This window comes from Ruegeria sp. HKCCD7296 (genome assembly GCF_013110775.1).
Taxonomy (GTDB): domain Bacteria; phylum Pseudomonadota; class Alphaproteobacteria; order Rhodobacterales; family Rhodobacteraceae; genus Ruegeria.
Window position 1 is genome coordinate 1 of the sequence record NZ_WVRF01000010.1, and the last position, 164,338, is coordinate 164,338.

Here is a 164,338-nt window from a genome sequence, read left to right on the forward strand (position 1 = left end):
TGAACTCCGAGATACTGATGCGGTGCAGCTTGCCCCGCACCTTCCGCTCGACACCTAGCATCCACGCCGAGGTCTGTTTGCGGCACACGAACCCGCGCAAGTCGGTGTCACGCAGCGTTACGCCGGTGGTGTCAGCGAATACGGTGGTCGCTCGAGTGAGGGTCTGCTTGCCGAACCGGAAGCGGCGCGACTCCTCGGGCTGGGCTTTCGATTGGGGCAGGGGTACAACATTTGCGGATATGGGCGATGGTCCTTTCATCGGCTGGGTCAAGAACCCCGTTCCGGTTGCGGCCGCGGTGGGTTCGTCGTCAAAACACTTGACTGTCGACCTCAGAAATACGTTCAAGGCAACTTTGAGGCAACCACAAGAATGATAAATGGGGGGTAAAAAGGGTAAAGCCAGAGTAATGATATCGAGAGTATAGTGCTTGTTTTTATTATTATTTGGCAAGGTGTGGGTAATCGAGGAAAAGATGGTGCACTGGACTACGAATCAAGGGGTCGGGGGTTCGAATCCTCCTCGGTCCGCCACTTGGTGATTTTCACAAATTTTGATGAAACATACTAGGTTGCTTAAACCTTTGTGTTTTATGGCTGAGGTCGCGCTAGAGGGTTTCGTTGGATTTTATCTGATTATGCCAGTATACTTTTATTGAGTGGTATATTTTGTGGTATTTACATGGCTGCGCTCAGCGGAAAGCTGACAAAGAAGCTTGTAGAGAATCTCGGTCCGGGTCGGCATGGTGACGGTTCTGGCCTGTATCTCGTTGTCGATCCATCGGGCGCACGGCGCTGGATCGTGCGTGTAACGGTCAAAGGGCAGAAGAACCGCAAGGGCGCTCCGCTGCGCACGGATTTCGGGTTAGGTGGCGCTGATGTCGTCACACTAAACCAGGCTCGAGAAAGAGCCCTCGAATATCGACGCATGGCAAAGTCCGGGCTGAACCCGCGCTTCAACGCCCAGCGTGAAATCCCGACCTTTGAGGAACTAAGCCGACAAGTTCACATTGACCGCCTGCCAACATGGAAGAATGCCAAACACGGCCAGCAATGGCTTAACACCTTGCGCGACTATGCGTTCCCCAAGATCGGCCGTATGCCCGTGGACAGCATCGATCAGCCCGAAGTTCTGATGTGCCTGTCGCCCATCTGGACCGAGAAACACGAAACCGCAAAGCGACTGTCTCAACGGATCAAGACGGTGCTCGACGTGGCAAAATCCAAGGGCTTCCGTTCGGGCGAGAACCCGGTGACTGCGATCCGCGAAGGCAAGGTGCTGCCCACCGTCAAAGCCAAGGTGCAGCACCATGACGCGATGCCGTGGCAGGAGGTGCCCGCATTCTATGCCGAGTTGCAGACCCGTTCGGCCATGGCCGCCAGGGCACTGCAGTTCACCATTTTGACCGCCTGCCGAACCTCAGAAGTGCTGGAGATGAAATGGCCCGAGGTAGATGTCAATGCGCGACTGTGGACCATACCTGCGGAGCGCATGAAAGGCGGGCAGGTCCATCGCGTGCCTCTCACCGGCGAAATGCTGGCCATTCTGGAGCCGCTGCGTGCGCTGGCCTCTGACTACGTGTTCGAGGGGCAAAAACGACACCAGCCCTTGTCGAACATGTCCATGCTGATGTTACTGCGCCGGATGCGGAAAGATGGCGTCACTGTGCACGGCTTCCGCAGTTCGTTCCGAGATTGGGCTGCGGAGTCTGCAAACGCGCCTCGGGAACTGGCTGAGGCGGCTTTGGCTCATCAGGTTGGGTCCGATGTAGAGCGCGCCTACGCTCGGTCTGACTTGTTGGATCGTCGGCGCGAATTGGTCGAGCGCTGGAGCAGGTTCTTGTGTTAACGACCCTGATGGGAGGAAAAGAGGGTATTGGAACGTTTTTCGGAAGAAGAAAGTGAACGATTAAACAAGATCCTATCCTATGAATTGAACCCCTTCGTTCATGGCGAGGGCGAGTTAAAAGAAGTTCCACTTGGTAAGAAAACAAAGGACTGGCTGTTTGAAACTCGAATGAACTTACCTTCCGATGTGAACGCCGAGCTTGACCGTATTGGTTTCGACGAGCTGCCGGATCAAGTTCGTGTTCATCTGCTGAATGAAATATTGGAAGAAAGGCAGGTCAGTTCAGCACCCAAATGGTGGGAGATGAACTTCTTTGAGTTTTCCACAAATGATTTGTGGGAGTTTTTCGTGGAGCAATGTCGAAGGAATTATGAAATCGATTATGTGAGGGAGCATTTTGACCTCCTCATTGCATCGTTTGTAGAGTTGGAAGAGGCTCGACATATCCTGCAAGTCAGCAAACTAAACAAAAGTAAATACTCTCGGGAGCAGGTCGACTTAGCGCTCGAAGTTTTTGATAGAAGCTACCCTTTGGACTTCCGCGACTATGAAGAAGCTCCACGGCGATCGAGAAGTCCACTAGACAAATTGAGAGGCTTTGGCATTTGAACTCGATAAGCTCGACTCAGTCTTCACTAAGCGCTGGTTCGAGTTCAAAATATTGGACGAGTTGGCTAGCTTTAAAAGCTACATTCATGAAGGTTCAAGGGATAGCGAACTGAGCAAAGCTATAGCTGGTCAGCTGCGCCACTACATGTACGGTCAGCTCTTGGCATTAGGCCGGATGGTCGAACACTACCGCTGGAAATTCAGCTACGAAGATGCAGCAATAACCGGAGTGCGGTCCGCAAAAACCAGACTTAGGGCTGGAGAAGCCGGGGCGCGCGCATCTCGAAAACGCAGACTTCAAAACTTGGAATCGCTGATGCAACAAATCGAGGAGCTGTCTGACGCGGTCGGTTTGATCAATGAAGAACGCATTGTTGAACAAGCTTTGGAAAAGACAGTTGAGAAAAGAAAGGACTTCCCAAAGTCAGCAAAGACCCATGCGGATTACGGTACGGCTCTACGTTCAGAAGAACCCTTCAAATCAAGGTACGAAGCAGTTTTTAAGAAAAACGCCTAAGTGGTTTCTCCCTTTCGGAAAGCGCTTAGGCGCAGGAAAAAGTCTGGTGACACTTCGGGAAAGCTGCCCATAATTGGGAGCCATCGCAACTGATCCAAGAGGATTTCAACGATGGCAAACGTCTTCAATGACGACCGGGTCTATTTTCCAGAAGACCCTGAAATGCAATTGCTAGGAAACCGCGAGAAGCTGGCTCAATGGCGTCACCGCATGTGCGGTCCGGCCTTCATCCGCATCGGTCGGCGGATCGCCTATCACGGCGCTGATCTGAACGCCTGGCTGGCGGCTCGTCGTACCGATCCCAACAACGAGGCTGCATAATGAAAAACCCCAACTCCAAGCGCGGAGATGGGGCTTTTCCAGTGACATCAACTGCCACCCTAGCAAGTCCAGTTGATGCCACAGGATGCCCCGCGCCGACAAGACAAAACGAGCGCCGGTACTACTGGTCACCCCTGAGCCACTCGGTCGAACGGGTGATCGTACGGAAAGGACGGATCAAGCGTGGCTGATATGTCCTTTTCCAAATCGAACCTTTCCAGTCACGATAGGGGGCCAGACGCTGGCCCTCTTTCCCAAACCGATCATCGAGAAACCGATGAGAACTACAACGGCGAGTTCTTTCGCCATGGTGTCTACCGCGTCGCCGTATGCCGGGATGGCATCCAATGGCTGTTTCAACGTCAAAGACCCCAATTTCCAGCCGGAGGAGCGGCTTGGGACACGCTCGGGTATTGTGTGTCCAAATCCGGCCTAATCCGGCTCGTCCGGGCGCATATCGGCTGTGACGTTCCTGAACTGGATGCATTGCCCGAGCATTTCCAGCGAGGGTGTCGCGATGAGTAGGAGACGGTCTCCCAACGGCAAACGGTCGGATGAGGGCCAGTTCGTCTATCTGCCCTACGCCATGATCAAGTCCCCGGCGTGGAGGGCTTTGTCGGGACCTGCAGTGAAGCTCTGGCTGGAGCTTCACACCCGCTTCAACGGCAGCAACAACGGCAAGGTGTTCCTGTCGATGAATGAAGCGGCAGAGATTCTGGGATTGGGCAAGGCCACGGTTCAGCGGGCTTTCGAAGATCTGCAGGACAAAGGCTTCCTCGTGCTCGAGAAGGAGGGCAACTGGTATCACCGTCGAGCACATGAATGGCGATTGACCACCAAGGCGACGCAGGCCCGGTCCGGCAAGAAAGCAGCCACCAATGACTGGCGGTTCTGGCAGCCCGGAAAAACAAAACGCGGTTCTGAGACGGACCCGTCAGCATCCTCTGTGGTTCCGTTTGAGAACCCAAACGCACCTCATGGTTCCAAATCAGAACCCGTCAGGCCGGTTTCGCGTCGGTCCTTCGGTTCTGAATCGGAACACTAATACTAACCACTCCTTGTTACGCGAGGCGGACATGAGCAAGACACAAAAAGACAGTGGCAACGATCTGCAGACAAAGAACTCCGAGCTTACCGACGCGGAAACCAATGCGATTGCGGATCTGAGGGAACGGAAGAAATCACGCGTTCGGGCACCGGGCATCAAGTTGGACTTCGATGAAGACACACGCAGGCTCACGGTTGGGCACAAAGGAAAAGACCCAACGGCGGCCTGTGCTTTGGCGATGCATGAGCTCGGCACAGCTGACTACCGGTTCTTCGAAGGCGTTATGGATCAAGTCGCGACTCTTGGGCAACAGGACAGTTCTGTCTCCGAGACCGCGTCGAACTTCGTGATGTCCGTTGTTGCCGGGGTCAGACCGCAGGACGAGATTGAAGCCATGCTTGCGATCCAAATGGGTGCGGTCCATCAGGCCACGATGATGATGGCGCGCAGGCTCAATCACGTCGAGACTCTTCCTCAACAAGACTCGGCGGAACGGGCGCTCAATAAGCTTGCGCGAACTTTCACAAGCCAGGTTGAAGCGCTGAAAAGATATCGATCCAAGGCGGATCAGACCGTCAGGGTTGAACGCGTCGAGGTCAAAGAAGGTGGCCAGGCTATTGTTGGCAACGTTCAAAACGGGGGGCGGTCCAATGACAAAAAGTGACGACAACCTCATGGACCCCACCAAACGGCTCAGGAATGCGCCCAGATGTACCGCCACGGCAAAGTCCACGGGCCGGCGATGTCGCGCACCCGCTGTTCGGAGCTGGAGTGTTTGTCGCATGCATGGGGCTGGAGGTGGGCACGCTGCTGGGCCAAGCCATCCTTCGTGGAAGAATGGGGAAAGGTCGAGAGAAACCGAGGAGATGCGCAAGACGATCAATGAACTTATCCGCGCTGACAGGGCACTGCAGAAATTGATCGACTGACCCGGCACGGCCTCGCAAGCAAGGCAAAGCAGTCGTTCGAGCGAAGTGCTTGGATGGCTGCTCCGAGCCCAAAGCGGATTTTCAAAATTCTTAACCCGTATGGACGACGAGCTGACTGTGGGCATTGGAAATCGCATAGTATTGCGAGCGTGCTACGGCCTATCCCTAGATTTTTGTCGCCTTCTTAATGCTATAGTGAATTGGCTTGGTTCCGGAGGTTGGTTGATGCTCATCGTCTTAAGTCTTTACTTCGGCTTGATTTGGTTGGTTTTTTCTAAACTCAAATGGCTTCCGTGGAACGCTTTCTGGAAAACAGTTATCTATGGTGGCGCTGCAGTAATTGCCCTTGTGGTCTTGGGAGCTCTCAACCACACAACACCGACAGGGCCAGTTTCAGTTCAAGGAATTGAGACAAACATCGCACCTAACGTATCCGGAACGGTTGTCGAGGTGGCTGTCGAGGCCAATCAATCCGTTAATGAGGGTGATCTACTCTTCAAAATTGATCCTGAGGTTTTTGCTGCTGAAGTGTCACGTCTCGAGGCCTCTCTTGAAACGGCTAAGTCTTCGGCTGACCAGTTACTGACTGATCTCACCGCAGCCGAGGCAGAAATCGAGTCTTTGAATGTTCAGCTTCTCTTTGGGCAGCAGAGGCGCGACGACATCATCCAATTGGAAGAGCGAGGCGCATCGACAACTTTTCAACTCCAAGAAGCCGTTGCTACGATTGATCAATTGACCGCGAATATCCGAGCAGCTGAAGCGCGCAAAAAGGGACTGGAGCGTCGAATTTCCGCTACGATTGACGGCCGAGACGCCGCAGTTGTGGAAGCTGAAATGGCACTCGAGCAGGCCAGATGGAGCCTTGAAGAGACAGAGGTTCATTCACCCGGAAATGGCGTTGTTTCTGCTGTTACACTACGGCCTGGAAACCGCGCCACCACGTTTCAAGGTGCGATAACATTTATTGATCCGTCGGATTTTGCAATTGTAGCCTCCCTTCCACAATCGAGCCGCCAAAACGTAAACATCGGAGACGAGATTAGGTTGGCACTGCGGACACAGCCTGGCACAGAGCTCTCTGGCATCATTGTTGCTTTACCGGTGGGATCCGCCGAGGGGACACTCGATCTGCGCGCGGGGCTTCCTTCAATACGAGAGCTGGCCGGGATCTCTAGCTACCCAGTGCTGATCGAGTTATCTGAGGTTTCCGATTTGGAAGATCTTCCTTTTGGTACATCAGGAACAGCATTGGTAATGACTGAAAAAGCAGGCGCAATCGGGGTTCTTGCCGAAATCCTGTTCTGGGTAACTAAACAGCTGAATTATTTGTGACCGGTAATGGGTGCCATGTTGCAACGAATGGCAGCATTGTCCGCACAACAGACATTAGAGAGAGTTGCGACGAATGACTGCTCTGCGGACGAAACTGCCCTTCGCCGCACCTGCAACCTGGTCAGATCCGAATTTCGGGAAGGCGCAGAAACCGGACTTTGTGAACTCGCTTTGTATCGCTTTGACGCCAGCTGGACAGATTGAGCAGAGAGTCTTTGGCTGGGCTGCCCAAAGGCATGTTGGAGTTGCTACACCAGTGATTGCGTGATCGGGCCCCAAGGTTCAGTCGGGAGAAATTTTTTGACCTCTCAAAAAGACTACAACTTGCGAAATGCAGTCTGGATCTCGATAAATTTCCGAATGGTTGAATTTGAACCGCCCCGGAATAAACCTTACTTGGGTGTCCCCAAATGGAACCGAGGAAACCACGTATGATCCCATGAACGCTTCGATCAGGCCTCTCTCGGTCGATATCTGATCGGAGACACCAACGATCCAGAAAACAACAAACCGCATGAAGCCAAAGAAAAGGACTACACAAAAGCAAGTAATGATACTCAATCCAACGAGCAACAAGGCGGCCAGCATCAAATAAATCAGCCAGTTGATTGGTAGAACGTTCGGATCGAAACCAATGGAAGATAGTTGAATTGACCATGCCTTAAAAAAATCGGCTGGGAAAATCATCCTGGCAAGCGTGACGATTGAGAAAAGGAAGAAAGAAAGAACAACAACGAACCAAATAAGTAGCCAAGACCATCCGAAAAAGACGTCAAAAACTCGCGTTTTTCGGAAAAAGAAGACCACTCCGTCGATCATCTTGAAGACTCCGAACTGCACAAGAGCCATCAAGTTCGAGATTACGGACAGCGCCATGTATGCTTCGTCGTGGCTATAGGCGCAAACCAGTGTATTGTTTGAGGTCGAAATTTCCGGCTCTTGATTTGCTCCATTATTCAAGACGGATGTAGCTATACGTTCAATGAGTTTAATTGTGAGCCACGGAACCAGAAGAATCCAAGCTATTGCTGGAATGAAACTGTTGTTGCCGCTTCTCTCCGCACCAATCGCCACGTGAAAACTCTCTGGCAAAAGTGGGTCCTGCAAAGCAAGGTAAAGCAAACAACTAATAGCCATGACGGAGGCAACAATTGCCAAATGGATATTGTCGCGAATGATCTCAGGTAACCGTTCGAAGTAGTCCCACGCGTCAAATCGGCGACTGGATCCTAGAAACGGGGTCGCTAAGCAGCAGAATCTCAAGCATTTTCTTTGCTTTTGGTTCAAATGAGTGGCCGCCTGAAGAGCCACGTTGCCTCCATGGCTGTGCCCAATCAAGACAACTTCTTGAGCGCCAGTGTCCAAAACTGGTGCAATAGCTTCAGCCAGCTCTTTCGCTGCTTCTTGTCGATCTTTGGAACTATTTCTTCCTGTCCATTGGAACCTCTTGAACTCCGCATTGACATCTGCCTCTCTGATGCCTGCCACGAGGTCCGAACTCTCTTCGTATGTCCACGGCGCATTTGGTGCCCGGGTTCCATGTATAAGGTAAATTAGTGGAACGTCCGTAGGATCGCATGGGCATTCGCAATCGTCACGATCCACTGTGCTTTCTTGCAATTTTTCCCTTTGTCGGCATGCTACTTTCCTCATTTGCTCCAATGCGTGATCTGGAGAGGTAAACAGCGATGTGAATTCGACAAAAATCGCTTCGGCTACTCTCCTGTCTCGATCTTTTCTTGGTCGACCCAAGGGTTGCCCATCGCAAAACAGCACTGCTTCCCAAAGATCTCCAGTTCTTTGGGACTTTATTTCGAACTCCGGCCACGAGCAGACCGTTCCTGACTCTACTACTGTGCGGAAAGTATACCCTCTGCTTTGGAGGTTGAAACTAACCCAAGCTCCGCGAAGGGAGTACCGAAGCCACAGCGCCAAAGCAGACAACCCGCAAACTGGTTGTATCCAATTTCCTAGGCCTTCAAGAATTGAGGTAGCAAAACTTGCCCCAATTACAAAGAACACAAGAGAAAACATAGACAAAATGGCCTTACCAGCCCAGTGCATCTCGCAACGTACTTTGAGGACCTTACCTGGTTCGTAGGCTAAAACTCGAATTTGCGCAGCTTCACAAGTCAGCTGAATCCTGTCCGGCTCGTTCATGGAGCGATTTTACCTGTCATAGAGTCTCTGCCAACCCCGACTAACGACTACCAAGCCGACGTTCGGACAGCGGTGCACCGCGAAGCCTCTAATTTGCTTGAGATTTCTCATTCTTTAAGACTTGAAAAACATAAGCGCGTTTGACAGGCTCAGTGGTGTTGAACAAAAAGCCGCCTTGACAAAAATCAGCTTGATGAAGTTGTGAATTTATACATGAACAAGCAAAGTGACCACTCTCTAACCCTTTCTGAACTAGTTAACCGGTTTACTGACGCATTGGAAAGTGCTTTAGATTGCAGCGGTCTTGATAAAGTTCAGAACATTAACGTCGACAAATTTGTAGATGAGCAGAACTTACCGACATTCATCCATCTGACCTGTAACCAGGTTTTACTCAGTCAATCCAGGCACATAGATCGTGACTACGAAGAACTATTGGAAGGCAGCCTTCAGCAGGGGTTAGAGAAGACAAACTGGTTTATTCCTGCATCACTTGCACTTATCGAACTGCGTTTCGCGAACGAAACCTTGAACAACCTTACAAAAATAGAAAAAAAAGCCATAAGACAGCACTATGGCCTTGGGCGTCTGCCAGATCAAGGACACCTTGAGTACCATCAATCTGGAACAACATCGATAATATTTGTTTCGAACAATCAAGCGATAAAGATTGTTCGCCCAGTGTATTTGCTGGACAAGGAAGTCGCTTCACTTGACAAGTATCGTGACTCCTATGCTGGTGCACCCTTGTCGCCCAAAGTGTATTGGGCAGAATCTACCGTACTATGTATGGAGTGGATTCGCGGCGATACGCTGGAGCAGTACCTAGAAAAGGCCAAAGACAACGGCGACATAAAAAGTAAGTTGTCGATAATCAAATCGCTTGGACAAATGATTAGAGAAATCCATGAAAAGGGATTTCCTCATGGAGACCTCAACCCCAGGAACATAATCGTTGAGGCAATAGCCGGGCATGACCAAAACCTTCGTCTAATCGACTATGGCTACAACTACTCGCTTACAAAGCCGGTTCTATCTGCCCAGTCTTACAGAGACTCTGTACGGTATATCGCTCCAGCCAAAAACGATATGAGCAGAGACGCGTATTCCGACGATCTTTATTCAACGGCAGTGATTATACTTGATGTTTGGTTTCGTGATTTGACACGGGCAGCTGAAGACCTTTTGCACGAGCTTGCAATTGTCCAACCTCTTCTTGCCTTCACGTTAGAAGATGTCTTGGTCAACGACCCCGACCTTCGGTTAAGGAAAATTGCGCCTCAAGAGGTTGATCCTGCATGCCGAGCGGAGCAGTTTTCAAAGGCTATCCAAATGGCCTGCTCGCAACGTGCGCAATTTACTCGTGCTGCGGAAAAAAAAATAACGCTAGTTAGGTTGGCAGTTTCAGGTTTCTGGACTCTTCTGCTTCGTGGAAAAGAAAATATTGAAGACGGATTTGTGCTGGATGAAGACACTAATAAGAAGCTGCGCAGGTGGTTGTGGATTTGCGGTTTATGTTTCGGTGGAATATTGGCGGCTATTTCAACAATCCTCGTATATAGCTTTTCAGAAAAAGACACATTCTGGTCCGGTTTGGCACTGCGGGACTGGTGGTTCGAAAACTCCATTGGATTGACCAAAAGTGGAGCGGGTTTTTGGGACATTCTTCCAGGGCTGGCGATTTGCTTGTCGTTCGCCTGCTTGGCGACAACATACTATGTCGCGATTTTCCAGAGCACCGCCCCACAAAAATCTGCTGGATTTGGAAGTGGCGCAGCAAACTTTACGATGAGACTAAACTCATGCTGCTTTGCCTTTCCAATAGCCTACTGTTTTATTTTAGACCCGAAGGCGTGGCCGTTTTGTGCAGCACTGGGTTTAATGCTCGTTGCACTGAACAATTTTTTTACCTTCCGCATGTTGGAAAAGATAAAAATGGCCCCTGACTTTGGCAAGCTTGCAATATCGCGATCCTCAGATGCGGAAACATCCTATATTGTGTTTTCTGGATGGGCTTCACTGGTGTTCTGGTATGCGCTCGGAATAATTTTGGTTGGGATTGTGCTTATAACATCAAGTGATGCAACCAACTCTATAATCGACAAGCATACCGGTGATGCTGTTAGCTATAACATCTACGAGTACCTTCTCGCATTTTGTGTCATTGGTATCAACTACTTCAAGATGCAAAGGGAGAACTGCGGCAGGCTCGCGCCTAAGATGGAAGCTCTAATTCAAAGGTACATTGAAGCCTCAAAAGCACTGAAGTGAAGGTCACTACCAAAAATGAAAGTAAGTGAACTAGTCAATGAAAGACTGTCTACAGCCTCGATACCTGGGCAAAGATCAGATGAGTACAAGCTAGGTTTGGTAGTGGAAGGAGGCGGGATGCGCGGCGTTGTATCTGGAGCGATGAGCGCCGCACTAGAAAACCTCAACCTAACGAATTGCTTCGACGCTGTTTATGGAGCCTCTGCCGGCGCTATGGCCGGCGCGTTTTTTGTTGCCGGTTCGGCCAGAGCTGGTGCTACCATTTATTACGAGGAGATCAATAATAGGCAGTTTGTGAACCCATGGCGCCTTGCCCTCTTAAGGCCAATAATGGATCTGGATTTTCTGGTGTACGATGTTTTCCAGAAAAAAATACCGCTAGATTGCGAGAAAATCATTCAATCTCCCATACCGCTAAACATAGTTATGACTGACGTTAGCACCGGTTCCAAAAGGGTTGTTAACAATTTTGGAACGGGCCAAGAAGTATTGGAGTACCTAAAAGCGTCCGCTTCTAATCCGCTGTTTGCCCCTAGCCCTGTTGTGATAGGTGAAGTTGGATATTGGGATGCAATTCTTTCTGAATCGATACCGGTTAGAACAGCTCTCGACGATGGTTGTACTCACGTGGTTGTGCTTCGATCACGGCCGAAACTCAAAACTCGCTCAAAAATGGGAGCGATAGAGCGCTTTCTAGCAAAGCAGATCATTCTTCCCAGAAGTTCTGCTGCTTTCGAAGCGTATTGCCGCAAAACCGAAGCATACAGTTCGGAGTTGGAACTGATTGATAGCTTGAAGGACAACTGCCTAACGATTGCGCCAAGCGAAGGAACCAAACTATCACAAGCTTCAAAAATTCGGGCTGATCTTTTGGGTGCTGCTAAGGACGGCTATTCAAATGCTCTGGCAGCTTTCGGTGCAGCTGATCAAACTGTATCCTCTATGATTGGGCACTACTGATCGCGAAACGACGGGGCATGCTATTCTCTTTTTCCAAGCAGGCAGATCTTTGCGGTTTCATCTATCGGTTCACATTGCCTTCAGAAAGGAATGTCATGCTTACTATCCGAAGATCCTGATCCAATCTGATCATTGCGGTCAGATTGATAAATTTTGTGCTGGTTCATTCGTCTAGGTGTTCCTAACTCTCCGTTTGAACGGTGGAACTCCGGTTGAAGCATCACGCGTTCTACCACATCTTGTACTTTGGGGCGCAAAAAATAACGTGGTTCTTCGCCAAGCTCTGCAAAGAAGCCGTCTTGAAGCATCACTTTGTCCATACGACCATAAAGTGACGCAAACCCTTCTTCGGCTAAAAATGACTGTCGCCCGAATACCGTATGATAACGGCTGTTGTTAAAAAGCGTCCTCCAATTCTGTGGATAACAGGCTTGGAGTTGCTGGGGGTCTTGCCAGAACGTCCAGCACTGCACTCCATAACTTCGCAATAGGGTTACCACGGTCAGCATAAACTGCATCGGCCCAAGTTGTGCGGCCTCATCAATCATAAAAAGCGTATGACTATGATTTTTTGTGCTGCGTTCCAGAATTTTCGAGATGATGGACTCCATCCAAACTCGAATCAAACTGCTGTGACTGCTGAGGTAAATTGGAGGAAGGATCATATAGAGCGTGAAAGGCTTCTCACCGTCAAATACTTGCAGTGGAAAGCTTGTGTATCGAGTCACTGCGTCGATTCTTTTTCCGCGAAAAACTTCTGTAAATCGCCTTGCTGAAGACAGGATACTCGCAATCGTGCGCTCTGCTTCCATTGGAAAAGCGTGCGAGCCAGATGACACAATAGGATTTCGGGATCGGGCCATATCTTTGAGCGTTAGAGTGAAATCCTTTAAGCTCTGGTTCAGTAAGTAAGCGATCTCGTGCAAATTACACAGTGCTTTGGGACATTCGTGGTAAACGAATAGGATTAGTTGCGCCAAAAGGTTCCGTGCGCTGGAATCCCAAAATGGGTCAACTTTACTTGTTTCGTTGGCGATTGAGCCAGCCAAACTTTGAGCGGCTTCAAGAGTGTCACTATTGCCCCTCAATCGCAAATCGAATGGGTTTAGACTGGAGCTTTCGAAGCCAGATATGCCGAAAGGGTCAAGAACGATAATGTGTTGCCCCATGGCCTGACGTGCTCCCGCCGTGGACTGTGCAAGTTCTCCCTTGGGATCAAAAGCGACCACCGACCCTTGATATTCAAGCAGAGTTGGGATGGCCAGTGTCCAGGTTTTTCCTGAACCTGTGGGTGCAAAACTGATCAGATGCCCTTCGGGGTCAGTTCTAATTTCTCTGCTTTTTGCGAAAGACGCTTCATTTTTTAAGAATCCAGTTTTTGTGGCCTCATTAACTGTATGACCGAGTTTGATGCTAAATTGACTCGTCCGGTTCGAGTCTTCTTCCATTGCAAGCTCCTTTTGTGGTGGAGCTAGGTGTATGGGGCAATCTAGTTCGCTGTTCCATCAATTTTAGATGGACAATTTTGATTTGGCTGACCTTTTGGTGGCATCCGCTATATGCACCCGGAGCGCAACGAGGGCGCGCTCGGCCTCTCTTATATCAGCCTGGATTTGAACGGCTTCCTTGTGGTCCACATGTTTGTCTTCCAGTGCTTGGTGCATAGCACGCATGACTTCGGCCGCCTCCAAAACAATTCTGTTGGTGGCACGATAGAGGTTTTCCTCGTCATCAATTTCTGAGTCCTCAAGTCGATCAGCGGCAACAAAACAGGACTTTTCCAACAAATACCCCACAATTCTAGGGTCTGGCATAACTCGGATTAGAGACTTGATCTCATCCGCAGAAAAAACTGTCCTGTTTCGTAGACGCGAATACAATGCATCGTACTTTAGCCCCATGCCCTCAGCCACGTCCTTAGACTTGTAAAGAGTTTCCGTCGTCAAAATTCGATGGACTAATGAAGCGAAATCACTACCGCGCATGTATCACCCAAAATCACTCAAACACTTATAATTACGCTGCAATGTTCTCGCGACAATGTCCATAGACGTCGTTTACGGTCCCTGTCGTCGACGAGAGAACGCGCTTGCGTCAAGCAGCTCTAGTGCGGCCCTTAGCGGCCAAGATATCTAAAGGCCACTCAGGGACACTCCGAAACCTGAACTCAGTTTGGCAAAAAAGTGCGAGCGTTTGGAAACACCCGCGCTTATCAAAATTTACAGCATTGGCTGGGGATCGGATGCCCGTTTTTTCACCTGCTCTGGCGAACCGCTTAGAACTGGCTTTGCAAGTTGATCCAAAACAACAGTCTCGTGAGTTGTCCGCTTCTTGGGATTTACGAGGCTCAGCGACCAATGACCGCTTCGGGCTGCAACCTGCCGGATGCGCCTGCAGCAGATCATCTGGTGGGCAATGACCGGTAGGGGCTCAAGTCAGTCATCTGAGTCGTTAAGTCAGATGACGGCTTAGGAACGGATAGCGGTCATTGTTGGTGGTCATTCCGAGAAATTTCGCCTGAACGTCTGCATTGAACGGCGCTGGACGTTCTTTGAAATCTGCTGAACGGCAGAGTTTCGGTCAAAGCAGACACGGGAAATAACAGACCGCGTTGCCTTGTTTGAATATCGCACTCGATCTGGCCACTCACTCGGATAAACCAAAATTCGTTGCTTTCTAGACAACGCCCGCACCAGTTTCGGCGGGCTAACCAAAACCTTGATGCTTGAGGCGAAGAGACAAAAAATGACGAATAAATGACCCCGCAAACTGCGGGGCCACAAAGGGTTTGACGAAAAGGCGACTCAACTTTTTTGAGGTTGAGCGACGGCCTAAGTTAGCTGGCAAGTGCAAGGTTGCATTTACGCCCTTCTTCCATAGCCTTCTTTGTACCGGTTAGGTCCACAATGAAATTTGCGGACTTCTTTGGAAATGCGATCAAAGTCTGTCCTTCGGCCACGGCAGTCGCCATATTCGCGTCCTTTACAACGATATAGCCACCAGAGTAGTCATCCGCTAGCTTCTTGCTTTTTATGCCTTTTGCGCGACCTTCATACACGAAGTCGTCAATTGCTATTTCTATTTTTTGACGGTTTTTGATGTCTATGTCAGCTTGCGTGAATACTCCCAAGTAACCGTGTTTTTGGTTTTTGGTTAGACCCATTTGCATGACGTTCCCGCTCTCGAAGACTTTTTCTATCAGGCATGTACCAGAGTCGTTGTCAGCATAAACCGTCCAGCCTTCAACCTCACTGTAAATCTCGAAGTTGTCGCTACTTGCCGGAACCGGGTCTTTGGCAGCGGCAACAGTTGCATATGCGGAGATTGCCGCGGCGGCAAAAATGGCAGCATATTTCATGTATTCCTCCCAATTAGATGATGCGTCGCGAAGCTACCTACGACGCAACAAAAGCAAATATTTCGATGTGAATTCATTTCAACGAGTGAAAGCGTCGTTTGCAAACAACTGCTCGAAAAGCACTGCGGAACGTCGGTGAACACCTATAGCCTGAACAACTCGCAAGCTCTTCTTTCAAAATACAAATCTTTTGTGGGAGTTTTGATCCAAACTCATGATGGCTTCGTACCTATCATACCCCTAACTGATACCCACGGTCGTCTCCCATCCCATGAACGACCGTGGGTTTTTTCGCCAGTTCCATTGGTTCGTGTCTGGAAATGACTAGGGGCTGCACCCAAAACAGAACTACAAAAGCTCGTCGCTGCATTTACAGAAGTATTTTCCATCTCGTGGATGCTTTTTGAGTAATTGTTTGGAATAGCTCCAAAAAAGTATCAACCAACATAAGCAACCATACAATTCTAAGAAGGTGCTCGGTTAACTCGCGACCAAAGCTCTCCATCTCGAGGGGTGTGCGCATTGCATGCTCCGACTTTTAAGCAGTTGGATCTATCAAATATCCAAATTGGATACATAAATAGAGCAAGCATCGAAATATCAGAATGTTTCCCGTAGTGAGTGCGGGCGTCATTTGATTACCTAGCACTTTCCTACAGCCCCGCGTTGATCCTATCCCAGGGTAATCGACGCGGGGCAACAGATAGAATCACCTCTACAAGCAAATAGTCTGCAACTTTGTCATTGTTCCAGTTCACTTTGTTTCTTGATCCTAAAAGAAAACGTATAAAGTGATCGAACTAGGTTAGCTTCCCGCCCTACTCGGGCTGGACGCGGTTACTCGTCGCATCCAACCTGAACTTAAATTTGTGAGCAATGCAGACGCCAACGGCTTGCTTTTGCAGACGACCATTCAAGTATGACCGGAATTCCTTTGGCGATAGTCAGAGGGTGCCAATCCCGTTACCTTCTTAAATGCGCGGCTGAAATTATTTGCGGTTTCGTATCCTAGCATGGAGGAGATACTGGAGACTGTCTCGCGCGTATCTGTAAGGAGTTCCTCGGCCCTTGCTACCCTGATATCGTTGACGATTTCGCGAAAACGAACCCCTTCGCTTGCTAACTTCCGTTGTAGTGTGCGAACGCCAAGATCGAGCGAACGCGCGGTGGCATCAATCGACATTTCCTCCCGATGAAGTTGTTGCCAAACCACCTCCTCGACTTGTCCTCTAAGTGTTTGAGGTGGGCCGCCCAATCGTTCGCGTGAAATATCTCCGACAGTTGTCGAGCCTCCGCTAAGTTTTTTGGGCGCGGCTTCGGAGCTCAAAGCCGAAGCTTCAAACTCAACCCCAAGGCGGGTGGCGTTCCAGATTACAGGACAAGCGTAAGTGTCTTCTGCCTCGACAAACCCAGGAACTTTCGGGAAGTCCAAGAGCACGGCCGATGGCTTCCAATCGTTTCCTAAATACGCGCGGAATATGCTCAGAAAAACCCCAACGGCCGAGAAACCGATGTCCGGATACGCGAAATGCGAGCGAAGTCCAAAACGATAACAGTAGCGCGCGCTAGTGCCCGAAGTTTCAAGCCACGCGCGATCCGTGGACGAATGAAATGGCATGACGGCAGAAGCTCGTATTAGCGCTGCCCCCAGCGTTGGAGCAGAAAGAACGTAACTCCCCCAGGCGCCGTAGTCAGCGACAGTGAGATACGGTGACCACAACAATCCGATGTTTTGTTGTCCCGTGGATCGTGCGGCTTCGTGCACAAAGGTCGCCAAGGCATGCTCCGAGATGTAACCGCCTCTTTCCTCAATGAAGTGAACAGGAAGATCGGCAGAGTCAAAAGCACGCAACAAGCGTCTTTCCCCAGCGGCCTCAAGCACAAACTGGGGCATCGCGCCCAAGGCCTTGGCCGAAATCATCGGTGGTAGGTTCAATCCGTCAACCCGCTTGTTCGCCCGCGTGTCGTGAAATGATACGCATCGGCTGAACGGATGTGCAAGCTTTCCCTAAACAGCAGGGAGCATTGCAATATGAAAATACTTCGGCCATTACACGGCGGTTTTTCGATGCATTTTTTGGGAATGGTGCTCGGCGCAGGTATTTCTGCTTCACCAGTTTTCTCCCAGTCCTTCAACGACACGGGCGACATCCTTGCACGATCAGCCGAGGTCGAGGACATCGAGTACAAGATTATGGTGCAGCGTGCCACCCAGACGGCCATTTGGGGAATGCCTGCCGCCGGTATGATCGATTTCCTCAAGGGCATTCGCCGCGACCTCGGTGGCGACTACAATGACATCATTTATCTCAACAAGCCGTTCGACTCCAAACATGGGTTTCTTACGGCCAACGATGTTACGGCCTATGCTTGGGCTTCAATGACCTCCGAACCCGGTCCCCTTGTCATTGAAGTGCCCGCTGCCACCGACAAGGTGAACTACTTCGGTACAATCGTGAATGCTTGGGATGTTCCTATTGTGGACGTAGGTCCCGATGGTTTCGATGAAGGTGTCGGCGGCAAGTACCTCATGCTACCCCCAGGCTACGAAGGGGAAATGTCGCTGGAGGAATTAACTGAAGCGGGATACCTTCCCTTTGAAACAGATACCTACGAATATGGTTTTTCGTTCCGGCCAAAACTGACGAATGGCGGAACGGACGCCGATGCGGCCGAGTACGCTCAGACGATCAAAGTGTACTACCTGTCCGAGGCCGACAATCCGCCACCCAACAACTATCTCGAAGCGTCAGAAGTGCCGTACGACTCGCTTCCATACTACAACGAGACATTCTTTCAGGACCTGAACGATTACGTTCAAAACAACCCGATCCGTCCACAAGACAAGGTTATGGTGAATTTTCTGAAAGATCTCGGGATCGAGAAGGGAAAGCCTTTCGAACCAAGTGAACTTCAAATGCAGGCAATGAACGAGGGATTGTTGCTCGCGTACGCCTCGATGCAGAACTACTTTGTGACGCCCGGGAAAGCCATGATCCCACTTTGGGTCGACGATAGCGGCGAGATGAGGAGCCAGTGGTTGATTTGGGATTTCGCGGATGGTCAACCCGAGGCTGGTTTCCCCTATGAGACTGAGACCGAAGTCCTTGTGGATGCGCGTGCGGGCGGCAGTTATTTCTGGATTACATACCTGCCGAAACAACTGGGCGGAGGTACATTTTATCTGACAGGCCTGCGCGACAGCGACGGGGAAATGTACGATCACAATCAGACCTATAAACTGAACGTCCCAGCGGATACACCTGCCGACGATTTCTGGTCCGTGATTGTTTATTCGATGGAGACCAAGAGCTTCATTCGGAACGTTGATCCTGTCGGTTTGTCCGAGCGCGACACTGATGCGATGCAGGCTAATGAAGACGGTTCTTACGACATCTTTTTTGGACCAGAAGCACCGGAAGGCATGGAAAGCAACTGGATACCAACCACAGAGCCGTACTTCCTTTTGTTTCGTCTATATGGGCCGCAAGAAGGATGGCTGGAGAGTGGCTGGATGCTGGGCGATCTAGAAAAAGTAAACTGATCAAAACAAACAGTAATTCCCAATGGAGCGAACAATGAAAACAAAGTCGTTAGCTGTGCTGACTGCCCTGATACTCGCATCGCATTCTTCAGCCCAAGAATTCAAAGCCGACGTTCCTGAGAATGTTCTTACACCAGACAAGGTCGAGACCCAGACGCTTGGTGATCTGGAATTCTTCGATGGTATGCCATCACCTGAGACGGTGGAGAAAGTCTTCGACAACCTTGATCTGATCAGAGCAACGACGGCTTTCCTGGATGGCATGAAGATCGCTTCGCTTCGAGCTATGTTTCAGGGATACGAAGACTTGGGCGTCAATCCCAATGACGTCGTGATTGCAGAAGACCTGCTGGACGCGCGGTCCATCTGGCTGACGCCCAATACAACCACAATCTACATTGGTTCGAATGTCGATATCTCGGATGGCCCGATGGTGATTGAGGTTCCGGCAGGCCTGCTTGGGTTGCTTGATGACGCCGCGTTTGACTATGTGACGGATATCGGGGCGCTTGGCGCGGATAAGGGAGAAGGTGGCAAGTATCTACTTTTGCACAACGACGATGAAACGCCGGTGCCCGAGGGCTACTTCGAACTACGCACAAAGACATATGAGCACTGGTTGTTGCTAAGACGCTCGCCAGACGCAGACGGAGATACGGCTGGCCCTGTTGCCGAGATCAAGGCGGGTCTGAATATCTATCCGCTTAGTGAAGCGGACAATCCTCCCGCGGAAATTTTCCTGAATATCTCCGGTGTTCAACACAACACTGTTCACGCGAACAACGAAGACTTCTTTGAAGAGATCCACGTCGCACTCGAAAACAATCCAATTGGTGCGTTCAGTCCGGAAATTGTAGGAACGTTTGCTTCCATAGGGATCAGGAAGGGCGAGCCCTTCGAACCCGATGCCCGTATGCAGGCCATTTTCAAGGAGGCAGCAGCAATCGCAAACGCCACGGCGCGAGCGATCACGTATGCCTCGCGCGATCCGGGAGTTTTCTTTTATGAAGACCGGCAATGGAACTCACCGTTCCAACGCCAGAGCTATCTTTTTCTTGAGGACGGCGCGCGCATCCTCGATGATCGGTCGTACTTTTTCTATATGGCAACGGGCATAACGCCTGCGATGACCTCGCCACCCGTCGGGACGGGGTCTGTCTATGCGATGACAGCGCGAGACAGCAACGGACAGTACCTTGACGGCTCAAAAACCTATAAGGTAACGCTACCGGCGCCGGTTCCCGCCAAAAACTTTGCGTCGTTTATGTTGTATAGCGGACAGACTCGGTCAATCCTTGAAACTGACCAGCAATCCGGTGGTATCGACTCTAATAGACCGGGGATAAAACCTAATGAGGATGGGAGTACCAGCATCTATTTTGGTCCAGAAGCCCCAGAAGGTTGGGAGAACAACTGGGCGCAAACCATGCCCGGGCAAAGCTTCAACGTGATGATGCGCCTCTACGGCCCGCTCGAGCCTTGGTTCGACAAGACCTGGCGTCCCGGTGATCTGGAACTGGTAGAATAAAGCGACAACCGCGACTATCGGGCGACGCTACTTTTTGGCGTCGTCTGACATTTTTTCGGTGTCCGCTTCGGGGCTCGGTGCGGCCATTCGCCGAAATGTCGCGAGCGACCGCTACACGGGCGAAGCTACCGATCAGCTATTGGTCGGTTCGTAAGGTTGGGCACTCCAAACGAAACTGGCGACCTTTAGAGACCCGAAGTGCTATTCCATTGGTATTTCAGTACCAACGGTGGCATCGTCCATTCTCGAAAATGACAATAACTCGAGGTAAAAATGGGCGACGGCTACCTGCATCGATACTTTCTGAATAATGGCGACAAACGCCTGCACAAGTGGGTGCACTACTTCGACATATATGAAAAACACTTTGAGAAATTCCGTAGTCGCCCCATACGGATGCTCGAAATTGGCGTTCACGGTGGCGGTTCGCTAGAGATGTGGCGCGACTATTTTCACAACGAATCACAAATAGTTGGTATCGACATCAACCCCGAATGCGAGAAGCATGCCGCCAATAACATAGATATTCATATAGGGAGCCAAGACGACAAGAAATTTCTCGAGGAAGTATCTGATAAGTATGGAGGTTTCGATGTTGTTCTTGACGATGGCAGCCACGTAAACTCCCACGTTATTACGACGTTTGGAACCCTTTACGAGCGTGTTTCGGCTCATGGGACATACATGGTGGAAGACATGCACACGTCGTATTGGCCAAGATTTGGAGGCGGGTTGGGAAAGGAAGGTACTTTCATTGAGTATGCGAAATCAAAGATTGATGAGTTGAACGCTCAACATGTTCGAGGCGATTTCGAAACGACAGCCTTTACACGCCAAACCGATAGCATAACTTTTTACGATAGTATGGTCGTGTTCGAACGACGGCCCCAAGGTCGACGGCAAGACTTGGTTACTCGTTCAATGAAATAAGCCAGAGCTGTTTTGCTTCCCTTATCATACTCGCTAGGGAATAATTTCTACAAGGATTTCGAAACGCAAGTTAAGGGGCTCTGGGTTGTTCGCATTATTTCACACTGCTTAAAAAGTCTTATAGGCTGCCTTGCGAACTAGATTACTAACCCATGGAATTACGGAGAGAAATTGGCTTTGAACCGAAAGGTAGCCTGTTGCATTAACAATTGTTTGAACATGCAGCCAATCCAACGTGCTCAAAGTGCGTTTATTCGTTCAATAATTGTAGCCGCTCTTGCATCAAAAGAGTGTCTATGGCGCATTTGATGAGCAAAGGCGATCCTTTCGATGCGACGGTCAATTCTTTCATCCCGTGCGGCTACAATAGCTTCCGCGAAATCGGTCTTGTCCCGGACGATGTATAGATAAGGTTTGATGTCCTCAGGAAACCAGCCTACGTCGTCCGTTATAACCGGAGTTGCGCACGCAAGCGCATCAAATATTCTATTTGATGGTATACCAGCGGAACACATAGTTGGTGTGTGATCGTTTAGAACCGCGGATGCAGAGCGATAAACACTTGGTAGGTCTTCGTTCGGTACCCTTGCGCCCACAAGCAGTTTGGAGGCGTCAGTATGTTCCCAACCGTTTCCCCACAATCGGATATCACATTGAGTTTCTAGTGCGTATCGAACCATTGGGCGGCCGCTTCGAGCGATACCGACGAAAACGGCGGATCCGCGATCCGTCACTGTCTTTGGTGGCACCATCCTTTTAGGGTCGAAGGCTTGAGGGAGCAGCGAAGTTCTCTCCAACTCGACGTGAGATGCGACATCGTCCAGCGCAGGTTTCCCAGCTACGAAGAAATGATCTCCCCCGGCTATCTCTCTTTTGCTTAGTCCTGGTTTGGACATCAGCCAAAAAAGCGTTCGCCGACCCGGTACGGGCGCATATTTCGCGCCTCCCCTCAACACCAAATCAATCTCGTCGGGCGTTTCAACTACATCCCAGTGTTTTCTCGTCTGAACACGGGCGCGATGTCCTGCGCGTTGTAGAGCCTCCATCAGAGCAACTCCAAAATGGTAATCGCCCCAGCGGTTCTGAACCCGAGGCCGTGGGACTGGCAGTTTTATTGCCAAGTTAAAACTCTCGTTATTGTTGATCCACGGACATTTGGAAGTTGGAGTAAGCTCAAAGCTGTTAACTGTTGCTTCACAGTCAGATCTATCGCCGTATACACTGCAGATTTCATTGTATTTTTCCTGCAAAACTCTATTCGTAGGATCTAGTTTTTCCACTACAATTATGCCGGTTGGTGCCGCGTCATAAAGTTCCAATTTTAGATCTGGGCGATATTCCCGAAGGATGGGAACAATCTTCCAGACATCACCTGTCCAGTCACGTGTCTCAACTGTGCTCCGGTCGCGATTCGCCATGTTTGTCGTCCAAGGCAGAAAGTTCTTCATGACGATTCTGCCCTCAGGTGCCATTAGTCGCTCGGAATTCATGAAGTCGCGCAACAGAACTTCAAATAGATGCATGCCGTCCAAAAATGCGAGGTCGAATCTGGCACCTGTATTTGCAATGAAACTTGACGAAAAAAAATCGTCACTGGTTTGTTGCATGAGGAACAGTTGTTCTTTTCCCTTCAATACATTGCGTTTCAGTCGAAATTCTGGATCAACCGCCACTGAGTTTGTTTGAGACAGTGTAAGACTACGTCCAGTCTGCGTTCCTATTTCCAAATACCAGTTCGGCTTCATCCGTCGATGCAAACCGGCCAGTACCTCTGTATAGGGATGTCCTTTTGCTTTGCGCATTCCCACTCCATGAAACGTGTCTCTGCGACATCTAAATAACTTGTCGAAGAAGGCTACAACCTATGCGTTTCGAGGGAAACTCTCCCCGTGTAGTTAAAAGCGGAATGTTCACGTAGTGATCATAGCCTGTCACCACGAGCGAGACTTCGTTGGAGCCGAAGGCGGGCATCCCGAGGACCATCGGTTCATGCCGCAGATCGAGCAAGACGTCGATGTAGAGCGTGTCGTTGTTCGGCCGCGCTGTGTTTTCGTCCTTTAGGGTCGTGTCCGCCTGTACCGTGTTGAAGCCGCCATGATCCGCCGCAATCTTATTGTTCACTTTGCACATCGCGACGTACTGGAAGGATTGCTCCACCATGTTGCGCAGCGCCGCATTATCTGGATCGACGATCGCGGCAAAAGTGGACGGAGTCATCGCTACAAGGAGCGCTCCAAAGGCCGCTGGTAGAAGGGATTTGTTGAACACTGCATATCTCCCATGATGCTTTTTTTCGCTGGGAATATCGAAATGTGCACTAATTTCTCTGGTGAGAAAAAAAACGTGCATCAAGCCGAATTGGAAGGGCCGCTTCGGGCTCAAAGCAGTCGTTTGCTGCACTTTGCGCGAGTGTCTGTTATATACGTCTTACCGGTCGTTCTGTCATACTCGAACCTGAGGCTTTAAAGCGCCAGATCCTATGTTCAGTGTGGTATATTTAGTGGTATGGGAATCATGGCTAATTATTTTTTTAAAATTTAACAAATAATTACGAAAAATATATAGTTGCTCCTCGGTCCGCCACTTGGTATCTGTGTAGGGCGACACATAGCTCTACCACAAGTGACAGAACCTTTCCATTTTCGCCTCACTTCCTTCATCCAGCACCTAGAGCGATTTCAATGATCCTGACCTCCCTTTTAGGAAAATCGGGGCTGATTTGCAGATCAGACGCCGAAGGCGTTTATTCTTTCTGATCTGCCGCGTGGCGAACGCGGATGGGGGCCAGGCCATGTTATTTGACAATAGCGGTGCGGCGCGCAGGCGCAGCCGAGGACACGGTGTCGTTTAATAGGGTTGCCCGAGGCGGAAGGCAGCACCTTGCCCCAGACGGTCAGGGTCGTTTGGGTTGTCCAAATCCCACTGACCCCAAAACCTGTGCGGCGGTGTGGGCTGCGCCGTAACTCTTTGCGCCGGAACACGTTGTTTTTTTAAAGAATGGGCAGGAAGCAGTCATAAAACTGCCAGTCACTCCTTACCGGATTCTCTACTGAAAAATTCCGTTCAAAACGAAATCCGCTGTGCTTGGGCTGCTTGCGAAAGGTAGGTCGTAAACAATCGCCAGGCGGCTGAGAGCTTTGACATCCACATCATGGGGCATCGGTGACAGTGGATCTATGAAGAAGAATAGGCCGTTGAGCTTACCCTCACAAATCATTGCACCAAGCTGCTGATCGCCCCCCAACGGACCGCTTTTGAGGGCGGTCAGTTGAAGCTCGGGCAGGGCTGCGTTTATACGCCCGCCAGTGGTACCTGTGGCAAAAAGGTTGGCTTGATGCAAAGTTTCGGAATGCCTTCTGGCCCATTCGACCATCAGGTCTTTCTTGGCGTCATGCGCAACCAATGCTAGTTGCAGCCGACTATCTGATGAACTGCTCGACATAATCCGCACCCAGGCCGACTTCCTCATAGTGCTTACGGCACATGTCGATTTTGGTGAAGACGTCCTCGTAACCCATGGTTTTGCCCCATGGGTCGACATAGAGCATTACTCCGTTCACCTGAAAGTATGTGATCATCTCATCCACATCATCGGGCACGACTAGCGTATGAGTTTCACCCGGCGGCTCATATACATAGCCGCCTTCTTGTGCGACCCAGTCATGTTCCAGATAGTGCCAGCGCCCCTTCAGAACAAACCCATGCACGGGTTGAGGGTGCCGATGCCGGGACAGGACACCTGATTTCCGGACGCGCAGAAGGTTCATCCAATAGCCTTGCGACCTGTTCAGGCACAGAGGCCGGAACGACACGTTCTCGGTTTGGGGAACCCAGATACGCTCATCCAATGCAATCGCGTCGGGGATCACGATCTCTTCCTGCGCCTCTTTGGGAAACGGCAGTTGATACGGCATTCTCGGATCGTCGTCGTTTTCTTGTAATGGCATTTTCTGCTCCTTTGTCACATCGCGGAATAACCGCCATCGACCGGGTAAACGGCTCCGGTTACAAATGCTGCCTCGTCTGACAGTAACCATGCGGCCAGCGCACCAACCTCCGCTGGCTTGCCCCAACGATCCAGCGGTGTGCGGCCAAGGATCGGCTGGTTACGCGCCGGGTCGGCGCGCAAGGCTTCGGTCATTTCGGTTTCGATCCATCCGGGGGCCACCGCATTGACGCGCACGCCATCCTCAGCCCATTTCCCGGCTAAAGCCTTGGTCAACTGGGCGACCCCGCCTTTGCTGGCAGAATAGGCCGGAACAAGTGGCCCACCAAAATAGCTTAGCATCGATGCGGTGTTCACGATGGCTCCGCCTGACGCGGCCAACAGAGGTTGCGCGGCCAGACAGCAGCGCATTGTGCCGGTCAGGTTGATGTCGATTACTGTCTCAAAAACATCGATCTCATATTCCGCGCCGCGCGCCAGAATACCTGCGCAATTGACCAGCCCGTCGAGGTGCTCAATCCCACCGAAAAATGCGGTAACGGCCGAAGTATCCCGCACATCCAATTGTGCGCAGACACCGTCAGGGTGCTGCGCAGCATAGGCCGAAACCTCGTCAGCCCCGACGCCGGTTGCTGTGATGCGCCATCCCTTGCGGCGAAGTTCCCCTGCGATACCAGCGCCAATGCCGCGGGTGCCGCCAATAACAACGGCGTGCTTCATGGGTCAGTCTCCTTCCGCAAGAAACACCTCGACCGCGTCTTTGCGAGGCATTGGGGCAACTGCACCGTACCCTTGGGTCGAAAGGGCGGCGGCGGCGTTGGCATAACGTGCGGCCTGAAACGGGTCATCGCCCAAAACAATACGAGACAGGAAGGCACCGTCAAATGTGTCGCCCGCAGCCGTGGCATCCACTGCTTCGACCCGGCGGCCTTTGACACGCTCACGCTTTTCAGGTGTCGCAACCAGGGTCCCTTCGGCCCCCAGCGTCAAAGCGACAATTTTTGCCCCGAGGTTCAAGTAGAAGTCTGCGATGGCATCTGGATCGGAAAGGCCTGTCAGTTGCTCTGCATCATCCAGACCGGGAAGGGCAATATCGCACTGTGACATGGCGGCATGTGTTACGGCGCGTGCGCGCGCGATCGGCCAGAGCTTCAGGCGCAGATTGGTGTCGTAGGACACGAGGCCCCCGGCATCTTTCACGATCTGTATTGCCCGGAATACAGCATCGGCCGCAATATCCGATATTGCCTGACTGATGCCCGAAACATGCAGGATTTTGGCCGATTGCAACGCGGCTACCGGCAGATCTTCTGGTCCCATCCGGCTGCTGGCAGAGCCTGCACGAAAATAGCTGAACTCGTGCCCGGTCGCGCCATGCGTCACGAAATAAACCCCGGTATGAGCGTCTGCGACCTGACGTACGGTCGAGGTGTCGATCCCCTCAGCCTTCCAAAGGTCCATGAAGGAATTGCCGAACGTATCCGCGCCGATATGCGTCACATAGCCGACGGATGCCCCCTGTCGCGCGGCTGCGATGGCGCAGTTCGAGGTGTCGCCGCCATGTCCGGGCAGGTAGTTCCCATCGGGCTGCTGGTTGAATTCCAGCATCGGTTCGCCAAGGCACAGAATATCGGGGGTCATTGCTGTCTCATTTCACGTAAAAGGGTCAGCCCGTTGGGGCTGACCAAGTTGTATGGGAGGATTATTCGGCCGTATAGCTTTGGCCGACACCCGGGATCTTCCAGATTCGGAAGTTCGGGATTTCGGGGTCTTCAAAATTCATGTCGCCATCGACCCAGATGTGCAGGTGGTTCGACACCACATACATCTCACCATCCGGTCCCCAGGCCAGCGTGTCGGGCCAGTTCATTTCCGGGTGGTGGACGAAACGGCTGACCTCACGCGTGGATTCATCGAACTTCATGATCCCGTCCAGTGACAGCGCGGACATGTAGATGTTGCCTGCGTTGTCCGCCGTCATCCCATCGGTGTTCGAGGGCAGCACTGCGGCAACCTCAACCGCGTTTTCGATAACCGTTTCATTGGTCTTGAAATCACGCAGGATTTCGGTCGGCAAACTATGCAGGTGATTGCCGGTCAAATTGGTCCAGTAAAGCGTTTCCTTGTCGCCCGACAACGCGATGCCATCAGCACCGGTGCGCATGCCGCCATTCTTCAGGACCGGACGGTCGTCGATGTTGAAGAAGAAATTAGGTTCATCATTGGTGAACCGGTGCTGATCCAGAATGCGGCGTACCGAGTTGGTGTTGCTGTCATAGACGATCAGACCACCATGCAGCGGGTCGCAGAAAATGCCGCTGTCCGCGATATAGGCAAAGCCGGTGTCGTTATCGACGGCCAGATCGTTCAGAAAAGAACACTGACGATCCGCTTCTTCCGCTGTGAAGACATAGCGCTGGATTTCCTTGTTCTCTTTCAGATCCCAAAGCACCAGCTTGGCGTCACCGTCTTCAAACGGAGGGCCGGCCACGTGACCCTGATCCAGGATCCACATCACATCGTTGCGGTCGATCTCAAAACCCAGAACGGCTTTCAGGCCATCAGGGTTCGACATGCTGTTCATTTCCTCAGACGGAAACGCCTCCAGTTCCCAGGTGTCGCCGTTCTTGACCAGTTTCGAGACGGTCGAGGGGATCTCGGCCCCGCCCCAGCGCGCGGTGGACACATAAATGTTGCCCTGGCTGTCGACCTTGGCGCCCTGAACCAGCGCCTTGCCGAAAATCTCGCTGCCTTCCCAGGCAGATTTTGTCGCCTCGTCCTTGACGGCATAGGGCAGACTGTTCCATTCCGCTACTACCTCGGGCTCGTTTGCAAGCGCCGGGGTGGCCAGAACGGCGGTAAGGGTCACCGTGTTGAGCAGTCGTTTCAGCATGTATTCCTCCCTTGCTGAGTTTTGGTGTTCCGCAGGCCGTTGCCGCGGCCTGCGGGACGTTTGGTTTAGATGCGACCGTATTTCGCCAGACCTTCGCGCAGCGAGCCGGATTCGATGATCAGGCGGGCCTGTTCGGCTTCGCGCTCGTCGATCTCGCGCGCCATTTCCAGGATTGCTTCGGCATGGTCGCGCGGCACAGCTACCGCACCGTCAATATCGGCTACGATGATATCGCCGGGATGAACGATGACTTCGCCCATCGCCACCTCGACGTTCGAGGCCAGCGTCCGGATGCGGCCTAGCGTGGTGCCCGGGCTGACGCAGCGGGAATAGACCGGGAAGTCATAGTCACGTTTGATTTCGACCAAATCGCGGACACCGCCATCCAGAACCGCGCCTTCGTGCTTGTTGGCGACAGCGCCCGCAGTCATCAGACCACCCCACAGGGCAACGTCAGTGGTGCCGTTGGTCGAGATCACAATGACCGAACCAGCCTCGGACTCATCAATGGCGTCCAGCGCGTGCTGGGGTGGCAGAAACTCATCGGTCGGACCTTCCAGAATGGTCACGGCAGGGCCAACGATTTTCTTTTCGTTGATGCGTGGCTTTATCGAGGCAGGTAGAAAGCCGGTTTTTCCTGCGATCTTGTCAACCGCGTCTGCGACGGATGCGGTGGCCACTTCGCGAAACCCGGCAACGAGTTCTTGAGTGTTCATGAGTATTATCCTCTTGGGTAAGATAGTTAGAAGGCGGGGCGTCTCACCACGGGTTTTTCCAGCTTTTGGGCTGGTCCCCGTTGAGAACGCGGGTGATTTCTTCGGCTGCATTTCGTTGCAGAACCGCGACTGAACGTTCCGAATACCACGCGGCATGGTCGGACACGATGGTGTTGGCGCTGTGCAGCAGTGGATTATCCGGGGCGACCGGCTCGTGTTCGAACACATCGATGCCTGCGCCAAATATGCGCCCGTGGTTTAGAGCGTCGGCCAGCGCCTCCTCATCGATCAGGCCCCCGCGCGATACATTGATCACGATCGAACTTGGCTTCATCAGCGCTATGTGTTCGGCATCCAGGATATGCCGCGTTTCAGGGGTAAGCGGTGCGTGCAGGCTGATCACGTCGGCTGCCATGCAAAGCTCGGTCAAACCGACCTTTTGCACAGCGGCAGCGGCTGCGGCCTCGTCGCTCATATACGGGTCAAAGACCAACACGGACGCAAACCCCAGCGCTCGAAATTTCTGGGCTGCCTGTAAACCGATCTTGCCACACCCGATCAGGCCAAGGGTGGCGTTTTCGCGGCTGGGGATCAGGGCTGCTTGGCCTATACCCCATTGGCCCTGTCGCACTTCAGCATCACGCGATGGGATACGCCGCTGAACCCCCAGGTAAAGCGCCAGCGCATGTTCGCTGACCTCAGTTTCGGCCCCATAATCGGGGACGTTCGCGACGTAAATGCCACGCGACTTCGCGTAGTCCAAGTCGATGTTATCGACGCCCACACCATAGCGGACGACGACTTTGAGATTTGGGCAGGCATCGATTACGGCTGCGTCCACGGCGCGTTCGCGAACGAGGATGGCAACCGGGTCCAACGCCTGCAAAGCTGGGACCGCCGCTGTTTCCGGCGTGACCGGTGCAATCTGAACATCTTGCTTAGCCAGCACCGAAGCCTCGGTGTCATAGGCGGCATAGCCTGGTTCAAGGATTGCGATGGTCTGGTTGGTCATGTGACGATCCCTCGGCATGGATTACTGTGCCTTGTAAGCTTCGACGGCTGCGTCGAGGCGGTTTGGCCAGTCCTCACCGATTTCGCTGACGATGTACTCACGCACAGTAGGCTGAGCGGCGGCGCGGAACATGGCCTTTTGCTCGGGGCTGACGGGAACAACTTCCATGCCTTTTTCGGACAGGATCGCAGTTGCGTTTGCGTCCTGCGCGGCGGTCATGCCGCGGTGGATCGTTTTCGAAATCTCGACGCACTGCTCGACAGCCTTCTTCTCGTCATCGGTCAGGCTTTCGAAAAACATGTCCGACATCAGATAGGCGTGCCAGCTAAACACATGTCCATCCAGAGACACGTATTTCTGATGCTGATAGAGCGAGGCGTTGACGATGTTCGTCACGCCGTTTTCCTGCCCGTCCACAACTCCTTGCTGCAGAGCGCCCGGCAGTTCCGGCCATGGCACTGGAGTTGCCGATGCGCCCAGGCTTTCGACCAGAGTCACCCAGACCGGCGCGGTCATTACGCGCATTTTCAAGCCTTCCATATCGGCAGGCTCGGCCACGGGTTTGACGTTATTAGTGAAGTTGCGCACGCCATTATCGGCCACACCAAAGCTGCGGATGCCGGTCTTTGCCAGCATATCGTCGGCCAGCGCGTCACCGAATTCGCCGTCCATCACTGCCCAGGCCATCGCCTGATCGTCGAACAGGTAGGGCATCGCCAGAACTGAGAAGGGTTTGTAGACCGCTGAGATCGGGCCGTCGTGGATCGCTGCCATCTGAACGGTGCCCAGCTGCAGACCTTCCATGATCTCGGACCCTCCGCCCAGCTGCGAGGCCGGGAAGATCTGAACGTCGATCGAGCCTGAGGTCTTGCCCTCGACGCAGGCTTCAAACGCCAGCGCCGCGGCGTGTTTGGGCGAGCTCAGGTCAGCGGCCTGAAAATGCGCGTATTTCAGCTCTTTAGCCGAAGCCGCACTGGCGGCGGTCATTGCAACAACGGCTGTTGCCGTCATCAGTTTCGACATGGTTTTCATGAGGTTCCTCCCTTTCATGTCAGTTCGCAAATCCAAAGAAGTTGGGGATGAAGGTGCTGACACCCGGCACGAGAATGACCAGAAGCAGCACCACGAGCTCAGCCAGCAGCAGCGGCAAAACCGCTTTTGACAGGCGTTCGATTTTCAGTTGTCCGACGGTGGCGATCACGAACAGTACTGGACCAACCGGAGGGGTGATCATTCCGATGGTGAGGTTCAGCACTAGCATCATCCCGAATTGCAGCGGGTCGATCCCCGCAGAATAAGCGATAGGGCCGAGGATCGGCGTCAGGATGATTAACGCGGGCAGCGTGTCGATGAAGAAGCCGCAGATCAGTGCGAATGCCGCAAGAATGAACAGAATGCCCAGACGGTTGTCGGTGATCTGGGTGATCAGTTTGGCCAGTTCCTGCGGGATTTGCAGATAGGTCAGCAGCCAGGCAAAGATCGACGCCATCGCCACGATCAGGAAGACCGACGACGTCACCACCGCGGCCCGCACAAACGCGGCGTACAGAGCGCGGACCGTGAAAGCGCGCAGGATGAAGCCAAGAAACAGAGCGTAGGCAGAGGCCACCGCGCCCGCCTCGGTCGGGGTGAACACACCGAACAGGATGCCGCCCAGAATGATAGCTGGCATGATCAGGGCTGGAATGGCCGCCAGAGTTGCGCTGCGCAATTCAACCATGGTGGCGCGATGTTCGCGCCCGCGGTAGCCGTTGCGGGTGGACACGATATGGTTCGCGATGGCCAGCGCAACGCCCAGCAGAACCCCAGGCACAATTCCAGCCAAAAACAGTCCCGCGACCGTCACTCCATTGGTCGAGATCGCAAAAATAACAGCCAGAATGGACGGTGGGATGATCGGACCGATGGTGGCTGTCGCGGCGGACAAGGCACCGGCATAATTCTTCTCATATCCAGCTTCACGCATCATCCGCATGACGATGGCAGAAGGCCCCGCGGCATCCGCGAGGGCAGAACCGCTGATCCCCGCAAACAGCATCGACACAAGGATGTTCACATGCCCCAGCCCACCACGTACGTGCCCAACCAGAGCGTTGGCAAAGCGCAACAAAGCGTTTGTTAGTCCGCAGGCCGTCATCAGTTCAGACGCGAGAATGAAGAACGGTACCGCCATCAGCGGGAAACTGTCGATCCCGGCGAACATGCGTTGGGTTGCGACCAGTGGGTTCAACGAACCGTCGATAAAAATCGCCGACAGGCCGGCGATCCCCATCGTGAAGGCTACGGGAACACCCAGAAACAGCGTCGCGAAGAACAAGATGATCAGGGTTTTTGCCACGGCTCAGACCTCCGCCTCGTCGCCGTCGGGGTTGGGGCCGTGTTCAAAATCCTGATTGACGAAGCGTTTGGCGAAGAAGGCCAGTTGGATCAAAAACAGCGCGCAACCAATCGGGATGGCCAGATACGGAATGCCGCGCGAGATACCGGTGGACATAGTTTCCTTGTTCCAACCGAATTCGACGAACTGGATGCCCAGCCGCAGCATCGTTGCCATGAACCCAAACATCACAATGACGATGCCCCAGCGCAAAAGGCGGGCCAACGCATCCGGCAGCAAGTCCGGAATTGTGGTGATTGCGACCAGCCGGCCCTCGCGCAAAGCAAGACCAGCACCACAAAACGCACCAAGGATCATCAGGTGGCGGGCGACCTCTTCAACCCAGGCAAAAGATGCGCCGAAACCGTAGCGCCCAACCACGTTGGCAAAGACGATTGCGAAAACCGTAGCCAGGGCCACGGCGACCAGCGCCCGGTTCAGTGCAACAATCCATGTCTCCAACCTTTGCAAAGACGCCCCTCCCGATGCCGTCTCTTTATGAGAATCAAAACTGGCATACAGTATGCTAATATGTCAACACTAACACATTGTATGCCAGATACATCACTGCTACTGTCGAACTGAGGAGAGCGACATGAGCCCATTCAACAGACCGAAATCATTGACGGAATTGGTGACCGAAAACCTGCGCGAGCGGATTATCAAAGGCGAGTTCGAACTGGGTGAACAACTTTCTGAGGCTCGAATCGCGAAGAATCTTGAGGTCAGCCGCACCCCTGTTCGTGAGGCAATCAATCGACTTGAAATGGAGGGATTGCTCGTAGTCGAACCGCAACGTGGGTCCTTCGTGTTCAACTTGGAGCCCGAAGAATTGGCAAAGCTCTGCGACGCGCGTGTCTGCCTTGAGACAACCGCTTTATCCTCGGCCATGCAGGCAAACCCGCAAGAGCTGTATACCGCGCTTAACGATTGCATCAATCGGATGAAAACGGCGCGAGGGGCGGCGGATGATGCAGAATACCTGTATCAGGATACTCTTTTCCACCAATGCCTGTTTGATTGTGCGGATAATCGGTTTCTGAATGATGCGTACCAGACGATAGCTCTAAAAATGGCGGCATTGCGCAGCCGGTTGGGACACCACCCGGATCATATGGCTAAGTCCTATCGCGAGCACATTGAGTTGCTTCAGTGCGTCGAGAATGGCGATGTTTCAAAAGCGTTGGACGTACTGAAACTCCACATAGACAGGAAAGAGGGGTCCTATTGGAGTGACGCAACTAATGTGGAAAGTCAGACCCAGCAGGTGAATTGAGCGGTTCCGTCTCCTGCATAAAACCAAACACGTTGTCTGCAAGTCAGATAACTGCGAAAACTGGCCAAGGTCAGTGCGGTAAACAGAAGTTGCCACTGAGGTATGCAGACATCTGACATTCCGAGTCGTTGCTTAACAGCGAAGGGAATGGGCATCCTTCGGCCGCTGGGTCGATATCATTGGGGCGTTTTCATGCAAAACCTGACGAAAAGCCCGAAGCGGTTCTCGCAGAACATTTTGCCCTTCTGTATCCTCAGGTAAACGCGCATAAGGTTCAGCACTGGCGGGGCGGCAAGTTGCGTGATTTCATGATTTGCAAGGAGGTATTTTCGTCACTCCTGTCGGAATACGCTCGAGTTGGCGATGGTACGATTAGTCTGATGACGTTGTTCTCACGCTGGACCCGGCGAAGTTTGAATGCTTTGTATGGTCCGGATTTGGTGTGTTCCTTGACCCGCAACAATTCCGCGACTTGCCACAGTTCTCGGTCCTTGATCTTTGTGCTGCTTTTGCGGCGCGCTGAGGGCGCTCGGATCGTCAACGTGTCGTCTGCTGCGGGGTCCTGGCCGGCAAGCCCGGCTATGGTATCTCCAAAGCGGCGCTGAATGCTGTGACTGTCAAAACCGCTGCCGCGTAGAAACCTCATGGTATTCTCGTCAACGCCGTATCCCTCGGCTGGGTCGCCACGGATATGGGCGGCGGTGACCGCCCCTTTTTCTGAGGGGACGAAAGGTACAGCCTGGGCAGCGAATTTGCCCAAAGGCGGCGCGACGGGAGGGTTCTTTCGCGACGGAGTCCCAATTGATTGGTAGGTTCAGCCGCGTGCCATGAAGTCAATCAGCTTCCTGACCCGCGCTGGTAAAAGGCGGTGGCTGGGATAGACGGCGAACATGTTCCGGGTCAAAGGCAGGGTGTCTGTGACCTGCAACTGCTGCAGGTCTCCGTCAACCATATCCAATGGCAGCATCGCGACACCCAGATTACGGCGGGCGGCCAGCGCAATGACATCAAGGTCGGATAAGCTGTGTGCGGTGTGCTTTGGGTGCAATGTTTCCCCGCTCTCAAGCACCCAGGGCTGACCAGCTGCAAGCGCGGGCAAAACAAGAAGATCCGGTCTGGATATCGGCCTATCCAACCTATGCTCGTGGATGAAACCCAAACCGGCGCAAAAACAGTAAGGGATCGACCATAGCCGTTTCGCGACAAGGCTGGAATCTGTCAGCGGGCCGACCCGAAAGGCCAGATCAATATTGTCGCGAAAGAAATCCATCATGAGATTTGTTGTCGTCAATTCGAGTTCCACACCCGGATTCTGTTGCGCAAAATCCAGCAAGCGCGGGCCGATGGTTGTCCGAGCAGCAAGCGGTGGTGCCGTAACTCGGATTCTGTGGCGTTTGGTATCGTCGGCAAAGCCCACAACACCTTGAAGCGCCTCGACCGGGCCCTGACAAATGCCCAGAAGACGGCGAACCTCTTCAGTCAGGCGAACCTGTCGGGTTGTCCGCTCGAACAGTTTAGTGCCCAGGTAGTCTTCCAACTCTGCGATCCTGCGGCTGACCCGGCTAAGCGGTATCCCCAAGCGGTCCGCGGCCTTGGAAAAGCTGAGATGGTCGGCGACTACAGTAAACAGGGCAAGGTCGTTATAGATCATTATCCTATTTTTGGGATTATAAGTTCCAATATCAACTATTATCATTGAATTTGCGGACCTCTACCTTCTGCGCAACAGAAGGAGACAGATGATGCCTTTCGCAGTTGAAATCACCCAGACCGGCAAGCCGGATGTTTTACGCAAAACCAGCCGTACGACCCCAACCCCAAATGCTGGGGAAGTCCTGATCCGGAACAAAGCCGGGGCGGTCAACTTTATCGACACCATCATCCGCTGCGGCGAGATGCCTGAGGGGATGATGCCAGATCTGCCGCATGTCCCTGGGGTCGAAGGGGCCGGAGTTGTAGAGGCGCTGGGTGAGGGGGTGCAAGGCTTCTCTGTTGGGGACCGAGTGGCATGGATGGGACCGATTGGAGCCGGTGGATATGGGACGCATTCGGTGATCGCTGCGCCCTACGTCACACGGTTGGCCGACGCCGTGGATTTCGAAACCGCAGCCGCAATCCCCGTCAACGGGATGACTGCTTATCACATGCTGGTCAATCTGGGCGGCGCAACGGCTGGTAATTCCGTTCTTGTTCATGCGGCAGCCGGAGGTGTCGGTACCATGGCGCTGCACATTGCCAAGCATCTTGGCATGACGGTGATTGCCTCGACCAGCACCAACAAGGCTGGATATGCCAAAGAGCAAGGCGCTGATTACGTTATCGACTATCGCACCGAAGATGTCACCCAGCGGGTGATGGAAATTACCGAAGGATGCGGCGTGGACCTGACGTTGAACCCGATTTCCGGTGAAACCCTGAAATCAGACCTCGACGTTCTGGCACCTCTGGGCACCGCAGTTCTGTTTGGGTTCCTTGCCGGTCCGCCCGCAGGCAGTTTTGCCGAGGATTTGGCGAAGCACTTTCAGAAATCCGTCTCGGTTCGGGTCAGCGACATATACACATATTTCGGTAACCGACCTGATCAGTTCAACGCGGACATGGCCACAGTGTTTAATCTGCTTGAAACGGGCGTTCTGCGTCCGCAGGTCGCGACCCTGTCCATTGATAAAGCTGCCGAGGCGCATCGTCGTCTGGAAGCCGGCGAAACCACGGGCAAATTGGTGCTGAGCATCGACTGACCGACCCAGCAATGAGAGGAGACATAGCAATGAGTACGGTTTTCGAAACCGAGCTAAAAAGCAAGCATATCGTCATCGTCGGCGGTGGCAGCGGCATCGGGAAGGCTACCGCAAAGATGGCTGCGGCCCTTGGCGCGAAGGTTACGATTGCCAGCCGAAGCGTTGCCAAGTTGCAGGCCGCAGCAGACGAAATCGGGAACGGAGCGCAGATCGCACCAGTGGATACAACCGATGAGGCGCGCGTCACCTCCTGGGCCAGAAGGCTGGGGCCGGTGGATCATTTGGTGATCTCTGCTTCAAGTGCTGCGCATGGGGCGTTCACCGAGCTGCCCACAGACGATCTGCGCACCATGTTCGAGGCCAAGTTTATCGGCCCCTATGTGGCTGCGCGCGAAGTGTTACCCGCGTTGGTCAAAGGTGGGTCCGTTACGTTCTTTTCCGGTGTGCTCAGCCGCCGCCCGTCTGCCGGCGCGACAGGTCTTGGTGCTGTAAATGCCGCGGTCGAGGCACTGGCCAAGGGGCTGGCGCTTGAACTGTCTGGACGGGCGCGTGTGAACTGTATCAGTCCCGGCATGGTCGCCACGGAAGCCTATACTGTGATGCCGGACGAGGCACGAGACGATATGTATGCTAAAGTCGGTGCCAGCTTGCCCGTCGGACGCGTCGGAGTGGCGGAAGAGGTTGCGCAAGCCGTTATCCTGGCGATGACAAATGGCTTCCTGACCGGCACCGTCCTGGACATAGACGGTGGCCATCTGGTCCGCGGCTAGAACCTGCAACGAGCCGTGTGAGGAGTACATCACGCCAAAAAACAGCCCTTGTAACATGCGCCTATCTGCGAAACCCATAAGCCAATGCCTCAAAACAATGTCCGCGATGCTCAATGCAAGTGCAGCATTGCAATGCTCAATTGAATGCCCTGGTTGGGCCGTCCTCGTCCAAGCGAAATATGTCTGAGCCCCAAAGGTTAAAATGCGTCCAGGGTCTGCTTCGAGCTCGACTGAGTTGCAACGTGTTTTTTACACTTGAGTTCAGCTGGGCAAACCGGCCGCACGCAGACCAGCAGCAAGGCGTTCGAAATCATCTGGTCGCCGCCACATGGTCTGGAATCCACGAGCGAGGGCAGAAACGGTTTCTTCATTTACTTGGATGTCTCGGCTCATGAGTTCGTCGCGACGTTCGGTTGTGAAGTCAAGTAGGGCTGCCTCGGCTTCGACCTGGCGACCAAGCTTCGCGAAGGAGGCAGCCACGAAAGCCGTCGCCAAGGAATTGAGCCGGGCCTCTCCCATCAGTAACCCGAGAGCCGCTTCAAAGTCTTCACAGAAGAATTGTATCTGTCCCATTATCCAGTCGATAGCCGGGGGGTGCAGGGGATCCATCTGCATTGCCTCAGAAACGACGTCTCGCGCCTTCTCATGCCTTCCAAGCAAAAGAAACGCGTATCCGCACCAAGCCATGGACTCCGCCTCGGTTTCGATCAAAGACAGTGTTTTTTCAAACTGGGTTTCAGCCTCTGTCCAAAGGCCGGCGCACAAATAGGCGAAACCGAGTTGGTCCTGGATGTAGACATCCTGGTTATCCAACGCCGCTCCCTTTCGAGCGATATGCAATGCATGGTCTGCCGCGTCAGAGTCCGCCAATCCCAGCCAAAGATCTATGACATATGTATCTGAGAGGTACATGAATGACCTCGCGATTGACGGATCGAGAGCGACGGCCCGTTCCAGCAGGGCCCGAGCTTTTGCAGTATCGCGTGCATTCAGGCCGTCGCGAAGGGCTTTGCCCTTCAGCATCAGCTCGTAAGCCTTCATTTCATTTTCCGGCTTTCTGGTTGAACGATCGGCTACATCGTGCTGGACGCGCCCGGGAAGGACCGCCACGATGCTTCGTGTCACATCGTCTTGAACCTCCAGAACGTCCTCCAATTCATGATCATATCGATCCGACCATAATTGTGATCCGGAATTAGCGTCGGAAAGCTGTACCGAAATCCTGACGCGGCTCCCTGCCTTCCGTACACTGCCCTGCACAAGATAATCCGCACCCAAAGCTTCTGCGGTTTCAGCCGGATTGGCCTCTTGGCTTCTAAAACGAAAGGAGGCGTTTCTTGAGACCAACTGGAGAGTGCGAAAACGCGACAAGCCGGTGATGATGTCTTCTGCTATGCCATCGCTAAAAAATATCTGTTCTGGATCGTTGCTCATATTGTGGAACGGCAAAACAGCGATTGTCGGTTTTAGTTTTGCCTCCGAATGCGGCCGTTGGTTGCGGTCCCTATCCGATCCGCCAAACCGCCATGCGTGTACGGGCTCGGCAACGTTCTTGACATTGAAAGTCCCCGCGTCTTCCCAAGAGATTGGCAGACGATTGCCTGCGGCGCGATACACTGCGTCAGACACAAGCACGCCACCAGGTGGAGCGAGTTGTTCCAGACGTGAAGCCAAATTCACACCTGAGCCGAACACGTCTCCATCGCGCAGAATTATATCACCTAGATTGATGCCTATGCGGAAGCAAAGTGGATCACTGCCGTCTGGCGGTGCTTTTTGCCAATCAAGCGCGCAAGAAACGGCATCTGAGGCGCTTTCGAATTGAGCCAAAAGGCCATCCCCAAGCAATTTTATGACTTTGCCGCGATTCCGTTCAACAAGCGGGATGACAAATTCAGTCATGTGGGCTGACAGAGTTTCAAGCGTGCCGGTTTCGTCCCGCTCCATTCGGGCTGTATAGCCGACCATATCGGCCGCCAGTATAACCGCCAGCTTTCTCTCCACGTTTTCCCTCCCATCTACTGAATACCTTTTGCGAGGCTATACGACCACCAGTAACTGAACCACTCAATCCGACCGTCGTCAGCAATACCTGCCTTTACTGAGTTCTCTGGTGTCCAATCTTGCGCTCGTAGCGATTGTCGGCAACACGGGCGGCAAACACAGCAACGCGTAGGGACGGGGAATATCTCTTTTGGGCCGCCCCTCTCAGACGGCCCCACGTCCTAGATTTCAATGGCTTCGGTGATAGCCAGGGCATTCTCAAGTTCCACACCAAGGTATCGGACGGTGCTGTCCATCTTGGTGTAGCCAAGAAGGAGCCGAACAGTTCGACGGTTTCCGGCCTTCGTGTAAATCTGAGTGACTTTGGTTCTCCTCATTGGATGGGCGCCGTAGGCGCTCGCCTCGAGACTGAACGATGTCACCCAGTCGCGGACGAACCTTGCATGTTGGCGTGTCGAGATGTGCAGGCGATGAAGCCAATTTTCCGATTGATCCGCATATTCCAGCATTCAAACTTGTCAGATAAGCCGGTCTGAATTGTATTGCCCATGCGGGCGAGTTGGCAGGAGCAGACAGCGTCGTAGAGACAATTGAAAAGCTGAACCCGCAGAGGATCGGTCATGGTGTTCGATCCATCGAAGACCCCAATCTGGTTGAACGATCGGCCAAAACTTGGACGCATCTTGAAGTCTGTCCGACCTGAAACGTTCAAACGGGCACTTTTCAGCCATTACCCGGCACAGTTTGGCACCGTTGAGGGTGGTAGCGGTTGATCTGGGCCTCAATACGGACCTTCCATCGCCATCACTTTCTGCGGCTGATGCTCCAGTGTGTTTAAACCATGAAGATCGCCAGCAACGATCTGCAGAGGGGTGACCAGAACGGCCATCCACTTTGCCATCGAGAACATGCGGGTGACCTCGGCCGCGCGATTACCACTTAGCAGGTGCCATGCTGCAACCCCGGCCACCATGAAAGAAGTGGTGAGTTAAAACAGGCAATCCATCTATTCGATCGAAAAGCAAAAGCTTGGAGCAAAGAGCCTTGTGCTCGGTTCAACTGGTGCTTCCCGCAACCAGCCTCACTTGGGAGTTTCGCCGAAGTAACCTCCAAAAAATGCAATCATTACCACCAACACACTCAACAACACCACAATCACCCAAAGCGCTCCGCTACCTCTGGCGAAGTATCCCAACGAGATTAGACCAACCACGAAGATGCCAACTAAGAAGTACAGTACCGTATTGTCCAATTTACTCCCCCCAGAAATTAATACCTAAACTCAAAAGCCGCCTGCTTTGCAAAGGCGATCTAAAGACCGTTTGAAAGGCGATATCAAACGGCTTTCGGTGAATGTCGAATGCCACTCAGCGTGGCGAACAAAACCGGGACCAATATCATTGTGAGCATCGTGCCCACCGTTAGCCCGCCCATGATCGTAACGGCAAGACCCACCCAGAACACGTCTGGCAGCAGCGGTATCACACCCAGAACTGTCGTGGCCGCGGCCAGTACCACGGGGCGAAGCCGTGAGGCCCCTGCATTCAAAACCGCGTCATAGCCCGGCTGACCTTCGGCCAAGTTATCGTTGATCTGGTCGATCAGAACGATTGCGTTTTTGATCATCATGCCCGCCAGGCTCATGCCCCCCAGCAGTGCTACGAACCCAAAAGGTGTATTCGTGAGCAGCAAGCTCGGAACAATGCCTATCAGCACAAACGGCACGGTCAGGAAAATGACCAGCGGTCTGCGGTATGAGTTGAATAGTCCGACGACGATAAGCGCCATGATCGAAAACGCAGGTATCATCCCCGGAATCAAGGACGCTTGCGCAGACACCGTGTCTTCGTATTCTCCGCCCCATTCCATGCTATAGCCCGGCGGCAAGTCAGCCTCCAAAGCGTCAAAATCAGCGAGAACTGCAGCGCGATAGCTGGGCAGAGTGACACTGTCGATCGGATTGGCCTGAACGGTCAAAACACGGCGCCGGTCGCGGCGATTGATCGTGGGGTCCTCGGGTTGGATATTCACACCGCGAACAACCTGCGCCAGTGGAACAGGCTCGACAGAAAACGGTGACTGCAGTTGCAGCAGTTCAAAGTTATCCACGGCAGCCACGTCGTCCGCGCCCGGTCGAACAATAATGGGCAACAACTCGTCACCTTCGCGGTAGAGGCCGACTGAGCGTCCGTCGAATGCACGCTTTGTCGTATTCCCAAGATCTTCATATGTGATGCCGGTCCATCGTGCCCGATCCTGGTCATAGTCGGGGACTGTTTTCAGGACACGGTTGCGCCAATCGGTGCGTGCTACCTTTGTCCATGGGTGCTGATCCAGTATCGCGACGGCTCTGTCGCCAATTTCGCGTAAAGTCTCGGGATCGGCATCCGCTGGGCCGATGATGCGGTTTTCGAACGCCCAAGTATTGCTGGGCCCCACACCGAATTGACGTGTGAAGGAGGTCGCCTCGGGCATATTGGCTGCAATCCAAAGCGAGATCTCTTTGGTCATCTCTGGAATGACGCGATAATCCTCGACGTTCACGATGACTTGCGCGTAGGACGGGTTTATTCCTTCAGGGTCGACCGGCAAGTAGAAACGCGGCGGGCCAGCGCCGACAAAGCTTGCGATACCGGTCACGCGATCATCCATTTCCACCTGCGCTTCGATCCGCGTGATGGCTTCGGAAACCGCTTCGATCCGGTTTCCTTCAGGGGCGTAATAGTCGATCATGTACTTGGTCATCGAAGAGGTCGGGAAGAACAACTGTGTAACGGTCCCAAACCCGATCCCGGCAATAACCAGCGCAGCGACGGCCACTCCGATCGTCAGATAGCGAACCCGGATCGCGGCGGCCAGAAAGCGGCGGTATACGGCGTATAGACCGGTGTCAAAGGTCTCTTTGGCTCCACCCTTTGGGTCCGGCAGCATGGCCACGCACTGTAAAGGCGTGACTGTCATCGATAACAACCAACTGACCAACAACGCAATTCCGACCACCGAAAACAGCGTCCGGCAGTATTCTCCCGCGCTCTCAACGGAGGCAAAGATTGGGTAGAAAGCCATAACCGCAACAAATGTTGCACCAAGCAGAGACATAGCGGGGCGCGTGGCAGCGTCGATAGCGGCTTTCGCCCGGTCCATTCCCTGTGACATTCGAACCATGGCGCCATCTGCAACCACGATCGAGTTATCGACCATCATACCAAGCGCAATGATCAACGCGCCCAAGGACATGCGTTGAAGATCTATTCCTAGCATCGCGAGCGGGATAAAGGTGGCAAGTATCGTCAGGATCAATCCGCTACCTATTATGATCCCCATGCGAACACCCATCGCCAGGGTCAAAACGACCAGAACAATCGCGACAGCTTGTCCAAGGCTGACTAAGAAGCTGCTGACTGCCAGATTCACGTCGTCAGATTGCCAATGAACCCGTTCGACCTCGATGCCTACCGGCAGGCCTGCGATCAGTTCCGTTACTCTGGCGTCTACGGCCTCACCAACGCTGACAACGTTGACACCAGACTGGAAGGATATCGCCAAACCAATAGATGGAAGGCCGTTATAACGCATCATGGTCGTCGGTGGATCAGCATAGCCTTCCTGGACCTCAACGATTTCACCAAGCCTAAGTAACTCTGGTCCACGGCGCTGGCCGCTTTGAGCTTGGTCCAGACCGCTTGGCCGAACAACCAAATCAGCGATGTCTTTCGGGCTGGTGAATGTGCCGCTTGGCGCAATGCGCATGCGATAGTCGCCGATATTTACGCGGCCTGCATCCACAATCGCGTTTTGGGTTTGCAAGGTATTGAGGATGGTCTGAGCCGAAACACCCAACGCTGCCAAGGCTTCTTCCCGTGTCTCCAAATAGATGACCCTATCGCGATCCCCCCAAAGATCGACTCGGCCAACGCCGTCGATCAACGAAAGCTCTCGTTTGAAGTCTTCGGCAAAATCGTCAAGCTCGCGGGCGGAGAAGCCATCAGACGTCATCGCCAGAAGTAGACCGAAAACATCACCGAAATCATCATTGATCGCAGGACGACCAGCACCTGGTGGCAGGTCTGTTTCAACGTCTCTGACTTTGCGACGCAACGTGTCCCAGATCTGCGGTAGTTGATCCGACCAATAGTTCGGGCGGATCTCGACTTTGATTGTCGACACACCCGCCCTGCTTTCGCTCGAGATGTAGTCAATCTCTTTGATCTCTTGGAGTTTTAGTTCGATCCGTTCGGTAACCTCCTGCTCAACTTCGGCCGGGCTGGCACCGGGATAGAGGGTGGTCACAACAGCAGTCTTGATTGTGAATTCGGGGTCTTCCAACTGCCCAAGGCTAAAGAATGCTGAAATGCCGCCCAACGTGAGCATGACGACAGTGAACCAAACAAATTTGGCGTTGCGGATCGAAAAAGCCGCCAAACCCATTAGTCCGTGTCCTCAGAAAGCAGCGAAACTTTCTGACCTTCTCGCAGAGAGTTTGCCCCGGCAGTGACAACCACGTCACCAAATTCCAGCCCCTCGCTAACGGCCACCCCTTGCGACCGTGGAGTGCCAAGCGAAACCTTCCTTGCCGTTACGGTTTCTGAGCCGGTATCAAATACCCAGACATGCGGATCGGTTTCCCCTTCAGGCACGAAAACCGCGCTGGCAGGAACCATGATCGCATCGAATGGTTCGTGCCCCTCCTTTGGCTTGCCGCGAACGCGCCCCGCCATACCCGGAAGAACAAGTGCATCTTCGGGCTGCTCCATTATCAATGTGACAGGAAATGTTCGCGTCGTCGCCGAAGCCTCTGATCCAATCTCACTAATTTCTGCGGGTAGAACAACGTCCCCCAAAGCGTCAAAAGTGACGGTTATGTCTTCAATGTGCGGGATCAGGGCAATGTATCGTTCGGGGATATCGATCACCACTTCGATGTGCTCGGCATCCAGAATGCGCAGCACTGGAGTTTGTGCTGCGACTTCTTCAAAATCTTCAATGTATTTGGCGACAACACGACCATCGAACGGTGCGGCCAAGCTCGTATAGGTTAAATCCAAAGTCGCTCTGTCCAGTGCGCCTTGAACAGAATTGATTGCTGCCTGAGCCGACGTTTCGCCTGCAACAAACCGGTCGAGTGTCGCCTGAGCGGCAACATCTTTTTCAACCAACGATCGCTGCCGATCTGTTTGCAATTTGGCGTTTTCGAACGTCGCCTGCGCGCTCTCAAGCTCAGCAGTAAGCCGATCGACTTCAGCCTGGTAGGGGGCCGGATCCAAGGCCGCGACAACAGCACCTTTCGTCACAAGGTCACCAACCTGAACGTCGACGCCAACAACATTGCCCGGCACGCGAAAGGCCAATGATACTTCGCGTGCAGCTCTGGCCGTTCCCACAAAGTAACGATCATGCAAACTCGAAAGGTCAGAAATCTCAGTTGCTCTGACAGGTCGGATTGTTGTTTCGGTCGCTTCTTCTTCCTTCTCCCAGCAGCCGGTAAGCAACACGAAAGCAAAAAGCCAAACAGATAGTTTCCTCATATCCCCCTCCCGTACGACCCGCATTTCTCTCTTCGTCTCTGTGAAGGTGGCTCAACTTGCGGATTTTGCGTCTAAAGCTGTTGAAATTGTACGCGCTTATTTAACAAAGTCAAAAATCCGAATTTATTTACTGCGAAGAAGAGAATTCTGACTAAACCTATTCAGGCGACCAAAATTTTAGGCTGACAACTTCGCAACACGACGTCGTCTTGATGCTGCCGTTTGTCTTATCGATCGTGCAGAAGGCTGTTTTTTTGAAATTGGAGAAGCTGCGCCGGAAGACAAATACCCAGAGATTACTGTGTGCCAGAACACAGCCAAGAGCGGCTTGTGGAAAATCCAGCCCCATTACGATGCAGTCTGAGACATTCTGCGTCGGTGTCATACTTTCGCCAGATGTGCATTTTCAGTTGCTGGGGCAAATGATGATCCTTGGACCTGGTGGCAAAACAAGCGTTCGCACAGGTGAATAGGGTATGCGTCTTATCGCAACCTTACGCGCATCGCTGAGGGAGGTGCGTTGTGGCTGGTGGAACTTCGTTTCATTTTCCAGAGACATGATTGAGCAAGTCAAAAAGGCATGGAAGGCGGCGGATTGGTTCAAAGGTCAATTCCAGCTACCGCCGGGTGATGTTGCCGACCATATCCCGATCACGCAAGAACTTGAGCGAACACCGCCGCAAAGTAAATTCGAGCCTTAGACCTGTCGTTTTGGCCCGGGGTAGTCATTTCTTGATAGTCCGTAATCCCGATTTACAGCCCCAGAATGTCTCGTGCCTGATCAACTGTGGCAACCGGACGATTGTACTGGGCGCAGATTTCAGCAGTCCGCATCACGAGCGCTGCGTTTGATGGTGCCAGCGTATTGCGATCCAGGCGCACGTTATCTTCTAACCCTGTTCGCGCATGACCACCTGAGGAAATCGCCCAGTGGTTCAGAACCTCTTGTTGCGCACCGATGCCGGCCGCACACCAAGGTGCCCCCGGAAACAGCCGGTTGACAGTTTTCACGTAGAAATCAAAGACGTCCCGATCAGCAGGCATTGCGTTTTTGACACCCATGACGAACTGCACATAGGGCGTGTTTTTTATCTGCCCTTTCGTGTGCATCTCAGCCGCTTTCAGAATATGGCTGAGATCGAAGGCTTCGATCTCAGGCTTGATGTCATACGTCACCATCTCAGCCGCCAACCAGTCGACCAGATCGGGCGGGTTTTCGTAGACGCGTGTGGGGAAGTTGTTCGATCCTACCGACAAAGAGGCCATGTCCGGTCGCAACGGCAACATGCCACCACGCGTCTTGCCCGCTCCGGACCGTCCTCCGGTTGAAAACTGAATGATCATACCGGGGCAGTGTTTCTCCAGCCCCTCTTTCAACCTTGCGAACTTCTCAGGGTCGCTCGACGGTGTTTGATCATCGTTGCGAACATGAGCATGGCAGATCGTCGCTCCCTCCTCGAATGCCGCGTGTGTGCTTTCGATTTGTTCCTCGACCTTTATCGGCACCGCCGGGTTGTTGGCCTTGGTCGGCAATGACCCGGTGATCGCGACGCAAATTATACAAGGCTCTGCCATGTCACGCCTCTTTGGGGGCAAGAACGAAATCGAATTCAACGTCCCAATACGGGCCCTCAAAGCCAACTTCTGTAGATCGTGCCGGGTCATCGACGCGATTGAACTCTGCGATCAGACTCTCTTTGACCCCAAATACTGCGTCCGAGTTGATGTATTTGTCATCGGGATCAAAGATATGGGTTGTCAGGTCGTCATACCCGTCTTTCGACACGATATAGTGCAGATGCGCTGGCCGAAACGGGTGCCGTCCCAGACGCTTCAACAGATCGCCAACCGGCCCGTCATCCGGGATTGGATAGTTCTTTGGCCGCACCGCACGGAACCAATAGGTCCCATCAACACCGGTTGTGAAGACGCCGCGCAGGTTGAAATCGGGCTGAATGCCTTTCTGTTGTACGTCGTAAAACCCGTCATCATTGGCTTGCCAGACATCAATCTTGACGCCTTCCAACGGGCTGCCTTCCACATCGGTGACACGACCCCGCACCACCATGTCCTCACCCTTTTGGTCGAGACAAATGTTGTGCCCCATCTCATATTCCGGCGCGCCGCCCACATGGAAAGGACCCAGCACGGTGTTCTCGGAGGCACCGGTTGGACGACGAGAATTCACGGCATCCACCAGCATCGACACGCCCAGAACATCGGACAGGAGAATGTATTCTTGCCGCCAGTCATCGCACATGTGCCCGACCTTGGTCAGGAACATGATCGCCTCAAACCACTCCTGCTGCGTTGGTTCAATTTCCTTCACGGCTTCATGGAGCTTTCGCGTGATGACCTCCATCACCTGCTTCAGCCGTTCGCTTTCTGCGTTTTTGTTCCGTGCGGTGACGACCTCGGCCGAGTTTTCTTCGGTAAAGTATCCCATCTCATGCGAGTCCATTTTGGCCTCCTGACTTGTGTAAGTTTGCTCCAGATTGGCTCATCGCGAAAGTACTGTTGTCAGCGCGCGACGCAGTTCGGCTTCGGCATCCGCAACCATATCGGCTGAGCGCCACGCCACATGTTGATCAGGACGGACCAACAAACAGCCTGTATCCGAAATCTCGGACGCGCGCGCCCAATCCCCGGTGTGGTCAACATAGGTCTGGCGCGGGCCGATAACGTGACAGCGAATGGGCATGCCCAGCTCTTTCGCGATCATCTCGGCTGCTTTTACCCATGCCTCGCCACCAATCCCGGTCAGCACAGTGAATTCTCCACGACCGCACAGATCCAGCGTTGAATGCTTGTTCCCGGTGTCATGATCGAACACCCAGACATGCGGAATGCGCGCACCGGGCCATGTCGTCGGCTGGTAGTGCAGCTCGGCATCCTGATCAAAACCGGGATTGGGTTGACCATCCGTTTCAATCGCACAGGAGTCGTAGCGTTGGTTCATTTCCACGCCATGTGCATCGAACTCATACTTCTTGAAGGCAATCGCCTCGCGGATGGCTTGTCTTTGTGCTGCGGCTTCAGGCGTTGATCCTGAGCGCGCCTCAAGGTTGCTTTGCATGACCTCTGGGTCGACGCCTTCGGCCATTCCGAGCGATTCAAAGATCGGTCCGAATTCACCGATGGATTGATTGGCCCGTGTGACGATCTGCTTTGCCACTGGCGCACGTTCTTCGCTGTAGCTGTCCAGCAGGTTTTCTCCTGCATGACCTTTCAGGACAGCCGCCAGTTTCCAGGCGAGGTTGAAGCTATCCTGAATCGACGTGTTCGACCCCAGCCCGTTTGACGGCGGATGGCGGTGCGCCGCATCACCCATGATGAACACGCGATCCTTCTGCATATGGGTCGCGTACATGTTGTTGACGGTCCAGGTGTTGGCGCTGATCAATTCGATTTCAAGCTCGGGGTCGCCAACAAGCTGGCGCGCAACCTGCGTAGCCATGGCCTCGTCAACTTCGGGCGCTGGTTGGTTGATGTCATAGCCCCAAACAATGAGCCATTCGTTCCATGGGCGGACCATGCGGACCAGACCCATGCCGATGCCACCGACATTCGCGCCGGGTTGCATCACCCAATAGAGGACCGATGGCCGATGCGCGACGTATTTACTGAGATCTGCCCGGAACAGGATGTTCATGGACCCGCCGACACCCATCTGACCTTCGAAAGGCAGACCGGCATGTTCGGCGACCAGAGAATTGCCCCCATCCGCGCCGACCAAATATTTCGACCGGATCGTGATTTCTTCGCCCGACAAACGATCCAAACACGTCGTTGTCACACCATCTGCATCTTGCTCATGTCGCAAGTATTCGGTGCTCATCCGCGCTTGCGTGCCTCGGCGGCAGGCCGTACCGAACAGGATCGGTTCCATGAATGTCTGCGGTAGGTCGTTCATCATCGTCGGGCTGGACAGCAGGTGTTCAGCCTTGGACAGAGGATGATTACCCCAGCTTTTCATCCGTCCGATTTCCTCGCCCGCGAGGCTTTCGCAGAACACATTTTCACCCATCAAGTCCTGATGCGCTGCGTGCATGTAGGCCTCTGCTTCAACCTCGTGACCAAGGTCGCGCAGCACCTCCATCGTGCGCTGATTGGTGATATGTGCCCGCGGCGTATTGGCCAGCCAGCGATAGCGGTTGATGACCATATTCTCGACGCCGTAGCTGGACAGCAAAGCCGCCGTTGCAGACCCCGCTGGGCCGGTCCCGATGATCAGGACATCCGTTGTGATGGTGGCCATGTTACGCCTCCCTCTGTTTGTCAGATTGAATTGAGTTGAGGCCGTCCTTTGGGTTCGTCAGCACAAGGCGACGGCGCACAGGGAAAATCTGCAGCCCAGTCTTTTCTGAGATCAGCCCCCACAGACCGCGGGGGGCGAAGAGCATGACGGCGATCCCGATTAGACCAAGCACCATGAGGTACCAGGAGCCGTAGTCGGCCAGCAGGCTCTGCAAGATGAAGAAGATCAGCACGCCCAGGATCGGGCCTTCGATGGTGCCAATTCCGCCGATCACGACGATGAAGATCACATAGGCCGTCCAGTCGGTGACCGAGAACGCAGCATCCGGCGAAATCCGCAGCTTTTGCACATAGATCAGAGCGCCGGTCAGCCCGGTTCCTGCGGCGGAGACCAAGTAGACCAGCCACTTCATCCGCACCGCATCGACGCCGACGGATTTCGCTGCTTCGACGTTGTCGCGGACCGCAGCCAGCGCCAGCCCGCGTTTGGTTCTGAGCAGCCAATAGATGCCTGCAATCGTTGCGATTACCAGCACCAAGGCCAGCCAATAGGTCAGGATATCCCGCGCTGCAGCGCCGCGCACATCAAACGCGGTCTGGATCCAGTCAGTCGCCCACATCTCACGCGTTGCGGTGCGGGGCAGAGAAGTTCCGGTGCCGCCACCCAGCACTTTCCATTGGGCCACCAGCAGGCGCATGACCTCGGCGATGACCCACGTGCCGATGGCGAAATAGGCCCCTTGCAGCCGGAAGGCGAAGAAAGCCGTGGGTATTGCAACAATCAGGGCCGCAACACCGCCCAGCAGGATCGCCGGAACAGGGTCCATGCCCCAAAGGATGACACCGCCGAACATGGCGTAAGCACCCATACCGACAAAGGCTTGCTGACCGACCGAGACCAAACCGCCGTACCCCGCGAGCAAGTTCCAGAACTGTGCCAGCACCAGCATGGTGAAGATAAAAAACAAGTCCTGGATCAATCCCCGACTGGCAAATGTCGGCAGCAGGATGAACAGGATGATCAAAGCGATACAGACAGCTCCGGCGCTATAAGAGGCGCGGGTCTGGGTCTGGACACGGTACGTCGAAATATCAGCCATCAGTCCACCGCCCTTGGAAACAGGCCCCTGGGTTTGATCAGAAGCACGATAAGAAAGGCCAGGTGACCGGCCAGGATTTGCCACTCGGGATTGATCGCCGCGCCGACAGTCTGAGCGACACCGATAATGATGCCTCCGACAAGCGTGCCCCATAGGCTGCCGAGGCCACCAATGATCACAGCCTCAAAGGCATAGATCAGGCGCGCTGGGCCGATATTGGGGTCAAAATTCGCCCGCATTCCCAGATAAAGCGCTGCCAAGGTCACCACGAGCATTGCGATGGCTGTCGCGGTCGCGAAAATACGTTCTGGGCGGATGCCCATCAAACCCGCCGTCACCGCATCATCCGAGGTCGCGCGGAACGCACGGCCCAGTTCCGTCCGATAGAAAAGCTGGTTCAGACCGACAATCACAAGGATCGCCGAGGCAAAGGTCAGCAACGGCAGAACGCCGAGGTTCAGCCCGCCCATCTGAACGGACGCCGTTGCGATTTCGCCCGCAGGGAGCCGCTGGCTATCCGCCGAGAAGCCTTCGAGTAATGCGTTCTGCAAGACGACCGACAAACCGAACGTCACAAGTAAGGGCGGCAGGATATCAGACCCCAGCACGCGGTTCAGCACATGTCTCTGCAAAGCCCAACCCACGCCAAACATGATCGGTGCGGCAAGGATGGCTGCCAGAAACGGAGAGAGCCCTAGCAGCGAGACCAACAGAAGGATCAGATAGGCGGCAAAGACGATCAGATCACCATGGGCCAGATTAACCAAGCGCATGATCCCGAACACAAGGCTAAGGCCTGCTGCAAACAGCGCATAAAGCCCGCCCAGCAAAACACCCTGAATGATGGTATCGATCCAGATCATGCGGCGGCTCCTCCGAAATAGGCGTCGTGTATGGCCTCGCGACTGAGCGTGTCTGCTGTGCCTTCCAGTGTGACGCGGCCTTCCATCATGCAATAGACGCGGTCGGAGACCTTCATTGCCTGGCCAATATCCTGTTCCACAACGATGAGGCTGGCTCCGGCCTCCTGAATGCGAGGGACGGCATCGTAGATGTCCTTGATGACTACAGGTGCGAGGCCAAGGCTGATCTCATCGCATAGCAGAACGCGGGGATTGCTCATCAGAGCGCGACCGATTGCAACCATCTGCTGTTGCCCGCCAGACAGGGCTGTACCGGGATGGTTCCGGCGCTCTTTCAGGATTGGGAACAGGTCGTAGATTGTTTGCAGGGACCAATGGCCCGATACCTTTCGGCCATAGGTTCCGATCAGTAGGTTTTCCTCGACACTTAGGGAAGGAAACAGCCGACGCCCCTCGGGTACCATGGCCACTCCGCGCGCCATGATCTCGTCCGCACCGAGGTCTCCGATGGGCTGTCCGTCAAAGCGCACTTGGTCTGTCCCGTTGGTCAGAACACCCGAGATCGAGCGCATGAGGGTCGATTTGCCCGCCCCGTTTGCACCGATGATGGCAACTGTTTCGCCTTCATCCAGATGCACATCCACGCCAAACAGGGCTTGGAAATCTCCGTAGTGGGCGGTCAGCGAATGGGTCTGTAGCAGGCTCATCAGACTTCGATCCCTAGATAGATTTCTTTGACTTCCCGGCTGTTCATGATCTCGTCCGGATCGCCCAGACCGATCACCTTCCCGAAATCCAGAACCAGCAGCCGTTCAACGACCGATGTGAGCGCATGCAGGACATGTTCGATCCAGATGATCGTGACGCCACTGCTATGCAGCCCCTTGATCGTGTTGATCAGCGCGGTGCATTCCGCATCGGTCAGCCCTCCGGCGATTTCATCCAGCAGCAACAGCTTTGGGTTTGTTGCCATGGCGCGCGCCAGCTCTAGCCGTTTGCGTTGCAGCAGCCGCAATCCACCAGCTGTGTCATTGGCCACTTCCAGCAATTCCGTTTGCTCAAGAATGCGGGCGCAGTTCTGTTCGACCTCGTGTTCGGACTTGTTCTGTCCATGCGTCGCAGCCACCAGCAGGTTCTCGAATACAGTCAGATGATCAAACGGCTGAGGGATCTGGAACGATCGCCCTATGCCCGACAAGCATCGTTGCATAGGTGGCACCCGAGTAACGTCAGCACCATCGAAATGGATCGATCCCGCATCAGAGGTCAGGTTGCCCGTGATCAGGTTGAACAGCGTCGACTTCCCGGCCCCGTTTGGGCCAATGATCCCAAGGGCTTGGCCTTGCTCGACGTCGAAGCTGACATCGTCGGTGACGGTCAGAGCACCGAAGCTTTTCGAGACGTTTTTAAGCGAAAGAATGGTCATACCGGTGTTCCTGCCCCGGAATAAATCCGGGGCGTTGATTTCATTGCGATCAGGAGATTTCTTCCATCACACCCGCGGTCGGAATTTCGGGCGCGGAAGAGTTGTCGACGATCACAAGATCATAGCTGCCATTGTCGAGCAGCCTCCATTGCCCCCCGACCAGGGGCGTTTTGGCAACGTTCTGCGCAGCGAAGGGCGGCAGGCCCGCACCATCAAACGCGATCCGGCCAACAATGGAGTCAAGCTGCGTAGCTGCGATGGCTTCGGCCACTGCATCCCCATCACCCGCGTCATCAACCCGGCCCATGACGTTTGCTGCCATTTCGAACAGCGCATGCACAAAGCCGATGGGTTGGGTCCACTGACGGTTGGTGGCGGCCATGTACCCTTGCGCCAGTTCAGCCGAGCTTGCGCCGGTCAGCGATGACGAGAACGGATGGGTGGGGGACCACCAAACTTCAGAGCTCAGGTTGTTGCCTGCGTTGCCCAAAGCTTCGACGGCTTGCGGGAACAAGATGGCCTTGCCAATGCTCGCGGCTTTCGGGGTGAAGCCTTGCTGTTTGGCCTGGCTCCAAAAAGTGGTGAAGTCAGGCGGGATCGGAACGCCGGTTACGATTTCAACATTCGCCTGCCGGAACGCGTTGATCTGGGACGAGAAATCATCGGTAAGGTTCTGGTACCGCCCGGGATCCGTCAATGTGTAACCCAACTCTGAGAGAACAGGCGGGAAACCTACATTTGGGTCGCCCCAAGCGTTGCCATCGCCGTCATTCGGGAACAGCGCACCGACCTGCTTGTTGGTCTCCAACTGGTTCCACATTGCCGTGAAAACCGAGATTACGTCCTCAAGGCCCCAGAAGAAGTGATAAGCGTAATAGAACGGCTCCCAGCTGGCTGGATCACCGGGATTGCCCTGCTGGCCGATGAACCATGGCTGCCAGGGCGTAACGGTGGAAATACACGGCACTTCCTCGGCCTCACAGGTCGAGGCAACCGGGTTGGTCGTTTCGGGTGTCGAAGCGACCAGCATCAGGTCGATCTCATCATCCACGATCAGTTCGCCCGCGACGTCTGCCGCTCGGTTCGGGTTCGACTGGCTGTCTTTGACGATGACTTCGAAATTCGCACCGGCTTCGGATGCGGCGAAATTCTCCAGAATAAACTTGTCTGCCTCGGAGAAGGCGGCCAGAGGACCTGATTGCGGGCTGACATAGCCCAACTTGATCTTGGCGCCCTGAGCGATAGCGGGCGCAGCGAGCGTGCCGGCGGCCAATCCCAGGCCGGTTGCAGCGCTGGATTGCAGCAATTTGCGTCGTGTGATCATGTGTCCCTCCCTTGACACGGTGAAGTCAAACGCTTGGGGCAGTGCCTGCCCACGCGTTTTGAAGAAGCGCCCGCAGCCCATCAGCAGTGACCGGTTGCGGGTTCCAATACGGGTTGTTGAGTGCGATTTCGGTGGCGCGATCCAGATCGGCCTTGGAAAGTCCAAGGTCCTTTAAAGCCATCGGCGCGCCCATGCTTTTGGCAAAATTCCAAAGCGCCTGGCCTGGCTTAGAGCCACCGAGAATATTTGACACGGGTTCCAGCAGCTCTGGCACACCCACCGCGTTGTAGGCGATGGCATGGGGCAAAATGATCGCATGGGTTTCCGCGTGTGGCAGATTGAATGACCCGCCCAGCGTATGGCAAAGCTTGTGATGCAACGCCATTCCGACCAGACCAAGCACCGTACCGCAGGCCCATGCACCACGCTGCGTTTCTTCTCTGGCTTTCAGGTCGTTGGGGTTTCCGACAACGGTTGGCAGTCCCTCTGCAAACGCCTTCAGACCGTCGATAGCCAATTCCGTGGTCTCATCAGTTCGGTCCTTGGCATAAAGCGCCTCGGCGGCATGAGCCATCGCGTTCAAGGCGCTGGTCACGGTCATTGCGGGCGGCAATGAGGCAACAAGTTCCGGATCGTACAGAATGACCCGCGGCAGAACCTTCTGGTCTGTCAGGGTAGTTTTGATGCCATCCTCAGTCTGACCCAGGATCGGAGTAGCCTCGCTGCCGGCATATGTGGTCGGGATGGCGACTTGCGGCAAATCGGTCCGAAGGGCAATCGCCTTGCCTAAGCCAATCGTTGAGCCTCCTCCGATAGACACGATGCTATCCGCATTTACAGACAGGGCGTGTTCAACCGCTTCTTCCGTCACGTCGACCGGGGTGTGCATCGTTGCTCGCGTAAAGACACCCGCAGCACGATCCCCAACAGTTGTCGCAAGCTCCATGGCCATATCGACTTGCTGAGGTGTCGAAAGGATGAGCGCTTTGTTCGATCTCAGCGCTGTTAGTTCCGTGCAGATGTCGTCACGCAAACCTACGCCGAACCGGACTTTCTGGCCATTGATACTGATGGTACTGAGAGCCATTGGGCGAATTCCTGACAAGCGCTGGATTGCAGATCTGAAGGAAACGCTAGCAGGCAAAGACAGCACTCTTGATCGAATTATCGACGCTCAATATAACTTTGGGTTATGAAGCTTGATCCAAGACATCTCGAGATTCTTGCCGCTATTGTCGAAGCCGGCGGATTGACCGAAGGCGCTGCTTTACTTGGGAAATCGCAACCCAGTGTCTCCAGAAGCGTCTCTCTGTTGGAGGATAGGGTGGGGGAGCCTCTATTCCTGCCAACCCGAAGGCCATTGCAACCCACTGAGCTGGGACTTGCTTTGGCCCAGGAAGGTCAAAGAATTCTGAGCGCTGGTCGCCATGCAAGCCGTCTTGTCGACGAACACCGTCAAGGTCTTGCCGGTGCAGTACGGGTTGCTGGCACGCCGATCTTCATGGACGGTGTCATCTCGAACGTTATTGCAGAGTTTCAAGCCGAGTACCCCAATATTCGGATCGACCAATCTTATGGATACCCTACCGAGCTTTTGTCCCAGTTGTCCGCCGAAACTCTGGATTTGGCCATTCTCCCTATGCGCCCGGCAGACGTGTCAGATGAGTACGAGTTTCGTCAAATCCTACCGGGTCGAAACGTCATTGCTTGCCGCGTTGGGCACCCATTGGCGCGCAAGAAAGAGGTGAAGCTGGAAGATATCACCGAGTATTCCTGGATTGCGCCACCCGCCAACAGTCCGCTGTTTCGTGATTTGCGAAACACGCTTGATGGTATCGGTATGCGAGACTTCAAAATAAGTTTTACCGGCGGGTCGCTGAGTGCAGTTGTGAACGTTCTAACAGGCTCGGATTCCCTGACTGTTCTGCCGTTTTCAGTGGTCTTCATGATGCAAAGGCAAAAAACTCTGACGGCACTTCCGATAAAAATCGGTGATCCCGATCGTCACTTGGGCTGCGTCACACTAAATGCTCGTAGCACGTCAGCCTCGTCAAACCGTGTGCTCGATTTCATCAAGCAGAAGTTCGAAACGCTTGATCGGTTGATCTGCAGCGCGTCAGGATAGCTCTGAGCGGTCGGCCCTGAAAAAAGCCTGAGAACGAATTCTTCGACGACGTTTTGGCTGCCAATGGAGTCAAAGGTTAATGTCGTTTCACAGTAGATTTTGGGCGATGGATAGTTCTTCCATCAGTGGCATAACCTTGCCATTTTCGCCTTACACCGTTCATCCGGCATCTAAATCGATCTGTTTGATCCTGACTTCCTTTTGGGAAAAAACTGGGCTGATGTGCAGGTCAGACGATAAAGGTGCCTGTTCTGGCTGATTTGCCGCGTGGCGACAGAGGATGGGGGCAAAGCCGTCATTCATCGCGAATGCAGCGAGCCGGCATGGCATGCACTGTCGTGAATTTACGACATCAGTTAGACTGCGATTAGGAGGGTCCTATGCAGCGCCGACTTGCCGCAATCATGGCTGCAGATGTCGTTGGGTATTCGTCGTTGATGGGAGACGATGAAGCGGGGGTATTGTCCGCTCTCAAATTGCTGCGTTCGGAGATTTTTGATCCTACGATCGACAGATATAATGGGCGCATCGTCAAGTTGATGGGAGACGGTGCCCTTGTCGAATTTTCTTCGGTCGTAGATGCCGTAAACTGTGGTGTCGATATTCAGCGTGCTGTGGCCAGGACCGCGCCGACACTTGCCAATGGATCCCGGCTGCAGCTTCGGATCGGTATTAACCTCGGCGATGTCCTGATTGCTGACGGGGATCTTTTTGGTGATGGGGTGAATATTGCTTCGCGTCTTGAAGGTTTGGCCGACCCTGGTGGTGTCGCGGTCTCCGAGAGTGTCGTGGGTCAGGCAATGGGCAAGGTCGAAGCCGCATTTGAAGATCTTGGCCTGCAAAAACTTAAGAACATTGCAGAACCAGTTCGCGTTTTCCGGGTCTTGTACGACGGAGCTTCTACCCCTCGGCGGCTATCAAACAAACGCCTATTGATGGCAATCACATCGGCGCTGATTTGCCTGTGCGCGGTGGGTTTCTTGGCGTGGTGGATCGGAATTGGTCGCGAGCAGTCCAACGTCACGACTTTCGATGACAGGGTAATTTTGGCGGAACCAACTGGCCCGACGGTTGCTGTTTTGCCATTTCAAAACCTTAGCAACACTGATGCTCGCGATTTGTTGGCGATAGGCATTGGCGAAGACATCATCGTTGAACTAGGAAGTTATCAGGACCTCAATGTATTGTCCCGCCAGTCCACCCATACTGTTGATCCGAAAGAAAGTGATCCGCGCAGTATCAGGCAGAAATTCGGAGCGGACTATGTGCTGGAAGGCTCGGTCCGGCAGGTTTCAGAACGCCTTCGCGTGACGGCACGGCTGATCGACACAACATCAGGCCTTCAGGTCTGGTCGGATGCGTATGACGAAAGTCTCACAACATCGAATATTCTCGACGTTCAATTACAAATTACTGAAAAAGTTGCCTCTGCAGTCGGGGACGCCGGTGGCGCGATTAAACGCATTCATGCCGGGCACGCGCGCGCGAAATCTCCTGAACACTTGTCGTCTTATGAATGTTCTCTGATGCGTGTCGGGTTTATGAACAGGCGAGACATTCAAGAGCGCGTCCGTGGTTGTATAGAACGTGTCGTCGAGGACGAACCCGATTATTGGCGCGGCTGGGCGCAGTTATCCGAGGCGCTTCTGACGGACGTCAAGTTCTTTACCGGTTTGTATGACGGCACACAGGACGAAAAAATCGCTCGGGCCGAAGATGCCGCCCGCAGGGCCGTTTCGTTGAATCCGTATTCGGCGCGTAGTCATTACCTGTTGGCTCTTGTTTTGCAGATTCAGCGCGATCTTGATGGGTTTTTCTCATCTGCGGAGACCGCACTCGCGTTAGGGACAGACCGTTATCTGCAGGGCCAGATCGGTTACGAGTTCATTTGGTCCGGGCGTCTGGAATTGGGCGCTGCTCTTGTTGATAACGCAATTGCCCTTGACCCAAATGCAGCAGACCCGAACTGGTTCCAGGCGCTTGCCGAGTATCACTTCCTAAATGAGGATTATGAAACAGCATTGGAAACGTACGGCAAAGGTGCGCAGCCTGATCTGTGGTGGTCGGTTTCGATTGAGGTCGCGATTTTGGCCGAGCTTGGTCCACATAGCGCCGCATTGGCGGCGAGAGACAGGCTCAACAGAATCCGCCCAAATATTAAAATCGCCGATATCGTTTGGATGTACCGGCGTTTTGCGCGACCGGATGAACTTATTCGTCCATTTGTTGAAGCATATAGAGCTGTGGGATTACCCGAAGGACAGTACGCCCCTTTGGAAGTGGAAAACGGAGGTTAACGCGTCTAGCCGCCGGTTCAGAGCGTTTATTGCATCCGACTGCTCACAAAGAACTAAGCACTATTCAGGCACGCCCGCTCTTTGCAGGCTCGCCAACCAGACTCGGCGGTTTTCAGGATGGTTTTTGGACCCTACGAATTGCCTACGCATCGCTGAAATCGACAGTTTTGGGTTAATCTTCAGCGCAGCGTCGACGGCCTTTTGCGCCTCTTCTGGTTTGTTCATTTCGGCAAGAGTGGCGGCGCTCAGCAGATGATGAAACAGCCGCCACGTATTGCTGGTCGCCACTGCGCCCAACTTACGGGCGGCGTCCAGCGCTTCTTCGTAGCGTTCAAGGTGAAACAGGATGTGCCCTTTAAAAAAATACATGTTTTGCAACATTGGATCGCGCGGACTGAGTCTGATCGCCATCTCTATCTCGGGCAGGGCGCGATCCTGCATTCTGAACCAATCATAGGTATGCGCCAGTTCCAGTCTAATGCGTGCGTCATTAGGGTTAAGTGCGACGGCGCGTTCAAGGTTAGCGATGGCAGGATCTGCTTCACCGGTAAAGCGGTAGATATAGCCAAGGGCTGCATGCGCCTGCGCGTCCTGATCATCCAGCTCAATCGCCCGTTTGGCCGCTTCGGTTGCGGCTATCAGCGTATCCTGAGGAGTGTCTGACCACTGAAAGAAGAATATCGTGCCCAACGCGCGGGCCAACAGACTGTGTGCCGCAGCGAACCCAGGATCAGTGTCGATGGCTTCCTGCGCAAATGACACCGCGTCCTGTTGCGCCTCGTGCGAAAAGATCGCCTGCCGGGCCCGACCACGCAGATACAGATCCCATGCCCCCATATCCTGGGTTGGTTTTCCCAGCGATCTCGTTTCGCCAGACTCATAGATTTTGGGTAGCAATTGGCCGGCGATGGCCTGGCTAATCTCGTCCTGAACGTCAAAGATATCTGTCACCTGGCGATCGAAAACCTCGGCCCAGATGGTTTCGGCACTGTCGACATCGATAAGCTCTCCGCTCACGCGCATCTGACCACCCACGCGGCGAACGCTACCGCGGACCACATATTCAACGCCAAGATCGCGTGCGATTTCGAGCGGAGTTGCTTGATCCTTCGCGTAAGAGAACATGGTTGCGCTGGACACGACGAACAGTTCGCGATTGCGCGAAAGATGCGCGCTCAGGTCGTCGGTGAGACCATCGACGAAATACTGCCCTGTTCTTTCGCCCCCAATGTTGTCAAACCGCACGATGGCCAAAGAGGGCTTTCGATTGTCCGGCAATCTCTGTCGGTCGGCAAAAAAGGAGATTGAGAACAGCGCTATGGCCAGACCCAGCAGAGCACCCGCGATGAGAAGGCCGGTTTTCGGCGTGTTGGCATCACTCTCGGGCAGGGCGTCATCCGATTCAACCGGGGCCACAAATTGAAACCCGCGCTTGGGGTAGGTTTTGATATAATCCGAATTTGCCGCGGTGTCTCCCAAAGCCTTGCGTACGGACCGGATGCGCGTATTCAAGGCAGCGTCTGTGATTGCGGCCCCACCCCAAATCTCGTCAATAATCTCGTGTTTGCTGACGATCCTGTCTCGGTTCCTGACCAGAAACTCAAGCAATTGCAGGGCCTGTGGTTCCAAAGGAACAGGTTGGCCAAGGCGGTTCAAACCCTGCGTCGGATCAAGTCGGAACTCCAAGAAACGGTACATACTGCAACCTACACCCCGCTTTATCCTTGGCTCAACGAAGTTTGGGGATTGTCAGAAGAATGTCAGAAAAAATCAGCTTCTGATCAAGCCCGACGTGCCTGCTGCAACTAGCGTTTACTTGGCTAACGCTCTTTTGCTTTGCCCAACACTTTATGGAGATAGGATATGGTACACTTAAAAACACTTTGCGTAGCGGCTGCTGTAGCCCTGGCAGGAAGCCCTGCATTCGCTCAATCTGATCTTGAAGCGGCATTGAACAATGGAGCCGAGCGTCTCGATGCTGAACAGATCGCGGAACTTCTGATCGGCAAAACCGTCACAGCCACGTCCGGAGAGAAGACGTTTCGCTTCTTCTATGACCCGAATAACATCGTGAGCGGAGAGCTGACGAACGGTGGTTGGAGCGGAGCGGGTGCCTTTGCCATCACAGACACAGATAAGGTTTGCGTTTCAATGGTTGCCGACAAAGGGCGCTACCGCTGTATGACTGTGCTCCGTGTTGGGGGCTCGATACAAAAATTCAATGCCGACGGAAAAAGGACTTTCGAACTTCACAGCTTTGAGCCTTCTACCGGTCTCTGAGGCAGGCTCAGTCTGGTTGTAGTGCAGCAGCAGCCATCTTTTGAATGACGAGCTGTGGCAACTAATATCCGACCGCGAGGGGATTTGCGCAGACAACGAACACCCAATATTTTGTTGAGATCTCGAGCAAAAATATCGGGAATTTTTGAATAGGGCGCTGTCGGAAGCCAATTCTGAAGCGCGCTCGCAAGTCGATGATCGCCGCCCAAAAAGAACGACCCGAGCTCGGTCTCTTTCGCCAAGGTTGTTCGTCCCATAACGATGCCACCCACCGCGATGAGAGTGTTTTCTATGTAAAGCTCAGCGTCCAGCTCTGGATCGTCTACACAAAACTAAGGTGGCGCGCCTCGCTGCGCCAGAAACCAGAATGTGTCGTGAACCGTCGGCTCATCGCGAAAGTGAAACCGGATCACGGATCGCTTGTCGAGCAAGCACCGACTTGAAGGACGCTTTGGCATTTCCACATCATCGGGGATGCCAATGCGCCTGTCAGTGCCACCTCGGCTTCGATGTTCTGCTGTGCTCAAAACCCCAATGCCTTGATGACAGGTTCCTTTGCTGTCGCATCGGGCGTTGCCGCCAATCTACTAGGGCAAGAAATCTGGTTGCCTCTCGAGCCGCCGGTGCCTGCGTTTTGGTTTCTAACGTTTGGCTTTCATCTAGCGATCCAAACGTGAAATTGGCTTGGTGAAAGGCCTCGACTGCTATGCAAAAATTGCAAAGCGAGTATTCGAGAAATCTTGGTAGTCGGAATCGCGATGCTCTCATATATGCGTCCGGTAAATGAAACTCCTGATGAGGACCAAGACGATGGCAAAAGAAATCAAAGATGCGTTCAGCCTCTTGAGCCTGATCGCTGCAACCGCCCTGCTGATTGGTGTGCATGCCTGGATTTATGTTCAGTAAGTCAAACCTAACCACGATTAATCTGATGAATGCAGATTGATTTGATTGGAACAGGTTGGCTGCGTGGCCGTCTGCGAATGAAAAAGGAGCCCGAAGCCCGGGCTCCTTTCTTTGTTTTTAGTTGAATCCATTACCGGCTGAGCAGCAGTTCCGGAAGCCAGAGCGACAATGACGGGACAAAGGTGGTCAGCATCAGCGTCGGCAACCAGGCGAACACGATGAAGATCAACGTTGGCCACAGCATCTTGGACACGGACGTGTCGCAAATCTGCGCACCGAGATAGAGCAACGGCGCCGTCGGAGGCGTGATGTTGGCCATACCAAGATTGACACCGATGATCGCAGCAAAGTGGATTGGATCGACACCTACACTTTGGGCAATCGGCAACAGGATTGGCGTGGCCAAGAGCAAGCCCGAGATATCGTCCATCAGCATGCCGATCAGGATCATGACCACGTTGATCATCAAAAGGATCACGATCGGATTGTCCGATACCGAGTAAACCATATCCTTGGCCAACTGAGGCGCACCCTGCGAGATCAGGTTGTCCGAAACGATCAGCACCATAAAGATCATGACCATGACCACACCGATCGTCACACCCGAAGTCTGGATGGTCTGAGCAAGCGTTTTCCAGGTTAGCCCACGATAGAAATAGATCGCAACCGGGATAGCATAGCATACCGCAATGCCTGCGGCCTCGGTCGGGGTCATGACCCCGCCATAGATTCCACCCAAGATAATGATGGGCATCAAGAGCGCTGGACCCGCCAGACGGCCCTGACCCAAGAGCGCGGGCATGAACGGATCTGGACGCTCCTTCAGTTGAATGTCGTCATACTTCCGCAACATGAACTGGTTGGTGACAATCAGAAGAGTTATCAGGATGATCGCCGGAATCACGGTTGACAGAAAACACTTGAGCACGTGCTGTTGCGCCACCCAGCCATAAAGAATGTGCGACGAGCTGGGCGGGATCAAAAGGCCCAAGGGTGCTGCACTGACGATAAGCGCCGCCGATTGCCCGCCAGGATAATTCGCCTTTTTCAGATGCGGCATCATGATACCGCCAATGCAGGTCAGTGTCGCATTCGCACTCCCCGAGATCGAGCCGAAGACCCCACAGGCCAGTACGGAGGCCGCATTCAGGCCGCCCTTTATGTGGCCGATGAACATCTCGGCCAGCGCCACAAGGGGGGCTGCGATTTTACCTTTTTCCATGATGCCGCCAGCGATCATGAAGAGTGGGATTGCCAACAGCACCAGCGAACGGATTCCAGTCGCACCGGTCGGCAGATAGCCGGTAATGGACTGATCCCCAACAATGGCAATAAAGATCAGAACCGATCCAAAGGCCACGTAGACGCTGACACCGAGCAGCAGCATTAGGCAGACGATAATCAGGCTTCCGGTGATAATCATTTGGCGGCTCCTTTCATCGTCTCAGACCGAAGGGGCAACCCAAGGCCTTTTCGGATGTGCACGTAGAGATACGCAGCGGTGAACATCGCCATGAAGCCGAAGGCACACATGATCGCAATGCGCCAGGTGACAAACGGAATGCGCAACACCGGAGTGGACCGTAGTCGCGGGAACGAGAAGTCGTCCAGCAGCGAAACATAGCAGGCGTAAAAGAGAAACAAGATAACCACGAGTTCAACCAGCAACACCACGAAGCTGCGCCACCAAATCAACCGTTGATTATGTATTACAATGCTGAGGATATCAGCGTTGATGTGCAGATTGCGGGCAGAAGCCAGAACGGCCCCGGCAAAAAAACCGACAATGGAGAAGGCCAAAAGCCATTCCTCATAGGCAAAAAGGTCGCCTCCAAAGCCGTATCTGATCACGACAACAGCGCCAAAGGTGAATGCCATCAAGAACCCGCAGAACATTACGAGCTGTCTACAAACGAACGCGATCACCTTCATAGGATACCCAATGATTGGCGGAAGTTCGTCTGTGATTTTTTGTGGTTTGCCCTCGTCTTCATCGCCGACGAACCGCGGCAAGCCGTCTTCGTCATTCGGCATATCTGTCCCCCCCATTTTGACATTTTTTTGAGGAATTAGCAAAAAAAAGGGCCGGCAAATATGCCGGCCCTTCCGTGGTCAGGTTATCAGTTCTTCGCCGCCAGCAAGCGATCGATCACGTCCTGGCCGACGCTTTGGGCCATCATAGGCCAGATGTTTTCCTGGATATGAGCGGCCATGGCAGCCTGCTCTTCGTCGCTCAGGCTCAGGATTGTGTAGCCCTTGTCGATAAGCTTCTGTCCAAAGGCCGCGTCATTGTCGCGGTTATACTGGAAGAAGTCATCCGAGGCCTTGGTCATCGCGGCCTGAAGCGCTGCACGCTGCTCATCGTTCAGCTTATCCAGCGTGCGCTGTGACGCGTAGAATGTGGTCAGTTCCGAGATCGAGTTGTACTCGACAAAGTGCGTACCAACATCCGACTGGGCGAAGATCGAGTAGGTTGCCGTCTTGGTGCAGCAGATTGCGCCATCAACGATACCTGACTGGATCGCGGGGAAGATATCACCCCACGCCATGGTCGTGGCCTGGTAACCAAGCGCTTCCACCATGGCTTTCACGGCGGGCGACGACCAAACACGAATGTTCATGCCTTTGTCGTCGAAGTTGTTCCAGTTGGTCGGTTCCTGCGTGGCCACGATACCCACAAACCCTTCGGGATTTTGGGCCATGACCCTCACGCCGTACTCGTCGGTGATTTCCTGCAAGATCTGATTATACTCAGAATCCATGTTGCGCATGATGTTGTCCATGTCGTCCCAGCCCCCTACAAGGAACGGCATCGACAGGAACTCCAGGCGCGGGTCGGTATCGGCATAGATAAAGGCCGCAGCCAGATCGATATTGCCCCGCGCAACATCTTCGAACAGCGCTTCGCCCGAACCAAGCTGGTTGGCTGGGAACACCTCGATTGTCAGGCCGACATCTGCCGCTGCAACATCTGCGGCGACCTGCTCCATCATCTTGGTACCTTGGTGATCAATTGGAAACACGCCGGCAAAGCGCAGCTTGACATCGTCAGCAATTGCGGCAGTCGACATCAGCGCGCTCATTGCACCAACCACGATGCCCGTGGTTAATTTCGCAAAGTTCATGGAATACTCTCCCTGTTGACGTTTGTTCGTTCAGATATTTTTGCTGACCTTAGCTGGTCAATCTGTCCGGCCAGCCTATGCAAACAAATCGCACAGTGCAATTTGATTCACGTCTGCTGGTTTTTTTGATTTTAGCCCCTCCTTCAGTTGATTTTTTTGAGTAACTCTTGGTTTCGCGGCTCGTGGTAACAAGGCTTTGCGTCATCATTGTCGGGAAAGCGCGATTGGTTGGCCGAGCTTTGCCGCAAGGGCGATATGCCTGTGCTTCGCGGCCAGGGTGGCATCCAGTGTATCGTTAAAGGCCATCATGTCTCATGTAGTCGCTGTAGTCGGTCCACGCGTTCGGCCTGCAATGTATCCCCTTAACTCATGCGGACCTGCCCTCGAAGCCGTCGAGGAAAGACTGCAGGTTTGTGCCCAATTCATTGCAGAGATACCCGCCTTCCTGCACAATCACGGTAGGCAGGTTGAGCGCTGCCAGCATCCTTGCCATCTTGGCAAATCCAGGTGTCGAAACCGCCAGACCACCAAAGGGGTCGCCTTCGAAGGCATCAAGTCCAAGGGCTATGACGATTGCACCGGGCGCGAAGTTCCTGACGACGTTCAAACCTTCGTTCAGACCCTTCATAAACCCGTCATCCCCGGTGCCACGTAAGAGCGGTATGTTCAAATTGTATCCGTGCCCCGCGCCTTCACCGACCTCATGAGCGTGACCCCAGAAGAATGGATAGAACCGCGCCGGGTCCGCGTGGATAGACAGGGTGAATACGTCGTTACGTTCGTAAAAGATGCCTTGCGTTCCGTTGCCGTGGTGCAGGTCAACATCGATGATCGCCACGCGGTCATGAGTTTGCCGTAGGTATTGTGCAGCAATAGCGCTGTTGTTGAGATAACAGAATCCGCCAGCTAGATCGCTAAAGCAATGATGCCCCGGCGGCCGGCAGAGCGCATAGGCCACGTTGTCCCCGTCCAATACTGCCTGGGTTGCGCTCACGGCGCAGTTTGCGGACCAGCGCGCTGCTTCCCAGGTGTGTGCACCGATAGGGCAGGACATGTCGGTGACGTGAAATCCTGCCTGACCGACTGCCGACAAGGGATAGCTGGCCGTGCGGCGATCCGGGTGGATATTCGGGAATATCTCGGGCGTGGCGTCGGGAATGCGCGCCCACCGTTCATAAACCGTCGACAGGAACTTCAGGTAGGCCGGAGTGTGTACTGCCGCGATCGGAGCTAGGCCATGATCAGTCGGGGCGTGCACAGCGTGACCGCCCGCCGCGACGCCTGCAAGTAGGCGCTCCAACCGCTCAGGTTTTTCGGGGTTGGGTTGCATAACTCCGTTAACCAGAAACCCGCTGGGATTATGCTGGCCCTGCTGTTTCTGGTCAGAAAAGACTTTCATGTGTCAGAACCCTACCTTGTCTGCCCCTTTAAGACCGAGCATCGCGCGCGTCTCGTCAGGTGTTGCGATCTCGTATCCCAGCTCCTCCAGAACCGACCGGATTTTAGTGACCTGTTGAGCGTTGCTGGTAGCAAGTTGCCCGCGTTCGATCATCAGGCTGTCTTCAAGACCAACACGCACATGCCCACCCAGGATGGCGCTCATAGTGCCCAGTGGCATCTGCTGTCGCCCTGCGGCAAGCGCCGAAAACTCGTAGGCGTCGCCCAACAATCGGTCAGCCGTTTCCTTCAAATACATCAGGCTGTGCGGGCTGGCGTCGATCCCGCCCAGTACACCCATCACAAATTGCAGAAAGACCGGTGGCACAATGCTCTTTTGCTTCAGATAGAACGCCAGCGTCTGAATGTGCCCCACATCGTAACATTCACATTCAAACCGCGCGCCACCAGCATCGCCCAGCATTCGAAACACGGTTTCTATGTCATGGAATGTATTCTTGAACACAGTGTCGCGTGTGTTCTCCAAAAAGGACTCTTCCCAATCATGGGTCCAATCGGAATAGCGATCCTTCATCGGGAAGAGGCCGAAATTTATGGAGCCCATGTTGAGCGAACACATCTCGGGCGCCAGTTCCACGGGGGCCGAAAGCCGCTGTTCCACACTCATCTGTGAGCTGCCGCCCGTGGTCAAGTTTATAACCGCGTCACTCGCGTCCTTGATCCTTGGCAGGAACTGGCGAAAGACATTGATATCCGCGCTTGGGCGGCCGGTGTCGGGGTCGCGCGCATGCAGGTGTAAAACAGATGCGCCAGCTTCTGCTGCCTCAATTGCAGACTTAGCTATTTCGTCAGGCGAAACCGGCAGGTGTGGGCTCATGGTCGGCGTGTGGATCGAGCCTGTCACGGCGCAAGTCAGGATAATTTTTTGCGCCATGGGTCAAACCTCCAATGCACATTCACGGGCAAAGTCCCGGAGACTGTCGTCGAGTATGTTCAGGATTTCGTTGATCTGCGCTTCGGTCGCGATCAAAGGCGGGCAAATCAGGAAATGATCGCCCTCAACACCGCCGCGAGTGCGGCGCGAATAAGTGATCAGGTTGCGCTCGTAGCAGATTTCCACGAACCGTTCATAGGCGTTCAGGTCCTTGGGCAATGGTGACATGGTGTCCCGATCCGAGACCATTTCAAAGGCGGTTAGCAGGCCTTTTCCCCGCACATCACCGATGAACGGGTGACGCGCCATGAGGTCCATGAGCCCCGCCATCAGGATTTCGCCCATGATCCGCGCATTGGTCATCAGGTCCAGCCGGTCGATTTCGTTCAGAACAGCCAACCCAGCGCTGCATGCGAGCGGGTTACCGGCATAAGTGTGGCCGTGGGCAAATCCGCCGCTGTCCAGCACGGTTTCAACCATCGCTTTGTCGGCGATCATGGCCCCCAACGGGGCATAGCCTGCGCCAAATCCCTTGGACAGGGCCACAAGATCGGGGCGGATGTTCCAGTGCTCCGAAGCCAGAAACGTACCAGTGCGTCCGACACCAGACATGACCTCGTCCATGATCAGCAGGACGCCAAATTCGTCGCAGATCTCGCGCACCCGCCCATAGTAGCTGTCGGGCGCAACCAGCGCCCCGGTAGATGCACCGCCCACCGGTTCCATGGCAAAAGCCAGAACCGTGTCGGGCCCTTGTGCAATGATCTCATCCCTTAGCATCTCGGCATATTTCAGACCACGATCGTGGTCGGACAGGTTGTCGCGGTCCAAATAGCAAGTGGGCGCAGGAATTTTCGGCATTTCCTTGAAAAGCGGCGCAAACGCGTTCGTCAGCGGCCCGTATCCGGTAATCGCCAGCGCGCCCAAGGTAGAACCGTGATAAGATGGAAAGCGCGAGATGACTTTCCACCGACTGGCTTGCCCATCAGCAACCGCCCATTGCCGCGCGAATTTCACGCAAGACTCCACGGCCTCGGACCCGCCAGAAACAAAAAAGACCTTGTCCAGGCCTGCCGGTGTGCGATCCGCGATGGCTGTGGCCAGGTCTTCTGCTGGGGCGTTCTCAAAATGTAGACGATAGGCAAAGGTTGCGCTGTCCATCTGCGCCTTCATTGCAGCCAGAACATTGGGATTTGAATGGCCAATATTGCTGACCATCGCCCCGGACGAACCATCAATATAACGCTGGCCGTTCTTGCCCCAAATATAGATTCCTTCTGCGCGATCGACCTCGGGGCGGCGCGCGCGACTTTGATAGAAAAGGTTCGATGCCTTCACGGTTTTTCTTCTTTGACAGGTGTGGCGATGCAGGAGCGATACCCAACCTTGTGTTGGATTCTTTTATAGGGCAAATAGATAATGAGAATTAAGCATATTGATTGAATCAATGGATAACGCCGCTGAACAGGACAAATTGATCCGCGAGCTGGATTGGAATCTGCTTCGCACCTTTATGGTCATTGTTCAGGAAGGCAGCATCACCCTGGCGGCCCAGCGCCTGATGCGGCGACAACCTTCCGTCAGCCAAGCCCTGAAACGTCTTGAGACACGGCTTGGAATGCCGCTGATTGATCGCAGCCCATCGCATTTCCGCATCACACCAGCCGGGCAGACACTGTACCAGGAATGTCTGGACATGTTTGGAAGCCTGGCGCGGGCTATCCAAAGCGCACAGGGAACGGAAGACATCGTGACGGGTACCGTCAAACTCGCGCTTCTCAGTAGGATTGAAAGCGATTTTTTTGATGCGATACTGGCGGACTTTCATCGCCAATTCCCCGAAGTCAGCTTTGATATTGAGGTTATGTCCAGCAAAGCCGTCAGGCAGGCGGTTCTTGAAAAATCCGCGACACTTGGCGTCTGCTTGGTGCATGACACCCATCCAAGTCTGCAGCATGAGGTTCTTTATCGGTCCTACTTTGGGTTCTACTGTGGTCCCAGCCACCCATTGTTCGGGCAACGCGATCTGAAACTCGACGACTTGCGAGACCATTCGTCGGTTTCATTCCGGACAGACCAGCTTTGGGATGCGTTACGTCCGGTGGCGTTGCTGCGCGCGCAGCACAAGCTCGACAACAAAGTGATCGGTTACACTTCTGACCTGGGCGAGGCACAGCGGATGATCGGCGCGGGGCTCGGGTTTGGCCCTCTGCCTGTTCACATCGCCGAACGCTTCGTCAATCGCGGCGAACTGTGGCGTTTGCCACCTTATGAAAATGCGTTGGCAATTGATATTCATCTGGTGCACCACAAAAGCGCCCGCCTGAATCGCGCGGAAAAAGCACTGCTTGACATGTTTCGAAACCGGCTTGCATCGGTGCCGCTTGAACAGCGCAGCTACAATCCAACCGAAACAATCGAGCCAAGGATCCAAGAGGGGTAAGCCAAACAATGACATCAAGTGACACCCTGTCTCTGCTGGCTTGTCAGATCGAAATCCCCGCCACCAAGAGCGCCGCCGCGAGAGACAGACATCTTGCGGAAAGCGCCGCGAAAGTGCGAGATCAGCTCAGCCGCCGGAACGTGGACCTCGTGGTTTTGCCTGAGCTATCCAGTATCGATTATGCCCGCTCGGCCTTCGACCGGCTCAATGAGATCGCGGAACCCCTGGAAGGCGCTTCTTTTGAAAAATGGCGCGAGGTCGCCAAAGAATTCGGTGTCCATGTCACTTACAGTTTTGCACGCCGGGGGGCATTGGGGACGCATATTTCAATTGCGGTCGTCAACCCGGACGGTGCGCTGACCGGCTATTACGACAAGCTTCACCTTTGCCAATATGGCGCTTCGATGGAGAAGGAATATTTTGACGCTGGGGATCACATATTCACATTCAAAATCAATGGAATAACTATCTCTCCAATCATTTGCTACGATATCCGCATTCCCGAACTTGCCCGCACCCTGACACTAAGGCACGACGTCGATCTCATCCTGCATTGCGGGGCATATTATCGCGACGAGTCCTTCGAAACCTGGCACAATTTCGCCATGGCGCGCGCGATGGAAAATCAGATCTTTTTCTTGTCCCTTAACCGGGCCGGAGAAACCTGGGGCAATTCGATCTTCTGTTGGCCTTGGATGGATGAAAATATTCTGCCTGTGCGGTTTGCCGAAACAGCTGAAGATTTCCGTCACGTGACCATCAACAAGGGCCAGCTCTTACAAGCAAGAAAAGACTATACATTCCTCAAGGACCGACTGGCGGATTATGATGCACTGTGAAGGGTCAGACAGTCTTTTGTTGGCGGTTGCGAAACATAGGTTAGGTTTCGAATGACACAGGTTGCCATCTCTCCGGTGACGCTCGACAAAATAAACGATCTGGATTTTGCGCTAAGGGCGTTGTCGGCTGAAATGAACGACAGGCACGTCGCGAATGTTGACGTTTTGAAAGCTGCATTTGTTGGTAACCATCCGGCCTTCAATGCTTTGCTCGCCTACAATGAAGCCGAGGTCGTCGGCGCAATTGTTTGGACGCCAGTGTTTTCAACGACCAAGGGGGGTGGCGGCTTGTTTGTAAGTGATCTTTGGGTTTCCTCTTCGGCGCGAGGGCGAGGTATTGGAAACAAACTGTTGTCTCGTGCGGTTTTCGATGCGGACAAATCTTCAGGCGCGTGCTTCCTTAAACTGGCGGTCCATCGCACCAACCCTTCTGCTCTTGCCTACTACACCCATATTGGTTTCAGAGAAGAAACGGACATGAGGGCAATGATCCTCGAAGGTGCTCCTTTGCGGAGTTTAAAGAACTTCTGAAGGCGAATTGCGACGAAGTCGTCAAGTCGATCAACCAATTAAGGCTGTCGCGATGGTGGTTTTGGAAAGCTAAAGAGGGTGCGTCGCGTATCTTGCAAAAAGACACTTTTGCGCAATCGAACGACAAAATGAAGTTGGTTGTCAAAGCATGAATTTGATCCGAAGCGCCAATTGATTCACACTTTGTTAACAACTTTTGCCCGCGTTTCAGACGTTGCGCAAAATCCGATGATGAGCAGCCTTGGCGTCAAAACCGATTGCTGACGAGATCTTCGTCAAATCGGTAAAACACGGCGCGAAATTTCAAGAAAGTATACGTTCAACCACGCGCCGCCCGAATTCATGTGTCGGTCCTTCCCAATACGGACTGAGGCGACCGCCGTCATAGGCAGGCGACAGGCGCCCCTGCTGCAGCAGTTCGAGCATACCAAGATCCTCTCGGTTGAGATCATCCCACATTTGCATGAGTTCGGCCCTTGCGTTGGCATGGTCCTCTGACGTCGCAGCATCTCCGATCAGGAAAACATGCAGCTCTTCACGCGTTTTGTTCGGTGCAATTGGATAACTTACTAGAACTGTAAATTGGTCTGGGAAGACTTCGGCGGCGAAATGTGGGAAGCATAAGAACCAAAGACCGCGTTTGGCATCTTCTTGTGACAGATCGGGATAGTGCGGCAGACGATCACCGCGCCCTTCACCCAATTCAGGAAAGATGTAGTCGTTGTAGAATACGTGTTGGTCCCATTCACCCGACCACCGCACGTTCATCGGTGCAAACTTCAAAAGTTTGGGATGCACGGCAAAGACATGATAGCCCTCCATGTAATTCTCGTAGACCAGCTTCCAATTGGCATTGACTTCGAAATCGATTTTCCCGGCCCAGCGGATCGATGTGAAATCATAACCCGGCGTACGTGCAAGCATCGGTTTCAACCAGTCCTCTAGCGGCTCTGCATCCCCTGAGATATTGACGAAAACACAGCCGTTCCAGACCTCGCACCGGACCTCTTGTAGATCGAGCTTGTCGCCACCTCCGTCTTTGAAGTGGTCCGTTATATCCGGTCCGTTGAAATGGGGCCGTGCTCGCAGCTTGCCGTTCAGACCATAAACCCAGGCATGATATGGGCAAGTCAGGGTTGATCTCTTGCAGGGTTCAGTGACAAGTTTTGCGCCGCGATGCCGGCACACATTGTGCAGTGCGCGAATGGCTCCGTCCTGGTCGCGTAGGATGATCAGTGGCGCACCACCAATGTCGACCGGTTTCATGTCGCCGCGCTCGGGCAATTCCGCGTCAGCCCCCGCAAATACCCACGACCTGCGAAAGCAATGCTCCTGCTCCAATGCCAACCATTCTTTGGACCAATAGGCTGCATTTGGAAGGCCGCTGGCTTCCTCAATCGGGGCAAATGTCTGGACTAACCCTTCTTCACCCAGCAATGCCTTAACCTTTTTGAGGATCGGTGTATCGGGGAACTGGCCACTCATGAGGCCTCCATTCGGATAATTCTTGCGCAACTGGGAAAATTATGCACGGTAAATTTTCATGATCGTCAAGAAAAAACTTCAAACACGCAATCAAGAGTCGCTCAATAAGTTGGGTGAAGACTTACGCGCCCTGCGCAAAGCACAGAACATGACCCTGAACGACCTGTCTGAAACTTCGGGGCGCTCGGTTTCGTTTCTGTCAAAGATTGAACGCGGTCTGGCCCGACCCTCAGTCACGGCGCTGCAGGAGGTCGCCGAAGCACTTGGAGTACCTGTCGGATGGTTCTTTGAGACCGATGGCCCAGCTCCCGCCGAAGAACGCCCCTTTGTCGTGCGCGCCGACAGGCGTCGCAAGCTGACCTATTCCGGGCTTTCAGGGACAGACTATATGGGGTTCGAAGATCACTTGCTGTCCGCCAGCCTTGACCGACAGCTGGCGATGGGCATTTCCACCTATGAGCCCGGAGGCAGCACCGGCGACGACCTCTATACCCATGAAGGGGAAGAGGCCGGGATGGTGCTGAAGGGTGAAATCGAACTGACCTTGGATAGCCAGGTCTTTCGCCTTCAGGCTGGTGATAGCTTTAGCTTTTCCGCTGACATCCCACACCGTTACCACAATCCCGGCAAAGTCGAGGCCCAGGTCGTCTGGGCCAACACTCCCGTTACCATGAAAAGACAATAGATGACTGAACACACGCGTGTTGTTGTAATCGGTGGCGGCAATATGGGGGCGAGCGTCCTGTACCATCTGGCAAAAGAAGGATGGACAGACGTTGTTCTTGTTGAAAAGGCCGAGCTGACATCGGGGGCCACTTGGCATGCGGCGGGGCTGGTCAGCCGAATGACGGCGGGCCATGCGTTGGGGATCTGTCACGATTATGCGGTGGATCTGTACAAAACCATCGAGGCTAAGACCGAGCAAGGCGTCAGCTGGCACAATTGCGGGTCCTTGCGCGTGGCCGCAACCGAGGATCACCGTGCCTGGCTGATGCACACGCGTGACGCGGTACTGGCCCGCGGGCAGGAGTGTCGCTGGGTTACTCCCGAAGAAATCGCCAAGCTGAACCCGATCTATGACACGTCGCATATCATCGGCGGGATTTATACGCCCGATGACGGCCATGTTGACCCATCCGGCACCTGTCAGGCCATGGCCAAGGGCGCGCGGATGCGCGGGGCCAAGGTGCTGCGCCGCAACCGTGTGACAGATGTACGGCAGATGCCGTCGGGCGAATGGAAAGTGGCGACAGAACAGGGCGATATCCTGTGCGAGCATGTGGTCAATGCAGGCGGTTATCACGCCCGCCAGATCGGTGCCTTCAGCGGGCTGGACCTGCCGATCGTGTCGATGCAGCACCACTATGTGGTCACCGATGCGGTGCCCGAGTTCGAGGCGATGGGGCATGAAATCCCCGTCACCCGCGATGATTACTTCACCGGCTATCTGCGCCGCGAACAGGGTGGGGCGCTGATCGGGCTTTATGACACCCATGATGCGCTGGCCAAATGGCGCGATGGCTGCCCCTGGGACAGCGAGAACGAACTGTTTGAACCCGACTATGACCGTATTATGCCGTGGTTGGAGAAATGCTTTGAACGCTATCCCTGCCTGATGGAGCGCGGCATCAAACGCATCGTCAATGGCGCAATCACATATACACCTGACGGGCACCCGTTGGTCGGGCCTGCGCCGGGCTTGCGCAATCATTGGCTGGCCTGCGGTGCGACCGTGGGCATTGCCTGGGGGCCGGGACTGGGCCGGGCGCTGGCGCAATGGATGGTGCATGGCACGGCCGATATCTCGATGCGCGGGTTTGATCCGCGTCGGTTCCATTCGCGCGTTGATAAAGATTACACCTATCAGCGCTGCCGCGAAAATTACATGACGCGCCTGTCGTTGCCTTATCCACAGTTGCAATATGAAACCTGCCGCGAGATCCGAACCTCTGGCGTGCATGACAGAACCAAGGCGCTGAACGCGGTGTTTGAGGAAGCGGGCGGATGGGAACGCCCGCGGGTCTATGGCAAACCGGAATGGGATGGCAAAGAACCGCAATCATGGAAGCGTGGCCCGTCGTGGGAGGCTGCGCTGGCCGAGGCGCTTGCGGTGCATGAAAGCGTCGGCATTGGCGACTTCTCGGCCTTTTCCAAGTTCGAAATCACCGGACCCGAGGCCGAGGCCTATCTGAACCGCCTTTGTGCGAACAGAATGCCGAAAAAGGTGGGCGGCACGTGCCTGACCCTTTTGCTGAATGAACGAGGCACGATTGAGGGCGAGGCAACGATTGCCCGGCTGGCCGAAGATCGGTTCTGGTTCGTCACCGGCGGCCCCTCAGAGCGCCGGGTCTGGGACTGGATCACGGTTCATCAGCGCGGGTCCGAAGACGTGACGGTCAGGAACCTGTCCGATGACTGGGGTATCCTGACCGTGGCCGGACCCAAGGCGCGCGCGGTGCTGGGTCAGCTCAGCGATGCGTTTCTGGAAAACTCCGATTTCAGGTGGCTCAAGGCGCGCGAAATCGCTGTGGCGGGCATCCCGCTGATCGCGATGCGCCTGTCATTCTCGGGCGAACTGGCGTGGGAACTGCACGCAAACTTGGACCAACTTGGCGAGCTTTGGGATGCGGTTTGGGACGCGGGCAAACCCCATGGCATGGTCCCGTTTGGATCGAAGGCGGTGGAAATGATGCGCATGGAAAAGGCCTATCGCGGTGGGCATGAACTGGCCAATGACACCAGTCCCGTGCACACCGACCAGATGCGCTTTGTGAAATTCGACAAAGAGTTCATAGGCAAAGACGCGCTGCGCAACCTCGCCGAAACCGGCAGCAGTTCGGTTATTGCGTATCTCGACATTGAGCTGGTGGACACAGACGTGCTGGGCGGCGAGGCGGTTTATTTGGATGGCGAGAAAGTAGGGTCGGTTTCCTCAGGCGGGTTCGGCCCGGTAACTGGTCGCAATCTGGCCTTTGCCTTTGTCAAACCAAAGGCAGCGAACCCCGGTACGGCGCTGGAGGTGATCGTATTTGGCCAGATGTGCAAAGCCAAAGTGCTGGCCGATGCGGTGTTCGATCCGAAAAACGAAAGGTTGAAGGTATGAACACTCCTACTGACTTTGGCAAAGCGATACTGCCAGCGCCCGAAATCGATTGGACCAAACTGAACGATTACCGCATGGGCCGCATCCGCGAGGCCATGGCCGAACGGGACGTGGAACTGGCTGTCATTACCAACCCGCTGACCATGCGCTATGCGGTGAATTACCATGAATACATGCAGTTCCAGGCGCGTATCCCGCTGATGATGCTGTTTGTCTTTGCCGACGGCCCGGTGGTCTTCAGCGGCGCGTTCATCAAGGATCTGGACCATGTCACGGAATACATACCAATGTTCGGGCTTGCGCCATTCCTTGCGGGCTTTGATCAGGTGGAGAATACGCGCAAATTCGTAGACTTCGTCCGCGGCCGTTTGGCCGGCAAAGGGCGTTGCCGTGTGGCGCTTGACCGTTTGGACGCCTCTGCTGTTCAGGGCTTGATGCAGGCCGGGTTCGAGGTCGTCGACGCGCCCGGTTTTCTGGAAAAGGCCCGCTCGATCAAATCAGAGGAAGAAATTACGCTGTGCCGCTATGCAATCGAAGTGGCGCAGCTGGGTATCGCCCGGATGCGCGAAGCCTTCCAGCCCGACATTTCGGAAAACGAGCTGTGGAGCATCCTGAGCTAGGTCAACATCGCCCATGGCGGCCTGTGGTCCGAAGCCCGCATGTTGGCCTCGGGCGAGCGGACAAACCCCTGGCTGCAAGAGGCAGGCGAACGCCGCGTTCAAAAAGGAGAGCTGATGGGCTTTGACACCGATATGGTCGGCCCTTTTGGCTATATGTCCGACATTTCGCGCACTTGGTACTGCGGCGAAGGGAAGGCGCCAAACGCATTCCGAGACCTCTACAAACGCGCTCTGGACGAAATCGAACACAACAAGGCCAATGTGCGACCCGGTGTGTCGTTCAAAGAACTGGTGGACAAGAGCTTCCGCCACCCTGAAGAATTCCACGCGCACCGCTATCCGTGCATCATGCACGGTGTGGGGATGTGCGATGAATACCCCTATGTTCCCTACCCGCAGGACTGGGACGACATTGGCTATGACGGGATCATAGAGGAAAACATGATGATCTGCGTTGAGGGGTATGTTGGATCAGATCGAGGCGGCAGCGGCGTCAAGATCGAGCATCAGTTTCTGGTTACCGCGACAGGTCTCGAACAGCTCGACAGCTATCCTTACGACGAAAACCTGTTGAATTAATAGCCGATGAGAGTTCTGACCGACTGACAACAATTAGGTTGCCAGAGCGTGGTCGCGAGTTTTGCGTGAATCACCAGTGGCTCGGTGAGCGGTCGCACTGCTGCGTTCAGTGTCATGCCGACGCTCAGAACTACTGACGCGAATGCACGCGGAAACAAGTCCCAAAGTACTTGGTGGGCTTTCACTAGGCCTCATTTGCGCGGAGGATTGATGGCTGCTTCGCTTTGGCCGCAGTATGATGAAAGAAATACTTGCGACAGTATTTGCCTGGGAAGATACCCAAACCTGAACCAATGCCTCGGTTCCTGCTGTAAAAGCAGCAAGTTGCCTACAGGGCTGACCGTTTTTTCAATTTGCGATCTTCACGGTATTGAGGTTTCAGCGACGTATTTTGATAGGACTGCTCGGCTACCGTTTTGCCATATCTCAGACACCGTGGACGTAAAGGCATAGGCAAAACGTGTATTGCGCCCAATCTCACCATAGTACTGGGCTTGTTGCAGCCAACACTCTGGGTCAGATCGGGACGCTAATGCTGTTTTTTGCAGGTTCTGCCATTGCGGGTCATTGGGCACGATTTCAGAGCCGTCTTCCCGAACACCGGCACACATTCGGCACCAAAACGCTTCGGCCAGCGCCAGCCCGTTCACAGAAGATCCAGACGCCAATGCGTCGCGCAGCGATGGCAGCAGGAACCCTGGGTGTCGTGCCGATCCGTCAAACGCAACCCTGCGCGTCGTATCGTGAATCGCGGTGTTCGCAAATCGCGTCTCGACCAGCTCAAGATACTCTTTCGCGGTGGTTCCGGGAACGGCGTCGACATGAGGAAGAATTTCTTCGGATTGAACCTTTCCGAAAAACGCCAGGATGTCCGGATCCTGCATGCAGTCGGAAATCGTCGGGACGTTCAAGATTTCCCCGACATTTGCAAGCAGTTGGTGTCCCCCGTTCAAAATCCGCAGCTTCATCGTCTCATAGCTGTGAACATTGTGAGTCAGCGTCACCCCGACCTGTTCCAATGGCGGCCGACCTGCGCAAAAGTCATCCTCGATCACCCATTGGCGAAAGTTTTCGTGCGAGACCGGAGCGCGGTCATCGATGCCAAGTGCCCTGCATTGAGATACTACTTGTTCCGTCGTCGCCGGCACGATGCTGTCGACCATCGAGTTTGGGAACGCGCCGTTTTGGTCGATCCAGTCGGCCAGATCAGGATCGGACATTCGCGCCAAACCTACAACGCAGTTTCGCAGGATTGTCCCGTTGCCCTGAAGGTTATCGCAACTCAGCGCCGTGAAGGGGGTGATGCCTTTCATTCGTCGTTGTCTGAGGGCTGCAACCATGGCTCCGAAAACTGTGCGTGGTTGATTTGGGTTGGCCGCGTCATGACGAATGTCTTCGTGATGTGTATCGAAAGCGCCGGTATTGGCGTCCAGATAGTACCCGCCTTCGGTAACAGTTAAGGACACAATACGGATGGAAGGGTCTGCCATCTTGACGGTCAGCGCTGTGTTGCCCGGCTCAATCGGCAGGTAGTCGATCATCGGACCAATCACCTCGGCTGATACGCCGTTCGGATTCAGCTCGATCAGCGTTGTCAGGCAATCCTGCTCCAGCAGCTTACTTCGCATTTCGGCGTCGTAGCTTCGAACACCTGCGCCGATGATCGCCCAATCGCGGGCCTGACCTTGCTGCATAAGCTGGTGAATGTACCAGGCCTGATGCGCGCGGTGAAAATTTCCCAACCCGATATGCACTATGCCCGGCGTCAGATCCGAGGGGGCATATGCAGGTGTCCTGACTGTTACGGGCAGGTCTTCAAGCCTGTCACGCCGCAATCGTACCGGAGTTTTTGCGTTCGCCACGGGGTCCATCAGCTCATCCAGTTCCCACCATCGACGTTGTAGGTTTGTGCGACAATGTATTTCGCATCGTCCGACGCCAAAAACACCGCCATGCCGGTCAGGTCTTCGGCGCAACCCATTCGGCCATACGGCACAGATGCTGCCACTTCGCGTTTCTTTTGACCGGGGGCTTTGCCTTCGTATTTCGCAAAGAAAGCATCCACTCCGTCCCAGTGCTCGCCGTCAACCACGCCTGGAGCTATTGCGTTCACATTGATCCCATGAGTGATCAGGTTCAGCCCGGCAGATTGGGTCAGAGATATGATCGCGGCTTTGCTGGCGCAGTATACCGCGACCAAGGGCTCGCCTCTGCGCCCGGCCTGCGACGCCATGTTGATGATCCGGCCCTTGGTGCCGTGTTCGATCATATGGCGCGCGACCGATTGCATTGTGAACAATGCACCAGCGACGTTGATGTCGAAAACACGGGTGTAGTCGGAACGCTCGATCTCAACGATTGGTGCGGCCGTGAAGATGGCCGCGTTGTTGATGAGGATGTCGATGGGGCCAAGGCAGGAGGCTGTTATGGCGACGGCCGCGTCTATGCTCTGCTGTTTGGTCACGTCCATCTCGATTGCAATTGCATCCTCGCCAAATTCGGCGGCTGCGACCTGCGCGCGTTGAAAATCGATGTCAGCGATGGCAACACGTGCGCCCTCGGCCACATAGGCCTTGGCAAAGGCCAGCCCGATGCCCCTTGCGGCCCCGGTGATCAGGGCGGTTTTGCCTGCCAGACGTGTCATTCGATACGCAGACCTTGCGCGTCAAACCGGTGGATTACATCCGTCCGTGGGGTCAGGTGAATGCGATCTCCGTGACGAAATCCAACCTCGCCACCTGCACGGACGGTGATTGTTTCTGCCAGACCGGTTTCGTGCACGTGGAAAAAGGTATCCGATCCGAGATGCTCCGAGACGCTCACAACGCCGGACCAGTCCCCTTCGGTTTCAGAAACCCCAATATGTTCTGGTCTGATCCCGATGGTTTGAGCGCCGTGTTTTGCGGCCTCGGGCCCTTCAATGAAGTTCATCTTCGGTGAGCCAATGAAACCTGCCACGAACAGGTTGCGGGGCGATCGGTACAGCTCTAGCGGGCTTCCAACTTGCTCGATGACACCGGCTTGTAGAACGACGATCTTGTCGGCCATTGTCATCGCCTCGACTTGGTCGTGGGTCACGTAGATCATGGTGGTCGCAAGTCGCTCGTGCAGCTCGCTGATCTCCAACCGCATGCCAACCCGTAGCGCGGCGTCGAGGTTTGAAAGCGGTTCATCGAACAGAAACGCGGCCGGCTCGCGGACAATCGCACGCCCGATGGCGACACGCTGCCGCTGACCGCCGGACAATTGCCCGGGGCGTCGATCCAAGTAGTCGGTCAGGTTCAAGACGCTGGCTGCGCCTTCGACACGCTTGTCGATCTCGGCTTGATCCAGTTTCGCCATACGCAGAGGAAAGGCGATGTTCTTGCGTACCGTCATGTGTGGGTACAAAGCGTATGACTGGAACACCATTGCCAACCCTCGTTTTGCAGGTGGGACATCAGTGGCGTCCGCACCGTCGATGTCGATGGAGCCCGAGGTGATATCCTCCAGCCCTGCGATCAGACGCAATAGCGTGGACTTACCGCAACCCGAGGGGCCGACAAAAACTGTGAACTCACCATCCTCAATGGTCAGGTCAAGCGGTGGAATGACCTGCACGTCGCCGAAGCTTTTGGTCACGGACTTGAGTTGAATACGTCCCATGTGTCGTGTTCCTTATTTCACAGCGCCGAATGTCAGGCCGCGTACAAGTTGTTTCTGGCTGAACCAGCCAAGGATCAGGATTGGTGCAATCGCCATGGTCGAGGCCGCGCTGAGCTTGGCAAAGAACAAGCCCTCGGGGCTGGAATAACTGGCGATGAAGGCGGTAAGGGGGGCGGCGTCGACGGCCGTCAGGTTGAGCGTCCAGAACGCTTCGTTCCAAGCCAGGATGAAGTTCAACAACACGGTCGAGGCGATGCCGGGAATGGCCATTGGGGTGAGGACGTAGAGGATTTCCTCTTTCAGCGTCGCCCCGTCCATCCGTGCGGCTTCCAGGATCTCACCGGGAATTTCGCGGAAATAGGTATACAGCATCCAGACGATGATCGGCAGGTTGATCAGCATCAGGACCACGACCAACCCTCCACGCGTGTCCAGCAGGCCCAGACGGATGAACAGCAGGTAAATCGGGTAGAGCACGCCAACCGCAGGCAGCATCTTGGTGGACAGCATCCAAAGCAGGATGTCCTTGGTACGCTTTGAAGGCACAAAGGCCATCGCCCAAGCGGCGGGAACGGCAATGATCACACCCAGAATGGTCGAGCCACCAGCAATGATGACCGAATTCCAAAGGAACCGCATATAGTCCGATCGTTCTTGCACGATGGCATAGTTCTCAAGTGTCCAGTCGAAGTTCAAAAACAGCGGTGGGCTGGCAATGGCCTGCGCCTCGGTCTTGAAGCTGGTCAGGATGGTCCAAAGGATCGGAAAGAAGATCAGCAGTCCGACGGCCCAGGCAAGGGCAGTGTTCAGCGATTTACGGCGGGTTGTGACGGCGCGGGCCATGGTCTTACCTCCTCACGCGTCCAGGTTCTTGCCGACGATGCGCATGAGGAAGATCGCAACGATATTGGCAAGGATGATGGCATAGACACCTCCGGCTGATCCAAGGCCGACATTCTGGCTTTCCAGCACGCGCTGGAAGATCAGGTAGGTGAGTGTACGGGTGCCGAATGCGCCGCCGGTGGTCACGAAGATCTCGGCGAAGATCGACAGTAGAAAGATGGTCTGGATCAGGATCACGATCGTTATCGCGCGGCTCAGATGCGGCAGGATGATGTGGTAGAAGCGCTTCAGCACCGGCGCGCCGTCCATTTCCGCTGCTTCAAGCTGCTCACTGTCCAGCGACTGGATCGCTGTCAGCAGGATGAGCGTTGCAAAAGGCAGCCATTGCCACGAAACGATCATGATGATCGAGGTCATCGACGCCTCGGACAGCCACGAGATCGGCTCGGCCCCGAAAAAACGCCACAGATGCGCCAGCAGGCCGTTGACCGGGTCCATGAACATGTTCTTCCAGACCAGCGCGGATACGGTCGGCATTACGAAGAAGGGCGCGATCACGAGGATGCGGACAACGCCCTGACCCCACATCGGCTGGTCCAGGAGCATCGCCAGGAGGATACCCAGCACGACCGTTATGACTAGAACGCCGCCAACGATCATCAATGTCGCCTGCACCGCTGGCCAGAAAGAGCTTGAGGAGACAAATCGGACATAGTTGTCGAAGCCAACCCAGCCCAAGTCACCACCACGCAGGGGCAGATATTTTTTAAAGGAAAAATACAGCGTCATCGTCAGCGGCACGAGCATCCAGCCAAGCAGCAGGACCACTGCGGGTGCCATCATAAGGCGAGCAACGGATCGGGAATGTTCGGTAGCCATGACGCAAGACCTCTCTGTTCAGGCGTAGCTTAGCCTGCGAGATAAACGCGGGTTAGGGAAGGGTCTGGTGTGGCGGGGGGCAGGGGGCTGCCCGCCCGCTTCAGCTGGGGCCTCAGTAGCCTGCGGCTTCCATTTCTTCGGCAGTAAAGGCCTGAGCTTTTTCAAGCGCTTCTTCCACCGTTTGCTGTCCGGCATAGACCGCCGAGAACTCCTGGCTCACCTGCGTGGCGATGCCTGCAAATTCTGGGATCGCGACGAACTGAATGCCTGTGTAAGGCGTTGGTTGTGCGCAGCAGTTTTGCGGGTCGGCCATCAGGATCGACTCCAAGGTCATGTTCGCAAAGGGAACTTCCTTGTAGTTCGGGTTCTCATAGAGCGAGGTTCGCGCACCGGGTGGTACATTGGCCCAGCCTTCGTTTTCGGCCACCAATTCGATGTAGTCTTTCGACGTTGCCCATTCGATGAACTGTTTCGCCGCATCCTCTTGCTGTGTGCCGGCCGGAATTGCCAAGGCCCAGGCCCAGAGCCAATTGGCGCGCTTGTCTACGCCTTCCGAGTTCGGAGCCAGAGCGAAGCCGACCTTGTCTGCAACGGTCGAGTCATCCGGGTTGGTCACAAAAGACGCCGCAACAGTGGCATCAATCCACATCCCGCACTTGCCTTGCTGGAACAGGGACAAGTTTTCATTGAACCCGTTGGTGGCATAGCCTGCCGGACCCGATTCACTCATCATATCGACAAAGAATGTAAGCGCTTCTTTCCATTCGGGTTGATCGAACTGGGGTTTCCAGTCCTCGTCGAACCAACGCGCACCAAATGAGTTTCCGGTGACGGTAATGAAGGCACCACCTTCACCCCATCCGGCCTTGCCGCGCAGGCAAATGCCGTTGATGTCGTTGTCGCGGTCCGTCATCGCAGCCGCGGCTTCCCGGATAAACTGCCAGGTCGGTGCCTCGGGCATTTCCATGCCGGCCTTCTCCATCAGATCGGTTCGGTACATGATCATCGAACTTTCGCCGTAGAAAGGTGCCGCGTAAAGCGTTCCATCGTGGCTCAGACCGCCAGCCATAGCAGGCAGGATGTCGTCAACGTCATACTCGTCTGACATGCCGTCCAGCGGCACCAGCCAGCCATTTGCGCCCCAGATCGGCGTCTCATACATGCCGATGGTCATGATATCGAACTGACCGCCTTTGGTGGTGATGTCGGTGGTCACGCGCTGGCGCAGTACGTTTTCTTCCAGCGTGACCCATTCCACGTCAATGCCGGTCGCTTCGGTGAATTTGTCGGTATAGCCCTGCATCCGGATCATGTCGCCGTTGTTCACAGTGGCGATCGTGATGGATTGTGCATGAGCCGCTGCCGTTGCGACGAAAGTCAGTGCAGTCGCCGCACGAAGTGCGTTCTTCAGATACATCCCTGTCCTCCCTGAGCTTGGATGTCGTACAGAGAGCCTAGAGTGTAAGTTGTCGCGCCGTCAATAAAAACTTTACGCGCGTTAAAAATGTTGAATTATGCAGAATCCCTCAAGACAAGTCGCGCGGGGAACAAGGTTTCAGTGCGCGTTGAGAATTTCCCACCACTTTCAATGAGTTCGAACAGAGTTTCGACGCTTCGGCCGGCTACATTATCGTAGTCATGCGCAGCTGTCGTCAAAGAGGGACAGGTAAACTTTGCGAATGGGTGGTCATCGTTTGAGGCGACACGAAGCGAACAATCTTCTTTCCGACCAACCCGAATCCCTTGTTCGAAACAGGCTGCCAGAAAGCCGATGGCCAACCGGTCGTTGCTGCACAAAACAGAATCTGTCTTCAGCCCGCGCTCTTGCAGGACTTTCAATGCGCCTCGGTGGCCGATCTCTTCAAAGGCCCAGCCTGTGCCATCGACTTTAATGATATGTGGCTCGAAGCCCAACCGCTCCATCACGTCGACATAGGCCTTACGTCGTTTATTCGCGTTTGGGTTTGCGGGCGTGCGCATTTCAAAAAAGGACGGTGGCTCACCTGTCCTTGTCATGTACTCCACGGTCTGCGACACAAAGCTAAAGTTATCCGAACCGACAAAGGCTGCCCCCAGGCCATCAAGGTTACTGTCGAACAGGATTGTCGGCACATTGGCACAGAACTTTTCGATAGTAGATCTGTCCGAGGTACGCCCTAAAGGTGCCAAAAGCACTCCTGCGGGTTTCAAGGATTGCAGCCCATCCAAAATCTCGTTCTCGAGCTTTTGTTCGCCATGTGAGCTGAACAGGGATGGGCGATAGCCGGCTGCAATGCAGGATTGTTCCAGATAACGCGCGATTTCGGCAAAGAACGGATCGGCCAGATAGGGCACGACGATGCCAATATTCTTTGTCAGCTTCCGGTTTTGGTTCACTGCATAGATGTTCGGGCGGTAGTCAAACCGTTCCAGCGCCTCCTCTATGCGCGCTCGTGTTGTTGGGCGAACGCTATCGGGATCATGGAAATACTTTGAAACTGTAGGCCGCGATATCCCGCTTAGGGCCGCGAATTCTTCCATGTTCTTAATTTTGGTCATGCCAGTCTGCCTGCGGAACTCAGCCGCCTTAATCTTATCATGTTTTTACATATTCTTTGCGCGCGCCAAGAAAATCAACAGCCAGACAATTTCCGCATCTTTGTTTGGGCGAGGCGCGGGCTTCACAAACTCACTTTAGAAAACTCTTGATGCTAAAACAGGGCCACGCTGGGCTAGGTCACGGGCAAATGCTCCGGCGCTCTGGGTATAGTTATGGTCGACGCTAAAGTAACAATACTCGAATGTGAGCGCAGGTAAGACCCCGCAGGCGTTACAAAACCGTGGCAATTCCTACGGTGAAAGTTGACCGGGAATGGAGTATTGAGGCAAACCATTTCAGTCGCGAAGGCTAGTAGTTGAATCTCAGCCCAATTCCGGCACCTTGGTCATAGGGGCGGTCTGCACCGATGCCGATCAGAATATCAGCATAGAGCGCAACTCTGGGGCTGAGGTTCTTACCGATCTGGAATTCTGCAGTGGCGGGCCAGGCGTCATTCTCCCAATCGTATGGCGCTTTGATATCCGCTTTGATCCAATACCCATCACCAAACGGCTGAAGCGCAATCAGGCGCATCGCTGTTTGGCTGATATCGGTCGGACCGTTATAGGAAGCGAAGTGTTGGAGCAAAGGGATCAAAGTCAATCCGGTGTTCGCATTTGCAAAGGCGAACCCGCCAAATGGTGCAATCTGATCCGATCCGGTTCCGATGCCTTCGTTCGGCTCGCCAAAATCAAGTATCCACTCCAAACCAAGCGCGGATTTGACGCGCCAGGTGTCATTCAGGGGCTGCTGTGAGGGGAAATAGATCAGCTTGAAATTGGTCTTTTCAAATCCACTGAACCGCGTGCCGGTCGCGTTCGTCGAGTTGTAGTGAAGCTCATATTTCAGTTTCAGATCGGGGCGCAACATGTATGCACCGTCGATGAAAGCATCCTGACGGTCGGCATCCCCTTCGAGATCGAAATACTGATAGCGAATGTCGGTGTTGTTCACTGCAGCCAGTGGATTTGAAGCATTTTCTTCGGCTTCGGCGGCAGCACCCACCATAAGCTGCGCTGAGGTCAGGAAAGCAGAGCAAAGGGAAATTCGTGACATAGTTCACCTGACGGAATGGGTGCGGGTAATTAGACGGCGGCGGTTTGGTACCGCCGTCTGAATTCGTCATTGCCAGCTAGAGAAAACGTCTCGGGTCAGTTCGCTTTCAGGGCGAAGGTTTTCGATGCCTTCATAAGGCACACCTTTTCCGAGTGGCAGATGGGGGTGCTTTGCGATGGTTTTCTGGTGGCGCTTGACCATGTCCTGAAAGGACGCCCCGGACCAAAGCGAGTACCCGACAAGCGGATGTTCTTCACGTGGGTCGCGATAGACATTGAAAACGGGTGCCGCAGCGCCGGGCTGTCCAGGGGCTGGAAGATGCATCTTGAACTCTTGCTTGACCACCGAGCGTAAGACGGGCCCTTCGTAAACATAAACAAAGTCGCGGCGCGAATTGCCTTCGCCCTCAAGCAACAGCGCCGTCTGGTCAATACCGTCAATCACGCGGTCGCGCGGAATGTGGTCCGTTGCGCCTGCGATACGGGCAAAGGTTGTAAACAGATCCGAGACATGCACGATGTCACCTGCTGCGCTGCCCGGCTCAATCGCGGCGGGCCACCGGATGAACGTATCTGTGCGCACGCCGCCTTCAAGATGCTGCGTCTTGCCGCCGCGATAAATCAGTTGGTTCAGGCCGGACGCTCCTTCGTAGTGATACATCAAGCCATTGTCAGCCATGATCACGACAATGGTGTTGTCTGCTTTGCCGGTTTCATCAAGTTTGGTCAGCACATCCCCGATCCAGCCGTCCAGAACTTGCAACTTGTCGGCATGGAAGCCTCCATTGCGGGATACGGCTTGATCGGGATAGGCAAAGTTCAGTGGATAGAGCGGCCAATACTGCATGAAAAACGGGTTGTCCTGTGCTGCGAGCCGCTCAAGCTGCTCCAGTGCTTGCCGCTGATAGCGCAGGTTCATTTCCTCGTATTTAGCCTGAGTCCACTCTTCGCCCGGCGCCATGTCGACTTCGCGCGCCAGACCGCCAGCTTCCGCTTCCACGCCGGTTACCAGGCCGTAGGGTTTGAACCGCTCGTCCAGCTGGAATTGGTTCGACTGACCCGACGGATGGAAGCCAAGCATGTTGTTTGCAACCATGGCGTCCCGTGTCATCAGGCTGAGCTGAACCTGTTGATGCAAGGGGAAGGCCGCCCAATCAAAACCCTGATTGTGCGGGTAGGCCTGTTCTATATCGCCCTGATGCCACTTCCCGACATGCGCTGTGTTATAGCCTTCTTCCTTCAGGATTTCGGCAATCGTGACCTCCTCGGCTGAAAGACCTTCGCCAACCAACGCTACTTTGACCTCCTCCACACCGGCACGTACCGGATGGCGACCGGTCAGCATGGCCGTTCGTGTCGGTGTGCAGGAGGGCTCGGTATACATTCTCATCAAAGACATGCCTTGCGTGGCAAAGTCGTTGATGTTGGGCGTGTCGAAGCCGGTGACGTAGTTCATCGTCCGGTTGCCCATCTGACCAAAGCTGACATCGTCTATCAGAATGTAGAGGATATTGGGTGGCTTGCCGCCATTGGCGTCTCGGATCTCGGCAAGCTTTGCTTCAATTTCTGTATCCTGAGCATCCCATTGCTCTCCAAACTGTGCGCGAAGATATTCAAATTCTCCGTCACGAATGATAGGCGCATCCTGAGCAAAGCTCGCGCTTGCCGTCAGCACCATCGCCGCGGTGTGTATCAATACTGACCTCATTGGTATCCCTTCCCCGTGTTTGAATTACATCTTCCCCGCGCGCCGCAGCGATTGGGCAATTTCATCTCGAAGCCCATTCAGGGTTTCACGGATATCGCAGGCGAACCGGTCGGATTCACTTCCCGGCTCAGCGTTTATTGAGAGGTATTCTTCACTCAGAAGCTGGTAGTCCCTGCAAATCTCGTCGAATACAGCATCCCTTCGGCGTAAGTCCGCGATTGCGGCCTTGTTCTTGGGAAACAATGTATCAATGGCGTTGCTTTTCATTTGGGCGGCACGTTCGATGGGTAAGACGTTTTCTCGATCGAACAACAAATTCACTTCTCTCAATAGGTTTATCGGGGCATAATACGGTATAACGAAAGGTGTAACTTTTTGAAAAAATGAAGTTATCCGAGGATCATCAGCAGTGGTGAATGAGGGAATAAACCCTAGTGCCGAGGATGTTCAGGCCGCGCTTCAGCGGCTTGTGAGGTCTTCGACCTTCGAGGGATCACAGAGATTGCAGGACTTTCTTGTGTATGTGGTCGAGGAATCTCTGAGCGGTCGGGCCGACGACATTCGGGCCAAAACGATTGCGATGGATGTCTATGGCGGATCAATGTCCGAGATGCCGCGCCGCGAAAACGTGGTGCGGGTGGATGCTGGTCGCTTGCGCCGCAAGCTTGCCGAATACTACGCCACAGATGGGCGCGACGAGAAAACGGTGTTCGACCTGCCAAAGGGCGGATACGCCCCGCTGATCTCGAAAAGGTTGGGTGAGGCGGCCCTGCCTGAGACCCCAAAGTTCGAAACCAAGGCGACTGCATGGGTAAAGCCAGGTGCAGGGATCGCTGGGGTTTTCTTACTGGGCTGTTGTGTGATTGCTTTTTGGTTGGCTTCGACATGGCAGGACAGCGCAACCGATTTGCCAGTCGACGGCCTGAGCCGAGATGAGCGCAGCGCCATTTTTGATGCCTCTCCAATGCGCCTTCAGGCTGTAAATCTGGCCAATACTGGTCGGGACCTGATCTTTCCGGCCCTGGAACCCGCGCGACTTGACGCGGCCTTGACCATATTCAAAGGGGCGATCGAGAACGACGAAAGCTATTTTGGCGGCCATGCGGGCGCCGCGCAGGTTGCGGCGACGATTGCTGTGCTGACACCGGATCCCGATCTGGCCAGTAGCATGTTGAGCTACGCAGACACGCGAGCCAATAGGGCCGTCGAGTTGGCCCCGGAAACGGGTTGGAGCCAATCCGCAAAGGCTTGGGTCGAATTCGCCAAAAATAACTGGCCAGAGGCCATGGAGGCTGCCCAAAGAGCACAGCGTTTGGCGCCCAATGACGTTCATGTATTGGAGTTTGTGTCACTGATAATGCTGTACTCGGGTTCGTTTGAAGAAGTCATTGTGATCAGTGAGGACGCGCGGTCGAAATTCGACCTCGAGCGTGGATATGTGTTTCAAAACGCAATGGGGTCGGCCAAGTTTCATTTGAAGGACTACGAAGGCGCTGTATCAGCCTTTGAACAAGCAACCGAAAATGGCGGCCCTGTCGGACCTGTGTCTGTTGCTTACCTGATGGCGTCTTATCAGATGTTAGGCAACGAAAGCAAAGCGCAGGCCCTGTCAGAAAAACTGTCACGTGAGTGGCCCGACAGTCGCGTGGACGCGCTGTTTCAAAAGCTGTTCGCGGACCCAAAATATGGGAAAGACCTTGGTGACGCTATGAGACAGGCCAATTGGCGACCAGACAACTCGCGCTAAAGTTGCGCACTTCAGCAGTGGCAATGAAACCTGATGGCTTCGGCGAGGGGTGTGTGGTCACGTGAAAGTCTTGATGGAGCCTAGGGAAATGCCGCCGAACGCCTAATGCACTGATAGTAAACACTATTGCAGTGTGTTGGTTTACAGTGTGCCACACCGAAGTGTGTACAAATGTTTGTTTGTCAGTGCATCTATGGGTCTGGTTTTTTGTTTGCTCTATCAGTTGGTCAACACCCTGTTCCCTTCCACAGTAGTATGCACCATGTGGTCGATTATTTCTTCCAACAGTGATTTTTATTGTTCTGTTGATCGCGGAGAAGTTGATGCTATCGAAACTATAGTCGCGCAGTATCCCAGTCACCCCTGCTGCACATTGCGCAGGGTAGTTAGACGCAATTGACCATGAGGCGAGCACTATTGTAGACAAAACATAACTTCGACGGCGGCGAGAAAGTCGCGACTGACAGGCGGGCACATGCAATGAAACGGGCATACCAACACTTTTTGAGGGCTGGCCTAGCTGTCCTCTGTCTCGCGTTGGTCGTTTGGTCCGTAACGCCATCATTCTCGCACGCACCGGCGATTTTTGAGACAATCCAAGATCATCTGGAAATGGTCGAAGATCATGGCCACTCACATGGGTTTGAAGAAGACCTCTTTTGGGCGATGCACGGTCATAGCCACGATGTGGCCGATCATGACCACAACCAGGCGTTTCTCTCCAGTGGTCCCAGCACTGCTCCTGAATTGCACATAGGCGAGGCGTGGCGGCGGCTAGCTTCGGCCAACGGCCCCACCCGTAAGTTCAGAATAGACCGACCTCCGCGCGCTTGATCGGCACTGCGCAGTTCATGCGCATCACCGATCAATCTAAATACTAAGCGGAGTTACTCCATAAGAACCTTCATTGAAGGCGTCAGACGCAATTCTAAGCGTCTCGCGTTCTTCGTCCTATCCATATTGCTGCTATCGACCAGCGCAGCTTTGGCGCATGATGTTACGCCCGGCGATGCTGGCTACATCCAAGAAATCTGGGGCGTGCACATCATCCCCTTCATGTACCTCGGCGCCAAACATATGGTGACGGGCTACGACCATATCCTGTTCCTCCTTGGCGTCGTCTTCTTCCTCTATCGGTCGAAAGACGTTGCAGTCTACGTGAGCCTCTTTGCAGTGGGGCATTCCATCACGATGCTTGCAGGCGTCTGGTTTGGCTGGGGCATCAGTTCATACATTGTGGATGCCATCATTGGGTTGTCCGTTGTCTACAAGGCACTCGACAACCTAGGGGCCTATCAACGGTGGTTCGGCTTTCAGCCCAACACCAAGGCGGCGACTTTCATCTTCGGCCTGTTTCACGGCACCGGCTTGGCTACGAAGATACTCGACTACCAGATCGCACCCGACGGGCTTCTGCCCAACCTCCTGGCGTTCAACGTTGGCGTCGAGATCGGGCAACTTCTGGCATTGGCTGCCATCCTCATCGTCATGGGGTACTGGCGAAAGAGCGCCAAGTTTTTCGAACAAGCCTACACCGTCAATGTCGTCATGATGACCATCGGCTTTGTGCTGATGGGATACCAACTCACCGGCTATTTTGTGGCCGCATAAGGAACACCACAGATGTTTAACGCAAAGAAACCGAGCCTCGAAGAGTTACCAAGCTCAGCCCAACTCCTTCGGTCCACCATCATCGCGGGTGTCAGCGCCGTGGCAATACTGGTCGCTGTTGTGCTGCCTGCGGAATACGGGATCGACCCAACGGGTGCCGGCCGCGTGCTTGGCCTGACCGAGATGGGTGAAATCAAACAGGACCTGGCGGATGAAGCCGAACAAGACCAACAGCTTCATGGGGCCGATCAGTCGTCAAGCTTATGGGATAACGTGTTCGGTCTGTTCGTTGGCACAGCACTTGCTCAGGAGGCGTGGCAGGATACAATCACGTTCACGCTCGAACCTGGCGAGTTCACCGAGATTAAGGCAACTATGGAAGAGGGCGCGACCCTCTTTTACGCGTGGGCGGCTGAAGGTGGTCGTATCAACTTCGACCTCCACGCGCATGCGGGCGACCAAAACGTGACCTACGAGAAGGGGCGCGGTCAAACCGAAGGCGAGGGCAGTTTTGAAACCCCCTTCGCCGGTGATCACGGCTGGTTCTGGCGAAACAGGGACGATGAGGCGGTAACCGTCACACTCAACCTAAATGGCGCTTACTCGGACATCGTTCGGAGCGAGTGATATCGCAAGCCGCGCATCAAAACAGTGGTGCGCGGCATCAAAACTCCAGTTCGAGTTCTCAAGTAATTGGTGTATGCTGATTAGTTCACTACCCGAGACGCCTTCTGCGGCCAGTACCCAAACCCATTCTAGAATATTGTCTTCTACTGGTGCGGCAGGTTGCGACTAGCCTGCATCTGTTGAACATCGTCAGGCCAAGTGGAACGTATGTAGGCCAGAACGTCCCATATGTCTTCGTCAGTCATGGTGCTTTCAAAGCCGGGCATGCCACTGTTAAAGTCTTTAACACCGCGTGCTGCCAACGCGTCTGCCCCACCTAGTTTGGTATACTCGAACAGCAGCTGATTATCATGGTGCCATGTGTGCCCTGTCACGTCATGTGGTGGAGCAGGCAACACTCCGTCATCGTCGGGTGTCTGCCAGTTGGGTTGGCCTTCCAGATTAACTCCATGGCATGAGGCGCAGTGCTCTGCATAGAGTTCCTGCCCATTCGCGAGGTCTCTATCTAACAACTCATGGTCTGCAGCGACGCTGGTACCAATGCAGCATATAGCAAGTGCGGAAAGGTGTTTTTTCATCTCTGCCTACCTTAACTCGGAAGCGTTAGTACGCTCGTGAGTGTGGCTGTTGTCGCCAAAACCACTAATACGACTATTGCCTCCACCTCGATAGATCGGGCGAGGTGTCGCGCTGCTTTAGCATCTCCGCTTTGCATGGACGGAACAAATCGAAGCTTGTTCGCTGCGGCGAGGATCAACAACAGCCCCACCAGCAACACCTTGAACAACAGTGCCTGCCCGTAGTCAGTGAACAAGATCCCTTGGAGATTGCCAACAAGCAACCAAGCCATCCAGAGACCTGCCACGATCAAAGTCGGAACAATCAATGCAGCAGCTTGTCCAAACCTGTGCCCCAGTCCAGCAGCATCTGTCAGATGTTCAGGCATGAGAGCCAAACTCCGCAGCGGGCTAAATATGCCCACCCAGAAGGCTACACATAGCAGGTGCAATAGCAGCAAGAGCTGGATGCCGACACTCTCTAGCTCGGGTACGTGCCCGATCTGTGCAAAGGACCACAAAGCCACTGTGCCACCCAACAGTGCGATCCATTGACCAAAGCGAGGAACAGACAGCCCCACAAGGATCAACACTGCGCCGATAAGGCGGTAGACAAAGGCGTCTCCCACGGATGTCTGCCAAAGCAGACCAAGCATTTCTGGATCGACCATGCCGTCAACTCCGCCTGTTAAGGCGGCTCCACGAAGCAGGAAACCAACAACCGTTGCGGCGAGAGCAAGCCACGCTAAGGCTCTAGCTTGGCGTTTTATCCCGAGGCTTATCGGTGCGACAAAGCCGGAACAGAGGTAACTAACAATCACAAGCCCGGTGGACCCCGCAAAGCCGATGTAGAGCCCTAGCTTTGCGAGGATCGAGGCAATACCCCAAATGTCTGGCATGCTCATTCCACGGTAAAGGAAAACTTGCCCTGCATCGCATGGCCGTCTTCACCTAAACCACGCCATTCGATGACATAGGTGCCCGTTCCATTGCTCGGCAGTGGGATCGTGAACTCCTGACCAAAATTTGTCTGGTCGCCCAAATCCAGGCTTACGGCCGAGTGTTCTTCATGGGCCATCTGTATCCGTGTCAACCGGATATCCTTAGAGAAGTTGAGGCCAATTTCAGCGGGCACAGTGGTTATTGTGGCTCCGTCGGCAGGAGTTGTTTCTTCGATCTTGGAATGCGCGAGTACGCCGCTGGGAAGGGCAGCCATGAGTGCGAGTGTTATGAACTTTTTCATGGTCCTGTCCTCAATTTATCCCGTTGGCACGTTGAATTTCACGAATGTACGCGATCACCATGGCAACGTCACCTCGCGTCAGACCTTCCACGGGCGGCATGTCGCCAAACTGCCAATGGTGGCTTCTCACACCTTGTGAAACTGCCCTCTGAAAGGCTTCATCCGCGTGGTGGCTGGGTTCGTAGATCTTGTGGATCAGAGGCGGTCCTGCGCCTTCCACACCGACCGCATTGACACCATGGCAAGAGGCGCAGGAGACCTCAAAGACACGCTGGCCGATTTCAGCGTTACCCTCGATGGGCGGCATCTGAATTGCGACCATAGCATCGCCTTCAAGTGGTTCCTGTGGTGCGGCCTCTTCGATTGAACCGGGCCGAAGAGTTGTGAAAGCGGCGACAGCAGCGACGGTGCATAGGCCTATTGTTAAGTATCTTTTTTTCATAGATTGGTCCTGACATTTTGGAAGCTGTTAGTGCTGCGAAACATCGCGAACAGCCGCACGGGCTTGTCGCTTGCGTCCGCAAGGATTTACGCTGCTTCAAAGGTCAGGGGGCCTGTATGGGCTATCTGGTTCATTCAGCTTGGCTTGGGCATTATCCTGGAGCTCTAGGTCAATATCACGTTGACCTTGAGCGGGTTCACCGTTCTCGACGAGCAATACCACTACTTGGCAGATAAAGGGATTACATTCTCCGGTTCCAGAACTCTCTGGGTCATGATGATGACTTGGAACCGAGATGTCACCGCTGCTCATTGCTGATACAGAGTGTTTCGCAGTTTGCGCATGTTCTTCACAATGAATGCCAATGCAACCATTTGATACCGCGTGAGCAACGCCAGCTATGCCGGTCAGGATGACCAGAAAGCTAACCAAAAGCACAAATGGGTATCGCCGGATGACCATGGTGCTGGACGCTACTGCACAGGAGCGTCCATGACAACGCCATACACTTCATCCTAACGGTTCTAGGTGTGGTGCTTGGTCTCGTGCGGGGGGGGTGGTGTCGTATAGGACAGTGGCCGACGGAAGTTATAAATGCAGTGTCTGTACAGTGAGAGATACGCATGCAGCTTCATTTTGTGTCACACCTGTGTGTCACACCGCTCTAATGCTTGCTATCTAGTTGTATTGTTAGGTTTTGGTGGAGCCTAGGGGAGTCGAACCCCTGACCTCTTGCATGCCATGCACACCTATGCACCCCTGAGCAAGTTGCCCATGCTGCCCATGCCTTTGTTTAATTGGATTTTTACGCGTTCGACCTCTTGCACAAACCCGCCCATTATGACCATATGACCCATGCAACGCACTAGGGGCGCACCCCCAGCGCACCCCCGAACGATTTGGGGCGGTCCTGTCGCCAAACAATCACCGCCCCCGGATCATGGATGAAAGGACAACACATGACCCAAGCTATTACTACCGATGCAGCCGTGAAGGCCGCAAGAGTTAAACCCGGTCAGGACCGCTCTGACTATTCCGTCGAAGGTGTTCCCGGCCTGCGCCTGCGCGTCACGGCACGGGGCGTCAAAACGTTCCGTCTCGAAAGCAGAAAGACCGGCAAGGTGACAATCGGCCAGTACCCGGTCACCAGCCTGGGCGATGCCCGCAAGGCCGCATCCATCCTGATTGCAGAGGCCGACAAAGCTGCCGTGAATGGTGTCGTGGGGCAGAAGGTTCTAGCCACACAGGACCGGCGCACACTGGCTGACCTGATGGATGCCTATGCGAATGAGAAAGGCCACGGCTTGGCGTCATGGCCCGACATGCGTCGCCAGATTGAATATCGCTATGACGCGGGCCAGCCGGTCCGCAAGTTGACGGATCAGGTGATGCTTGCCCCGGTTCTGAAGGATCGTACCGTCGCAGCCAAACGTGCCTGCCGGTATCTGTCCACCGTCCTGCGTTGGGCGGATGCGGGCCAACCTATCCCGAATAGCAGGCTGGATGATCTGGTGCCTGAGACGCCACAGGATCGCGTTCTGTCCGATGCGGAACTGAAGGCGGTGGTTCTGGCCGCATCGAAGCTGCCGCCATTGTGGCGCGACTTCACCCTTGCGCTGATCTACAGCATGCGCCGCCGCCAAGAGGTAACCGGGGCAGAAGTCGAACACATCGATCACGACGCGGGCATCTGGCAGGCACGGATATTCAAAACACGCGGTAAGGGATACCGCACCGAAGCGCACCCAATTGCCCCGCAACTGGCCGAGATCTTCACCAAGCGAGGCGTAGAGTCCGGCCCGATCTTCCCGATCACCAGCAACTTCGACCGCACGCTGAAGCGGCTGCACAAGCTGTCGGGAACGTCCGGTTGGTCATGGCACGATCTAAGGCGCACAGGGCGGACCATCATGGGCCGGGAAGGTGTGAACCCTCTAATCGCGGAACGCTGCATGGGTCACGCTCTGGCGGGGGCTGCGCGAATGCAGGCGGTCTATGACCTGTACGACTACAGCGACGAAATGCGGAACGCCTATGTCCGTCTGGCCGACGCTGTGGATCGGATCGTGGCGTCATGAATACCGGCGAAGAACTGCGCCAGATCATCGAACGACTGCAACACTTGAAAGGATCGCCAGGTTACCGACTGACTGATCCCGAGGCCAAGAGGCGTTTCGACATCGACCTGCAAACCGGTCACGCTCTGGCCCGTCAGGTATTGCGCCGTGCGCGTGCTGGGCTGGCCCTGTGGGACGCAGGCGACCGGGACGGGGCGCAAGGCATGCTGGATGAAGTATTGGGTGCCATGGCCTATCTGCGCCGCGCTGGTGTCGATCTGGACAAGCCACCTGTCTACGGGCGCAACAGCAGCGACCGGAACGCAAGGTTCGCCCGTCTGGTTGATGCCAAGCGCGAGGCGACCGGACAAATCATTGAGGTTTGTATCGACGCGGTCATGTTGGAAAATCCCGATCTGGCGCGACTTTTCGCAACCAGAAACCCGGCGTCATTGAAGAAGGCTTACCAAAGGGGACAAAAAGCATAGTCGTGTTTTTTGTCCCTATCTGAACCGATTTTTATGTGAATATTGGTCTGTACCTTTAACCAACTGAGGTACAGAAAATGTCCAAAGAACGGACCCTGCGCTTGATGCGCATTAGCGAGGTTTCAGACCGGACCGGTCTGTCCCGCACCACCATCACCGAACTGGAAAAGAAGAACCTCTTTCCGAAGCGGGTGCCACTGACCAAGCACACCAACGGCTATGTCGAAGCTGAGGTGGACGATTGGTTGCATTACCGGAAGAAGCTGCGCGATCTGAACGATCCGCGCCTGTTGGCTGACGATAGCGTCCTGAACGCGGACCTGTCGCGGGGGGTCGCGTGATGGGTGTTAGTCAAAAGGGGATTGGCACCCTTGCCGACCAGCTTTTTACCGCATTGGACGAAGTGGAAACGGTGGCCAATGCGACTCGCTACCCGCAATTGCTTGATTGCGTCGAAGGGCTGAAGACGAGTGTTGAATTTACTTGTTCTGCCCTGACCGATCTGGCCGACGGTGAAGACGGATCAGGCGAACCGGTGCCGCTCTATCACGTACCAATGTAACGAAAGGAAGATCTATGCAGATCAACCGACCCACCGCCTGGGAAAAGATTGATACGTGGCAAACGTGCTTGCTCGAAGCCGTGGCGGACCAGAACCCGCGCCGCGTGTCCATCTATTCCGAAGCGATTGCGACACTGTCCGCGCTGCTGACCGGGGGCGATGCCGTTCTGGAACTGGACGCGGACGACGCACACACATTCAACGAAGCAGAAGCCGCCTGAAAGCGAACACCCGACCACTGGGGCCGGGTGCTGATTGAAACCGGGTTGTCAGTTTGCCGACGAGCAACTCACCATCATCAAGAGTATGAAATGAGTAATACACAAACCCGCACCCGCCAGCAAGATTTCCAAGCCGGTGACAGAAAGTTCTTCAAGAGAAACCCAGATCGTCAATTCCGCCTGCGTCGTATGAGCCGGGAAGAAGTGGATATTGTTCTGCCCGAGCCCGACCCGGAACTGGCCGAAGGGAATGTCTGGGTCACCGTCGTCACGAATGTCGAACCCGGTGTGAGAGTTTACACATCGTTCCAGATGATGAGGCAGGCGTCTGTGTTCTGCCACCTCTGGGACGATTTCCACTGCGGATTTGCCGTGCATCAGGGCTGGTTGATGTGTCCCGATGTTGTGGCGCGGGCCATGGTGAACCGGGGGATGTGCTGAAGATGCGCATCACCCGTTGGCAGATCGCGTGCCAGACACGCGACGATCAGGTGACGACACCGCGCGAAGTCTTCGACCGTCTCGGGCTGCAATACCGATATTGGGGTCCGCGCATGTCGCACCAGATAAGCCGCCATCTGAAGGGTCTAGGATTTATGCGGGCCGGTGTGATCAAGCGCGGTCGATACCGGGGCGGGGGTGCCTATCACCGCCTACCACCCGGCGTGCCGTACAAAGACCCAAACCTGCCATCACCACCAAAACAGCGAATACGATGATGAAAGATACAATTGAGTTTGCCCGACGCGACAAAGACCAACTGGTGTTCCTTTGCGAATACTGCGGCCAAATCCACCGGCATGGTGGCATGGATGGTCACTGGATCAGCCATTGCCAAGCCCGTGGCGATTACAACCTGTATTGGCAGGGTGCGGACGAAGAAGATCACCTGACCCAAATGGAACTGGAAACGACGAATAAGGTTCTGGGTAACGCCCGTAATCGGGTTCGCGGTGTCGCTGAACTATTGACCATCATCGGTCTGACGGACGACGCGGACCGCCTGAACAAGCTGGTCGAGGTGTTGAACGAATATGTCGATTACGGTCCGATCAAACGCTGTCGGCTGGAAGAACTGACCCAATAAAAACGACCCGGTCACCGCATGGGGCAATGACCGGGCCAACTGAAACCCTTCGATGAAGGACAACTAAAGATGCCCAACGATACCACAGGATTCGCCCTGACCCTAGTCACCAAAGACGAAGGCATCATGTCGAAGTCGATCTATTTGAACGGCAGCGGGAAGCCGCACAACGACAGCAAACAATGCGCCTTGGAAACCGGCACAGCACAGACCATTCAATTGCCGACACTGACCCATCTGGCAGACCTATTAAACACGATGCCATCCAACCAGTGCATCACCTTGGGGATTATCTCGAATGACCCGTCAGGCGACACGCTATGGCCACTTGTGACCAAAGCGGTTGCACGGACCATGCCACCCGGCACGCACATCACCCGGTCACAAGATCACATAGGATACCGCGAAGGTTTGCCGGGTCTGATGCTGATCGACTTCGACCAGAAAGGAATGCCGGACCGAGTGCGCCAAAAGCTGCAATCCGTGCGGGCGGTTGATGCAATTTTAGGCCAGATTCCGGGCGCGTCCCAAGTCGGTCACGTGTACCGCAACAGCACGTCGTCAGGATTGCGCAACATCCAGACCGGCGAAACCTACCCGCACAATGGGGGCTTTCATTTGTATCTGCCCGTTGCGGACAGCGCAGACATAGACAGAGCGTTGAAAGTCCTTCACCAGCGCATGTTCCTGGCTGGGTTCGGTTGGTATTGGGTCGCCAGTCGGGGTGCGTTGATGGAACGGTCTTTGGTGGACCGTTCCGTCGGACCACCGGAACGCCCGATCTTTGAAGGTGCGCCATTTGTGGCTGAACCCTTGGTGCAGGACGCAGCCAGCCGTGCTGCTGTCGTTTCACCGGGGGCGGGGGTGCTGGATACACGGATCGCGTTGCCCGACCTGACACCGGAAGAACAAGCGCAATTCGACAATCTGGTCCGACAATCGAAGGCGGAAGTGAGCGATGAAGCGCAAGCCGTTCGCGACACCTTTGCACAAGATGAAGCGCAACGTACCGGCAAGTCGATTGAGACGATCCGCGCGGAATTGACCATGGCTGACAAGGGTGTCTTGGCTGTCGATCACGTTCTGAAGTTCGATGATCCTGAGATTGGGCTAAAGACGGTCGGTGAAGTGATGCGTGATCTGACTTTTTATCACGAAAAGTCACTGGCCGATCCGATGGACCCGGATGACGGTCGCGGTAAGGCGATGGTTTTCAATTCCGGTTTGATCAACTCTTACGCCCATGGCGGTGCTGTCTACAAAATGACACCACCGCCTGACGTGATCGGTTCCATGATGCAGGCCGCAGGCGGGCCGGTGGTAGCCGAGATGCCACCCGGCGTAGTCCCGGTCGAAATCGATCCGGTCGTGGACAAGGTGGCCGAACTGATCCGGGGCGATCAGGTCGAAATGGCTTACCGCACCGTCATCAACCCCCATGATCTGGAACACACAGCGCGTCTGATCGTTGCCGGGTACTTCACGGACAATGACCGGCGCACATTGACCCACTGGCGGGGCGACTTCTATCGGTGGATCGGCACGCATTGGGAAGTGATGGCCGAAGATGACATTAAAGACGTGCTGTTCCACTTCTTCAGCAAGATCGTTTGTTACGAGAAAGAGACGCAGGACGGGATCACACGCCACAAAGTCAGCCCGACCAAAGTGCTGGTGTCGAACTACGTCGCGGCACTGCGGGCGGTCACGAAGCGATCCGCAGCCATCGAACCGGGATGGAACAAACCAGAGCCAGGGACATGGCGATCCGTTCAGAATGGCATTCTTGATCTGGACACCGGCAAGCTGGTCGCACACATGCCCGATTTCTTCAATCACACTTGGATTGATGCCGAGTGGCAGGCCGATGCGGTCTGGACCGGGACACGGGCCGAAGCGTTCTTTAACGAAGCGTTGGACACGCCCGATCAAATCGGGTCTATGCAGGAGATTTACGGATACCTGCTGTCCGGCGCGACGTGGCTTCAGAAGGGGTTCATGTTCGTTGGCGAGAAACGAACCGGCAAAGGTACCAACATCAAATTGCTGAAGGCAATGGAAGGCAACTTGGTCTATTCGATCCGGTCCAGCCTGTTGGCCAATCAGTTCGTCATGGAAGGCGCGGTGGGTAAAAGCCTGATGGTGGTACCCGACGTGCGCTTGAGCAAGGACTCGGACTTCAGCGCAATTGGTGAATTGATCCTGACCGTGACCGGTGAAGACGATGTGGACGTGCAGCGCAAGAACAAGCCCGTGTGGACCGGCAAGACGACCGTGCGCCTGATCCTTATGTCCAACAGCATTCTGTTGCTCCGTGATCCTGACGGTGTGCTGGCCAGCCGGTTCATCTATCTGACCTTCCCCAATTCGTTCTATGGGCGCGAAGACCCGGAACTATTGGACGCGTTACTGGCCGAACGATCCGCGATCCTGCGTTGGGCTGTCGAGGGCTGGCAGCGTGTTCGAAGCCAGAAGCGTTTTACCGTGACGGACATTAACGCTCAGATGCAGGCCGATGCGGAAATGCGGATGGACCCGGTTGGCCAATTCGTTGCGGATCGATTGGTCGTGACCGGTGATCAGGAAGACTTCATGGGCAGTGAAATGTTGTTCGGTGTGTTCAAAGCGTACATCGATGGGCGGGACGTTGGTGATTGGACACAGGACGGTTTCATAAAAACACTGAAAACCAAACCGCTGAAAATTACCGCTGGTAAAAACAAAACCCAAACACAGCGCGGTTTTCGCGGCGTAAAATTAAAAATACTGCCGATACCGTCCTGAATAGGACACCTAGGACACCTTTCTGAAATTACTACGCGTAAGGAAAAAAGAGTCCCTTATATACCCCGGTGACCAGTAAGTGTCCGAAACGTGTCCTAGGTGTCCTGCCGATCAATCACCAAATCATCTAGCTGGAAATCTATAAGTAATGGCACAGAAGAAGACGCATCCGTTCTATTCATCACCAAAGTGGAAGAAGCTGCGGCTACTGGCGAAACGCCGCGACAATTACAGATGCACCAACTGCGGTGCTGACGTTCGGCGTTCAGGTGCTGCAATCGTGGATCACGTCAAACCACGCGACCAGTTCCCAGACCTTGCACTGTTCCTGCCGAACCTTCGCACACTGTGCAGGCCATGCGATAACGCGCGGCACGCATCGAAGGGTCGCGGTCGCGAGGTGCCAGCAATTGGACCTGATGGTTTCCCTGTTGGTAGTGATTGGTCATCCGTCTGCAACAGCAACGATGACGATGATGACGACAACGACACGTGACTAATCGTTCGTTGATCGATTGTCCCAAGTTGTGACGCACGCACCATCCATCCCCATCACCATCTTCACACAACGCAACGATGATGACTGATCACGCGTCGATGACGTGGCGATGTATATACGTTTGATGGTCGGTCGCTGATCGTTCTAGGGGCGGGGTAGTCGGAAACAAAGTTAGGGAGTGCGTCACCGGCGTGGGTCCAAAACTTTTCGTGCTAATTCGAGATTTGACCCTACGTGCGCAAAAATCTTGCGCCAACTGGCCATTTTACGCCAAGATACTACCGTCTGAACACACCAATTCAGGACGAATTACGCGCAATCAGACAGGATTTGCACGAATGCCCCGGAAACAGCACAAAACACGCAAAGACAGCCTGACCGGCTTACGACAGGCCGCGCAGGCCGATGAGCCCGCCAGTATCGAACCGCCCGCCGTGCCGGGTGTTGAAGTGTTGAATGATGTTGGCAAGCAGTTCTATGCGCAGGTCTATCAGTCAAATGCTGACGGTTGGTCCATTGGTGATCTGGCAATGATCGTGGAAATGGCATTCGTTCAGCAGCAACTTCACGACAACAGAATTGTTTGTTCGATGTTGCCACCAATCTTCACGCACCCGAACGGCATCACCGGCAAGCATCCGGTCCACACGCATCAGGCCGAACTGACGAAGCAATTGCAGACCTTGGCCCGTGACATTGGCTTACGGTCGAAAGACGGGCTGGTCACATCCGCGTCCGCGACCAAAGCCCCATCGACCGCAGAACCAGAGCCAGGAGGTGAAAACGTCACCAGCTTTGAAGCGTTCCTGAACGACGCGATCAACGGAGGGTAATATGGTCCACCTGCCATCGGACATTACCGAAACGGAAATGGTCCGCGCCAATGGGGGCAAGTCGCTCGAATGGCCGAACGACCCGCTTCACCGGATCGCCTATACACTTTGGCTAAGGAATAACCTGAAAGCCTTCGTTGATCAGGAAAGACTTTCACAGGTGTTCATGATCGGCAGTCACGGCAACCGAGACACCGCCCATAAGGTTCACACCGCACTGCGCACGCTGGCCAAGATCAACGGGTATCACCGGTACCACAACTGGCCGACCGGGTTAGAAGGTGTGATCAAACTGATCAAGACCGATCCGAATGATTGGCCCGCAACGCCCAAACAGTACGGGTTGATCTGATGACCAAGCGCAAACGTGAGAGACAAGCCGATGCGAAGACACCACCTAAACCACATCAGCGCGGATGGCCGCTCAGAGCGGCGAACCGGTCATCCGACGAAAAGCCTCAGATGACGGCAGTGAGCCCTAAGCGGGCAATTTCTGATAGCTCAAAGGCTTTTTGTGTATAAGGTTTGCATTGCATCAAAACTGTCTCTGAAAAGATTTTGACGAAAGGCTGAACAGCTACGAGTTTAAATAAATCACATCACGCCGATGTTTTTTCTCGATTCCAGCATGCAGATTTCCTATACTAAAGTGGCAATCAGTGAGTGGTTGTTTCATTTAATCGATTCTGGTCGCTCCTCCCATTTGCGGGCGGAGCGACAAATTTTTTTGACATGCTTGACGAAAAGCGTTCTAACCAGCTTCTTGATCCGATTGATTGATTTATTTTCCGGTAAAGTAAGTTCGGTAAATACTGCCGCTTTCCAAGTTCACTGAGTTTATTGCTGGGCGCGAGCATAACGCAGAGTTTACTCCTAACCGTTATAGAGTTCGCGACCAAGACTAAAGTCTAGGGTAGGGGCGGATCCACAAATGCAACGTGAACTGAGCAAAACCGATACTTCACATCGATCGGGCGAACGTGCAAAAGGTCCTAACTATACCGGAGAGTTCGAATTTGCTAGCAAAGCAGCTTGCGTTCTATTACTCACCCGCAGTTTTCCGAGAATATTCGTTATATGAAACTTCACGGTCACTTCCTTTAAACTTAAATCTTGCGCTATCGATTTGTTGGATTGACCTGATGCCAGCATCTGGAGGATCTGCCTCTCTCGAGCTGTTAAGCCATAGATTTTCAGTCTATCTTCAGATTGTTTCAGAGAATTGTCACTTGAGTGATCAACAGGACTATTCGCAATCAGTTCGTTGATACTAGCTAGCATCAAATCCACAGGCATAGACTTTGGAAAATAGGCGAGCGCCCCAAGTTCAATGGCTTTATCCGCAACTTCAGGAGAGGCTACTCCGGAAATTATCACTGTTTTTTGGTTTGGAAACCGCGATCTGAGTCTCACTAGACCCTCTAACCCGTCCATTCCTGGCATCTGATAGTCAATAATGGCGAGATCGATATTTCTGAAAGCTGAAAGCGATACGTATGCTTCCTCAGCGCTTGAAGCTACCTTTACTTCAAACCCAGCTTTTTCAGACAGATAGGCGGCCAAGGTATCGCGAACCAGTTGGTGATCATCGGCTAGTAAAATAGTACGCATCGACAACTAGGTTGCCTCCGAATAAGAACTATTGTCCACCAAGCGGCGATTGGCTCGGCTTTCCTTACAGTATGTTCGCTGCCCAATTAAATGATAACATCAATGTAACACCATGCGTTTGGGGAGGCCAACTCTATGATATCAAAAAGTGTTCTGAGCATCGTTTTAGCACTTGTCGCGATGTGTTTTTCATCAGCTAACGCACAAAATTCAATCCCATTGACGGTTGTGCTTGTTGGTGGAGAGCAAATAGAACTCTCATTGGAGGACTTGGATTCGTTGGAACAGGTTTCCTTTTCTACTTCTACAATTTGGACTGACGGAGTCCGAAAATTCAGCGGCGTGCCGGTTTCCGGCCTGCTTGGAAACCTTAACGCCGAAGGTAGTCTTCTTAAATTATTCGCTTTGAACGACTATTCAATAGAAATGCCCGTTGCAGAGTTGGAGTCGGAAGTGCCGATAATCGCGACCCGGATTGACGGCGCCACAATATCGGTTCGTGAAAAAGGACCTTACTGGATAATGTTTCCGTTTGACGACAGTCCTGACTATCAAACAGAGACGACTTTCGCCCGCTCAATCTGGCAGTTGCAACGAATTGTTCTTCACGAATGAGTTGTAAGCGACTCTAGTCTAAAAGGCAGAGTCTCAGGGAGTTGTGATGCAAGATAAACTGGCTAGGATCCTTATTCCGGCATCCGTGTTATTTCTTGTTGCGCTCGTGGTTGCCTTGGGGCGGAATCTTTGGCTTGAACAGCTCGCTTTGTCCACTGCTGGTAACGAAAATGCCCAGTGGACAATTTTGCAGCTGGACACTGAGTTTGCTAATTTGCGTTCTGTCTTGCTTGAGGAATCTTCAAGTCTCAGCCCCCACAGTGCAAGGATCGACATACAGACCCAGATCGCCTTGAGCCGAATTGACCTCGTTAGTGAGGGAGTTGCGCGAGAAATAATCGAGAGCGATAACCGTGCTACGGAGCTGTTGCAACAACTCCATCATTTCGCCGAAGAAGCTACCAAACTTACTCAAAGCGACAGCCTACCCGCTGTTGTTGATGAACTTTTCAACTTGACGACACTCTACAAGCCAGTGGCAAGAGAATTGTCGTTGCTGGGAGTGTCTATCGGAGCCGAAAGAACTGAAGCTCGCCGACAAGTGTTTTCATCAGCTCTTAGAAATGCTGGCGTGATCGCAACTTCAGTCGTCATTTTATTGGCCGCCGTGCTTCTGTTTTTGTACCAAATGTTGCGGATATCAAGGAAGCGCGACCTCGCACTTCGCGAAACGACAGCCCGGTTAGAGTCGACAGTTTCAGCTTCGCTTGATGCTATAGTGATTGGAAATGAGAAGGGAGAAATTGTAGAATTTAATCAAGCTGCTGAGCGTGTTTTTGGCTCGAAGAAGAAGGAAGTTTTAGGTAAGAAAATTGAAGGCACGATTCTGCCCGCTGTACCTTCCAAAGAAAGCAATGAGGCCGATAATACCGAACTTCCCAATCTTTTTTCTGGTTTTTCAGAAAATAAGCGAGTTGAGATTATAGGAACTAGGCGAAACGGGGAGGAATTCCCGGCTGAAGTCAATGTCATAAGGGTTTCAAAGGCCGGTAACGCTTTGGTTGCCGTTTACCTGAGGGACATAAGTGAAAGAAAGCGCAATGAGCGAGCGCTATTGGAGGCCAAGGAGAATGCAGAGCGAACTGATAGGGCAAAATCGCGGTTCTTGGAGATAATGAGCCATGAAATGCGAACTCCTATCACTGGCATTCTAGGAGTTTTGGACCTCCTCAAGACCACAGACCTTACGGAGAAACAAAGCCACTTTTTGGAGGTGGCCATCGCGTCTGGAGAAATTCTGCTGAAGCAGGTAAACGAAGCCCTTGATATTACGCGAATAGAGTCTGGATCTCTGGTTCTGTCACCTGCTAAATTCAACCCACACAATAAAATATCACAAGCCATTGCAGTTCTTGAACCATTGGCGATGGCAAAAGGATTGAAACTGAAAACCGACCTTGATCCTGACTTGTTCGGCTACTTCATTGCTGACGAATTGCGTGTCGGCCAAATCGTCACGAACCTGGTTGGAAACGCTATCAAGTTTACTTCTGTCGGAAGTGTCAATGTCCAGTTGCGCGGCAACATTTCGCAGCAGATCACTGACTTAATTTTGACCGTCTCAGATACGGGAGACGGGATTCCAGAAAACCAATTTGAAAAAGTTTTCGAAGACTATGTGACGCTTGCACTAGACAAAGGTAGACTGCCTAGGGGAGATGGGCTTGGACTACCAATTTCAAGAAAAATTGCGAGGATGATGGGGGGAGACATTACTGTTTGCTCACAGTTGGGACGCGGAAGTCATTTTACCCTGACTATACCCATGAAAAAAGCGTCCGAATCTCCGCGAAATGGACCTAAGGTCGATCGCTTAAATTTAGTAAGATCCGCCCCGAGTGTGCAGAAACTTTCTGTCCTCGTCGTTGAAGACAACGCTGTCAACAATTCGGTTCTTTGTGAAATGCTATCAAGCTTGGGTCACAACGTTCAAAGTGCGCTCTCAGGGGACGAAGGATACGAATTGGCAATAAGCACAAAGCATGATGTCATTCTTATGGACATTGGTTTACCTGACACTGATGGTTGCAAACTGACAGAGAGGATCAGAATGTCGGGTGGCCCGAACAAAACCAGTCGGATTCACGGTCTTTCTGCTTACGATGAAGGGGAATATCTTAAAAATGCTTTGAAATCTGGCATGGACGGTTTTTCAACCAAACCAATTCGCCTCCGAGATCTCCAAAAGGTATTGCTGGGAGAGCCGCTGGTTTCGGACCCTGTGCGGGGAGATGCATCTTTAATTGATACAAAAATACTGCAAGAACTTGGTGACACACTAGGTCAAGCGCAAATGGAGAATGCTCTACGGGAATTCTTCGAAGAGATGTTCAATTTCTGTGTGGAACATGAGATGCTTTCTGATTTGAATGAGAGAGGAGAACTGGCATCTCACCTTCATAAACTCAGCGGAGCAGCCGCTTTGTTCGGTTTTCGCTCATTGACGAAAGTTATTGAGCACACCCGTAAGCAAGCTGTCGAGGCAGATATAAACTCACTAGAAATCGAATTAAGCCGCTTAAAGCAAGAGACCGAAGAGACTCGCCGGAGAATGGAAAAACTAGACTTCACTAAGAAAACTGACACTTCGCGCCGGTACATTAGCTAGTTTTTTGCCTACTTTTGGCGAGTATTGTCTTGCCGATCTATTCTAATTGGTAGGTTGATAAAATTTATCGGTAGCAGATAATTCGGAGAGAAAAAACAAAAGAACGGTACTCACTCACCGGAACAAACTATCGTTCTTAGCCCGCCGACGTTGTTCGGCGGGTGTTTTTGTTGGTCTTGTCGGAAAAACTTTGATCGAGGCGGGCAGGAGGCAGTCGTAGCTTCCAATCAACAAAACAAAGTAGCCATCCAAGTACTTGAAAAACAAGACCCGTGATCATTCGTCCGGCTGTGAAGCTGAATGTGTGGTTCTCTCTTCGCTTCGAAATGTAAAAAACCTCACGCACGAGCGTGGCATCGAAGTAAGTCATGTAACTTTGCTCGTAAAACGGTAGTACACATCACCTTCATACGCCGCTTTGAAGAAACGGCAGCTTTGTCCGCAGAGCGGTCACTAAGACGGAACGCAGCGAACGGCTGCTCTGAGCCCAAGGTGAACAATGCTGTGAAAATCACTGAGGGCGGCTTTGCACAGGAACCGGACCTTGCAAAGTTTAACAAACGGCCCACAGCCGCCATCTATCGATACGACGAATTGCTGCGTTCGCATTCCGCCTTGCAGGCATGCGAATTGCGTCAGACTATCCGAAGCGCTGGTTCCTGAAACACAGCAAAAAAATGTAGCATTTTATCAGAATACTTTTACCTTGTGGTCAAATTTGGGGGAAGATGAATGCTCGACATCATCATTAGACAAGCCCAACTGCCGGATGGCCGAGGGCCTTTGGATATAGCGATCAAGGATGACCGCGTCGCAGAAATTGCCCCCAAGATCAAGGCTGAGGCAGGCGAGGACATTGACGCGGCTGGACGATTGGTTTCGCCCCCGTTTACCGACCCGCACTTCCATATGGATGCGACCCTGAGCCTTGGAACGCCTCGCATGAATGTCTCGGGTACACTATTGGAAGGCATCGCGCTTTGGGGTGAGCTAAAGCCTCTGCTGACACCCGAAGCAGTAATTGAGCGCGCCATGCGATATTGCGACCTTGCCGTATCGCAGGGATTGCTGGCAATCCGTTCGCATGTGGATGTTTCATCCACACCTTTGGTTGGCGTTGAAGCGCTGTTGGAGGTCCGCAAGCAGGTCGCTCCCTATATTGATCTGCAGCTGGTAGCATTCCCGCAAGATGGCCTTTACCGCTCAGAGAATGCAGAAAAAAACTTGATCCAAGCCCTTGATATGGGTGTTGATGTAGTGGGCGGTATCCCGCATTTTGAGCGTACGATGTCGGAAGGTGCCCGGTCGGTCAGGAGACTGGCCGAGATAGCGGTGGACCGAGGCCTGATGCTGGATTTGCATTGCGATGAAAGCGACGATCCAATGTCGCGCCACGTGGAAACCTTAGCCTATGAGACCACGCGCCTTGGGCTTGGCAGGCGGGTCACAGCAAGTCATGTCACCGCGATGCACTCGTATGACAACTACTATGCGTCGAAGCTCATACCTCTGATCGCAGAAAGCGGCATGAACGTGGTGCCCAACCCGCTCATCAATATAACGCTGCAAGGTCGCTCGGATACCTATCCGCGTCGTAGGGGGCTGACCCGAGTGCCAGAGCTGCGAGCGGCGGGTGTAAATGTCGCCTTCGGGCAGGATTGCACGATGGACCCGTGGTATTCGCTTGGCTCCGCCGACATGTTGGAAGTGGCTCATATGGGCGTGCATGCCGTGCCGATGACATCCCGCGAGGCGATGGAGTGGGCGTTTACGTCCGTTACTCAGAATGGTGCCAAGGCTATGGGCTTGCCCGACCCGACGATCCGCGAAGGCGGCCCTGCCAATATGGTAGTGCTGCAAGCGCAGGACCCGATTGAAGCAGTTCGCATGAAAGCCACCCGGCTTGCCGTTATCAAAAACGGAAAGGTGCTGGCCCGCACAGAACCACGAATGGCCGCGCTTTCTTTGCCTGGCCGTCCCACGACCCTGGATCCCGCAGATTACGCGCCCAGGCCCAATACTTAGGAAGCTCATTAACAAGAAGAATTGCCACCAACAGAAGAGGATCTACCAATGAAACTCACCACAACCCGCCGTCAACTGATGGTCGGCGCTGCGGCCATGCTGGCCCTGCCGGCTTATATCCATCGCGTGAATGCGCAATCTGCGATCCGCGTCGCCGGAGTGCACATGTCTCCGGTTGAAAATGCGTGGAACAGCCGCATTCACCTGGCGATGCAGGAAGCCGCCGACACTGGCCTGATAGAGTATGAGTTTTCAGAAGGAGTAGCGCCGACCGACTATCCCCGCGCGATGCGCGAGTATGCCGAGGGAGGTGCGCAAATCATCTGGGGTGAATCTTACGCTGTGGAGCGTGAAGCACGCGAAGTGGCGGGTGACTACCCCGACACCGCGTTTCTGATGGGGTCTTCCGGTGGGCCAGAAGGTGACAATTTCGGTGTCTTTGGCACACGTAACCACGAGGCAGCCTATCTGGCTGGTATGCTCGCGGGTCAAATGTCCGAAAGCAATGTCTATGGTTCGGTCGGGGGTTATCCGATCCCCGAGGTGAACCTTTTGATCAACGCTTTCCGCATGGGCGTAAGCGAAGTGAACCCAGACGCCACCTTCGTCAACGGCTTTATCGGTGCATGGTTCGATCCGGCCCGCGCGCAAGAGGCTGCGATTGCCCAGATTGATGCGGGTGCAGACATTCTGTTTGGTGAGCGCATTGGCACTGCGGATGCGGCCCAAGCGCGAGGTGTGAAGGCGATCGGTTCGCTTATCGATTATACTCCGCGATACCCGGGCACGGTTTTTGCCAATGCAATCTGGAATTACGGTCCCACAATCGAGGCCATCGTGGCGGATGTTCAGGCCGGTAATCCAACAGGTCGTAACTACACGGAATATTCCTTTATGGCCCATGGCGGCAATGAGTTGATCTATGTCGCCGATGAAGTGCCCGCCGACGCCATCCCGGGGATGGAGGCCAAACAGGCCGCGATTCAATCCGGTGAATGGGACGTTCCGATTGATGAAAGCGAGCCCTCCTGATCCAGAGGGTTTTGACGTGACCGATGCCACGGCTCTTGCAGCTGCCATCACAGCAGGGCAGATCTCTGCCTGCCAACTGATGGAATCAAGTCTTGCTGCCTGCCACGCACGGGCGGATTTGGGGGCGGTGGTATATCTGGACGAAGAAATGGCCCGCGCTGGGGCAAGGGCGGCGAACGCTTTGCCACCAGACCAGCGCGGGCCATTTCATGGGGTTCCGTTTTTGGTGAAAGACCTCGGTGGTTTCGCAAAAGGGCTGCCGGCGGCGGCAGGATCTGCGGCAATCCGAGCACAATGTTGTAGACCCGAAAGTGACAGCCACCTGCTACACCGTCTTCGCCGCACCGGCCTGATCCCTTTCGGCTTGACCGCAACACCGCCCTTTGGCCTTTCCCTAACATGCGAACCCGACGGTATGGTTGTGACCCGCAATCCATGGAACCCCGCACTGACACCCGGTGGTTCATCCGGCGGCGCCGCAGCCGCGGTTGCAGCTGGTATTGTTGCAATTGCTCATGCCACGGATGCAGCCGGGTCCATCAGGGTTCCCGCCGCATGTTGCGGCTTGACCGGGCTTAAGCCTTCTCGTGGCGCGGTGCCTGGAGGCCCTGATTTTGCCAATCACCTGATGGGCATAGCGTCTGAGTTGGTCCTTGCGCGGTCGATCCGCGATGTGAAGACGGCCTTTGACGCGGTAGCCCAGCCCTTGGCCCCGGTATATCTGCCAGAACGCCCCAGCGTCGCATTGGCATTGCCGGAGCGGTGCGGTGCCGACCAGTGCAAGGCCGCGAAAAGTGCTGCCGACGCGCTGCGCGATGCAGGCTGTGAGGTGTGCGATATTCGTGCCCCCGACCAATTGGGGGATGAGGCTCACGCAATCGCTCGAACCATACTAGCTGTTTCCATGGCCGAGTGGCTGACTGCGCTCAAGATAACTGATGATGAGATTCCACCACTTGCCGCAGCCATGGCTGCCGAGGGCCGTGCGACGTCGGCCACAGCGCTTTTTGCGGCCTCACGAAAGCTCGCTCGTGTGACAAATCGATCTCGCAAGCTTTTTAAGTCTGCCGATGCTGTCCTGATGCCGATCCTCTCGTCTGCGCCGCCCGATGTAGGCACTTTGGATCTGTCCGGCTCCTCCCCAAACGATCACATGGCGCGGCTCGAGGCTTTTGCCCCGAACGCCGCACTAGCAAATGTAGCGGGCTTGCCAGCTTTGGCGCTGCCTTTTGGCATGGCAAATGGTCTTCCACTCGGCGTTCAACTGATTGGTCCCCCCGGCTCGGATTTTGCGCTGCTGAAACTTGGCGCACTTGTCGAAGCACGCGCGCCCACAATCACTTTTCCGCACCCAATCGCAGGCCTGCCCGCATGACCAAGGTTCTAGAACTAAACGGCATTACCAAGCGTTTCGGAACGCTTACCGCAAATGACGATGTGACCCTCACACTAGAAGACGGGGAAATTCTTGCTCTGTTGGGCGAAAATGGTGCGGGTAAGACGACACTGATGAATATTCTTTTCGGCCACTACGCAGCCGATAAAGGTTCTGTCAGGGTGTTTGGCAAAGAACTGCCCCCGGGTCTGCCACGCGCAGCGATCGAAGTGGGGGTGGGAATGGTACACCAGCACTTCACGCTTGCGGGCAACCTCACGGTTCTTGAAAACGTAATGCTGGGTTCCGAACCGCTGACGCGCACGCGTTCTGCTCGTGGCGAGTCGCGCAAGAAACTGTTGCAGATCTCAGAGCGGTTCGGCCTGCCTGTTAATCCAGAGGCCAAGGTTCGGACGCTTTCCGTTGGTGAACGTCAACGGGTCGAGATTCTGAAAGCACTCTATCGCGACGCACGTATTCTGATTTTGGATGAACCGACTGCCGTTCTGGCCCGGCCCGAGGCGATGCGCCTGTTCGAAACGCTGCGTGATATGACAAAAGAGGGCCTCTCGCTTATTTTCATCAGCCACAAGCTGCATGAGGTCATGGCAGCCTCTGACCGTGTGGCGGTGCTTCGTGGCGGCAGGATGGTCGCGGAACGCAAAACACCCGAAACCACACCAGAAGAGTTGGCGGAACTGATGGTTGGCCGCAAGGTTGAGCGTCCCGTACGTCAAGACCATGAGATTGGAGCGCCAGTCCTGATCGCAAAGGACGTGAGCGTGGAAGAAGACGGTGATTTGCGGCTGGATGATGTGTCTTTCGCTGTCCATGCCGGTGAAATCCTTGGTATCGTCGGCGTTTCAGGCAATGGTCAATCCTCCCTTGGTGCGCTGCTGTCAGGATTGGCACACCCAAGTGCGGGTCAGTTAACACTCTTGAACGAAGATATCAGCCATCTGGGTCCGCGCGGCATGATCCACGCGGGCGCAGGCAGGGTGCCTGAAGACCGGCACGCAGAAGGCGTTGTGGGCGAATTGAGTTTGTGGGAAAACGCGGTGCTTGAGCGCTTGCGCACACCGGAATTTTCGCACCGCGGCTTTGTTCGACAACGCGCCGCCCGGGATTACACTGCGGGGCTGATAGAACGTTTTGATATCCGCGGCGCCAGCCCCGACACGCGAACAAGGCTGCTGTCCGGCGGCAATATGCAAAAGCTGATCCTTGGCCGGGTTCTGACCAATGGGCCGCGTTTTGTGCTCGCAAACCAGCCAACGCGTGGTCTTGATGAAGGTGCAATTGCTTCAGTTCATGCCGAGCTTTTGGCAGCACGGGCCGAAGGTGCCGCAATCCTGCTCATCTCAGAAGAATTGGAAGAAGCTGTAGCCCTGTCAGACCGAATACAGGCCATCGTAAAAGGTCGCTTGTCAGAATCGATATCGGCTGATGAAGCCGACCCACAACGCCTTGGCCTGATGATGGCAGGTGTCTGGAAGGAAAATGATGATGCGGCTTGAACGACGCTCACATGTGCCGCTGCATCTTGCGATCATTGCACCACTGGCCGCGATCTTTGCTGCATTGCTTTTGGCCGCAGGTCTCATCGCTGCTGCTGACGTAAATCCGCTAACGGCTTATGGCGAAATGGTGAATGGCACATTCGGCTCGCGCCTTTCCATCGCCGAGATGTTGACCCGCGCCACTCCGCTTATCTTTACGGGGCTTGCCGCAGCTGTCGCCTTCCGAGCGCGGCTTTGGAACATCGGGGGCGAGGGACAGTTCTTTATTGGGGCGCTAATCACCGCTTGGATCGGTCATTCACTCGGGGTTCCAGGGTGGATAGGTATTCCGATCTTGATGTTGGCGGGCATGGCGGCAGGCGCGGCCCTTTTGGCAGGACCTGCCTTTTTACGCTTACGTTTCGGCGTGGATGAGGTGGTGACAACCCTGCTGCTCAACTTCATCGTGATCCTTTTTGTTGGCCTCATGATTGAGGGCCCTTTGCGCGATCCGCTGGCCTTTGGGTGGCCCTCTTCGGTGCCCGTAGACGGGGATTACCGCCTTCCGGATCTGATCCCCCGTACACGTCTCCATATCGGGCTGCTTGTTGCCATCGCAGCGGCAAGTGCTGTTTGGCTGATCCTTGCGCGTACTGTTTTTGGCACTGAAACACGCGCCGCAGGCTTAAATGCCAGTGCCGCTGCCTTTGCCGGAATTGCTCTGCCCCAAACGATCATGGGTGTTGCCTTGATTTCGGGCGCGCTGGCAGGGCTTGCCGGGTCTGTCGAAGTCATGGGGGTCACTGCGGGGGTCACCACTACTATGAGCCCCGGATTTGGTTATGCAGGCATTGTCGTCGCCATGCTCGCCGCTTTGCATCCGGCCGGAGTGGTCGCTGCCGCTGTTTTCGTCGCCACAGTCTTTGTCGGGGCCGACGCCATGAGCCGTGCGACGGGTGTACCCAGTTTCATTGCCGATGTGATCGTGGCGCTGTGCCTGCTCACCATGATCGTGGCCCTTCTTTTCACAACCTACAGGGTGCGCCGATGAGTGATGCAATTGATCTGCTGCTGAATACCAGTCTTTGGGCTTCCGTGTTGCGTATTGCGACACCGCTCATATTTGGTGTTCTTGGTGCGTTGCTTTGCGAACGTTCGGGCGTGCTCAATCTGGGAATCGAGGGGATCATGACCATGGGGGCGATGAGCGGTTGGCTTGTCGTCTACATGGGCGCGCCATTGCTTGCAGGCCTCATTTTTGCAGCGTTTTGCGGCGCGGTGATGGGATTGCTTCATGCCATGTTGACAGTTCCACTTGGGCTTTCGCAACACGTCTCAGGGCTGGGCATAACGCTGTTTGCATCCGCTTTAGCCTATTACCTGTACAGGTTACTTGTTGAGGTGGGAGATCTGCCTCCTACGATCGAGACTTTTAAGCCGCTCGATTTTCCGGTCCTGTCAGATATTCCCGTTTTGGGAACGATCCTTTTTAACCAAGCTTTGCCGACCTATCTGGCGCTCACTGCGGTGGCTGTGATGGCCTATGTTCTTGCCCGCACGCCTTTGGGGTTGGCCATTCGTATGACCGGAGAGAACCCTCATGCGGTTGAGGCGCAGGGGCTGAACCCGATCCGTATCCGTATCGGCGCAGTTGTTGTCGGGTCGGCTTTGATGGCGGTTGGCGGGGCCTTCCTGACCACAACGGCGTTCAACAGCTTTTTCCCGGGCATGGTGCAGGGGCGCGGTTGGATCTGCATCGCATTGGTAGTCTTCGCTGGCTGGCGGCCCGGTAAGGCTCTGATTGGCGCGATGTTGTTCGCTTTCTTCGATGCCTACCAACTGCGATTGCAGACAACGGTTGAGGGTGTGCCATATCAGTTGTTCCTTATGGCGCCGTATGTACTTTCGATCGTTGCGCTCGTCCTTGTCGCCCGCAGAGCCGAAGTCCCAGCGGCGTTGATGGCACCCTACCGACGCGGCGAACGTTAGTGGCATATTTTCGAACATATTGGCCAGGAAACTATAAAATCATCAAAATAAACATCTACTCGACCAGACAATGAAGAGCTGGGCACGAGACCTTAATCAAAATCCGGAAAACTCTTGACAATATCTATTTATTAACGCTCCGGCGTCATTCAGTCGCGCAGATTGAAATCCGGTCTCAAGGCTACTTGAATGTCTGCTTCTGAATATTCGACCTGACAGGCTCACGCACGCAGCGAATGGCCGGTTTCCGCCCGATGAGCAAAATGGCGATGTCTGCTTTGGGCCGACTGCAGTCATTGCCGTCAATAAGACTAATGCCCGTTATGTCCGCTTGGCAGACGTTCAGCAGATTTCAGCGAACGTCCGCTGCCGTTCAATGCAGACCTTCGGGCGAAATTTCTCGGAATGACCACCATCAATGATCGCTTTCCGTTCCTAAGCCGTCATCTGACTGAAAGACTCATATGACTGCCTTGAGCCCAATCCAGTCGTTGTTGCGAAACGCAGCATTTGTTGAAAAGGGCGAAGCGCCGGTTTTTGACACTCATATCCTGTTGGGTAAATTGGCTCCGCAGATTGTGCGAAACGCTGCACGAAACATCGAAGAACGCCGAACCCGCCCAGTGCAGATAATCTGCTTCAAGCCCAAGTAGTTTAGCATCAAAACTCTGAAAGTAGGGACCGCATTGCTCCACCTGCGCAGACGCTAGTCCAGAGTGCAGATTTCGGCTGACCGCTTGAATATTCAGGTCTGTGGAAGTGCATGTGTCTCCATTGCGGCCTTGTAGGAGCGGCTTTCATTCACAGATTCACACAGCGCGCTGAGCTTGGGTCGTGAGCCAAAGAGAGACTGTTTGTTGGCGTGCCACTCGGTCAGCATTGTGACGTAAAAATCCAGTGCGGTCAGACCGCGCGTCATGAAGTACGGATCGCCCGCAATTGCATCTTCGATCACATCGAAAAAGGCATCGTAATCGATAGCCGCTTTTGCGCCGACCTCCTCGATCGCTTTGCTGCTGTTCGCATAGCGCTCAGGGTGCCCGAGGCGCGCTGCCGTCATGTAGCCTGAGGTCGTCATGACATTCAGCCAATACAGAAACTCTCCACGATTATCATCACCGGGCGCTGGAGCGACCCTGCTCCCAGAGTACATCTCGCCGAGTAGCGTAACGATCGCGGCAGTCTCTCCAATCGTTTTGCCATCTGCGTAGCCGAGCGCCGGTATCCGGCCGGTTGGGTTTAGACGCAGGAAATCTGGAGTCCGATGTCCGTCTGCGCCCATGTCCACGTAGTGTAGTCGATATTCTGCACCGATTTCTTCAAGGACTGACTGCACCACAATCGAGCCTGCCAAATATTCCCAATAAAGCGTGAACATTCCCCGTCTTCCCCATGGTTCTGTTTTTCATGGCGACATCCTATGCACCAATGCTCAGTATGGGTGGGTTCGATTGCTTTGCACGCTTGATTTCATTTGGCCCCACTAAAGGAAACCTTTAGGGTGTCGACATGCATCTTTCTCATTTGAACGCGTTGCGCGCGCTGGAGGCTACATTGCGGCATGGGAGCTTTTCACTGGCCGCCAACGAACTTGGAATTACTCCGGCTGCAGTTGGGCAAAGGGTACGGTCCCTAGAACTTTACCTCGGAAAAAGTCTGTTCATTCGCTCCAGCTCGGGCATCGAGCCAACTGAGGATGCATTGCGGGTTCGGGAATTGTTGGAAGACGGCTTTGCAAGGCTTGCCGAGGCATTTGAGCAACTGAAGCCGAACTACTCGGCTGGCCGTCTACGCATTACCCTGCCGGAGTCCTTTTCGGAAAATTGGCTATCGCCGATGCTTGTGGAGTTCCACCTGCAATACCCGGATGCGGACTTATACTTGGACCCATCCAATCGCGATATCGACTTAGTGAGAGAAGACTATGATCTTGCGATCAGATACGGACCCACCCGTGACACTGTATTGGAAGAACGCGTGCTTTTCGGTGATTTTGTTGCCCCAGTATGCTCGCCCGCTTTTGCAGACCAGCAAGGGCTGGATCCGTATGTGCGATCGCTAAAGGGTGTACCGCTCATCCACGTCACCAATCGCACCAAGGACCCGGGATGGCTTGACTTCCAAGCATGGGGCGATTCCTTTGGGTTTGACCGCGATCATCTAAAACATGGCGTACGCATCTCTAGAACAGGTTCAGGGCTTCAAGCGGCGGCAGCGGGTCAGGGGCTGGCGCTTTGCGGGATTGTGGAAGCATTTCACGCGTTGAAAGCAGGATCGCTCATTCTGCCATTCGGACCGTCAATGATATGCCAGACAAAGTACGCCTATCGTCTCCTATGGGCGCGACCCCGAGCGAAATCTAATCTGCGGGCGCTATTCGTCGAATGGATCACAGACAGATCAGACCGTTTCGTCAGTGAGTTAGACGCATACCTCGCTTCCCAAGGCTCAAGAGCGTCCGGCTAGTGGCCGCATTGTCCGCGACCCGGTCATTTCGGGAAGCGGAATACTGCGAGATGCACGAATGTCTGGTTTGGTGAAGCTGCATTGCGGCGCTCAAGGATGCGACCAAGGTCCGCCTTGGGCCGCCCTCAACGAAGCCTAGCGGTGCAAGTTTTGAGATGCCGCGCTTGCTCCAAGGTCGGCTTAGAGCCCAACGCGGACCTTTTTTTGCCCGAGAGCCTCATTTTATAGATATAAAACGATAAGTTGCAGTTTGCCGGAATACACGATTTACTTGCTTTCAGCCCCCATAACGGCGGCAAACATGAATGGTCAACATAGTGGCGAAAAACATGGATGCCCACAAACAACAAGCTGGGAAATCACAACCGTTTCTCGTATTTGATAACGTGAAAAAAACTTACGACCAAAAGAACTTGGTCGTAAAGGGTTTCGATATGCAAGTCGAAGAAGGAGAGTTCATCACTCTTCTTGGTCCCTCAGGCTCCGGCAAAACAACTGTTCTGATGATGCTAGCAGGCTTTGAGAGCGTTACCTCAGGCGACATCGCAATAAAGGGGCAATCGATCAATCGTATCGCACCCTATCGTCGAAATATCGGGATGGTGTTTCAAAACTACGCGCTGTTTCCGCATATGACAGTGGCGGAGAACTTAGCCTACCCGCTTTCGGTTCGGAAAGTGGCAAAGGCTGAAATAGATTCCAGAGTGGTTGCCTCGCTTAAGCTCGTAGAGTTGGACGGGTTTGGCGGACGTTATCCCGGCCAGCTCTCTGGTGGTCAAAGACAACGCGTGGCCTTGGCAAGATCGATGATTTTTGAGCCGACGCTTATCCTTATGGATGAGCCGCTGGGTGCGTTGGACAAGAAGCTGCGCGAACAAATGCAGTATGAGATCTCGCGCCTACACGAGCAATTGGGGGTTACTGTCATATACGTGACGCATGATCAATCCGAGGCGCTGTCGATGTCCAACCGGATCGCTGTTTTTAACGACGGAGTCGTACAGCAATGCGCCCCGCCCGCGGAACTCTACGAGCGGCCTTCAAATGCGTTCGTGGCCGAGTTCATTGGCGAGAATAATTTTATCGATGGCCACGTTCAGTCGATCTCAGGCGATCAGGCCAAAGTCGTTACGCCGGGCGGCGAAACCGTGGTTGCTATGGCTGGCCAAGGGTTGACCGAGAATTCCGGTTGTCGTGTGTCGGTACGACCCGAGAAGCTGTTCATACACCCGACATCGCATGATCACGACAACGAGGTGACCGCGGCGTTCATAACGCGCATCTATGTGGGCGATTTCATCCGTTATTATTTCAGGCTGGCAAACGGTTCAGAGATTATTGTCAAAGTCCTGAACGATTTGTCCGCCCCTGAGTTTTCAGAAGGCCAGGACGGGAGTCTGATGTGGCTGACTTCGGATTGCATTGCGTTCCCTGTATGAGGTTGCGCGAAGTAATGAAAGGGAAAGCGGGACCCAAAGCTTCTCGCGACAACAGGAGGTGAATGTGATTAGAAATTCTGGATTGCTTACATATGCTGCTGCACTGGCAATGGTTTCATCGGGAGCCATGGCACAAGATCTGACCGTGACGTCGTTTGGTGGCGCTTACGGGGCGGCACAACAGAAACACATGATCGACCCATATATGGCCGACAGCGGCGTCAACGTTTTGTTTGAAGACTACGGCGGCGGCGTCGCCGAAATGAAAGCGCAAAGCGAATCCGGCAACATCCAATGGGATGTTGTTGATATCGAGGTGATCGACCTAGAGCGTGCTTGCTCGGAAGGGTATTTGGAAGTCATCGATCATTCGATTTTGCCTCCGGGCGACGACGGCACACCCGCTGCCGAGGACTTTATTCCCGAGGCATTGCACGAATGTGGCGTCGGGAACATCGTTTGGACCATTATTTTCGCATACAACAACGATGCGTATTCCGACGGCCCTACAACGATCGAAGACTTCTTCAATACGGAAGCGTTCCCCGGCAAGCGCGGCCTGCGCAAACGTCCACAGGTAAACATGGAATGGGCCCTTCTGGCCGATGGCGTGGCACCAGACGAGGTCTATGACGTTCTATCCACCGATGAAGGTCAGGCACGAGCCTTCGCGAAGCTCGACACAATCAAAGACGATATCGTTTGGTATGATAGCTGGTCACAAGCACCTGTTCTTCTGAACGACGGTGGTGCCCAGATGGTGCAGTCCGCCAATGGTCGTATCTTCGCCGCCATCAAGGAAGAAAACGCCCCCTTCACAATGGTTTGGGATAGCCATGTCTATGACCTTGATGTTTGGTCGGTCATGAAAGGTACTGATAAGCTCGATACTGCGCTTGAGTTCGTCAAATTCGCAACTCAAACCGTGCCTCTGTCAGGTATGCAAGACGTGGCTTACGGCCCAACGCGCAAGTCTGCTCAGGCGCTTTTGCCGGATGACGTAAAGCAGGATCTGCCGACAGCACATCTTGACGAAGGTGTCAAAGCAGACGGCATCTTCTGGGCCGACTACGGTGAGTCACTAGGCGAAAAGTTCAACGAGTGGCTGCTTCAATAGTCTAAGAGCACCAACCTGCGCCGTTCAATCGGCGCAGGTTCATCGACCGGAGACGAACAATTGCCCGAAGCCACCAGCGTCACCCCAGATGGGTTGAGCCGCGAAGATGCCCGTAACGCCGCGCGTGAATACCGGTCACGGCGTTGGAGAGCTTTTCTGTTCGTTGTGCCCCTTCTGGCATTTATTGGTTTCTCATTTGTCGCACCTATAGCCTCGATGCTGTACCGCGGTGTCTATAATCCGACTGTTGCCAGCCTCGTACCCGAGACGCTCGAAAAACTGCCAAGCTGGCAAGGCGAGGAACGTCCAAGCGATGAGATTCTTAGCATCTTCGCCCTTGATCTAAAGAGGCTCGCCAACGATCGCACTTCTGGTCAACTGGCGGAAGAAGTGAATCGTGCCCTTCCCGGGTCCTCCAGCGTCATCAAATCCTCCGCTCGCAAGCTGCGTCGTGTTGATGACAGCGAGCTAGCCAATAATGGCGCCGCGATCCTGATTGATGCTAACGCCAAATGGGCAGAACCAGAGATCTGGCAAGCACTAAAAAAAACCGGTCAGGTCTATACCGCCGGATACTACCTGACTGCGCTCGACCTCGAGAATGACCCTGACGGCGGCATCCAACGCCGCGAGACGCAGATTTACGTCAAGCTCTATGGCAAGACGCTTCGGATGGCGCTGATCATAACGATTTTGACTGTTATTCTTGGTTACCCGCTAGCCTATTTCATGGCCAACAGCTCCAGCGGAACGGCGAACCTCCTGATGGTGTTTGTCCTGTTGCCTTTCTGGACCTCGCTTCTTGTGCGAACCACCGCATGGATCGCACTGTTACAAACAAACGGAGTGGTTAATTCCACCCTGCTTGCCCTGGGTCTGACCGATGCGCCACTTGAGATGTTGTATACGCAATTCTCGACCATCATTGCGATGACGCATATCCTGTTGCCCTTCATGATCCTGCCGCTTTATTCGGTCATGCGTGGCATTGATCCCAGTTACATGCGCGCGGCAATGTCGATGGGCAGCCCACCGATCCCGGCCTTCCTTCGCATTTACCTTCCGATGAGCTTGCCGGGCCTGTCAGCGGGCGCGTTGTTGGTTTTCATAATTTCAGTGGGCTACTACATCACTCCGGCATTGGTTGGGGGCACGGATGGCCAGATGATCTCAAACATCATCGCCTTTCACATGCAGCAATCCAACAACTGGGAGCTTGCAGCTGCCCTTGGCTCGCTTCTGTTGTTCTTAATCCTTGCGCTCTACTGGCTCTATGACCGGTTCGTGGGCGCGGGCAATATCAAACTGGGTTAGAGCGATGCGGAAGTTCCCAGAGTATTTTACCTTTTGGCACATCGCTGGACATTATAGTCTGCGTTTCTCAGCTTACCTGGTACTCGTTTTTCTGATGTTGCCAATTTTAGTTATTGTGCCCCTGTCTTTCAATGCAGAACCATTCTTTACGTTCACTGAAGGTATGCTTTCGCTAGACCCGGATGCCTTTTCCCTGCGCTGGTACCAGGCAATCGCACAGGACCAGAAATGGACGCTTGCCATCTGGAATAGTTTTGTCGTGGGCATCGCCGCTGCGATTTTAGCAACAGGATTGGGAACACTTGCGGCGGTTGGTCTCGCGTCGCCTTGGATGCCATTTAAGCGCTTGATCACTGCGCTTCTTCTCTCGCCCATGATCGTGCCATTAATCATCATCGCTGCCGGCATGTTCTTTTTCTATACAAGCTTTAATTTGGTCAGCACCTACCCTGGCCTAATAATTGCTCATGCAGCCCTTGGCGTACCGTTCGTTATCATCACTGTCACCGCAACACTGACTGGCTTTGATCGTTCACTATTCAGCGCTGGCCTTAGTCTAGGAGCTTCGCCAACTAAAGTGTTTTTCGATGTGGTTATTCCGATCATCCGGCCTGGTGTCATCTCTGGAGGACTGTTTGCTTTCGTAACTTCATTTGATGAAGTAGTCTTGGTGTTGTTTTTGGCGGGTCCAGAACAAAGAACAATCCCTCGCCAGATGTTTTCAGGGCTACGCGAGCAGATAAATCCAACGATCCTCGCGGTAGCAACGCTTTTGGTGCTTCTATCCATAGCTCTCTTAGCAACACTTGAATTGCTGCGCCGTAGATCCGAGCGTCTTAGAGGTACTTCTGACTAATTGCACCGGATTTAAGAAACTGGATTACTTCAGCCACGAAGAATGGTGACGATTCATCATAATCAAAAGAGTGAGCTTTCTTTAACCCAAAATTGATGCACTAAAAAATTGGTGATTTGTCCTCCGAGCAGGCGCTCGAAGGGCGATTGAACGCTGATGTGCGGTTAGCAGACACAAATGGCGCGTTTGTCCGCAGAGCAGAAATTCGCCCAAACTCTACGAGCGACGGCTTCGAGCCCGAAGCAGACATCACATTTGGTGATGGTCTAGGATCATAGACATCGCTTGAATGCTAAAGATTTGGTGCCAATCAGCTCGGCATGCTAGCATTCACAAGAGATCGAGGTTTGAGGTGAGCCAGACACGGGGGCACCATGTCAAAGACGCTATATGAACGTCTGGGAGGAACGGATGGTATTCGTCGAATAGTCGACGTTCTGGTGGACAATCACTCCAAAAACCTAGTTGTCGCTGCACGATTTGCGGGAACCGATATGGAGCACCTCAAACAAATGGCAGGAGACTTCTTCATAACTGGTTCTGGTGGGCCTGAGATGTATAGAGGCAAGGATATGGTTGCAGCGCATCAGTACATGAACATCAGCGGAGATGAGTTTGTCGCAGTTCTGGACGATGCCATGAACGCCCTGAAGGCCAACGACGTCGGTCAACGGGAACAAGAAGAGGTCTTATACATTCTATATAGCCTCAAGGACCAAGTTGTAGGTATCTGACTTTCGCCACAACCGGGTAGAGTCGGCAATATTCAAATCATTAAATCAAAGCTTGCTTGTCCGACTTGCAGACTCTTGAAGTCAAATGGCTTACTATAGGTCAATCGTGCATTTGGGCTTAAAATTTATGCGCAAAAGGATCCTCCAATATGAATAGGAGATTGTCTACGATCTTGGCCGCTGATGTTGTCGGTTATTCCACTCGGATGCGTGAAGATGAAATCGACACGATAAATCGTGTTACACTGTTAAACGAGTTAATCGGAACTGTTGCGTCCACGCACAATGGGCGGGTCTTTAACCGCGCGGGTGATGGTTTTCTTTTGGAGTTTTCTAGCCCAGTGGCGGCAGTTCGCTGTGCTTACAACTTACAACTTCAACTCGCTGCACCAGTAAGCAAGCGAGAGATAGGACTAGAAATCAGGGTTGGGGTCCATCTTGCCGATGTCGTAGTAGATGGCGACGATTTGCTTGGCGATGGGGTGAATGTAGCAAGTCGTATTGAGTCTGAAGCTGAGCCAGGTATGGTCCTCGTAAGTAATGCGGTGTTTGAACACGCCAAGCGGTCGGCCCAGCTCAAATTTGAGAATCAGGGCACCCGAAAGCTCAAAAATATTTCCGAACCAATTACGGTCTACGCTGTTGCAGGCGAGCTTGGAACGCACAGCTGCGGAACTGCGCTTATCGAGGACAGTAGCCTTCCCTACGTGGCGGAACTGCAAAAGTCCAACAACTCAATTGTTGTGCTTCCCTTCAAGAACATGAGCGATGATCCCGAGCAGGAGTATTTTTCCGATGGCCTGACGGAAGACATCATCACAGAGCTGTCCCGATTCCCTGACATTCTCACGATATCTAGGAATACTAGTTTTGGCTTAAAAGGGGTTGCGGCGGACGCTCGTGAACTTGGACAGAAACTCGGCGTGCATTTCTGTCTTGAAGGCGGGGTTCGCAAGCTGGGAAATCGCATACGGATCAACGCGTATCTGACGGATGCAGTGTCAGGCGAACAGCTTTGGACAGAGCGGGCGGATTGCAATCTGGAGGATCTTTTCGATTTCCAGGATGACCTTGTTGCCAAAATCGTCGCGAGTGTGGCTGGCCAGATCGAACGGCAACTGGAAGCCACGGCACAGCGAAAACGTCCAGGTGACCTGGAAGCCTATGAATGTTTAATCCGCGGTTTGTATTTTCACCGGATTGGTGGAGTCACAAAGGAGAATGCAGAGGAAGCGGTTCATTGGTTTGACGAAGCGCTGAAACGAGATCCAGGATATGGTCGAGTTCATGCGTGGAGGGCGTGCGCTGTCGCTACAGTAGCAGAATGGACCGGTGAAGATGTATGGGATGAGTTGGTCGAAGCAGGGAACCTAGCTGTCGAGCTGGATGAAACGGACGCTGAAAGCCATCGAATTGCCGGTTCCTTGGCGCTCTATGTTCGTGACTTTGAACGGGCTAAGTTCCACTTCAATCGCGCTCTGGAGTTAAACCCCAATCATGCTTTCATTGTCGGGCGAACCGGTGAACTCCATAACTTTCTCGGAGATGGGAAGACTGCTCTTGAGTACCAAAAGCGTGCAAAGATGCTTGATCCCTTTTTGCCCGAATATTGCCGCGAACTAGAGGCAATTGCCTACTATGTCATGCATGATTTTGAGGCTTGTTTTAACACCGTGGATGAATTTGCGAGGCTTACCCGGCGGGCGGCAGCATATCGGACTGCGGCCGCAACTCACCTGAATAATGACCACAAGCTTGAACGAGCAGTTCGCGATTTGTTGCTTCACGATCCGGACTTTAGACCTTCTACATTCATTCAAACTGAATACTTCAAAGATCGCGAGATATCTAAGAGATTGAAAGCCGAATTGAGGAGCGCTATGGCGGCAACCTCACTTCGACTGGCTGGTTGAGTAAACAATTTGCAAACTTAAAAATTGAGGATTGATGCGTATTCTCTTTGTAAGAAAAGGCCATGGATCGCCGGAGTTTAACGACCGCTTTGTCCTCAAAGTAGACGTTCAATCAAGTTGCAGCGAAGGTCTGCTTCGAGCCCATTTTGGCCAATGCTGCGCGATGCCCCAATGACCGCAACGCAGGAGCAAGCAGTCTTTGGAAAAACCGACTGCAGACCCAATGCGTCCGTATAGAAAGAGTCATGAATCCGCGTCAGCTCCAGCGATTAATGACATTCGCATCTCGCGTGGCTTTAGAAGCTTGAAACTCCCGTAGGCTCGAGAGATGAAACCTGCTTCTTGGAGTTGACCCAGATGCTATGCGACCGTAGACCGCGCAAGATTCGCGAGGTGAGCGAGATCGGACCGTGTCGCATCAACTTCGGGCTGCCGATCAAAAGGATTGTCGTTCATACGCACATCTGCGAGCCGCACGAGAAGAATAGTGAAGCGTCGAGTCGATCAGAAGATGCAGCGGGCCGCTTCCCGCCGCGATACGGAAGACTCACCTTCAGCGTTCTTTGACGGCGGCACAGGGTACTGAAATCAGGCACTGCACAGTCCGCCAGTCAGCCGCAGGCAACTACCCACGAAGCCCGTGGCTTGCCTCAGCTGCAGCCCGACAAAACCTTCAGGGTCAGACACGCTTGGAATGCGGATTCGCTGAAACTGTGGTGACGACCGCGCTTGCCTTAAGGTAGCGGTGTCCAATCTATCTCAGGATCAAACCAGATCGAAAGCGATCCTCGTTCTTTCAATGCGTGATTGTACGAAGGCCAGTTCCCGGTCTTGTACTTCGTTCGGGCCCAACTGGTCGTATCTCTCAGCTATCATGCTGGATTTATGAGGTGAATCCTTCAACCCATTTGGCAGCAAAGCAGCTTGGCTCCAGAATTGGCGACCCGTCAGTTGGGAAAGAATCACGAATCTAGCCATTCGGATTCCGGTAAGGGATCAGGCAATTTTCCGACACAGAATCGACCAAAATGCCAAATCTTACAATCCTGGCGTGTATTTCTCCGTGGTTTGGAGGATGCGGCGCCCTGACGGCGGGACCTAACCTTGTGGAAGGCTCCGTCGATATGGAGGGGGTTAGAACGCCGCGAATTTGGGCGGCATCCATCAGTAACTAGTGAGTTAACTAGGAGAGTAAAATGTTGAAGCTTTACGTAACGATGAAAACCATGGCACGCGACGAAAGCGGCGCGACCATCGTGGAATATGGTGTTGCTCTGACAATCGTCACTGCGATTGCAGTTGCCACTCTGACAGCTTTGGGCGCTGACGTTAACGGTCAGTTCACCAGCGCGGAAACCCTGATTCCTTAAGGAATACAAAGCACGCGGTGCGCTCAGCCCCGCGTGCTTATCGCCCCGGAAAATTTTCTTGATCCATTGGCAAAGTGCAACCGTTCCGATCGGTTCATTCAATAAACGCCAGGAAATAGCTGAAGGAGCACCAGATGAGACTCTCTGCCATTTTCACTGCATTGACGGGCCTAGTCGTAGCCGGAGGGTCGGTTTACGTCGCTCGGGATTACATTCAATTCGATACTCAGTCCGCAAATGTCGAGGCCGAGAGCGAGATGGTGAGCGTGGTCGTTGCATCGCGCGATATTTCGTTCGGCGAAGAAATCGAGCCCGGCGCGCTGACAACCATTGACTGGCCCCGTGGTGCCGTACCCGTGGGCGTCTTTACAGATTACGACGACCTGATTGCGGCGGCCAACATGCCGTCCCGTCGCGCCCGTCGCGCAATTACTCAGGGTGAACTGATACTGAACAGCAAGGTTTCCGACTTTGGTGAGAAGGTCACCATCGTTCAAACGTTGGGCGCAGATCATCGCGCCATGGCCATCGAGGTTGACGCCGAAACCGCCGTGGGGGGCTTTGTAACCCCGGGCGATCGGGTCGATGTGGTGATGACCACTGGTGAAAAAAGAGACATGCACGCCGTCACCATTTTGCAAAACATCAGGGTCATCGGTGTCGATCAGGAATCTGACGAACAGACCGACCAACCCGTTGTTGCGCGCACGGTTACTGTTGCCGTTACGCCTGATCAGGTCCAGCGCCTTGCCCTGGCGCAGCGTGCCGGTCGGCTGAGCCTGACCTTGCGGTCCATTGATGACACCGAGGACAAGACGCTGACTATGACGCGGTTGAACGATCTGCTGATTGATGAACCGGTTATTGCGCAGGACATCAAAGAACCGGTGCGCAAAACGATAATCCGGGTCCGCCGCGGCACTGAAGTGACCGAATCCATCATTAACTGAATCGACCAAGGAAGGTTTCGACCGTGTCCCTCGCTCAATTCATACGTCAATTCCGCAGCTCCGAAGACGGCGCGATCCTGGTCTTTGTTGCGGTGGCCCTGTCGGTCATGGTCGGTATGGCCGCCCTTGCATTCGACATTGGCCGCGTGACCACCACCCAGTCGGAATTGCAGAGCTTTGCGGACAATGTCGCCCTTGCGGCTGCGGGGGAACTGGATGGGCGCCCGGATTCAATCACGCGTGCCACCAATGCGGCTGCAAACATGATCCGCGACCGTCAAAGCTTTGGCGTGCGCAACAAGGATCAGCTGTTGTCCGGTGCAACGGATTACCAGCTACGGTTTTACGAAAACCCGCCGACAACTGCGACCGATCCCGCTCAACCCGCGCAACTGCTGGATTCGACCGATCCAGCCAGCGGACCGATTGCTGCATTTGTTCGGGTGACCGTCGACACGCACGAGGTTGCCACTCCGCTGGCGGCGGCAGCGGCGGCTCTTTTGGGCAATGCGCAGCCTTTCTCCAGCGTCAACGCCGAAGCCGTAGCAGGGTTCACCCTGATGGCCTGCGACATCACCCCGATGTTCATCTGCCTGCCGCAGCCCAGCCTCGATCTGACCGAAGGCCAGTTGATTAGAATGGTTAGCCAAGGCGGCAATGGACAATGGGGGCCCGGCAACTTCGGTTTTCTGTCTTCCAATCAGAATCTGGCCATCGATGCCTCCGGTGCCTGCGATCCTGCACCAAACGGTCAGGAAGATTCATGTGCTCTGGCGGCATCGCGCGCTGTTTCCATGTGCTTCAGCCAAAGAGGCGTTGAAACCAGACCGGGTCTGAGCGTGGGCAACATGGTGGCTGGCTTCAACACGCGTTTCGACCGGTTTGAATCTAGCGCCAAGCAGTTCAGCAACGGCTCGCGCTACGACGTCGACAATTTCGCCTCTTCTCCGCATGTCCTGGACGGCTGGATCACTGCAGGTAACGGAAACAGCTGCACCAGCCAGCTGTCGCCCACCTATGACGCGAACGGGGTCCTTGATCCGGCCGCGACCGTGGGTCTGCCGCTTGACGACTGTTTTGCCAGCGGCACTTGCCCATCGCCTCGTATCGGCAATGGCGTCTTTACCACTGGCCTAACCGAGTATCTGACTATCAACTATGGCGCTGATTTCAGCGGCCCTCTCCCGACCGGTATTCCGCCTTGGTTCCCGACTGGTGGCACCCGCTATGACATCTACAATGCAGAGGTCACCAACCAGGCCGCTTTGGAGGCTATCCTGACCGCTGGTGGCAAAGCTGAAAGCAGCATGCCTTCGTGCCAACCCCCGTCAGCTGGTCGCGCCGATCCTACGCGCCGTGTCATCACCGTTGCCGGTATCGATTGTGCGACGTTTGAGGACGAGCTTAACGGTGGGTCGGGCACCATTCCGGTCACCAGTTTCATCGAGATGTTCCTGATCCGCCCTTCGGAATCCGGCAGCACCGGTGCCAACGCGGTCATCTATGGTGAGGTCATTCAGACCGTATCGGATGGCATCGGCGGCGCCGGAGTTGGCGGCATCGTTCACGATCTGGTTCAGCTTTACGAGTAATGATCATGTTTGGTGCATTCCGTCATATCAGCAAAACCCTTGGCCGGTTCCGCAATGACCAGTCCGGCGCGGCGTTGGTCGAGTTTGCGATCCTTTTGCCAATCCTGTTGGTGACATTTGCCCTGATCGTCGAGGGGGGCCGGATATTCTGGTCTTATCAAAATGCAATCACGGGGGTTCGGGACACTGCCCGTTATGTTGGCCGGATCGCCCCGTCCGATATGTGCACTGCCTCGCCAAGCGCTGCAATCGGCGATTTCCAGGCCGCTGTCTCAAACACTCTGACATCGCTTTCGACCACTGACATTGCCGTCGGCCTGGATTCTCTGTCCCTCGAATGCGTCGGGCTTACAGGTGAATACCGTGTTTCGCCCACGCCAGTCGCCGTCCTGACCGCGTCACTGACAATTTCTAATCTGCCGTTCACGCCCCTGTTCCAACTGGTAGGAGGCTCGGCAACGGCGCAGATCCAAACCACGATCACAGATCGCAGCCGGGTGTTTGGACCATGACCCACTGCATTCGCAAAATAACCCGCGGAATGTCGCGATTTGTCCGTCAGGAAGATGGGTCGACGGTCACCGAGCTTGCCTTTGTCCTGCCGTTGTTCCTTTTGATTTTCCTGGGTCTGATTGATTTCGGCAGATTGGCCTTCCACTATGTGGCGGCTGAAAAAACAGCACAGGTCGCCGCTCGGATGGCGGCCGTGATGCCACCCGCATGTGGCGGTGTGCCGACAACCAACGCCCGGGGAACCTATACCGATATCACCGGCCCGCGGTTCGGAACCAATTGCAGTTTCGCCGCTGGCGTCTGCGTCGAACCGGCAGCCACCGTATGCACCGGTGCGGCCCCCGCGAATGCAGCTGCCCAGACCACCGTGACCGACATCTGGAACATGCTTCAGTTTGCCGTTCCCAACGATCCCACCGCAACTTTTGACGAAAGCAACATCACGTTCACCTACGATTTCGACCCGGAAATGAATTTCCTGGGTGGCCCTTATGTGCCGATGGTCACAGTGACGATCGAAGAACTTCCGTTCCGGTTCGTCTCTCCGTTGGGTTCGATCGCAGCGCTGGTTTTGGGCGGCTCAACGCCAGAAACCGATGCGCTGACCACCGCGACAACGGGTTTCAAAATATTTTCCGACTTTAGCGCAACCCTTCCTGGCGAAGACCTCGCCAGCGGAGTCAACGGTTAAATTTCTAATCATGGGAACTGAAGAATGACGCAAAAATCATTAGCCCTAATCTCTGACAATGAGGCGATTAAGAATTCAGTCGCCCAGGCCGTCGACCGGTTCGATGATCTTTCGCTAGAGACACATTCCGGGACCTTGTCTTCGGTAAATGGTCGCGCCTGTGATCTGATGGGTAAAAATGACCTGCTGGTGTTCAGCTTTTCAGGCGAATTGGAACTGGAAACTGTCAGCGATCTTCGTCGTGGCTCCGGTTCGCGCGGCACCTTGCTGGCACTTAGCGACCGGGACATCTCATTGACCGAAGCGCGTGCGCTGAGCAAATCGGGTGTGGATGAGATTCTGCCCTATCCCATCGGGCAGGACGAACTGGCCGACCAGATTCAACGTCTGACGGTTGACAAGTCCTTGCTGCCGACAATTTACTCGCCGCAACCGCAGCGGCTGGGACAGATCATTAGCGTATGCCCGGCCCGTGGTGGCATAGGCGCGTCGACGCTGTCCATCAACCTGGCCGACCAGTTGCAGGGTTATTCCGGCATCTTCCGGAAAAAGACGCAAAACAAGGTCGCCGTCGTAGATCTAGATTTGCAATTCGGCACGGTCGCGACGTCCTTGGACTTGCAGCCTTCTTCCGGGCTTTTGAGAATGGCCCAGGATGGGGTCATGCCGGACCGGACGTTCCTTCAGCAATCTCTGGTGCAACATGCGTCCGGTTTAGAAGTCCTGAGCGCGCCCGAGGAATTCATTCCTCTGGATGTTCTGACACGCGAACAGGTCAGCGCGTTGATCGAGACTCTGCGACTGGAATTCGACTTTGTCGTCATTGATCTGCCACGTGTACTGGTCGATTGGCTGGGCGCAGTTGTGACCGCGTCCGACCGGATGCTGATGGTGGGCGACAGCTCGGTCTCTTCGGTGCGTCAAGCCTGCCGTTTGATCGAATTCTTCACAAAAGAGCGGCTCGAACCTCCGGTTGAGATCGTCATCAGCCAGGAAACGAAACCGACATTCCGGTCAAGCCAACATGTCGAAGCCCAAAAGGCGCTGGAACGCGAATTGCGCTTTTGGCTGCCTAGCGACGCGCGCCACGCAAAGCAGGCGCTGGATCGGGGTCAGCTCTTGTCGCAGGCCTCAGGCAACTGTGCCTTGTCCAAGGCGATCCGCACAATGGGCCGGAAAATCATGAATGAAACCATGGTCGGCAAAACCGACCTGAGAAACAACGCAGCCTAATTGGAGTCAAAGGGATGTTTGAAAAGTTTACACGCGCTGGGCGAACCAATGAGGCCGAAGTTATCCATCTGAACCAGCATGCTGATCGACTGGCCGAGGACATTCAGCCAGACACCACAGCAGAAGATACCGAACTCGCGGACTGGCTTGAGCTAAAAAGCACTTTGCACGAGGCTTTGCTGGAACGGCTGAACCTTTCGGTGATCGAAAAGGTTGAAAAGGACGTGCTGCGGCGCGAAGTCGCCGGGGTTGTTGGTGGCGCTCTGTCACAAACCGGCAGGCCGCTGAATACCGAAGACTTCAACCGCATCGTCGAAGAACTCTTGGACGAAATTCTGGGTTTTGGCCCATTGGAGCCATTGCTGGCCGATCCAACGATCAACGACATTCTGGTTAATGGTTATCAGACGGTCTATGTCGAACGCTCTGGTCTGCTGGAGCGCGTGCCGGTGCGGTTCCGCGATGAAAAACACCTGCTGCGGGTTATCGACAAGATCGTCAGCAAGATCGGGCGGCGCGTCGATGAACGCCAACCTTGGGTGGATGCCCGGCTGGAAGATGGCAGCCGTGTCAACGCAATCATCCGCCCCTGTTCTATTGATGGCCCCAGCGTTTCAATCCGTAAATTCGCGCAGTCGAAGCTGACGATGGAAAAGCTGGTCGCAAATGGCGCTCTGAATGATGCCGCCGCGCGGTTCCTGCAATCGCTGGTCTATGCGCGCTTGAACGTTCTGATCGCCGGCGGGACGGGGTCGGGTAAGACAACGATGTTGAACGCCCTGTCTTCGTATATCGACCATGGCGAACGTGTCGTCACCATCGAAGACGCCGCAGAACTGCAACTCCAGCAGGAGCATGTCGTCCGCCTGGAAACACGCCCGCCGTCCCCGTCCGGCGACGGCCAGGTTATTCAGCGCGATCTGGTGCGCAACGCGCTGCGTATGCGTCCTGACAGGATCATTGTCGGCGAGGTTCGCGGAGCGGAAACATTCGACATGCTTCAGGCCATGAATACGGGCCATGATGGCTCGATGACAACTGTACATGCGAACTCGGCGCGCGATTCATTGGGTCGCCTAGAACAGATGGTCACGATGACGGGTATCGAATTTCCCACCGCAGCCATTCGATCCCAGATTGCGTCGGGGCTGCACTTCATTGTGCATCTGTCGCGGTTGGCGGATGGTTCGCGCCGCGTCACCAGCATCTCGGAAATTACCGGAATGGAAGGTGAGATCATCACCATGCAGGACATCTTCGTGTTCCAGAAAAAGGGGCGCGCGGAAAACGGCGAAGTGCTTGGTCAGTTTGTTCCCACCGGGATTCGCCCGAAATGCTATGATTTGCTGACAGCTGCTGGTGTCGATCTCGAACCCGAGATTTTCCGAGTATCAGGAGGCTGAGGCATGACCAGTATCAACACCGCAGAACTTCTTAACTATCTGACGCTGGCTTGCGTCTTCGTCGGAATTTTCATGCTGATTACCGGGGTGTTCCACTTTGCCCGTCGCGGTGAAAACCATGCAGAGGCCCGCAATCGCCGGATGCGCATGGTCCGGCAAGGCGTGTCCGATGAAGAACGGCTGGCCTTGCTGCTTCCTGAGACCCAGACAGGCTTTTTTGCGAAAATTCCGTTTTTTGGGAATTTGCCGGATACATTGATTCAGGCGGGACTGCATGTTTCAGCAAAGAATTTCGTGCTGCTTTGCCTGTTTGGTACTCTGGCGATCGCTACCGCCGGTATGATGTTCCTACCGCCTTGGCAAGCGGCTCCGATTGCGCTCATCCTGGGTGTAGTTTTGCCTGCTTTGATCGTGAAATCTCGGCAGGCTGAACGCCAAAAAGCTTTGACTAGTCAGTTGCCCGATGCGCTAGAGCTGATGGCGCGCGGCCTGAGAATTGGCCATCCGGTCAACACCTCGATCAAAGCCGTCGCGGACGAGATGCAAGATCCGATAGGGTCCGAGTTTGGTATCATCTTCGACCAGATCAGCTTTGGTGATGAGCTTCCCGACGCGGTTCAGGACTTTGCAGACCGGGTCGGCTCGGAAGATGCACAATACCTGGCGGCGAGCATGGCGATCCAACACGGTACCGGTGGCGATCTGGAGCGGATCGTGTCCGTTCTGGCCACTGTTGTCAGACGGCGCATCGCGTTGCGCGCGCGGATCAAGGCCATTTCCGCAGAAGGACGGCTGTCCGGGTTTCTTCTGTCGATCATTCCGCTGGTGATCATGGGGTTAATGTCGATCAACGCGCCGGGATATTACACCGATGTCAGCGACGATCCCGCATTCATTAAACTTGCAGTGCTGGTTGTCGTTCTGATGGTCTCGAACGTCATCATCCTGCACAAACTCGTTAATTTCCGTATCTGAGGACAGTTTCATGGAAAATATTCTGGAAATCATTTCGCTTCGTTTCGGTTGGCCAGCCGAAACAATTCTGCTGACCGTCTTTGGCCTTGGCGTTTTGCTGGTGTTTGTTGCCGTAACCTCGGCGTTGAGCCGCCGCCATCCAGCGGCCGTCCGCATCGCCAATCTGCGCGCCCAAAGGTATGAAGCCCGCAATGACCGTGGACTGTTGCGGGAGACTCTCGTCACCCCTAAAGGTCTTTTTAAGGCCGCACTGCCCAGTAGGGAGGCTGAGCGGCGCAAGATCGAGGATCAGCTGATTCAGGCCGGGCTGACTGGTCGGAATGCCTTGCGTATCTACACACTAACGCGGGTTTGGCTTGGAATTTTCGTGCCTATGATTGTGGGTCTGCTCATCGTTGCCTCAAGAACGCCTGGCATCCCCGTTCCCAGCGCGATTACTGGCATTTTTGAATCCATCAGCAAAGCCAACGCTATTCAGCTTATTGGTTTGCTGACGGCGGTCGGATATTTTGTTCCCGCAGCCTGGTTGAAGCATCGCCGCAAAGAGCGTCAGCAACGTATCCGTGACGCATTTCCGAACGCCCTCGACCTGTTGCAGATATCACTTCATGCCGGTCTGGGCTTTGATGCCGCCATGACCCGGGTCGGGAACGAGCTGGCGCTGGCCTCCCCTGATCTGGCGTTTGAGTTTCTGAACACCCAGCACGAGATTCAGGCCGGGCGTCCCCGCGCAACTGCGCTGTCTGACATGGCGCGGCGTACAGGGGTTGATGAAATCCAGTCTTTTGCCACTGTTGTCCAGCAATCCATACGCTACGGGACCAGTATGTCCGAAGCTCTGACCACCTATGCGTCTGAAATGCGGGACTCACGCGAAACACGGGCACAGGAACTGGCAAACCAGCTACCGGTAAAGATGTCCGCTGTTCTGGCCGCGCTGATGCTGCCGACGCTGATCATCATTACCGCCGCACCTTCGATGATTCGATACTTCCGGGGCTTTGGGGCGTAGAATTCCCGGCCGTATCCGCCGTAATCGCGTGTTCGGGCAGGTCATGTTTCCAAAACGAGGACAAAACGGGCGTCTAGTTTCGGCAGATTTTGCCCAGTTTAGAGAGAAAAGAGTAAGCTTTTAGGTAGTTAAGTGGAGTCCGGCCACACAAAAAATCGCGACGCAATCGACGGGTGGGGGTGTTTGTCGAAAGGAGTGATCGGGTTTCGGTCAATGTTAAACGGTATGAATAGTTTGTTTTCGGCGCATCGTTTCGCGCCCGGTGCAATGGCACCAACGTCAGAACTTCTTAAAGTCGTAGCTGTCCTTTGCCAGGCGACTCAGGGGAAAGTCCCACTGCTAAATGCACTGCGCGAAACAGCTCGCGCAATTGATGCGGAAGTCGTTTCAATCAGCCGGGTGGACCTGCAAGGCAATCAGAATTCGGCAAAAGTGCTGAGCTACGACGCCAATCACAAGACGCCGGACAGTTTCAGCGGTTTCGACTTCTGCATCGCGCCTGCCATCTACGGCAACAACATGAGCCGGGCCAAACTGGGGTCGGCTTGGTTCGGCAAGCTCGATGACCTTTCTGAATACGAACATCTATCAGAGTTCTATGAGTTCCGCAGATTTTACGAGTCCGTATCCATTTTGCTGGAAAGGCAAAATGGTGTCGCCGACTTTCTGGAATTGCATTTTAGCCACCCCATCTCTTCGGCTGTGGTTGATATACTGAGCGTTCTGGGCCCTGTTCTGTCGGATTGCTGGAAGAAAAGATCTCTTGGTCGGTTTTCCGAAGCGAAGCAGAAAAACACGCGCCGAAAGCTTATCAAGAAAGAACCAAAAAGCATTTTGTCTATGGACAACCCTTGTCGGCTGAGCCGCTCGGAATATCGGGTTTGCGTTTTATTGGCGCGGGGATTGAACAACAACGCCTTGTTGTCCGAGTTGTCGATTTCAATTTCGACACTGCGTACGCATCTTCGCAATATCTACGTCAAAACAGAAACGTCCTCTCAACCCGAATTGATCCATGATTTGTTGACCCCGATGGTCAAGCGCCAATCGCTGACTGCGAGTAGCGAAAATGTCGCCTGAAGTCGCGCAGTTCGTCCCCTTGATCGTCATTACTCCGCTTTTGGCTGCAATGGCATGGAATGACCTGAAGAACCTCAGGATATCCAATAGGCTGGTGCTGATTATGCTCGCCGCTTTTGTCCTCTCCACGCCCGTGTTTCTATCCTTCCACGAGACGTTATACCGCGCGATCTTCGGCGTCGGCGTATTTGTCGTTGGTTTTCTTGGTTTCATGCTGCGCCTGTGGGGTGGAGGGGACGTAAAGGCAATCGCCGCGCTGACAATGTTTGTGCCCAGCTACTTTCTTTTGCTGTTCTTCTACACTTTCACCCTGTCCATGGTCGTGGGCATGCTGTTTGTGATCACAACCCGCTCGATAATTGGATTTCCGGAATGCCGCTGGCTCGCAATGCGACCAAAAGCCAGCTATCCGATGGGTGTATCGATAGCCATGTCGGGTGTGTTATTGCCCTTGGTTGCGATGGGTTTGGGGTAGAAATTTTAGGGTGGTCTTAGGCCTCGTAGCAAACAAAAATCGGTTGCTGGACTGCTATGGCAGAAAGGAAGCCCTTTAGGTTTTTGTCGTAGCAGGTGGCAACGCGTCTTCAGTCTTTCAACCAGCCAAACATGATCTGGTGTGGTGAGCACTACATCGCCTTATGAGCTGTGAGGAAAGTTCAATTTTTGCGGTTTTCAGGTTTTTGGCGACAACGCTTAGGCCAAATGGGTTTTGGGGTAAAACCGACAAACAGCACCGCGTTGGAGCCGAATGATCGCTTAGCAATTGGAAGGCTCTCCAATTTGCGTCTGCAAAGAATGTCCGGTTGACGCCATTGCTCCGGATGCTGGGCATCGATTCAATGGCTGCAAAGAGGCTAAATGTCGTCATTAGGTGCTTGAGTGCGAACAGCTGCTTAGTCCGCAGAGCTGTCATTCCGCGCAACTCTCTCCAATGTCTGCTTCTCTCAGAAACCGGGCATTGCAAAGTCTAGTAGACCGCCCAGAGCGGCCACTCGGCGCTGCTCCGCGCGTTGAGCGCTTGCGAGTCCTGAACGCAGCTGCGCTGGTTCATTTTGGTGACGACAACTATTGCAGTTTGAAAATGGGATTGCGCATTTCTTTGAGGATGTCGTGTTCATCGGTCCAAGGCAGCAAGAATTCGAGCATCTCGTTCGTATGGATCCTCACGGAAATGAACGGCCCCATCTTCGACCCAAGCAGTCCAATAGGTCAAAAGGACCGGCATGGGCTCGGGTAGGTTAACTCGCGTTGTCTTCCCGCTATCCAAAATTGATTGCATCTTTTGCCGGCTCCAGTCGGGCTCTCCCTCCATCAAAAGGCTGGCAAATTCGAACGGATACTCAAGACGAACGCAGCCGGAACTTAGGTTCCGCTCATTTCGGTCGAAAAGACTGCGGTCGTTGGTATCATGCAAGTACACAGCGTATTTATTAGGAAACATGAACTTGACTAAACCTAACGCATTGTCTGGGCCCGGCTGCTGAACCAAAGTGACGGCGGGGTTCTTTGCTCCCCAGTTCACAGTGTTGGCAGGAATTGTCTGCCCGTCTTTGTTCCGAACTACGTAATTGTTGCGCGCCAGATAGGCTGGATCCTTGCGGATCCGCGAAAGCTTGTCTTTCCGAAAAATCGAGGCGGGAACGGTCCAAGTCGGATTGAATTCCATGTATTCAATTTCATCTCGGAACACTGGGGTTTTGCGGTAGGCTGATCCTGTGATTGACCGGGTGGTCCAAAGCGTCCCGCCAGATGTGACCAAGTAAGTACGAGCGCCTGCAATATTTACCAGCACGAACTCCTCGTCGATTTCCCGCATGAGCCAACGGCCTCGTTCCAGGCTGAGGCGCAACTTATTTATGCGATCTTCGACAGGTTTGTTGAGAGACGCGAAGGTCTTACCACCAACGACGCCATCTGCCTCCAAGCCGTGACGATTTTGAAAGGTTTTTACCAGTTGCACCAAGTAATCGTCATAAACCCAAGCTGGATTTATGCCGTTTTGGCTGATTTCTGGAAATTCATTTGTTCCATCGTAGCCTTCTGTCGCTAACCTTTTGCGCAGTTCGGCGACGGCAGGATCCACCATTTCCGGCTTCAGAACCGTTTCTTCGGGGACTTTGTTCCAGCCTCCCTTTGATGCAATAGCTCTGTATTTGCGCAATGCATCAACGAGCATCGTATATTGCGCGTTGTCGATATCGATGCGTTCAATCAAAGCGCTGAAGCCTTCACCTTGAAGAAATTGGCTCAATACAATGGAAGGGTCTTGTTGAATCACTGGTTTTGAGAAGTTCCAATCGTCATCCAATGCATTTGGATCGACTTTTCCAAAAACCAAATGATGCACGAGTTTTACTGCTGCGTCGGTCGCCAAAATATCGAACAGCGCTTTATTTGAGGCATCGCCACCCTGTGAGTCTTTGAAAGCGGTTCGAAGCCCTTCTAGCTTGAAGTCACTCGGCGTAAAGCCCTGATCAATTGCTCCATCCAACTCCTGAAATAGTTCGTCGACCAATTCAAAACTTGTCCAAGCTGGCGCAAATTCTCTGTCTGAATAGAAACGAGGTACAAGGATTTCTGCGTCCAAACTCTTATTGTTAGAAAGTGTGCTACTCGCATTCGTATTTGACCGTAGCAGCGCTTTTATCTGCTCCGAGACTTGGTCTGCTGCGCCTAAATTGGGGCATGTCATCAGCGTTGCAGTCAGTACAGTTGCAACTGCTGATTTGAGACCTTTTACCATCCGCTCCGTCACCTTCAATCTATATGTCGTTTCTTCGTCGGAGGATACTTCAACATTATGTATAATCAAATTGGAATTTATTGGTCTCGGATCATGCTCGCGCCGCATCGACGACAATTTTTTGCGAATGGCTGCGTTGCCCGTAGAACAGACGGCGGGTGAAAACTTGAGAACGTCTGCTTTGGGCTGAAACAGTTGTTGCCGATTGAAGCAATGAGCGATTGCTTAGAACCTTTCGAGAACAGTGCGCCAAAATTGGATCTACCTTTGGCACGTTTTGTCTGCGGTAGTTTGCGAGCTTTGGCATTTGGAACAACTCTACGGCTTAACACCAGCTTTCTTCAGGCCTTCGACCAAAAGCGCGTTGTGTTCGTGTAGACGGAAGAGGATCAAAGCGCCGGAGACAATGCTGTCTAGGAACGCTGGGGCGAAATCCGCTAGCGCCTGCTCATGTGGCAGGCCTGCTTCGGCACGCCCGAGGTGGGCGGCACTGGCGATCATAAGAGCCCGGCGGATCGGCGCACGCGGCGTCATCTGAATCGCGCGCTCACCCCAATGCATTGCGTCTTCAAAATCAGCGTCGGCGAAGGCAGCTTGGGCGAGCGCCAGATAGGCGTCTCCTACCCAGAGATCAGTGTCGCGTGGGGAAAGCTGGAGGGCAAGGTGGGCATGTTCGCGCGCCTCTGTGGTTCGGCCGACCAAAGACTCATGCCAGGCCATGAAGAAGATGTTCCGGGCAAAGTTCGGGTTCAGTGTGAAGCCCAAACTGAAGTCGGCGTTGGCCCCGTCAAAATCCCCACGGAAATGACGAACCACACCGCGAACGCATAAGGCGCGAGGGTCGAGTTGACCACCAAGAAACAGAGGTTCAACGCTTTTCTCAGCTAGGCCCAGGTTTTCGGTGGGGTCCTCATCGAACTGGTATAGATAACGCATCAAGTAGGCAAACGCTTTGATCCAATGCGCCTGGACATTGCGTGGGTCGAGATCAATGGCGCGATCAGAGGCCGATATGACCTCATCGAACTTTTCCTGAGAGTAGAAGCCTCCTGCATAGAAGATCGCCATTGCACGTAGCGAGAGGTCGTAGGAGTTGAAGTCGATATCTCGAGCCACAGACGCGCGATCTATTTCGGCAATGGATATCTGGGGGGCGATGGCGCCGACCACGCTGCGTGTAATCTCATCCTGTAACGCGAAGATGTCGTCTAGCGTGCGGTCGTAGCGCTCAGCCCAAACATGAGCTCCATTTGTGCAGTCGATGAGTTGGGCAGTAATGCGCACGCGGTTTTGGGCTCGACGGAGGCTGCCCTCTAGCATGTAGCGAACACCGAGTTCACGAGCGACATCTATATGGGTGACGGGGCGACCCCTGAACGAAAACGAGGAGTTGCGGGCGATGACGAAAAGCTCGGGAAAGCGCGAGAGCTCTGTGATGATGTCTTCGGAAACGCCGTCACAGAAGTATTCCTGTTCTGGATCATTGGACATGTTCTGGAAGGGCAAGACAGCGATTGAGGGTTTGTCAGTGGGTTGCGATTGGTATTGCGTGGAACCAGATTCGTCCTCCATCGCCAATTTGTAGGCGCGAACTGGCTTGGAGATGTTTTTGAGCGCTACTTCGCCAAGGTCTATGATGTCGTGTTCAATTTTGCCTCGAACCTGCCGGCATGCGTCGTCAGACAGAATGACACCGCCTGGGTCAGCGACGCCTTCGAGTCTGGCGGCAAGATTAACACCCTCGCCATAAATGTCGCCCTCGTCCAAGATTACGTCTCCAATGTGCAAGCCTATTCGGAAGCTGATCCGGCTTTCGGTGGGGCTCTCGGCTTCGGCGGCGTGCAGCGCCTTCTGGAGCGTCGCTGCGGCCTCAACGGCAGAAACGACCGAGCTAAAAAGTGCAAACAGGCCATCACCGGTAAGCTTTATAATCTCACCTCCGGTACTTTCGATACCTGGATTGATGATGTCCCGGCGTAGGTCTTTGAGACGAGCAAGTGTTCCCGCCTCGTTAGCCGCCATAAGCCGTGAGTAGCCGACCATATCGGCGGCAAGTATGGCGGCAAGTCGGCGTGTCATGCGCATTTCCCAATAGCAACCTTTTTTCGAATCTATCAAGTTTGGTAGTAGTGTGCCAACTTTCGAAAATGTCCGGTTTGGGCTATCTACGGTCCTTCGGTGAAAGCGGGCCAATGGCGGCGAAGTCCGCTGAGCAGTCGTTCAGATCTACTGCAGCGAAGGTCCGCATCGAGCTCAAAGCGGACAAGCACCAAATCTCATAATTTTCTCGCACCGGCGATAGCTTCAAACGTCGGTTAATTTTACCATAGTAGCAGGCTTGTTTTTTGCGCCTCGAAACCTTTTGGCGTCGGAAAAAGCGAGCGCATCCTGGCAACAAGTTCGATCTCACCATCCAGCATCTTTCGGACGGTGTTTAACCAGTTATTGAAAGTTTCAGATTCCCAATGATCCTGGACCGCGGCTTCGTTCCTGAACACTTCGTAGAAATAGAAACGATTTGGGTTTGTTTCATCCACCATAATATGAAACTGAAAGACTTCAGGTTCTTCACTGACAACATTTTGCGCTTGGAAGATGCTGGCGTCCAAAAAGGGCTGCCGATACTCAGGTTTTACGTTGATCACGAAGAACCCACCAAACATTGCATCTTCCATATTTGTCTCCTTCATTGATCTAAAAGCGGCGAATGTCGCAAATCACACCTGTCCTGCTGGATGGTGTTAATCTACAGCACTGCGATACCCATGAACCTAAGCGGGTATCCTTTCTTTATCTGCTTCACCCCATCCTAGCGCGCGAGCAAGTTCGTGTGACATTGTGATAAGTGTATGGCCAATCTTTTCTCGCTCGGAAGGTGTAAACACCCGAAGAGACGCCGTAGCGCCGATTGAAAGCGTCGCACCAACACCTGTCTTGGTCAGCGTTGTAGCGACAGAACTGATTCCGCGCTCGAGCTCTTCAACACATTCGGCATACCCTTTGGCTCGAATGACATCGAGTTCCGCGGCCAGATCCTTGGGGTCTGCAATCGTGCGATCTGTGTACTGCTTAAGCTGCCCATCCAATCGGTCTTGAGACAGCAGTTCAGGCGAAACGGCGGCGATTGCCTTGGCGCAAGAGCACGCGTGCATTGGTCGTTTGCCCATACCTGGATGAAGAAAAGACACGCCCGTCTGCGGTGTCTCCACATGAATAATCTCGACCCAATGGCCCCGTAGCCGAGACAAGAAAAACGCAGCGCCATAGTCATTCGCGGCGCTAGATAGGACAGGCGCAATCACTTGCAAAAGAGCGGGATCAGAGTGATCGCTCAACGTGATACGCTTTAGCCTATTCCCAATCGCGAACTCTCCGCGGGTTGGTGATTCAAGGAGGCCGGACGAAACAAGGTCTTGAACCAGCCTGTAGGCCGTCGGTTTAGGTATATCGGACTGAGCACAGATATCCGCTACGGACGCACGTCCTTTTTGACCCACGATTTCCAAAACCAGCGCTAATCGTTCGAGATGCATTTTTCTCACTTTATGATAACTAAGTTTTCGATATACGATACAATTTGGGGAATCAAGGGAGGAGCATACGATGGATGGACAATGCTGTGGACCGGGCTTCAAGAGTCCGCAAGAAGCCATCAAAGCCCCCCGCGAAAAGCTACTCTACACGATCGCCATCTACACCGGGACAGGGATCCAGAAACCTGATTACCTTGCTACAGTGGATGTCGACCCTGACAGCCCGACCTATTCTCAGGTAATCCATAGGCTGGAAATGCCGGGGATTGGGGACGAGCTTCACCACATGGGGTGGAACGCCTGTTCGTCCTGTCACGACGACGGCTCGATGTCCCGCAAATACCTGATCCTGCCGGGTGTACGCTCTAACAACCTTCACATCGTTGATACAGCCACTGACCCGCGTGCGCCGCGGTTGCATAAGGTCATCGACGGGGCCGAAATCAAGGCCAAGGCAGATTTATCGGGCCCGCATACGGTGCATTGTTTGGGCTCGGAAATCATCATTTCCTTCCTTGGAAATGCCAAGGGTGAGGCTCCTGGAGGCTATCTGCATCTCGACAAAGAGTTCAACATCGTCGGTCGCTGGGAAACCTCGATGGGCGAAATCAAATTCGGCTATGACTTCTGGTACCAACCACGCCACAACGTGATGGTCAGTTCCGAATGGGCTGCGCCCAATACCTTCATGCCAGGCTTCGATCTGGAAGAAGTGGGCCATCTGAAATATGGGCGGGAGCTGCATTTTTGGGATTTTGAAAAGCGCGAACCGGTCGAAAGCTTCTATTTGGGTGAAGACGGGCTGTTGCCACTGGAAGTCAAGTTCCACCATGACCCCGACAGCACGCATGGGTTCTGTGGCGCAGCTCTTTCGACCAATGTGATCCATTGGTGGCAAGACGATGCTAAAAAGTGGCGGTGGGAAAAGATCATCGACGTGGAAAACGAGATGCACCCCGAATGGCCGATCCCGTTGCCGGGGGTTATGTCGGCGATCCTGGTCTCGATGGACGACAAATACTTGTACCTGAACAATTGGCTGCATGGAGATATGCGCCAGTATGACATCACCGACCCGCATAATCCCAAGCTGACAGGCCAAGTGTTTATGGGGGGCCTTTTGGGTAAAGCTCCGATCGTTAACGGGGTCGAGGTCGCGGGTGGCCCGCAAATGTTCCAGCTCTCTCTCGACGGACGAAGGCTTTATGTCACGACCTCGCTGTTCTCGACTTGGGATAACCAGTTCTATCCCGATATCCGCGAAAAAGGCGGGGTTATGGTGATGATCGATTGCGACCCTGAAAACGGTGGTATGAAGATCAACGAGGATTTCATTGTGGACTTTGGCAAAGAACCGAATGGTCCATCGCGCTGTCACGAGAGCCGGTATCCGGGCGGTGATTGCACAAGCGACATCTGGCTATGACTATGTATACCGTGACGATCGCGAACAGAGATGGCGCGCAATACTGTGTGGATGCGCGGCGGCCACTTCTGGAAACGCTGAGAGAACAGGGCGTCGACTTGCCTTTTGGGTGCAAGTATGGCGGCTGCATTACCTGCGCGGCAAAACTACAGACTGGCGCGATCGATCAACGCCGACAGGTTGCGCTGAATAATCGGCAAATCGCGAACGGCTATGTGATCCTTTGCGTGGCACGTCCGACATCCGACATCACGCTTGAGATCGGGGTCGAGAGCCATGACAAGCTGTACCGCAATCCGTTTCTCGACCCTCTCAAACCCCACGAACTCAAGGCTGACATTGCGACGCCGAAGGAAGGTTAACCGATGCCCGAAGCAGATATCGACCGCATCTACGATTACGACCCCAAATACCTCGCCGACATCCTGCAGTCGGTTAAAACCATTGCAATGGTGGGGGCTAGCGCGGACAAAACGAAATTCAGCTATGGCGTTCTGCGACAGCTGAGTGAAATCGGCTATGATATTCTACCGGTGAATCCTAACCCGAATGTTTCGGAAATTAGAGGGCTCAAGGTCTACCACTCGCTGGAAGAGATCGACAAACATGTTGATATGGTAGACGTTTTTCGCCCGAAGGAAGAGTTTTATGCCTTTGCCGAGAAGGCTATCGCAATCGGGGCAAAAGTTCTTTGGGGTCAAATCGGTGTGTACGACGACAAAGCAGCGCAACTCGCTGAAGCGGCGGGCCTTAAAGTCGTGATGAACCGATGCCCCAAGATTGAACTCTTCCGCCCGTTTTGGAAGCCGCGCCTGGACCTAAAGATATGATGGAAATTCGATTGGTAGCTGCCTCCTCAACATCCAATAAGGGTGCCAATTGAGATATTGTGCTTACGGAAGAGAAGACAAATAATCCTGCCCGCTTTACGAAATCCGCATACTCTAAACCCAAGAATGGCCGTTTTGTATATAGAACCAACGGCCACCTTGTCCACGAACCAGATATTCAGGTTACATCCCAGCGCCGCGCAGCGGCGAACGGCAGCTTTGTGCGCTCTTCGGACCTCCGTCCCTCTTCCAGCCTCACTCGTGCAACGAGTATCTCCTTTGACGGGCCGCACCGCGGCGACAGAGGTCAAGGTCAAACGGCCGCTTTTGGTCGTCCTCGAAGGGCAGGGCGCCTTGTGATCACACATGCTGCACGGGCTCCCGTGTCTGTTGGGAGCCCAAAGCGATCGCGCTTTCTTGATGGGACCACTTTGCTCTAAATACCGGGCTGACAGTGCTCTCTCTGCAGGCTAGCTTCCAACAAGCGGGGAGAGAAACATGGAAAAGAGGCTTGCGGCTGTGCTGGCGGCTGATGTCGCTGGATACTCGGCGTTGATGGATCAGGATAGGGACAGAACACTCAAAGCGCTTAAGGCTTTCCGTGAGGATCATCTAATGCCCGCTTTGGCTATTCATGAAGGGCGATTGATCAAAAGCATGGGTGACGGCTGGATTGCTGAGTTTCGCTCCGCATCGGCTGCGACAGAATGCGCGATTGCTGTTCAGACGGCTGACCGACCACAGGAGATTCAAGTCCGCATCGGCATACATACAGGGGAAGTAGTTTCGGAAGGCGATGACATATTCGGTGACGGTATCAACATAGCTGCACGTCTCGAGGCATTAGCGGAACCGGGGCAGATATTGCTTTCAGACACAGCACACAACAGCCTAGACCGGAAAGCCGCCGCCTCGTTCTCTGGCGGTCGGAAGACTGAGTTGAAGAACATTGCACGCCCAGTTGGCGTGTGGCGGTGGCCTGTCGGTTCGACGGCTACAAGTGCAACTGTCAAATCTGAGAAACCCGGTATTGCTGTGCTGCCGTTTGACAATATGTCAGGCGACCCGGAACAAGAGTTTTTCGCTGATGGAATTACCGAGGACATCATAACAGAGTTGTCTCGTTTTCGTTGGTTGATGGTCGTAGCGCGAAACTCATCTTTTACTTTTAAAGGTAAGAGCACCGACATTCGCGAAGTTGGGCAGGCGCTCGGCGTGAGGTATGTGCTTGAGGGTTCGGTAAGGCGCGCAGGCCAGCGTCTTCGGATAACAGGACAGCTAATTGATGCAGAGAATGGCAGTCATCTTTGGGCCGATCGTTTCGATGGGATGCTGGACGATGTTTTTGACCTTCAAGATCAGGTCACGCAGGAAGTTGTTACGGCGATCGAACCGTCCGTTCGCCGTGCCGAGACAGTTCGCGCTCGGGCGAAACCGACAGAAAATCTCGACGCTTATGAACTTTATCTTCGGGCCCAGTCACATTTTCACCTGCTGACGGACGAAGACAACCGTGAGGCCATTCGCCTTACGCGTCTGGCGTTGGAGCGCGATCCTGATTATTCGTCGGCAGCTGGATTACTTGCGTGGTTGCATATCCAAAGGATGGTGCAAGGACTGAAACCGATTGACGAAGGGCCGAAGGCAGCTGTTGCTGCAGCAGAACGTGTATTGTTGAGCGATCGCGCAGATGGAATTGCGTTGGCCTACGCCGCACACTCGATCTCTATGCTTGCACAAGACTTGCCGCGAGCTCGCGCAGTTTTCAAACAAGCATTGGCCGAAAATCCAAACGCTGCGACCGTTCACATGCTCGCTAGCATCAATCTGAGTTTTCTCGACAGACCCGAAGAAGCCCTGGAACACGCGACACACTCAATCAATCTCAGTCCGAAAGATCCGATGCGGCACGCAGCCTATGTCGGGCAGGCCTCCGCATTTTTCCAACTTGGCCGCTATGCTGAAGCCGTTGAGGCCAATCGAAACGCCTTGGCCATTAGGGCGAAATTCGTGATTACGCATCTCATGCTCATCGCATCCTTGGCTCAAAACGGAGACCTAGAGTCAGCGAGGGCTGCGGTATCTGAACTGAAGGAGCTTCGTCCGGATCTAGACATTAAAGAACAAACGAGACTCCCCATTTTCAGCGTTCCCGAATGCTCGGAGCAATGGAGGGATGGATGGCTAAGAGCAGGCCTTCCAATCTGAGAAAACAAAATCAAGCAGGCTATGCAGTCCGGCGGCTTCGTCCGCAGAGCGGTCATTGCTGTACCGCACGGCGAACGACTGCTTCGAGCCCAAAGCGGTCGAGGTCAGTCGCTAAATCATAGCATCATTTTGCTTGGGAAACTTGGCGCTCAATTCGATATCGGCAGCAGTTTTCCTTTCCACCTAAGATCATCTCGATGCTAGGCTCAGGCAAATTTCGCCTTACTGAGCATTAAGAGCCATGACCAAACTGAACGTTACCCGCCGCACGGCAATGACCATCCTCGGCAGCGCGTCAATGATCGCGATTTCTCATGCCACCTCAACTCATGCGGCCTCGTCATTGCAGGATTTTGGAAGCCAGCTTCAGACGCTGCCCGAAATCACTGTTTACACAGCGCAGCGCGTCATCACCATGGAGGACAACGACCCAGCAATCAACGCGGTCGCCGTGGTCGGAGACCGTATTCTGGCCGCGGGATCGCGCGATGCAATCGTTAATCGGATTGGTTCGCAGCCGTTTCGGCTGGACGAACGGTTTTTTGACAAGGTGATCATTGCCGGTTTGATCGACCAGCATGTGCACCCTTTCCTCGCCGGATTGACCCTGACCTCCGAGATCATATCGATTGAGGATTGGAATATTCCGACTGGCTTTTCGAAGGCCGCCGAGGATGAAGCGGATTATAAGTCTCGCTTGCAAGCCGCTGAAGCGGCAATGGATGATCCCGACGCCTTGTTACTGACATGGGGATACCACCACTTTTTTCATGGCGAGATCAGGCGTGCACAACTCGACGAGATCAGCAGCACACGCCCAATCATCATAGTCCACCGATCTGCACACGAACTTATCTTGAACACGCCCGCATTGGAGTTTCTGGGCATCACCGAAGACTTCGTAAATGGCTTTGCGGGGCTTGCGCTTGAGCAGTCGAGCTTTGAAGACGGGTATTTCTTCGAGGCGGGCATGTTTGCCGTTCTTCCCGCAGTTGCACCGGTGCTTTCAACACCAGAGCGTCTGGGCGCTGGTCTCAGGCTGGCGCGCGAGTATATGCACCGTGCAGGCGTCACGGTTGCTGCGGAACCGGGAGGCGTGCTGTCGCGCCCTCTGCAAGAAGCAACCAACGCCGTCTTTTCCGGGCCTGACGCACCGCTCAGGACCTATTTCATACCCGACGGGAAATCTCTGGCTGCCTTGCACCTCCAAAACGGCACGATGATCGAAGAGACGGAAAAACTACTCGAATGGGGTGAAGGCAAGACGGCTTTCATGCCGAAGCAGGTGAAACTCTTCGCCGATGGCGCTGTTTACAGTTTGGCCATGCAGGTCTCGGAGCCCTATGTCGGCGGCGATTTCCACGGCGAGTGGATTATGCAACCGGATGAGTTCAATCCTGTTTTCGATGCCTACTGGGAGGCAGGCTACCAGTTGCATGTTCATCAAACCGGCGACCTTGCCGTGGACTTGATCTTGGACGCTGTTGAGCGAAACATGCGCCGGATGCCGCGCGCCGATCACCGCACGACACTGGTCCACTTCGGTTATGCAAGAGAAGATCAAGCAATGCGGATCGCTGAACTGGGCTGCATCGTCAGCGGCAATCCATACTACGTAACCGCGCTGTCAGATCGATATAGCGAGCTTGGGCTTGGCCCGGACCGTGCGGATGACATCGTGCCCCTTGGCCCAATCAAGGCCAGTGGAACCCCGATTTCTTTCCACTCAGACGTACCAATGGCTCCGGGTGAACCGCTGTTTCTCGTGTGGGCTGGTGTGAACCGGACGACAGTATCTGGCCGCGTGGCTGGTCCCGAACACCGCTTATCTGTAGAAGACGCTTTGCGGGCTGTAACCATCGATGCAGCCCAATCCCTTCGATTGGAGGATGAGATTGGCTCGATCACTCCCGGCAAGTTCGCGAACTTCACCATCCTTGAAGAAGACCCATTCGAGGTAGAGGCGGAAAAGATCAAAGACATCGGCATCTGGGGGACCGTGCTTGAGGGCGACATTTTCCCTGTATCAGACGACTTCGATCTAGACCGCGCGTCACTATCTCCACCACGGGATACGACAAATCCACCAACAAAACCGCTGTACGCGCTTGCTGATGTGTCAGGCATCGCGCAGAAGGGCATGCTTGCCGGATGCTCGTGTTGCGCTTCACCCGTATCGCAGTCGTGCACGACATCTGCGGCAGGGCAAATCTCGGCAGTTAGCTGTTGTGGGACCAATGCGTTGGGGTGGGCCGTCGTGTCCGAATGGGCCTCCATAGTTTAGATTGGAGCCAAGCAGAGATTGGATAATCAAGTGTCCGGAATGTCCGCACAGCGGTCATTGATGCATTACGCGGCGAAAGACTGCTTCGAGCCCACAGCGGCCAAATGTGATAACTTAAACTGTGTGTCCGTTGAACCAATACTAGCGGCGATATAGCGTGTCGAATTGTGGCTTATGCTGTGTCACAAGAATAGATCCGAACAGATTTTTGGGCCTTTACAATGCGGCACCCTCTTCTGAGTGGATCAGGTCACTTGGTGGACTTTTGCGATGATTGGCTGGAGGTTTCTCATGTTTGATTTTATCCAGCGAACCATCGAACTTATGCTTTGGACGCCGCCGGGGATCGAAGGTAAAGAGGCGCGGTTCTACATGTTCCACCGGCTTGGACCTTGGGTTGCGAGCTTTTCTCACGGTTCGTGGGCGCTCATTTTTGCCCTGAACGGCGTCACCACGATGGCGTACTACAACATCGCCGTGACGGTTTTGTTCGCCGTATACGGTTTTCTTTGGCGGCATCGCCAAGGCCCTATGTGGTATGTCCATCTCCTCTATTTCGGAGAAATACCGCTGCACGCTTTGCTTGGTACGCTCTATGCAGGTGTCGGAGCAATGTTTTGGCTCTTCCCGCTTGTGTCTGCCATTGTATGCCTAGTTACTCCGCAGTTTTCATGGGCACGCAAAGCAATGATCTGCACAGCACTCGTTGCTTTTGCCGTCTTTGTCGGTGTACTGGCAATCACATTGCAGCCTTGGGTAATTATGCCCGACGTGTCTATGATTTTCCTCTTTGCCTTGAACACTATCAGCGTAAGCTCGGCATTGGTCTTCTATCTTGGAATTAATCAGTATCTGGTTGAAACCGCAGAAGAAGGTATGAAGCGCGAATATGAACGAGCCGAGAAGTTGTTACACAATATTTTGCCGGCCCCAATTGCTTTGCGATTGAAAAATGGCGAGCGCGTTATTGCAAATGAACATCGAGAAGTATCGGTTATTTTCGCAGATATCGCGAACTTCACAGCTGCGAGTTCGCAACTTTCTGCAGCCGAACTTGTTGAGTCCCTGAATCTGATTTTCACTGAATTTGATAATTTGGCGGGCCGCTATGGCGCAGAAAAAATAAAAACGATTGGTGATGCCTACATGGTTGTTGTCGGGGTACCCGAAGACAAGCGCAACCATGCTGAAATCGCAATTGAGCTTGCGATGGAGATGCACAAGGCCGCGATCGCGATCAGTGCGCACACGCATTTCAATGTTAATTTGAGAGTTGGGGTGAATTCGGGGCCGGTTGTGGCCGGCGTCATTGGCAAGCGCAAGTTTGCATATGACCTTTGGGGTGATGCGGTAAATCTGGCGTCACGAATGGAAAGCCAAGGTGTGCCTGGCCAAATCATTGTCACGGAGAACACCGCCAAACTTTTGCCCGACCGTTTCACTGTGAAAGCAGAGGGCATTCGCGACATCAAGGGTAAGGGCGAAATCCCCATATTTAGCGTGCAAACCAATATCTGAACGATTTTAGATCTTGTAATGCAGATGCGGGTGTCGTTCAGGTTTTCCCAAGCGCAGGAAGATCAGTGTTGCTTAGCGAGTCCAGCTTTGTAATTGATCCGGACAGGTGGGACAGCTCCAAAGGTTGTCCTAGGAGAGACGATGAAAGCCCTCACGTCGATCCAGCACAAGCCGAACTCGGCGAAGCTCGGTCGAACCAACACGACGACATGGTGGAAGCGTCACGCGGGCCGGTCCGCATTCTGCGACGTTCCCTTGCAGCATTTGCTGCGTTCTTGGATCGACGCCTTTTGAACAACCAGCCGTAGCGAGCCTTTCACAAATAAGGCGTCCTTTGGGGGCGCAGCGTGAGCTCTGTCACGCAGGTGTTGTTGGGTAGCATTATCGCAGTCGAGATTAGCGTCGAAATTTCTTCAAGCTGAATCATTTTAGAGCGGTCTTTGCCTGCGTCGGACACGTTTGGAGTATTTACAAACCCGGGGTGCACAAGGGTGACGCGAACACCGTCTTCTCGGACGTCTTCGAATAGGGCCTTCGCGAAACCAGCTTGAGCGTGTCTGAGGGCGCAATGAATGGCGTGATTTTTCCAGCCAACCCAAGATGTCGGCCCGCAGATAAAAACAAATGCTCCCTCTGCTTCACGGACCGCAGGTAAGACATGCGCGGTAAGTCGGATGGTTGCCCGCAATACTTGGTCGATGGATGTGTCCCAATCTGCAAACCGATCAGTCGAGACAGCGCCATAGGTGAACTTGGCGGCGCAATGGACCATCGCATCCAATCGCTCAGTCTGTGTCGCCCAGTCTGCGAGAGCGGCCACAGAATTCATGTCGCCCATTTCTTCTGCAAACCATTCGCCCGTGCCACCGGCCGCCTCGACACTGGCAATCGTTTCTTGAAGCGCTTCCTCGCGCCGTCCATGCGCGAGTATTCGCCATCCTTTTGCAGCAAGATCGATAGCCGTCGCTCGGCCTATCCCGCTTGAAGCACCAGTAATCAAAGCAGTTTTAGCCATATCACCCCCCGGTTTGTTGTTGGAAGATTACCACAAACTGCTTACTACCCTAAGGACAGGCAAAGCAGACCCACTTGCGAACCTACCGAATGCGCGAACCGAGCCCGCAGCAGACAGTCCCAACCAAGTGTGCTAGTATGAATTCCTGAGGCATACATACATCCAAGAACCCGACCTTTGGGAGGATTGTGTATGATTATGCGTATCTTTCAGGTGACAACACGTCCCGGAAAAGAGGCTGAGTTTGGCCGCTTTTTTCATGAAACGGCTATTCCCCTAATGAATAGTACTCCGGGGATCGTGCGCGTTCTTCCGGGGGCCCCGAGAGAGGATTCCCCACGAGAATTCAGTTTTGTCATGGTATGGGAGAGCTTGGAGGCCCTTAGGGCCTTCGTGGGAGAAGACTACCAAAGCCCGCACATTGATCCAGCAAAAGCGGAGCTCGTCGAGTCTCGATCCATCAAACATTACGACCTGGTTGATAGTTAATCACCCAAAAGGATGATCGACATGTCAAAGGGTCAGAGAACATCGCAACCGGACCTCGTGCCTGATCCGCCCAACAAAACAGCTGACGCGTTAGAGGCTTTGGAAATCCGGCTGAAGGAAGCGCTGGATCGACAAGTGGCGACGGCCAAAATCCTGGACGTGGTAAACAGCTCTATTAGAGATCCCCAACCGGTTTTCAACTCCATTGTTGAAGCGGGTCAAACACTGTTTCCAAAATCGACAATCAGCATCGGATTGAGGGAAGGAAACAAACTGATTTTGGGCGCAATCTCCGGCCCAGAACCAGCTGGTGTCGAGGCTTGGCGGCGCCGCTTTCCAGCTCCTCTTCATCCAGAGACTATCCACGGCCACGTCATTTTGAATGGCAAGGCGATTGATTTGCCAGACGTCGCGGCGGCACAAGATCAGTTTCGAATTGGTGCTGGCAACTTCCTTGCGTCTGGAGCGCGGGCCGTAACGATGGTCCCAATTTCTCAAGGTGGGCAGACCGTTGGAGCTCTTGCCGTGTTGCGGCATTCGATCGGTAAGCTGCAAACAGAGCAATTCGATATTCTCAAGACGTTTGCAGCGCAGGCAAATATCGCTTTGGATAACTTGTATTTGCTGAACCAAATGCGTGAATCGAACAAGACCCTGGAGAACGTATCCAAACAGCTTGCCAAGTACATGCCGCCTCAACTTTATCGGTCAATTATAGCCGGTAACCAGCAAGCGGCTATCGAGAGTCGCCGCCGCAAACTCACGATATTCTTCTCCGACATTGTCGATTTTTCCGAGATTACTGATCAGCTTGAAGCAGAGGAACTGACCTCGTTACTGAACGAGTATCTGTCGGAAATGTCCAAGATCGCCCAGAGACACGGCGCATATTTCGACAAGTTCATTGGGGATGCGGTGATGCTGTATTTTGGCGAACCCGAAAGTCTGGGCGCAAAGGAAGATGCAGCCGCTTGCGTTCGGATGGCGATCGACATGCAACGCGCCTTGAACGACCTACAAACTGGATGGCGGCGCAAAGGCTTGATTGATCGACCATTTCAGGCCCGCATAGGCATCAACACGGGCTACTGCACAATAGGCAATTTCGGTTCCAATGATCGGATGGATTACACTGCAATTGGGCGAGAAGTAAATCTTGCTGCAAGGCTTGAGGCTGAATGCGATCCTGGAGGCATATTGCTGGCAGCAGAAACCTATTCTTTGGTGAAAGATTGGCTCTCGGTTGAAGAGCGTGAGCCGGTTCAGGTGAAAGGATTTCAAAACCCGATTCGCACGTACGCGGCAACAGCAACCTACGAAGCCGCTGCGCGAGAGAGCCCGATCATCCACGAGGAGGATGAGGGCTATTCCCTCACTGTGGACAAGGATCGCATAAGCGCGGAAGCCATCCGTCGTCTAAAGTCCGTTATTTCTGATTTAGGCGACTAAACATCAAACGGATGTCATCCAGAAATGTTTGACCAGACCGTACAACCACCAAATGGACAGTGGTCTAAACTGGCAAGCGCGCGTGAAGTTCAATTGGGGCAATCAAACCACGTTCGATGTTCCGAACCATGTGTTGAACCTTAAGTGCAGTGTCTTCGCCCATGATCAGATGAAGACCCAAAGGTGGAGGGCCATCTGAACGGCTTTGCGCGGCTGCCAGATCCGCAAAGAACTGTTTAGCGAATGCAGTGCGGTCGATCCGGTCACTCACCTCAAAACCAACGGACTTCAAAGCAGCCTCATATGTATCAGGCGGAGCAAGCGCACTTTGATCTGAAGAAGACGCCCAAGGCGCAGGATAGTCCATTTCCCCCTCTCCCACTTGCATCACATCGTAGATTGCAAAGATGCCTCCCGGCTTGAGAACCCGTTTTGCCTCACGCGCTATGCCGGATTTGTCCGCGATGTTCATGCCAACATGGATCATATATGCGACGTCCATTGACGCGGCTTCTAACGGTAACTCGAGCACGCTGCCTTCGATGAGTTGCACCCGATCAGACAAACCTGTCCATTCTGTAAGAGCGCGTCCTGTTTCTACAAACTCAGCGGTCAAATCGACGCCAGTTACATGCGCCCCGGTAGCCGCAGCGACATAGCGCGCCGGACCACCGAGACCGCATCCAAAATCGACAACCCGGCTTTCGGACGAAAGGCCGAGAGCCTTCACAAACGGTTCGGTCGCGAGGCGTCCGCCAATGTGAAACTCGTCAACCGGGGCCAAAGCGTCGTGGGAAATTGGCGGCGTCAAGTCCAGTGCTGCGCAACCATCGGAAATCCGCTTGAGCAAGTGACCAGAATGGTAATGATGTGCGACTTCATTGGGATTGGTCATTTCGAAGCCTCCCTAATCAATCCCAATAGACTACACGGAGTAGTTCCGAATGTCAGGTTTGTCCGCTCAGCGGTCATAGCCCGAATTTTTCAAACGTCTTCGGTTTACAATAGCTGCGATTGAGGTTGGGGCGTTTTAAAAGGTCCTGACCCTAGAACAATCGTAGGGGCTGGCTGAGGGGGTTCGGGCCAGCCCCTATCTTCATCACGAGGGGGTAAGTTGATAATGTGATCCCACACTACTCAATCGGCGCCTTGCCTAAAATTGGGGGATTCCCGTAATACGGCAAGCTCAGTCGAAATAGTCTGTTTCCAAAGTGCGAACAGTAAGTTTCAGAACGAGCCGTGGACACAACTTTGCCACAATGCGATCCTCTTCCCGTGGGCGGCACGTGAAGATTTTTGGGTGATCCGGTCTTTCTAGCCGGATTTTAGGGGGTTGTTGAGTTCGGCGTGTCGCCCCACGAGCTTTTCATTATCTGTTCGAAGATTGAATTGCGATTTTTGAATGTCAGAAGGCTACCGCACTTTTCATCCTATGGGCGCAATTTGAACAAACGGCAAATCTATCAGAGTGAGGCGGCGCGCCTTGATGGGGATTTACGATTTTAATGAGGGGGTACGAGTTCGGCGCGTCGCAGTTCTCGCAACAATGGGCTAGCGGCCAAATAACTCCTGCCTCTGCGCGGGGCTTTTTTGCGATAATGTCTCACAAATTCAATACACGGGTGATGGTGGGCATGCGTTTTGATTAAAACAGACGGTCGAGTTTTCGCTGATTAGCTTCATGCTCAAGCATGTGCCGCACAAGGTTTGGTCGATTTAACCATAGGATTTCTTACACCTTGTCCAGTAGACCGTTAGTCGATTGGGAGATTCCGCTTGCTATCTAAATCTGAACAGCAATCTGTTCGTCATTTAACCAAACCGCACTAACGGTCTAACCGGACGACTCAAATCGTGCCAATCAGCGCAGCGCGGAGCGAAATCCGACGTATTTGGAAAACTACGAACTGTAAGGACAAATTCTTACGCGGGAAGGTGCCGTTGACTAGGCGGATACTGCCTTTCCCGTTTGATCGAGCGCGAAGTGCAGAACCCTCTTCAACATTATCATTTGTTCATGCGAGGCATGGCTCTCTTTCTAACTGTGGCTACCCTCACAAAATTCGAAACCTTCTCGCCAGAAATCATGACCTATGCGTATTCGATCTGCCAATCCTTTGTGGAAGCGCAAGGCCCGCTACAAGCGGCGACTGCTGCCCGCAGCATAACCGCAATTTCGAGAAGATCTGCTGCCGATCGAAGCGGCACAGGGCCCAGGAATAGCCGCAAGAAAGAGCATGACTTAAGTGCAAAGTCATCTCTTCCTACTAACCAACCGACGGCAAACCATCTAACCGGGAAACAGGTTTCTTAGTACAGCGGTTGTCATATTGGGACAGCTACTCCTGATCAAATTGGCATGCGCCTCTCCGCCATCTCTGCGTACCATGTACTGCCTGCCGGGATTATGTCGTCGTTGAATTCGTAGGCCGGGTTGTGCAGGGCAGCGCTGTCACCATTGCCGATGAAGAGATAAGCTCCGGGCCGTTCGGCCAGCATTTCAGAGAAATCCTCGCCGGGCATGACCGGGTCGAATTCACGGATAACATCGCCGGAAATTGCCTGTGCCACCTTAGCAGCGCGCGCAGCGGCCTCTGGGTTGTTGATGGTGGGTGGCACGCGTGAAGTGTAATCTAGATGTGCTTTTGCACCGTTTGCCTGCGCCGTCAGTTCGGCAAGCTCGCCTAGGCGTTTTTGCACGATCTCATGTACATCAGCATCGAAATAGCGCACCGTACCACGCAATTTTATCTCGTCCGGGATAACGTTGAAGGTATTGCTGTCACTGCGCAGTCCACAGGTGGAAACAACAACGGATTTTAGCGGGTCGATGTTGCGTGCCGCGATGGTCTGTAGCGCGGTAATCACCTGCGCAGCAGCCACCGTTGTATCCACCGCCATATGAGGTAGCGCTGCGTGGCCTCCCTTGCCTTTGATTGTGAGTTCGAAAAACGCAGTAGCGGCCATTTGCGGTCCGTCGCGCACTGCAAACTGACCAGCTGGAATGCCCGGCCAATTATGCATCCCATAAATTTCCTGAATGCCCCAACGGTCCATCAATCCATCGTCAAGCATCGCGCGCGCGCCACCGCTACCTTCCTCAGCGGGCTGGAATATCAGCACTACGGTACCGTTGAAATTGCGCGTTTCGGCTAGGTATTTCGCAGCACCAAGCAGCATTGCAGTATGTCCGTCATGACCGCATGCGTGCATAACGCCAGGATTAGTCGAGGCGTACGATAAACCTGTGGTTTCCGGAATTGGCAATGCGTCCATGTCCGCTCGAAACCCAATCGCCTTGCCTGATGCCTGCGTTCGACCGTGAATCACGCCCACGACCCCGGTCCGGCCGACGCCAGAGACCACATCATTGCAGCCAAACTCTGTGAGCAATTTGACCACCTTTGCAGCAGTTCGATGTTCTTCGAACCGCAGTTCGGGATGAGCATGAATGTCCCGCCGCCATTCAGTGATCTCGGCATGCAGTTCGGCAAATCTGTTGCGGGCGGGCATGAGGTGCATCTCCTACTTCGTTCGGTCAGGACTATGGCTACAGGCCGGCACGCCCGCAACGAAATACGCCAAACTCGCCATCTGAGACTCCGCCTTATAGCAAGAGCAGCCTTCTGTTCTGTTCGCCTACACGGCTAGAGTTTCGAAGCCACGTAAACAACGGCATTGTCCGCATTGCAGACATTGGGCGTTATTAACTGAATGTCCGCATCGAGCCCAGAACGGAAGTTTTGGCGACCCTGGCTATTCCCTCAAATTCGCTGACAAGAAACTCAACCTCTCTTACGCAATATCTGTATGATATGTTGGATCAACTTTTCCAACTGCAGAACGCTAGTCTGAGATGAACCCAGTTGAAACCAAGTACGCCAAAAGCGGGGATACTCACATCGCTTACCAGGTGGTCGGTGAAGGTGACTTAGATGTAGTTTATGTGCCTGGTTGGGTTTCTCATGTGGAGCTTTGCTGGGAGGAACCGACGCTAAACCGTTTCTTGTCCAGAATTGCGTCGTTTGCGAGATTGATCCTTTTTGACAAGCGTGGAACTGGCCTTTCAGACAGGGTTTCAAACGATCAACTGCCTACGCTTGAAGAACGCGCTGACGATTTGCTTGCGGTTATGGATGCTGCAAACTCGTCGCGCGCGGCACTGATCGGTTTTTCAGAAGGTGGCAACCTAGCCGCTTTCTTTGCCGCATCACACCCTGAACGAACATCTGCGCTTGTTATGTTTGGCGCATTCGGCAAGCGCATATGGAGCCCGGAATATCCCTGGGCGCCCACTCCTGAAGAACGTCAAAAGGACTATGAGTTCGTCGAACGAGAGTGGGGTAACTTGATGGACTTGGAGCACTATGCGCCCAGCAAGGCCAATGATGAGGCATTTATGCGACGGACATGCGCATACCTAAGGAGAAGCGCCAGTCCCGGTGCGGCTGTGACTCTTCTTAAGATGAATACCGAGATAGATTTGACCAATGTTCTCCCCGCCGTCCACGTGCCAACTCTCGTGTTGCACCGCACTGGTGATCGAGACGCGCATATAGAAGAAGGGCGTTGGATTGCAGATCGGATTTCAGGCGCCCAGTTCAAGGAGCTGCCCGGGGAAGATCATTTTCCCTGGGTTGGAGACTCCGAAAGGATCATTGAAGAAATTCAGGCCTACGTCACCGGTGAGAAACCCCTCCTTCCGAGCGAACGAGTTTTGGCGACTATTTTGTTTACCGATATTGTTGGATCTACGGATCTTGCCCATCAATTGGGTGATGCTGCGTGGAAAGACCTGCTTAACCAACATGACCAACTGTGTGCTCAAGCCATCACTGAGCATAATGGGCGACTGGTAAAAGGAACCGGTGACGGACTGCTTGCAACCTTTGATGGTCCTGGCAGGGGCATATCATGCGGAAAGAAAATCGTTTCCATCGCTCGTGATTTGGGGCTTTCTGTCCGCTGTGGCTTGCATACAGGGGAATGTGAGCTTCGCGGCGACGAAATAGCAGGTGTGGCTGTCCATCTAGCCGCCCGCGTATCAGCACTAGCAGAAGCCGATCAATTGCTCGTCTCCAGAACCGTGCGAGACTTGGTTGCCGGCTCAGGCCATAACCTGAGGGATGAGGGCGAACATCTGCTTAAGGGGTTTTCGGAGAAGTGGTCGATCTATTCGGTTCATCTCTAGACATACGGTTTTTTGCAAACTTTCGAAGTATTCAGAGCCGCAGCGAACGCCGCCTTCGTCCCGCAACTCAGTCATTCGCCAATTTCTGGCTAGCGTCTGGTTTTCATGAAAGCGGTCGCCCAAATCAAAAATCGGAAATTTCAGACAAGCAACGGCCGCTTAGCGCGCGACAGCAGTCATCTGACAAAATGACTCGGATGACTGCCTTGAGGCCCAAAGCGGCCTTCAGAGCAACCGTCGCCAATGCCTGCTATTCTACTCTGCATTGTCGAAAGTCATCCGGAAAACCTCAACTGGTTCGCGGATACCTTTGAGCGTGACCTCTCCTGCTGAAACCGACGGGAATTCCTCTTCCACGGCGATCGCCGCGCGGGTGCTGAGCAGTATCTCACCGTCCTCGGCCATATCGCAGAGACGTGCCGCCACGTTGATCGCAGTGCCCGAGGCGGTGTAGTCTGATCGATCTTCATACCCGACCATGCCTACAGTTGCATATCCGAGCGATACGCCCACGCCAAACCCAAGTCTATGACCAAGCCGCTTCCATTGCTTGGACAACTCAACCATTTTAGCGCGCATCGCGACCGCGAGCCTAACCGCGTCACCGGCAGGGTCCTCGCAGGGCAACGGGTCGTTAAACAGCACCATAATCCCGTCGCCCATGCGGTGGTCGACGCCCGCTCCATGCGCGTTGATCAGCTTCCCCATTTCCTCGTGATAGGTCTGCAACACCTCGATGGTTTCTTCGGGTTCCGCAGTTTCGCAAAATGCCGTGAACCCACGAATGTCACAAAAAATAACACCCAAAAGGGAGCGATGGCTTTTCAACAAGGCCTCAGAGCCTGAGGAGATCACCGTGTCGGCGACAGCGTTTGGAAGAAAGCGTTTAAGACGGCTCATTCGCTCAATCTCGCCTACCTGTTCCTCGACGCGGTCTCCAAGTTCTGCATTCAGCTTTTCCAAGGCTCTAAACTGTCGCGCGTTTTCGATGGCGATGACGGCTTCGGTGGCAAAGTTATCGACCAAAAGCAGGTCGTCAGGTGCGAATTTGCCGACCTCTCGTCGCAGCAGAACCAGATTGCCAAGAGATTTCCCCTGCGAAACAAGCGGGACGAACACACGCGACAGGATACCATCGACGTCCACCAATTTTATCGCATCCGCATGCCTGGATTTGTAGAACTCCGTCTCGCGTATATCAGGTTCTTCGACGATCCGACGCGTTTTGACGCTTTTGTAAGGTGCAAATTCTCGGCCGACTTGAAAGACGTTGCCGACCTTCATCATAGTAGTCGCTTCCCCCGTGGCAGCAGCAATTTTCCATTCGGTATGGTCCTCATTGATCAAAACCACAAAGGTCATCGGAGCACTACACAACCGCGCTGCGTTTTCTACGATTGTCTGAAAAACTGGCGTCTCATCGTCGCGGCTTTGGCTTATGACAGTCAGGATTTCCCGCGTCGCGGCCTCACGGTCACGCGCTCGAACAAGTTCGGCTCGAAGGGTTTGTTCATAAGCGTTGTCCTGTGAGTCCGGCACAATTTGCCCTCGGTTCCTGATCACATTTCAACATGGATATCACACAAGGCTTGCGAGACCAGAGAATTGCAGAGCGAACGCCAGGCGGAGGCAGGTTTGTCCGCATAGCGGTCACTGATGCACTGCGCAGCGAACGTCTGCAGCGAGCCCATAGTGCCTGATACTGCATGGTGCACGAACGTCGGCTTTGTTTCCAGCCACGACTAAGAAACCAATCAACATTGTACCGCGTAGTCCAAGAGGTTGGCACCACAAGCTCACTGGTGCCGGTGTTTCTCGTACACTACGCTACACTATGAATTTAATGAACATGGCACGTGATGACAGGTTCCCAACTTTGTTGCGCCAATTTTTAAGCGCAAACAAGCGGCACTCACGAAACTTGGTTGGGCCTAACTGCCCGGGCCAAGAGAACAGGTCAGGTTGCCACCATACCACCCGGCAAACACGCCGCGCGAACGTTTGCCTTTGAGCTTTCTTTTCAAAAGCAATCCTGCTTCGGTGTTAGGATAGTTGCGAAGATAAGCCTCCGCCCAAGCGAGATTGTGGTACCTATCGCTTCGCGTAGTCCAGAAAAAGGTGTCTTGGGGACCACTTAATCCAACTGGATTTTTCGGCGCGACTGATGATTGAACAAGCCATACCAATGCTCCATGGATATCTGTCTGACGGCTCTTATGCCTAAAGCCTTTTCCACCACCACGCCGCGATGCATCCATCGCAAGCACGAGGTATCCGTATGTGATAAACGTGTAGTGTAGTTGTCGTTTGGCCGGACGTTTGTTGCGAGCTTGGTCAAATGTACCGGCCAAAGGGGCATTCGGGCGCATTTGCCGTGCTAAATATGCTAAGTCTCTTTCACCTTTTTTGAACGCCTTGCGATTTCCTGTTTCTGCACCCCATGCCAAAAGCCCAGCCGCACGGGCGGCATGGCCTTCTTTACCATACATCTGTTCAAAACCGCCTACTGAGCCAGCTCTTGCTGCAAGTCTATCTCCCCAATCTGCAATTGTGACAACCCTTGGGTCATTTTTTCCCAGAATTGCGCTTAGCGAACCGTACACCATAGACAAGTTGAGCAAGATGTTCGCTTGCCACCAGGCTGCGTCTATCTTCACGCCATCGTATAAACCTTGTTTTTCGAATGCTCTGGCTTGAGCGGCAACTGCAAGCTGATCGGCAATCTGGCTGGCGTCCGCTTTGGAACCGGTACGAAGTAGATGGGAATTTGCTGCGCCGAGCTCATTCATAAAAACAGCGGGAGGTCGGTCTTTGCCGGATGCTGTTTTGAAGGGTTGAGTGATCGGTGCGGTTGTGAATTTGGAAGGCTTACGTTCCGGGCACCAGGCATTTCGGTAGGAACTATTCGCGGAGAAGAATTCCAGTCTTTTTTGGGCGTTTGCGAAATCGGCCACAACCGGTTTTACGCCTAAAAACCCAACACAACAAATTAAAATTAAAACGAAAAAAAGTCGCATATCACCAATACTCCACCAGAATACTTATCACTGATGCTAGTGAGGTGTTCTGGAATCAGTCAAGCACCAGGCTTGATTTATGAACCTTCCGCAAAAGTGTGTCTGGTACATTGCGGAATTAAGGTTTGGGAACCTCAACTATGAATGAACGCTTCCATACTGTTGTGTCGTTCCATAGAGGGCTGGTTTTGGGAACATTAGGGCCTTGAAAATTTCCGAAATCCTGATTGCCGCTGCTGTTGTCGGGACTACCTCGCTTCCAATTGGAGAAATTTATGGGCTCACTATTTGCCCATCTCCAGCCACCATCAGGCTCCGCGCCTTCAGGGTCCTGCACCAAACCAATTAATGGTCCCAGAGCGAGGTTTCCTTCAAACGCCCAGTGCCCATCATCTTCCAGCGTCAGTTGATACACAAAGTCATTTTCTTCTTCGTCAGTGATGGTAACGAGGTGGCCACCTAAGGCTTCGGAAACCTTTTCAAGAATCTCAAATTCTGCGCCCCACGTTCTGATTACGTAGTAAGTCGAATCCCTGTATTCGCCGACGGTTACCAAATCAAAAAAATCGAGCAATTCTTCCGGAGATGGATCTAACGTCAGAAAGTCCTCGAGGTATTCAGGGTCAAAATTTTTGGCTTCGTCGGATTTGTTTGACAGAAGGGCAAAGGCTGAGAAGCCAATAGATATTAATACAACCGCGAACAAAAGGGGCAAAAAGTACTGCCCACGAACCCAAGCTTGAAGTCTACGCACGGCCTTCTCGTAGATTGGCAGGGTGGCCTCGCCTACTTTGTATACCTTCAATGGTTGATCAAGGTTTTTGACAAAATGCTCGCCGATTTTTGTGAATCGGTAATCCAAGCTTCCTTTGACTTGCTCAATAACGTTTTCGGCTAAACAGATACCACCGGGTTCCGAAATCGTCTCAAGTCGGGATGCTACATTCACTCCATGACCCAGCAAATCACCGTTGGGTTGCTGAACCACCTCACCAATATTGATGCCGATCCGGTACCTCATACGGTCGCTTGTTCTAAGCTGAGCGTTGTTGGCATTGTGTTGTTCTTGAATAGAAATAGCTGCTTCTACCGCGCCGGACGGATTGTCAAAACACGCCAGCACGCTATCGCCTGCCGTGTTTGCGATTCTGCCTCCATAGGACTCGATAATCGGGTCCATAATCGAACGAAGCTCTGCGAGACGATGTAGGGTAGCCTCTTCATCCTCAGAAACGAGCTTCGTAAACCCAGCAACATCTGCCGCCAATATCGTCAATAGTCGCTTTGAGTTTTTGTACACATCAAACTCGCAAAAATACTCACATGACGTTCGAAGTAAGACATTTCAAAGTATGCTGGCAGATTTTGGATGCTGTATCAACAAGTGGTGATGGCGCTGCGCGCTTAGCTAATTTTCAAGCGAAAGGATTTCATTTGTCAGAAAATGTAGCCAAGCCTACTGGAAAACGTCTCTAAAACTTAGATAATGCTATTTCTCGACTAATGTAACACCATCCAAAGTTATCATTTATTGATTGCCCGGAGCAATAGCAGACGTTGGTAGCCATATCGCAAGCGTCAGCTTTGTCCGCATTGCAGACATTGGGCGTTATTAACTGAATGTCCGCATCGAGCCCAGAGCGGCCGCACTCGTTAAAGCCATTTGGTTTGACAACGCCCCTATGACCAGTAAGTCTCGAAGAGTTGAGACCCGCCATTCTGCGAGACCCAAAATTGGCATCCTGAGAGTATTTGGGGAGAAACAGAAACAACATGTCACGCCGTTTTGCGTTCATTCAGGCAGCCGATCTGGTGGATTACTCATTAATGATGGCGCAGGACGAAAGCGCTGCAATCGACTTGGTCCATGAATTGCGTGACAAACTCTTCGAGCCAATTGTCGCAAAGCATGAAGGTGAAGTTCTAAAACGGATGGGTGACGGCTGGATTGTGGCCTATCCAAATGCCGCGTCGACCGTTCTTGCGGCTCTGGAAGTGCAGAGCGGCCTTGCGGAACACCCGAACACTCGACTGCGCATGGGCATCCATATGGGTGATATCGTAAAAGATGAAACCGACTTGTACGGAACAGGCATAAACATTGCTTGTCGTCTGCAGACCGAGGCGCCGCCTGGGGGCGTTCTAATTTCCGCCGATGTCTACAATCAGCTATCAGAAAAACAATGCGCGGGTTTCTCGGATGCGGGCAGTTTCAAGCTAAAGAATATCCCTCGCCCAATTCAGTGCTTCCAGTGGCGGCCAGATAAATTAACCGTCAGCAGCCGCTCCAACGAGGTGCCTACTATAGGAGTTGAAAGGCTTGTTGCCGCACCGCCTGACGAAGAAACCAAGGCTGCCGCTGAGGATTTGCACGAGCAGATTGTCTACGGATTGTCCCGGCGTACGGGGATCAAGGTGCGCGACATGTCCATCGGCACGACAGGAAGAACAACTTACAACCTTCGCGGCAGGTTCCGCCGGTCGGGTAACCGGGCAAGGGTCAATCTCTCGCTGGTGCTTCTTGACGACGCCGCAACGGTTTGGGCAGATGTTTTTGAGGATGAAGCCACTGATCTTTTTGCATTCACGGATGAAGTGGCTGGGGAAGTTGACGCAAAGTTGCGGTTGTTCGTCAACTCACTGGACAACAACCGTATTGGTGAAATCCCAGATGAAAATCTAAGCGTTTCAGAACTGCGCACCCGTGCGGCAGGCCTCTTTTATGAATGCACGATACCGGATCTTGAACGGTGCGTATCTGTGATGGACCGCGCCAGACGCCTGAGCCCTAGGGACGGTATGAGCCAATGTATGTGGGCCATTGGAGTGCTCCAGCGATACAAAGTGAGGTTCGAAGCTGTTGAAGGCGAAACTTTGGACGAGCTTTCGCGTGCGCTTGATCTTGCCGTCGAGTTATTGCCGCAAAGCGACTTCGCGTTCTTTGCAAGATGCATGTTTCGAAGCCTGACCGAGCGTGACCCCACTAAAGTGATGTCAGACGCGAAGGCGTGTTACAATCTCAGTCCGAATTATCCGCAAGCGCATATAGGGCTGGGTTACGCATATACTCTGGCTCAAGAGTATCAGAAAGCAGCCGCCGCAATACGTAAGGGTACCGAACTTCGAAATGACCCGTTCTGGACGTACCGCAGACTGCAAATGGCTGTAGCAGAGTATTGTGGTGCGGATTACGAAGAAGCAGTATCCACTCTGCGCGAGATGATTGACCTCAAGCCAAGCGTTCGAGGCTTTCGTAAGCTGCTTATCCTATCGCTTTGGCAACTCGGACACCACGATGAAGCCCGAAAAGAAAAAGCTTTGGCGGCTCAACTAGAAGACGGTGAGAACTTTTTCGTCCAAGAACCAATACTGCCTGACACTCACTTGTGGTTAAGAGAAGCGTTGGCCCCTGGTTCTGGTGATGTGCTGCGGTTTGTTGAATGACAGCTTAGTTCGCAAAGCGGTCACTGCCATGTTTTCCGCCCACGTCTGCCCTAGTCAAAGCAGCC

The 164,338-nt window shown here is 53.8% G+C and carries 146 protein-coding genes and 3 pseudogenes; 81 read left to right on the forward strand and 68 right to left on the reverse strand.

The annotated features are described in order from the left end of the window. The coding region (locus GS632_RS13875) for a hypothetical protein (RefSeq protein ID WP_171728250.1) at window positions 1–259 on the reverse strand (259 nt) is incomplete at its 3' end. Between the two features lie 420 nt (window positions 260–679). Here GS632_RS13875 and GS632_RS13880 point away from each other — a divergent pair. The 8 genes from GS632_RS13880 to GS632_RS13915 all read left to right on the forward strand — a co-directional run bounded on the left by GS632_RS13880 (window position 680) and on the right by GS632_RS13915 (window position 6,605). Next, window positions 680–1,846, forward strand: coding sequence for a site-specific integrase (locus tag GS632_RS13880; protein WP_171238451.1), 1,167 nt, complete (start codon window positions 680–682; stop codon window positions 1,844–1,846). Between the two features lie 27 nt (window positions 1,847–1,873). Continuing rightward, on the forward strand, window positions 1,874–2,455 hold the full coding sequence (locus GS632_RS13885; protein ID WP_171722038.1) for a hypothetical protein: 582 nt from the start codon (window positions 1,874–1,876) through the stop codon (window positions 2,453–2,455). Beyond that, window positions 2,445–2,972 (forward strand): hypothetical protein, encoded by a 528-nt coding sequence (locus tag GS632_RS13890; protein ID WP_171722039.1) that lies wholly within the window; start codon window positions 2,445–2,447, stop codon window positions 2,970–2,972. The genes GS632_RS13885 and GS632_RS13890 overlap by 11 nt, the downstream gene beginning before the upstream one ends. Before the next feature lie 111 nt (window positions 2,973–3,083). After that, window positions 3,084–3,293 (forward strand): hypothetical protein, encoded by a 210-nt coding sequence (locus tag GS632_RS13895; protein WP_058272409.1) that lies wholly within the window; start codon window positions 3,084–3,086, stop codon window positions 3,291–3,293. Between the two features lie 183 nt (window positions 3,294–3,476). Further along, entirely contained in the window at window positions 3,477–3,818 is a 342-nt protein-coding gene (locus GS632_RS13900; protein ID WP_171722040.1) for a hypothetical protein, read from the forward strand. Next, window positions 3,811–4,338: a helix-turn-helix domain-containing protein gene (locus GS632_RS13905; RefSeq protein WP_171722041.1), complete on the forward strand. Its 528-nt coding sequence runs from the start codon at window positions 3,811–3,813 to the stop codon at window positions 4,336–4,338. Before GS632_RS13900 ends, GS632_RS13905 begins: the two co-directional genes overlap by 8 nt. A 31-nt stretch (window positions 4,339–4,369) precedes the next feature. Beyond that, window positions 4,370–5,005 carry a hypothetical protein gene (locus GS632_RS13910; protein WP_171238449.1) on the forward strand — a complete coding sequence of 212 codons (636 nt, stop codon included), beginning with the start codon at window positions 4,370–4,372 and terminating at the stop codon, window positions 5,003–5,005. 490 nt (window positions 5,006–5,495) lie between these two features. Then, complete coding sequence (locus tag GS632_RS13915) at window positions 5,496–6,605, forward strand: HlyD family secretion protein (protein WP_170788048.1); 1,110 nt, start codon at window positions 5,496–5,498, stop codon at window positions 6,603–6,605. A 282-nt stretch (window positions 6,606–6,887) separates the two neighbouring features. Here GS632_RS13915 and GS632_RS13920 read toward each other — a convergent pair whose 3' ends face one another. Further along, complete coding sequence (locus tag GS632_RS13920) at window positions 6,888–8,765, reverse strand: triacylglycerol lipase (RefSeq protein ID WP_171722042.1); 1,878 nt, start codon at window positions 8,763–8,765, stop codon at window positions 6,888–6,890. A 213-nt stretch (window positions 8,766–8,978) separates the two neighbouring features. Here GS632_RS13920 and GS632_RS13925 point away from each other — a divergent pair, with 213 nt between their 5' ends. Together GS632_RS13925 and GS632_RS13930 are read left to right on the forward strand one after the other, a co-directional pair. Further along, the gene (locus GS632_RS13925; RefSeq protein WP_171175656.1) at window positions 8,979–11,036 is read left to right on the forward strand and encodes an AarF/UbiB family protein; all 2,058 of its coding nucleotides are present in this window, start codon (window positions 8,979–8,981) and stop codon (window positions 11,034–11,036) included. Between the two features lie 15 nt (window positions 11,037–11,051). Further along, window positions 11,052–11,996, forward strand: a complete 945-nt coding sequence (locus GS632_RS13930) for a patatin-like phospholipase family protein (RefSeq protein WP_171175653.1) — start codon at window positions 11,052–11,054, stop codon at window positions 11,994–11,996. Between the two features lie 80 nt (window positions 11,997–12,076). Here the strand turns inward: GS632_RS13930 and GS632_RS13935 are convergent, their stop codons facing one another. From GS632_RS13935 to GS632_RS13950, 4 genes are all read right to left on the reverse strand, one after another. After that, window positions 12,077–13,444: a type IV secretory system conjugative DNA transfer family protein gene (locus GS632_RS13935; protein WP_171722044.1), complete on the reverse strand. Its 1,368-nt coding sequence runs from the start codon at window positions 13,442–13,444 to the stop codon at window positions 12,077–12,079. A 63-nt stretch (window positions 13,445–13,507) separates the two neighbouring features. Continuing rightward, complete coding sequence (locus GS632_RS13940; protein ID WP_171175649.1) at window positions 13,508–13,981, reverse strand: phage regulatory CII family protein; 474 nt, start codon at window positions 13,979–13,981, stop codon at window positions 13,508–13,510. An 851-nt stretch (window positions 13,982–14,832) separates the two neighbouring features. Continuing rightward, window positions 14,833–15,354: a hypothetical protein gene (locus GS632_RS13945; RefSeq protein ID WP_170804574.1), complete on the reverse strand. Its 522-nt coding sequence runs from the start codon at window positions 15,352–15,354 to the stop codon at window positions 14,833–14,835. Between the two features lie 913 nt (window positions 15,355–16,267). Continuing rightward, window positions 16,268–17,275 carry an AraC family transcriptional regulator gene (locus GS632_RS13950; protein ID WP_170704306.1) on the reverse strand — a complete coding sequence of 336 codons (1,008 nt, stop codon included), beginning with the start codon at window positions 17,273–17,275 and terminating at the stop codon, window positions 16,268–16,270. Window positions 17,276–17,386: 111 nt separating this feature from the next. On the opposite strand from GS632_RS13950, the gene GS632_RS13955 reads away from it, so the two are divergent. From GS632_RS13955 to GS632_RS13965, 3 genes are all read left to right on the forward strand, one after another. Beyond that, window positions 17,387–18,898: a DUF1214 domain-containing protein gene (locus GS632_RS13955; RefSeq protein WP_216601803.1), complete on the forward strand. Its 1,512-nt coding sequence runs from the start codon at window positions 17,387–17,389 to the stop codon at window positions 18,896–18,898. Between the two features lie 34 nt (window positions 18,899–18,932). Beyond that, window positions 18,933–20,426 carry a DUF1254 domain-containing protein gene (locus GS632_RS13960; RefSeq protein ID WP_170570601.1) on the forward strand — a complete coding sequence of 498 codons (1,494 nt, stop codon included), beginning with the start codon at window positions 18,933–18,935 and terminating at the stop codon, window positions 20,424–20,426. Between the two features lie 273 nt (window positions 20,427–20,699). Next, complete coding sequence (locus tag GS632_RS13965; RefSeq protein WP_171188415.1) at window positions 20,700–21,356, forward strand: class I SAM-dependent methyltransferase; 657 nt, start codon at window positions 20,700–20,702, stop codon at window positions 21,354–21,356. Window positions 21,357–21,595: 239 nt separating this feature from the next. Here the strand turns inward: GS632_RS13965 and GS632_RS13970 are convergent, their stop codons facing one another. From GS632_RS13970 to GS632_RS14025, 12 genes are all read right to left on the reverse strand, one after another. Beyond that, window positions 21,596–23,158 (reverse strand): glycosyltransferase, encoded by a 1,563-nt coding sequence (locus GS632_RS13970; protein ID WP_171188417.1) that lies wholly within the window; start codon window positions 23,156–23,158, stop codon window positions 21,596–21,598. Between the two features lie 31 nt (window positions 23,159–23,189). Continuing rightward, window positions 23,190–23,624, reverse strand: coding sequence for a DUF1254 domain-containing protein (locus tag GS632_RS13975; RefSeq protein WP_171722045.1), 435 nt, complete (start codon window positions 23,622–23,624; stop codon window positions 23,190–23,192). Window positions 23,625–24,402: 778 nt separating this feature from the next. Continuing rightward, a complete protein-coding gene (locus GS632_RS13980) occupies window positions 24,403–24,798 on the reverse strand; it encodes a methylglyoxal synthase (RefSeq protein WP_171238445.1) in 396 nt (131 codons plus the stop codon). Further along, entirely contained in the window at window positions 24,776–25,303 is a 528-nt protein-coding gene (locus GS632_RS13985) for a 2,4'-dihydroxyacetophenone dioxygenase family protein (protein WP_171238444.1), read from the reverse strand. The genes GS632_RS13980 and GS632_RS13985 overlap by 23 nt, the downstream gene beginning before the upstream one ends. A gap of 14 nt (window positions 25,304–25,317) precedes the next feature. Next, entirely contained in the window at window positions 25,318–26,022 is a 705-nt protein-coding gene (locus GS632_RS13990; protein WP_171238443.1) for an SDR family NAD(P)-dependent oxidoreductase, read from the reverse strand. A gap of 3 nt (window positions 26,023–26,025) precedes the next feature. Then, window positions 26,026–26,943, reverse strand: coding sequence for a sugar kinase (locus tag GS632_RS13995; protein WP_171235910.1), 918 nt, complete (start codon window positions 26,941–26,943; stop codon window positions 26,026–26,028). Between the two features lie 61 nt (window positions 26,944–27,004). Then, complete coding sequence (locus GS632_RS14000) at window positions 27,005–28,195, reverse strand: L-dopachrome tautomerase-related protein (protein WP_171238442.1); 1,191 nt, start codon at window positions 28,193–28,195, stop codon at window positions 27,005–27,007. 65 nt (window positions 28,196–28,260) lie between these two features. Then, entirely contained in the window at window positions 28,261–28,911 is a 651-nt protein-coding gene (locus GS632_RS14005; RefSeq protein WP_171238441.1) for an RraA family protein, read from the reverse strand. A gap of 43 nt (window positions 28,912–28,954) precedes the next feature. Beyond that, window positions 28,955–29,923, reverse strand: coding sequence for a C-terminal binding protein (locus GS632_RS14010; RefSeq protein ID WP_171235913.1), 969 nt, complete (start codon window positions 29,921–29,923; stop codon window positions 28,955–28,957). A gap of 21 nt (window positions 29,924–29,944) precedes the next feature. Beyond that, window positions 29,945–30,955 carry a DctP family TRAP transporter solute-binding subunit gene (locus GS632_RS14015; protein WP_216601805.1) on the reverse strand — a complete coding sequence of 337 codons (1,011 nt, stop codon included), beginning with the start codon at window positions 30,953–30,955 and terminating at the stop codon, window positions 29,945–29,947. A gap of 19 nt (window positions 30,956–30,974) precedes the next feature. After that, window positions 30,975–32,261, reverse strand: coding sequence for a TRAP transporter large permease (locus GS632_RS14020; RefSeq protein ID WP_171235914.1), 1,287 nt, complete (start codon window positions 32,259–32,261; stop codon window positions 30,975–30,977). A 3-nt stretch (window positions 32,262–32,264) separates the two neighbouring features. Then, window positions 32,265–32,771, reverse strand: coding sequence for a TRAP transporter small permease (locus GS632_RS14025; protein ID WP_171235915.1), 507 nt, complete (start codon window positions 32,769–32,771; stop codon window positions 32,265–32,267). 124 nt (window positions 32,772–32,895) lie between these two features. Between GS632_RS14025 and GS632_RS14030 the strand changes: the two genes are divergently transcribed. Then, on the forward strand, window positions 32,896–33,576 hold the full coding sequence (locus tag GS632_RS14030) for a GntR family transcriptional regulator (RefSeq protein WP_171238440.1): 681 nt from the start codon (window positions 32,896–32,898) through the stop codon (window positions 33,574–33,576). An 814-nt stretch (window positions 33,577–34,390) separates the two neighbouring features. On the opposite strand, the gene GS632_RS14035 is transcribed toward GS632_RS14030, so the two are convergent. Beyond that, on the reverse strand, window positions 34,391–35,227 hold the full coding sequence (locus GS632_RS14035) for a LysR family transcriptional regulator (RefSeq protein WP_171238439.1): 837 nt from the start codon (window positions 35,225–35,227) through the stop codon (window positions 34,391–34,393). 91 nt (window positions 35,228–35,318) lie between these two features. Between GS632_RS14035 and GS632_RS14040 the strand changes: the two genes are divergently transcribed. Together GS632_RS14040 and GS632_RS14045 are read left to right on the forward strand one after the other, a co-directional pair. Next, window positions 35,319–36,314, forward strand: coding sequence for a zinc-binding dehydrogenase (locus tag GS632_RS14040; protein WP_171238438.1), 996 nt, complete (start codon window positions 35,319–35,321; stop codon window positions 36,312–36,314). A 29-nt stretch (window positions 36,315–36,343) separates the two neighbouring features. After that, window positions 36,344–37,084: an SDR family oxidoreductase gene (locus GS632_RS14045; RefSeq protein ID WP_171238437.1), complete on the forward strand. Its 741-nt coding sequence runs from the start codon at window positions 36,344–36,346 to the stop codon at window positions 37,082–37,084. Window positions 37,085–37,345: 261 nt separating this feature from the next. Here GS632_RS14045 and GS632_RS14050 read toward each other — a convergent pair whose 3' ends face one another. Continuing rightward, window positions 37,346–39,088: an adenylate/guanylate cyclase domain-containing protein gene (locus GS632_RS14050; protein ID WP_171238436.1), complete on the reverse strand. Its 1,743-nt coding sequence runs from the start codon at window positions 39,086–39,088 to the stop codon at window positions 37,346–37,348. A gap of 221 nt (window positions 39,089–39,309) precedes the next feature. After that, window positions 39,310–39,558 (reverse strand): annotated as a pseudogene (locus tag GS632_RS14055) (integrase); the annotation flags it as partial. 71 nt (window positions 39,559–39,629) lie between these two features. Between GS632_RS14055 and GS632_RS22375 the strand changes: the two are divergent. After that, window positions 39,630–39,791 carry a hypothetical protein gene (locus GS632_RS22375; protein ID WP_371810072.1) on the forward strand — a complete coding sequence of 54 codons (162 nt, stop codon included), beginning with the start codon at window positions 39,630–39,632 and terminating at the stop codon, window positions 39,789–39,791. An 81-nt stretch (window positions 39,792–39,872) separates the two neighbouring features. On the opposite strand, the pseudogene GS632_RS14065 reads toward GS632_RS22375, so the two are convergent. From GS632_RS14065 to GS632_RS14075, 3 genes and pseudogenes are all read right to left on the reverse strand, one after another. Further along, window positions 39,873–40,076: pseudogene (locus GS632_RS14065) on the reverse strand (cytochrome ubiquinol oxidase subunit I); the annotation flags it as partial. Between the two features lie 347 nt (window positions 40,077–40,423). Then, on the reverse strand, window positions 40,424–43,516 hold the full coding sequence (locus GS632_RS14070) for an efflux RND transporter permease subunit (protein WP_171722046.1): 3,093 nt from the start codon (window positions 43,514–43,516) through the stop codon (window positions 40,424–40,426). Beyond that, window positions 43,516–44,613: an efflux RND transporter periplasmic adaptor subunit gene (locus GS632_RS14075; protein ID WP_171181793.1), complete on the reverse strand. Its 1,098-nt coding sequence runs from the start codon at window positions 44,611–44,613 to the stop codon at window positions 43,516–43,518. Before GS632_RS14075 ends, GS632_RS14070 begins: the two co-directional genes overlap by 1 nt. 476 nt (window positions 44,614–45,089) lie before the next feature. Here GS632_RS14075 and GS632_RS14080 point away from each other — a divergent pair, with 476 nt between their 5' ends. Then, window positions 45,090–45,314 carry a hypothetical protein gene (locus tag GS632_RS14080; protein WP_171722047.1) on the forward strand — a complete coding sequence of 75 codons (225 nt, stop codon included), beginning with the start codon at window positions 45,090–45,092 and terminating at the stop codon, window positions 45,312–45,314. A gap of 52 nt (window positions 45,315–45,366) precedes the next feature. On the opposite strand, the gene GS632_RS14085 is transcribed toward GS632_RS14080, so the two are convergent. From GS632_RS14085 to GS632_RS14125, 9 genes are read right to left on the reverse strand one after another with little or no spacing between them, the layout of a single operon-like run. Beyond that, window positions 45,367–46,188: a 3-keto-5-aminohexanoate cleavage protein gene (locus GS632_RS14085; RefSeq protein WP_171722048.1), complete on the reverse strand. Its 822-nt coding sequence runs from the start codon at window positions 46,186–46,188 to the stop codon at window positions 45,367–45,369. Between the two features lies 1 nt (window position 46,189). Continuing rightward, entirely contained in the window at window positions 46,190–47,074 is an 885-nt protein-coding gene (locus GS632_RS14090) for an intradiol ring-cleavage dioxygenase (RefSeq protein WP_171238433.1), read from the reverse strand. A 39-nt stretch (window positions 47,075–47,113) separates the two neighbouring features. Next, window positions 47,114–48,871 (reverse strand): FAD-dependent monooxygenase, encoded by a 1,758-nt coding sequence (locus GS632_RS14095; RefSeq protein WP_171238432.1) that lies wholly within the window; start codon window positions 48,869–48,871, stop codon window positions 47,114–47,116. A gap of 1 nt (window position 48,872) precedes the next feature. Further along, window positions 48,873–49,970 carry a branched-chain amino acid ABC transporter permease gene (locus GS632_RS14100; RefSeq protein WP_171238431.1) on the reverse strand — a complete coding sequence of 366 codons (1,098 nt, stop codon included), beginning with the start codon at window positions 49,968–49,970 and terminating at the stop codon, window positions 48,873–48,875. Continuing rightward, entirely contained in the window at window positions 49,970–50,833 is an 864-nt protein-coding gene (locus GS632_RS14105; protein ID WP_171238430.1) for a branched-chain amino acid ABC transporter permease, read from the reverse strand. Before GS632_RS14105 ends, GS632_RS14100 begins: the two co-directional genes overlap by 1 nt. Next, window positions 50,830–51,540, reverse strand: coding sequence for an ABC transporter ATP-binding protein (locus tag GS632_RS14110; protein WP_171238429.1), 711 nt, complete (start codon window positions 51,538–51,540; stop codon window positions 50,830–50,832). The genes GS632_RS14105 and GS632_RS14110 overlap by 4 nt, the downstream gene beginning before the upstream one ends. Beyond that, window positions 51,540–52,259 (reverse strand): ABC transporter ATP-binding protein, encoded by a 720-nt coding sequence (locus tag GS632_RS14115; protein WP_171235927.1) that lies wholly within the window; start codon window positions 52,257–52,259, stop codon window positions 51,540–51,542. The genes GS632_RS14110 and GS632_RS14115 overlap by 1 nt, the downstream gene beginning before the upstream one ends. A 49-nt stretch (window positions 52,260–52,308) precedes the next feature. Beyond that, entirely contained in the window at window positions 52,309–53,583 is a 1,275-nt protein-coding gene (locus tag GS632_RS14120) for an ABC transporter substrate-binding protein (protein ID WP_171722049.1), read from the reverse strand. A 25-nt stretch (window positions 53,584–53,608) separates the two neighbouring features. Further along, window positions 53,609–54,670, reverse strand: coding sequence for a maleylacetate reductase (locus GS632_RS14125; protein ID WP_171235929.1), 1,062 nt, complete (start codon window positions 54,668–54,670; stop codon window positions 53,609–53,611). Window positions 54,671–54,775: 105 nt separating this feature from the next. Between GS632_RS14125 and GS632_RS14130 the strand changes: the two genes are divergently transcribed. Both GS632_RS14130 and GS632_RS14135 read left to right on the forward strand, forming a co-directional pair. After that, window positions 54,776–55,708 carry a LysR family transcriptional regulator gene (locus GS632_RS14130; protein ID WP_171238427.1) on the forward strand — a complete coding sequence of 311 codons (933 nt, stop codon included), beginning with the start codon at window positions 54,776–54,778 and terminating at the stop codon, window positions 55,706–55,708. A gap of 380 nt (window positions 55,709–56,088) precedes the next feature. Continuing rightward, the gene (locus tag GS632_RS14135; protein ID WP_171238426.1) at window positions 56,089–58,005 is read left to right on the forward strand and encodes an adenylate/guanylate cyclase domain-containing protein; all 1,917 of its coding nucleotides are present in this window, start codon (window positions 56,089–56,091) and stop codon (window positions 58,003–58,005) included. Window positions 58,006–58,065: 60 nt separating this feature from the next. On the opposite strand, the gene GS632_RS14140 is transcribed toward GS632_RS14135, so the two are convergent. Further along, the gene (locus GS632_RS14140) at window positions 58,066–59,703 is read right to left on the reverse strand and encodes a winged helix-turn-helix domain-containing protein (RefSeq protein WP_171722050.1); all 1,638 of its coding nucleotides are present in this window, start codon (window positions 59,701–59,703) and stop codon (window positions 58,066–58,068) included. Window positions 59,704–59,868: 165 nt separating this feature from the next. On the opposite strand from GS632_RS14140, the gene GS632_RS14145 reads away from it, so the two are divergent. After that, entirely contained in the window at window positions 59,869–60,285 is a 417-nt protein-coding gene (locus GS632_RS14145) for a hypothetical protein (protein WP_171238424.1), read from the forward strand. Between the two features lie 1,036 nt (window positions 60,286–61,321). Here GS632_RS14145 and GS632_RS14150 read toward each other — a convergent pair. The 6 genes from GS632_RS14150 to GS632_RS14175 form a co-directional block, all read right to left on the reverse strand. Beyond that, window positions 61,322–62,614, reverse strand: a complete 1,293-nt coding sequence (locus GS632_RS14150) for a TRAP transporter large permease (RefSeq protein ID WP_171181766.1) — start codon at window positions 62,612–62,614, stop codon at window positions 61,322–61,324. After that, on the reverse strand, window positions 62,611–63,225 hold the full coding sequence (locus GS632_RS14155; RefSeq protein ID WP_171238423.1) for a TRAP transporter small permease: 615 nt from the start codon (window positions 63,223–63,225) through the stop codon (window positions 62,611–62,613). Before GS632_RS14155 ends, GS632_RS14150 begins: the two co-directional genes overlap by 4 nt. A gap of 86 nt (window positions 63,226–63,311) precedes the next feature. Beyond that, window positions 63,312–64,316, reverse strand: a complete 1,005-nt coding sequence (gene dctP / locus GS632_RS14160) for a TRAP transporter substrate-binding protein DctP (protein WP_171238422.1) — start codon at window positions 64,314–64,316, stop codon at window positions 63,312–63,314. Window positions 64,317–64,683: 367 nt separating this feature from the next. After that, window positions 64,684–65,715: a histone deacetylase family protein gene (locus tag GS632_RS14165; RefSeq protein WP_171238421.1), complete on the reverse strand. Its 1,032-nt coding sequence runs from the start codon at window positions 65,713–65,715 to the stop codon at window positions 64,684–64,686. A gap of 3 nt (window positions 65,716–65,718) precedes the next feature. Continuing rightward, complete coding sequence (locus GS632_RS14170; protein WP_171238420.1) at window positions 65,719–66,648, reverse strand: 3-keto-5-aminohexanoate cleavage protein; 930 nt, start codon at window positions 66,646–66,648, stop codon at window positions 65,719–65,721. A gap of 3 nt (window positions 66,649–66,651) precedes the next feature. After that, window positions 66,652–67,986: an aspartate aminotransferase family protein gene (locus tag GS632_RS14175; RefSeq protein WP_371810067.1), complete on the reverse strand. Its 1,335-nt coding sequence runs from the start codon at window positions 67,984–67,986 to the stop codon at window positions 66,652–66,654. A gap of 109 nt (window positions 67,987–68,095) precedes the next feature. Between GS632_RS14175 and GS632_RS14180 the strand changes: the two genes are divergently transcribed. From GS632_RS14180 to GS632_RS14190, 3 genes are read left to right on the forward strand one after another with little or no spacing between them, the layout of a single operon-like run. After that, window positions 68,096–69,091: a LysR family transcriptional regulator gene (locus GS632_RS14180; protein WP_171619890.1), complete on the forward strand. Its 996-nt coding sequence runs from the start codon at window positions 68,096–68,098 to the stop codon at window positions 69,089–69,091. Window positions 69,092–69,099: 8 nt separating this feature from the next. Continuing rightward, the gene (locus tag GS632_RS14185; RefSeq protein ID WP_171238418.1) at window positions 69,100–69,930 is read left to right on the forward strand and encodes a carbon-nitrogen hydrolase family protein; all 831 of its coding nucleotides are present in this window, start codon (window positions 69,100–69,102) and stop codon (window positions 69,928–69,930) included. 51 nt (window positions 69,931–69,981) lie between these two features. Next, window positions 69,982–70,461: an N-acetyltransferase gene (locus GS632_RS14190; protein WP_171238417.1), complete on the forward strand. Its 480-nt coding sequence runs from the start codon at window positions 69,982–69,984 to the stop codon at window positions 70,459–70,461. A 303-nt stretch (window positions 70,462–70,764) separates the two neighbouring features. On the opposite strand, the gene GS632_RS14195 is transcribed toward GS632_RS14190, so the two are convergent. Further along, window positions 70,765–71,946 (reverse strand): aromatic ring-hydroxylating dioxygenase subunit alpha, encoded by a 1,182-nt coding sequence (locus GS632_RS14195; protein ID WP_171619888.1) that lies wholly within the window; start codon window positions 71,944–71,946, stop codon window positions 70,765–70,767. Window positions 71,947–72,004: 58 nt separating this feature from the next. On the opposite strand from GS632_RS14195, the gene GS632_RS14200 reads away from it, so the two are divergent. The 4 genes from GS632_RS14200 to GS632_RS14215 are packed head-to-tail and all read left to right on the forward strand — an operon-like array spanning window position 72,005 to window position 76,248. Then, on the forward strand, window positions 72,005–72,631 hold the full coding sequence (locus tag GS632_RS14200; RefSeq protein ID WP_171238415.1) for a cupin domain-containing protein: 627 nt from the start codon (window positions 72,005–72,007) through the stop codon (window positions 72,629–72,631). Beyond that, the gene (locus tag GS632_RS14205) at window positions 72,632–75,049 is read left to right on the forward strand and encodes an FAD-dependent oxidoreductase (protein ID WP_171722051.1); all 2,418 of its coding nucleotides are present in this window, start codon (window positions 72,632–72,634) and stop codon (window positions 75,047–75,049) included. After that, the gene (locus GS632_RS14210) at window positions 75,046–75,669 is read left to right on the forward strand and encodes an aminopeptidase P family N-terminal domain-containing protein (RefSeq protein WP_171722052.1); all 624 of its coding nucleotides are present in this window, start codon (window positions 75,046–75,048) and stop codon (window positions 75,667–75,669) included. Before GS632_RS14205 ends, GS632_RS14210 begins: the two co-directional genes overlap by 4 nt. A 39-nt stretch (window positions 75,670–75,708) precedes the next feature. Next, the gene (locus GS632_RS14215) at window positions 75,709–76,248 is read left to right on the forward strand and encodes a M24 family metallopeptidase (protein WP_171722053.1); all 540 of its coding nucleotides are present in this window, start codon (window positions 75,709–75,711) and stop codon (window positions 76,246–76,248) included. Window positions 76,249–76,610: 362 nt separating this feature from the next. On the opposite strand, the gene GS632_RS14220 is transcribed toward GS632_RS14215, so the two are convergent. The 10 genes from GS632_RS14220 to GS632_RS14265 form a co-directional block, all read right to left on the reverse strand. Further along, a complete protein-coding gene (locus GS632_RS14220) occupies window positions 76,611–78,119 on the reverse strand; it encodes a mannitol dehydrogenase family protein (protein ID WP_171238412.1) in 1,509 nt (502 codons plus the stop codon). Then, window positions 78,119–78,892 carry an L-iditol 2-dehydrogenase gene (locus GS632_RS14225; protein WP_171238411.1) on the reverse strand — a complete coding sequence of 258 codons (774 nt, stop codon included), beginning with the start codon at window positions 78,890–78,892 and terminating at the stop codon, window positions 78,119–78,121. Before GS632_RS14225 ends, GS632_RS14220 begins: the two co-directional genes overlap by 1 nt. Continuing rightward, complete coding sequence (locus GS632_RS14230; RefSeq protein ID WP_171238410.1) at window positions 78,889–79,893, reverse strand: ABC transporter ATP-binding protein; 1,005 nt, start codon at window positions 79,891–79,893, stop codon at window positions 78,889–78,891. The genes GS632_RS14225 and GS632_RS14230 overlap by 4 nt, the downstream gene beginning before the upstream one ends. Before the next feature lie 12 nt (window positions 79,894–79,905). Beyond that, on the reverse strand, window positions 79,906–80,736 hold the full coding sequence (locus GS632_RS14235) for a carbohydrate ABC transporter permease (RefSeq protein WP_170614620.1): 831 nt from the start codon (window positions 80,734–80,736) through the stop codon (window positions 79,906–79,908). A gap of 12 nt (window positions 80,737–80,748) precedes the next feature. Beyond that, window positions 80,749–81,615, reverse strand: coding sequence for a carbohydrate ABC transporter permease (locus GS632_RS14240; RefSeq protein WP_171181732.1), 867 nt, complete (start codon window positions 81,613–81,615; stop codon window positions 80,749–80,751). Between the two features lie 112 nt (window positions 81,616–81,727). Next, complete coding sequence (locus GS632_RS14245) at window positions 81,728–83,032, reverse strand: sugar ABC transporter substrate-binding protein (RefSeq protein ID WP_171181730.1); 1,305 nt, start codon at window positions 83,030–83,032, stop codon at window positions 81,728–81,730. A 95-nt stretch (window positions 83,033–83,127) separates the two neighbouring features. Next, complete coding sequence (locus GS632_RS14250; protein WP_171181728.1) at window positions 83,128–84,153, reverse strand: LacI family DNA-binding transcriptional regulator; 1,026 nt, start codon at window positions 84,151–84,153, stop codon at window positions 83,128–83,130. A gap of 349 nt (window positions 84,154–84,502) precedes the next feature. Next, the gene (locus GS632_RS14255) at window positions 84,503–85,249 is read right to left on the reverse strand and encodes a hypothetical protein (protein ID WP_171238409.1); all 747 of its coding nucleotides are present in this window, start codon (window positions 85,247–85,249) and stop codon (window positions 84,503–84,505) included. Window positions 85,250–85,315: 66 nt separating this feature from the next. Next, complete coding sequence (locus GS632_RS14260; RefSeq protein ID WP_253284480.1) at window positions 85,316–86,944, reverse strand: sulfatase-like hydrolase/transferase; 1,629 nt, start codon at window positions 86,942–86,944, stop codon at window positions 85,316–85,318. Between the two features lie 36 nt (window positions 86,945–86,980). Next, the gene (locus GS632_RS14265) at window positions 86,981–87,271 is read right to left on the reverse strand and encodes a hypothetical protein (RefSeq protein WP_171238407.1); all 291 of its coding nucleotides are present in this window, start codon (window positions 87,269–87,271) and stop codon (window positions 86,981–86,983) included. Between the two features lie 187 nt (window positions 87,272–87,458). Here GS632_RS14265 and GS632_RS14270 point away from each other — a divergent pair, with 187 nt between their 5' ends. The 4 genes from GS632_RS14270 (at window position 87,459) to GS632_RS14285 (ending at window position 90,941) form a co-directional block, all read left to right on the forward strand. Further along, window positions 87,459–88,703: an adenylate cyclase gene (locus tag GS632_RS14270; protein WP_171722055.1), complete on the forward strand. Its 1,245-nt coding sequence runs from the start codon at window positions 87,459–87,461 to the stop codon at window positions 88,701–88,703. A 612-nt stretch (window positions 88,704–89,315) separates the two neighbouring features. Then, window positions 89,316–89,537 (forward strand): hypothetical protein, encoded by a 222-nt coding sequence (locus GS632_RS22165; RefSeq protein WP_245224492.1) that lies wholly within the window; start codon window positions 89,316–89,318, stop codon window positions 89,535–89,537. Window positions 89,538–89,660: 123 nt separating this feature from the next. After that, a complete protein-coding gene (locus tag GS632_RS14280; protein ID WP_245223309.1) occupies window positions 89,661–90,314 on the forward strand; it encodes a HupE/UreJ family protein in 654 nt (217 codons plus the stop codon). A gap of 12 nt (window positions 90,315–90,326) precedes the next feature. After that, on the forward strand, window positions 90,327–90,941 hold the full coding sequence (locus GS632_RS14285) for a transmembrane anchor protein (protein WP_171238404.1): 615 nt from the start codon (window positions 90,327–90,329) through the stop codon (window positions 90,939–90,941). A gap of 143 nt (window positions 90,942–91,084) precedes the next feature. Here the strand turns inward: GS632_RS14285 and GS632_RS14290 are convergent, their stop codons facing one another. The 4 genes from GS632_RS14290 to GS632_RS14305 are packed head-to-tail and all read right to left on the reverse strand — an operon-like array spanning window position 91,085 to window position 93,183. Beyond that, window positions 91,085–91,519 (reverse strand): cytochrome c, encoded by a 435-nt coding sequence (locus GS632_RS14290; RefSeq protein ID WP_171238403.1) that lies wholly within the window; start codon window positions 91,517–91,519, stop codon window positions 91,085–91,087. A gap of 11 nt (window positions 91,520–91,530) precedes the next feature. After that, window positions 91,531–92,397 carry a copper resistance D family protein gene (locus GS632_RS14295; RefSeq protein WP_171722058.1) on the reverse strand — a complete coding sequence of 289 codons (867 nt, stop codon included), beginning with the start codon at window positions 92,395–92,397 and terminating at the stop codon, window positions 91,531–91,533. A 2-nt stretch (window positions 92,398–92,399) separates the two neighbouring features. Then, window positions 92,400–92,741: a copper resistance CopC family protein gene (locus GS632_RS14300; protein WP_171181708.1), complete on the reverse strand. Its 342-nt coding sequence runs from the start codon at window positions 92,739–92,741 to the stop codon at window positions 92,400–92,402. A 10-nt stretch (window positions 92,742–92,751) separates the two neighbouring features. Beyond that, window positions 92,752–93,183 carry a cytochrome c gene (locus GS632_RS14305; protein WP_170787093.1) on the reverse strand — a complete coding sequence of 144 codons (432 nt, stop codon included), beginning with the start codon at window positions 93,181–93,183 and terminating at the stop codon, window positions 92,752–92,754. Between the two features lie 959 nt (window positions 93,184–94,142). On the opposite strand from GS632_RS14305, the gene GS632_RS14310 reads away from it, so the two are divergent. The 12 genes from GS632_RS14310 to GS632_RS14365 all read left to right on the forward strand — a co-directional run bounded on the left by GS632_RS14310 (window position 94,143) and on the right by GS632_RS14365 (window position 102,066). Beyond that, a complete protein-coding gene (locus GS632_RS14310; RefSeq protein WP_171722059.1) occupies window positions 94,143–95,261 on the forward strand; it encodes an integrase family protein in 1,119 nt (372 codons plus the stop codon). Beyond that, window positions 95,258–95,728 (forward strand): hypothetical protein, encoded by a 471-nt coding sequence (locus tag GS632_RS14315; RefSeq protein ID WP_171722060.1) that lies wholly within the window; start codon window positions 95,258–95,260, stop codon window positions 95,726–95,728. The genes GS632_RS14310 and GS632_RS14315 overlap by 4 nt, the downstream gene beginning before the upstream one ends. 77 nt (window positions 95,729–95,805) lie before the next feature. Further along, window positions 95,806–96,069 carry an AlpA family transcriptional regulator gene (locus GS632_RS14320; RefSeq protein ID WP_171722061.1) on the forward strand — a complete coding sequence of 88 codons (264 nt, stop codon included), beginning with the start codon at window positions 95,806–95,808 and terminating at the stop codon, window positions 96,067–96,069. Further along, window positions 96,069–96,290: a hypothetical protein gene (locus GS632_RS14325; protein WP_171722062.1), complete on the forward strand. Its 222-nt coding sequence runs from the start codon at window positions 96,069–96,071 to the stop codon at window positions 96,288–96,290. Before GS632_RS14320 ends, GS632_RS14325 begins: the two co-directional genes overlap by 1 nt. Before the next feature lie 14 nt (window positions 96,291–96,304). Continuing rightward, a complete protein-coding gene (locus GS632_RS14330) occupies window positions 96,305–96,511 on the forward strand; it encodes a hypothetical protein (RefSeq protein WP_171722063.1) in 207 nt (68 codons plus the stop codon). A gap of 90 nt (window positions 96,512–96,601) precedes the next feature. After that, entirely contained in the window at window positions 96,602–96,952 is a 351-nt protein-coding gene (locus tag GS632_RS14335) for a hypothetical protein (protein WP_171722064.1), read from the forward strand. Between the two features lie 2 nt (window positions 96,953–96,954). Next, complete coding sequence (locus GS632_RS14340) at window positions 96,955–97,230, forward strand: hypothetical protein (protein WP_171722065.1); 276 nt, start codon at window positions 96,955–96,957, stop codon at window positions 97,228–97,230. Next, the gene (locus GS632_RS14345; RefSeq protein ID WP_171722066.1) at window positions 97,230–97,598 is read left to right on the forward strand and encodes a hypothetical protein; all 369 of its coding nucleotides are present in this window, start codon (window positions 97,230–97,232) and stop codon (window positions 97,596–97,598) included. Before GS632_RS14340 ends, GS632_RS14345 begins: the two co-directional genes overlap by 1 nt. 69 nt (window positions 97,599–97,667) lie before the next feature. Next, entirely contained in the window at window positions 97,668–100,382 is a 2,715-nt protein-coding gene (locus GS632_RS14350) for a DUF5906 domain-containing protein (protein ID WP_171722067.1), read from the forward strand. Window positions 100,383–100,530: 148 nt separating this feature from the next. Then, on the forward strand, window positions 100,531–100,878 hold the full coding sequence (locus tag GS632_RS14355; RefSeq protein ID WP_171722068.1) for an HNH endonuclease: 348 nt from the start codon (window positions 100,531–100,533) through the stop codon (window positions 100,876–100,878). A gap of 341 nt (window positions 100,879–101,219) precedes the next feature. Then, window positions 101,220–101,714 (forward strand): hypothetical protein, encoded by a 495-nt coding sequence (locus GS632_RS14360; protein ID WP_171722069.1) that lies wholly within the window; start codon window positions 101,220–101,222, stop codon window positions 101,712–101,714. Between the two features lies 1 nt (window position 101,715). Then, window positions 101,716–102,066, forward strand: a complete 351-nt coding sequence (locus GS632_RS14365; protein WP_171722070.1) for a hypothetical protein — start codon at window positions 101,716–101,718, stop codon at window positions 102,064–102,066. A gap of 644 nt (window positions 102,067–102,710) precedes the next feature. Here GS632_RS14365 and GS632_RS14370 read toward each other — a convergent pair. Then, window positions 102,711–103,325 (reverse strand): response regulator transcription factor, encoded by a 615-nt coding sequence (locus tag GS632_RS14370; protein ID WP_171181261.1) that lies wholly within the window; start codon window positions 103,323–103,325, stop codon window positions 102,711–102,713. Between the two features lie 135 nt (window positions 103,326–103,460). Here GS632_RS14370 and GS632_RS14375 point away from each other — a divergent pair, with 135 nt between their 5' ends. The 8 genes from GS632_RS14375 to GS632_RS14410 all read left to right on the forward strand — a co-directional run bounded on the left by GS632_RS14375 (window position 103,461) and on the right by GS632_RS14410 (window position 114,468). Further along, window positions 103,461–103,940 carry an oxidoreductase gene (locus GS632_RS14375; protein ID WP_171181263.1) on the forward strand — a complete coding sequence of 160 codons (480 nt, stop codon included), beginning with the start codon at window positions 103,461–103,463 and terminating at the stop codon, window positions 103,938–103,940. A gap of 46 nt (window positions 103,941–103,986) precedes the next feature. Continuing rightward, complete coding sequence (locus tag GS632_RS14380; protein ID WP_171722071.1) at window positions 103,987–106,548, forward strand: ATP-binding protein; 2,562 nt, start codon at window positions 103,987–103,989, stop codon at window positions 106,546–106,548. Window positions 106,549–107,280: 732 nt separating this feature from the next. Next, window positions 107,281–108,573 carry an amidohydrolase family protein gene (locus GS632_RS14385; RefSeq protein WP_171238393.1) on the forward strand — a complete coding sequence of 431 codons (1,293 nt, stop codon included), beginning with the start codon at window positions 107,281–107,283 and terminating at the stop codon, window positions 108,571–108,573. Between the two features lie 48 nt (window positions 108,574–108,621). Beyond that, window positions 108,622–109,605: a BMP family protein gene (locus GS632_RS14390; protein WP_171238392.1), complete on the forward strand. Its 984-nt coding sequence runs from the start codon at window positions 108,622–108,624 to the stop codon at window positions 109,603–109,605. Then, window positions 109,586–110,980: an amidase gene (locus GS632_RS14395; protein ID WP_171238391.1), complete on the forward strand. Its 1,395-nt coding sequence runs from the start codon at window positions 109,586–109,588 to the stop codon at window positions 110,978–110,980. The genes GS632_RS14390 and GS632_RS14395 overlap by 20 nt, the downstream gene beginning before the upstream one ends. Next, window positions 110,977–112,497: an ABC transporter ATP-binding protein gene (locus GS632_RS14400; RefSeq protein WP_171722073.1), complete on the forward strand. Its 1,521-nt coding sequence runs from the start codon at window positions 110,977–110,979 to the stop codon at window positions 112,495–112,497. Before GS632_RS14395 ends, GS632_RS14400 begins: the two co-directional genes overlap by 4 nt. Then, entirely contained in the window at window positions 112,487–113,530 is a 1,044-nt protein-coding gene (locus GS632_RS14405; RefSeq protein ID WP_171722074.1) for an ABC transporter permease, read from the forward strand. Before GS632_RS14400 ends, GS632_RS14405 begins: the two co-directional genes overlap by 11 nt. Then, complete coding sequence (locus tag GS632_RS14410) at window positions 113,527–114,468, forward strand: ABC transporter permease (protein ID WP_171238388.1); 942 nt, start codon at window positions 113,527–113,529, stop codon at window positions 114,466–114,468. Before GS632_RS14405 ends, GS632_RS14410 begins: the two co-directional genes overlap by 4 nt. A gap of 745 nt (window positions 114,469–115,213) precedes the next feature. Here the strand turns inward: GS632_RS14410 and GS632_RS14415 are convergent. Further along, window positions 115,214–115,846 (reverse strand): glutathione S-transferase family protein, encoded by a 633-nt coding sequence (locus tag GS632_RS14415; RefSeq protein ID WP_171181268.1) that lies wholly within the window; start codon window positions 115,844–115,846, stop codon window positions 115,214–115,216. Between the two features lie 131 nt (window positions 115,847–115,977). Between GS632_RS14415 and GS632_RS14420 the strand changes: the two genes are divergently transcribed. From GS632_RS14420 to GS632_RS14450, 7 genes are all read left to right on the forward strand, one after another. Beyond that, the gene (locus GS632_RS14420) at window positions 115,978–116,934 is read left to right on the forward strand and encodes a LysR substrate-binding domain-containing protein (protein WP_171181270.1); all 957 of its coding nucleotides are present in this window, start codon (window positions 115,978–115,980) and stop codon (window positions 116,932–116,934) included. A 329-nt stretch (window positions 116,935–117,263) separates the two neighbouring features. After that, a complete protein-coding gene (locus GS632_RS14425; RefSeq protein WP_171181273.1) occupies window positions 117,264–118,373 on the forward strand; it encodes an ABC transporter ATP-binding protein in 1,110 nt (369 codons plus the stop codon). 64 nt (window positions 118,374–118,437) lie between these two features. Continuing rightward, complete coding sequence (locus GS632_RS14430; protein WP_171181275.1) at window positions 118,438–119,490, forward strand: ABC transporter substrate-binding protein; 1,053 nt, start codon at window positions 118,438–118,440, stop codon at window positions 119,488–119,490. A 60-nt stretch (window positions 119,491–119,550) separates the two neighbouring features. Beyond that, a complete protein-coding gene (locus GS632_RS14435) occupies window positions 119,551–120,804 on the forward strand; it encodes an ABC transporter permease (RefSeq protein ID WP_245223351.1) in 1,254 nt (417 codons plus the stop codon). A gap of 4 nt (window positions 120,805–120,808) precedes the next feature. Next, window positions 120,809–121,660, forward strand: a complete 852-nt coding sequence (locus GS632_RS14440; protein ID WP_171103639.1) for an ABC transporter permease — start codon at window positions 120,809–120,811, stop codon at window positions 121,658–121,660. Window positions 121,661–122,034: 374 nt separating this feature from the next. Then, the gene (locus GS632_RS14445) at window positions 122,035–122,394 is read left to right on the forward strand and encodes a group 1 truncated hemoglobin (protein WP_171238395.1); all 360 of its coding nucleotides are present in this window, start codon (window positions 122,035–122,037) and stop codon (window positions 122,392–122,394) included. 173 nt (window positions 122,395–122,567) lie between these two features. After that, complete coding sequence (locus GS632_RS14450) at window positions 122,568–124,307, forward strand: adenylate/guanylate cyclase domain-containing protein (RefSeq protein ID WP_171238394.1); 1,740 nt, start codon at window positions 122,568–122,570, stop codon at window positions 124,305–124,307. 493 nt (window positions 124,308–124,800) lie between these two features. On the opposite strand, the pseudogene GS632_RS14455 reads toward GS632_RS14450, so the two are convergent. After that, a pseudogene (locus GS632_RS14455) lies at window positions 124,801–125,176 on the reverse strand (transposase); the annotation flags it as partial. Window positions 125,177–125,503: 327 nt separating this feature from the next. On the opposite strand from GS632_RS14455, the gene GS632_RS14460 reads away from it, so the two are divergent. The 11 genes from GS632_RS14460 (at window position 125,504) to GS632_RS14510 (ending at window position 135,601) form a co-directional block, all read left to right on the forward strand. Continuing rightward, window positions 125,504–125,677 (forward strand): Flp family type IVb pilin, encoded by a 174-nt coding sequence (locus GS632_RS14460; protein WP_171180515.1) that lies wholly within the window; start codon window positions 125,504–125,506, stop codon window positions 125,675–125,677. Window positions 125,678–125,811: 134 nt separating this feature from the next. Continuing rightward, complete coding sequence (gene cpaB, locus GS632_RS14465) at window positions 125,812–126,627, forward strand: Flp pilus assembly protein CpaB (RefSeq protein ID WP_171235430.1); 816 nt, start codon at window positions 125,812–125,814, stop codon at window positions 126,625–126,627. A 23-nt stretch (window positions 126,628–126,650) separates the two neighbouring features. Continuing rightward, window positions 126,651–128,219: a Tad domain-containing protein gene (locus tag GS632_RS14470; RefSeq protein ID WP_171621209.1), complete on the forward strand. Its 1,569-nt coding sequence runs from the start codon at window positions 126,651–126,653 to the stop codon at window positions 128,217–128,219. Between the two features lie 5 nt (window positions 128,220–128,224). Beyond that, window positions 128,225–128,731: a TadE/TadG family type IV pilus assembly protein gene (locus GS632_RS14475; RefSeq protein ID WP_171722075.1), complete on the forward strand. Its 507-nt coding sequence runs from the start codon at window positions 128,225–128,227 to the stop codon at window positions 128,729–128,731. A gap of 29 nt (window positions 128,732–128,760) precedes the next feature. After that, a complete protein-coding gene (locus tag GS632_RS14480; RefSeq protein WP_171180507.1) occupies window positions 128,761–129,423 on the forward strand; it encodes a TadE/TadG family type IV pilus assembly protein in 663 nt (220 codons plus the stop codon). Between the two features lie 24 nt (window positions 129,424–129,447). After that, entirely contained in the window at window positions 129,448–130,656 is a 1,209-nt protein-coding gene (locus tag GS632_RS14485; protein WP_171235429.1) for an AAA family ATPase, read from the forward strand. 14 nt (window positions 130,657–130,670) lie between these two features. Further along, window positions 130,671–132,059 (forward strand): CpaF family protein, encoded by a 1,389-nt coding sequence (locus GS632_RS14490; protein WP_171235428.1) that lies wholly within the window; start codon window positions 130,671–130,673, stop codon window positions 132,057–132,059. 3 nt (window positions 132,060–132,062) lie between these two features. After that, window positions 132,063–133,034, forward strand: a complete 972-nt coding sequence (locus tag GS632_RS14495) for a type II secretion system F family protein (RefSeq protein ID WP_171235427.1) — start codon at window positions 132,063–132,065, stop codon at window positions 133,032–133,034. A gap of 10 nt (window positions 133,035–133,044) precedes the next feature. Then, complete coding sequence (locus GS632_RS14500; RefSeq protein WP_171621211.1) at window positions 133,045–134,046, forward strand: type II secretion system F family protein; 1,002 nt, start codon at window positions 133,045–133,047, stop codon at window positions 134,044–134,046. 225 nt (window positions 134,047–134,271) lie between these two features. Next, window positions 134,272–135,126, forward strand: coding sequence for a LuxR family transcriptional regulator (locus GS632_RS14505; protein ID WP_171180491.1), 855 nt, complete (start codon window positions 134,272–134,274; stop codon window positions 135,124–135,126). Continuing rightward, window positions 135,116–135,601 (forward strand): prepilin peptidase, encoded by a 486-nt coding sequence (locus tag GS632_RS14510; protein WP_171180488.1) that lies wholly within the window; start codon window positions 135,116–135,118, stop codon window positions 135,599–135,601. The genes GS632_RS14505 and GS632_RS14510 overlap by 11 nt, the downstream gene beginning before the upstream one ends. Before the next feature lie 639 nt (window positions 135,602–136,240). Here the strand turns inward: GS632_RS14510 and GS632_RS14515 are convergent. The 4 genes from GS632_RS14515 to GS632_RS14530 all read right to left on the reverse strand — a co-directional run bounded on the left by GS632_RS14515 (window position 136,241) and on the right by GS632_RS14530 (window position 141,402). Continuing rightward, a complete protein-coding gene (locus tag GS632_RS14515; RefSeq protein WP_253284482.1) occupies window positions 136,241–137,869 on the reverse strand; it encodes a murein L,D-transpeptidase in 1,629 nt (542 codons plus the stop codon). A 318-nt stretch (window positions 137,870–138,187) separates the two neighbouring features. Next, the gene (locus tag GS632_RS14520) at window positions 138,188–139,948 is read right to left on the reverse strand and encodes an adenylate/guanylate cyclase domain-containing protein (RefSeq protein WP_171181692.1); all 1,761 of its coding nucleotides are present in this window, start codon (window positions 139,946–139,948) and stop codon (window positions 138,188–138,190) included. Between the two features lie 242 nt (window positions 139,949–140,190). Continuing rightward, complete coding sequence (locus tag GS632_RS14525; RefSeq protein WP_170789612.1) at window positions 140,191–140,544, reverse strand: putative quinol monooxygenase; 354 nt, start codon at window positions 140,542–140,544, stop codon at window positions 140,191–140,193. 96 nt (window positions 140,545–140,640) lie between these two features. Then, window positions 140,641–141,402, reverse strand: coding sequence for an IclR family transcriptional regulator (locus GS632_RS14530; RefSeq protein WP_171181690.1), 762 nt, complete (start codon window positions 141,400–141,402; stop codon window positions 140,641–140,643). Between the two features lie 70 nt (window positions 141,403–141,472). Here GS632_RS14530 and GS632_RS14535 point away from each other — a divergent pair, with 70 nt between their 5' ends. The 7 genes from GS632_RS14535 to GS632_RS14565 all read left to right on the forward strand — a co-directional run bounded on the left by GS632_RS14535 (window position 141,473) and on the right by GS632_RS14565 (window position 149,962). Continuing rightward, on the forward strand, window positions 141,473–142,828 hold the full coding sequence (locus GS632_RS14535) for a selenium-binding family protein (RefSeq protein WP_171181688.1): 1,356 nt from the start codon (window positions 141,473–141,475) through the stop codon (window positions 142,826–142,828). Then, window positions 142,825–143,190 carry a 2Fe-2S iron-sulfur cluster-binding protein gene (locus tag GS632_RS14540; RefSeq protein WP_010437915.1) on the forward strand — a complete coding sequence of 122 codons (366 nt, stop codon included), beginning with the start codon at window positions 142,825–142,827 and terminating at the stop codon, window positions 143,188–143,190. Before GS632_RS14535 ends, GS632_RS14540 begins: the two co-directional genes overlap by 4 nt. A gap of 3 nt (window positions 143,191–143,193) precedes the next feature. Further along, window positions 143,194–143,658, forward strand: a complete 465-nt coding sequence (locus tag GS632_RS14545; RefSeq protein WP_170754812.1) for a CoA-binding protein — start codon at window positions 143,194–143,196, stop codon at window positions 143,656–143,658. A 498-nt stretch (window positions 143,659–144,156) separates the two neighbouring features. Continuing rightward, a complete protein-coding gene (locus GS632_RS14550) occupies window positions 144,157–145,866 on the forward strand; it encodes an adenylate/guanylate cyclase domain-containing protein (RefSeq protein ID WP_170756999.1) in 1,710 nt (569 codons plus the stop codon). Between the two features lie 241 nt (window positions 145,867–146,107). Beyond that, a complete protein-coding gene (locus GS632_RS14555; RefSeq protein ID WP_245224464.1) occupies window positions 146,108–148,150 on the forward strand; it encodes an amidohydrolase in 2,043 nt (680 codons plus the stop codon). 291 nt (window positions 148,151–148,441) lie between these two features. Next, the gene (locus GS632_RS14560) at window positions 148,442–149,668 is read left to right on the forward strand and encodes an adenylate/guanylate cyclase domain-containing protein (RefSeq protein WP_170485058.1); all 1,227 of its coding nucleotides are present in this window, start codon (window positions 148,442–148,444) and stop codon (window positions 149,666–149,668) included. Between the two features lie 141 nt (window positions 149,669–149,809). Beyond that, complete coding sequence (locus tag GS632_RS14565; protein ID WP_170485056.1) at window positions 149,810–149,962, forward strand: hypothetical protein; 153 nt, start codon at window positions 149,810–149,812, stop codon at window positions 149,960–149,962. A gap of 22 nt (window positions 149,963–149,984) precedes the next feature. Here the strand turns inward: GS632_RS14565 and GS632_RS14570 are convergent, their stop codons facing one another. Next, window positions 149,985–150,683: an SDR family oxidoreductase gene (locus GS632_RS14570; RefSeq protein ID WP_170485055.1), complete on the reverse strand. Its 699-nt coding sequence runs from the start codon at window positions 150,681–150,683 to the stop codon at window positions 149,985–149,987. A 192-nt stretch (window positions 150,684–150,875) separates the two neighbouring features. On the opposite strand from GS632_RS14570, the gene GS632_RS14575 reads away from it, so the two are divergent. Beyond that, window positions 150,876–151,172 (forward strand): antibiotic biosynthesis monooxygenase, encoded by a 297-nt coding sequence (locus GS632_RS14575; protein WP_170485053.1) that lies wholly within the window; start codon window positions 150,876–150,878, stop codon window positions 151,170–151,172. Between the two features lie 21 nt (window positions 151,173–151,193). Continuing rightward, window positions 151,194–152,621: an adenylate/guanylate cyclase domain-containing protein gene (locus GS632_RS14580; RefSeq protein ID WP_171722076.1), complete on the forward strand. Its 1,428-nt coding sequence runs from the start codon at window positions 151,194–151,196 to the stop codon at window positions 152,619–152,621. A 64-nt stretch (window positions 152,622–152,685) separates the two neighbouring features. On the opposite strand, the gene GS632_RS14585 is transcribed toward GS632_RS14580, so the two are convergent. Together GS632_RS14585 and GS632_RS14590 are read right to left on the reverse strand one after the other, a co-directional pair. Continuing rightward, complete coding sequence (locus tag GS632_RS14585; protein WP_170485050.1) at window positions 152,686–153,516, reverse strand: class I SAM-dependent methyltransferase; 831 nt, start codon at window positions 153,514–153,516, stop codon at window positions 152,686–152,688. A gap of 1,454 nt (window positions 153,517–154,970) precedes the next feature. Beyond that, window positions 154,971–156,134, reverse strand: coding sequence for a M20 aminoacylase family protein (locus GS632_RS14590; protein WP_170485048.1), 1,164 nt, complete (start codon window positions 156,132–156,134; stop codon window positions 154,971–154,973). A gap of 343 nt (window positions 156,135–156,477) precedes the next feature. On the opposite strand from GS632_RS14590, the gene GS632_RS14595 reads away from it, so the two are divergent. Next, window positions 156,478–157,812 carry an adenylate/guanylate cyclase domain-containing protein gene (locus GS632_RS14595; RefSeq protein WP_171175851.1) on the forward strand — a complete coding sequence of 445 codons (1,335 nt, stop codon included), beginning with the start codon at window positions 156,478–156,480 and terminating at the stop codon, window positions 157,810–157,812. Between the two features lie 255 nt (window positions 157,813–158,067). Here GS632_RS14595 and GS632_RS14600 read toward each other — a convergent pair whose 3' ends face one another. From GS632_RS14600 to GS632_RS14610, 3 genes are all read right to left on the reverse strand, one after another. Further along, window positions 158,068–159,351 carry an adenylate/guanylate cyclase domain-containing protein gene (locus tag GS632_RS14600; RefSeq protein ID WP_170756997.1) on the reverse strand — a complete coding sequence of 428 codons (1,284 nt, stop codon included), beginning with the start codon at window positions 159,349–159,351 and terminating at the stop codon, window positions 158,068–158,070. Between the two features lie 392 nt (window positions 159,352–159,743). Continuing rightward, a complete protein-coding gene (locus tag GS632_RS14605) occupies window positions 159,744–160,829 on the reverse strand; it encodes a hypothetical protein (protein ID WP_171238400.1) in 1,086 nt (361 codons plus the stop codon). Between the two features lie 118 nt (window positions 160,830–160,947). Further along, window positions 160,948–162,129, reverse strand: coding sequence for an adenylate/guanylate cyclase domain-containing protein (locus GS632_RS14610; protein ID WP_171722077.1), 1,182 nt, complete (start codon window positions 162,127–162,129; stop codon window positions 160,948–160,950). Between the two features lie 473 nt (window positions 162,130–162,602). On the opposite strand from GS632_RS14610, the gene GS632_RS14615 reads away from it, so the two are divergent. Beyond that, window positions 162,603–164,273 carry an adenylate/guanylate cyclase domain-containing protein gene (locus GS632_RS14615; RefSeq protein ID WP_170756998.1) on the forward strand — a complete coding sequence of 557 codons (1,671 nt, stop codon included), beginning with the start codon at window positions 162,603–162,605 and terminating at the stop codon, window positions 164,271–164,273. Window positions 164,274–164,338: the final 65 nt, after the last annotated feature.

Excerpts from the sequence above, each read along its gene's own strand:
- GS632_RS13905 (WP_171722041.1), top strand. The coding sequence starts at position 3,811 with ATGAGTAGGAGACGGTCTCCCAACGGCAAACGGTCGGATGAGGGCCAG.
- GS632_RS14335 (WP_171722064.1), top strand. The coding sequence starts at position 96,602 with ATGAGTAATACACAAACCCGCACCCGCCAGCAAGATTTCCAAGCCGGT.
- GS632_RS14210 (WP_171722052.1), top strand. The coding sequence starts at position 75,046 with ATGAACACTCCTACTGACTTTGGCAAAGCGATACTGCCAGCGCCCGAA.
- GS632_RS14180 (WP_171619890.1), top strand. The coding sequence starts at position 68,096 with ATGGATAACGCCGCTGAACAGGACAAATTGATCCGCGAGCTGGATTGG.
- GS632_RS13930 (WP_171175653.1), top strand. The coding sequence starts at position 11,052 with ATGAAAGTAAGTGAACTAGTCAATGAAAGACTGTCTACAGCCTCGATA.
- GS632_RS13960 (WP_170570601.1), top strand. The coding sequence starts at position 18,933 with ATGAAAACAAAGTCGTTAGCTGTGCTGACTGCCCTGATACTCGCATCG.
- GS632_RS14325 (WP_171722062.1), top strand. The coding sequence starts at position 96,069 with ATGGGTGTTAGTCAAAAGGGGATTGGCACCCTTGCCGACCAGCTTTTT.
- GS632_RS14415 (WP_171181268.1), bottom strand. The coding sequence starts at position 115,846 with ATGTTCACGCTTTATTGGGAATATTTGGCAGGCTCGATTGTGGTGCAG.
- GS632_RS14245 (WP_171181730.1), bottom strand. The coding sequence starts at position 83,032 with ATGTATCTGAAGAACGCACTTCGTGCGGCGACTGCACTGACTTTCGTC.
- GS632_RS14420 (WP_171181270.1), top strand. The coding sequence starts at position 115,978 with ATGCATCTTTCTCATTTGAACGCGTTGCGCGCGCTGGAGGCTACATTG.
- GS632_RS14555 (WP_245224464.1), top strand. The coding sequence starts at position 146,108 with ATGACCAAACTGAACGTTACCCGCCGCACGGCAATGACCATCCTCGGC.
- GS632_RS13920 (WP_171722042.1), bottom strand. The coding sequence starts at position 8,765 with ATGAACGAGCCGGACAGGATTCAGCTGACTTGTGAAGCTGCGCAAATT.
- cpaB (WP_171235430.1), top strand. The coding sequence starts at position 125,812 with ATGAGACTCTCTGCCATTTTCACTGCATTGACGGGCCTAGTCGTAGCC.
- GS632_RS14120 (WP_171722049.1), bottom strand. The coding sequence starts at position 53,583 with ATGATCACACGACGCAAATTGCTGCAATCCAGCGCTGCAACCGGCCTG.
- GS632_RS14525 (WP_170789612.1), bottom strand. The coding sequence starts at position 140,544 with ATGGAAGATGCAATGTTTGGTGGGTTCTTCGTGATCAACGTAAAACCT.
- GS632_RS14135 (WP_171238426.1), top strand. The coding sequence starts at position 56,089 with ATGCAGCGCCGACTTGCCGCAATCATGGCTGCAGATGTCGTTGGGTAT.
- GS632_RS13985 (WP_171238444.1), bottom strand. The coding sequence starts at position 25,303 with ATGCCATTACAAGAAAACGACGACGATCCGAGAATGCCGTATCAACTG.
- GS632_RS14395 (WP_171238391.1), top strand. The coding sequence starts at position 109,586 with ATGAAAGCGAGCCCTCCTGATCCAGAGGGTTTTGACGTGACCGATGCC.
- GS632_RS14305 (WP_170787093.1), bottom strand. The coding sequence starts at position 93,183 with ATGAAAAAAAGATACTTAACAATAGGCCTATGCACCGTCGCTGCTGTC.
- GS632_RS14315 (WP_171722060.1), top strand. The coding sequence starts at position 95,258 with ATGAATACCGGCGAAGAACTGCGCCAGATCATCGAACGACTGCAACAC.
- GS632_RS14035 (WP_171238439.1), bottom strand. The coding sequence starts at position 35,227 with ATGATCTATAACGACCTTGCCCTGTTTACTGTAGTCGCCGACCATCTC.
- GS632_RS14255 (WP_171238409.1), bottom strand. The coding sequence starts at position 85,249 with ATGTCACGAATTTCCCTTTGCTCTGCTTTCCTGACCTCAGCGCAGCTT.
- GS632_RS14550 (WP_170756999.1), top strand. The coding sequence starts at position 144,157 with ATGGAAAAGAGGCTTGCGGCTGTGCTGGCGGCTGATGTCGCTGGATAC.
- GS632_RS14130 (WP_171238427.1), top strand. The coding sequence starts at position 54,776 with ATGAAGCTTGATCCAAGACATCTCGAGATTCTTGCCGCTATTGTCGAA.
- GS632_RS14590 (WP_170485048.1), bottom strand. The coding sequence starts at position 156,134 with ATGCCCGCCCGCAACAGATTTGCCGAACTGCATGCCGAGATCACTGAA.
- GS632_RS14355 (WP_171722068.1), top strand. The coding sequence starts at position 100,531 with ATGGCACAGAAGAAGACGCATCCGTTCTATTCATCACCAAAGTGGAAG.
- GS632_RS13950 (WP_170704306.1), bottom strand. The coding sequence starts at position 17,275 with ATGATTTCGGCCAAGGCCTTGGGCGCGATGCCCCAGTTTGTGCTTGAG.
- GS632_RS14320 (WP_171722061.1), top strand. The coding sequence starts at position 95,806 with ATGTCCAAAGAACGGACCCTGCGCTTGATGCGCATTAGCGAGGTTTCA.
- GS632_RS14190 (WP_171238417.1), top strand. The coding sequence starts at position 69,982 with ATGACACAGGTTGCCATCTCTCCGGTGACGCTCGACAAAATAAACGAT.
- GS632_RS14310 (WP_171722059.1), top strand. The coding sequence starts at position 94,143 with ATGACCCAAGCTATTACTACCGATGCAGCCGTGAAGGCCGCAAGAGTT.
- GS632_RS14215 (WP_171722053.1), top strand. The coding sequence starts at position 75,709 with ATGTTGGCCTCGGGCGAGCGGACAAACCCCTGGCTGCAAGAGGCAGGC.
- GS632_RS14520 (WP_171181692.1), bottom strand. The coding sequence starts at position 139,948 with ATGACACGCCGACTTGCCGCCATACTTGCCGCCGATATGGTCGGCTAC.
- GS632_RS14425 (WP_171181273.1), top strand. The coding sequence starts at position 117,264 with ATGGATGCCCACAAACAACAAGCTGGGAAATCACAACCGTTTCTCGTA.
- GS632_RS14575 (WP_170485053.1), top strand. The coding sequence starts at position 150,876 with ATGATTATGCGTATCTTTCAGGTGACAACACGTCCCGGAAAAGAGGCT.
- GS632_RS14085 (WP_171722048.1), bottom strand. The coding sequence starts at position 46,188 with ATGGCAGAGCCTTGTATAATTTGCGTCGCGATCACCGGGTCATTGCCG.
- GS632_RS14290 (WP_171238403.1), bottom strand. The coding sequence starts at position 91,519 with ATGAAAAAACACCTTTCCGCACTTGCTATATGCTGCATTGGTACCAGC.
- GS632_RS14330 (WP_171722063.1), top strand. The coding sequence starts at position 96,305 with ATGCAGATCAACCGACCCACCGCCTGGGAAAAGATTGATACGTGGCAA.
- GS632_RS13915 (WP_170788048.1), top strand. The coding sequence starts at position 5,496 with ATGCTCATCGTCTTAAGTCTTTACTTCGGCTTGATTTGGTTGGTTTTT.
- GS632_RS14170 (WP_171238420.1), bottom strand. The coding sequence starts at position 66,648 with ATGGCGCAAAAAATTATCCTGACTTGCGCCGTGACAGGCTCGATCCAC.
- GS632_RS14545 (WP_170754812.1), top strand. The coding sequence starts at position 143,194 with ATGCCCGAAGCAGATATCGACCGCATCTACGATTACGACCCCAAATAC.
- GS632_RS13925 (WP_171175656.1), top strand. The coding sequence starts at position 8,979 with ATGAACAAGCAAAGTGACCACTCTCTAACCCTTTCTGAACTAGTTAAC.
- GS632_RS14070 (WP_171722046.1), bottom strand. The coding sequence starts at position 43,516 with ATGGGTTTGGCGGCTTTTTCGATCCGCAACGCCAAATTTGTTTGGTTC.
- GS632_RS14390 (WP_171238392.1), top strand. The coding sequence starts at position 108,622 with ATGAAACTCACCACAACCCGCCGTCAACTGATGGTCGGCGCTGCGGCC.
- GS632_RS14565 (WP_170485056.1), top strand. The coding sequence starts at position 149,810 with ATGAAAGCCCTCACGTCGATCCAGCACAAGCCGAACTCGGCGAAGCTC.
- GS632_RS14485 (WP_171235429.1), top strand. The coding sequence starts at position 129,448 with ATGACGCAAAAATCATTAGCCCTAATCTCTGACAATGAGGCGATTAAG.
- GS632_RS14475 (WP_171722075.1), top strand. The coding sequence starts at position 128,225 with ATGTTTGGTGCATTCCGTCATATCAGCAAAACCCTTGGCCGGTTCCGC.
- GS632_RS14115 (WP_171235927.1), bottom strand. The coding sequence starts at position 52,259 with ATGACCATTCTTTCGCTTAAAAACGTCTCGAAAAGCTTCGGTGCTCTG.
- GS632_RS14220 (WP_171238412.1), bottom strand. The coding sequence starts at position 78,119 with ATGGACCCCGTGGCGAACGCAAAAACTCCGGTACGATTGCGGCGTGAC.
- GS632_RS14000 (WP_171238442.1), bottom strand. The coding sequence starts at position 28,195 with ATGCTGAAACGACTGCTCAACACGGTGACCCTTACCGCCGTTCTGGCC.
- GS632_RS14010 (WP_171235913.1), bottom strand. The coding sequence starts at position 29,923 with ATGACCAACCAGACCATCGCAATCCTTGAACCAGGCTATGCCGCCTAT.
- GS632_RS14250 (WP_171181728.1), bottom strand. The coding sequence starts at position 84,153 with ATGACCAAAATTAAGAACATGGAAGAATTCGCGGCCCTAAGCGGGATA.
- GS632_RS14585 (WP_170485050.1), bottom strand. The coding sequence starts at position 153,516 with ATGACCAATCCCAATGAAGTCGCACATCATTACCATTCTGGTCACTTG.
- GS632_RS14185 (WP_171238418.1), top strand. The coding sequence starts at position 69,100 with ATGACATCAAGTGACACCCTGTCTCTGCTGGCTTGTCAGATCGAAATC.
- GS632_RS14295 (WP_171722058.1), bottom strand. The coding sequence starts at position 92,397 with ATGCCAGACATTTGGGGTATTGCCTCGATCCTCGCAAAGCTAGGGCTC.
- GS632_RS14535 (WP_171181688.1), top strand. The coding sequence starts at position 141,473 with ATGGATGGACAATGCTGTGGACCGGGCTTCAAGAGTCCGCAAGAAGCC.
- GS632_RS14570 (WP_170485055.1), bottom strand. The coding sequence starts at position 150,683 with ATGGCTAAAACTGCTTTGATTACTGGTGCTTCAAGCGGGATAGGCCGA.
- GS632_RS14400 (WP_171722073.1), top strand. The coding sequence starts at position 110,977 with ATGACCAAGGTTCTAGAACTAAACGGCATTACCAAGCGTTTCGGAACG.
- GS632_RS14480 (WP_171180507.1), top strand. The coding sequence starts at position 128,761 with ATGTCGCGATTTGTCCGTCAGGAAGATGGGTCGACGGTCACCGAGCTT.
- GS632_RS13910 (WP_171238449.1), top strand. The coding sequence starts at position 4,370 with ATGAGCAAGACACAAAAAGACAGTGGCAACGATCTGCAGACAAAGAAC.
- GS632_RS22165 (WP_245224492.1), top strand. The coding sequence starts at position 89,316 with ATGGTCGAAGATCATGGCCACTCACATGGGTTTGAAGAAGACCTCTTT.
- GS632_RS14235 (WP_170614620.1), bottom strand. The coding sequence starts at position 80,736 with ATGGCCCGCGCCGTCACAACCCGCCGTAAATCGCTGAACACTGCCCTT.
- GS632_RS13955 (WP_216601803.1), top strand. The coding sequence starts at position 17,387 with ATGAAAATACTTCGGCCATTACACGGCGGTTTTTCGATGCATTTTTTG.
- GS632_RS14200 (WP_171238415.1), top strand. The coding sequence starts at position 72,005 with ATGATCGTCAAGAAAAAACTTCAAACACGCAATCAAGAGTCGCTCAAT.
- GS632_RS14225 (WP_171238411.1), bottom strand. The coding sequence starts at position 78,892 with ATGACACGTCTGGCAGGCAAAACCGCCCTGATCACCGGGGCCGCAAGG.
- GS632_RS14155 (WP_171238423.1), bottom strand. The coding sequence starts at position 63,225 with ATGCCGAATGACGAAGACGGCTTGCCGCGGTTCGTCGGCGATGAAGAC.
- GS632_RS14370 (WP_171181261.1), bottom strand. The coding sequence starts at position 103,325 with ATGCGTACTATTTTACTAGCCGATGATCACCAACTGGTTCGCGATACC.
- GS632_RS14360 (WP_171722069.1), top strand. The coding sequence starts at position 101,220 with ATGCCCCGGAAACAGCACAAAACACGCAAAGACAGCCTGACCGGCTTA.
- GS632_RS14605 (WP_171238400.1), bottom strand. The coding sequence starts at position 160,829 with ATGCGACTTTTTTTCGTTTTAATTTTAATTTGTTGTGTTGGGTTTTTA.
- GS632_RS14515 (WP_253284482.1), bottom strand. The coding sequence starts at position 137,869 with ATGGTAAAAGGTCTCAAATCAGCAGTTGCAACTGTACTGACTGCAACG.
- GS632_RS14500 (WP_171621211.1), top strand. The coding sequence starts at position 133,045 with ATGGAAAATATTCTGGAAATCATTTCGCTTCGTTTCGGTTGGCCAGCC.
- GS632_RS14110 (WP_171238429.1), bottom strand. The coding sequence starts at position 51,540 with ATGAGCCTGCTACAGACCCATTCGCTGACCGCCCACTACGGAGATTTC.
- GS632_RS14340 (WP_171722065.1), top strand. The coding sequence starts at position 96,955 with ATGCGCATCACCCGTTGGCAGATCGCGTGCCAGACACGCGACGATCAG.
- GS632_RS14040 (WP_171238438.1), top strand. The coding sequence starts at position 35,319 with ATGCCTTTCGCAGTTGAAATCACCCAGACCGGCAAGCCGGATGTTTTA.
- GS632_RS14140 (WP_171722050.1), bottom strand. The coding sequence starts at position 59,703 with ATGTACCGTTTCTTGGAGTTCCGACTTGATCCGACGCAGGGTTTGAAC.
- GS632_RS14345 (WP_171722066.1), top strand. The coding sequence starts at position 97,230 with ATGAAAGATACAATTGAGTTTGCCCGACGCGACAAAGACCAACTGGTG.
- GS632_RS13980 (WP_171238445.1), bottom strand. The coding sequence starts at position 24,798 with ATGTCGAGCAGTTCATCAGATAGTCGGCTGCAACTAGCATTGGTTGCG.
- GS632_RS13895 (WP_058272409.1), top strand. The coding sequence starts at position 3,084 with ATGGCAAACGTCTTCAATGACGACCGGGTCTATTTTCCAGAAGACCCT.
- GS632_RS14045 (WP_171238437.1), top strand. The coding sequence starts at position 36,344 with ATGAGTACGGTTTTCGAAACCGAGCTAAAAAGCAAGCATATCGTCATC.
- GS632_RS13990 (WP_171238443.1), bottom strand. The coding sequence starts at position 26,022 with ATGAAGCACGCCGTTGTTATTGGCGGCACCCGCGGCATTGGCGCTGGT.
- GS632_RS14015 (WP_216601805.1), bottom strand. The coding sequence starts at position 30,955 with ATGAAAACCATGTCGAAACTGATGACGGCAACAGCCGTTGTTGCAATG.
- GS632_RS13965 (WP_171188415.1), top strand. The coding sequence starts at position 20,700 with ATGGGCGACGGCTACCTGCATCGATACTTTCTGAATAATGGCGACAAA.
- GS632_RS14005 (WP_171238441.1), bottom strand. The coding sequence starts at position 28,911 with ATGAACACTCAAGAACTCGTTGCCGGGTTTCGCGAAGTGGCCACCGCA.
- GS632_RS14560 (WP_170485058.1), top strand. The coding sequence starts at position 148,442 with ATGTTTGATTTTATCCAGCGAACCATCGAACTTATGCTTTGGACGCCG.
- GS632_RS14300 (WP_171181708.1), bottom strand. The coding sequence starts at position 92,741 with ATGAAAAAGTTCATAACACTCGCACTCATGGCTGCCCTTCCCAGCGGC.
- GS632_RS14030 (WP_171238440.1), top strand. The coding sequence starts at position 32,896 with ATGAGCCCATTCAACAGACCGAAATCATTGACGGAATTGGTGACCGAA.
- GS632_RS14165 (WP_171238421.1), bottom strand. The coding sequence starts at position 65,715 with ATGAAAGTCTTTTCTGACCAGAAACAGCAGGGCCAGCATAATCCCAGC.
- GS632_RS13995 (WP_171235910.1), bottom strand. The coding sequence starts at position 26,943 with ATGACCCCCGATATTCTGTGCCTTGGCGAACCGATGCTGGAATTCAAC.
- GS632_RS13970 (WP_171188417.1), bottom strand. The coding sequence starts at position 23,158 with ATGCGCAAAGCAAAAGGACATCCCTATACAGAGGTACTGGCCGGTTTG.
- GS632_RS14285 (WP_171238404.1), top strand. The coding sequence starts at position 90,327 with ATGTTTAACGCAAAGAAACCGAGCCTCGAAGAGTTACCAAGCTCAGCC.
- GS632_RS14495 (WP_171235427.1), top strand. The coding sequence starts at position 132,063 with ATGACCAGTATCAACACCGCAGAACTTCTTAACTATCTGACGCTGGCT.
- GS632_RS14530 (WP_171181690.1), bottom strand. The coding sequence starts at position 141,402 with ATGCATCTCGAACGATTAGCGCTGGTTTTGGAAATCGTGGGTCAAAAA.
- GS632_RS14385 (WP_171238393.1), top strand. The coding sequence starts at position 107,281 with ATGCTCGACATCATCATTAGACAAGCCCAACTGCCGGATGGCCGAGGG.
- GS632_RS14440 (WP_171103639.1), top strand. The coding sequence starts at position 120,809 with ATGCGGAAGTTCCCAGAGTATTTTACCTTTTGGCACATCGCTGGACAT.
- GS632_RS14075 (WP_171181793.1), bottom strand. The coding sequence starts at position 44,613 with ATGAGGAAACTATCTGTTTGGCTTTTTGCTTTCGTGTTGCTTACCGGC.
- GS632_RS14615 (WP_170756998.1), top strand. The coding sequence starts at position 162,603 with ATGTCACGCCGTTTTGCGTTCATTCAGGCAGCCGATCTGGTGGATTAC.
- GS632_RS13935 (WP_171722044.1), bottom strand. The coding sequence starts at position 13,444 with ATGGAAGAAGACTCGAACCGGACGAGTCAATTTAGCATCAAACTCGGT.
- GS632_RS14230 (WP_171238410.1), bottom strand. The coding sequence starts at position 79,893 with ATGGGACGTATTCAACTCAAGTCCGTGACCAAAAGCTTCGGCGACGTG.
- GS632_RS14350 (WP_171722067.1), top strand. The coding sequence starts at position 97,668 with ATGCCCAACGATACCACAGGATTCGCCCTGACCCTAGTCACCAAAGAC.
- GS632_RS14145 (WP_171238424.1), top strand. The coding sequence starts at position 59,869 with ATGGTACACTTAAAAACACTTTGCGTAGCGGCTGCTGTAGCCCTGGCA.
- GS632_RS13940 (WP_171175649.1), bottom strand. The coding sequence starts at position 13,981 with ATGCGCGGTAGTGATTTCGCTTCATTAGTCCATCGAATTTTGACGACG.
- GS632_RS14410 (WP_171238388.1), top strand. The coding sequence starts at position 113,527 with ATGAGTGATGCAATTGATCTGCTGCTGAATACCAGTCTTTGGGCTTCC.
- GS632_RS14095 (WP_171238432.1), bottom strand. The coding sequence starts at position 48,871 with ATGGCCACCATCACAACGGATGTCCTGATCATCGGGACCGGCCCAGCG.
- GS632_RS14505 (WP_171180491.1), top strand. The coding sequence starts at position 134,272 with ATGAATAGTTTGTTTTCGGCGCATCGTTTCGCGCCCGGTGCAATGGCA.
- GS632_RS14445 (WP_171238395.1), top strand. The coding sequence starts at position 122,035 with ATGTCAAAGACGCTATATGAACGTCTGGGAGGAACGGATGGTATTCGT.
- GS632_RS14195 (WP_171619888.1), bottom strand. The coding sequence starts at position 71,946 with ATGAGTGGCCAGTTCCCCGATACACCGATCCTCAAAAAGGTTAAGGCA.
- GS632_RS14380 (WP_171722071.1), top strand. The coding sequence starts at position 103,987 with ATGCAAGATAAACTGGCTAGGATCCTTATTCCGGCATCCGTGTTATTT.
- GS632_RS14365 (WP_171722070.1), top strand. The coding sequence starts at position 101,716 with ATGGTCCACCTGCCATCGGACATTACCGAAACGGAAATGGTCCGCGCC.
- GS632_RS13880 (WP_171238451.1), top strand. The coding sequence starts at position 680 with ATGGCTGCGCTCAGCGGAAAGCTGACAAAGAAGCTTGTAGAGAATCTC.
- GS632_RS14205 (WP_171722051.1), top strand. The coding sequence starts at position 72,632 with ATGACTGAACACACGCGTGTTGTTGTAATCGGTGGCGGCAATATGGGG.
- GS632_RS14490 (WP_171235428.1), top strand. The coding sequence starts at position 130,671 with ATGTTTGAAAAGTTTACACGCGCTGGGCGAACCAATGAGGCCGAAGTT.
- GS632_RS14580 (WP_171722076.1), top strand. The coding sequence starts at position 151,194 with ATGTCAAAGGGTCAGAGAACATCGCAACCGGACCTCGTGCCTGATCCG.
- GS632_RS14405 (WP_171722074.1), top strand. The coding sequence starts at position 112,487 with ATGCGGCTTGAACGACGCTCACATGTGCCGCTGCATCTTGCGATCATT.
- GS632_RS14090 (WP_171238433.1), bottom strand. The coding sequence starts at position 47,074 with ATGGACTCGCATGAGATGGGATACTTTACCGAAGAAAACTCGGCCGAG.
- GS632_RS14105 (WP_171238430.1), bottom strand. The coding sequence starts at position 50,833 with ATGATCTGGATCGATACCATCATTCAGGGTGTTTTGCTGGGCGGGCTT.
- GS632_RS14080 (WP_171722047.1), top strand. The coding sequence starts at position 45,090 with ATGCGTCTTATCGCAACCTTACGCGCATCGCTGAGGGAGGTGCGTTGT.
- GS632_RS14460 (WP_171180515.1), top strand. The coding sequence starts at position 125,504 with ATGTTGAAGCTTTACGTAACGATGAAAACCATGGCACGCGACGAAAGC.
- GS632_RS14100 (WP_171238431.1), bottom strand. The coding sequence starts at position 49,970 with ATGGCTGATATTTCGACGTACCGTGTCCAGACCCAGACCCGCGCCTCT.
- GS632_RS14540 (WP_010437915.1), top strand. The coding sequence starts at position 142,825 with ATGACTATGTATACCGTGACGATCGCGAACAGAGATGGCGCGCAATAC.
- GS632_RS14510 (WP_171180488.1), top strand. The coding sequence starts at position 135,116 with ATGTCGCCTGAAGTCGCGCAGTTCGTCCCCTTGATCGTCATTACTCCG.
- GS632_RS14125 (WP_171235929.1), bottom strand. The coding sequence starts at position 54,670 with ATGGCTCTCAGTACCATCAGTATCAATGGCCAGAAAGTCCGGTTCGGC.
- GS632_RS14150 (WP_171181766.1), bottom strand. The coding sequence starts at position 62,614 with ATGATTATCACCGGAAGCCTGATTATCGTCTGCCTAATGCTGCTGCTC.
- GS632_RS14595 (WP_171175851.1), top strand. The coding sequence starts at position 156,478 with ATGAACCCAGTTGAAACCAAGTACGCCAAAAGCGGGGATACTCACATC.
- GS632_RS13945 (WP_170804574.1), bottom strand. The coding sequence starts at position 15,354 with ATGAAATATGCTGCCATTTTTGCCGCCGCGGCAATCTCCGCATATGCA.
- GS632_RS14240 (WP_171181732.1), bottom strand. The coding sequence starts at position 81,615 with ATGGCTACCGAACATTCCCGATCCGTTGCTCGCCTTATGATGGCACCC.
- dctP (WP_171238422.1), bottom strand. The coding sequence starts at position 64,316 with ATGAACTTTGCGAAATTAACCACGGGCATCGTGGTTGGTGCAATGAGC.
- GS632_RS14375 (WP_171181263.1), top strand. The coding sequence starts at position 103,461 with ATGATATCAAAAAGTGTTCTGAGCATCGTTTTAGCACTTGTCGCGATG.